At 60.3% G+C, this 226,735-nt stretch carries 223 protein-coding genes, 1 tRNA gene and 2 pseudogenes (2 of these 226 cut by a window edge); 101 read left to right on the top strand and 125 right to left on the bottom strand.

Annotated features, from left to right (window positions below; all coding sequences use genetic code 11):
* From IHQ71_RS27375 to IHQ71_RS27355, 5 genes are all read left to right on the top strand, one after another.
* Positions 1-837: the 3' portion of a pyridoxal phosphate-dependent aminotransferase gene (locus tag IHQ71_RS27375; protein WP_258159549.1), read on the top strand. 354 nt of this gene lie to the left of the window's left edge; the window shows 837 of its 1,191 coding nt (coding positions 355-1,191); its start codon lies off the left edge, out of view; its stop codon occupies positions 835-837.
* A gap of 20 nt (positions 838-857) precedes the next feature.
* Positions 858-1,031, top strand: coding sequence for a hypothetical protein (locus IHQ71_RS27370; protein ID WP_258159548.1), 174 nt, complete (start codon positions 858-860; stop codon positions 1,029-1,031).
* A 117-nt stretch (positions 1,032-1,148) separates the two neighbouring features.
* Positions 1,149-3,998, top strand: coding sequence for a [protein-PII] uridylyltransferase (locus IHQ71_RS27365; RefSeq protein WP_258159547.1), 2,850 nt, complete (start codon positions 1,149-1,151; stop codon positions 3,996-3,998).
* A 217-nt stretch (positions 3,999-4,215) separates the two neighbouring features.
* Positions 4,216-5,817 carry a murein biosynthesis integral membrane protein MurJ gene (gene murJ / locus IHQ71_RS27360; protein WP_258159546.1) on the top strand — a complete coding sequence of 534 codons (1,602 nt, stop codon included), beginning with the start codon at positions 4,216-4,218 and terminating at the stop codon, positions 5,815-5,817.
* A 4-nt stretch (positions 5,818-5,821) separates the two neighbouring features.
* A complete protein-coding gene (locus tag IHQ71_RS27355) occupies positions 5,822-6,217 on the top strand; it encodes a VOC family protein (protein ID WP_258159545.1) in 396 nt (131 codons plus the stop codon).
* Positions 6,218-6,234: 17 nt separating this feature from the next.
* Here IHQ71_RS27355 and IHQ71_RS27350 read toward each other — a convergent pair whose 3' ends face one another.
* On the bottom strand, positions 6,235-6,597 hold the full coding sequence (locus IHQ71_RS27350) for a YcbK family protein (RefSeq protein WP_374990061.1): 363 nt from the start codon (positions 6,595-6,597) through the stop codon (positions 6,235-6,237).
* Between the two features lie 337 nt (positions 6,598-6,934).
* Between IHQ71_RS27350 and trpS the strand changes: the two genes are divergently transcribed.
* The 12 genes from trpS (at position 6,935) to IHQ71_RS27290 (ending at position 17,037) form a co-directional block, all read left to right on the top strand.
* Positions 6,935-7,999 (top strand): tryptophan--tRNA ligase, encoded by a 1,065-nt coding sequence (gene trpS, locus IHQ71_RS27345; RefSeq protein WP_258159543.1) that lies wholly within the window; start codon positions 6,935-6,937, stop codon positions 7,997-7,999.
* A gap of 33 nt (positions 8,000-8,032) precedes the next feature.
* A complete protein-coding gene (locus IHQ71_RS27340) occupies positions 8,033-8,527 on the top strand; it encodes a universal stress protein (RefSeq protein ID WP_258159542.1) in 495 nt (164 codons plus the stop codon).
* Between the two features lie 167 nt (positions 8,528-8,694).
* Positions 8,695-9,258, top strand: coding sequence for a NifU family protein (locus tag IHQ71_RS27335; protein ID WP_258159541.1), 564 nt, complete (start codon positions 8,695-8,697; stop codon positions 9,256-9,258).
* A gap of 18 nt (positions 9,259-9,276) precedes the next feature.
* Positions 9,277-9,924, top strand: a complete 648-nt coding sequence (gene tsaB, locus IHQ71_RS27330; protein WP_258159540.1) for a tRNA (adenosine(37)-N6)-threonylcarbamoyltransferase complex dimerization subunit type 1 TsaB — start codon at positions 9,277-9,279, stop codon at positions 9,922-9,924.
* 72 nt (positions 9,925-9,996) lie between these two features.
* Positions 9,997-10,500 carry a GNAT family N-acetyltransferase gene (locus IHQ71_RS27325; protein ID WP_258159539.1) on the top strand — a complete coding sequence of 168 codons (504 nt, stop codon included), beginning with the start codon at positions 9,997-9,999 and terminating at the stop codon, positions 10,498-10,500.
* Positions 10,501-10,534: 34 nt separating this feature from the next.
* A complete protein-coding gene (locus IHQ71_RS27320) occupies positions 10,535-10,963 on the top strand; it encodes a Fur family transcriptional regulator (protein ID WP_258159538.1) in 429 nt (142 codons plus the stop codon).
* On the top strand, positions 10,960-11,748 hold the full coding sequence (locus IHQ71_RS27315) for a 1-acyl-sn-glycerol-3-phosphate acyltransferase (RefSeq protein WP_258159537.1): 789 nt from the start codon (positions 10,960-10,962) through the stop codon (positions 11,746-11,748). The genes IHQ71_RS27320 and IHQ71_RS27315 overlap by 4 nt, the downstream gene beginning before the upstream one ends.
* Positions 11,749-11,790: 42 nt before the next feature.
* Positions 11,791-13,182 carry a tRNA (N6-isopentenyl adenosine(37)-C2)-methylthiotransferase MiaB gene (gene miaB / locus IHQ71_RS27310; protein ID WP_258159536.1) on the top strand — a complete coding sequence of 464 codons (1,392 nt, stop codon included), beginning with the start codon at positions 11,791-11,793 and terminating at the stop codon, positions 13,180-13,182.
* 53 nt (positions 13,183-13,235) lie between these two features.
* Positions 13,236-14,264, top strand: coding sequence for a PhoH family protein (locus IHQ71_RS27305; RefSeq protein ID WP_374990060.1), 1,029 nt, complete (start codon positions 13,236-13,238; stop codon positions 14,262-14,264).
* The gene (gene ybeY, locus IHQ71_RS27300) at positions 14,264-14,770 is read left to right on the top strand and encodes an rRNA maturation RNase YbeY (protein WP_258159534.1); all 507 of its coding nucleotides are present in this window, start codon (positions 14,264-14,266) and stop codon (positions 14,768-14,770) included. The genes IHQ71_RS27305 and ybeY overlap by 1 nt, the downstream gene beginning before the upstream one ends.
* A 20-nt stretch (positions 14,771-14,790) precedes the next feature.
* Positions 14,791-15,924 carry a hemolysin family protein gene (locus tag IHQ71_RS27295; protein WP_258162968.1) on the top strand — a complete coding sequence of 378 codons (1,134 nt, stop codon included), beginning with the start codon at positions 14,791-14,793 and terminating at the stop codon, positions 15,922-15,924.
* A gap of 360 nt (positions 15,925-16,284) precedes the next feature.
* Entirely contained in the window at positions 16,285-17,037 is a 753-nt protein-coding gene (locus IHQ71_RS27290; protein WP_258159533.1) for an MBL fold metallo-hydrolase, read from the top strand.
* Positions 17,038-17,041: 4 nt separating this feature from the next.
* On the opposite strand, the gene IHQ71_RS27285 is transcribed toward IHQ71_RS27290, so the two are convergent.
* Genes IHQ71_RS27285 through IHQ71_RS27275 form a run of 3 tightly spaced genes read right to left on the bottom strand, consistent with a single transcriptional unit; the run spans position 17,042 to position 18,580 of the window.
* Positions 17,042-17,383 carry a hypothetical protein gene (locus tag IHQ71_RS27285; RefSeq protein WP_258159532.1) on the bottom strand — a complete coding sequence of 114 codons (342 nt, stop codon included), beginning with the start codon at positions 17,381-17,383 and terminating at the stop codon, positions 17,042-17,044.
* Entirely contained in the window at positions 17,380-17,808 is a 429-nt protein-coding gene (locus IHQ71_RS27280; protein ID WP_258159531.1) for a biotin/lipoyl-containing protein, read from the bottom strand. Before IHQ71_RS27280 ends, IHQ71_RS27285 begins: the two co-directional genes overlap by 4 nt.
* A 4-nt stretch (positions 17,809-17,812) precedes the next feature.
* Positions 17,813-18,580, bottom strand: a complete 768-nt coding sequence (locus tag IHQ71_RS27275) for a LamB/YcsF family protein (protein WP_258159530.1) — start codon at positions 18,578-18,580, stop codon at positions 17,813-17,815.
* 132 nt (positions 18,581-18,712) lie between these two features.
* On the opposite strand from IHQ71_RS27275, the gene pxpB reads away from it, so the two are divergent.
* From pxpB to IHQ71_RS27250, 5 genes are all read left to right on the top strand, one after another.
* A complete protein-coding gene (gene pxpB, locus IHQ71_RS27270; protein ID WP_258159529.1) occupies positions 18,713-19,378 on the top strand; it encodes a 5-oxoprolinase subunit PxpB in 666 nt (221 codons plus the stop codon).
* The gene (locus tag IHQ71_RS27265) at positions 19,375-20,454 is read left to right on the top strand and encodes a biotin-dependent carboxyltransferase family protein (RefSeq protein WP_258159528.1); all 1,080 of its coding nucleotides are present in this window, start codon (positions 19,375-19,377) and stop codon (positions 20,452-20,454) included. Before pxpB ends, IHQ71_RS27265 begins: the two co-directional genes overlap by 4 nt.
* A gap of 3 nt (positions 20,455-20,457) precedes the next feature.
* A complete protein-coding gene (locus IHQ71_RS27260; protein WP_258159527.1) occupies positions 20,458-21,711 on the top strand; it encodes an FAD-binding oxidoreductase in 1,254 nt (417 codons plus the stop codon).
* Between the two features lie 12 nt (positions 21,712-21,723).
* Positions 21,724-22,758, top strand: coding sequence for a proline racemase family protein (locus IHQ71_RS27255; RefSeq protein WP_258159526.1), 1,035 nt, complete (start codon positions 21,724-21,726; stop codon positions 22,756-22,758).
* Between the two features lie 165 nt (positions 22,759-22,923).
* Entirely contained in the window at positions 22,924-23,583 is a 660-nt protein-coding gene (locus IHQ71_RS27250; protein ID WP_258159525.1) for a FecR family protein, read from the top strand.
* Between the two features lie 359 nt (positions 23,584-23,942).
* On the opposite strand, the gene recF is transcribed toward IHQ71_RS27250, so the two are convergent.
* Positions 23,943-25,070, bottom strand: coding sequence for a DNA replication/repair protein RecF (recF, locus tag IHQ71_RS27245; RefSeq protein ID WP_258159524.1), 1,128 nt, complete (start codon positions 25,068-25,070; stop codon positions 23,943-23,945).
* 273 nt (positions 25,071-25,343) lie between these two features.
* On the opposite strand from recF, the gene IHQ71_RS27240 reads away from it, so the two are divergent.
* Positions 25,344-25,877 (top strand): transglutaminase-like cysteine peptidase, encoded by a 534-nt coding sequence (locus IHQ71_RS27240; RefSeq protein WP_258159523.1) that lies wholly within the window; start codon positions 25,344-25,346, stop codon positions 25,875-25,877.
* A 174-nt stretch (positions 25,878-26,051) separates the two neighbouring features.
* Here the strand turns inward: IHQ71_RS27240 and IHQ71_RS27235 are convergent, their stop codons facing one another.
* The gene (locus IHQ71_RS27235) at positions 26,052-26,759 is read right to left on the bottom strand and encodes a type 1 glutamine amidotransferase (protein ID WP_258159522.1); all 708 of its coding nucleotides are present in this window, start codon (positions 26,757-26,759) and stop codon (positions 26,052-26,054) included.
* A 147-nt stretch (positions 26,760-26,906) separates the two neighbouring features.
* Between IHQ71_RS27235 and IHQ71_RS27230 the strand changes: the two genes are divergently transcribed.
* The 9 genes from IHQ71_RS27230 (at position 26,907) to IHQ71_RS27190 (ending at position 36,970) form a co-directional block, all read left to right on the top strand.
* Entirely contained in the window at positions 26,907-27,854 is a 948-nt protein-coding gene (locus IHQ71_RS27230; RefSeq protein WP_258159521.1) for a sugar-binding transcriptional regulator, read from the top strand.
* Between the two features lie 188 nt (positions 27,855-28,042).
* Positions 28,043-29,353 carry a sugar ABC transporter substrate-binding protein gene (locus IHQ71_RS27225; RefSeq protein ID WP_258159520.1) on the top strand — a complete coding sequence of 437 codons (1,311 nt, stop codon included), beginning with the start codon at positions 28,043-28,045 and terminating at the stop codon, positions 29,351-29,353.
* A 193-nt stretch (positions 29,354-29,546) separates the two neighbouring features.
* Positions 29,547-30,419, top strand: a complete 873-nt coding sequence (locus IHQ71_RS27220) for a carbohydrate ABC transporter permease (protein WP_258159519.1) — start codon at positions 29,547-29,549, stop codon at positions 30,417-30,419.
* Positions 30,420-30,428: 9 nt separating this feature from the next.
* Positions 30,429-31,253, top strand: coding sequence for a carbohydrate ABC transporter permease (locus tag IHQ71_RS27215; RefSeq protein ID WP_258159518.1), 825 nt, complete (start codon positions 30,429-30,431; stop codon positions 31,251-31,253).
* A gap of 19 nt (positions 31,254-31,272) precedes the next feature.
* Entirely contained in the window at positions 31,273-32,274 is a 1,002-nt protein-coding gene (locus IHQ71_RS27210; RefSeq protein WP_258159517.1) for an ABC transporter ATP-binding protein, read from the top strand.
* The gene (locus IHQ71_RS27205; protein ID WP_258159516.1) at positions 32,271-33,044 is read left to right on the top strand and encodes an L-iditol 2-dehydrogenase; all 774 of its coding nucleotides are present in this window, start codon (positions 32,271-32,273) and stop codon (positions 33,042-33,044) included. Before IHQ71_RS27210 ends, IHQ71_RS27205 begins: the two co-directional genes overlap by 4 nt.
* Positions 33,045-33,074: 30 nt before the next feature.
* Positions 33,075-34,559 carry a mannitol dehydrogenase family protein gene (locus tag IHQ71_RS27200; protein ID WP_258159515.1) on the top strand — a complete coding sequence of 495 codons (1,485 nt, stop codon included), beginning with the start codon at positions 33,075-33,077 and terminating at the stop codon, positions 34,557-34,559.
* Positions 34,560-34,711: 152 nt separating this feature from the next.
* The gene (locus tag IHQ71_RS27195) at positions 34,712-35,392 is read left to right on the top strand and encodes an HAD family phosphatase (RefSeq protein WP_258159514.1); all 681 of its coding nucleotides are present in this window, start codon (positions 34,712-34,714) and stop codon (positions 35,390-35,392) included.
* Between the two features lie 9 nt (positions 35,393-35,401).
* Positions 35,402-36,970, top strand: coding sequence for an FGGY-family carbohydrate kinase (locus IHQ71_RS27190; RefSeq protein WP_258159513.1), 1,569 nt, complete (start codon positions 35,402-35,404; stop codon positions 36,968-36,970).
* A 239-nt stretch (positions 36,971-37,209) separates the two neighbouring features.
* Here the strand turns inward: IHQ71_RS27190 and IHQ71_RS27185 are convergent, their stop codons facing one another.
* Together IHQ71_RS27185 and IHQ71_RS27180 are read right to left on the bottom strand one after the other, a co-directional pair.
* Entirely contained in the window at positions 37,210-39,657 is a 2,448-nt protein-coding gene (locus IHQ71_RS27185; RefSeq protein ID WP_258159512.1) for an FAD-dependent oxidoreductase, read from the bottom strand.
* 1 nt (position 39,658) lies between these two features.
* Positions 39,659-40,537, bottom strand: a complete 879-nt coding sequence (locus IHQ71_RS27180; RefSeq protein ID WP_258159511.1) for a choline kinase family protein — start codon at positions 40,535-40,537, stop codon at positions 39,659-39,661.
* Positions 40,538-40,747: 210 nt separating this feature from the next.
* On the opposite strand from IHQ71_RS27180, the gene IHQ71_RS27175 reads away from it, so the two are divergent.
* Both IHQ71_RS27175 and IHQ71_RS27170 read left to right on the top strand, forming a co-directional pair.
* Entirely contained in the window at positions 40,748-41,539 is a 792-nt protein-coding gene (locus IHQ71_RS27175; RefSeq protein ID WP_258159510.1) for a DeoR/GlpR family DNA-binding transcription regulator, read from the top strand.
* A gap of 91 nt (positions 41,540-41,630) precedes the next feature.
* Positions 41,631-42,839 (top strand): NAD(P)/FAD-dependent oxidoreductase, encoded by a 1,209-nt coding sequence (locus IHQ71_RS27170; RefSeq protein WP_258159509.1) that lies wholly within the window; start codon positions 41,631-41,633, stop codon positions 42,837-42,839.
* A 26-nt stretch (positions 42,840-42,865) separates the two neighbouring features.
* Here IHQ71_RS27170 and IHQ71_RS27165 read toward each other — a convergent pair whose 3' ends face one another.
* The gene (locus IHQ71_RS27165) at positions 42,866-43,276 is read right to left on the bottom strand and encodes a hypothetical protein (RefSeq protein WP_258159508.1); all 411 of its coding nucleotides are present in this window, start codon (positions 43,274-43,276) and stop codon (positions 42,866-42,868) included.
* A 178-nt stretch (positions 43,277-43,454) separates the two neighbouring features.
* Here IHQ71_RS27165 and IHQ71_RS27160 point away from each other — a divergent pair, with 178 nt between their 5' ends.
* The 5 genes from IHQ71_RS27160 to IHQ71_RS27140 all read left to right on the top strand — a co-directional run bounded on the left by IHQ71_RS27160 (position 43,455) and on the right by IHQ71_RS27140 (position 49,501).
* Positions 43,455-44,219: an HpcH/HpaI aldolase/citrate lyase family protein gene (locus IHQ71_RS27160; protein ID WP_258159507.1), complete on the top strand. Its 765-nt coding sequence runs from the start codon at positions 43,455-43,457 to the stop codon at positions 44,217-44,219.
* Between the two features lie 90 nt (positions 44,220-44,309).
* Positions 44,310-45,044 (top strand): DeoR/GlpR family DNA-binding transcription regulator, encoded by a 735-nt coding sequence (locus tag IHQ71_RS27155; protein WP_258159506.1) that lies wholly within the window; start codon positions 44,310-44,312, stop codon positions 45,042-45,044.
* A gap of 141 nt (positions 45,045-45,185) precedes the next feature.
* Positions 45,186-46,166, top strand: a complete 981-nt coding sequence (gene deoC, locus IHQ71_RS27150) for a deoxyribose-phosphate aldolase (RefSeq protein WP_258162967.1) — start codon at positions 45,186-45,188, stop codon at positions 46,164-46,166.
* A gap of 5 nt (positions 46,167-46,171) precedes the next feature.
* Positions 46,172-48,556 carry an aldehyde dehydrogenase family protein gene (locus IHQ71_RS27145; protein ID WP_258159505.1) on the top strand — a complete coding sequence of 795 codons (2,385 nt, stop codon included), beginning with the start codon at positions 46,172-46,174 and terminating at the stop codon, positions 48,554-48,556.
* Positions 48,557-48,613: 57 nt separating this feature from the next.
* Positions 48,614-49,501, top strand: coding sequence for a DMT family transporter (locus IHQ71_RS27140; protein WP_258159504.1), 888 nt, complete (start codon positions 48,614-48,616; stop codon positions 49,499-49,501).
* Between the two features lie 150 nt (positions 49,502-49,651).
* On the opposite strand, the gene IHQ71_RS27135 is transcribed toward IHQ71_RS27140, so the two are convergent.
* The 5 genes from IHQ71_RS27135 to IHQ71_RS27115 form a co-directional block, all read right to left on the bottom strand.
* A complete protein-coding gene (locus IHQ71_RS27135; protein WP_258159503.1) occupies positions 49,652-50,194 on the bottom strand; it encodes a hypothetical protein in 543 nt (180 codons plus the stop codon).
* A 537-nt stretch (positions 50,195-50,731) separates the two neighbouring features.
* Positions 50,732-51,664, bottom strand: a complete 933-nt coding sequence (locus IHQ71_RS27130; RefSeq protein ID WP_258159502.1) for a retron St85 family RNA-directed DNA polymerase — start codon at positions 51,662-51,664, stop codon at positions 50,732-50,734.
* Positions 51,661-52,614 (bottom strand): retron St85 family effector protein, encoded by a 954-nt coding sequence (locus IHQ71_RS27125; protein ID WP_258159501.1) that lies wholly within the window; start codon positions 52,612-52,614, stop codon positions 51,661-51,663. The genes IHQ71_RS27130 and IHQ71_RS27125 overlap by 4 nt, the downstream gene beginning before the upstream one ends.
* 297 nt (positions 52,615-52,911) lie before the next feature.
* On the bottom strand, positions 52,912-54,165 hold the full coding sequence (locus IHQ71_RS27120; protein ID WP_258159500.1) for a cyclopropane-fatty-acyl-phospholipid synthase family protein: 1,254 nt from the start codon (positions 54,163-54,165) through the stop codon (positions 52,912-52,914).
* 259 nt (positions 54,166-54,424) lie between these two features.
* Positions 54,425-55,717, bottom strand: coding sequence for an FAD-dependent oxidoreductase (locus tag IHQ71_RS27115; protein ID WP_258159499.1), 1,293 nt, complete (start codon positions 55,715-55,717; stop codon positions 54,425-54,427).
* A gap of 166 nt (positions 55,718-55,883) precedes the next feature.
* Here IHQ71_RS27115 and IHQ71_RS27110 point away from each other — a divergent pair, with 166 nt between their 5' ends.
* The gene (locus tag IHQ71_RS27110; RefSeq protein WP_258159498.1) at positions 55,884-56,255 is read left to right on the top strand and encodes a cupin domain-containing protein; all 372 of its coding nucleotides are present in this window, start codon (positions 55,884-55,886) and stop codon (positions 56,253-56,255) included.
* A 28-nt stretch (positions 56,256-56,283) separates the two neighbouring features.
* Here IHQ71_RS27110 and IHQ71_RS27105 read toward each other — a convergent pair whose 3' ends face one another.
* The 6 genes and pseudogenes from IHQ71_RS27105 to IHQ71_RS27080 form a co-directional block, all read right to left on the bottom strand.
* Positions 56,284-56,820, bottom strand: a complete 537-nt coding sequence (locus IHQ71_RS27105) for an OmpA family protein (RefSeq protein WP_258159497.1) — start codon at positions 56,818-56,820, stop codon at positions 56,284-56,286.
* Positions 56,821-56,834: 14 nt separating this feature from the next.
* Positions 56,835-57,503: a L,D-transpeptidase gene (locus IHQ71_RS27100; RefSeq protein ID WP_258159496.1), complete on the bottom strand. Its 669-nt coding sequence runs from the start codon at positions 57,501-57,503 to the stop codon at positions 56,835-56,837.
* Between the two features lie 139 nt (positions 57,504-57,642).
* The gene (locus IHQ71_RS27095) at positions 57,643-58,161 is read right to left on the bottom strand and encodes a GNAT family N-acetyltransferase (protein ID WP_258159495.1); all 519 of its coding nucleotides are present in this window, start codon (positions 58,159-58,161) and stop codon (positions 57,643-57,645) included.
* A gap of 155 nt (positions 58,162-58,316) precedes the next feature.
* Positions 58,317-60,038: a calcium-binding protein gene (locus IHQ71_RS27090; protein ID WP_258159494.1), complete on the bottom strand. Its 1,722-nt coding sequence runs from the start codon at positions 60,036-60,038 to the stop codon at positions 58,317-58,319.
* Between the two features lie 241 nt (positions 60,039-60,279).
* Positions 60,280-60,444: pseudogene (locus tag IHQ71_RS27085) on the bottom strand (DUF2200 family protein); the annotation flags it as partial.
* A complete protein-coding gene (locus IHQ71_RS27080; protein WP_258162966.1) occupies positions 60,426-61,325 on the bottom strand; it encodes a LysR family transcriptional regulator in 900 nt (299 codons plus the stop codon). The gene IHQ71_RS27080 and the pseudogene IHQ71_RS27085, both read right to left, overlap by 19 nt.
* Before the next feature lie 171 nt (positions 61,326-61,496).
* Between IHQ71_RS27080 and IHQ71_RS27075 the strand changes: the two genes are divergently transcribed.
* On the top strand, positions 61,497-62,789 hold the full coding sequence (locus IHQ71_RS27075; protein WP_374989925.1) for a M24 family metallopeptidase: 1,293 nt from the start codon (positions 61,497-61,499) through the stop codon (positions 62,787-62,789).
* Between the two features lie 39 nt (positions 62,790-62,828).
* On the opposite strand, the gene IHQ71_RS27070 is transcribed toward IHQ71_RS27075, so the two are convergent.
* From IHQ71_RS27070 to IHQ71_RS27060, 3 genes are all read right to left on the bottom strand, one after another.
* Positions 62,829-63,209, bottom strand: coding sequence for a DUF2200 domain-containing protein (locus IHQ71_RS27070; RefSeq protein ID WP_258159493.1), 381 nt, complete (start codon positions 63,207-63,209; stop codon positions 62,829-62,831).
* 119 nt (positions 63,210-63,328) lie between these two features.
* On the bottom strand, positions 63,329-64,801 hold the full coding sequence (gene arcD / locus IHQ71_RS27065) for an arginine-ornithine antiporter (RefSeq protein ID WP_258159492.1): 1,473 nt from the start codon (positions 64,799-64,801) through the stop codon (positions 63,329-63,331).
* A 244-nt stretch (positions 64,802-65,045) separates the two neighbouring features.
* Complete coding sequence (locus IHQ71_RS27060) at positions 65,046-65,816, bottom strand: tetratricopeptide repeat protein (RefSeq protein ID WP_258162964.1); 771 nt, start codon at positions 65,814-65,816, stop codon at positions 65,046-65,048.
* Between the two features lie 180 nt (positions 65,817-65,996).
* Between IHQ71_RS27060 and IHQ71_RS27055 the strand changes: the two genes are divergently transcribed.
* The 7 genes from IHQ71_RS27055 to IHQ71_RS27025 all read left to right on the top strand — a co-directional run bounded on the left by IHQ71_RS27055 (position 65,997) and on the right by IHQ71_RS27025 (position 71,983).
* Positions 65,997-67,394 carry a M17 family metallopeptidase gene (locus IHQ71_RS27055; RefSeq protein ID WP_258159491.1) on the top strand — a complete coding sequence of 466 codons (1,398 nt, stop codon included), beginning with the start codon at positions 65,997-65,999 and terminating at the stop codon, positions 67,392-67,394.
* 108 nt (positions 67,395-67,502) lie between these two features.
* Positions 67,503-68,198: a hypothetical protein gene (locus IHQ71_RS27050; protein ID WP_258159490.1), complete on the top strand. Its 696-nt coding sequence runs from the start codon at positions 67,503-67,505 to the stop codon at positions 68,196-68,198.
* A 218-nt stretch (positions 68,199-68,416) separates the two neighbouring features.
* Complete coding sequence (locus IHQ71_RS27045; RefSeq protein ID WP_258159489.1) at positions 68,417-68,764, top strand: helix-turn-helix domain-containing protein; 348 nt, start codon at positions 68,417-68,419, stop codon at positions 68,762-68,764.
* Positions 68,765-68,771: 7 nt separating this feature from the next.
* Positions 68,772-69,617 carry an NlpC/P60 family protein gene (locus tag IHQ71_RS27040; protein WP_258159488.1) on the top strand — a complete coding sequence of 282 codons (846 nt, stop codon included), beginning with the start codon at positions 68,772-68,774 and terminating at the stop codon, positions 69,615-69,617.
* Between the two features lie 144 nt (positions 69,618-69,761).
* Positions 69,762-70,694, top strand: a complete 933-nt coding sequence (locus tag IHQ71_RS27035; RefSeq protein ID WP_258159487.1) for a VOC family protein — start codon at positions 69,762-69,764, stop codon at positions 70,692-70,694.
* Positions 70,695-71,315 carry an alpha/beta hydrolase gene (locus IHQ71_RS27030; RefSeq protein ID WP_258159486.1) on the top strand — a complete coding sequence of 207 codons (621 nt, stop codon included), beginning with the start codon at positions 70,695-70,697 and terminating at the stop codon, positions 71,313-71,315.
* Positions 71,316-71,719: 404 nt separating this feature from the next.
* The gene (locus tag IHQ71_RS27025; protein WP_258159485.1) at positions 71,720-71,983 is read left to right on the top strand and encodes a hypothetical protein; all 264 of its coding nucleotides are present in this window, start codon (positions 71,720-71,722) and stop codon (positions 71,981-71,983) included.
* 7 nt (positions 71,984-71,990) lie between these two features.
* Here the strand turns inward: IHQ71_RS27025 and IHQ71_RS27020 are convergent, their stop codons facing one another.
* The 4 genes from IHQ71_RS27020 to IHQ71_RS27005 are packed head-to-tail and all read right to left on the bottom strand — an operon-like array spanning position 71,991 to position 75,554.
* Positions 71,991-72,347: a hypothetical protein gene (locus IHQ71_RS27020; RefSeq protein WP_258159484.1), complete on the bottom strand. Its 357-nt coding sequence runs from the start codon at positions 72,345-72,347 to the stop codon at positions 71,991-71,993.
* Between the two features lie 24 nt (positions 72,348-72,371).
* Positions 72,372-72,779 (bottom strand): methylmalonyl-CoA epimerase, encoded by a 408-nt coding sequence (mce, locus tag IHQ71_RS27015; RefSeq protein ID WP_258159483.1) that lies wholly within the window; start codon positions 72,777-72,779, stop codon positions 72,372-72,374.
* Between the two features lies 1 nt (position 72,780).
* Positions 72,781-74,922, bottom strand: coding sequence for a methylmalonyl-CoA mutase (scpA, locus tag IHQ71_RS27010; RefSeq protein ID WP_258159482.1), 2,142 nt, complete (start codon positions 74,920-74,922; stop codon positions 72,781-72,783).
* Positions 74,919-75,554 carry a hypothetical protein gene (locus tag IHQ71_RS27005; RefSeq protein WP_258159481.1) on the bottom strand — a complete coding sequence of 212 codons (636 nt, stop codon included), beginning with the start codon at positions 75,552-75,554 and terminating at the stop codon, positions 74,919-74,921. The genes scpA and IHQ71_RS27005 overlap by 4 nt, the downstream gene beginning before the upstream one ends.
* Before the next feature lie 73 nt (positions 75,555-75,627).
* Here IHQ71_RS27005 and IHQ71_RS27000 point away from each other — a divergent pair, with 73 nt between their 5' ends.
* Complete coding sequence (locus IHQ71_RS27000) at positions 75,628-75,897, top strand: type II toxin-antitoxin system ParD family antitoxin (RefSeq protein ID WP_258159480.1); 270 nt, start codon at positions 75,628-75,630, stop codon at positions 75,895-75,897.
* On the top strand, positions 75,887-76,237 hold the full coding sequence (locus IHQ71_RS26995; RefSeq protein WP_258159479.1) for a type II toxin-antitoxin system RelE/ParE family toxin: 351 nt from the start codon (positions 75,887-75,889) through the stop codon (positions 76,235-76,237). Before IHQ71_RS27000 ends, IHQ71_RS26995 begins: the two co-directional genes overlap by 11 nt.
* Positions 76,238-76,250: 13 nt before the next feature.
* Here the strand turns inward: IHQ71_RS26995 and IHQ71_RS32085 are convergent, their stop codons facing one another.
* The 5 genes and pseudogenes from IHQ71_RS32085 to IHQ71_RS26975 all read right to left on the bottom strand — a co-directional run bounded on the left by IHQ71_RS32085 (position 76,251) and on the right by IHQ71_RS26975 (position 81,739).
* Entirely contained in the window at positions 76,251-76,799 is a 549-nt protein-coding gene (locus IHQ71_RS32085) for a biotin/lipoyl-containing protein (protein WP_374990059.1), read from the bottom strand.
* Positions 76,784-78,254: pseudogene (locus IHQ71_RS26990) on the bottom strand (acetyl/propionyl/methylcrotonyl-CoA carboxylase subunit alpha); the annotation flags it as partial. The pseudogene IHQ71_RS26990 and the gene IHQ71_RS32085, both read right to left, overlap by 16 nt.
* A gap of 82 nt (positions 78,255-78,336) precedes the next feature.
* Entirely contained in the window at positions 78,337-79,233 is an 897-nt protein-coding gene (gene yghU / locus IHQ71_RS26985; RefSeq protein ID WP_258159477.1) for a glutathione-dependent disulfide-bond oxidoreductase, read from the bottom strand.
* A gap of 147 nt (positions 79,234-79,380) precedes the next feature.
* On the bottom strand, positions 79,381-80,199 hold the full coding sequence (locus IHQ71_RS26980) for a hypothetical protein (RefSeq protein ID WP_258159476.1): 819 nt from the start codon (positions 80,197-80,199) through the stop codon (positions 79,381-79,383).
* Positions 80,200-80,206: 7 nt separating this feature from the next.
* Positions 80,207-81,739 (bottom strand): acyl-CoA carboxylase subunit beta, encoded by a 1,533-nt coding sequence (locus tag IHQ71_RS26975; protein ID WP_258159475.1) that lies wholly within the window; start codon positions 81,737-81,739, stop codon positions 80,207-80,209.
* Between the two features lie 147 nt (positions 81,740-81,886).
* Here IHQ71_RS26975 and IHQ71_RS26970 point away from each other — a divergent pair, with 147 nt between their 5' ends.
* Entirely contained in the window at positions 81,887-83,305 is a 1,419-nt protein-coding gene (locus tag IHQ71_RS26970) for an XRE family transcriptional regulator (RefSeq protein WP_258159474.1), read from the top strand.
* Between the two features lie 233 nt (positions 83,306-83,538).
* Here the strand turns inward: IHQ71_RS26970 and IHQ71_RS26965 are convergent, their stop codons facing one another.
* The 10 genes from IHQ71_RS26965 to IHQ71_RS26920 all read right to left on the bottom strand — a co-directional run bounded on the left by IHQ71_RS26965 (position 83,539) and on the right by IHQ71_RS26920 (position 92,715).
* The gene (locus IHQ71_RS26965; protein ID WP_258159473.1) at positions 83,539-84,525 is read right to left on the bottom strand and encodes a type II secretion system F family protein; all 987 of its coding nucleotides are present in this window, start codon (positions 84,523-84,525) and stop codon (positions 83,539-83,541) included.
* 12 nt (positions 84,526-84,537) lie between these two features.
* Positions 84,538-85,548, bottom strand: a complete 1,011-nt coding sequence (locus tag IHQ71_RS26960) for a type II secretion system F family protein (RefSeq protein WP_258159472.1) — start codon at positions 85,546-85,548, stop codon at positions 84,538-84,540.
* Positions 85,549-85,559: 11 nt separating this feature from the next.
* Positions 85,560-87,053 carry a CpaF family protein gene (locus IHQ71_RS26955; protein WP_258159471.1) on the bottom strand — a complete coding sequence of 498 codons (1,494 nt, stop codon included), beginning with the start codon at positions 87,051-87,053 and terminating at the stop codon, positions 85,560-85,562.
* A gap of 30 nt (positions 87,054-87,083) precedes the next feature.
* A complete protein-coding gene (locus IHQ71_RS26950; protein WP_258159470.1) occupies positions 87,084-88,376 on the bottom strand; it encodes a CpaE family protein in 1,293 nt (430 codons plus the stop codon).
* Positions 88,377-88,435: 59 nt separating this feature from the next.
* Positions 88,436-89,116, bottom strand: a complete 681-nt coding sequence (locus tag IHQ71_RS26945; protein WP_258159469.1) for a CpaD family pilus assembly protein — start codon at positions 89,114-89,116, stop codon at positions 88,436-88,438.
* A gap of 14 nt (positions 89,117-89,130) precedes the next feature.
* Positions 89,131-90,708, bottom strand: a complete 1,578-nt coding sequence (locus tag IHQ71_RS26940; protein ID WP_374989924.1) for a type II and III secretion system protein family protein — start codon at positions 90,706-90,708, stop codon at positions 89,131-89,133.
* Positions 90,709-90,723: 15 nt separating this feature from the next.
* Positions 90,724-91,545, bottom strand: a complete 822-nt coding sequence (gene cpaB, locus IHQ71_RS26935; protein WP_258159468.1) for a Flp pilus assembly protein CpaB — start codon at positions 91,543-91,545, stop codon at positions 90,724-90,726.
* 109 nt (positions 91,546-91,654) lie between these two features.
* Positions 91,655-92,170 carry a prepilin peptidase gene (locus IHQ71_RS26930; RefSeq protein ID WP_258159467.1) on the bottom strand — a complete coding sequence of 172 codons (516 nt, stop codon included), beginning with the start codon at positions 92,168-92,170 and terminating at the stop codon, positions 91,655-91,657.
* 17 nt (positions 92,171-92,187) lie between these two features.
* On the bottom strand, positions 92,188-92,364 hold the full coding sequence (locus IHQ71_RS26925) for a Flp family type IVb pilin (protein ID WP_258159466.1): 177 nt from the start codon (positions 92,362-92,364) through the stop codon (positions 92,188-92,190).
* 180 nt (positions 92,365-92,544) lie between these two features.
* The gene (locus IHQ71_RS26920; protein WP_258159465.1) at positions 92,545-92,715 is read right to left on the bottom strand and encodes a Flp family type IVb pilin; all 171 of its coding nucleotides are present in this window, start codon (positions 92,713-92,715) and stop codon (positions 92,545-92,547) included.
* Positions 92,716-92,839: 124 nt separating this feature from the next.
* Here IHQ71_RS26920 and IHQ71_RS26915 point away from each other — a divergent pair, with 124 nt between their 5' ends.
* From IHQ71_RS26915 to IHQ71_RS26885, 7 genes are all read left to right on the top strand, one after another.
* Positions 92,840-93,211 (top strand): hypothetical protein, encoded by a 372-nt coding sequence (locus IHQ71_RS26915; protein WP_258163014.1) that lies wholly within the window; start codon positions 92,840-92,842, stop codon positions 93,209-93,211.
* Positions 93,172-93,603 (top strand): pilus assembly protein N-terminal domain-containing protein, encoded by a 432-nt coding sequence (locus tag IHQ71_RS26910; protein WP_258159464.1) that lies wholly within the window; start codon positions 93,172-93,174, stop codon positions 93,601-93,603. Before IHQ71_RS26915 ends, IHQ71_RS26910 begins: the two co-directional genes overlap by 40 nt.
* Positions 93,604-94,020: 417 nt before the next feature.
* A complete protein-coding gene (locus tag IHQ71_RS26905; protein WP_258159463.1) occupies positions 94,021-94,626 on the top strand; it encodes a TadE/TadG family type IV pilus assembly protein in 606 nt (201 codons plus the stop codon).
* Positions 94,619-95,251: a TadE/TadG family type IV pilus assembly protein gene (locus tag IHQ71_RS26900; protein WP_258159462.1), complete on the top strand. Its 633-nt coding sequence runs from the start codon at positions 94,619-94,621 to the stop codon at positions 95,249-95,251. The genes IHQ71_RS26905 and IHQ71_RS26900 overlap by 8 nt, the downstream gene beginning before the upstream one ends.
* Before the next feature lie 247 nt (positions 95,252-95,498).
* Positions 95,499-96,719 (top strand): phosphopentomutase, encoded by a 1,221-nt coding sequence (locus IHQ71_RS26895; protein ID WP_258159461.1) that lies wholly within the window; start codon positions 95,499-95,501, stop codon positions 96,717-96,719.
* Positions 96,720-97,266: 547 nt separating this feature from the next.
* Positions 97,267-97,896 carry a uracil phosphoribosyltransferase gene (upp, locus tag IHQ71_RS26890; RefSeq protein WP_258159460.1) on the top strand — a complete coding sequence of 210 codons (630 nt, stop codon included), beginning with the start codon at positions 97,267-97,269 and terminating at the stop codon, positions 97,894-97,896.
* Positions 97,897-98,015: 119 nt separating this feature from the next.
* A complete protein-coding gene (locus IHQ71_RS26885; protein ID WP_258159459.1) occupies positions 98,016-98,540 on the top strand; it encodes a TIGR02281 family clan AA aspartic protease in 525 nt (174 codons plus the stop codon).
* Here the strand turns inward: IHQ71_RS26885 and deoA are convergent.
* Genes deoA through IHQ71_RS26860 form a run of 5 tightly spaced genes read right to left on the bottom strand, consistent with a single transcriptional unit; the run spans position 98,533 to position 103,896 of the window.
* Positions 98,533-99,843, bottom strand: coding sequence for a thymidine phosphorylase (gene deoA, locus IHQ71_RS26880; RefSeq protein ID WP_258159458.1), 1,311 nt, complete (start codon positions 99,841-99,843; stop codon positions 98,533-98,535). The two genes, IHQ71_RS26885 and deoA, sit on opposite strands and share 8 nt — an antisense overlap.
* 3 nt (positions 99,844-99,846) lie before the next feature.
* Positions 99,847-100,251: a cytidine deaminase gene (locus IHQ71_RS26875; RefSeq protein WP_258159457.1), complete on the bottom strand. Its 405-nt coding sequence runs from the start codon at positions 100,249-100,251 to the stop codon at positions 99,847-99,849.
* Between the two features lies 1 nt (position 100,252).
* Entirely contained in the window at positions 100,253-101,227 is a 975-nt protein-coding gene (locus IHQ71_RS26870) for an ABC transporter permease (RefSeq protein WP_258159456.1), read from the bottom strand.
* Between the two features lie 3 nt (positions 101,228-101,230).
* On the bottom strand, positions 101,231-102,364 hold the full coding sequence (locus tag IHQ71_RS26865) for an ABC transporter permease (protein ID WP_258159455.1): 1,134 nt from the start codon (positions 102,362-102,364) through the stop codon (positions 101,231-101,233).
* A complete protein-coding gene (locus IHQ71_RS26860) occupies positions 102,361-103,896 on the bottom strand; it encodes an ABC transporter ATP-binding protein (RefSeq protein ID WP_258159454.1) in 1,536 nt (511 codons plus the stop codon). Before IHQ71_RS26860 ends, IHQ71_RS26865 begins: the two co-directional genes overlap by 4 nt.
* A 112-nt stretch (positions 103,897-104,008) precedes the next feature.
* Between IHQ71_RS26860 and IHQ71_RS26855 the strand changes: the two genes are divergently transcribed.
* Positions 104,009-104,230, top strand: coding sequence for a SlyX family protein (locus tag IHQ71_RS26855; protein ID WP_258159453.1), 222 nt, complete (start codon positions 104,009-104,011; stop codon positions 104,228-104,230).
* A gap of 97 nt (positions 104,231-104,327) precedes the next feature.
* Here IHQ71_RS26855 and IHQ71_RS26850 read toward each other — a convergent pair whose 3' ends face one another.
* The gene (locus IHQ71_RS26850; protein ID WP_258159452.1) at positions 104,328-105,323 is read right to left on the bottom strand and encodes a BMP family protein; all 996 of its coding nucleotides are present in this window, start codon (positions 105,321-105,323) and stop codon (positions 104,328-104,330) included.
* A 225-nt stretch (positions 105,324-105,548) separates the two neighbouring features.
* On the bottom strand, positions 105,549-105,866 hold the full coding sequence (locus tag IHQ71_RS26845; protein WP_258159451.1) for a hypothetical protein: 318 nt from the start codon (positions 105,864-105,866) through the stop codon (positions 105,549-105,551).
* 245 nt (positions 105,867-106,111) lie between these two features.
* Here IHQ71_RS26845 and IHQ71_RS26840 point away from each other — a divergent pair.
* The 4 genes from IHQ71_RS26840 (at position 106,112) to IHQ71_RS26825 (ending at position 108,252) form a co-directional block, all read left to right on the top strand.
* Positions 106,112-106,201 (top strand) — tRNA-Ser (locus IHQ71_RS26840).
* A gap of 646 nt (positions 106,202-106,847) precedes the next feature.
* Positions 106,848-107,144, top strand: a complete 297-nt coding sequence (locus tag IHQ71_RS26835) for a hypothetical protein (RefSeq protein WP_258159450.1) — start codon at positions 106,848-106,850, stop codon at positions 107,142-107,144.
* A complete protein-coding gene (locus tag IHQ71_RS26830) occupies positions 107,122-107,604 on the top strand; it encodes a hypothetical protein (RefSeq protein ID WP_258159449.1) in 483 nt (160 codons plus the stop codon). Before IHQ71_RS26835 ends, IHQ71_RS26830 begins: the two co-directional genes overlap by 23 nt.
* A gap of 66 nt (positions 107,605-107,670) precedes the next feature.
* A complete protein-coding gene (locus tag IHQ71_RS26825) occupies positions 107,671-108,252 on the top strand; it encodes a hypothetical protein (protein ID WP_258159448.1) in 582 nt (193 codons plus the stop codon).
* Positions 108,253-108,888: 636 nt separating this feature from the next.
* Here the strand turns inward: IHQ71_RS26825 and IHQ71_RS26820 are convergent.
* The 3 genes from IHQ71_RS26820 to IHQ71_RS26810 all read right to left on the bottom strand — a co-directional run bounded on the left by IHQ71_RS26820 (position 108,889) and on the right by IHQ71_RS26810 (position 110,391).
* Positions 108,889-109,371, bottom strand: a complete 483-nt coding sequence (locus tag IHQ71_RS26820) for a hypothetical protein (protein ID WP_258159447.1) — start codon at positions 109,369-109,371, stop codon at positions 108,889-108,891.
* A gap of 48 nt (positions 109,372-109,419) precedes the next feature.
* Positions 109,420-110,067: a hypothetical protein gene (locus IHQ71_RS26815; RefSeq protein WP_258159446.1), complete on the bottom strand. Its 648-nt coding sequence runs from the start codon at positions 110,065-110,067 to the stop codon at positions 109,420-109,422.
* A gap of 120 nt (positions 110,068-110,187) precedes the next feature.
* The gene (locus IHQ71_RS26810) at positions 110,188-110,391 is read right to left on the bottom strand and encodes a helix-turn-helix domain-containing protein (RefSeq protein ID WP_374989923.1); all 204 of its coding nucleotides are present in this window, start codon (positions 110,389-110,391) and stop codon (positions 110,188-110,190) included.
* Positions 110,392-110,595: 204 nt separating this feature from the next.
* Between IHQ71_RS26810 and IHQ71_RS26805 the strand changes: the two genes are divergently transcribed.
* Complete coding sequence (locus tag IHQ71_RS26805) at positions 110,596-110,994, top strand: hypothetical protein (RefSeq protein WP_258159445.1); 399 nt, start codon at positions 110,596-110,598, stop codon at positions 110,992-110,994.
* 267 nt (positions 110,995-111,261) lie between these two features.
* Here the strand turns inward: IHQ71_RS26805 and IHQ71_RS26800 are convergent, their stop codons facing one another.
* Positions 111,262-111,987 (bottom strand): 2OG-Fe(II) oxygenase, encoded by a 726-nt coding sequence (locus IHQ71_RS26800; protein WP_258159444.1) that lies wholly within the window; start codon positions 111,985-111,987, stop codon positions 111,262-111,264.
* Positions 111,988-112,175: 188 nt separating this feature from the next.
* On the opposite strand from IHQ71_RS26800, the gene IHQ71_RS26795 reads away from it, so the two are divergent.
* Positions 112,176-113,507, top strand: a complete 1,332-nt coding sequence (locus IHQ71_RS26795; RefSeq protein ID WP_258159443.1) for a site-specific DNA-methyltransferase — start codon at positions 112,176-112,178, stop codon at positions 113,505-113,507.
* Here IHQ71_RS26795 and IHQ71_RS26790 read toward each other — a convergent pair.
* Positions 113,504-114,391, bottom strand: coding sequence for a hypothetical protein (locus IHQ71_RS26790; RefSeq protein WP_258159442.1), 888 nt, complete (start codon positions 114,389-114,391; stop codon positions 113,504-113,506). The genes IHQ71_RS26795 and IHQ71_RS26790 overlap by 4 nt on opposite strands.
* Before the next feature lie 143 nt (positions 114,392-114,534).
* Here IHQ71_RS26790 and IHQ71_RS26785 point away from each other — a divergent pair, with 143 nt between their 5' ends.
* Positions 114,535-114,819 carry a hypothetical protein gene (locus tag IHQ71_RS26785; protein ID WP_258159441.1) on the top strand — a complete coding sequence of 95 codons (285 nt, stop codon included), beginning with the start codon at positions 114,535-114,537 and terminating at the stop codon, positions 114,817-114,819.
* 4 nt (positions 114,820-114,823) lie between these two features.
* On the opposite strand, the gene IHQ71_RS26780 is transcribed toward IHQ71_RS26785, so the two are convergent.
* Positions 114,824-115,285, bottom strand: a complete 462-nt coding sequence (locus IHQ71_RS26780; protein WP_258159440.1) for a hypothetical protein — start codon at positions 115,283-115,285, stop codon at positions 114,824-114,826.
* A 184-nt stretch (positions 115,286-115,469) separates the two neighbouring features.
* Here IHQ71_RS26780 and IHQ71_RS26775 point away from each other — a divergent pair, with 184 nt between their 5' ends.
* Entirely contained in the window at positions 115,470-115,823 is a 354-nt protein-coding gene (locus IHQ71_RS26775; protein ID WP_258159439.1) for a hypothetical protein, read from the top strand.
* Positions 115,824-116,184: 361 nt separating this feature from the next.
* Here the strand turns inward: IHQ71_RS26775 and IHQ71_RS26770 are convergent, their stop codons facing one another.
* The 10 genes from IHQ71_RS26770 to IHQ71_RS26725 all read right to left on the bottom strand — a co-directional run bounded on the left by IHQ71_RS26770 (position 116,185) and on the right by IHQ71_RS26725 (position 123,840).
* Positions 116,185-116,493 carry a hypothetical protein gene (locus tag IHQ71_RS26770; RefSeq protein ID WP_258159438.1) on the bottom strand — a complete coding sequence of 103 codons (309 nt, stop codon included), beginning with the start codon at positions 116,491-116,493 and terminating at the stop codon, positions 116,185-116,187.
* The gene (locus IHQ71_RS26765; protein ID WP_258159437.1) at positions 116,490-116,741 is read right to left on the bottom strand and encodes a hypothetical protein; all 252 of its coding nucleotides are present in this window, start codon (positions 116,739-116,741) and stop codon (positions 116,490-116,492) included. The genes IHQ71_RS26770 and IHQ71_RS26765 overlap by 4 nt, the downstream gene beginning before the upstream one ends.
* A 167-nt stretch (positions 116,742-116,908) precedes the next feature.
* A complete protein-coding gene (locus tag IHQ71_RS26760; protein ID WP_258159436.1) occupies positions 116,909-119,359 on the bottom strand; it encodes a DUF5906 domain-containing protein in 2,451 nt (816 codons plus the stop codon).
* 147 nt (positions 119,360-119,506) lie between these two features.
* Positions 119,507-119,716 (bottom strand): AlpA family transcriptional regulator, encoded by a 210-nt coding sequence (locus IHQ71_RS26755; RefSeq protein WP_258159435.1) that lies wholly within the window; start codon positions 119,714-119,716, stop codon positions 119,507-119,509.
* Positions 119,717-119,856: 140 nt separating this feature from the next.
* The gene (locus IHQ71_RS26750) at positions 119,857-120,243 is read right to left on the bottom strand and encodes a hypothetical protein (protein WP_258159434.1); all 387 of its coding nucleotides are present in this window, start codon (positions 120,241-120,243) and stop codon (positions 119,857-119,859) included.
* Complete coding sequence (locus IHQ71_RS26745) at positions 120,240-121,478, bottom strand: site-specific integrase (RefSeq protein WP_258159433.1); 1,239 nt, start codon at positions 121,476-121,478, stop codon at positions 120,240-120,242. Before IHQ71_RS26745 ends, IHQ71_RS26750 begins: the two co-directional genes overlap by 4 nt.
* 171 nt (positions 121,479-121,649) lie before the next feature.
* Positions 121,650-122,762, bottom strand: coding sequence for a tyrosine-type recombinase/integrase (locus IHQ71_RS26740; RefSeq protein WP_258159432.1), 1,113 nt, complete (start codon positions 122,760-122,762; stop codon positions 121,650-121,652).
* Positions 122,746-122,979, bottom strand: coding sequence for a hypothetical protein (locus IHQ71_RS26735; RefSeq protein WP_258159431.1), 234 nt, complete (start codon positions 122,977-122,979; stop codon positions 122,746-122,748). The genes IHQ71_RS26740 and IHQ71_RS26735 overlap by 17 nt, the downstream gene beginning before the upstream one ends.
* A complete protein-coding gene (locus tag IHQ71_RS26730; RefSeq protein ID WP_258159430.1) occupies positions 122,976-123,617 on the bottom strand; it encodes a hypothetical protein in 642 nt (213 codons plus the stop codon). Before IHQ71_RS26730 ends, IHQ71_RS26735 begins: the two co-directional genes overlap by 4 nt.
* A gap of 46 nt (positions 123,618-123,663) precedes the next feature.
* Positions 123,664-123,840, bottom strand: a complete 177-nt coding sequence (locus IHQ71_RS26725; protein WP_258159429.1) for an Arc domain-containing protein — start codon at positions 123,838-123,840, stop codon at positions 123,664-123,666.
* Positions 123,841-123,932: 92 nt separating this feature from the next.
* Between IHQ71_RS26725 and IHQ71_RS26720 the strand changes: the two genes are divergently transcribed.
* Both IHQ71_RS26720 and IHQ71_RS26715 read left to right on the top strand, forming a co-directional pair.
* Complete coding sequence (locus tag IHQ71_RS26720; protein ID WP_258159428.1) at positions 123,933-124,430, top strand: Arc family DNA-binding protein; 498 nt, start codon at positions 123,933-123,935, stop codon at positions 124,428-124,430.
* A gap of 13 nt (positions 124,431-124,443) precedes the next feature.
* Positions 124,444-124,686 carry a hypothetical protein gene (locus IHQ71_RS26715; protein WP_258159427.1) on the top strand — a complete coding sequence of 81 codons (243 nt, stop codon included), beginning with the start codon at positions 124,444-124,446 and terminating at the stop codon, positions 124,684-124,686.
* A gap of 140 nt (positions 124,687-124,826) precedes the next feature.
* On the opposite strand, the gene IHQ71_RS26710 is transcribed toward IHQ71_RS26715, so the two are convergent.
* Positions 124,827-125,417: a hypothetical protein gene (locus IHQ71_RS26710; RefSeq protein ID WP_258159426.1), complete on the bottom strand. Its 591-nt coding sequence runs from the start codon at positions 125,415-125,417 to the stop codon at positions 124,827-124,829.
* Positions 125,418-125,513: 96 nt separating this feature from the next.
* Positions 125,514-125,699 (bottom strand): hypothetical protein, encoded by a 186-nt coding sequence (locus IHQ71_RS26705; RefSeq protein ID WP_258159425.1) that lies wholly within the window; start codon positions 125,697-125,699, stop codon positions 125,514-125,516.
* 217 nt (positions 125,700-125,916) lie between these two features.
* Between IHQ71_RS26705 and IHQ71_RS26700 the strand changes: the two genes are divergently transcribed.
* The 3 genes from IHQ71_RS26700 to IHQ71_RS26690 all read left to right on the top strand — a co-directional run bounded on the left by IHQ71_RS26700 (position 125,917) and on the right by IHQ71_RS26690 (position 129,000).
* The gene (locus IHQ71_RS26700; protein ID WP_258159424.1) at positions 125,917-127,164 is read left to right on the top strand and encodes a site-specific integrase; all 1,248 of its coding nucleotides are present in this window, start codon (positions 125,917-125,919) and stop codon (positions 127,162-127,164) included.
* Between the two features lie 95 nt (positions 127,165-127,259).
* Positions 127,260-128,048, top strand: coding sequence for a lytic transglycosylase domain-containing protein (locus IHQ71_RS26695; RefSeq protein WP_258159423.1), 789 nt, complete (start codon positions 127,260-127,262; stop codon positions 128,046-128,048).
* An 82-nt stretch (positions 128,049-128,130) separates the two neighbouring features.
* Positions 128,131-129,000, top strand: a complete 870-nt coding sequence (locus IHQ71_RS26690) for an alpha/beta fold hydrolase (RefSeq protein WP_258159422.1) — start codon at positions 128,131-128,133, stop codon at positions 128,998-129,000.
* A 337-nt stretch (positions 129,001-129,337) separates the two neighbouring features.
* Here IHQ71_RS26690 and IHQ71_RS26685 read toward each other — a convergent pair whose 3' ends face one another.
* The 3 genes from IHQ71_RS26685 to IHQ71_RS26675 form a co-directional block, all read right to left on the bottom strand.
* The gene (locus IHQ71_RS26685) at positions 129,338-130,432 is read right to left on the bottom strand and encodes a porin (RefSeq protein WP_258159421.1); all 1,095 of its coding nucleotides are present in this window, start codon (positions 130,430-130,432) and stop codon (positions 129,338-129,340) included.
* Between the two features lie 426 nt (positions 130,433-130,858).
* Entirely contained in the window at positions 130,859-131,290 is a 432-nt protein-coding gene (locus IHQ71_RS26680) for a hypothetical protein (RefSeq protein ID WP_258159420.1), read from the bottom strand.
* Between the two features lie 222 nt (positions 131,291-131,512).
* Positions 131,513-132,358: a calcium-binding protein gene (locus tag IHQ71_RS26675; protein WP_258159419.1), complete on the bottom strand. Its 846-nt coding sequence runs from the start codon at positions 132,356-132,358 to the stop codon at positions 131,513-131,515.
* 879 nt (positions 132,359-133,237) lie between these two features.
* Here IHQ71_RS26675 and IHQ71_RS26670 point away from each other — a divergent pair.
* The 7 genes from IHQ71_RS26670 (at position 133,238) to IHQ71_RS26640 (ending at position 141,700) form a co-directional block, all read left to right on the top strand.
* Positions 133,238-134,302, top strand: coding sequence for an ABC transporter ATP-binding protein (locus IHQ71_RS26670; protein WP_258159418.1), 1,065 nt, complete (start codon positions 133,238-133,240; stop codon positions 134,300-134,302).
* A gap of 18 nt (positions 134,303-134,320) precedes the next feature.
* On the top strand, positions 134,321-135,367 hold the full coding sequence (locus IHQ71_RS26665; protein WP_258159417.1) for an ABC transporter substrate-binding protein: 1,047 nt from the start codon (positions 134,321-134,323) through the stop codon (positions 135,365-135,367).
* A 6-nt stretch (positions 135,368-135,373) separates the two neighbouring features.
* Positions 135,374-137,092: an iron ABC transporter permease gene (locus IHQ71_RS26660; protein WP_258159416.1), complete on the top strand. Its 1,719-nt coding sequence runs from the start codon at positions 135,374-135,376 to the stop codon at positions 137,090-137,092.
* 147 nt (positions 137,093-137,239) lie between these two features.
* A complete protein-coding gene (locus IHQ71_RS26655) occupies positions 137,240-137,962 on the top strand; it encodes an FCD domain-containing protein (RefSeq protein WP_258159415.1) in 723 nt (240 codons plus the stop codon).
* Between the two features lie 122 nt (positions 137,963-138,084).
* Entirely contained in the window at positions 138,085-139,500 is a 1,416-nt protein-coding gene (locus tag IHQ71_RS26650; RefSeq protein WP_258159414.1) for an MmgE/PrpD family protein, read from the top strand.
* A 16-nt stretch (positions 139,501-139,516) separates the two neighbouring features.
* The gene (locus tag IHQ71_RS26645) at positions 139,517-140,617 is read left to right on the top strand and encodes an AbrB family transcriptional regulator (RefSeq protein WP_258159413.1); all 1,101 of its coding nucleotides are present in this window, start codon (positions 139,517-139,519) and stop codon (positions 140,615-140,617) included.
* A gap of 12 nt (positions 140,618-140,629) precedes the next feature.
* On the top strand, positions 140,630-141,700 hold the full coding sequence (locus tag IHQ71_RS26640) for an isocitrate/isopropylmalate dehydrogenase family protein (RefSeq protein WP_258159412.1): 1,071 nt from the start codon (positions 140,630-140,632) through the stop codon (positions 141,698-141,700).
* A gap of 180 nt (positions 141,701-141,880) precedes the next feature.
* Here the strand turns inward: IHQ71_RS26640 and IHQ71_RS26635 are convergent, their stop codons facing one another.
* On the bottom strand, positions 141,881-142,840 hold the full coding sequence (locus tag IHQ71_RS26635) for an alpha/beta fold hydrolase (protein WP_258159411.1): 960 nt from the start codon (positions 142,838-142,840) through the stop codon (positions 141,881-141,883).
* A gap of 135 nt (positions 142,841-142,975) precedes the next feature.
* On the opposite strand from IHQ71_RS26635, the gene IHQ71_RS26630 reads away from it, so the two are divergent.
* From IHQ71_RS26630 to IHQ71_RS26620, 3 genes are read left to right on the top strand one after another with little or no spacing between them, the layout of a single operon-like run.
* Entirely contained in the window at positions 142,976-144,052 is a 1,077-nt protein-coding gene (locus IHQ71_RS26630) for a tartrate dehydrogenase (protein ID WP_308737882.1), read from the top strand.
* Between the two features lie 10 nt (positions 144,053-144,062).
* Positions 144,063-145,163, top strand: coding sequence for a tartrate dehydrogenase (locus tag IHQ71_RS26625; protein ID WP_258159410.1), 1,101 nt, complete (start codon positions 144,063-144,065; stop codon positions 145,161-145,163).
* On the top strand, positions 145,160-146,173 hold the full coding sequence (locus IHQ71_RS26620; RefSeq protein WP_258159409.1) for a PdxA family protein: 1,014 nt from the start codon (positions 145,160-145,162) through the stop codon (positions 146,171-146,173). The genes IHQ71_RS26625 and IHQ71_RS26620 overlap by 4 nt, the downstream gene beginning before the upstream one ends.
* Here the strand turns inward: IHQ71_RS26620 and IHQ71_RS26615 are convergent.
* From IHQ71_RS26615 to IHQ71_RS26540, 16 genes are all read right to left on the bottom strand, one after another.
* A complete protein-coding gene (locus IHQ71_RS26615; protein ID WP_258159408.1) occupies positions 146,170-146,721 on the bottom strand; it encodes a chromate transporter in 552 nt (183 codons plus the stop codon). The genes IHQ71_RS26620 and IHQ71_RS26615 overlap by 4 nt on opposite strands.
* A gap of 1 nt (position 146,722) precedes the next feature.
* Positions 146,723-147,277, bottom strand: coding sequence for a chromate transporter (locus IHQ71_RS26610; protein ID WP_258159407.1), 555 nt, complete (start codon positions 147,275-147,277; stop codon positions 146,723-146,725).
* Positions 147,278-147,328: 51 nt separating this feature from the next.
* On the bottom strand, positions 147,329-148,087 hold the full coding sequence (locus tag IHQ71_RS26605; protein ID WP_258159406.1) for an SDR family NAD(P)-dependent oxidoreductase: 759 nt from the start codon (positions 148,085-148,087) through the stop codon (positions 147,329-147,331).
* Positions 148,088-148,095: 8 nt separating this feature from the next.
* Positions 148,096-149,466 carry an MmgE/PrpD family protein gene (locus IHQ71_RS26600; protein ID WP_258159405.1) on the bottom strand — a complete coding sequence of 457 codons (1,371 nt, stop codon included), beginning with the start codon at positions 149,464-149,466 and terminating at the stop codon, positions 148,096-148,098.
* A complete protein-coding gene (locus IHQ71_RS26595) occupies positions 149,463-150,959 on the bottom strand; it encodes a tripartite tricarboxylate transporter permease (RefSeq protein ID WP_258159404.1) in 1,497 nt (498 codons plus the stop codon). Before IHQ71_RS26595 ends, IHQ71_RS26600 begins: the two co-directional genes overlap by 4 nt.
* Positions 150,959-151,441 (bottom strand): tripartite tricarboxylate transporter TctB family protein, encoded by a 483-nt coding sequence (locus tag IHQ71_RS26590; RefSeq protein ID WP_258159403.1) that lies wholly within the window; start codon positions 151,439-151,441, stop codon positions 150,959-150,961. The genes IHQ71_RS26595 and IHQ71_RS26590 overlap by 1 nt, the downstream gene beginning before the upstream one ends.
* Positions 151,442-151,500: 59 nt before the next feature.
* Positions 151,501-152,469 carry a tripartite tricarboxylate transporter substrate binding protein gene (locus tag IHQ71_RS26585; protein WP_258159402.1) on the bottom strand — a complete coding sequence of 323 codons (969 nt, stop codon included), beginning with the start codon at positions 152,467-152,469 and terminating at the stop codon, positions 151,501-151,503.
* A gap of 52 nt (positions 152,470-152,521) precedes the next feature.
* Positions 152,522-153,964 carry an MmgE/PrpD family protein gene (locus IHQ71_RS26580; RefSeq protein ID WP_258159401.1) on the bottom strand — a complete coding sequence of 481 codons (1,443 nt, stop codon included), beginning with the start codon at positions 153,962-153,964 and terminating at the stop codon, positions 152,522-152,524.
* Between the two features lie 18 nt (positions 153,965-153,982).
* Positions 153,983-154,654 (bottom strand): FCD domain-containing protein, encoded by a 672-nt coding sequence (locus tag IHQ71_RS26575; RefSeq protein WP_258159400.1) that lies wholly within the window; start codon positions 154,652-154,654, stop codon positions 153,983-153,985.
* Positions 154,655-154,816: 162 nt separating this feature from the next.
* Positions 154,817-156,151 (bottom strand): MFS transporter, encoded by a 1,335-nt coding sequence (locus IHQ71_RS26570; RefSeq protein ID WP_258159399.1) that lies wholly within the window; start codon positions 156,149-156,151, stop codon positions 154,817-154,819.
* An 81-nt stretch (positions 156,152-156,232) separates the two neighbouring features.
* A complete protein-coding gene (locus tag IHQ71_RS26565) occupies positions 156,233-157,219 on the bottom strand; it encodes a glycosyltransferase family A protein (protein WP_258159398.1) in 987 nt (328 codons plus the stop codon).
* A 61-nt stretch (positions 157,220-157,280) separates the two neighbouring features.
* Entirely contained in the window at positions 157,281-158,186 is a 906-nt protein-coding gene (locus IHQ71_RS26560; RefSeq protein ID WP_258159397.1) for a glycosyltransferase family 2 protein, read from the bottom strand.
* Positions 158,187-158,231: 45 nt separating this feature from the next.
* Positions 158,232-159,674 (bottom strand): MOP flippase family protein, encoded by a 1,443-nt coding sequence (locus tag IHQ71_RS26555; protein ID WP_258159396.1) that lies wholly within the window; start codon positions 159,672-159,674, stop codon positions 158,232-158,234.
* Positions 159,671-160,525 carry a hypothetical protein gene (locus IHQ71_RS26550; protein WP_258159395.1) on the bottom strand — a complete coding sequence of 285 codons (855 nt, stop codon included), beginning with the start codon at positions 160,523-160,525 and terminating at the stop codon, positions 159,671-159,673. Before IHQ71_RS26550 ends, IHQ71_RS26555 begins: the two co-directional genes overlap by 4 nt.
* On the bottom strand, positions 160,518-161,834 hold the full coding sequence (locus IHQ71_RS26545) for a lipopolysaccharide biosynthesis protein (protein WP_258159394.1): 1,317 nt from the start codon (positions 161,832-161,834) through the stop codon (positions 160,518-160,520). The genes IHQ71_RS26550 and IHQ71_RS26545 overlap by 8 nt, the downstream gene beginning before the upstream one ends.
* Positions 161,824-163,812: an acyltransferase family protein gene (locus tag IHQ71_RS26540; protein ID WP_258159393.1), complete on the bottom strand. Its 1,989-nt coding sequence runs from the start codon at positions 163,810-163,812 to the stop codon at positions 161,824-161,826. Before IHQ71_RS26540 ends, IHQ71_RS26545 begins: the two co-directional genes overlap by 11 nt.
* 195 nt (positions 163,813-164,007) lie before the next feature.
* On the opposite strand from IHQ71_RS26540, the gene IHQ71_RS26535 reads away from it, so the two are divergent.
* Entirely contained in the window at positions 164,008-164,979 is a 972-nt protein-coding gene (locus IHQ71_RS26535) for a glycosyltransferase family 2 protein (protein WP_258159392.1), read from the top strand.
* Between the two features lie 16 nt (positions 164,980-164,995).
* Here the strand turns inward: IHQ71_RS26535 and IHQ71_RS26530 are convergent, their stop codons facing one another.
* The 6 genes from IHQ71_RS26530 to IHQ71_RS26505 all read right to left on the bottom strand — a co-directional run bounded on the left by IHQ71_RS26530 (position 164,996) and on the right by IHQ71_RS26505 (position 174,117).
* Positions 164,996-167,260 carry a GNVR domain-containing protein gene (locus tag IHQ71_RS26530; RefSeq protein ID WP_258159391.1) on the bottom strand — a complete coding sequence of 755 codons (2,265 nt, stop codon included), beginning with the start codon at positions 167,258-167,260 and terminating at the stop codon, positions 164,996-164,998.
* Between the two features lie 127 nt (positions 167,261-167,387).
* Complete coding sequence (locus tag IHQ71_RS26525) at positions 167,388-168,443, bottom strand: polysaccharide biosynthesis/export family protein (protein WP_258159390.1); 1,056 nt, start codon at positions 168,441-168,443, stop codon at positions 167,388-167,390.
* A gap of 249 nt (positions 168,444-168,692) precedes the next feature.
* On the bottom strand, positions 168,693-169,454 hold the full coding sequence (locus tag IHQ71_RS26520; RefSeq protein ID WP_258159389.1) for a WecB/TagA/CpsF family glycosyltransferase: 762 nt from the start codon (positions 169,452-169,454) through the stop codon (positions 168,693-168,695).
* 74 nt (positions 169,455-169,528) lie between these two features.
* Positions 169,529-170,107 (bottom strand): sugar transferase, encoded by a 579-nt coding sequence (locus IHQ71_RS26515; protein WP_258159388.1) that lies wholly within the window; start codon positions 170,105-170,107, stop codon positions 169,529-169,531.
* Between the two features lie 573 nt (positions 170,108-170,680).
* Entirely contained in the window at positions 170,681-170,890 is a 210-nt protein-coding gene (locus IHQ71_RS26510) for a KTSC domain-containing protein (RefSeq protein ID WP_258159387.1), read from the bottom strand.
* A 131-nt stretch (positions 170,891-171,021) separates the two neighbouring features.
* Positions 171,022-174,117: a family 16 glycosylhydrolase gene (locus IHQ71_RS26505; protein WP_258159386.1), complete on the bottom strand. Its 3,096-nt coding sequence runs from the start codon at positions 174,115-174,117 to the stop codon at positions 171,022-171,024.
* 338 nt (positions 174,118-174,455) lie between these two features.
* On the opposite strand from IHQ71_RS26505, the gene IHQ71_RS26500 reads away from it, so the two are divergent.
* Together IHQ71_RS26500 and IHQ71_RS26495 are read left to right on the top strand one after the other, a co-directional pair.
* Positions 174,456-174,653 (top strand): hypothetical protein, encoded by a 198-nt coding sequence (locus IHQ71_RS26500; protein ID WP_258159385.1) that lies wholly within the window; start codon positions 174,456-174,458, stop codon positions 174,651-174,653.
* Positions 174,654-174,799: 146 nt separating this feature from the next.
* On the top strand, positions 174,800-175,912 hold the full coding sequence (locus tag IHQ71_RS26495; RefSeq protein WP_258159384.1) for an acyltransferase: 1,113 nt from the start codon (positions 174,800-174,802) through the stop codon (positions 175,910-175,912).
* Between the two features lie 6 nt (positions 175,913-175,918).
* On the opposite strand, the gene IHQ71_RS26490 is transcribed toward IHQ71_RS26495, so the two are convergent.
* From IHQ71_RS26490 to IHQ71_RS26465, 6 genes are all read right to left on the bottom strand, one after another.
* Positions 175,919-177,013, bottom strand: coding sequence for an endo-1,4-beta-xylanase (locus IHQ71_RS26490; protein ID WP_258159383.1), 1,095 nt, complete (start codon positions 177,011-177,013; stop codon positions 175,919-175,921).
* An 18-nt stretch (positions 177,014-177,031) separates the two neighbouring features.
* A complete protein-coding gene (locus IHQ71_RS26485) occupies positions 177,032-178,435 on the bottom strand; it encodes an O-antigen ligase (RefSeq protein ID WP_258159382.1) in 1,404 nt (467 codons plus the stop codon).
* A 137-nt stretch (positions 178,436-178,572) separates the two neighbouring features.
* Positions 178,573-179,451, bottom strand: coding sequence for a UTP--glucose-1-phosphate uridylyltransferase GalU (gene galU, locus IHQ71_RS26480; protein ID WP_258159381.1), 879 nt, complete (start codon positions 179,449-179,451; stop codon positions 178,573-178,575).
* Between the two features lie 240 nt (positions 179,452-179,691).
* Positions 179,692-181,038 (bottom strand): UDP-glucose/GDP-mannose dehydrogenase family protein, encoded by a 1,347-nt coding sequence (locus IHQ71_RS26475; protein ID WP_258159380.1) that lies wholly within the window; start codon positions 181,036-181,038, stop codon positions 179,692-179,694.
* A gap of 10 nt (positions 181,039-181,048) precedes the next feature.
* Positions 181,049-182,017, bottom strand: coding sequence for a UDP-glucuronic acid decarboxylase family protein (locus IHQ71_RS26470; protein WP_258159379.1), 969 nt, complete (start codon positions 182,015-182,017; stop codon positions 181,049-181,051).
* A gap of 142 nt (positions 182,018-182,159) precedes the next feature.
* Positions 182,160-183,782 carry an ABC-F family ATP-binding cassette domain-containing protein gene (locus IHQ71_RS26465; protein WP_258159378.1) on the bottom strand — a complete coding sequence of 541 codons (1,623 nt, stop codon included), beginning with the start codon at positions 183,780-183,782 and terminating at the stop codon, positions 182,160-182,162.
* A 567-nt stretch (positions 183,783-184,349) separates the two neighbouring features.
* Between IHQ71_RS26465 and IHQ71_RS26460 the strand changes: the two genes are divergently transcribed.
* The 7 genes from IHQ71_RS26460 (at position 184,350) to IHQ71_RS26430 (ending at position 194,029) form a co-directional block, all read left to right on the top strand.
* Positions 184,350-185,396 carry a LacI family DNA-binding transcriptional regulator gene (locus IHQ71_RS26460; RefSeq protein WP_258159377.1) on the top strand — a complete coding sequence of 349 codons (1,047 nt, stop codon included), beginning with the start codon at positions 184,350-184,352 and terminating at the stop codon, positions 185,394-185,396.
* Between the two features lie 135 nt (positions 185,397-185,531).
* Positions 185,532-186,800: an ABC transporter substrate-binding protein gene (locus IHQ71_RS26455; protein ID WP_258159376.1), complete on the top strand. Its 1,269-nt coding sequence runs from the start codon at positions 185,532-185,534 to the stop codon at positions 186,798-186,800.
* Between the two features lie 116 nt (positions 186,801-186,916).
* Entirely contained in the window at positions 186,917-187,813 is an 897-nt protein-coding gene (locus IHQ71_RS26450; protein WP_258159375.1) for a carbohydrate ABC transporter permease, read from the top strand.
* Entirely contained in the window at positions 187,810-188,625 is an 816-nt protein-coding gene (locus tag IHQ71_RS26445) for a carbohydrate ABC transporter permease (protein WP_258159374.1), read from the top strand. Before IHQ71_RS26450 ends, IHQ71_RS26445 begins: the two co-directional genes overlap by 4 nt.
* A 9-nt stretch (positions 188,626-188,634) precedes the next feature.
* The gene (locus IHQ71_RS26440) at positions 188,635-190,881 is read left to right on the top strand and encodes a glycoside hydrolase family 2 protein (protein ID WP_258159373.1); all 2,247 of its coding nucleotides are present in this window, start codon (positions 188,635-188,637) and stop codon (positions 190,879-190,881) included.
* An 11-nt stretch (positions 190,882-190,892) separates the two neighbouring features.
* Complete coding sequence (locus tag IHQ71_RS26435; RefSeq protein ID WP_258159372.1) at positions 190,893-191,981, top strand: ABC transporter ATP-binding protein; 1,089 nt, start codon at positions 190,893-190,895, stop codon at positions 191,979-191,981.
* Positions 191,982-192,022: 41 nt separating this feature from the next.
* Complete coding sequence (locus IHQ71_RS26430; RefSeq protein ID WP_258159371.1) at positions 192,023-194,029, top strand: aldo/keto reductase; 2,007 nt, start codon at positions 192,023-192,025, stop codon at positions 194,027-194,029.
* Between the two features lie 4 nt (positions 194,030-194,033).
* Here IHQ71_RS26430 and IHQ71_RS26425 read toward each other — a convergent pair whose 3' ends face one another.
* From IHQ71_RS26425 to IHQ71_RS26415, 3 genes are all read right to left on the bottom strand, one after another.
* Complete coding sequence (locus IHQ71_RS26425; RefSeq protein ID WP_258159370.1) at positions 194,034-195,122, bottom strand: AbrB family transcriptional regulator; 1,089 nt, start codon at positions 195,120-195,122, stop codon at positions 194,034-194,036.
* Between the two features lie 124 nt (positions 195,123-195,246).
* Positions 195,247-196,053: a DUF72 domain-containing protein gene (locus IHQ71_RS26420; RefSeq protein WP_258159369.1), complete on the bottom strand. Its 807-nt coding sequence runs from the start codon at positions 196,051-196,053 to the stop codon at positions 195,247-195,249.
* A 150-nt stretch (positions 196,054-196,203) separates the two neighbouring features.
* The gene (locus IHQ71_RS26415; protein ID WP_258159368.1) at positions 196,204-196,455 is read right to left on the bottom strand and encodes a hypothetical protein; all 252 of its coding nucleotides are present in this window, start codon (positions 196,453-196,455) and stop codon (positions 196,204-196,206) included.
* 198 nt (positions 196,456-196,653) lie between these two features.
* Between IHQ71_RS26415 and IHQ71_RS26410 the strand changes: the two genes are divergently transcribed.
* A complete protein-coding gene (locus IHQ71_RS26410; RefSeq protein ID WP_258159367.1) occupies positions 196,654-197,544 on the top strand; it encodes a hypothetical protein in 891 nt (296 codons plus the stop codon).
* Positions 197,545-197,561: 17 nt separating this feature from the next.
* On the opposite strand, the gene IHQ71_RS26405 is transcribed toward IHQ71_RS26410, so the two are convergent.
* From IHQ71_RS26405 to IHQ71_RS26395, 3 genes are read right to left on the bottom strand one after another with little or no spacing between them, the layout of a single operon-like run.
* Positions 197,562-198,809 carry an enolase C-terminal domain-like protein gene (locus IHQ71_RS26405; RefSeq protein WP_258159366.1) on the bottom strand — a complete coding sequence of 416 codons (1,248 nt, stop codon included), beginning with the start codon at positions 198,807-198,809 and terminating at the stop codon, positions 197,562-197,564.
* Between the two features lie 48 nt (positions 198,810-198,857).
* Complete coding sequence (locus IHQ71_RS26400; RefSeq protein ID WP_258159365.1) at positions 198,858-199,640, bottom strand: SDR family NAD(P)-dependent oxidoreductase; 783 nt, start codon at positions 199,638-199,640, stop codon at positions 198,858-198,860.
* Positions 199,641-199,688: 48 nt separating this feature from the next.
* A complete protein-coding gene (locus IHQ71_RS26395) occupies positions 199,689-200,582 on the bottom strand; it encodes an SMP-30/gluconolactonase/LRE family protein (protein WP_258159364.1) in 894 nt (297 codons plus the stop codon).
* Between the two features lie 142 nt (positions 200,583-200,724).
* On the opposite strand from IHQ71_RS26395, the gene IHQ71_RS26390 reads away from it, so the two are divergent.
* The 4 genes from IHQ71_RS26390 to IHQ71_RS26375 all read left to right on the top strand — a co-directional run bounded on the left by IHQ71_RS26390 (position 200,725) and on the right by IHQ71_RS26375 (position 204,352).
* Positions 200,725-201,417: a GntR family transcriptional regulator gene (locus IHQ71_RS26390; protein WP_258159363.1), complete on the top strand. Its 693-nt coding sequence runs from the start codon at positions 200,725-200,727 to the stop codon at positions 201,415-201,417.
* A 36-nt stretch (positions 201,418-201,453) separates the two neighbouring features.
* Complete coding sequence (locus IHQ71_RS26385) at positions 201,454-202,428, top strand: sugar ABC transporter substrate-binding protein (protein ID WP_258159362.1); 975 nt, start codon at positions 201,454-201,456, stop codon at positions 202,426-202,428.
* 212 nt (positions 202,429-202,640) lie between these two features.
* Entirely contained in the window at positions 202,641-203,624 is a 984-nt protein-coding gene (locus IHQ71_RS26380; RefSeq protein WP_258159361.1) for an ABC transporter permease, read from the top strand.
* Positions 203,621-204,352 (top strand): ATP-binding cassette domain-containing protein, encoded by a 732-nt coding sequence (locus IHQ71_RS26375; RefSeq protein WP_258159360.1) that lies wholly within the window; start codon positions 203,621-203,623, stop codon positions 204,350-204,352. The genes IHQ71_RS26380 and IHQ71_RS26375 overlap by 4 nt, the downstream gene beginning before the upstream one ends.
* On the opposite strand, the gene IHQ71_RS26370 is transcribed toward IHQ71_RS26375, so the two are convergent.
* The 8 genes from IHQ71_RS26370 to IHQ71_RS26335 are packed head-to-tail and all read right to left on the bottom strand — an operon-like array spanning position 204,349 to position 211,943.
* Positions 204,349-205,293 carry an ROK family protein gene (locus IHQ71_RS26370; RefSeq protein ID WP_258159359.1) on the bottom strand — a complete coding sequence of 315 codons (945 nt, stop codon included), beginning with the start codon at positions 205,291-205,293 and terminating at the stop codon, positions 204,349-204,351. The two genes, IHQ71_RS26375 and IHQ71_RS26370, sit on opposite strands and share 4 nt — an antisense overlap.
* The gene (locus IHQ71_RS26365) at positions 205,293-206,015 is read right to left on the bottom strand and encodes a ribulose-phosphate 3-epimerase (protein ID WP_258159358.1); all 723 of its coding nucleotides are present in this window, start codon (positions 206,013-206,015) and stop codon (positions 205,293-205,295) included. Before IHQ71_RS26365 ends, IHQ71_RS26370 begins: the two co-directional genes overlap by 1 nt.
* Entirely contained in the window at positions 206,012-206,845 is an 834-nt protein-coding gene (locus IHQ71_RS26360) for an alpha/beta fold hydrolase (RefSeq protein ID WP_258159357.1), read from the bottom strand. The genes IHQ71_RS26365 and IHQ71_RS26360 overlap by 4 nt, the downstream gene beginning before the upstream one ends.
* Positions 206,842-207,663, bottom strand: coding sequence for a sugar phosphate isomerase/epimerase (locus IHQ71_RS26355; RefSeq protein ID WP_258159356.1), 822 nt, complete (start codon positions 207,661-207,663; stop codon positions 206,842-206,844). Before IHQ71_RS26355 ends, IHQ71_RS26360 begins: the two co-directional genes overlap by 4 nt.
* Positions 207,663-208,739, bottom strand: a complete 1,077-nt coding sequence (locus IHQ71_RS26350) for a Gfo/Idh/MocA family protein (protein ID WP_258159355.1) — start codon at positions 208,737-208,739, stop codon at positions 207,663-207,665. The genes IHQ71_RS26355 and IHQ71_RS26350 overlap by 1 nt, the downstream gene beginning before the upstream one ends.
* A 9-nt stretch (positions 208,740-208,748) precedes the next feature.
* Entirely contained in the window at positions 208,749-209,576 is an 828-nt protein-coding gene (locus tag IHQ71_RS26345) for a sugar phosphate isomerase/epimerase (RefSeq protein ID WP_258159354.1), read from the bottom strand.
* Position 209,577: 1 nt separating this feature from the next.
* Positions 209,578-211,008, bottom strand: a complete 1,431-nt coding sequence (locus IHQ71_RS26340; RefSeq protein ID WP_258159353.1) for an ROK family protein — start codon at positions 211,006-211,008, stop codon at positions 209,578-209,580.
* A gap of 5 nt (positions 211,009-211,013) precedes the next feature.
* The gene (locus IHQ71_RS26335) at positions 211,014-211,943 is read right to left on the bottom strand and encodes a tagatose-bisphosphate aldolase (RefSeq protein ID WP_258159352.1); all 930 of its coding nucleotides are present in this window, start codon (positions 211,941-211,943) and stop codon (positions 211,014-211,016) included.
* 251 nt (positions 211,944-212,194) lie between these two features.
* On the opposite strand from IHQ71_RS26335, the gene IHQ71_RS26330 reads away from it, so the two are divergent.
* The 4 genes from IHQ71_RS26330 to IHQ71_RS26315 all read left to right on the top strand — a co-directional run bounded on the left by IHQ71_RS26330 (position 212,195) and on the right by IHQ71_RS26315 (position 216,159).
* The gene (locus tag IHQ71_RS26330; protein ID WP_258159351.1) at positions 212,195-213,094 is read left to right on the top strand and encodes a sugar-binding transcriptional regulator; all 900 of its coding nucleotides are present in this window, start codon (positions 212,195-212,197) and stop codon (positions 213,092-213,094) included.
* 177 nt (positions 213,095-213,271) lie between these two features.
* Positions 213,272-214,258 (top strand): ABC transporter substrate-binding protein, encoded by a 987-nt coding sequence (locus IHQ71_RS26325; protein ID WP_374989922.1) that lies wholly within the window; start codon positions 213,272-213,274, stop codon positions 214,256-214,258.
* Positions 214,259-214,352: 94 nt separating this feature from the next.
* Entirely contained in the window at positions 214,353-215,420 is a 1,068-nt protein-coding gene (locus tag IHQ71_RS26320) for a ribose ABC transporter (RefSeq protein ID WP_258159349.1), read from the top strand.
* Positions 215,413-216,159 (top strand): ATP-binding cassette domain-containing protein, encoded by a 747-nt coding sequence (locus IHQ71_RS26315; RefSeq protein ID WP_258159348.1) that lies wholly within the window; start codon positions 215,413-215,415, stop codon positions 216,157-216,159. The genes IHQ71_RS26320 and IHQ71_RS26315 overlap by 8 nt, the downstream gene beginning before the upstream one ends.
* A 214-nt stretch (positions 216,160-216,373) precedes the next feature.
* Here the strand turns inward: IHQ71_RS26315 and IHQ71_RS26310 are convergent, their stop codons facing one another.
* The 12 genes from IHQ71_RS26310 to IHQ71_RS26255 form a co-directional block, all read right to left on the bottom strand.
* Entirely contained in the window at positions 216,374-217,102 is a 729-nt protein-coding gene (locus IHQ71_RS26310; protein WP_258159347.1) for an SDR family oxidoreductase, read from the bottom strand.
* A 52-nt stretch (positions 217,103-217,154) separates the two neighbouring features.
* Positions 217,155-218,171 (bottom strand): carbohydrate kinase family protein, encoded by a 1,017-nt coding sequence (locus IHQ71_RS26305; protein WP_258159346.1) that lies wholly within the window; start codon positions 218,169-218,171, stop codon positions 217,155-217,157.
* Positions 218,172-218,191: 20 nt separating this feature from the next.
* A complete protein-coding gene (locus tag IHQ71_RS26300; protein WP_258159345.1) occupies positions 218,192-219,175 on the bottom strand; it encodes a hypothetical protein in 984 nt (327 codons plus the stop codon).
* A 69-nt stretch (positions 219,176-219,244) separates the two neighbouring features.
* Entirely contained in the window at positions 219,245-219,970 is a 726-nt protein-coding gene (locus IHQ71_RS26295; protein ID WP_258159344.1) for an SDR family oxidoreductase, read from the bottom strand.
* Between the two features lie 12 nt (positions 219,971-219,982).
* Positions 219,983-220,753: an SDR family NAD(P)-dependent oxidoreductase gene (locus tag IHQ71_RS26290; RefSeq protein ID WP_258159343.1), complete on the bottom strand. Its 771-nt coding sequence runs from the start codon at positions 220,751-220,753 to the stop codon at positions 219,983-219,985.
* A gap of 25 nt (positions 220,754-220,778) precedes the next feature.
* A complete protein-coding gene (locus IHQ71_RS26285) occupies positions 220,779-221,840 on the bottom strand; it encodes an ABC transporter ATP-binding protein (protein WP_258159342.1) in 1,062 nt (353 codons plus the stop codon).
* Positions 221,841-221,851: 11 nt separating this feature from the next.
* Entirely contained in the window at positions 221,852-222,895 is a 1,044-nt protein-coding gene (locus tag IHQ71_RS26280; RefSeq protein ID WP_258159341.1) for an NAD(P)-dependent alcohol dehydrogenase, read from the bottom strand.
* A 29-nt stretch (positions 222,896-222,924) separates the two neighbouring features.
* Complete coding sequence (locus tag IHQ71_RS26275) at positions 222,925-223,164, bottom strand: DUF2160 family membrane protein (protein WP_258159340.1); 240 nt, start codon at positions 223,162-223,164, stop codon at positions 222,925-222,927.
* Between the two features lie 3 nt (positions 223,165-223,167).
* Positions 223,168-224,004 carry a carbohydrate ABC transporter permease gene (locus IHQ71_RS26270; RefSeq protein WP_258159339.1) on the bottom strand — a complete coding sequence of 279 codons (837 nt, stop codon included), beginning with the start codon at positions 224,002-224,004 and terminating at the stop codon, positions 223,168-223,170.
* Positions 224,004-224,885 carry a carbohydrate ABC transporter permease gene (locus IHQ71_RS26265; protein ID WP_258159338.1) on the bottom strand — a complete coding sequence of 294 codons (882 nt, stop codon included), beginning with the start codon at positions 224,883-224,885 and terminating at the stop codon, positions 224,004-224,006. The genes IHQ71_RS26270 and IHQ71_RS26265 overlap by 1 nt, the downstream gene beginning before the upstream one ends.
* 113 nt (positions 224,886-224,998) lie before the next feature.
* On the bottom strand, positions 224,999-226,372 hold the full coding sequence (locus tag IHQ71_RS26260; protein ID WP_258162960.1) for an extracellular solute-binding protein: 1,374 nt from the start codon (positions 226,370-226,372) through the stop codon (positions 224,999-225,001).
* 294 nt (positions 226,373-226,666) lie between these two features.
* Positions 226,667-226,735: the 3' end of an AraC family transcriptional regulator gene (locus IHQ71_RS26255; protein WP_258159337.1), read on the bottom strand. Its footprint extends 885 nt past the window's final position; 69 of the gene's 954 nt are visible here — the last part of the coding sequence; the start codon falls outside the window, past its right edge; it ends in the stop codon at positions 226,667-226,669.

Here is a 226,735-nt window from a genome sequence, read left to right as displayed (position 1 = left end):
CTGGTCGGCGACCCCCTCTATGCGACGTACGAAGGCGTGGTCGCCAGCACAGGCGCCACGATCAAGACCGTGCCGCTGCGCGCCGAAAATCGTTTCCACATGCAGGCCGAAGACCTGGAAAAGGCGATCACGCCGAAAAGCCGCGTGCTGCTGCTCAACAATCCGCACAATCCCTCCGGCGCAGTGCTCAGCCGCGAGGAAGTGATCGCGATCGGCGAGGTGTGCCGCAAGCACGACCTCTGGATCCTCTGCGACGAGGTCTATGAGGAACTGACCTTCGGCTCGGGCTTCCATTCGCCGTTCGATTTTCCTGAATTCGCCGATCGGACGATCGTGGTGTCCTCGATCTCGAAATCCCATGCCGCGCCCGGTTTCCGTTCAGGCTGGGCCGCCGGTCCGGCCGAGTTCTGCGAGCGCCTGCTGCCGGTTTCCGAGACCATGCTGTTCGGCGTCCAGCCCTTCATATCAGACATGACGGCGATGGCGGTTTCCCAGCCTTTCGACACGGCGCGCATCATGCGCGAAAACTATGGCCGCCGGGCGAAGCTCGCAGCGGACACGCTGGCCGGTTCGAACGTCATCAAGCCGCTGATGCCCGAGGGCGGGATGTTCATCCTTCTCGACGTCGCAGCCACGGGCCTCAATGGCGAAGCCTTCGCCCGCAAGCTGCTGCGTGAAAAGCATGTCGCGGTGATGCCGGGCGGTTCCTTCGGCGAAAATGCCAGGGACTTCCTGCGCCTTTCGCTCACTGTGCCGGACGACACACTGGTCGAAGCCGTCGGCCGCATCGCCGATCTCGGACAGGAATTGGCTGGGCTGACGGCGAAGCGGGCGTGAGCGATCGCATGGGATCTCAAATGGCCATCGCGGCCAAAGTCGCGGTGGCCGTGCTGCTTGTTTTCTCGCTTTCCAACTGCACCACGCCTGTGATGGAGGCGCCGGAGGTGCGAGAGCCGCTGATCAACTCGCTGGCGCTGGAGCAATGCATCGGCGAAAACGGGCAGGCGAAATGCGCGGACGGGGGTGAATGAGGGCGGGTCTTTCTTCATGCCCCAGTTAAGCCCCACTCAAACTATTTCCTGTATTTGGGCCTTCGTTCGCGCTATAGACCCGGCGTTCCGGCGGGTTGCCGGAGAGGTTGTTATTTCATGCAGCAGACCAAGGCCCTGGTGGAAAAGCCGGACGAAACCTACCCCGAAATACTCGACGTCGAGACGTTCGCAGCCGGAATGGAAGCGATCGCCGCCGAGCATCAAACCGACAAGGATGCTCGCCGGGCAGCCCTGCTCGCCTATCTCAGGGGTGTTAGCCAGGAAGGCCGCGCCAAGGCGCATGAAATCCTCAACCGGGATGGTTCCGGCATGGGGTGCGCCCGGCGGATTTCATGGCTCGAAGACCAGATCATCGTCCACACATTCGATTTTGCGATTCGCCACGTCTTTCCCGCGCCGCACGATATCATTGCGGTAACCGCAGTCGGCGGTTATGGCCGTGCCACGCTGGCGCCTGGTTCCGATATCGACCTTCTCTTCCTGCTGCCGGGCAAGCAGACGGCGCTCAGCCAGAAGATCGTGGAATTCATCCTCTATATCCTGTGGGATATGGGCATGAAGGTCGGGCACGCCACCCGCACGATCGACGAATGCCTGCAGCTCGCCAAGAGCGACATGACGATCCGCACCGCTGTTCTCGAGACACGATTCATATGCGGCAATGCCAATCTCGAACTCGAGCTTTCCACTCGCTTCGACAAGGAGATCGTTCGCACCTCGGGTGCCGATTTCATCGCTGCAAAGCTCGCCGAGCGCGACGCGCGCCACGATCGCTCCGGCAATACCCGCTATCTCGTCGAGCCGAACGTCAAGGAAGGCAAAGGCGGCATCCGGGATCTGCATACGCTGTTCTGGATCGCCAAGTATTTCTACCGCGTGCGCGACACGGCGGAACTGGTCCGCCTCGGTGTCCTGTCGAAATCCGAATACGCCTCGTTCCAGAAGGCCGAGGATTTTCTCTGGGCGGTGCGCTGCCACCTGCATTTCCTGACGGGGAAGGCCGAGGACCGCCTGTCCTTCGATCACCAGAGCGAAGTCGCCGAAGCGCTGGGCTATCAGACGCGGCCCGGCCTCTCCGCAGTCGAGCGCTTCATGAAGCACTACTTCCTGGTCGCCAAGAATGTCGGTGATCTCACCCGTATTCTCTGCGCGGCGCTGGAGGACGAGCAGGTCAAGGAACAGCCCGGTCTGTCCGGTGTCATTTCGCGCTTCACCGCGCGCAAGCGCAAGATTGCCGGCACGCAGGATTTCGTCGAGGACAAGGGCCGGCTGGCGCTCGCCAATCCCGATGTGCTCAAGCGCGATCCGGTCAACTTGGTCCGCCTGTTCCACATCGCCGATCTCAACGGGCTGGAATTCCATCCCGATGCACTCAAAAGCGTCACCCGCTCGCTGCATCTGATCAATGATCACCTGCGCGCCGACGAAGAGGCGAACCGCCTTTTCATCGCCATCCTCACCTCGCGGCGCGATCCGGCACTCATTCTCCGCCGGATGAACGAGGCGGGCGTGCTGGGCCGCTTCATTCCGGAATTCGGCCGCATCGTCTCGATGATGCAGTTCTCGATGTATCACCACTATACCGTGGACGAGCACCTGATCCGCTCGGTCGAAGTCCTCTCCAATATCGAGAAGGGGCATGACATCGAGGATGTGCCCCTGTCGGCGAACCTCATCAGGACGATCGAGGACCGCACGGTGCTCTATGTCGCTGTGCTGCTGCACGATATCGCCAAGGGCCGCGCCGAGGATCACTCGATCGGCGGCGCCCGCGTTGCGCGCAAGCTCTGCCCGCGCTTCGGCCTCAACCCGAAGCAGACCGAAATGGTCGCCTGGCTGATCGAAGAGCATCTGGCCATGTCGATGACGGCGCAGACGCGCGATCTCAACGACTGGAAGACGATCTCCGATTTTTCGAGCCGGGTCCAGTCGCTCGAACGCCTGAAGCTGCTGCTGATCCTGACTGTCTGCGATATCCGCGCGGTCGGGCCGGGCGTGTGGAACGGCTGGAAGGGGCAGTTGCTCCGCATTCTCTATTACGAGACCGAGTTGCTGCTTGCCGGCGGCTTCTCCGAAGTCAGTCGCAACGAGCGCGTCAACCTGGCGCGCGAAAAGCTCATGGAAGCGCTGTCGGACTGGCCGGAGGAAGAACGCAAGGCCTATGTGCGCATGCACTACCAGCCCTACCTGCTGTCGGTGCCGCTGGAGGATCAGGTGCGTCACACCGCGTTCGTCCGGGAATCGGACAAGCAGGACAAGGTGCTCAACACGATGGTGCGCACTGATGCGTTCCAGGCGATCACCGAGATCACCGTGCTGGCGCCCGACCACCCGCGACTGCTGGCGATCATGGCAGGTGCCTGTGCTGCCGCCGGCGCCAACATCGCCAATGCGCAGATCTTCACCACTGCATTCGGCCGCGCGCTCGATACGATCCATATCAGCCGCCAGTTCAAGGACGACGAGGACGAACTGCGCCGGGCCGGCACGATCTCGAAGATGATCGAGGACGTGCTTTCCGGCAAGCGCCGCCTGCCCGAGGTCATCGCCACCCGCACGAAGAACAAGAAGAAGGACAAGACCTTCACGATCGTGCCGAGCGTGACGATTTCCAATTCGCTGTCGAACCGCTTCAGCGTCATCGAGATCGAATGCCTCGACCGGACCGGCCTGCTCTCGGATATCACCTCGATGCTGGCCGACCTCTCGCTCGACATCGCCTCGGCGCGCATCACCACCTTCGGCGAGAAGGTGATCGATACGTTCTATGTCACCGACCTGACAGGCGAAAAACTCAACAACGAGAACCGCCAGGCAATGGTCGCCACCCATCTCAAGACCGTGATGGCCGAGGATGGCGCGGATGTGAAGCGCGTCGCGCCGGGTGTCGTCACGCCCCTGCAGCCGAAGGGCGTGGCCGTGAAGAAGCCGGTGGCGCAGTCGTGAAGATGCTGATGAAGACCCCGCCCCAAACCCCTCCCCACAAGGGGGAGGGGCTTAATCTGCCGCACCGCTTCCTCTCACACCAGACCGCTTCAGCGAGGAGATACGTCGCTTGGGGTAACAGGAACGCCACGAATTGGCCCCTCCCCCTTGTGGGGAGGGGTTTCGGGGCGGGGTCTTTCCCGCGCGCGATGGAGAGAAAAGCCAAGGTGAACGGCCGATGAGCCTCGTCAGGAAATTCATGACGGTTGGCGGCGCCACGCTCGGCAGCCGCTTCTTCGGCTTCGCGCGCGAAATGCTGATGGCGGCGGCGCTCGGCACCGGGCCGATGGCCGATGCCTTCTACGCCGCCTTCCGGTTCCCGAACCTATTCCGGCGCCTTTTCGCCGAGGGCGCCTTCAACGCCGCCTTCGTGCCATTGTTCGCCAAGGAGATCGAGGGTGGTGGCAAGGAGGCCGCCAAGCGCTTCTCCGAGGAAGTCTTCGGCGTCCTCTTCACCGTGCTGTTGCTGATCACGATTGCCATGGAACTCGCCATGCCGTTGATCGTGCGCACCATCATCGCGCCGGGCTTCGAGGCCGGCAGCGAGAAATACGAGGTGACGGTCAAGCTCGCCATCGTGATGTTCCCCTATCTCATGTGCATGTCGCTGACGGCGATGCTGTCGGGCATGCTCAATTCGCTGCACCATTATTTCGCAGCGGCCGTGGCGCCGATCTTCCTCAATGTCATGATGATCGCCGCCCTCGGCTACGGCCTCTGGACCGGTGCCGATCCGCTTGCGACTGCCTGGTATCTCTCCTGGGGCGTGCTGGTCGCGGGCCTGTTGCAGATGGCGGTGCTCTATGTCGGCGTGCGGGCGGCCGGCATGTCGATCGGCTTCCGGCGGCCGCGCATGACGCCCAACGTCAAGCGGCTGCTGGTGCTGGCCTTTCCGGCCGCGATCACCGGCGGCATCACCCAGATCAACCAGCTCATCGGCCAGATGATCGCCTCGACCAAGGAGGGGGCGATCTCGGCGCTGCAATATGCCGACCGTATTTATCAGCTGCCGCTTGGCGTGGTGGGCATCGCGGTGGGCGTGGTTCTCCTGCCGGAACTGTCGCGGGCGCTCCGTGGCGGGCACCATGTCGAAGCCTCCAACATCCAGAACCGCTCGCTGGAATTCAGCTTGTTCCTGACGCTGCCCGCCGCCGCCGCCATCTGGGTTCTGTCGGACGAGATCATTCGAGTGGTCTACGAGCACGGCGCATTCAACCCGACGACGACAGCGACGGTCGCCGGCATCCTCGCGATCTATGGCCTCGGCCTCCCCGGCTTCGTGATGATCAAGGCGCTCAATCCCGGCTTCTTCGCCCGCGAGGACACCAAGATGCCGATGCGTTTCACGATGGTTTCGGTGGCCGCCAATTGCGCGCTGGCCATCTCGCTCTTCCCCTTCTTCGCCGAGCGCGGCATCGCCACGGCGGAGGTCGTCTCTGGCTGGATCACCACGACATTGCTGTTCGTGACGCTGGTGCGGCGCGGCCATTTCGATGTCGAACGCGCCTTCGTCTGGCGGCTGGTGCGGCTGGTGATCGCGGCTGGCGTCATGGCTGCGGTACTCGAATATGCCTCGATCTACGCCGCTCCTTACATCTCACCGCAGTCCGGCCTGATCGAGGAAGTTCTCGCAGTGCTGGCGCTGATCGGCCTCGCCATGGTCGTCTATTTCGGCGTCGCCTTCGCGATCGGCGGGGCGAGCCTGGGAATGCTCCGGCGCAATATGAAGCGCAAGGCGGGTACGCCGGCGGCGGCCGCCGACCAGTCACCAAAGGATTGACCTCATGACCAACCAATCCCTCTTTCTCGTCGCCCTTGTCGTGCCGGACTATGACGCCGCGATTGCCTTTTACTGCGGTGCACTCGGCTTCACACTGGTCGAGGACAACGGCCTCGACGACGAAAAGCGCTGGGTCGTGGTGCGCCCGCCGGGCGGCAATGGCGCGAACATGCTCATCGCCAAGGCCGTTGGCCAAGAACAATCAAGCGCGATCGGCAACCAGACGGGCGGCCGGGTGGGCTTCTTTCTCTCGACCGATGATTTCGCGCGGGATCACAAAGCCTATCTGGCGAAGGGCGTGATCTTCGAGGAGGAGCCGCGGCATGAGGTCTATGGCACCGTGGCTGTGTTCCGCGATCCCTTCGGCAATCGATGGGATATGATTCAGCACGCGGCCTAAGATCCTCGGGTCCTAAATCAGCAATACCGCCAGCGCCGCTTCGGCCCCACATCCACATGCACCAGCCCGTTACAATAGGTGCCGATGCCGCCGATATTCGGGGCGGTCTTGGCTGCTGCGATGATGCGGCTGACGGAAACACCCGGCACCCGGATATCCGCCGCCTCGCATTTGCGGTGATACGACCCGCGCCGGCCGCCATGGCGGTGGCCTGATGTGACGATCGGACGGCCGCCGGTCTTTCGCGCGATATGGGCGAGGACCATATTCAACTGCTCGGGAAAGCAGCCGGCCTTCACGCTCACCCGCTGCAGCGCATAGCCGTAAGACACCTTGTGCCGTTTCAGCTTCATCGTCTGACGGGTCTTCGGGCCGGCCATGGCATCGGTATTGACGGTGGCATTGGTGCTGAGCGCGATGAGGGCCGCAAGGGCAAGCGAGGTGGTCTTACGCAATACAAATTCCTTGTTTTATTTTGGACGCTTGGCGCATCGGCCGAAAAGTTCCATCGCGAGGCATAAAAATCCTAAAAGCGGCATTTTTGAGAATTGCTTTTGCGCGCCGCATTGTGGCGTCCCGGGAGTCATTTTCCGGAGGACGCCAAACGCTCTTCAGCGCTACTTGATTGTGCGGTTTGGCCGGTGCATAAGCCCGCGCGTCAGCAACATGGGCCTTTGGCCCTGGGGCCCTCCACCAGCCTAACCGAGGAACATTTTCATGGGTGAATTCAACAAGCTCGTATTCTCCGGCGTGCAGCCGACCGGCAATCTCCATCTCGGCAACTATCTCGGCGCGATCAAGAAATTCGTCGCGTTGCAGGAAGGTTCGGACTGCATCTATTGCGTCGTGGATCTTCATTCGATTACCGCGCAGCTGGTCCATGAGGACCTGCCCGGCCAGATTCGCTCGATCGCGGCGGCCTTCATCGCCTCCGGCATCGATGCCGAAAAGCACATCGTCTTCAACCAGTCCGCCGTGCCGCAGCATGCCGAGCTTGCCTGGGTGTTCAATTGCGTCGCCCGCATCGGCTGGATGAACCGCATGACCCAGTTCAAGGACAAGGCCGGCAAGGACCGCGAGAATGCCTCGCTCGGCCTGCTCGCCTATCCCAGCCTGATGGCCGCCGACATCCTCGTCTACCGCGCAACCCATGTGCCGGTCGGCGACGACCAGAAGCAGCATCTGGAGCTTGCCCGCGATATCGCCATGAAGTTCAACCTCGATTTCAAGGACGGCATCAGACGGGTAGGCCGCGGTATCGACATCACCGTCGGCAACGAGCCGGTGCATGCCTATTTCCCGATGGTCGAGCCGCTGATCGATGGCCCGGCGCCGCGCGTCATGAGCCTCCGTGACGGCACCAAGAAAATGTCGAAATCCGATCCGTCGGATCTTTCGCGGATCAACCTGATGGACGACGAGGACGCGATCTCCAAGAAGATCCGCAAGGCCAAGACCGATCCGGATGGCTTGCCGTCGGAGACCGAGGGCCTCAAGGGCCGGCCGGAAGCTGACAATCTCGTCGGCATCTATGCCGCACTCGCTGGCAAGACCAAGACCGAGGTGCTCTCCGAGTTCGGCGGCCAGCAGTTTTCCGTCTTCAAGCCGGCGCTGGTCGACCTCGCCATCTCGAGCCTTTCGCCGATCACCGGCGAGATGCGGCGGCTGATGGACGACACCAGCCATATCGACGCCATCCTCAAGAAGGGCGGCGAAAGGGCGCGGGCCCGAGCCGATGTCGTGATGAACGAAGTGAGAGACATCATCGGCTTTCTGCGCTAACAATTTGTCAGAGCATTTGGGGGGCAAGACTTCATGGTATCGACACGTCAGTCGCGGCTGGAAGGCCACCGCCGCAAGTTCCTCGCCGTCATCGATGAGACGCCCGAAAGCGCCCGCGCCGTGCGCTATGCCGGCATGCGCGCCAAGAATTCCAATGGCGGCCTGGTGCTGCTCTATGTAATCTCGGATGCCGATTTCAACCAGTGGATCGGCGTCGCCGAGGTCATGCGGGCGGAAGCGCGCGAGGAGGCCGACGCCATCATGGCCAAGGTCGCGCAGGACGTGCGCGAGAAGATCGGCCATGAGCCCGAACTCATCATCCGCGAGGGCAAGGCGACCGACCAGATCCTGCAATTGATCGAGGAGGACCGCGATATCGCAATCCTGGTGCTGGCGGCTTCGAGCAGCAAGGAAGGCCCTGGCCCGCTGGTGATGGCGGTTGCCGGGCGCGGCATGCCCTCGTTTCCCATCCCCGTCACGATCGTGCCCGACACGCTCACCGAGGAAGAGATCGACGCGCTGGCGTGAGGCGTCGCGATCGGTGTTATTCCTGACAAAAACATACTTGTTTTTGCCGCCAGCGAGCACGATATGCCTTGCGCGACGCGCGCAAAGAGAATATTTATTGGAATAATTCTAAAGTACAAACCTGACGTTCTCCGGCCTTGACCCGCGAGCAACACTTGGAGCGACCGATGTTCATTCAGACCGAAGCCACGCCGAACCCGCAGACCCTGAAGTTCCTGCCGGGCAAGATCGTGCTTGAAGACGGCACCGCCGATTTCCGCAATGTGGATGACGCGGCTGCATCACCGCTTGCCGAACAGCTTTTCGGCATTCGCGGCGTGACAGGCGTCTTCTTCGGCTATGATTTCGTGACCGTCAGTAAGGACGGCGCCGATTGGGCGCATCTGAAGCCTGCTATCCTCGGCGCGATCATGGAACATTACATGTCGGGCGCACCGATCATGGGTTCCGCGCATGACCAGGACGATATCGATGCCCAGGGCGAGTTTTTCGAGCCGGGCGACGAGACGCTGGTCGCGACCATCAAGGAACTGCTCGAAACCCGCGTCCGCCCGGCGGTCGCGCAGGATGGCGGCGACATCACCTTCAAGGGCTATCGCGACGGCACCGTGTTCCTCAACATGAAGGGCTCGTGCGCCGGCTGCCCGTCTTCCACCGCCACGCTGAAGCACGGCGTCCAGAACCTGCTGCACCATTTCATTCCCGAGGTACGGGAAGTCGAAGCCGTCTAACGGCGGCTTCATTTTCCCATGATCCTCGTCATCGACACGTCAGGGCCTGTTTGCGCGGCCGGCATTTATGATGCCGGTTCGAACGCGTTGATCGCATCGATCTCCGAGGCGCTGGGCAAGGGCCACGCCGAGCGGCTGATCCCGATGATCGACGAAGTGCTCACCCAGGCCGGCATGACACTGCAGCAGATGACGCGGATCGCCGTGACGGTCGGCCCCGGCTCGTTTACGGGCATCCGGGTAGGCGTCGCTGCGGCGCGCGGTTTTGCGCTGTCTCTCGGCATCCCTGCAGTCGGCGTGACGACGCTTGAGGTTGTCGCCGAACAGGTGCTGGAGATCGGCCCGCCTATGCCTGTCGTAGCCGCGATCGACGCGCGGCGGGATGAGATCTTCGCCCAGGTCTTCGCCCCCGATGGCGAGGCGCTCACCGAGCCGGAGGCTTATGCCTACGAGGATGTCCGCGCCATCGTCTCCCGGTTCGACGGCATCCTGGCGGGCTCGGGCGCGGCCGCCCTCGACGGCGTGGCCCATGACGTCGATGTCTATCCGCTCGATCGCATCGGCCGGATCGGCGCGCGTTTACCCGACGATACAAAGGCGAGCCCGGTCTATATCCGCGGCGCCGGCGCCAAGCCGCAGACCGGTTTTGCGATCAAGCATCTGTGATTTGCTTCAAGGTTCAAAAATTCTCAATCTTTGGATGGTAGGGTCAGTTTAAGTACCGCCATGGAAAGCCCGATGAATCCGGTCTCGCTGCTCGAAAGCTTCTTCACCCGAAAGGCCGAGTTTGATATTTTCCCGGCCGGCTTCGACGATTGCCACGATCTTTCCCTTCTGCATGCCGAGCGTTTCTATCAAGGCTGGGGCGACGGCGAATTCCACTCCCTGATGAGCCAGTCCACGGTCTTCGGATATACCGCGCGGCCGAACAACGGCATTTCAGGACTTGGCGGTTTCGTGCTTGCCCGCGAAGCGGCGGGCGAAGCGGAAATCCTCACAGTCGCGGTCTCCAACAAATATCCACGGCAGGGCCTCGGCTGGCGGCTGATGCTGGCCGCACTTCGCGAAACGCGCGGCCGTGGCGCCCAGACCATGTTCCTCGAGGTGGATGACGGCAATGGCGCCGCGCTCAACCTCTATCGCAAGCTCGGCTTCCGCAAGGTCGCCGAACGCAAGGGCTACTACGCCGCGGGCGAGGGCCAGAAGTCCACGGCGCTTGTCATGAGGCTTGATCTCCGTTAGAGCGCTTCATGGTTGGACGCCCGGGGAGCCATTGATGGCGGATATAACGCGCACATTGATCGAACTTTGCGCCGAGCGCGGCCTCCGCATGACCGAGCAGCGCCGGGTTATCGCGCAGATTCTCCAGGATTCGTCCGATCATCCCGACGTTGAGGAACTGCATCGCCGCTCTTCGGCGGTCGATTCGAAGATTTCCATCGCCACCGTGTATCGCACCGTGAAACTGTTCGAGGATGCCGGCATCATCGAGCGGCACGATTTCCGCGAGGGCCGCTCGCGCTACGAAACGGTTCCGGAAGAGCACCACGACCATCTGATCGACCTCAAGAGCGGCAAGGTGATCGAGTTCCATTCGGCCGAGATCGAGGCGCTGCAGGAAAAGATCGCCCGCGAGCACGGCTTCCGGCTGGTCGATCACCGGCTTGAACTCTACGGCATTCCGCTCGTCAAGGATGAGACGTGATCGCCTGGATCCGGATCGGCCTCGCCGTTGCCGCCGTCCTGATCACCACGCTTGTCCTCCTGCCTTTCCACCTTGTCTTCCTCTGGCTGGAACTGCCCTGGCGCAATCGCCTGCCGCGCCTCTGGCACAAGGCCGCACTCTGGGCGATCGGCGTCAAGGTGCATGTCCATGGCGGGCCTGAACAGCGCCGGCCGCTGATGATCGCCGCCAACCATTCCTCCTGGCTCGACATCCTGGTCGTCGCCTCGGTGGTGGATGCGACTTTCGTCGCCAAGTCGGAGGTCAGGGATTGGCCGGTCTTCGGACTGCTGGCGCGTCTGCAACGCTCGATCTTCATCAAGCGCGAGGAGCGCCGCCAGACCCGCGAACAGGCCGACGAAATGGCGACGCGCCTCAACGCGGGCGAGGCCGTCGTGCTCTTCCCCGAGGGCACGACCACCGACGGCAACCGGCTCAAGGAGATCAAATCTTCGCTGTTTGCCGCGGCTACGTCGGCCGCGCGGCACGCTCCCGGTGGCATCGTGCATGTCCAACCGGTCTCGGTGACCTATACGCGCATCCACGGCATGGCGATGGGCCACTATCATCGCCCGGTCGCGACATGGCCCGGCGATGTCGAGCTGCTGCCGCATCTCATGGGCGTGCTCAAGACGGGCGCGATCGACGTGGATGTGCGGTTTGGGGATGCCGTGGATGTGACGCCGGCATCCAATCGCAAAGTGGTCAGCGGGGTCGTGCGCGACCAACTGCGCGATATGCTCGAGAAGAGTTTGCGGGGGCGGTAACGCCCGTTGAGTTAAACCCCGAGATGCTCTAAAGAGCCGGGCATGAACGAACACGTGCCCAACAAGGATCTCCAGCCGCTTGCCAACAGCAAGAAGGTCTTCGTCAAGACCTATGGCTGCCAGATGAATGTCTATGACAGCCAGCGGATGACGGATTCGCTGGGCGAGAGCGGCTATATGCCGACCGATACGGTCGAGGACGCCGATCTGGTGCTGATCAACACCTGTCATATCCGCGAGAAGGCCGCCGAGAAGGTCTATTCGCAGCTTGGACGCCTGCAGAAGATGAAGCGTGCTCGCGCCAAGACCGGCCGAGACCTGATGGTCGGCGTTGCCGGCTGCGTGGCGCAGGCCGAAGGCAGCGAGATCATCCGCCGCGCACCCGTGGTCGATCTGGTGATCGGTCCCACCACCTATCACCGCCTGCCGGAAGCGCTCGAGCGCGCCAAGAGTGGCGAGAAAGTGGTCGAGACCGACTATGCCGTCGAGGACAAGTTCGAATACCTGCCGCAGATCAATCGCGAAAAAACGATCTCGCGCGGCGTCACCGCCTTCCTCACCGTGCAGGAAGGCTGCGACAAGTTCTGCACCTTCTGCGTGGTGCCCTATACGCGCGGCTCGGAAGTTTCCCGTCCGCTCAGCCAGATTCTCGCCGAGGCGCACAAACTCGTCGATGCCGGGGTCAAGGAAGTCACGCTGCTCGGCCAGAATGTGAATGCCTGGCATGGTCACGGCCCTGATGGCGCCGCCTGGGGCCTCGGCGAGTTGCTCTATCATCTCGCCGAGATCGATGGGATCGAGCGGCTGCGCTACACGACCAGCCATCCGCGCGACATGGACGACCGGCTGATCGAAGCACATCGCGACCTGCCCAAGCTGATGCCCTACCTGCATCTGCCGGTGCAGGCTGGCTCCGACCGCATCCTGAAAGCAATGAACCGCAAGCACACCGCCGCCGAATATATCGCGCTGATCGAACGCATCCGTTCGGTACGCCCTGATATGGCGATCTCGGGCGATTTCATCACCGGCTTTCCCGGCGAGACCGAGGCGGATTTCGAGGCCACGTTGCGGCTGGTCGAGACCGTGGGTTATGCACAGGCCTTTTCGTTCAAATATTCGCCGCGTCCGGGCACCCCCGGCGCCGACCTTCCCGACCATGTGCCGGAGGCGGTCAAGGCCGAACGCCTTGAACGGCTGCAGTCCCTGCTGTTCAGCCAGCAGACCGCGTTCCAGCAGTCGATGGCGGACCGCGTTTTCGACGTTCTGGTCGAGAAACCCGGCCGTTTCGAGGGCCAGATGGTGGGCCGGTCGCCCTGGCTTTTGCCTGTGATCATCGAAATGAAAAGCAATGACAATCTCAAAATTGGTGACATTATAAAGGTGCGAATCACCAAGGCAGGCACCAACAGCCTTCACGCCGAGACGGCATGATGCGCCGGCCCGCCGACACAAAGGAGCAAGGCGGTTTGAACAGACCCGAGTTGATGTCTAAAGAGCGCCAGCCCAGCAGGACAGACGCAAATCACTTTGTTCTAACCTTCGAAAACAACCGCCTCGCGAGTGAGCTGTTCGGCCAGTTCGACCAGAATCTCAAACTCATCGAAGACCGGCTCAAGATCGACGCCCGAGCGCGGGGCAACACCGTGGCGATCTCGGGTGAATTGGCCGCGACGAACCTTGCCCGCCGCACGCTCGATTATCTCTACGACCGCCTGCAAAAAGGCAGCCCGATCGAGGCCTCGGATGTCGAGGGCGCGATCCGCATGGCCCAGGCCGCCGATGACCAACTGGTTTTCCCAGCGCTCGAAAAGAAGGCCAAGCTCTCGATGGGCCAGATTTCCACGCGCAAGAAAACCATCCATGCCCGCACGCCCAACCAGGACGTCTATATGCGGGCGCTGGAACGCTCCGAGCTCGTATTCGGAATCGGCCCGGCCGGCACCGGCAAGACCTATCTGGCGGTGGCGCATGCCGCCCAGCTGCTCGAACGCGGCGCCGTCGATCGTATCATCCTGTCGCGTCCGGCCGTCGAGGCCGGCGAACGGCTCGGCTTCCTGCCAGGTGATATGAAGGAGAAGGTCGATCCCTATCTCCGCCCGCTCTATGACGCGCTCTACGACATGATGCCCGGCGACAAGGTCGAACGCGCCATCACCGCCGGCGTGATCGAGATCGCGCCGCTGGCCTTCATGCGTGGTCGCACGCTGGCGAACGCCGCCGTCATTCTCGACGAGGCGCAGAACACCACCGCCATGCAGATGAAGATGTTCCTGACCCGATTGGGCGAGAACGGCCGCATGATCGTGACCGGCGACCCGAGCCAGATCGACCTGCCGCGCGGTGTCAAGTCCGGCCTCGTCGAGGCGCTCGAAATCCTTGATGGCGTCGAGGGTGTTTCGATTGTCAAATTCAGGGATGTCGACGTCGTGCGCCACCCGATGGTCGCCCGCATCGTGCGCGCCTATGAAGCCGATGGTGCCGCGAAGACGATCGCCACCCAAGCGAACGTGTGATGTCCGGCACTACCACGAGACTGGATATCCAGCTGAGCGTCGAATCCGGCGGCTGGCCGGATGAGGATGCGCTCACCAGCTTTGCCGCACGCGTGCTCGAACACACGGCAGGCTTTCTTGCATCAAATGCCGGGCAGCCCTTTCCCGACAGTGCCATCGAGATTTCACTGGTCTTCACCAGCGACGACGATATAAGGACTGTCAACGAGGCCTGGCGCGGCCAGGACAAGCCGACGAACGTCTTGTCTTTTCCCGCTTTTCCTCTGGCGCCGGGCGGTCAGCCGGGGCCGATGCTGGGCGATATCATCATGGCCGAGGAAACATTGCGCCGCGAGGCCCTTGACCTTGGCATTCCATTTGATGATCATCTAACCCATCTACTGGTGCATGGCTTCCTTCATCTGTTCGGCTACGATCACATGACAGATGAGGAAGCGGCGGTCATGGAAGGCCTGGAGACCCGCATTCTGGCGGAGATGGGCCTTGCCGATCCCTACGGGGAATGACCACAACGACAGTTGAGGCAATGAGCGAATATTCGACACGGTCGCATGATGCGGCAACAGAGCCATCGGCGCACAAATCGTCCGAGGATGGCACCACTTCCCCCAAAGGTGACAGTACCACCGCGCCCAGGCAATCGATCTGGGCAAAGGTGGCACGGCTCCTGCGGCCACAGAATGCGTCGAGCTTCCGCGAGGATCTCGCCGACGTGCTGGCGACCGAAGAGAGCGCCGCGATCGGCTTCTCGCCCGTCGAGCGCGCGATGCTGAACAATATCCTGCGCTTTCGCGAGGTCCGCGTCGAGGATGTCATGGTGCCGCGCGCCGAGATCGAGGCGATCGACCAGGACACCAAGATCGGCGAGCTGATGATGCTGTTCCACGAGACCGGCCGCTCGCGCATGCCTGTCTACAACGAGACGCTCGACGACCCCAAGGGCATGGTCCATATCCGCGACCTGCTGGGATTCATGATCAAGGAAAGCCGCAACAAGCGCCGCGCGCAGGCAAAGCCCGCGCCGCTACCGCTCCCGGACGGCACGGCAGCGCCGAGGGCGAGCGCCAAGAGCAAGCCCTTCGACCTCTCCCGCGTCAACCCGGACACCACGATCGCCGAAGCCGGCATCCTCCGGCCGGTGCTCTTCGTGCCGCCCTCGATGCTGGCCTCGGAACTGATGGTCAAGATGCAGGCCGAGCGCATCCAGATGGCGCTTGTCATCGACGAATATGGCGGCACCGATGGCCTCGCCTCGCTCGAGGACATCGTCGAAATGCTGGTCGGCGACATCGAGGACGAGCACGACGACGAAGAGGCGATGTTCACTCGCCAGGCCGACGACGTGTTCATCGCCGATGCCCGCGTCGATCTCGAAGAGATTGCCGCGGCGATCGGCCCCGATTTCGACATTGCCGAGCAGATCAAGGAAGTCGATACGCTGGGCGGCCTGATTTTCTCCGAACTCGGCCGCATTCCGGCGCGCGGCGAAGTGGTCCAGGCCGTGCCGGGCTTCGAATTCCACGTCCTCGACGCCGACCCGCGCCGCATCAAGAAGGTGCGCATCACCCGCAGCAAGACATCGCTGAAGAAGGCCAAGGCGCGGGAAGAAGCGGACGAAATACGGCAGATACCAGTTGCTGAAAAAGGTGACGGCATCTGATGCGGATTTCTCTTAATGGCGAGCGGTATTAAGAGATGTCCAAGAACGCGGCGATTTTTTGCCTTTTCACTGCTGGCTTGCTCTTTTTCGTTGCGGGCCTTGGTGTGGCATTGCCCGCGATCTGGGAAGGCGAAACATTCGTTATGTCGCGCAACGGCTCCGATAGGACCGTCGATTGGTCGTCTCCAATGTTTTATGTAACGGTGGTGTCTATGACTGTAATAGCCGCGATCGGTGTCCCGCTCATGTACGTAGCTTGTCTGGCCTGGAAACTACCCACCAAAAAATGAATCATGAGGCTTTTATGGGCAAGGTATCCTTTGCCTTCGAGATCAACAATTTGGACAGACTGGCGGCAAAATGAAGATCCGGCTGATACGAAACGCGTCGCTCAAGCTTGACATCAATGGCCGGACGATCCTCATCGATCCTTATTTCGCGCCGAAGCACAGCCTCGAATCCTTCGCGGGAAAGTCGCTCAATCCGCTGGTCGAACTGCCGGTGAGCATCGACGAGATCCTGGAGGGCGTCGAACTCGTCTTGGTGTCGCATCTTCATTCCGACCATTTCGACGAACTCGCCAAGACGATGGTGCCGAAACATCTGCCGCTGATCTGCCAACCCGGAGACGAGGAGACTATTCGCGCGGCAGGCTTCGAGAACGTGACGCCTCTCACCGACAGTATGGAATGGAACGGCATCACCTTCACCCGTGAGGAAGGCAGCCATGGCCTCGGACCCGTCGTGGATGACATGGGGCCGGTCATGGGAGTGACGATCGAGGCGGCTGGTGAGCCCAGGCTTTATTGGGCGGGCGACACGGTTTTCTATCCGGTCATCGCTGAGAATATCAGCTCGATCCACCCCGACATCATCGTCATCCACGCCTGCGGCGCCAAATGGGATGGCGACCTGATCGTCATGGATGCGGATCAGGCGATCGCGACCTGCGAAGCCGCACCAAGCGCAATCGTCGTGGCGACCCATATGGAAGCACTCGACCATGCGACCACTACGCGCGAAGACCTTCGCAAGCGTGCAGATGAGGCCGGCCTTGATCGCAACCGGCTGGTCATTCCGGCGGATGGCGAAACGCTCACATTCGCCGGCTGAACCGTTAAAACAGCCGGTCTCCGTAGCCGGCTAACGATCCGTCCGGCAGCCGCGGGCCAGTCACGACAGCATCCTCGCTGGCCGTGACGGGCCGCAGCAGCGGCCCTACCTTCAGCCAGCCGATGATCTCGCCCCGGCGGACATCGCGTGGCCATATCGGTTCGGCTTTGTCGGCGGGATGGCAGGAGAGGAACACGCCCGGCGCATCGGCGAAGATTTTCGCGTGCAACTGGATCGCCCGCTCGGTATCGAGCGTCAGCGATCCATCCGGCCCCTGATACTCCAGCGCGCCGATGCCATGCCGGTTCATCAGGTCGAGGACGGTCTGGCGGAGGGTCTCGTTCATCTCGGCTCGACCTCAAACAGCCCCGTGCCCGGCGACACCGAATCGCCATCCTTGAGCAGAATGCGCACGATCACGCCATCCATGTCGGCTTCCACGGGGTTGAGCATCTTCATTGCCTCGATGATCCCAAGCTGCTGGCCATCGCGGATTTCCGCGCCCTCGGTCACGAATGGCGGCGCACCCGGCGACGGCGAGCGATAGAAGGTGCCTGCCATGCCGGCGATGATGCGATGGCTGGTCAGCTGCTCCACCGGCGTATCGCGTGGCGGCTGGGATGTCGCCACGGCCGGCTCGGCCTCTTGGATGGCGTTGCCGCTGCGCTTCTTGGCAAGCCTTATCCGCATGCCACCTTCATTGACGTCGAGTTCCTGCAGGTCCGACGCCTCAAGTAGCCGCATCAGTTTTTCGATCAGGACCAGATCCATGCGTTCAGGCCCCAGCGAAGGATTTAACAGTGATGCCAGCGGCTTCGAGCGAGGCCCTCAGCTTGCGCGCGATCTCGACCGCATCAGGCGTATCGGAATGGACGCAGATCGATTCGACCGGCGTCTTCAGCAATTTGCCCGATGCCGTGATCACCCCGCCCTGTTCAAGCATGGCAAGGATACGGCGGGCGATATCATTGGCGTCGTGCAGCACCGCGCCGGGCAGCTTGCGATCGACGAGGAAACCTTCGTCGGTATAGGCGCGATCGGCGAAAATCTCCGACTTCTTCTCCAGCCCCATCTCGCCGGCGAGCCTATCCATTTCGCCCAAGGCGATCGTCAGGCAGATCAGCTTCGGATTGACGGCCTTGATCGCTCGCAACGCGGCCATCGCGACGTCCCTGTTCTGCTGGCCGAGATTGCCGAGCGCTCCATGCAGTTTGACAAACGTCAATTGATGACCCGCATAGACGGCCATCGCCTCGGCGGCGCCGATCTGGTAGGCGATCAGCCGTTCGGTCTCGCCCATCGTAAAGGGCATGTTGCGGCGCCCGAAGCCGAAGAGATCGGGGTAACCCGGATGCGCGCCTACCGCGACGCCCTTGGTCTTGGCTTCACCGAACGTCTTCGCCATCACCTCGGGATCACCGGCATGCATGCCGCAGGCGATGTTGGCGGAGGTGACGATATCGAGCATCGCCGCATCATCGCCCATTTTCCACGGACCAAAACCCTCGCCCATGTCAGAATTCAGATCGACCGTCAGCGTCATCACTTGCACCTCGTTTCGATCCAATCTCTAATCCGCTTTCGGCCCGGCTTCAATTCGCTGAGGAAAATCTTGCATGGTCTTTGCAAGAACAACAAACTGATATATCAGTCGTCAAGTCATATGGGAACTGCCATGTTGCACGGGGAAATCGAACCGCGTCTATCGCATGAAGGCACCGGCGCCATCCTGCTGGATGGGGCGGGTGCGGTGTTCGACGATTCCGTGCAGGAGAAAGTCTGGCGGCTGGCGCGTGATCTCAAGTTCATGCATGGCGTGCTCGAGACGGTGCCGGGGATGAACAACCTGATGGTCGTGTTCGATCCGTTGCTCCTCGATGCCTATGTCGTCGAGACGGCAATGCGCGACCTATGGGAGGTGCCTGCGCGAGGCGAGAACGCTGGTCGCATCGTCGATGTACCCGTATTCTACGGCGGTGCGGATGGCATGGATCTCGGGGATTTCGCTTCCGCCAAGTCATTGAGCGTTGATGAGGTGATCCAGCGCCACACGGCGCCGCTCTATTCGGTCGCCGCTGTCGGCGCCATGCCGGGCTTCGTCTATCTCTCCGGTCTCGATCCGTCGCTGGCCGCGCCACGTCTTGCCAATCCGCGCCAGGGCGTGCCCAAGGGCTCCGTTATCATCGGCGGCGGCCAGACCGGCATCATGCCGATCACGGCGCCGTCGGGCTGGCACATTCTCGGCCGCACGCCGCTCGATCTCTTCGACCCGAACCGCGCCCGTCCCGCGCTGTTCGCGCCCGGCGACCGGATACGCTTCGTCGCGGAGCGCATGACATGATCGAAATTCTCACATCAGGCCTGATGAATTCGGTACAGGACCTCGGCCGTCCGGGTTTCCTCGACCAAGGCATCGGCCGCGGTGGTGCAATGGATCGGCCCGCGCTCCGGATCGCCAATCTCCTGCTCGGCAATGACGAAGGTGCGGCGGCGATCGAAATCGCCATCTTCCCGTTCCGGATGAAATTCATTGAGCCGGCTAAATTTTCCGTGACGGGTGCGAATTGCCCCGCGATGCTGAATGGCAATCCGATCCCGCCCTGGTGGGCGCAGACGGCCAATGCCGGTGACGAACTCCGGCTCGACCCGCCATCCGAAGGCTTGCGCGCCTATGTCGCGGTCGGCGGCGGCTTGGATCTTCCGCAAGTGCTGGGATCGCGCGCGACTGATCTCAAGAGTGTTTTTGGCGGCTTGGAAGGCCGGGCACTGATCCGAGGTGATAAGCTGACGACTGGCTCCCTCTTCTCCCCAGCGGGGAGAAGTGCCGAGCGCATGCGAGGCGATGAGGGGGCTCCGCCCACCCGCTCATCCGGCGCTACGCGCCACCTTCTCCCCGCTGGGGAGAAGAGGGAGTTTGCGGGCCATGGCGCCGATCCCTATTACTTCCGCGAATGCCTGGGCGGCTCGCCCTCGGGCGAAGCGCTGACGTTGCGTGTGATGCCCGGCGCCGAATTCGACGCTTTCACCGACGGTGCACGCGAAGCGTTCTTCTCGACAGACTACGAAGTCTCGGCCGACAACAACCGCCAGGGCATGCGGCTCGAAGGCCCGGCTCTCGCGCTGACCTCCAAGCTCGAACTCATGTCGCATGGCATCATGCCGGGCACAATCCAGGTGCCGCCATCCGGCGCGCCGGTCATCCAGCTCGCCGAGGCCAATACCTGCGGCGGCTATCCGAAATTCGCCCATGTCATCGAGCCCGATCTGTGGAAGCTGGCGCAGGCTCCATCAGGCGCCACGATGCGTTTCCTCCGGATCGGTCGCGACGCGGCAGTCGAGGCAATCCGTGCGGACGAACTCAAGCTGCGGCGGCTCAACAACCTCATGCCGGCGGCCGCCGTGCGAAAAGCAGGATAGGACATGCAGGCAACGCATCCAATCATCGTCGCAGGCGCCGGGTTGGCCGGCGTTGGCATTGCGCGGGAGCTGGCAGTGCGTGGCGAGAGGGTGATCCTGCTCGACAAAGGTGAGCCCGGTCGTGGCACGTCCTTCGGCAACATGGCGAGCATTGCGGTCAACGGCTTCGATGCCGCCTCACGCCCTTCGACCTGGAAGAAGCTGCCGTTTTGGATGGTGAATCCGCAGGCGCCGGTAACGGCGGACCCGCTCTATGCGGTCAAGATGTTCCCGTGGTTCCTGCGGTTCCTGGCTGCCGGCCGGCCGAGGCGCATCCGCGAAATCGAGGACGCCGGCGCCAGCCTCGCCACCCGCGCGCTCGGTGATATCCGGAACCTGCTCGGCCAGATGGCTGCACCGGACCTGCTGAGCGAGGCGACCTGCCTGCAACTCTACGAGACCGAAAAAGCGTTCCAGGATGGCCGCGACAATCTCGAACTGATGGACCGCTACGGCCTGAAATACGAGGTTCTGGCCGGGGCGGCACTCCGCGAGCGTGAACCGCTGCTCAATCCTGATATCCTCAAGGCGGTACTGCTGCCGCAGAACCATTTCATCACCGATCCCTTCCGCTATGTCTCGGCCATCGTCGCCGATATGCAGAAGCACGGCGGCGAATCGCTGACCGGTGAACTGGCCCGCGTCGAGCGCGACGAGCGCGGCGTCACCGCCGTAATCCTGAAGGATGGCCGGCGGATCGAGACTGATCGTGTCGTCATCGCCATGGGCATGCAGACGGCCGATATTTCGAAGGCGCTGCACGAGCCGATCCCGCTGGAAACCGAGCGCGGCTACCATACCCAGATCATGGCGCCCGGTGGCGCATCGGGGCTCAGATATTCGCTGATCTGGCCGGAGCGCGCCTTCATGGTCACGCCGACAGCCGGCGGCATCCGCGTCGGTGGCTCGGTCGAGATGGCTGGGCTCACCCGCGCCCCCAACTGGCGGCGCGCCCGCATTCTCGTCGAGCATGCGAAATTCGCCCTGCCGTCGCTTAATGTGGAGAACACGACCGAATGGATGGGACATCGTCCGGCAACACCGGATACGGTCCCTGTTCTCTCGGCCTCGGTCACGACCAAGGGGCTCTATTATTCGACCGGTCATGGCCATCTCGGCCTGACCTATTCGGCCACGACGGGTATGCTCATGGCCGACATGATCATGGGCCGGACGCCGCCCGTGGATATGACACCTTTTCGCATCGATCGTTTTTAAGGAACTGCCGAAATGAGATGGAAGCGGACGATCCAGCTGGTGGATGTGCATTGCGAGGGCGAGATCGGTCGTGTCGCCACCGGCGGCGTGCCCAACATTCCCGGCAAGACGATTGCGGAGCAATTGAACCACATCAACACGGTGGACGATTCTCTCCGCCGCTTCCTGTGCCTTGAGCCGCGCTCCGGCCCGCTCGGATCTGCCAACCTGCTGGTGCCGCCCCGGCGCGAGGGCGCGGATGCCGGCTTCATCATCCTTCAGGCCGACCAGGCGCATGCGATGTCGGGTTCCAATGCCATCTGCGTCACGACCGCGCTGCTCGAAACCGGCATGGTCGAGATGAAGGAACCCGAAACCATCGTCATGCTCGATACCGCGTCTGGCCTGGTCAAGGCGACGGCTACCTGCCGCGACGGACGCTGCGAAAGCGTGACACTGACCATGCCGCCCTCCTTCGTCCATCAACTCGATCTCGAAGTGACGATCGATGGCCTCGGCACGATCAAGCTGGATATCTGCTACGGCGGCATCTTCTACGCACTGGTCGATGCCTCCGCTATCGGCACATCAATCAGCAAGGCCAATGCCCGCACACTGGTCGAGGCCGGCATGAAGATCAAGGCGGAACTCAACCGCAGCCTTGAGGTCGTGCATCCGGAGATCCCCGAAATCAGGGGCATATCCTATGTCATGTTCCGTGGTGAAGAGCCGGATGGCGCGGTTCGCACCTGCACCACGATGTGGCCCGGCCGTATCGATCGCTCGCCCTGCGGCACGGGCAGCTCCGCCAACCTCGCAACGCTCCATGCGCGCGGCAAGGCCAAGGTCGGCGACGTGCTGACCTCGCGCTCCACGATCGGCACGGAGTTCAAGGTCACGCTCAGCGGCGTCACCGAGATCGCGGGCCGGCCGGCGATCATTCCCACCATTACCGGCCGCGCCTGGACCTTCGGCCTGACGCAGATGGCCCTCGATCCTTTCGATCCCACCGCCGAGGGCTTCGCCGTGACCGACGTCTGGGGTCCGGAGGCTGGGGAAATTCGCTAGCGAAGTGTCGTTGTCCTGAAACAGCGTCTTGTTACCAGCGGAACAACAATCCGCTGTCCAGGCGCGATAATAGACCCAAGTCCGGAAAGACATACCGAATACGCGCCTTGCAAAAGACGTCAGTTGGAATAGTCTTTCATAAATCGTTTCAGGAGGCTCAGAACAATGAGCGGCATCAAGACATTTTATATCGGCACAGGTCTCACCCGCAGGCAGACGCTCGGCCTTGCCGGGGCGCTGGCTATTTCCCCTGCCTTCCCGTCATTCGCCTCCGACGAGATCGGCAAGGTGCTCGATGCCAAGGGCGAGGTGATGAGAACCCAGAACGACATCGAGGCCGCCATCCGCACCGGTGCAGCGCTGGCCAACAACGATCTCGTGGCCACCGGCGCCAAGAGCTTTGCGTCCATGACGCTCGGTTCCGACACCAAGATCCTGATGGGCGAGAACACGGAAGTGCTGCTCGACAGCTTCCTCGCCGAACAGGGCGGCGTGCTTGAGCTCGTGTCCGGCGACATGGTTTTCGACCGGCCCGAAGGCACGCCCAAGATCGACCTGACGATCCGCACCACATTCGGCCAGATCGGCGTGCGCGGCACCAAGTTCTTCACCGGCAAGAGCCGCGGCAATTTCGCGGTTTTCGTCGAGCACGGCCTAGTCGAGGTCAAGAGCGGCCAGACGCTGCGCAAGGTTGCCGCCGGCGAAGGCGTCGATATCGCGACCGATGCCAAGACCCGCTCGCTTTTCGGTGGCGACATGTCCGAAACAAAGAAATGGGGCAAGGGCCGCATCGAGGAAGCCTACAAGGCCGTCGGCCTGATGTAAGCCTTTCACAGACGAGCGAAATCGCAATGGCCGGGTTTCCGGCCATTTTCGTTTGCCGTTAATGCGTTCCGAAAACTGAGCCCCAGATATGGCAAGACCGTCATGGCCGGAGGGCGGTGCCATGACGGTCTCTTATAAAGCGGAACAAAGATAAGGGGCGTCTTTGTTTCCGCATCTCCGGGCCGGCGGGGGACGGGCCTGATCCCGGATCGTGGTGGTCAAGGGGCGACGACCACCATTAATGGATATTTGGTGCTTCAAATGTGGCATTTCAATGAATGGGCAAAGCCCCGACTGTTAAAAAACGTTAATGTGAAGGCCGCGTGATCGCGCGTCTTCTTCAAGTATTTAAGACTTCTCTAATTTTTGATTTCGACGTCCCCATGCGAGACAGTAAAATACTGCGCGCGGCTGCCGAGCGCGTCGAAAAGATGGCTGTCGGTGCCGGTCATGAAGGCCTGGCCGCCGAGATCGTCTATCAGGTCGAACAGCGCCTCGCGCCGCGCCTGGTCGAAATGGGCTGCAATTTCATCGAGCAGCAATATCGGCGCGAAGCCCGTCATGTTGGCGGTCAGGCGTGCATGCGCCAGGATCAGGCCGGTCAGCAGAGCCTTCTGCTCGCCGGTCGAGCAGCGCGCCGCATCCATGTTCTTGGCGACGTGGGTGACCAGCAGGTCCGTGCGGTGTGGACCGTCGAGCGTGCGCCCCGCCGCCTGGTCTCGATAGCGGGTCTCCTCCAGCATTCCGCGATATCGGTCCTCAAGATCGATCGCGGCGGAATCTTGCGCGTCGTCGAGGAAACCACTCAGCGCGAGGCCGGCAGCCGGAAAGGCACCCGCTGCCGCACCGTGACCGCCGAGCCTGGTCAGCAGCCCCAGCATTTCCGATCGCGCCATGGCCATGGCAACGCCGAGGCTGGCCATCTGCTGCTCGATGCCGGAAAGCCAGGTTCCGTCATGGCGGCGCTCCTCCAGCAGCCGGTTGCGCATCTTCATCGCCTTTTCGAAATCCGCCGCCCGGCGCCCGTGGGCCGGGTCGAGCGAAAGAACGAGACGATCGAGGAAGCGCCGCCGGTCGGAGGCGGGGCCGGTGAACAGCCCATCCATGGCAGGCGTCAGCCACAGCACGCGCAAATGATCGAGCAATTCGTCGGAGGACTTCACCTCGGTGCCATTGATGCGGACCTTGCGGGTACCGGCCTCGCCGGGATTGATGCCGGTCCCGATCTCCACTTCACCGTCCATGCCGTCGAGCCGGGTGAAGATCGAAAAGCCCCGGTCCATGCCTTCCTTGGCCGCATCGGCATAGACGGCGCGGCGCAGTCCACGGCCGGGCGACAGGAACGACAGCGCCTCCAGCAGGTTGGTCTTGCCGGACCCGTTGTCACCGGTCAGCACGACGTGACGTCCGTCAAAGCCGAGCGACGCTTCCGCATAGTTGCGGAAAGCGGTCAGTGTAATGCTCTGGATGGTGACTTTGCCGGGCATGAAATCGCGTCGCGGGAGGAGGCCCCGATCCTAAAGAAGTTCGTGACCGGATGGAAGGCCGAAGCCGCAATAGCCTGCTTCGCGCCATTGCGGAACACATGCGTCCCCGAAAACGACAGATAGGTCAAATTTTAGCGATTGGTTTGAGGAGGCCTTAGCGGGTCATCGGTAGATTGGTGTCATCGGCGGAGAGAATATCTGGAAAAACAGGAACCTTCGCCCCAACCAAACGGCACCAGGCCCGGCAACAAAAGGGCAGGCCGGAAAACGGGGATGACTGATATGTTTCCCAAGCTTATCGTCGCGGCTCTCGCGGCTCTGACATTCACCGCGGCAATCGTGCCCGAGGCCAATGCCTGGAACCTCGGCTCCCGCTCGCGCCACCAGCGCGCCGAGATGGCCGCCGCCCCGCTCGCCTTCCAGCTGTTCTGCCTCAAGAACCCCTCGGAATGCCGTAAGTCGCGCCGCTCGGTCGTCGCCTACACACCGAAGATCCGCGCGCTTCTCGTGTCGGTCAATGCCCAGGTCAACCGCTCGATCCGCCCACGCCGCGAGCGTGGCGACACATGGTCGATCAATCCGGCTTACGGCGATTGCGACGACTATGCGATGACCAAGCGCCACAAGCTGATCCGCGCCGGCGTGCCTGCCTCGGCCTTGAAGATCGCCGTCGTCCGCACCCGCCGTGGCGAGGGCCATGCGATCCTGATCGTCAAGACGACGTCTGGCGAATTCGCGCTCGACAATATCCGCAAGTCGATCGTCCGCCGCTCGCGGACCGGCTACCGTTTCGAAAAGCTCGTGTGATCTCAAAGCTCGTGTGACCGGCCGGGGCCGCGCCATCAAGCGGCCCTGACCCCCAGCACGGCGCCGGCCAGCGCGTTACAGGGCTGGCACCAACCCATAGCCTCACCGTCCGTCTCCGCGTCCCCGGAGATGGACCACCCTCCCCGGTGGCAACGCCGGGGCTTTTTGGCATTCTCAAGCTGCCTGGATTTGGCCGACCCATGCGCGGGCGATCGCGAGGCCAGCGGCATCAGCAACGACACCGTCGGTCGCGGCGTGCTTGTCATAGTCTGCGAGCCAGCCCGGCATCATCCGCTCGATCGTCTCGGCGAATCCCTGATTCCAGTCTTCGACCACCTGGCGGTTCGCCTCGAAATGGAATTGCATGCCATAGGACGCCCGGCCGATCCGGAAACACTGGTTGGCAACATCGGGATTGGTCGCCAGATGGGTGGCGCCTTCCGGCAGCGTGAACGTGTCGCTGTGCCATTCGAAGATCGGGAATTCGGCATCGATCGCCGTCAGCACAGGATCTTGAGCCGCAGCCTCGGTCCTGGCCACGCGATGCCAGCCGAATTGCCGCGCGGTGCCCAGGATGTTGGTACCGCCATGGGCGCGGGCGAGCAATTGGCTGCCGAGGCAGATGCCGAGCACCGCCTTGTCGTCGTCGCCGAAGCCTTTCATCAGCCGCGCGAGTTCCGGCAGATAGGGATGGATATGGTCGTCGATGGCGCTCTGCTCGCCGCCTAGCACCACCATGCCGTCGAAACCGTCGCTCGCGGCGGGAAGCGGCTCGGCATTCCAGGGCCGGATCCAGACCTGTTCGGCGCCGGCCTCTTGGAGGGCAATGCCGACCTGCCCGAGGGATGTCTTATGGAGATTTTCGACGATGAGTATGCGCATGAAATCACTTTATGAAGGGCCTTCGCGGACCATATCCGAGTGGAAGGAAAAGCCAAGGTGGGGCGCCCGCGAATTTTGCGGGACCCCTTCCAATTTTCGGGTTGCGGCCTATGATCCGCGCGGAAAATTCCGGGAGCCGACCGATCCATGAGCAAGAGAGTGAGCCGCCTCGACGACGCAGCCCGTGCGGGCTGGCTCTACTATGTCGCCGGCAATACCCAGGACCAGATCGCCACCAAGCTCGGCGTGTCCAGGCAATCGGCCCAGCGCCTCGTCTCGCTCGCTCGTTCCGAGGGTCTGGTGCGCGTGCAGATCGACCATCCGATCGCCAATTGTCTCGAACTCTCCGACGCCCTGAGGGAGAGGTTCGGGCTGAAATTCGTCGATGTCGTACCGACCGATCCTGGGTCCGATTCCACGATAACCGGCGTCGCCGAGGCGGCGAGCGCCGAGATGGAGCGGTGGCTGAAGCGCGAGGAACCGGTGCTGATCGCGGTCGGAACCGGCCGCACGCTGAAGGCCGCGGTCGAACTCCTGCCGCGCATGGATTGCCGCCACCACAGGGTCGTGTCGCTGACCGGCAATATCGCGCCCGATGGCTCCGCCGCGTATTACAACGTCGTCTTCACCATGTCGGACTCGGTCAATGTCCGCTCCTTCCCGATGCCGCTGCCCGTTATCGCCACCTCGCGCAGCGAGCGGGAAATGCTGCATGCCCAGGCGATGATCAAGCCGACGCTGGCGCTCGCCGCGCGCGCCGATGTCACCTTCGTCGGCATCGGCGATTTCACCGAGGACGCGCCGCTCTATGTCGACGGCTTCATCACATCGGCGGAGCTCGCGGCACTGAGAAGTGCCGGCGCCGCCGGCGAGATCGTCGGCTGGTCGTTCGACAGTGACGGCAAGATGATCCAGGGGATCACCAACGAACGTGTTGCCTCGTCCCCGATCCCGCCGCGCGAGACCTCGCTGGTGATCGCCGCCGCCAAGGGCCATCGCAAGTTCCCCGGCATATCGGGCGCGCTGCGCGGCAACCTGATCAACGGCCTCATCACCGATGAGGAAACCGCCGAGCATCTGCTCAAGACGGCCTGATCTCTTTCAATCCTCCCGCCCTTCGTGACCCGCCGGCATTCAGGCCGCGCGGGATAAGTGTCTTTTGTCTTTGCCAAGAAACATTGCTGCGCCGCAACAACGAAATCCGCTTGACACATTAGCAATCATACGAGTAAATGCCCATGAGCATAGCATTTGCTCATTTTTTCTTCTGGGAGGAAGATCTCATGAACTTGAAGACCTTCTTGCTGGGCGCGAGCACAGCAATCGCCATATCAGGCATGGCCAACGCCGAAACCATCACCATCGCGACCGTCAACAATGGCGACATGGTCCGTATGCAGAAGCTGACGGACGATTTCACCAAGGCAAATCCCGACATCCAGCTCGAATGGGTGACGCTTGAGGAAAACGTGCTCCGTGAGCGCGTGACCACCGACATCGCCACCAAGGGTGGCCAGTACGACGTGATGACGATCGGTACTTATGAAGTTCCGATCTGGGCCAAGCAGAGCTGGCTCCTGCCGCTCGACAATCTCGGTGCCGACTATGACGTCGACGACATCCTGCCCGCTATCCGCGGAGGCCTTTCCGCCGACGGCAAGCTTTATGCCGCGCCGTTCTACGGCGAAAGCTCGATGGTCATGTACCGCAAGGACCTCATGGAAAAGGCAGGGCTGACCATGCCTGACGCCCCGACCTGGGAATTCATTGCCGATGCAGCCCGCAAGATGACCAACCGTGACGAAGGCATCAACGGCATCTGCCTGCGCGGCAAGGCCGGCTGGGGCGAGAACATGGCGTTCCTGACCGCCATGTCCAACTCCTTCGGCGCACGCTGGTTCGATGAGAGCTGGAAGCCCCAGTTCGATTCACCGGAATGGAAGACGACGCTCGATACCTATGTCAAGCTGATGAACGATGCCGGTCCGCAGGGCGCTTCGTCCAACGGCTTCAACGAAAATCTCGCACTCTTCCAGCAGGGCAAGTGCGGCATGTGGATCGATGCCACGGTGGCTGCTTCCTTCGTTTCCAACCCGAAGGACTCGACGGTTGCCGACAAGGTCGGCTATGCACTGGCGCCGGATAACGGCCTCGGCAAGCGCGGCAACTGGCTCTGGGCATGGACGCTTGCCATCCCAGCCGGTACGCAGAAGGCCGCTTCGGCCGAGAAGTTCATCGCCTGGGCGACTTCGAAGCACTATCTCGAAATCGTCGCCGCCAAGGAAGGCTGGGCCAATGTTCCTCCGGGCACGCGCACCTCGCTCTACAACAACCCGGAATACCAGAAGGCCGCTCCCTTCGCCAAGATGACGCTCGACAGCATCAACTCCGCCGATCCGACCAAGCCGACTGTCAAGCCGGTCCCCTATGTCGGTGTCCAGTTCGTCGCCATTCCTGAATTCCAGGGCCTTGGCACCACTGTCGGCCAGCTCTTCTCGGCGGCACTTGCCGGCCAGATGAGCACCGACGATGCACTGAAGCAGGCGCAGGATGCCGCCACGGCAACCATGACCGAAGGCGGATATATACAGTAACGTCTCCCAAGGACGCATCTAGGCTGTCCGGCCTCGCCGGGCAGCCCCTTTAAGGATTTCCCCAGGCATCGCCAGTGATGCGTGCCTGTGCAATAAACTCCAAGAACAAAACGCTCTATCAAGAAGTAGGCTGGTGCTGTCTCTCCCGCTTGCGGGACCTGTGGCGGGACCGCGATATGGGAGGAGGATTGGAATGGCTACGCAACAAACCCGCTCGCTTGCCCGCGCCATGCTGGCGCCGTCCGTCGGGCTGCTGCTGATCTGGATGGCGGTGCCGCTGGCGATCACGCTGTGGTTCTCGTTCCAACAGTACAATCCGCTTAGCCCGATGCGCGATGGCTTTGTCGGCTTCTCCAATTATCTCCTCTTCTTCAACAATCCCGCCTTCCTATGGTCGATCCTCAATACGCTCACGATCGTGGCGAGCGTGCTTGCCATCACTCTCGTCGGCGGCATCCTGCTCGCACTGCTGCTCGACCAGCCGATGTGGGGTCAGGGTATCGTCCGCATTCTCGTGATCTCCCCCTTCTTCGTCATGCCGCCGGTGGCCGCACTCGTGTGGAAGAACATGATCATGCATGCCCAATATGGCGTGATCTCCGATCTCCTGCGCTCCGTCGGCCTCAGCCCCATCGACTGGTTCGGGCGGTTTCCGCTGCTGTCGGTCATCATCATCGTCGCGTGGCAATGGCTGCCGTTTGCGACGCTCATCCTGCTTACCGCGCTGCAATCGCTCGATGGCGAGCAGAAGGAAGCGGCCGAGATGGACGGCGCGAATTTTCTCAACCGTTTCGTTTATTTGACGCTGCCGCATCTCGCCCGTGCCATCACCGTCGTGATCCTCATCCAGACGATCTTCCTGCTCTCGGTCTATGCGGAAATCCTGGTCACGACCAATGGCGGACCCGGCTATGCATCGACCAACCTGCCGTTCCTCGTCGCCCAGAAGGCGACCCTCGAATTCAAGATCGGCCAAGCCTCGGCCGGCGGCATCATCGCAGTCATCCTCGCCAATATCGTCGCCTTCTTCGCGATGCGGGCGGTTGGCAAGAACCTCGACCGATAGGAGCGCATCATGGCACGAGCTGTTTCCACCAGGCGTACCGCAGCCGTCACCGTCGCGGCGTGGGCTATCGCTTTACTGATCTTCTTTCCGATCCTCTACACGATCATAACCAGCTTCAAGTCGGAGCAGGAAGCCATCCAGGGCTTCAACCTGATCCCGTCCTTTACGATGGAGAGCTATTATGACGTCCAGAGTCAGTACAACTACTTCAGGCCGTTCATGAATTCGGTGATCCTAGCGCTCGGCTCCACGGTGCTTGCGCTGATCGTCGCCGTGCCGGCGGCCTGGTCGATGGCCTTTGCGCCGACACGCCGGACCAAGGACATCCTGATGTGGATGCTCTCCACCAAGATGATGCCGGCGGTAGCGGTGCTGTTTCCGATCTACATGATCTTTCGCGACCTTGGCCTGCTCGACAGCCGCATCGGCCTGACCATCATGCTGATGTTGATCAACCTGCCGATCGTGATCTGGATGCTTTACACCTACTTCCGCGAAATTCCGGGCGAGATCCTGGAGGCCGCGCGGATGGACGGTGCTTCGCTCTGGGGTGAGATCTATTACGTGCTGCTGCCGATGGCGGTGCCGGGTATCGCCTCGACCATGCTGCTCAACATCATCCTGGCCTGGAACGAGGCTTTCTGGACGATCCGCCTGACCACGACGAACGCAGCGCCGCTGACGACCTTCATCACCTCGTTCTCGAGCCCGCAGGGTCTGTTCTGGGCGAAACTCAGTGCCGCTTCGACATTGGCGATCGCGCCGATTCTGATCATGGGCTGGTTCAGCCAGAAGCAATTGGTGCGTGGCCTGACATTCGGCGCCGTGAAATAAGAAAATCCGGGAGAGTAAAATGGGAAATATTCAGCTCAGACAAGTCAACAAGTCCTTCGGTGCGACGCAGGTTATTCCCGGCATCGACCTGACAATCAACGAAGGTGAGTTCGTGGTGTTCGTCGGCCCGTCGGGCTGCGGCAAGTCCACGCTGCTGCGCCTGATTGCGGGGCTCGAGGACACGACATCCGGCACGATCGAGATCGATGGCCGCAATGTCACCGGCGAGGCACCGGCCAAGCGCAAGCTCGCCATGGTGTTCCAGTCCTATGCGCTTTATCCGCATATGAGCGTGCGCAAGAACATTGCCTTTCCCTTGAAGATGGCGAAGATGCCCCAGGACGCAATCGACAAGAAGGTCGATGACGCGGCCCGCGTGCTCAACCTCACCAACTATCTCGACCGCAGGCCCGGCCAGCTCTCCGGCGGCCAGCGCCAGCGTGTCGCGATCGGCCGTGCCATCGTCCGCGAACCCTCGGCCTTTCTGTTCGACGAGCCGCTCTCCAACCTCGACGCTGCGCTGCGCGGCAACATGCGGCTCGAAATCTCGGAACTGCATCACCAGCTCAAGACGACGATGATCTATGTCACTCACGACCAGGTCGAGGCCATGACCATGGCCGACAAGATCGTGGTGCTCAATGCCGGCAATATCGAGCAGGTCGGCTCACCGATGGAACTCTACCACAAGCCGGACAATGTCTTTGTCGCGGGCTTCATCGGCTCGCCGAAGATGAACCTCGTCTCCGGCGACATCGCCAAGGCCTATGGCGCGGCGACGATCGGTGTCCGGCCCGAACATCTCGGCATCTCCAAGACCGAGGGCACCTGGAGCGGCATTGCCGGCGTGACGGAGCATCTCGGCTCCGATACCTTCATCCACGTCAAGACCGACAAGGCGGGCGTCATCACTGTGCGCGCATCTGGCGAGACCGACATCCGCTTCGACGACAAGGTCTATCTGACGCCGGACTCAGCCCGCGTCCACAAGTTCGACGACAGGGGGCTCGCGATCCGATGAAACGCCTCGACGGCAAATCCGCGCTGATCACGGGATCGGCGCGGGGGATCGGCCGGGCCTTCGCGGAAGCCTATATCCGCGAGGGCGCGAAAGTGGCGATCGCCGATATCGACATCGACCGCGCAAGCCATACAGCCTCCGATCTCGGACCGTCAGCCTATGCGATACGACTTGACGTCACTGACCAGGACTCCATCGATGCCGCGATCGTCTCGGTCGAGGAAAAGACCGGCGGTCTCGATATCCTGGTCAACGGTGCCGCGCTATTCGATCTCGCGCCGATCACCGACATCACGCGGGAGAGCTACGAGAGGCTGTTTGCCATCAACGTATCCGGCACGCTCTTCATGATGCAGGCCGCCGCGAAAACCATGATCAAGCGCGGCAAGGGCGGCAAGATCATCAACATGGCGAGCCAGGCGGGACGCCGGGGCGAGGCTCTGGTCGCCGTCTATTGCGCCACCAAGGCCGCGGTCATCTCACTGACGCAGTCGGCCGGGCTGAACCTGATCCAGCACGGCATCAACGTCAACGCCATCGCGCCCGGCGTGGTGGATGGCGAGCACTGGGAACACGTCGATGCATTGTTTGCGAAATACGAGAACCGCCCGCTCGGCGAAAAGAAACGGCTCGTCGGCGAGGCCGTGCCCTTCGGGCGCATGGGCCGGCCTGACGACCTGACCGGAATGGCGGTCTTCCTCGCCTCGTCCGAAGCCGATTATATCGTCGCCCAGACCTACAATGTCGATGGCGGCAACTGGATGAGTTAGCTCGTCCGATTTGCATAAGGAACGTAAGCCATGAGTACGAAACTCTCGCTCGCCAATCTCAGCGCCATTTCCGCGACGGCCGCGATCCCGGCCTATCAGCGCGGCGATCTCAAGGCCGGTATCGTTCACTTCGGCATCGGCAATTTCCACCGGGCGCACCAGGCCGTCTATCTCGACGACCTTTTCAACACCGGCCGCGACCGCGATTGGGCGCTGATCGGCGCCGGGGTAACGGCCTATGACGGCGCCATGCGCGACAAGCTCAAGGGCCAGGATTACCTGACAACGGTTGTCGAGCAGGATGTCGGCAAGTCGGCCGCGCGCGTCACCGGCGCGATGATCGATTTCCTCGATCCAGCCGACCGTGGCACCATCATCGAAAAGCTCGCCGATCCCTCAATCCGTATCGTCTCGATGACCATCACCGAAGGCGGCTATTTCATCAATCCGGCATCCGGCACGTTCGATCCCGCACATCCAGCAATCGTTGCGGACGCGAAGAACCCGTCGGACCCGAGGACCGTGTTCGGCATTATCCTAGCAAGCCTGAAACTCCGCCGTGATCGCGGCATCGTGCCCTTCACAGTGATGTCCTGCGACAACATCCCGGGCAATGGCCATGTCACCGAGCATGCGGTGGTGGGGCTGGCCAAGCTCGCAAGCGACACGGTTTTCGGCGAGTGGATCGCGAAGAACGTTTCCTTCCCCAACTCCATGGTCGATCGCATAACGCCAGCGACGGGTGCGCGCGAGATCAGCCATTGCGAGGAGACTTTCGGCATCGCGGATGCCTGGCCGGTCTATTGCGAAGAGTTCAAGCAATGGGTGATGGAAGACAAGTTCACCGCCGGCCGGCCGGCGCTGGAAGATGTCGGCGTCACCTTCGTCGATGACGTCGCACCCTTCGAACTGATGAAAATCCGCATCCTCAATGGCGGGCATGCGACCATCGCCTATCCCGGCGCCCTGCTCGACATCCATTTCGTGCATGAGACGATGGAGGATCCCGAGATTCGCGGATTCCTCGCCAAGCTCGAAAAGACCGAGATCATACCCTGTGTGCCGCCGGTGCCGAACACCGATATCCAGGATTATTTCAAGCTGATCGAGCGACGTTTCGCCAATCCAAAGATTGGCGACACCGTGGCGCGATTGGCGCAGGACGGCTCGAACCGGCAGCCGAAATTCATCCTGCCCTCGACCTCCGACCGGCTCACCAAGGGCCAGGATGTCCAGGGCCTCGCGCTGGTCTCGGCGCTCTGGTGCCGCTATTTCGAGGGCAAGTCAGATTCCGGCAAGACAATCGAGTTCAACGACGCCAGCGCCGACAGGCTGCATGACGCAGCGATGAAATCACGCGAGAACCCCCTCGCCTTCCTCGAACTCAAGGACATCTTTGGCGATGTCGGGACCTCGCCCATGTTCCAGAAGCGTTTTGCCGAGGCGCTGGCCTCGCTCCATTCGAAGGGCACACGGGCAACGCTGAAGGCCTATGTCGACGGCAGCCTGGCTTAGGCCCATGACCTCCCGCGCCCCAACCCTCCCGCTTCTCCCGCCCCCCGGCTTGCGGAGAAGTGTCGGGCGCGGTAAGGCGATGAGGGGCAAGCGCTTGCCCCTCATCCGTCCGCTGGATGGCCCATCCACAGACGCGATGTTCAGAGTTCCCCATGATCAATAAGTCCAACGGCAAGCTGGTCATTTTCGACTGCGACGGCGTATTGGTCGATAGCGAGCCGATCTCGTTTGCGGTGCTGCGCGAAATGCTGGCGGATGCGGGCCTGACGTTCAGCGAAAGCTGGGCCTACGAGAATTTCCTCGGCAAGAGCATGGCGTCGATCACCGCGATGATCGCCACCGAACATTCGCTGATGCTCGATGATGACGCGCTCGGCGACATGCGCAAGCGGCTCTATGCCCGCTTCCAGGCTGAACTGGAGCCGGTGCATGGCGTCGGCGATATGCTGGCGGGCCTGCCATTGGCGCATTGCGTCGCGTCATCGAGCCAACTGGAGCGCATTCGCCTCTGCCTCAGGAAGACCGGGCTGATCGACTATTTCGAGCCCAATATCTTCTCGGCCAGCATGGTGGCGAACGGCAAGCCGGCGCCGGATCTTTTCCTGCATGCCGCGCGCAGCATGGGCTTTTCCCCACGAAACTGCATTGTCGTCGAGGATAGTCCAGCCGGCATCCGCGCCGCCAAAGCTGCCGGAATGACGGTGTTTGCCTTTACCGGCGCCTCGCATGCCGTGGCATCCAATCTGCTTCCCATCGTCGAGAGCTTGAAACCGGCCGCCATTTTTGATGATATGGCTCAACTCCCCGGGTTGATTGCGGCGTCGGGAAGCTAGGGCGGAGTAATGGGAAGATACGTTGTTGCCGTCGATGTGGGCACGGGCAGTGCCCGGGCCGGTATTTTCGACCGGCGGGGCGAGATGCTGGGACGTGCCAGCTTCCCCATCGAGATGAACCGTACATCAAGACAATCCGCCGAGCATGATTCGGAAGATATCTGGGCGGCCGTCACCAGGGCGGTCAGCACTGCTCGAGACGAGGCCGGCGTCGCGGCCGGCGAGATCGACGCCATCGGTTTCGACGCGACCTGTTCATTGACGGTTCGCGATTCCGAAGGATTGCCGCTGCCGGTTTCCCAGAACGATGACCCGCGTTGGGACACGATCGCCTGGCTCGACCACAGGGCCCTAGAACAAGCCGAAGAGCTGACCGCGCTGGGCGGCGAGATGGTGAAGCATTCAGGCGGTTCGATCTCGCCCGAAATGCAGATTCCCAAGCTGATGTGGCTGAAGTCGCATCGTCCCGATGTCTGGAACCGCGCCGGGATGATCTTCGATCTCGCCGACTTCCTGACATGGCGGGCGAGCGGCAGCCTGACGCGCTCGGTCTGCACGATGACGGCGAAGTGGAACTATCTCAGCCATACCGAGGAAGGATGGCCAGGCGATTTTCTCGATCGCGCCGGTCTTGCCGAACTCGGCACGCGCGCCGGCATCACCGATATCCCGGCACAGGTCGGCGCCTGCGTCGGCATGCTGACGGCCTCGGCGGCGCAATCGCTCGGACTGACGACGAACTGCAAGGTGGCGTCCGGCATGGTCGATGCCTATGCGGGCCAGTTGGCGCTGACCGGCAAGGATCCCGATTCGCGCAACGAGGCGGGGCTGATCGGCGGCACATCCAGCTGCGTCATGCGCTTCTCGAAGGAGCCGCAATTCATCAAGTCCTTCTGGGGTCCCTACCGCGACGTGGTCCTGCCCGATTGGTGGGTCATCGAGGGCGGGCAATCGGCCACGGGCGCGCTGCTCGACCATATCGTTCGCGTCCATGGCGCCGGCCTCGAGCCGACGCCCGAAACCCATGATCTGGTGCTGGAGCGGATCCGGGACCTGATCGCGGAGACCGGTGAAGGTTTCGGCGGTTCGATCCATGTCCTGCCGGATTTCCACGGCAACCGCTCGCCGCTCGGTGACGCCCGCGTGCTCGGCGCCATCCATGGCCTGACACTCGACGGTTCCTTCGACGCGATGTGCGCGATCTATTACCGCGCGATGGTATCGCTGGCGCTGGGTATGCGGCAGATCCTCGATCTCATGGAATTCGACGGCCCGGTCGAGACGCTGCATCTCGGCGGCGGCCACGCCCGCAACACCCTGCTGGCGCGCCTCTATGCCGATGCCACGCGGCGGCAGGTCGCGATCTCGGCCGGCGAGGAAGCCATGCTGCTCGGCACCGCCATGGCAGCCGCCAGCGCCGCCGGCTGGTATCCGTCGCTCGCCGAAGCCTGCCAGGCCATGGCGCGGCCGGCCAACATTATCCCGCCGAATGAGATTCGTGCGATGGCGCTCGACCGCGATTACCACGTGTTCCTCAAGATGCAGGAACAGCGACGAGAGCTTGCGGCGATTGTTTAAACTGTTCGGCCGTGATTGAGGCTTCACCCCCCTCTGTCACTTCGTGACATCTCCCCCTCAAGGGGGGAGATTGGATGGGGCGCCGACATCGCTCCTTATCCGCCGCCGCGATCCGAGCATGCGACAGTGCTGTTTGGCGAGCGCATAAACGCGAGCCGATCTCCCCCCTTGAGGGGGAGATGTCCGGCAGGACAGAGGGGGGTCAGCCACGCTCTCCGCCGCCGATCATATCGACAACATCAACCCTTGATCCGCGCATTCTCCGGATCATACAGCGGCTTCAGCGACACATTCGCCTTCACACGTTCCGTCGCGACTTCGAGCTCGTATGTCCCGGACATCACATAGTCCGCCGTCACGCCTTCCGGATTCCTGACATAGCCGTAGCCGATCGGCCTGCCGATCGTGTAGCCGAAGCCGCCGGAGGTCAGCCAGCCGGCCCGCCGGCCATCGCGATAGATCGTCTCGCGGCCGAGCAGAACGACATCGGGATCATCGACCGTGAATGCCGCCAGCATCTTCTTGACGCCATGCTGTGCCTGTTTATCCAGCGCATCCCGACCACGGAATTTCGCGCCGCTTTTCATCTTGACGGCCCAGTTGAGGCCGGCCTCGAACGGCGTGTGGTCGGGACCGATATCGGAACCCCAGGCGCGATAGCCTTTTTCAAGGCGAAGGCTCTCGATGGCGCGGTAACCGGCATTGACCAGCCCATGGGCGCGGCCGGCCTCCATCAGGCGATCATAGACGCCAGATGTGAACTCCACCGGGATATGTAACTCATAGCCCAACTCGCCGACATAGGTAATGCGCAGTGCCCGCACCGGCGCGCCCGAAATGCCGATCGTCCGGAATTGCCCGAACGGCAGCGCTTTATCAGACACATCGGCCGTGGTGATCGACTGCAGGATGTCCCGCGCCTTCGGACCCATCAACGACAAAACCGACCAGCCCGAGGTGACATCGACCAGGCTTGCATGGAGCCCGTCCGGAATGTTGCGCGCGATCCAGTCGAAATCATGGGTGGCAAAGCCGGTGCCGGTGACGATGTAATATTCATCCTCCGCCACCCGCGCCGCCGTCAGGTCGGCTTCGATGCCGCCCTTGTCGTTCAGCATCTGGGTATAGGTCAGCGAGCCCACGGGCCTCGCGACATTGTTCGATGCGATCCATTGTAGTGCCGCTTCCGAATCGCGGCCCTTGAGCGCGAATTTCGCGAACGAGGTCTGGTCGAAGACGACGGCTGCCTCGCGTGCAGCCTTGTGTTCGCGGCCCACGGCACCGAACCAGTTCTGCCTTCCATACGTATAGACATCCTCGGCCTTTTCGCCCGCCTTGAGATCGGCGAACCAGTTCGGCCGCTCCCAGCCGAGTTTCTCGCCGAAGCAGGCGCCCTGGGTCTTGAGCTTGTCATAAAGCGGCGACTTGCGCACCGGCCGCCCCGACATGTTCTCCTCGAAAGGCCAGGCCAGCGTATAGTGCTTGCCGTAGGCCTCGTAGGTGCGGGTGCGGACCCAATCAGTGTCGAAATGCGGACGGCCGAAGCGGCGGATATCGACCGGCCATAAGTCGTAGGGCGGCTCGCCCTTGGCGGCCCATTCGGCGAGCGCCATGCCCGCACCACCGCCCGAAGCGATGCCGAAGGCGTTGAAGCCGGCGCCAACATAGAAATTCCTCAGTTCCGGCGCCTCGCCGAGAATGAAATTGCCGTCCGGCGTGAAGCTTTCCGGACCATTGAGCAACTGCTTGACGCCGGCGGTTTCGAGCATCGGCACGCGGCCGAGCGCCAGTTCCATGATCGGTTCGAAATGATCGAAATTGCTGTCGAGCAGCGAGAAATGGAAACCTTCCGGGATGCCGCCCTCGGCCCAGCCGATCGGGTTCGGCTCGTAGCCGCCCATCACCAGCCCGCCGACTTCTTCCTTGTAATAGGTCAGCCGGTCCGGATCGCGTAGCGTCGGCAGATTGGACGGCACGCCGAAGGCCTCGGTGATCATGTACTGATGCTGCACCGAAACCAGCGGTACGTTGACGCCGAAGCGGCCGGCAAAGGCCCGCGTCCACTGACCGGCGCAGACCACGACCTTCTCGCATTCGATCCGGCCGCGCCCGGTGATCACCGCACGGATACGGCCGTTCTCGATTTCGAGATCGATGACCTCGGTATCCTCGAAAATCGAGACGCCCTTCATCCGCGCGCCCTTGGCCAGCGCCTGGGTGATGTCGGACGGATTGGCCTGGCCATCGGTCGGCAGGAAGGCCGCGCCGACGAGATCGTCGACCTGCATCAGCGGCCAGAGTTCCTGCGCTTCGCGTGGGCTCAGCAGGTGCATTTCAAGCCCGAAGGAATGCGCGGTGGTCGCCTGCCGCTTGACCTCCGTCCAGCGCTCCTGGTTGCAGGCAAGCCTGAGGCCGCCATTCATCTTCCAGCCGGTGCCGAGCCCGGTCTCGGCTTCCAGCGTCTTGTAGAGTTCGACGGAATGGCCGAGCATCTGGGTGATGTTGGCGCTGGTCCTGAGCTGGCCCACAAGACCAGCGGCATGGAACGTGGTGCCTGAAGTCAGCTTCTTGCGTTCGAGCAGCACGGTATCGGTGAAACCCAGCTTGCCGAGGTGATAGGCGGTGGAGCAGCCGATAATGCCGCCACCGATAACGACGATCTTTGCCGAAGCGGGAAGATCCTTCATGTCAGATGTCCTTGAATGCGTCGAACGCGCGATCGAAGCGCGCGCGATTTTCAGTCGTGTAGCTTTGGTAGTCGAAGCCGATCGTCGAATGGATTTCCGACACCATGCTCCACATGGTCTCGCGCAGCAGCGAGGCGCATTTCATCGCCTGGTAGCGGCGCCACACCATGTCGCTGAGCGGCTGCTCGAAATAGGCCTCGAGCAGCATATGCTCCTTTGCTTCGGGCAGCGAATTGTTCGAGGCCAGCCCACCGAGATCGAAGAGCGGCGAATTGAAGCCGGCATAATCCCAGTCGATCAGCCAGAGCCGCTTGCCGTCATCCATGAAATTGGCGGCCAGCAGGTCGTTGTGGCCGAAGGCGATGGTGTAGGGGCCGGCCGCCGCTTCGAGTTGTTCGGCGCGCTTGAGCAGTGTCTTGAGCTCCGGCAGATAGGGGCTGTCGCCATCCCGAAGCGTATTGGCGTAATCGCGGATGACCTGGAAAACCCAGAAGATCATCGCTGGTCCGCGAAAATATTTCGGGATTTCGGTGTGACACCGGCGAATCAGCGGAATGATGCGGCTGAGATTGGCCGGATCGTTGACATCGTCAGGGCCAAAGGTCTTTGCATCGATATAGTCCATCACCAGCAGGCCGGGGGCGTGGTGGACGATCGCCGGAGAGATGCCGGCCGCATGGGCCGCCGCACCCGCCGCAAGCTCGTTGGCGCGGCTGATCATATGGACCGGAATATCCTCGCCGAACCTGACTGCCACCGTGCGCGTGCCATCGCGCACCCGGTAGTTCCGGTTGGTCATGCCGCCGGAGAGCGGCTCGATCGTCAGCGGACCCGACCATATGCCGAGCGAGCGGATCCTGTCCTCGGGCGATTGTGTCATGCGTACCATCCAGCCCGCTTCGCGGTCGTGTTCCCCCGCCCTTATACCGGTCGTGGTGCTAAAGTTAGCACTTGCCGCAGGCTGATTTCGGCCTGTAAGCTCTTTCAAAATGAATTGAAGGTCAAGTCGGCGCCACATTTTCCGTCATTGTTTTGGCTAATTGTGGATTTCTTGGCTGTTTGCCTGATATGGATTGCGGGGTTGAAAATCATGTCGTCAGCGGAGCGGGGCGGTGGCTATTCCAACCACCGGGAGCGGGAGATCCTCGAGGAACTCAGGCTGTCGGGCGGTTCCAGCCGCGTGCAATTCCTGGCCGAACGGCTCAACGTCTCCGAAGAAACGATCCGGCGCAACATCCGGGTGCTCGAGGAAAGCGGCCATGTGACCAAGGTCCATGGCGGTGTCCATCTCAAGGACTTTTCCTCCGAACAGCCACTGCATTTCCGCATGAACGAGAGCGCCGAGGCCAAGCGGGTGATCGCGGCGGAGGTTTCCAATCTGATCCAGGATGGCGATACGCTGTTTCTCGACATCGGCTCGACCACCGCCTTCATTGCGGTGGCGCTGCAGAAGCACCAGAACCTGTTCATCGTCACCAATTCGATTTCGGTCGCCCACACACTTGCCACCAAGAACGGCAACCGCGTCTTCCTTGCGGGCGGGCCGCTGCGCCCGCATGATGGTGGCGCCTTCGGTAATGAAGCCGTGAGCTTCATCCGCCGCTTCAATGTCAAGCACGCGATCCTCTCCATCGCCGCGATCAACGAGCGCGGCTTCATGCTGCAAGACATGGAGGAGGCGGAATTCTCGCGCGAGGCCGCGCGGATCGCCGAGAACCGGATCATCGTCGCCGACGGTGAAAAATTCGGCCGTTCGGCACCAATCACCGTCGACATGCCCGACTTGCTGGTGACCGACACCGCGCCGCCCGACGACGTGAAGGCCATGCTGGAGGCCAACGGAATCGAGCTGATCATCGCCGGAAGCCGGGAACAGACATGAGCGCTGCGCAGACAGACAATGACCAGTCGCCGGGACTGGTATCCTGAACGCAGGTTCAGTATCTGTCCGCGATGCCAGGGAGACCAAATACATGAAGACAGTGATCATCGGCGGCAGCCATGCGGGACTTTCGCTCGCGGCCCAGCTGCGGCACCTTTCGCCCGATGCCGAAATCACCATCGTCAGCGCCGATGCCGAGCCGCCATATCAGCGACCGCCGCTCTCCAAGGGCTACATGTCCGGCAAGGTCACCTTCGAGCAGGTGCTGCTGAGGCCCGAGGATTGGTACGAGCCGAACCGGATCGAGCTGCTCAAGGGTGCGCGCGCCGAGGCAGTGGATCGCAAGGACAAGGAGATCATCCTCACCGATAATCGGAAGATTGCCTATGATTTCCTGGTCTTCGCCACCGGCGCCCGGCCGCGACGGCTGCCCGCAGAGATCGGCGGCCACCTGCCGAATGTCCATGTCATGCGCGACCACGACGACGCAGTGCTTCTCATGGAAAAGATGAAGGAAGGCCAGCGCCTCGTTGTCATCGGCGGCGGCTATATCGGGCTCGAGGCCGCGTCCGAAGCCGCCAAGAAGGGCGTCCAGGTCACCGTCATCGAGGCTGCCGACCGTATTCTCAAGCGCGTTGCTTCGGCCGAGACCGCCGATGATATCCGCGCGCTGCATCAGGGCCATGGCGTCACCATTCTCGAAAACGCCCAATTGCACGAAATCCACGAAATGAATGGCGTTGCCGACGGCGTCGTCCTCGCCGACGACACGGTGATCGCCGCCGATTTCATCATCACCGGCATCGGCGTTTATCCCGATACCGCGCTCGCCGAGACCGCCGGCCTGACCTACAACAACGGCATCGTCGTCAACGAACGTCTGGAGACCTCCGATCCGTCGATCTACGCGATCGGCGACTGCGCGAGCTTCCCCTATCGCGGCACCATGATCCGGCTCGAAAGCGTCCAGAATGCCAACGACATGGGCATTGTCGTGGCTCACAATATCCTTGGCGAGGCCAGGTCCTACAAGCCGGTGCCGTGGTTCTGGTCCGATCAGTTCGAACTCAAGCTCCAGATTGCCGGCCTCAACACCGGCTTCGACCACGTCATCACCCGCAAGGGCCTGCGCGAGGGGGCGAAGTCGCATTTCTATTTCAAGGGCGATGAATTCCTGGCTGCGGACTGCCTCAACGATGGCGCGGCATACATGATGGCGCGGAAGATACTGGAGGGCGGCAAGGTGCTGACGCGGGAGCAGGTGGCGGATCCGGGGTTTAATATGAAGTCGTTGTTGTAGCAGATCGCGCAAATCATCGCCCGATTTTAAGTATTCGGCCATCGTGTTCTAGGCTCGCTCGCTGCAAGTGCGACGGATTGTTCATCTGGAGCTTCGATATTGATGACGTGATGTGCCTGGAAAGGAATCTCCACACCGCTCCACAACGAGTCGTTCTCTGCGATGCTATCCGGATCGTTGTCCAAGATGCCAAGATAGCCTCCTGGAAGTCTTTTGCTTACGACTACCCACATGCGTTCGACCACAACGGGTTCTTCGTCGTTCTCGACACTGATGCGGAAGATCAATTTGGCAAAATCACCCGGTTGCAATCCTTCTCGATCCTTGCGATCTGGTATCCAGAAGGTATCGGGATACTCCCGATTGATTTCTTCGCCATCGTCTAGGCACCAGCCATCCAAGTTAAAATCAGGTTCCCGAATAACCAACGCTTGCATCCATCCATCGCGTGCCATTCCGATCGAACGAGCGCCAAAGTGCCGAACCATTCGGCTTAGATCAAGCCGTAGGTATCAAAAGACAGTCAGCAACAAAGTAATCTGGGCTGGCCAGCCCTTGTGAAAACGGCTTGGGCAAGCGTATCACTGTCACCGACAACAAGTCGGAGACCGCCACATGCCCGCCCCACGTAACAAGCTCAAAGCCGCGCTCAAGGCGGGCAAATTGCAGACCGGCCTCTGGCTATCGCTCGCCAACAGCTATTCGGCCGAACTGCTCGGCGACGCCGGCTTCTCCTGGCTCCTGATCGACGGCGAGCATTCGCCGAATGATCTGCAGACCATCATGCAGCAATTGCAGGTGCTGCGCTTCTCGGAATCGAGCGTGCTGGTGCGGCCGCCGATCGGCGAGACCTGGATCATCAAGCAGTTGCTCGATGCCGGCGCGCAATCGCTGCTCATCCCGATGGTCGAAACCCGCGAGCAGGCTGAGGTGCTAGCCAAAGCCGTCCGCTATCCGCCGCATGGCACCCGCGGCGTGGGCGCAGGCGGGGCGCGCGCCTCGCGCTTCAGCTATATCGCCGACTATACCGCGACGGCCGACGCGGAAATCCTGCTCATGGTGCAGGTCGAAAGCATGAAGGCGGTCGAGGCGATCGACGAGATCGCCACCGTCGATGGCGTCGATTGTGTTTTCATCGGTCCCGCCGACCTCTCCGCCGACATGGGCTTTCTCGGCAATCCCTATGCGCCCGAAGTGACCGCCGTCATCGAGGGTGCCATCAAGCGGATTCTTAAGCATGGGAAGGCCGTCGGCATCTACATGGCGAACCCGGAACTGGCCAAGCACTTTATCAACCTCGGCGCCACCTTCATCGCCATCGGCAACGATGCGGGCCTGCTGACGCAGGGGTCCAAGCAGTTGCGGGCGATCTACGAATAACCCATTTCTGTTACGATTTTCACAAATCGGTTGACGTTTTGGCCAAAGGGTTACATCCTGTGGATCATCAAGACCCGAAGGAATTCTCTCATGGCGCCGCGCAACAAGGACCGGCTCGACCAGCTTGCCGCGATCCTCGGCGAACGCGGCGTGATGCATCTCAGGGACGCCGCCCAGCGGCTCGGCGTGTCGGAGATGACCATCCGGCGCGACATCGCCGGCGACGCGGCGCGCTTTGCCTATCTCGGCGGCCATATCATGCCGGCGGGAAAGGTCGAACCCGAGCAACCCTATGATCTACGCAAGCAGGCCGACCGGCACGCGACCGCCAAGCGGGAGGCCTGCCGCCACGCATTCACCCATATCCATGCCGACGACACGATCTTCGTCGACTGCGGCACGACGCTGTCGCATCTCATTGATCTTGTTCCGGAAACCATGCCGGTCACGGTGGTGTGTTATGCGCTCAACATCGCCGAGCGCCTGTCGCGGGCGCCCAATATCCGGCTCATCGTGCTCGGCGGCCTCTATCATCCGGAGACGGCGTCCTTTTCCGGTCCGCAGGGTCTCGATACGCTGGACCGGGTCGGAATCAACACCGCATTCCTCTCCGCCGCCGGCCTCGACGAGATGCGCGGCGCCACCTGCGCGCATTTCCACGAGGTCGCGGTCAAGCAGAAGGCCATCGCCACCGCGCAGAAAAACCTGCTGGTGATCGACAATTCCAAGCTCGGGCGGGTGAAGCCCGCCTTCTTCGCCCGCGCCGATGCGTTCGACGTCATCTATACCGAGGACGGGCCGTGGTTCGCCGAGGAAGCGGCGTAACAAGCCATGGTAACGGCGCATTGATGGGCGAGATTGCGCTTGACCATGCCAAGGATTGATGCAATCATAACACCAATTTGATATAAATATAACAATCTCGGACCTCGATGTCCCAGGGAGGTTGACGTGGATACGACAACGATGGAAAGGCCGAAAGCCGCCACCAATCACGGCTGGCCGCGTAATCCCGGCATGGAACTCGATCTCGGCTGGGTCGCCGAGCAGCGGGTCAATCTCTCCGCCGGCGAGCGGCGCGTGACCTCGCTGCCCGGCCGCCGCACGGTGAAGAAGGACGCGCAGGCCGCATGGCTGCTCAAGGCGCTGACCTGCATCGACCTGACCACGCTCAACGGCGACGACACGGCCGGCCGTGTCAAGCGGCTCTGCGCCAAGGCCGCCAGCCCGATCCGCCAGGATATTCTCGACAGCCTGGGCATGGGTGACCGCCGCATCACGACGGGCGCGGTCTGCGTCTATCACCGCTTTGTCGCCACCGCCGTCGAGGCGCTCGAAGGCACCGGCATTCCGGTGGCCGCCGTCTCGACCGGCTTTCCAGCCGGCCTTTCGCCACACGCGACCAAGGTCAAGGAGATCGAGGCTTCCGTCGCCGACGGTGCCCGCGAAATCGACATCGTCATTACCCGCGAGCATGTGCTGACCGGCAACTGGGACGCGCTCTACAAGGAAATGCAGGACTACCGCGCCGCATGCGGTGATGCCCACGTGAAAGCCATTCTCGCCACCGGCGACCTCAAGACGCTGCGCAATGTCGCCCGCGCCTCGCTGGTCTGCATGATGGCGGGCGCCGATTTCATCAAGACCTCGACCGGCAAGGAAGGCACCAATGCCACGCTGCTGGTGACGCTGGTCATGCTCCGTATGATCCGCGATTACGAGGAACGCACCGGCTTCAAGGTCGGCTACAAGCCGGCCGGTGGTATTTCGGCGGCCAAGGATGTGCTGAATTACCAGTTCCTGATGAAGGAAGAGCTTGGCCGCGAATGGCTCGAGCCCGATCTCTTCCGTATCGGCGCCTCGACGCTGCTTTCCGATATCGAGCGGCAACTCGAACACCACGTCACGGGCGCCTATTCGTCCTTCAACAGACACCCGATTGGATGATTGCCATGAGCGTAGCAAAATTCTTCGACGATATGTCATACGGCCCCGCCCCCGAAGCCGATACCGAAGCGCGCGGCTGGATCAAGCGCCACAACGGCACGTTCGGCCATTTCATCAATGGCGAATTCCGCCCCTCCTCCGGCAACAAGACCTTCGTGACGCATGAGCCGGCGACCGGCGGCGATCTCGCCAAGCTCGCGATCGGCACCAAGGACGATGTCGATGCCGCCGTCGCCTCCGCCCGCAAGGCGCAGGCGCAATGGGCGAAGCTCTCCGGCCACCAGCGCGCGCGGCATCTCTATGCGCTCGCCCGGATGATACAACGCCACGGCCGTCTGCTCGCCGTCGTCGAGGCGATCGATAACGGCAAGCCGATCCGCGAGACGCGCGATATCGACGTGCCGCTCGCCGCTCGCCACTTCTACCATCATGCCGGCTGGGCGCAGCTGCAGGAGAGCGAATTTTCCGACCACGTGCCGGTGGGCGTCGTCGGCCAGATCATTCCGTGGAATTTTCCGCTGCTGATGCTGGCCTGGAAGGTCGCCCCTGCCCTGGCGCTCGGCAATACGGTGATCCTGAAGCCCGCCGAGTTCACCTCGCTGACGGCGCTGCTGTTCGCCGAACTTGCCGCCGCTGCCGGTCTTCCCGCCGGCGTGCTCAACGTCGTGACCGGCGAAGGCGAGACGGGCGCGCTGATCGTCGAGCATGACGGCATCGACAAGATCGCCTTCACCGGTTCGACCGATGTCGGCCGCATCATCCGCGAAAAGACCGCCGGCACAGGCAAGTCGCTGACGCTCGAACTTGGCGGCAAGTCGCCGTTCATCGTCTTCGACGACGCCGATCTCGATGGCGCGGTGGAAGGCGTGGTCGATGCGATCTGGTTCAACCAGGGCCAGGTCTGCTGCGCGGGCTCGCGCATTCTGGTGCAGGAAGGCGTCGCGGAAAAGTTCCATGCGCGGCTCAGGCGCCGCATGCAGTCGCTCCGCGTCGGCCAGCCGCTCGACAAGGCGATCGACATGGGCGCCATCGTGGCACCCGTTCAGTTGAAGCGCATCGAGAAGCTGGTCAAGCAGGGTGTCGACGAAGGTGCGACGCTCTACCAGAGCGAGATCGAATTGCCGAAGGGCGGGAGCTTCTTCCGGCCGACGCTGCTCGCCAATGTCCAGCCGACCTCGATTGTCGCGACGGAGGAGATCTTCGGGCCTGTGGCGGTATCGATGACATTCCGCACGCCCGAGGAGGCCGTGCAGCTTGCCAATCACTCGCGCTACGGCCTGGCGGCCAGCGTGTGGAGCGAGACGATCGGGCTCGCGCTGCATGTCGCAGCACGGCTGCAGGCTGGCGTGGTGTGGGTCAATGCCACCAATCTTTTCGATGCGGCCGCCGGGTTCGGCGGCAAGAAGGAAAGCGGGTTCGGCCGCGAGGGCGGGCGCGAGGGCGCCTACGAATATCTCAAGCCCAAGGCCTGGGCGAACCGCAAGGCGCGGCTCGATTATGCCGTGCCGCAGCTTCGCACCACCGCCGGTGACTTCGCGGCACCGCTCATCGACCGCACGGCGAAACTGTTCATCGGCGGCAAGCAGGCGCGACCCGATGGCAATTACAATCGCCCGATCGTTTCGCCCAAGGGCAAGCTGGTCGGCGAGGTCGGCGAGGGCAACCGCAAGGACATCCGCAACGCGGTGGTCGCAGCGATCGGTGCGTCGAGCTGGGGTTCTGCCACGTCGCATAACCGCGCGCAGATCCTTTATTACATCGCCGAGAATCTCTCGGGCCGGGCGGATGAATTCATCGCCCGCCTCGCCGCCCAGACCGGCCGAACGCCGGGTTCGGCAAGGGCGGAGTTCGATGCGTCGGTGTCGCGGCTGTTCACCTATGGCGCGTGGGCCGACAAATATGAGGGCGCGATCCACCAGCCGCCTTTGCGCGGGGTGGCACTCGCCATGCCCGAACCGCAGGGCGTGGTGGGCGTGATCTGCCCGCCGGAAGCGCCGCTCTTGGGTTTCGTGAGCCTCGTCGCGCCGCTGATCGCGGTGGGGAACCGCGCGGTCGTGGTGCCATCCGAGCCCTATCCGCTGTCGGCGACGGATTTCTATTCGGTGCTGGAAACCTCGGATGTTCCGGCCGGCGTGGTCAATATCGTCACCGGTTCGGCGATGGAGCTGGGCAAGGCGATGGCCGGCCACAACGATGTCGATGCGGTCTGGGCCTTCGGGTCGCAGGCGCTGTCGGAGATGGTGGAGAAGGCCTCGACCGGCAATCTCAAGCGGGTGTTCACCGATTACGGCAAGGCATACGACTGGATGGACCCGGCGCAGGGCGAGGGGCCGCTCTATCTCCGCCGCGCCACCGACATCAAGAATGTGTGGATTCCGTACGGCGAGTGAAATCCGCCGGCGGGGATGAGGATTGCCGGCGCTTGATAACTCTGATCTGGTGCCGGCATGAATGCCATTCCCTCCGCCATTCGTGGCCCGCTTTTCATGGTCATCGCGACCGGATCCTACGTCGTCAACGACACGCTGATGAAGCTCGCGACAGCGGGCTTGCCGCCTTATGAAGTGCTGATGCTGCGCGGGTTGTGGGCGGCGGCGCTCGGCTTTCCCATGCTGTTCGCGCTCGGATACGGACGCCAGTTGCCGCTCATGTTCGAGGGGCGGGTGCTGACCCGCAACCTGTTGGAGACGGCGGCGATCCTGGCATATGTGGTGGCGCTCGCGAACATGCCGATCGCCGATTCTTCGGCGCTGGGGCAGCTCACGCCACTGCTGGTTCTACTCGGCGCTTCGATCCTGTTCCGGGAGCGGATCGGCGGGATCAGGATGGCGCTGATCGGGCTTGGCTTTGCCGGCGCTATCATGGTGGCGCAGCCGACGATGGAAGGAATCTCGATCTTCGCGCTGCTCGCCATTGCCAACGCCGTGTTCGGCGCGGCGCGCGACGTCGCCGGACGACGAGTGGGTGCCGAGGTGCCCGGGATGATCGTGGCGATCTCGGCGGTGGTCGTGGTGCTGATCGGCGCGGTGATTGCGCATTTCTCGCTCGAGACCACCGTCATGCCCGAGGCGTCGCATCTGGCGCTGCTCGCCGGCGCCGGCTTCTTCCTGATCTTCGGGCATTTCTTCATCTTCATGGCCTATCGCACCGGGCCGACCGGGGTGGTGGCGCCGTTCTACTACACGTTCTCGGTCTGGGCGGTGATTTCGGGGCTGGTCGTGTTCGGGGAGTTTCCCAATGCGTGGGCGGTGGTCGGCATCGTACTGGTGATCGCCAGCGGGCTGGTGATCGTGATGCTGGACGAGCGGCGGAGACGGTTGACGGTGGTGGCGTAGGCCTCCCTCTTCTCCCCTTGGGGAGAAGATGCCCGCAGGGCAGATGAGGGGTTCCCATCTGCTCGCAATCGCGCTTCGCGCAACCCCTCATCCGGTCCTTCGGACCACCTTCTCCCCAAGGGGAGAAGCGGGAGCAAGCGTTTTGCCCCTTCATTTGTAGTTCCTCCAATCATCCAGATCCGCATGATCCGGCACCACGAACTGGCCGCTCTCGCTCTCCCTGAGATTCAGCACCTCGTCGTCGGCGCGGATTTCCGGCGCGGCGGGAGCCGGAAGTGTCGGGCGATGGGGGTTGCGGCCATCAGTTTCCTCCGATGCGGCGGCGCGATAGGCCTTGAGCCAGAGTCTGAACAGGTGGCATACGGGGTCGTGCAGCGGGACGGCGCTGACGATTTCGATGGCGGCCTCCTCGAGTTCGCGGCGGCGCGGGTCGCGCGCGGGCTCCCTGAGATGAACGAGATCGGCGATCTTGATGACGATGGCATGGAGTTCATCCCAGGCGGCGCGCGCTTCGGGGTCGAGGCGGCGAAGACACCAGCGCTTGCCGCTCTTGTTGTCGAAGAATTCGCAGACGTGGGTGCGCCGGCACAGGCGCTTGTCGCAGACCATTTCCGGCAGCGCCAGCATTTCAGCGGTGCGGCGCGCGAGGCGGTCATGTTCGCGAGGGGTGAGGGACCAGGACGAGGTGGACATGAGGCTCCTTTCGGGCTTTGGAGGGTGTCAGACATGGGATTGCGTTCACGCGGCGGGTTTCGTCCGTGGTGTGATGCATTCTGGCTCTCGATCCCTTCGTCTGGACAAAGGAGATCGGCCGGGGCACGTCTCCGTGCCGGATTATATGACCGCTTTCGCGGCCGTTAAGACACGTCGCCGTGCCCCGTTATGCGGTGTCTCCATCCCCGAACTCGCCAGCACTGCCCCCGTATCTCCATCCTTTCGGGACTGGAGAACGATAATGTGTGCGCTACAGCGCACGTCCGGGGCGAAACTCAGCCTTTCGGCTGCCGTCCCCAGAGGACTGGCCCTTCTCGCGGACGCCCTGCATGGAGACTTACGTCGCTTCTCCACACCGGTCACCGGTCCCGCCTCGCCCTGACGCCTCAAGGTGTAGCCGATGCGGAACGGGAGGGATTATGGCATGGAGTTGGGGGTTTGGGAAGATGGGTGAGGAATTTTTTCCTACAATCTATCTAATGGCTCGTGCTGAGATACGAAAATCCAGCGCAAATCTTATTTGCTACCAAATGACAGCAATGCGATGCGGACTTCCGCTCCGTATTTCTTGTCGAGCCGATCGACGAACTCAGGTTCGCAATCCCGAGCGAAAGCTATATAGCCACGCAGCTTTAGAATATCATCACGTCCCAAGCAATTTATAGAAAATTTATGCAACATTGAGGAGATCATTCGCTTTCTATCGCGACCTAGAGATAGCTTTTCTTCTGGAGTAATTATTATACCAGTGACTGACATTCTATTGCCTCTAGTAAATAGACCTCTCTTATCTTTGTTGAGCCTTAATTTTGGCGACGATAGATTTGATAGTATCCTAGATATACCCTTTTCTGCGATCACAATCGCATTTATGTCGTCAGCTGAGCAAGTGATGTCATCTGCATACCTCGTATAAACAACATCTAGTTTCTTACACAATTCGTCGATCAGATCGTCTAACCGGTACAACAATATGTTAGTAAGAATTGGAGACGATGGCGCTCCCACCGAAAGACATATCGGGCTCGAAGTTCCCGCACCCCAAAATAGTATTCTAGTGCAAATCTCGACATCACTTGTTGATAGCGAAATATTATTGTTCTTTACATAATTTCTCCAGTCTACCGGCCGGATACTATTAAAAAAATTTCTGAAATCCAATTTGAGAATCACTTTTGCATTGATATGTGCTTCAGCATTCTTCTTTATGCTGGCACCTTTTTTGTACGCGGACGCAGCCTCGTGCACTGGCAGGGTCCGCAACAACGAATCCATTAAAACCCATTGTAGGGCCTTAATCTCTCTAGCTGGGTGCGCGATTATACGTTCGCCACCTGACTTTTTGGGGATGGAATACACCTTATACCGCTTCGGTGCCGTAACTACGATTTGGATCAGCTCATCGTAACTAAGCCCAGTGTGAAAGACCAAATCATCCAGGAGACTCATTTCGGTCGCTCCATATGCTGATTAACATATTTCGCAACATGAGTTCTGGTCTTCAAATCCTTGCGGATGTCCGCCAACACCTCAAGCTTTCTGCGCGCAGTGTTTCTCTCTTTCGCTGCTTTTACGTATACATACCTTGAGATAGGATCTGCATCCACCAGCGGGTGCCAATACTCCTTATTCCCGTATGAGTATTTATCAATCCATCCAACGACTTTCAAACAATATAGCTTATTTTTGAGATTTTTCCTGTCAATCGGCTCTCCCATATCATTCAGATATGTCTCGATTTCCGAAATTGATATCGCCTTCGATAGATGTATTACCCAAAATAAAACAGCAAAAATCTTAAAGGAAGGAGCCGTTTTGCATAGAAAGGAGTTTGGCTTTGCCCTCAGTTGAGCATTGATAAAAGAGGTAATAGCCTGGACGTGGTTTTTAACTGAACTCTTGATAATAGTTTCATCTTTTCTGCATTTCCAAGGATAGAAAGCCACTCGATCTCCGGTTTCAAGCAAAAGTTTTTGGACTGGCCCAAATCTGACAAAAGATTCACTATTTTCGAAGTCCGATTTTATGATAATTGCTGTGGACGGCCGAATAATATCTGAGGTCGCAAATGCTCCTAGCTCAGCAAGAGAACCAGCGCTCTCCACTATAATCAGCACCAGACAAGCTACGGTAGCAATGTCTTCTTCAAAAGTGATCAAATCTCGGTATTCAGAATCACGATACAGTTGATTGGCGGTTTCTGCCAATACCACTCTTGCGGATAGGCGCGCCCCGATATTTCGCTCGCGAAGCAAGTAGTGCCGCAAGGTGCGCGTTTCCTCGCCTACATCACTGAAGCGACCGCCACAGAAAAACACAATGTTCGCCGGGCGACGAACTGTCACCGCCTCAAAGTCTAGCTCGCGAAAGAAATTTATTAGCGACAGTGGCGTTGACAATAATACTCTTTACCCCCGAAAGGCAGGAAGCTAGCTCGGGATTCACCGGCCGTAGGCGAGCGCAGCGAGAGGTGAATCCCGAGCTAGCTTCCTGCCGTCAAATCTCCACAATTTTAGACCGTCTGGCTTACCGCCCGACGTGATGCAACGGATTACCGCTGACTCTAAACGCGTAAAGAGTGTAGTTTACACACCATACGTCGAAAGTAATGTCAAGCATATTGGAGGAGTATCAACCGCTTAAGATGCCGCTGCACGTTCTGCTGTACGTAAGGCAGGGGCGACGCTCTCTCTTCCTCAAAACTCCACCCTCTCCAACCCCCGTCTCCCCGCCTCGAACTCCCTGAGCTCCGCCTCCCGCCGCGCTATATAATTCCGATCAAACGGCACCATGTCCTGGTGCCTTGCGAGCTGGATCTGGAAGATGAACAGGCGGTCGTGGCGGAAGGCGACTTCTGAGGCGGCGAGGTAGAATTCCCACATGCGGAAGAAGTTTTCGTCGTAGAGGGCGACGGCCTGGTCGCGATTGGCCACGAAGCGATCGCGCCAGGCGCGCAGCGTCCAGGCATAGTGCATGGGCAGGATCTCGATATCCTTGACCAGCAGGCCGGCCTTTTCCACCGCCGGCAGGACTTCGGCGAGCGAGGGGATGTAGCCGCCGGGGAAGATGTATTTCTCAATGAAGGGATTGGTGGCGTAGTTCGGCTTCGTGCGGCCGATGGAATGCAGGACCATGACGCCGTGCTTATCCAGCACCTGGGAGATCTTGCGGAAGAAATTGCGGAAATTGCCGACGCCGACATGCTCGAACATGCCGACCGAGACGATGCGATCGTACTGGCCCTTGAGATCGCGGTAATCGGTGAGCTCGAAGCGGACTTTTTCCGCCAGCCCGCGCTTTTGCGCGCGGGTGCGGGAAACCTTCAGCTGCTCCTCCGACAGCGTGATGCCGGTGACATCGACGCCGGAGGATTCGGCGAGATACATGCCGAGCCCGCCCCAGCCCGAGCCGATCTCCAGCACGCGATTGCCCGGCTGGAGCTGGAGCTTGGCGGCGATGTGGCGCTTCTTGGCGAGCTGAGCCTCATCGAGGCTGATCTCGCGCGGCTCGAAATAGGCGCAGGAATATTGCCAGTCCTCGTCGAGGAAGAGATCGAACAGCTTGGCCGAGAGATCGTAATGGTGCGAGACATTCCTGAGGTTGCGATTGATCGGCAGGCGGGACGAGGCCTGGAAGGCGAGGATGCGGGCGAGCCCCTGCGCCACCATGCGCGGCGTGGCGGCCTTGCGGATGCCATTGCGGGCGAGCAGCGACAGGAAATCGAAGATATTGCCTTCCTCGAGGATCAGCCGGCCTTCCATATACATCTCGCCGAGTTTTAAAGCCGGATCGGTGGCGATGGCGCGATCGGCCTCGTCATCGGTGACGCGGATGGCGATGGTATCCTCCGAGCCATCGCCGAATGTGTGGGACGCGCCCGAGGGGAGCGTGAGGCGGAGCGAGCCTTTGCGGACGATCTTTTTCATCATCGTGGATGTGGTGGATGGCATGCGGTCTCCTTGCTCGTCCCGGGCTCTAGGATGACACGGACTTTAGAGAAATCGGATGTAGGGGCAAGGGGTTATCGTGCCGGGGATGGGACAGTACGTTTCATACACACGCGGCGTCCGCTTCTCCCCTTGGGGAGAAGTGCCGAGCAAAGCGAGGCGATGAGGGGTTCCCTCGCGGTCCGCGCTTCGCGCACCCCTCATCTGCCCTTCGGGCATCTTCTCCCCAAGGGGAGAAGCGGGAGCCAGCGGCCTCGGTAGTTCACGCCAAGTCTTGTACCGCCTCGCGCGCCGCAAATCTGCCCATGACAATCGCGCCTTCGATATAGCCGGGGTAGCTGGGCGAGAGTTCCGACGAGGCGAAGCGGAGGGGGCCGGTGCCCAGGCGGAGCGGGGCTTCCGGGTCGGCCGCATTGGGATCGATGACATTGTCGGAATAGGCACCACCGGACCAGGTGTCGTCGGTCCAGTCGCGGATGGAGAGTTCGGTGATGTTGCCGGCCTCCTCGCCCAAGGCGGTGACGAGCTGGGTGCGGATGAAGGTTTTCAGTTCCGCCTCGGGGCGGCCGCGCCACGACTTGGCGAAGCTGCCGCCGATGAACATCACCAGACCGGAGACGCCCTCGCGGCTGGCGTCGCAGGCATAGAGGCCTTGGGGCGCGCTCCACATGACGGTGCCGGAGAGGCCGCGGGCGCGCCAGAACGGGGTGGCATAGCGGATGAAGAGCTTGATCACATGGCCGGTGCCCCAGGCGGCGAAGGCGTCGGTTATGGTCGCGGGCAGCGGCGGATCGTAGGTGATGCGGCTCGCCATGACCGGCGGCACGGAGATGATGACGCGGCGGGCTTCATACGTTGTGTCGCCCGTGTAAACGGTGGCGCCATCGGGGCCGTGCGCGATGCTTGTGACGGGGCTCGAGAGGTGCAGGCGGGCGCCGAGGGTGGCCGCGACATCCTCGGCCAGCGCGTGCATGGTGCTGCCCAAGAAGGATTCCATCTCGGAATATTCATTGGTGATGCGGGTGTCCGTCGAGGCGAGCCAGGTGAAGGAGACCTCGTCGGGCGATCGGCACCACAGGCCCTCGACGAGGCGGAGGAAGGCAGCCGCGACATCCGGGTCGAGACCGGCCTGGCGGGCGATCCACTGGCTGACGGTGAGGCCCGCCAGCGCGGGATCTTTGGGGTCGAGGCGGATGATATGTTCGCGCAGCGCCTCGACGCCCTCCCAGATTTCATAGCCGCGCGCCGGCGGGATCGGCGGCTGGAACACCTCGTCGCCCTCGCTATAGGCCCAGCTGACCGCCTTGCCGTGGGCGCGGGCGAGTGCATTGAGCTCCACCATGTCGCGGCAGAGGAACTGGCCACCGGTATCGATGCGGGCGCCATCGGCGAGCAGTTTCGATTCGACCCGGCCGCCAACCCGGTCGCGGGCTTCAAGGAGGATCACGTCGAGGCCGATGGCCATGAGCTCGGTCGCGGCGCTGAGGCCGGAGAAGCCGGCGCCGATGACGATCACGTCGTGGCGGGAGGGATTGGCGGTGGTCGCTGCGGGCATTGGACATTCCTCATTCTGAATGAATGTTCAATCAGAAAACAAGATTTCGCGCAAGCCCATCCTATCGATGACGGCCCTGCCCGAGCCATCGCACCGATGGCACGATCGTTCAATACGCTTGCCGCCGGAACTGTTAGGCTGGCGCGAAAATCCAGGGAGATTGATGATGACCAAGACCTACGAGCCGATCCGGCTGACGCAAAAATTCGCGCTGTTTTCCGACCAGTGGCAGCCGCGCGTGGTGGCCGAGATGAACGACTACCAGTTCAAGATCGTGCGGATCGAGGGCGATTTCGTGTGGCACCAACATGCCGATACCGACGAGACCTTCATCGTGATCGACGGCGTGCTGAGGATCGACTTTCGCGATGGGGCGGTCACGGTCGGGCCGGGCGAGATGTTCGTGGTGCCGAAGGGCCAGGAGCACAAGCCCTATGCCGAACGCGAGGTGAAGATGATGCTGATCGAACCGCGCGGGGTGAAGAATACCGGCGAGTTCGAAAGCGAGCTGACGGCGCGGAACGACGTGTGGATCTGAGGACGCCTCTCAGAAGGTAAGCCGGCGTTCAGCTCTCCTCAGGCTTGGTACGCAGGTTGGAGACGACACGCCGGTTCTGCACCTTGCACGAGCGATCGTTGCAATCGCGGACTTCGCGGTCGTTGCCGTAACCCTTGGCCCACATGCGGCTCGGGTCGACGCCTTTCGAGGCGAGATAGGCCATCGCGGCATCGGCGCGCTTCTGCGACAGGGTCTTCATCTTGGACGCGGAGCCGGAATCGTCGGAGAACCCCTGCAGCTTGAGCAGCCATTTCGGGTTTCGGTTGAGCCAGGCGGCCTGGCTGTCGAGCGTCGCCCTGGCAACGGAATCGAGTGCGGCGGAATCCTGGGGGAAGTAAATCCGGCGGCCGACATTGAGGATGAAATCCTCCTGGCTGCCGGCCGACACCGTCTCGAAGCCGGGAGCGGGGTCGTTGGTCTGGCCCGTCATCGGCACCGCCGGAGGTTCCTCCACGGAGGCGACTTCGGTGGTGGAACAGGCGGCGAGCGCGACCAGCGCGGCCGCGGCCACAAGGCGCTTCATGTACTCTGCTGTTGCCGACATCTGGATACTATTCCTCATTCGACCACTGTCTGGCTGGCCTGATCGCCTGGCGGGGCCTGGTCGGCAATATGCGGCAGGACCTGCACGGCGGTGCCGATGGGGCAACGCTGGTAGAGGTCGATGGCGTCCTCGTTGAACATCCGGATGCAGCCGCTCGACGCATCCTTGCCGATGCTCGATGGCACGATGGTGCCATGGAAGCGGTAGCCGGTGTCGACGCCGCCGTTATGCAGGTACATGGCGCGGGGGCCGAGCGGGTTTTTCGAGGAGCCGCCATCGACGGATTCGGGCAGTTCGGGATGGCGCTTGCGCATCTCGGCCGGCGGCGTCCACTTCGGCCAAAGCGTCTTGGCGTCGATCGTGGCTCGGCCATACCATTTGAAGCCATCCTTGCCGACGCCTACGCCGTAGCGGATGGCCGTCTTGTTCTCCATGATCAGGTAGAGAAAATGATGCCTGGTATCGACGACAACCGTGCCGACGGGCTCGCTCGAGAAATATTTGACGACCTGGCGGCGCCACTTCTTGTCGATCCTGGCGAAATTGGTCGTCCGGAACGTCACGCCATTATCGACGGCGGTGCCGGCGAAATCGGACGCCGCGGCGAATGCCGGACTTTCGATGGCAGCACTTCCAAGGAGCGCCAAACCACCAATCAAAGTTTCCCTGCGCGTCAACACCATCGGCCATCTCCCCTGAAGCCAAAGAGCGAGATTTCAGTAAATCAGATTTTTCGTTTGCCACAACAGAAAACTGCTCGGCACCATTGGGTATGGCGCTGATTGCAGGTCTGTTCGGGATGTCCGTGGCGTTCCGACGAAGCTACCTCGTCAGAGGGGCTTCCATGAAGATGAGATGGTTGTGCAGTTCAGGCGGGGCTTCGTAGTAAGGTGCGATCTCCTGGAACCCGAGGGAGCGGTAGAGGCTTAACGCCTCATCGTGGTTGCGGCCGGTATCGAGCCGCATCGTCGTGTATCCCTGCTCAGCAGCCACGCGTATGATGTTCTCGGCGAGACGGCGGCCCAGCCTAAGGCCACGGCCCTCAGGGCTGATGAACATCCGCTTCATCTCACAGACGTGTTCATCGATCCGCTGCATCATGACGCAGCCGACCACCTTTCCGTCCACGCGGGCAACAAGGATCGCTCCATCCGGCGCCGAATGAATTCTCGGCAGGCTGTCCAGCAGCGCGGCCCATTGTGCTGGTGTGTAGTAACGATCAACGAACCAGGCGGTTTCGCCGTAGCGCGCGCGACACCAGTCGAGGAAATCGTTGCACAAGGCTCGAATAGCGGTGAAGTCGTCAGGCCTCGCCGGGCCGATCTCCGAGTTCTGTTCCATCTCGCTGCCCCCAATTTACGAATTCCGTGTTGCAAAAGCCCCGCTCGATATCGCCCGTTAGCGCCAAGATCATCCCTTCGGCGCTCCTCCCACCGCTTCGCTCATCTCGAGGCAGGCAGGTCGGCATACGTTGCCGACCTGCCCAAAGTCGGTTCTCAAAGCGCGAAGCTACTTCCGGTCAAAGCGATGTCGCCGACGACGAGAATTTCAAAATCGGCCACCTTGTCTCCGTTAACATCGGCGTGAACATACGTATCGCCTCCGACGTGGATAACGCGCAATTCCCCGGCCTTTCCGTGAAAGTTGCTTGAGCCGATAAAGTCAAACTCTTGATTGCCAGATTTGTTTGCATTCGCATCGACGCCCTGGAGGTCGATGTAATCACCTTGCTTTTTCTTGAAGTCGTTGATCACGTCGTGGCCAAGCACATTGAACGTCGATTCCGCGACATTCGTGAAAAGGAATACATCAGCTGCGCCGCCGCCAGTGAGGACGTCCAATCCGATTCCGCCGCGCAGGACATCCTTGCCGGCGCCGCCTTTCAGCGTGTCGTCGCCGAGACCGCCCACCAGATGGTCGTTGCCTCCGGAGCCGAACAAGGTGTCGTTGTCGATACCGCCAACCAACTTGTCCTTGCCGTCCAGTCCGGTCAGACGGTCATCGCCCTCAAGACCCAGAATAGCGGAGCCATCGGTACCCGCGACGTAGTTGTCATTGCCGGTCGTGCCGAAGATCTTGTATTCCCGCGGATCGAAAATCTGATAGTTGAGCGTAGTCAGGTTTGTGGCGTCACCGGTTTCGCTCCCATAGGTAAGAACCACGCGGCCGTCAGCCAGCGTGTCAATGCTCATGTTGCCAAATCCCTGATCTCCAGGCTTGTCGAGGTGAATTCTGGAGCCGATTTCGACACCATCCTGTGAGAACCGCTGAACGAAAATGTCGAGGTCAGGCGAGCCATCACTCTCGTTGCCATTGAAATCCGTCCAGGCGATCATAAAACCGCCGTCCTTTAAAGCCGCGATCTTTGGCAAGAAGCCGCCATCGCTACCCGCGATATGAACAGGATTTGCATCGATGGCGACAGCGTTGCCGATGTAGCGTCGGAACGAAATTCCATCATTTTGCTGCCATGCGACAATGGTGGTCCCCAAGTCGGTCTCGACCACATCCGGGAAGCCTGCGCCAACGTTGGCAGCGCTTACGACGACGTCCCCGACAAGGGCTTCGGCGGGTGTATAGACTTTTAATCTGACGTCGCGCGGGAAGCCACCGCTTAGCAATACACTCTCGTAAGCCAGGGCCATGAAGCCGGTATGCAATCCAGCTAGCGCCCCGTTTTGTTCCCCTCGTGATGCATCCGGGTCGATGAAAATCGCGTTGCTTGCAGGATTGCCGATAATATCCGTGAAACGCAGAACCATGTTCGTAACGTCACCGGGCCCGGTATAGTTGTAAAGGAGAGACCCTCCGCCGCTATCGCGCGCCGCACTATCGAGCAGCACTTCGCTAAAGCCTGAATTGATGCTCCCAAATGACGAGCCATTGGGCGAGAAGTCGGCGTTTGTCTGATGCCAGTAAATATCGTGGTCTAATGGGGCGTCGTCGAACTGGAGGTCGTAGTTGATCACGACCGCTCCATTGGTTTGCTGCGTCGCGATCGGTGTGCCCAGCGGCTTGACCTGCGAGTTGACCAGGCTGAGAAAATTGCCCCCGGTAAACGACCCGAGCTCGCTTAACTGCCGGCCGAAGAGGTCGGAACCATCTTCCCAGGTAACGACAAATGTTCCGTTGGAGAGCGCCGTGACACGTATGCCGAAAGCGAGAGGATCGGACGTGATCGTTACTTCATTGCTCCAGAATGTCGGCGTAGTCGTCATGACACATTACCTCCATTGCATGACCGCAAGGTTGCGGAGGTCCAACATAGCACGAGAGGGCTGTTCTGTACTTTTAAATCGAATTTTGCTTATCTAGGTCGAAGATTTGACCGCAGATACTGCTGCGCTCCGATGTATATATTGATTTTTTCCACCTAAAAGGACCAACGCCGACAAACAAACACCTCCTCTATTGGGTGTGAAATACTTGCAATTTTTTGGAAGATCAACCTGAGGTTTATCAACGGAGAATCTTGCTCATCGCCTTGCCTTTCGCGAGTTCGTCGATCAGTTTGTCCAGATAGCGGATTTCCCGCATGACGGGCTCCTCGATTTCTTCCACGCGGATGCTGCGGATCACGCCTGCAATCAACGATCGGGAGGGGTTCATGCGGGGCGCAGTTGCCTCAGAGCGAGGATCATCGCGTCGAGCATTTCGCGCTTGCCATTCGTCGGCGTCACGTCGGTATGCAGTTCCCATTTGACATGGAGCGGTTCAGGGGCAAGGCACCCTGTGGAAACCAAACCAGCGCGATGTTCGGTGTCTATGCACCAAGATGGCATGATCGACGCCCCGAGGCCGGCCGCGACAAGACTGACAATTCCGCTACTGGTTTCCACCTGGAAGACATCACGAGGGATGAATTCCCCGCGCTGGAAGAAGCGCTCGTATTCGAAGCCGGGGCTGGGATGCGCTTGAAAGGCAATATATCGCCAGCCGTCGAAGTCAACGGCACTAACCGCCCCGTTTGAGTTCGGAGTGCCGGGTGGAAAAATCGCCACGAGTTCGTCTTCAAAAAGCGTCGCACTCTTGAGATCGTTGAAATGATCGTCATGCGGGGCGATGAAGCAATCTGCCCTGCCCGTGACCAACGCGTTTCGCAATTCGAGATTTGAGACGCGGAGAAGCTCTATACGAGCATCGGGACTGATAGTCCCGACCGCCTTAAGCGCTGCGGCAAGCCAGTTCACATTGTCATAGTTGCCAAGCGCCACCCGCAAGATCGGTCGCGCATTATGGTCCATCTTGACCGCGTCCAGTTCGGCCTTCCTCAACGTGTCTTCGGCATAGAGGCCCGCCATCAGCAAGCGTTCGGCGGCTGGTGTCAACTCCATCGATCGGCCGTTGCGCTTGAACAGCGTGACGCCCAGCCGTCGTTCCGCCTCCCGTAACTGGTGACTGGCCGCAGGCTGGGTCAATCCGAGTTCGTCGGCGGCACGGGTCAGCTGCCGATGACGGCTGACTGCGATCAGCAGCTGATAATGGCGGCGGTCGAGATAACCCATATGAAAATGTTTCATGGAAAAGGCAGGAATAATCAATTGGAATTTTGATGCCTGCCCACTCATTCTGACGGAATTCGAACCTAAATCCGATCAGACTAACCCGCATTCATACTGTTCATGATTACAGCCATTGGGTCGATCCGTGGGCTGCGGGTTTGCGAGGAAATATTGATGCAGAACATGAATGAATTGAGCTCACCGCTGGTCAGCGAAGCCATCGGAAACGACGTCTTCAAGGACGATCGGAAGAATGTCTACTTCAACCCTGATGGTGCCGATCGCCCCCTCAAGAGTCCCATTCCATTCTCGGTGGTCGAGGCGGCGCGGGCCCATCGCATGACCAGGCTCCGACAAAAACTTTCGGAGCACGACTGCGACGCGCTCCTGCTCTATGACCCCGTCAACATCCGCTACGCCTTTGACAGCGTGAACATGATGGTCTGGTCGCTGCACAATCCGGCACGCTATGCGTTGATCGTCGCCGATGGCCCGGGCATCATCTTCGAGTTCGGCAAGTGCGAACATCTCAATGATGGACTGCCTGCCGTTGACGAGGTGAGGCGCGCCAAGAGCTGGATGTATTTCACCGATGGAACCCGTGTTCCCGAACGCGTCGCGGCGTGGGCGGACGAAATCGATGATATCCTGAAAACCCACCGGGCCGGCCGGCGCCTGGCGGTGGACAGGCTCGATCCCCTTGGTGTCGAGGTTCTGAAAGGGCGCGGCTACGAGATCGCCGACGGCCAGGCCATTGCCGAGAAGGCGCGGTACATCAAGAGTGCCGAAGAGCTGACGTTGATGCGATGGACGGTGCGGGTCTGCGAAGCCGGCATGGCACGGATGTACGAGGCGTCGGAGCCGGGCCGGACGGAGCGCGAGATATGGGCGGAACTGCACTACGAGAACGCCCGATCCGGCGGCGAGTGGCTAGAAACGAAGCTCGTCACGGCGGGGGCAAGAACGAATCCGTGGTTCCAGGAATGTTCGGACTATGTGATCAAGCGCGGTGACATGATTGCTTTCGATACCGATCTGATAGGTCCCTATGGCTATTGTGCCGACCTGTCGCGCTCCTGGACCTGCGGGCATGTCCGCATGACGCCGAAACAGCGCGAACTCTATTCAGCGTCGCTCGACCAGATCAACCATAACCTGTCCCTGCTTCGCGCCGGACTGGAATTCCGCGAGTTCAACGAGCGCTCCTGGCGCATTCCGCAGAAATATCTGCCCTACCGCTATTCCGGCGCGATCCACGGCGTCGGCATGGTCGATGAATGGCCGCTGGTGCTCCTCCATCCCGACTTCCACAACAACTATCCCGGCGTCTTCGAGGAGAACATGGTCGTAACCGTCGAAAGCCTGATCGCCGAGAAGGGGTCGGAGAGCATCAAACTGGAAACGCAGGTCGTGATTACCGCGACCGGAGCAGAGCGCATGGACAGCTTCCCGTGGGAGAATGTCTGAAACAATGCGCACCCGAGCTGACGGCTTCTACCTAACCAATCAATTCGTGCTGTTATCGCTATTGGACGGCGAGTTGCGGAGGATCTTGCTCATGGCCTTGCCTTTCGCGAGTTCGTCGATCAGTTTGTCCAGATAGCGGATTTCCCGCATGACGGGCTCCTCGATTTCTTCCACGCGGATGCCGCAGATCACGCCTGTAATCGATGATCGCGAGGGGTTCATGCGGGGCGCCTGCGTGAAGAAATCCTCCAAAGTCGTCTTGTCCGCCAGTCGGTCGCCCAGGCTCGCCGAGCTGTGCCCCGTGAGCCAGCAGATGATTTCATCGACCTCCACCTTGGTGCGCCCCTTCTTCTCCGCCTTCGCGATATAATGAGGATAAACGCTAGCGAGGCTTATTGAATAGATGCGATGCTTCGTCATTGGTCCTCCGATCGTTCCAGGCATGTTTCCGCCCAGAATAGCGGAGATCAAGACTGAGACAAATGGATCAAGCGGCCGAGTTCGTGCGCACACCAACCTGAGAATCCCACGATCTTGCCTCAGGCCCTGCCGATCTCGCCGGTATAGAGCAGCCACGCCGCGAGTAATGCGAGCACGACAATGATCGCGGCCAGCACCACTTCGGCGCCGGCAAATGTCTTTTCGCCGCGCTCCCGCCTTGCCATCGCATAGACAAGGATGCCGGGGACGAAAAGTATCGTGCACAAGAGCAGATAGTCGAGGCCCGCGGCATAGATCAGCCAGAGGCCATAGATCGTGGCCAGCAGGCCCACGACCGCGTCACGATTGCGGCCCGCTCCATCAGTTCCGTAGGTTTCGCCCTTGAGCGCGAGTTTCAGCGCATAGGCCCCCGACAGGACGTATGGCGGCAGGATGGCAACCGACGAAATGAAGGCGAAGAACTGGTAGGCGCTTAGCGAGAAATAGCTGATGATCACGAATATCTGGACGAGAATGTTGGTTGCCAGCAATGCGTTGGCCGGCGCGCCGCTGGCATTCTCCCGGCCGAACCAGCTTGGAAAGGTCCCCTCCTTGCCACAGATGAACGGGATTTCCGCGCAGATCACCGTCCAGGAAAGAAACGCGCCACCCACCGAGATCAGCAGGCCGATATTGATCACCGCCGCCCCCCAGTGGCCGATCAACGGCTCGAGGACGCCGGCCATGGAGGGAACGCCGAGACCGGCAAGCTCGGGCTGGCTCAGCAAACCCGCCGACAGCAGCGATACCAGCACATAGAGCACGAGCGCGCCCAGGAAGCCGATGACGGTGGCGAGACCGACATCGGAACGCTTGGCGGCTCGCGCCGAGCAGACGCTGGCGCCTTCGATGCCGATGAACACCCAGAGCGTAACCAGCATCGTGCTCTTGACCTGGTCCATGACGCTGCCGAGCCCGGCGCCTCCCGCATCATTGGGCTGGCCCCAGAAATTGAAGGTGAACTTGTCCCAGTTGAAGGCGACGATCGCGATCAGCACGAACAGCAGGAGCGGTATCAGCTTGGCGACCGTGGTGACGACATTGATCAGTGCCGCCTGCTTGACGCCCCGCAGGATCAGCAGCCGTACCAGCACCAGGCAGATCGACGCGCCGACGATCGACAGCAGGTTGTTGCCGTTGCCGAAGGCCGGGATGAAAAAGGAAAGCGCCGAGAAGATCGCCACCACGAATGCGACATTGGCAAGCGAGGCGCTGAGCCAGTAGCCCCAGGCGCTGGTGAAGCCGACATATGAGCCGAACCCGGCCCTGGCATAGGCATAGGGGCCCGAATTGAGTTCCGGCTTTCGTACCGCCAGGGACTGGTAGACGAAGGCTAGCATCAGCATTCCGATACCGGTGATCACCCAACCGATGATGATCGCACCTGGCGAAGCGTGGCGCGACATATCCGAAGGCAGGTTGAAGATGCCGCTGCCGACCATCGGGCCGACGACCAGGGCGATCAGGGGTACGAGCGTGAGCTTGTCGGACTGTACCGCCGTGGCGGGAATGCTCTCGTTGCCGGCTACCATACGCGCTTCTCCCCTGACCCTTTATGAAAGCCAATCCGGACGTCATACGATGCGCTGTCCAAGTGTGAATTTCGCGGCCAAATATGCTGGCGGGCCAGACTGCGTCGCAGCACGCGTCTGGAGACAATCCCTCCAACCAGAAGTATCAACCAGCGTGAGAGGCGTCAATCACTCCACCTATTCGCGAAAGATGGAAGCTCGTCGAATCGTAGTGTTGGGGCGGATCTCCCTCACCCCCTACCAATCAATTCGTATTGCCATCCTCGTTCGCCGCGAGCTTCTTCCAGGAGTTTTCCTGCGCCAGCATGGCCTTGAGATAGGTCATGTTGGCATCCGCCTGTTCGGCGGTCAGTTCCTGGCGGGCGATGTTCTCGGCTTCCTGGAAGCGGCCCTGCAGGCCGACCACCAGCGCGAGGTTCTGGCGCACGCGGCTGTCGGCGCCGGGCTGGGAGATAGCCGAGCGCAAATAGGTCTCGGCGGTCTTGAGGTCCCGGGTCAGCAGGTAGGACATGCCGAGGTTGGAAAGCACGCTCGGTTCGTTCGGCTTGATGTCGAGTGCATCGCGATAGGCCTGACGCGCGGCATCGGAGCGGCCGAGCTGGTCGAGAATGGCGCCTTCGGCGGATTTCAGCTTCCAGTCCGGGCGATCCGGGGTCTGGGCGCGGCTGATCGTGCCGAGTGCCTGTTCGAGATCGCCGGCGCTTGCCAGTGCCTTGCCATAGGCGGCGAGCACTTCACGATCCTTGGGGAAGAGAATGGCGACCTGCCGCATCACGGCGAGCGCCTGGTCGTTCTTGCCGGACATGCGCAGCAGCGACGCGTATTGCAGGCCGGTATTGCGGTCCTTCGGGTTCTTGGCATAGGCAGCGCCGATGCTGCGGGTGGCGCCGGCGATCTCCGCCGCGCTCATCTGGTCGACGGGTTTGTGTGAATTCGGGATCGAGCCGGTCGTATCGCCACGGTTGGTCGAGCAGGAGGCGGTGAGCGCCAGCGCCAGGATGCCCAGCCCGACCATCGCCTGCCTGAATGGCGCTTTCCGCCCCGTATGATATGTCATCGCCGAACCCCTTGCGAAATCTGGCGCGGCTGGCAAATCCGATGCAAATGCTGCCGCAATCCTCGCTCAAGCAATAATCTGTTAACCCTAACAGAGCGTTAACGCGCCCTTCCCAACGCGCCCTTCCAAGGACTTGCCATGGCCCCCTATCAGTTCATCGAGCGTGCCTCCCCCTTCAACACCAAGGGTGGCAAGACGCTGCCGGTTTTTGCCGTGACGCCGGCCCATATCGAGACCGAAATGGTCGATCCGGTGGCGCTGGAATGGGCCAAGAAGGCAGGCTGGAAGGGTGACGCGGGTTCGCTGCTGCTGGTGCCATCCGACACCGGACTTCTCGGCGGCGCGCTGTTCGGGCTCGGCAAGAACCCGTCGGATACGCCCTACATCACCGGCAGGCTGGCGAGGCTGCTGCCGGCAGGCGACTGGCATATCGAGACCGCGCCGCTGACCGCCAACCGGCTGCTGCTGGGCTTCGGGCTGGGCAGCTACCGGTTCGACAAATACAAGGCCGATGGCGGCGAACAGCCGACGCTGATGCTACCAGCCGATGCCGATGCGGCGCGCATCAAGCGGCTGCTGGCCGGCGTGTTCCTTGCCCGCGACCTGATCAACGTGCCGACCAACGACATGGGGCCGGATGCGATGGAGGCCGCGTTCCGCGAGCTTGCGGCGCATTACAAGGCCGATGTTTCCGTGGTGCGCGGCGACGACCTGCTGCAGCAGAACTTTCCGCTGATCCACGCCGTCGGCCGCGCGTCCGAACAGGCGCCGCGGCTGCTCAAGCTGCGCTGGGGCAAGAAGGGCCATCGCAAGGTGACGCTGGTGGGCAAGGGCGTGTGCTTCGACACCGGCGGGCTCGACATCAAGCCTTCCGCCTCGATGCTGCTGATGAAGAAGGACATGGGTGGTGCGGCCAATGTCATGGGCCTGGCGCTGATGATCATGGACGCCAAGCTCAAGATCGACCTGACCGTGCTGGTGCCCGTGGTCGAGAACTCGATTTCCGGCAACGCGTTCCGCCCTGGCGACATCTACCGGAGCCGTGCAGGTCTCACCGTGCAGATCGACAATACCGATGCCGAGGGGCGGCTGATCCTGGCCGATGCCCTGGCGCTGGCCGACGAGGACGAACCCGATCTGATGATCGACATGGCGACGCTGACCGGGGCTGCAAGGGTAGCACTCGGGCCGGACCTGCCGCCATTCTTCACCGACGACGAGAATCTCGCCGGCCAACTGACCGATGCGAGCCTGGAAGTGGACGATCCGATGTGGCGCCTGCCGCTCCACAAGGGCTACGAGAAGGACGTCAACGCCAAGATCGCCGACCTGACCAACGCACCCTCGGGCGGCATGGCCGGCGCGATCACGGCCGCGCTCTTCCTCAAGCGCTTCGTGAAGAAGACCGAGAGCTGGGCGCATTTCGACATTTTCGGCTGGACGCCATCCGAGCGGCCGCATGCGCCGGTGGGCGGCGAAGCGCAGGCGATAAGGGCGATTTTCCATATGCTGGAGAATAAGAGTGCGCGGGGGTAGACGCGGTTCGAAGAGACCGCGCACCACCCCCACCCGTGTGGATCGGTGATAATGAAATCGCTGTAAATGATGCTATACTTACCCGCGCACGGAGCTCGGGAGTGTGTCATGGCCAACGTAAAGTTCATTGAGGGTTTGGGCGATGAGGGTATCTACCAACATTACGCCGTGGAGCGTCTAGTCCTTCAAGCCGGTGCAACCGCCAAGTCGGCGATCTTCATCGATTGGCTAACCGGAGATAAGATAAGAATCGTAGGCACGAACCTGACATTCCAGTCCAACGATCCGACAGGCGGAACGATCACGAAATTCAGCTATCTCGACGCGAACAACAATCCCTACCTGATCGAAAGCGATGCAAGGATCGACGCCTTTCAATGGAAGGTGATCTCCGGTTCAAATGGTGAAGACTTTGCCGGCATGTTCAAATATTCTCTTAGAAACGACGACGTTGTGGTCGGCACCGCGCTGCCGGATATTCTACAGAGCTTCAACGGCAACGATATCGTGAATGGTGGTAAGGGCGCCGATGACATCATGGGCGGCGAAGGCAATGACAAGCTCACAGGCGGCTTGGGGTTCGACGAGTTCTTCATCCGCGACAAGTCAGCCAGGGATGTCATCACCGATTTCGATGCCAATGGAGGTGGGGTGCTCCAGGATCACCTTTACATACAAAGGGACGATCCATTCGAGATCACCAAGTCAGGCGACAATGTCGTGATTACATTCGAGGAAGGCGGCAGGGTCACGCTCCTCAATGTCAAGTTGAGGCATTTCGACGAAGCCGACTACTCCCTTTGAGCCACTGATTGTGCATCGCACTACATGGCCGAGGCGACGCCCCCAGTTGCATATAGGATGGGTGAGGTCTTGCCCCTCGACTAAAGCTCGAAATTCCCCGTCCGCAGCTTCATCGCATCATCTTTGTCGATTAACCCTCCTCGCCGGAAGCGCTTGCCCTCGCCGGGCCTTTCGCGGAAAATGGAACGGTCTCGAAACGATTTTTCCGGAGCCGGCCGTTGCCCGTCGAACTTACCGCCTCGCAGGCGCTCGGCCTCTGGCACCAGGTTTCGCTGGAACAGGTGAAGGCGGGAGATGTCGACCTGACCATGCGGCAGGTGGCGATCCTGCTGCATATCTATCTCGTGCCGCCGCCGCACACGGTGCGGGGGCTGGCGGCGACGCTTGGCGTGACCAAGCCGGTGATCACGCGGGCACTCAACACGATGGGCGAGATGGGCATTGTCGATCGCGTGCGCGACGACCGCGACCGCCGCAATGTGATCATTAAAAGAACATTGACCGGTGCGCTTTATCTTGAGAAATTCGGGGACCTGATCATCGACCGGGGCCGACAGCTCACTTGAGGACAACATGCTCGATCGCCGCCTGAACGCTTTTCGCACCGACCTTGCCGAGAAGAGGCTTGAGGGTCAGGTGGAGGCCCTGCGCTTTGTCGAGGGTAGGCCTGCCCGCTTGATCGCATCCACGACGGCGATGCGACCGCAGCCAAGCACGACATCCGGCATGGATACGGAGCTTTTGTTCGGCGAACCGGTGAGCGTGCTCGACCGCGCCAACGGCTGGGCCTGGGTGAAATCGGGCGTCGATGACTATGTCGGCTATGTCGAGGAGACAGCACTTGGTGGACCCGGTGCCGAGCCCACCCATTGGGTGACGGCGCCCCGCACGTTCGTCTATTCCGAGCCTGACATGAAGCGGCCGACGGCCACAGCGCTTTCGATGGGCAGCCGGATCACCGTGACCGGCGAGGCCGAGACGCGCGGCACGCGATATCTGCTGGTCGACGGCGGCGCGGTGATCGCCAAGCATGTGGCCGAAGTCGATATGCCCATCTCGGACGACTATGTGTCGGTGGCGACACGCTTTCTCGCCTCACCCTATCTCTGGGGCGGGCGCTCGGGCTTCGGGCTCGATTGCTCGGGTCTGGTGCAACTGTCGATGATGATGACGGGCAAAGCAGTGCTCCGCGATACGGACATGCAGCGCGCCTCGATCGGGACCGAGATCGGCCGGAACGAACTCAAGCGCGGCGACCTCGTGTTCTGGAAGGGGCATGTCGCGATCATGGTCGATGCCGGAATGATGATCCATTCGAGCGGTTTCACCATGGATGTCTCCCATGAAAGCCTGGCCGATGCGATCAAGCGCATTGAGCCGATGTATGGGTTGCCCTTGCTTTGCCGTCGGCCATCGTAAACCATTCGCCATATAATTTTCTATTTATCGTTCAATATTTGAAGACAATCCGTGCTCGCGGCGAGGTATATCCGAACCGCCCGGGGAGGCGCATATAAGCGTCATCCAATCAGTACCGGCACGGGCCGGAGAAAGAAGAAACCCATGTTGAACCAGATCAAGGGCCTGCATCACGTCACGTCGATGGCTGCGGATGCAAGGACGAACAACCAGTTCTTCACCCATACGCTCGGCCTGCGCCGCGTGAAGAAGACCGTCAATTTCGATGCGCCGGATGTCTATCATCTCTATTATGGCGATGAGGTGGGCACGCCGGGCACCGTGATGACCTATTTTCCCTTCCCCAATATCGGCCGTGGACGGCCGGGCACGGGTGAGGTCGGCACGACCGTGTTCTCGGTGCCCCAGAGCTCGCTCGGCTTCTGGGAAGAGCGACTTGCAAAGCAGGGCGTCACCGGCATCAAGCGCGACGAGACATTCGGCGAGAAGCGGCTGGAATTTGCCGGCCCCGATGGCGACGGTTTCGCACTTGTCGAGGTGAAGGACGATAGCCGCGATCCGTGGACCGAGAACGGCGTCAGCGTCGATCATGCGATCCGAGGTTTCCATTCGGTGGCCATGCGGCTGCGTGACGAGGGTGCGACGGCCGAGCTGATGAAGTTCATGGGCTATGAGCAGTTCGAAGCCAAGGACGGCGTCACCCGCCTGATCATGCCCGGCGGCAACGACGCGAAGTTCATCGACCTCGAAACGATGCCCAATATCAATCGCGGCCTGCAGGGCGCGGGCTCCGTGCACCATGTGGCCTTTGCGGTCGACAACCGCGAGACCCAGCTTGAAGTGCGCAAGGCGCTGATGGATACGGGCTATCAGGTGACACCGGTGATCGACCGCGATTATTTCTGGGCGATCTATTTCCGGACCCCGGGCGGCGTGCTGTTCGAAGTCGCCACCAACGAGCCGGGTTTCAACCGCGACGAGGATACGAAACATCTCGGTGAGGGCCTGAAGCTACCGACACAACACGAGCATCTCAGGTCCATCCTGACCCAGACATTGCAGCCGCTGGAGGCTTAAATGGCAACGATCGAACTTTCGAGAGAGCATGGCTACGTGCATCGGGTGAAGCCGGGTGCACAGGGCAAGCCGATCTTTTTCGTGCTGCACGGCACGGGCGGCGACGAGAACCAGTTCTTCGAATTCGGCAGCGACCTGATAGCGGATGCGACGATCATCTCGCCGCGCGGCGATGTCAGCGAATATGGCGCGGCACGCTTCTTCAAGCGCACCGGCGAGGGCGTCTATGACATGGACGATCTTGCACGGGCAACGGAAAAGTTCGCCGGCTTCGTATCGGCCCTCAAGGCGGAGTACGGGGCATCCGAGGTGATCGGGCTGGGCTTCTCCAACGGCGCCAATATCCTCGCCAATGTGCTGATCGAGAAGGGCAGGCTGTTCGACAAGGCGGTGTTGATGCATCCGCTGATCCCGTTCGCAGCGAAGGATAATCCGGCGCTCGAGGGCGTCGATGTGCTGATCACCGCCGGCCGCACCGATCCGATCGGACCGGCGCGTGTGACCCAGGCGCTGGCCGATTATCTCGCCGCGCAAGGAGTGAAGGTCGAACTCGACTGGCACGATGGCGGCCATGAGATCCGCCGTAACGAGATCGAGGCGGTGGAGCGGTTTTTGAAGTAACTGCCGGAGTGCCCTCTCCCGTATCAACGGAAGAGGGGCTCTTGCCGCACACACTACTTGGTGCAAGTGCCGGCTTTGTCCTTCGCCAGGCATTCATTGCAAAGTTCGCCCCCGGAAGGCTTTGAGGGCTTCTCCTCATAGTCCGTTGTGGGCCAATTGGAGCAGTTCCTGCACCAATGCCAGGTGTCCTTGCCTTTTCTCTTTCTGTAGGCCACGTCAAATCCTCCTCGATCTGATTGCGAACAGCCCAGCTTTCAGGTTTCACGGCAAGGGACAACAAACTGGACGCATCTCTGCGTTGAGAATGGTCGCTTGCCGTCGGAAATTTGACGGCGCCATCCTCTACGCATCTTGTGCGCAGCTCGCGCTCGAGGCTACTCTCCAGCCCAACGGGAGGAGACGATATGACTGACGCACCGCAAACGACCCAACGCCCGGCAACCTGGCGCCTTGTGCTGGCAGCGATCCTCGACTTCATCACCGCCTTCTTCGTGCTGGGTTTCCTCGTCGCGTGGGCAACGGGCGGGCTGACCGGGACCGGCTTCAGCCTGACAGGCGTGCCGGCGGCCGTCTGCTTCCTGCTGATCATCGCCTATTTCGTCGTCTTCAATAAATATCTCGGCGGGACGATCTGGCGCTGGATATTGGGAGCGCGGAAGCGCGGCTAATCAGGACTCAGGTGCCGTAATATGCGCGGTAGGCTGGATCCGTGCCGAACCAAAGCTCGTAGGCATCGGCAATGCCGAGGATGTCGATATCCGGAGCCTCATCGATATAGACATCGACAAGATCGCTGATCAGGATGCCGCCCACGGAATGCACTTCTTTGCCGTCATTGGTGAGGGCCTTGAGGTCCAGAGCCGACCAATCCGGTTGCGGATTGCTATTCAATGAATCGATTGCCAGGCGAACCTTGCCATAATCTGACGTGACCGAGAGCTTGCCGCCGGCAACGCCCATCGGCGGGTCTGTTGCGAAAAGATCGGCGGTGCCGATTAACAGGTTGCCGCTATAAACTTTCACGTTGAGCATGAATCCGCTCCCTTTGGTCGAACTCTAACGAACTTCTTCCAGCTCGATAAGTGTACCGAAGAAATCCTTGGGATGCAGGAAGAGCACCGGGTTGCCATGGGCGCCGATCTTCGGTTCCCCGCCGCCGAGCACGCGGGCGCCGGCCGCCCTCAACTGGTCGCGGGCGGCGATGATGTCGGTGACTTCGTAGCAGATGTGGTGCATGCCGCCATCGGGGTTCTTGGCCAGGAAGCCTGCAATGGAGGAGTTCTCGCCAAGCGGTTCGAGCAGTTCGACCTTGGTATTGTCGAAGATGACGAAGACGACGGTGACGCCATGCTCAGGCAGTGGCTGCGGTACCGAGATCGTAGCGCCGAGGCTATCGCGGTAGCGGGCGATAGCGACTTCGAGATTCGGCACGGCGAGTGCGATGTGGTTGACCCTGCCCAGCATGTTATTCGTTCCTCAACTTGCCTTCGGCGAGATCGAGCACGGCACGCGCCGCATCAACGACATTGGTGCCGGGGCCGAAGACGGCGGAGACGCCGTGATCCATAAGGAACTGATAATCCTTGCGCGGAATGACGCCGCCGCAGACGACGATGATATGGCCGCCGCCCCTCGCCTTCAACTCATCGACCAGTTGCGGCATCAGTGTCTTGTGACCGGCGGCGAGCGAGGAGACGCCGATGACATCGACCTTTTTCTCGATCGCGAGATCGGCCGCCTCATCCGGCGTCTGGAACAGTGGGCCGGCGATGACCTCGAAGCCGATATCGCCGAAAGCCGAGGCGATGACCTTGGCGCCGCGATCGTGGCCATCCTGGCCGAGCTTGGCGACGAGGATTTTCGGCCTTTTGCCCGATTTGTCGATCTGCGCCCTTAGCCGGCTAACAAGTGTCTGGTATTCCGGGTCGTTGACACTGGCGGGACCGTAGATATCCGTCACGACCTCGGGGGTGGCCGTGTGATCGCCGAAGCTTTCACGCATCGCATCGGAGATTTCACCCACGGTGGCGCGGGCGCGGGCGGCCTCGACGGCGGCGGCAAGCAGGTTGCCCTTGCCGGTGCGGGCGACGTATTTCAGCCGGTCGAGGCGGTCCTGCCAGATGGCGGGATCACGCAGCTGGCGGGTCTTTTCGAGCCGCCGCACCTGACCCTCGCGGACGGCCTTGTTGTCGATGTCGAGCGTCTCGATATCGGCTTCCTCGTTGAGGCGGTACTTGTTGACGCCGACGATGACCTCCTCGCCGCGATCGACGGCGGCCTGGCGGCGGGTGGCGGCTTCCTCGATCAGGCGCTTGGGCAGGCCGGTGTCGATCGCCTTGGTCATGCCGCCGAGGGCCTCGACCTCTTCGATCAGTGCCCAGGATTTTTCCGCCAGTTCGGCGGTCATGCTCTCGACATAGTAGGAGCCGGCGAGCGGATCGACGACCTTGGTGACGCCGGTCTCGTGCTGGAGGATGAGCTGGGTGTTGCGAGCGATGCGAGCCGAAAATTCCGTCGGCAGCGCGATCGCCTCGTCGAAGGAATTGGTGTGCAGCGATTGCGTGCCGCCGAGTGCGGCCGACAGCGCCTCATAGGCGGTGCGGACGATGTTGTTGTAGGGGTCCTGCTCCTGCAGGGACACGCCGGAGGTCTGGCAATGGGTGCGGAGCATGGAGGACGAGGCTTTTTTCGGCTTGAACTCCTCCATGATGCGCGACCAGAGCAGACGCGCGGCGCGCAGCTTTGCCGCTTCCATGAAGAAATTCATGCCGATGGCGAAGAAGAAGGACAAACGTCCTGCGAAATCATCGACATCCAAACCCTTGGCAATCGCCGCGCGGACATACTCGCGGCCGTCGGCCAGCGTGAAGGCCAGCTCCTGCACCAGCGTCGCGCCGGCCTCCTGCATGTGGTAGCCGGAGATCGAGATGGAGTTGAACTTCGGCATCTCCTTGGAGGTGAATTCGATGATGTCGGCGACGATCCGCATCGAGGCCTCGGGCGGGTAGATATAGGTGTTGCGGACCATGAACTCCTTGAGGATGTCGTTCTGAATGGTGCCGGAGAGATCGGCGCGCGACACGCCCTGCTCCTCGCCAGTGACGATGAAATTGGCGAGGATGGGGATGACAGCGCCGTTCATGGTCATCGAGACCGACATTTCCTGGAGCGGAATTCGGTCGAACAGGATCTTCATGTCCTCGACGGAATCGATCGCCACGCCCGCCTTGCCGACATCGCCGGTGACGCGGGGGTGGTCCGAGTCGTATCCGCGATGGGTGGCGAGGTCGAAGGCAACGGAGAGGCCCTTCTGACCGGCCAAGAGCGCCTTGCGATAGAATGCGTTTGATTCCTCGGCGGTCGAGAAGCCGGCATATTGGCGGATCGTCCAGGGTCGGCCGGCATACATGGTCGCGCGCGGGCCGCGGGTAAAGGGTGCAATACCGGGGAGAGAATCGAGATGGGGGAGGTTTTCGGTGTCGGCCTCGGTGTAGAGCGGCTTGACGTCGATCCCCTCGGGCGTGTGCCAGATCAGTGTATCAGGCGCGGATTTGAGTTCGCGTTCGGCGAGCTTCCGCCAGTCGGCGGGGGTCTTCTTGTCGGTCATTGGCGTGGTCCAATTTCATAGGTACCGCCTGAAAACCAGGCGTATTCATCCGAATGCTCGCCGTCCCAATTGGCCATCCCCCTTTTGGTCAGGGTTCCCTTGGGGGCGATGTAGGAGTCGATGCGGCGCTCCGGATCTTCGCGCCAGCGGATGTTGAAGGCGGCACGGATCGGGAAGAAATAGAGATGCGAGTAGGGCAGATGGTCGTGGATCCACCAGGCGAGCGCCCGCCAGTCGGAACCCTTCTCGTACTGGTCGGCGAACCAGGGGACGACGACGGTGGCCGTGGCGCCCATGCGGCCCAGGGCGTCGCGCCGATCCCAGATGTGATCGGCCCAGGTCGATTCGTTGCGGGCGCAGCTGTAATTATGTCGGTTGCCGAAGGCATTGACCTCGCCAGTGCGATAGGCTGAGCGAATGGCGATGCGGCCGAAGCGATCCTGCAGCGGCTCCAGCAGATCCTCGCAAAGCCGCGTTCCGGCTTCGATCGCGAGATCGGGATCGTCGGGGATGTTCGGCATGGCGTGGAGATTGGCGATCTCCGAATAGAGAAATTCGCGCATGAAGAAGGATTTGGAGAGGCGGACACGGCCGAGTTTTTCGAGGGCGGCCATGGAGGTGGGCTTTTTCATGGCGTCACCATCCAGCCCGTTGACCGCAATGCTACTGAGTAGTAATGTAAAGATGCATTAGGAGCACCGTCACATGACCGTGAAAGCATCCGTCTCGATTTCAGACCAGCAGGAGATATTTGCCCGTCAACTCGTAGAGGATGGGCGATATTCGAGCCTGAGCGCCGTCGTGCAACGTGGGCTTGAACTCCTCCGAGAAGAGACGGAGTTAAAGGAAGCCGAGCTCCAAGCGCTGCGGGGTCTGATCTCCAAGCGCCGAGCGGGAGAGTTTTTGACCCGCGAGGAAAGTCGTCAGCATCTCGAAGACATAATTTCCGAGACGAGAAAATCCTATGGCCTTTGAGGTCATCCGGTCGCTCGACAGCGACCAAGATCTCCGCATTATTATTCGACATCTGGTCGAGTCCTATGTCAACCTGGGCGATCCGCTGCCAGACGCCATCCAACGCGCGGCGGCACGTGCGCGCAAGATCGAGGCTGCCCTCGACTCGATTGCGATTGCCCCACACCAGGGAACGCTTCTGCCGCAACTGGCACCGGGGCTGCGTAGCGTTACGAAGGAGAGCGCCGTGTTCTACTTCGACGTTGACGAAGCAAAGAAGACCGTTTGCATTCTGGCGATTTTCTTCGGCGGCCAAGACCATCGGCAGCATATGCTGAGGCGACTGAGCAGCACGGAATAAGCGCACATCCATCTTACTCGAACTCCATGATCACTTCATCCACCGCAAGGCTCTGACCGGCCTCGACCTTGATCGATTTGACCAGCGCCTTCTTCTCGGCCTTGAGCATGTTCTCCATCTTCATTGCTTCGACGGTGGCAAGTGGCTGGCCGGCTTCGACGGTGTCGCCTTCCCTGACCAGCACCTGCGTGATGACGCCGGGCATGGGGCAGAGGAGTTGTTTTGAGGTATCGGCGGCCTGCTTGACGGGCATGAATTGCGAGAGCTCGAACAGGCGCGGGCTCATGACGCGGTAGACCATGTCGATGCCGCGCCAGCGCAGCCGCCAGCCGGTGCTGGAGCGCGAGACCTTGACGCCGAGTTCCTGGCCATTGAGGGTGAAGACGGCAAAGGGGGTGCCGGGCTTCCAATTGCTCGAAACGGCGTGGGTGATGCCGTCGCCATAGCTGATCGTCGTGACGCCGGCCTCGAAGGTGATGGCATGCGGCCAATAGTGATCGCCGCCGACGGCGACGAATTCGGCGCCGAGCTTGCGGGTGTGATTGGCGAGCGTACCTGAGATTCTTGTCTTGCGATCCTCGTCGATCAGGTTGAGGTAGCCGGCGATGGAGGCGAGCAAGCGGGCCTGATCGTTATCCGGCGAAACACCGTGGAAACCCTCGGGCCACTCCTCGGCGATGAAGGCGGTGGTGATGTTCCCCGAATAGAAACGCGGATGGGCCATGACGGCCGAGAGGAACGGCAGGTTGTGGCCGATGCCCTCGACCTCGAAATGATCGAGCGCCGAGGCCATGGCCTCGATCGCCTGCGGCCGATCCGGTGCGTGGGTGCAGAGCTTGGCGATCATCGGGTCATAATACATCGAGATCTCGCCGCCCTCATAGACGCCGGTATCGTTACGGATGATGGTGCCGTCGGACTGGTGGCCTTCGACGGGAGGACGATAGCGGGTCAGCCGGCCAATCGATGGCAGGAAGCCGCGATAGGGATCCTCGGCATAGAGCCGGCTTTCGATCGCCCATCCGTTGAGCTGCACGTCGGCCTGGGTAAAGGCAAGCGCCTCGCCATTGGCGACGCGGATCATCTGCTCGACGAGGTCGATGCCGGTGACGAGTTCGGTCACGGGATGCTCGACCTGCAGACGGGTGTTCATTTCGAGGAAGTAGAAATTCCTGGCGCCGTCGACGATGAATTCGACCGTACCGGCGGAGAAGTAGCCGACCGCTTTCGCCAGCAACACGGCCTGTTCGCCCATGGCCTTGCGGGTGGCCTCATCGAGGAAGGAGGACGGCGCCTCCTCGACGACTTTCTGGTTGCGGCGCTGGATCGAGCATTCGCGCTCGCCGAGATAGAGCGTGTTGCCGTGCTGGTCGCCAAGCACCTGGATTTCGATGTGGCGCGGCTGGTCGACGAATTTTTCGATGAAGATGCGGTCGTCGCCGAAGGAGCTCTTGGCTTCGTTCTTCGAGGCCTGGAAGCCTTCGCGGGCCTCGGCGTCGTTCCAGGCGATGCGCATGCCCTTGCCGCCGCCGCCGGCCGAGGCCTTGATCATCACGGGATAGCCGATGCCGGTGGAGATTTTCACCGCCTCGTCGGCATCCGCGATCAGGCCCATATGGCCGGGCACGGTGGAGACGCCGGCCTCGGCCGCGATCTTCTTCGAGGTGATCTTGTCGCCCATCGCCTCGATCGCACCGACCGGCGGACCGATGAAGATCACGCCTTCCTGTTTCAGCCGCTCTGCGAAGACGCGGTTCTCCGACAGGAAGCCGTAGCCGGGATGAACGGCATCGGCACCGGTCTGCTTGATCGCATCCACAATCCTGTCGATGACGAGATAGGACTGGGCGGAGGGCGATGGCCCGATATGCACCGCCTCATCGGCCATCTTCACATGCATCGCCTCGCGGTCGGCGTCGGAATAGACGGCGACTGTCTTGATGCCCATGGCCCGGGCGCTACGGATGACCCGGCAGGCGATTTCACCACGGTTGGCGATGAGGATTTTGGTGATCATGAAGTGGTTGCTTCCGGATGGGCCGAGGCGATGCTTGTGATGAGACGGCCCGATGCAAGGCCGGGCCGCCTCCTGTCTATTGTCAGGCCGTGGCGAGCTTGTCGGCGGTCCTGGTCTCGAAGTCCGAGGCGTCATGGCGTTCCGGCAGTTGGTCGGCCGGATCGCCCGACACGCGGTTCACCATGCAGCCGCGCTTGACCGCGGGACGTGCCGCGATCTCGGCGGTCCAGCGCTGGACATGCTTGTAGGTATCGACCTCGAGGAACTTGCCGGCGTCGCCATAGGCCTGGTTGAGCGCCAGCCTTCCGTACCAGGGCCAGGTCGCCATGTCGGCGATCGAGTATTCCGAACCCGCGAGGAACGGGTGATCGGCGAGATGGCGGTCGAGCACGTCCATCTGGCGCTTCACCTCCATCGCATAGCGATCGATGGCATATTTGATGTGCATTGGTGCATAGGCGAAGAAGTGACCGAAGCCACCGCCGAGGAAGGGTGCTGAACCCATCTGCCAGAACAGCCAGTTCATCGCCTCGGTGCGGCCCTTGAGATCCTTGGGCAGGAAGGCACCGAATTTCTCCGCGAGATAGACCAGGATCGAACCGGATTCGAAGACGCGGGTCGGCTCAGGTGTCGAGCGATCCATCAAGGCGGGGATTTTGGAATTCGGATTGACCCCGACGAAGCCGGAGCCGAACTGGTCGCCGTCGCCGATCTTGATCAGCCAGGCATCGTATTCCGCGCCCTTGTGGCCAAGTGCGAGCAGCTCTTCGAGCATGATCGTCACCTTCTGGCCATTGGGCGTGGCGAGCGAATAGAGCTGCAGCGGGTGCTTGCCGACCGGCAGTTCCTTGTCATGCGTTGGGCCGGCAATCGGGCGGTTGATACTGGCGAAAGTACCGCCATTGCCCTTGTCCCAGGTCCAGACCTTGGGCACTTCATAGCCGGCGGGAAAATTGTTCTCGGGTAATTTGTCAGTCATGGAAACTCCATCCTTGCTGTGCTTGAGCGCCCTTGGGAGCGAGCGCAGAAGTCATATAGGGAGAAGATGGTCGTTTTGCCTGCTGCAACGATCGACACGGCCTCTCGAAAGAGGCGGCAGCGGATAGTGCGGACCTAGTCAAACGCATCACCGCTGCTCCTCGGGTTGAAATAGTGCAACGAACTGATATCCGAGTGGAGAAAGTTGGGCATTTAGAACGAAATGGCGTTCATCGCTGCCGACGAAGGAAGCTGCGTTAACCCACGCAAGGCCAAGAGCATCTAGATGCAGCAAAGACGAAGCTTCTTCTATATCTTTGAACTCGAATTCGTTTGTATTCGGAATATCTTCTCCGTTAAAAAACATAGTATATCCAGGAAGCGCCCCTAGTTTCTTCCTTATTTTAGAAACATCATTTCCGGCGCATAGATCGACTACGCTGGAAAATCCTTCTGATACCTGAGCTCTGGTATAATTCTGTACACGAAAGAATTCACGCGAATGGCTTGAGCGCCCCATGGCATCCAATAGCTTGACTTGCCAGCCATCCAAAGAGCTCAAGATTTCGATGAACCACCGCCGGTTGGGACCAGGGTCACGAGCTTCCGCAGCAAGCAAAGCGGCCCATCTCTCGATCATCTCGTCGTCTTCTGGATCTTCCAGAGACGCCTTCTCTAAAAGCGGTACGAGAGTCTTTGCGGGAATAGGTTGCGGATCGATTTTTTCTATTTGCAGCCTGACACTCGCTCTCCTGGCAACTTCAATAAGAACATCTTCCCGCTGCAATCGTATCTGATCAGCTTTCAGACCACGGGCTTCGGTAAAAGGCCGTATCGCATCAGTCACAGCGTCAACAAGTCGGCCCATAGAAGTTGATGGGATTTCGGCTTTTATTTCAGCTTTGAACTCTGCTTTGACGCTGGCGCCGAGTTCAAGATTTATCGGCGGTTTGTGCTCGTCGCCCATCACATCCTCACAACGGCATCGTATCGTGCTTGCGCCAATGGCTCTCCTGCTTCTTGGTTCGAAGCATGGCGAAGGCCCGCGCTAAACGTTTGCGGGAGGAATGCGGCATGATCACCTCGTCGATGAAGCCGCGTTCGGCGGCGACGAAGGGGTTGGCGAAGCGGTCTTCGTATTCCTTGGTGCGGGCGGCGATTTTTTCCGGGTTCTTGAGTTCCGAGCGGTAGAGGATTTCCGTCGCGCCCTTGGCGCCCATGACGGCGATCTCGGCGGTCGGCCAGGCGTAGTTGACGTCGGCACCGATATGCTTGGACGCCATGACGTCATAGGCGCCGCCATAGGCTTTTCGCGTGATCAGCGTGACCATCGGGACGGTGGCCTGCGAATAGGCGAAGAGCAGCTTGGCGCCGTGCTTGATGATGCCGCCATATTCCTGGCTGGTGCCCGGCAGGAAGCCCGGGACATCGACCAGCGTCAGGATCGGGATGTTGAAGGCATCGCAGAAGCGGACGAACTTGGCACCCTTGCGGGAGGAATCGATATCGAGGCAGCCTGCCAGCACCATCGGCTGGTTGGCGACGACGCCGACCGTCTGGCCCTCGAGGCGGATAAAGCCGGTGAGGATGTTGCGGGCGAAGGCTTCGGAGATTTCGTGGAACTCGCTTTCGTCGGCGATGGCGAGGATCAGTTCGCGCATGTCGTAAGGCTTGCTGGCGCTATCGGGGATCAGCGTGTCGAGGCGGTCCTCCAGCCGGTCCGGATCGTCGAAGAAGGGACGGACCGGTGGCTTTTCCCGGTTGTTGAGCGGCAGGAAATCGAAAAGGTCGCGGATTTTCAAGAGCGCCTCGATGTCGTTGTCGAAGGCGCCATCGGCAACGGAGGACTTGGTCGTGTGGGTCCGGGCGCCGCCGAGATCCTCGGCCGTGACGATCTCGTTGGTGACCGTCTTGACCACATCAGGGCCGGTGACGAACATGTAGGAGCTATCGCGGACCATGAAGATGAAGTCGGTCATGGCGGGCGAATAGACGGCGCCGCCGGCGCAGGGGCCCATGATGACCGAGATCTGCGGGATAACGCCGGAGACTTCGGCGTTGCGGCGGAAGACTTCGGCATAGCCGGCAAGCGAGGCGACACCTTCCTGGATGCGGGCGCCGCCGGAATCGTTCAAGCCAATCACGGGCGCGCCGTTGCGGGCGGCCATGTCCATGATCTTGCAGATTTTTTCGGCATGCGTCTCGGAGAGCGAGCCGCCGAGCACGGTGAAATCCTGGGAGAAGACATAGACCAGCCGGCCATTGATCGTACCCCAGCCGGTGACCACGCCATCACCCGGCACCCTGTTGGCGGCCATGCCGAAATCGGTGGTGCGGTGGGTGACATACATGTCGTATTCCTCGAACGAGCCCTCGTCGAGCAGCACATCGAGGCGTTCGCGGGCGGTGAGCTTGCCCTTGGAATGCTGGGTGGCAATGCGGGCTTCGCCGCCGCCGACACGGGCGGCCTGGCGGCGGATTTCGAGTTGATCGAGAATTTCGCGCATGTGTCTCCCATTTCGTTCGCAAACAGCGGACGCCCTTGAATTTCCATACGTCCACGCGGCATTCAAGAAAACTATTGATCAGGCAAATATGCGCAGTTTACAAGAATGAAGATTGAAATTTGCAAATTTGCAAAGCGAGTGCGCGATATGGCTATTGGTAAACTCTATATCGGTCGGAAGGTTCGCGACCTCCGGCTCGCCAACCGTGCGACGCAGGCGCAATTCGCCGAGCGGATCGGCATTTCGATCAGCTACCTCAACCAGATTGAAAACAACCAGCGGCCGGTCTCGGCCTCCGTGCTGCTGTCGCTGGCGGAGAAATTCAAGATCGACCTGGCCGACCTCTCGGCCGGCGAAGGCGATCGGCTGATGTCGGCGCTGTCGGAGACCTTGAGCGATCCGATCTTCGCGGCTTACGCGCCGAACCTGCAGGAACTGAAGCTGGTGACGCAGAACGCGCCGGGGCTGGCGCATGCGCTGATCGCGGCGCACCAGGCCTACCGGCACAATTCCGAACAGCTCGCCAGCATCGACGATACGCTGGGACGGACATCGGGACTGACCGAGAACACGCCTTATGAAGAGGTGCGCGACTTCTTCCATTTCGTCGACAATTATATCCACGAGATCGACCTGCTGGCGGAGAAGCTCGCCGGTGAGTTGGGGATCGGCGATACCGACAGCTATGCGGCGCTCAACGGCTATCTCGAACAGGCGTTCGGGGTTCGGATCACGCGCGCGGGGCGCGATGACGACCTGATCCGCAGCTACGATCGCGAGGCGCGGATATTGACGCTCAATCCCTATCTGCCCGCGGCGACGCGTGATTTCCAGATCGCCTTGCAGATCGCCCAATTGTCGGCGGGGCAGGCGATCGATGCGATTGCCCGGAATGCGGCGTTCCGGACCAGCGAGGCCTATGAGATCTGTCGCATCGGTCTGCACAACTATTTCGCCGGCGCGCTGATCCTGCCCTACCGCAAATTCATGGATGCAGCGCGCGAAGTGCGGCATGATCTCGACCTGCTCTCGGTGCGGTTCGGGGCGAGCCTGGAGCAGGTCTGCCACCGGCTCTCGACGCTGCAGCGGCCGGGACTGAAAGGCATTCCGATCTTCTTTGCCCGCATCGATCGCGCCGGTAACATCACCAAGCGACATAGCGCGGCCAAGCTGCAATTCGCCCGTTTCGGCGCGGCCTGTCCGCTTTGGAACGTCCACCAGGCCTTCGAGTCGCCGGGGCGGATCATCCGGCAATTGGCGGAGACGCCGGACGGGGTGCGCTATCTCTGCCTCTCTACACAGATCACCAAGGGTGGGCGCGGCTTTCACCTGGCGCGGCAGCACTATGCGCTGGCGCTCGGCTGCGAGATCTCCTACGCGGCCAATTTCGTCTATGCCGACGACATGGACCTGGGAAACCGCGCGGCTTACGATCCGATCGGGATTTCCTGCCGGATCTGTGAGCGGACGACATGTGCGGCACGCGCGGTGCCGCCGCTGAAGGGGCGGCTGGTGATCGATCACGAGCGGCGGGCAACGTTGCCGTATCGTTTGAAGGAGAATTGAGGGCTGCTGGGTGGATTTAAGACCCCGCCCCAAACCCCTCCCCACAAGGGGGAGGGGCTTAAAGTGCCTCACTGTCGCGGCCCACTCGACGTCGAGCCATGAGAACTGCCTCATCGCAATGATGGAACCGCTGTCTATTCAACATATGCCAGGGATATGGGAGCGAAGGCGGGCGCCACGAATTGGCCCCTCCCCCTTGTGGGGAGGGGTTTCGGGGCGGGGTCTTCCTAAACTTAGAACTTATCCGAAACCTGAATACCGGCCGGTCCGAGAATGACGGCGATCAGCACCGGCAGGAAGAACAGGATCATCGGCACGGTGAGCTTGGGCGGCAGCGCCGAGGCCTTCTTTTCGGCTTCGTTCATGCGCTGGTCGCGGCTTTCCTGGGCCAGAACGCGCAGTGCCTGGGCGATCGGCGTGCCGTAGCGTTCGGCCTGGATCAGTGCCTGGCTGACGGCCTGGACGGTGTCGAGCTGGGTGCGCTTGGCGAGGTTCTCATAGGCAACTCGTCGTTCCTGGAGAAACGAGAGTTCGGCATTGGTCAGCACCATTTCCTCGGCGAGTTCCGGCGAATTGGTGGTCATTTCCTCCGACACGCGCTTGATGGCGGCTTCGATCGAGACGCCGGATTCGACGCAGATCAGCATCAGGTCGAGCGCATCCGGCCAGGCGCGGCGGATCGATTTCTGCCGCTTGCCCATCTTGTTGGAGATGAAGATGTTGGGCGAATAGAAGCCGAGATAGCCGATGCCGATGACGGCGAGGAGGCGGATCATCAGGCCCTTGTCAGCGAGATAGCCGAGGACGAAGATGTAGAAGGCGGCGAATGCGAGGAACACGAACGGCAGCGTGAAGCGCGCGACGAGGAACATATTGAGCGCGTTCTGCGAGCGGAAGCCGGCGGCCCGCAGCTTGTCGATCGTATTCTGGTCGACCAGCGCCTCGCGAAGGTTGAGCTTATCGACGATATTGCGGACGGAGGAATTGTTCTGGTGGCGGAGCGACGCCCGGTTGGAGGAGGATTCGGTGTTGAGCCGCGCACGCTCGCGGCCGCGGATCTGCTCGCGCTCGGTGGTGACGGATTTCATGCGCTTGTCGAGACCGCCCGAGTCGAAATAGGGTAGCACCAGCGTGTAAAGCGTGGCGAACACCGCGATGGCGACGAGGCCCGCCAGGATGACCTGCGGATCGGTGAGCGTTGCTACGAGATTTTCGTCCATGGCCGCTCGTCCTCAGATATCGAAATTGATCATGTTGCGCATGACGAAGATGCCGATCGACATCCACACCGCCGAAATGCCCATGATCAGATGGCCGCGCGGATCGGTGAACAGGATCATCATGTAGTCCGGCGATGTCAGGTAGACGAGGAACGAGACGATGAAGGGCAGAGCGCCGATGATGTAGGCCGAGGCCTTGGCTTCCATCGAAAGTGCTGTGACCTTGGCCTTCATCTTCTTGCGGTCGCGGATGACGCGGGAAAGGTTGCCCAGCGCTTCGGAGAGATTGCCGCCGGCCTGCGCCTGGATCTGGATGACGATGGCGAAGAAATTCACTTCCGACAGCGGCACCGTCATGTACATGCGCCCGATCGCATCGGGGACCGAGAGACCCATCTGCTGGGATTCCACCACGCGGCGGAACTCGGATTTCACTGGCTCCTTGGACTCGTTGGCGATCAGCCGGAGCGCATCGTTGAGCGGCAGGCCCGACTTGATCGAACGCACCATGACGTCGAGCGCATTCGGCAGTTCATCCATGAACTTCTTGAGGCGGCGCTTGAGCGCGTAATTGACGACGAAGCGCGGAATGCCGGCGCCGACCACGAAGGCGATGCCGAGCACGACGAAAATGTTCATGCCACCGAGAAAGGCGAAGGTGCCGGCAAACAGGCCGAGCAGCACGCTGCCGATATAGAACTGGGTTTCGGAAAAGCCCAATCCGGCCTGCATGATCTTGGCCTTGAGGGTTGCGGCCTTCTTCTTGTTGACCTCGTCCTGCTTCTTCTCGAGTTCCTTCAGCGAATCCTGCACCGATTTGCGGCGCTTGGTCATTTCGGCGAGCCGGTCACGCGATGCCTTGATCTTCACCCGGTCGGTCTCGGCCGACTTGACCTTGGCGACGCGCGACTGGGCCTTCTTGTCGTTCTCGATGCGCGAGAAAAGCACACCGTAACTGACCGCGCCCGCCGAGATGGCGGCCAGCGCGATGATAGCCAGTATGACAGGATCGAGACCGAACATTACACTTCCACCTATTTCGATTTCTGTTCCATCTCGTCCATCGCCGCGGCGAGCCGCTTGTCCTCGCCGAAATAGCGCGCGCGATCCCAGAAATATGGCTTGCCGATGCCGGTCGACTTGTGCCGGCCGATGATCTTGCCGTTGGCGTCCTCACCCTCGATCTCGTAGCGCATCAGGTCCTGGGTGATGATCACTTCGCCTTCCATGCCGATCACTTCGGTGATGTGGGTGATACGGCGCGAACCATCGCGGAGACGCGCGGCCTGGACGATCACGTCGACCGAGCCGGAGACGATTTCGCGCACGGTCTTGGCGGGCAGCGTGAAGCCGCCCATGGCGATCATCGATTCGATACGGTTGAGGCATTCACGCGGGCTGTTGGAGTGGATCGTGCCCATCGAGCCGTCGTGACCGGTGTTCATCGCCTGCAGAAGGTCGAACACTTCGGGTCCGCGGACTTCGCCGACGATGATGCGTTCGGGGCGCATGCGCAGGCAGTTCTTGACCAGATCGCGCATGGTGATCTCGCCCTCGCCTTCGATATTCGGCGGGCGGGTTTCGAGACGCACGACATGCGGCTGCTGCAGCTGGAGTTCGGCCGAGTCTTCGCAGGTGATGACGCGTTCGTGGCTGTCGATATAGGCGGTCAGGCAATTGAGCAGCGTGGTCTTGCCCGAGCCGGTACCGCCGGAGATGACGACATTGCAGCGGACGCGGCCGATGATCTGCAGCAGCGTGGCGCCCTCGGGCGTGATGGCGCCGAACCGGACGAGCTGATCCAGCGTCAGCTTGTCCTTCTTGAACTTACGAATGGTGAGGGCCGCGCCATCGATGGCAAGCGGCGGGGCGATGACGTTGACGCGGGAGCCGTCGGGAAGGCGCGCGTCGCATATCGGCGAGCTTTCATCGACGCGGCGGCCGACCTGGCTGACGATGCGCTGGCAGATCGAGAGAAGCTGGCTATTGTCGCGGAAACGGATTTCCGAATCCTCGATCTTGCCGTTGACTTCGATGAAGGTCTGGTTGGCGCCATTGACCATGATGTCGGAGATGTCGTCGCGGGCGAGCAGCGGCTCGAGCGGACCGTAACCGAGAACGTCGTTGCAGATATCCTCGAGCAGTTCCTCCTGCTCGGAGATCGACATCGCATAGTTCTTGATGGTGATGATGTCGTTGACGATGTCGCGGATTTCCTCGCGCGCGCTCTCGGTGTCGAGCTTGGCGAGCTGGGAAAGGTCGATCGTGTCGATGAGGGCGGAGAAGACCTGGCTCTTGGTGTCGTAGTAGTCTTCCGAGCGCGCCTGCTTCTTGCGTGCCAGGGGCGGCACGGGCGCGTTGTTGCTGCGCATCGGTTGGGAGTCGCGCGTCGGCTCCTGCAGTACCGGCACGGGTGCGAGCGGCGGCGGCTGGATGGTCGCGACCGGCTGCTGCTGTTGCGGCGGCGGTGCGGTGATCGTACCGCCCGCGGGCCTTACCGGGCCTTCATTTCCACGTTTGCCAAACATCGATCCCTACCAATCCAAAAGCGAATGCAACTACTTCTTTTTCTTGCCCAGGCGGCCGAGAATGCCGCCGAGGCCGGCCTTCCTGGGCTTCTTCACCGAGGCGCGGCCAGTCACCACATGGGCGATCTGCGACATGATTTCGGCGACAGGCGATTTCGAATCGAGTTCCGCGATCATGCGGCCTGAATTCGCCGCCTGGCCGAACAGCTGGACATCGAAGGGGATGATCGCCATCGGCTCGAGATCGAGCGGCTGGCAGAAATCCTGCGGCAGGATTTCCGGCCGCTTCGGCATGCCGACCTGGTTGAGCACCAGATGCGCGCCCCTGTCGTTGGGCCGGAGTTTCCTGAGCTGGTCGAACAGGTTCTTGGCGTTGCGCAGGTTGGCAAGGTCGGGTGCGGCGACGATGACGATCTCGTCGACATCGGCCAGCAGCGAGCGGGTCCATTCGTTCCAGACATGCGGAACGTCGAGAATGCTGACCGGTGCCGTGCGCTGCAGGATTTCCAGGATCGGCTGGAAGGCGACGCGGTCGAAATCATAAGCGCGGTCGAGAAGCGAGGGTGCCGCCAGGAGCGACAGCCGCTCGGAGCACTTCGTCAGCAGGCGGTCGAGGAACACGTCGTCGAGGCGTTCCGGCGAGAACACCGCCTCGGCGATGCCCTGGGCCGGGTCCTGGTCGAAATCGATATTGGCCGTGCCATAGGGCAGGTCGAGGTCGGCGAGGATGGTTTCCGATGAGAACAGCGTCGAGACGCCCCAGGCGATGTTATGCGCAATGGTCGACGATCCGACGCCGCCCTTGGCGCCCATGAAGGCGATGGTGCGGCCGAGCGGCTCGGCTTCGGGATCGACGAAGATCGAGGAGATTGCGGCGATGATATCGGCGAGCGCCACTGGCGCCACCATATATTCGGAAATGCCGTTGCGGATCAGTTCGCGATAGAGCGGGATATCGTTGTAGCGGCCGATGAGGACGACCTTGGTCGAGGGATCGCAGACCTCGGCAAGCGGGGCCAGTTCCTCCATGATATCCGCCGGCACGGCGCCGGTTTCCAGAATGATGAGGTTGGGCGTCGGGGCCGAGGAGAACATATTGGCGGCCGCCTGTATGCTGCCCTGGGTCACCCGGAAGGAGACCTTGGCCATGCGCCGGTCCTGGGCGAGCTTTTCCATGACCGTGAACATGCCTTCGGTCTCGCAAAAGGCATGAACCGATATGCGGGGAAGGGGCCGGAGATGATCGAGATCACCGGGTCGGGTCTGGACCTCGGCCTCGGGTTCGTCCTGCCCCGTGTTGATGCCATATTCGACTGCGTTCATGGTCCTGGACTTCCGTTTTCAAATTCCTGACATCGGCGGCGCGGCAGCCCGCGCCCGCCTTACGGCGTGGCGTCGCCTTCGCGATAGACGCGGATGACTTCGGCGCGGCGCTGGGCATCGATTGGCGTGGTACCGCGCGGTCCGACGAGATCCGTCGGGTTGGCGATCTGTGCCGCGAGATTCTGCTGGGTCGCGCAGCCGAAATTCTCCCAATTGGTATTGTCCATGATCGTCGGGCCGAAGAGGTCCGTCGGCCACTGGCCGCATTCACCGGTGATGGCGGTGACGGCGACGAAGCTGAGCCTGATCGGCGCCGAGGCCTCGACATTCGACGGATCATAGGAGGTCACGACGATGCGGCTGGGCTTGACGCCGGCGTTGATCAACACCTTTCGCACCTGAGCCTTCAACACCTGGGCGGTGCCGGCATTGGCGGATTGCGTCGGGGCCGCGACCTGGACCGTTCCCGAAGACAGGGCCGCATAATCCTGAACGAAGCCGCGGATGAGGTCGCGGGTGCCCGAGGTCAGCCGATTTTCGCCGGTGCCGATCGGCACATCGAGATTGTGCTGGACTTCAGCCAGCGTGATCGGATGCCGCGTCCGGTAATCGTCGGGGATGCCGCTCGTGGTCTGGCGGTCGGGCCTTGCGGCACAGGAAGACATCGTTGCGGCGACAGCGACCAGGACTGCCACGGAAGCGAGTTTAAGAAGGCGGAATTTCTTGTTTTCGTTGATCATTGCGGGTCCCCTTCTCACTTGTAGATGAAGCCGATGGTGCCGTTATACGGCCCGGGCTGCCTGTTTTCCTTGCGGCCGTAGATCTTGTTGACCCGGTTGAGGAAGAAGCCGGTCACATCGTTTTCCGGATTGAAGTTGTCGTCCGGGCGGGCAAGCTTGGACCGTTCGACGGGCCTGACGAGATAGGGCGTGGCGATGATCACCAGTTCGGTCTCGTTGCGCTGGAAATCCCGTGAGCGGAAAAGGGTGCCCAAGATCGGTATGTTCATCAGCGCCGGTGTGCCCGAAGTCGCCTGGCGGATATCGTCGCGCACCAGACCGGCGATTACGATCGAGCCGCCGGAGGGCAGTTCGACGGTGGTCGAGGCTTCGCGCTTGCGGATGCCCATCAGGGTCGCGGCCGGAATATCAAAGCTCTTCTTCTTGCCGATGATCGGGAAGATCGTGCCGGCCGAGGTCGCCGAACCCTCGAATGTCGGTTCGGAGACGTTGGTTTCGATCTTCAGCGATATGCGGCCGGGCGCGAGCACGACGGGCTTGAAATTGAGCCGAATACCGTATTCGACCTGTTCATGTTCGCGGGTGACGCCGCCGTCTTCCACGTCCTGCTGGCCGACCATGCGGAACTCGCCGCCAACATAGAACCTGGCCTGCTCGCCGGAGATCGCCGTCAGTGTCGGTTCGGCCAGCGTGCGCATGACGCCGGCCTGTTCCATGGCATTGACGAAGGCCGAGATATCCAGTCCGCCGATGGTGCCGGTGGCCTGAGTCGTGTTCAGCCAGTTGGTCGCACCGCCGAGATTGGTCGGGTTCTGGAAGCTGATCGTGCCATTATCGCCGGACACCGCGCTGTTCACGCCGAGCTGCTTCATGACACTACGGCTGACTTCCGCGACGGTGACCTTGAGCATCACCTGGTCTTCGGCCTCGATGGTCAGCATGTTGACGATCTGGGATTGCTGGCGGTCTTCGTTGAAGAGCGCGACCGAGGCATCACCCGTAGCCGAAGTCGATGAGGCGGAGACATTGCGGGTGGTGGCTTCACCGCCCTTGACGAAGATTTCCGCGAGTTTCTCGGCCTGCGAGGCATCCTGCGGCGTACGCACCGAGCCGGTAAGCACGATGTTGTCGGAGATGATCTCGACCTTGATATCGGATTCCGGAATGAAGCGCTTGAGGTTTGCTTCGAGGCCCGAGATATCACGCTCGATCTCGAGATCGACCGAGATCAGCTCCTCGCCGTTGGGTCCGAAGATGAAGACATTGGTCTGGCCGACCTGCTTGCCGAAGACATAGAGCCGGCGGGACGAGCGCGTCACGGCATCGGCGATCTCCGGGTCGGCGACGAGAATGTCATGGGCGTCGGTCGGCAGGTCGATGACCACCGCCTTGTTGAGACCGAGCTTGATCTTCCTGTTCACGCCGGGGCCGACCTGCGAGATCTTGATCATCGCCTGGGCGGCGGCCTCCGCGGCAGGCAGTGTGCCGAGACCGGCAAACATGTTGGTCTCGAAACCCGGAATGCCTGCGAATGTGAGCGACACGCAGAGCACGAACTTGAGCGGGGCGAGGATTGTGGATCTTGATGTCATCTCTTTCGGCCCCGTTTACTGCGACTGTTCGCTGGACGTCTTGGCGTCGTTCATCTTCTGGATGACACCGGACTTGATGATCTGGATGGTATTGCGATTGCCTTCGCCAGACAGCAGGTGCTTGGCGACAAGCGCGTCGGGCTCCTGCGCATCGGCCACCGAGCGTAGCGCCAGCGTCAGCCGGTCGGCCATCTGCGTGGCGACGGCGAGAACCTTTGCCTGTTCGGGGGTCAGTTCGAGCGTCGCCGTGGCGCCGACGAAGGTCTTGGTGTCGTCCTTTTCCTGCACTTCCTGGTCGATGGCCAGAACGCGGATATTGGAGAGGATCGTCTCGGTATCGTAACCGTCCTGCTCATCCTTCTTGACCATGATCACATCGACGCGGTCATTGGGGAGGATAAAGCCGCCGGCCGAGGTGGAGACGGAAATGTCGGCTGCAACCGCGCGCTTGCCCGAGGGCAGGAGCGAGGACATGATCGCGCCGCCGGCATCGGCGATCTTTTCCGGCCGGATCGGTTCGCCTTCGAAGATCGGCATGCGGATTATCGCATCCTTGAGCTCGGTAAGCGCCTCGGGACGGGCCTGGTCGGTGATGAAGCCTTCGACGATGCTGCCTTCCGGAAAGCCGGTCCAGCGCATCGATTCCTCGGTCAGCCGCGAGCCGACCGGCAGATTGGCCGCCGCGACCAGAACATTGATCGACGGCTCCTTCTTGATGACCGTTTCCGCCTGACGCTCTACGACGCGCTCGCGGCCCGTCAGCTTCAAGGCCAGGAACGCGGCAGCGCCGGCGGCGAGCAGCGCGACGGTAAGAATGATGAGTCGGGCGGGCTTCATTGGCGATCCCTGCGGATTGAACTGATTTCAACGCGCAGAATGATCAGCAATTGGTGTAATTATGGTTAACTTTATGCTTACAGCTATAGTTAATTGAAGATAAACATGATCACGACTGCGCTATGCCGAGTGCCGACAATACCAGTGGCGAAGACGGATAGGCGATAAAGGCCGCGGCACCAATGGCAATGCCATAGGGCACTTTCTTCGCATGCATCATCGTCCGCGGAACGGGGATGCCATAGGTCATGATCATATCGTGCTGGGAGCGCATGCTGATGATGGCGAGGCTCAGCAGGCCGCCGAACACCGAGACATAGATGATATAGACGAGAAGGCTCTGGTCGAAGCCGAACCACAGCGCGCTGGCAGCCAGAATCTTCGCGTCGCCGCCGCCCATGATGCCGAAGGCGAAGAGAGCGAAGCAGGCCGCAAAGACAATGCCGCCGCCTGCGAGATGCATCAGCATGTCCTGAAGCGAGAGCCCGGCAAAAGGCGCTACCGCGAGAAACGATGCGATCAGGATCACCGAGAGACGGTTGGGGATGGTCATGGTCAGAAGGTCGCTGCAGGCCGCCATAGCCATGCACAGGGGAAAAATCACCAGAATTGCAGCGGTAACCATTGCGACGAGCCTATCTTTTATTTCCAGGAATTGGTCATCGTGTTCGACAGATACAGGAACTGATTGCTCATCGAGTTGCTGAACGCTCCGAAGCCGGAGAGCAGCGCGACTGCCATGATCGCCGATATCAGCCCGTATTCGATGGCCGTGGCGCCGTTGTCGTCGGTGAAAAACTTCTCAAACATCGTCTTCATCAACTCGGGCTCCTGTCGCCTCGCGAAAATCCATAGGAATGTCGCACGCAAATCTTTAAACTACATTAACACATTGATAGATAAGTATTTTTTAAAATATTAGCGAGGTTGATAACGCCTTTGAAATAGCAAAGCCCGCTCCTCGCGGAGCGGGCTTTTCGCCTCGAAAGGCACAAGCTATTACTTGACGTTCAGCTTGGTCGACAGGTTCGTGAACTGGTTGTTCAGCGCGCCGCCGAGGGTCGTTGCACCAGTGATCAGGGCAACGGAGATCAGAGCAGCAATGAGGCCGTATTCGATGGCGGTAGCGCCGGACTCATCTTTCATAAAGCGTGCGAAAATCGCGGACATGGTCGTCTCCTTGGTAACTATTACATCAGCACTTCCGCCAACTTTTTGGCCGTTGGATCGGATGAACACAATCTACATACGGGTCGTTGCTTGCGGCTTAAGAAATTCGGTTAACAGCTAGTAAATGCTTCTCAAAGATAGACTTGATGAACAAGCTCATAATCAGATCGGTAAAATATTCTGCGTTTTACTTCAATATGCTGATTTTACTGTCATTTTTCTGAAGTTACGTCTCCAGACCATGCCTGACGGGCACGGCGAATTTTCGTGTGCAATGCCTCTAAACGGCTCAGCAAACACACCGCGCGGCAAAAATAACCGTAAAAATTTCACCGGGTCTCTTCGACAACTTCAACACTTCTTACCGGCAAATGCCGCAATTGCTGGACATTTTAAGCCTTCATTCATCATTCTCCTCCACATTTCGTTCAGCAAGACCATCCTGGAAGCAAAGACATGCGCGTTGGGCCAACCCTCCGGACATCCCTCCATATAATATACGCGAGCGTTTTCGCGGTGGCAGCCTCGCTCGCCGTGCCCGCAAATGGCCTGGCTGAGGATGAACAAGGCATGATGCGGGTGTTCCTCAACCACGCCAAGGTTTTGAAGCTCGACCAGCCGGTTTCCAAGGTCATCGTCGGCAATTCCGAGGTGGCGGATGCAACGGTAGCGGATTCCCGCACCATCGTGCTGACCGGAAAAGCTTTCGGCACGACCAACCTCGTGCTGCTGGACGCGGAAGGCAATGCGCTGCTCGACGAGCGAATCCTGGTCTCGATCGACGAGGGCAATACGGTACGCCTGTTCAAGCAGACGACGCGCACGGTCCTTTCCTGCACGCCATCGTGCGAAGAGCACCAGGCCCTGACAGGCGGCGGCGACAAGTAAAGACCTCCAGGCCCCGGCTAGAGCATATTTCGTCTATTTGGAGCCATTCTGTTGGCTCAAGCGGAGTCGTCTGATGGACCGGCCGGCGCGCGTCGTAGCCAAAGCATACGGCCAAGCCGGCCGATCCATCAGACGGCCCGCTTCAGCCAACCCGAAGGGCCGGGCATCTTTCCGCCATGACCTGCGGCGGCGGCCTCGGCCGTACCTATGGGTACGACGCTCGCCCGACGCCTTGGTCCTGACGAAAATCTGTCCGGCAGAATGGCTCCAAATAGACGAAACATGCTCTAAATCCTTACCATCCTATTGCGAATATTCGTAAAAAGCCCGGCGCGCCAAAAACCCGTGCTTAAAGCTTTGCCGCTATTGTGACTTTTCACATTGTGGCGGACGGACATCCATATGGATTCTAAGGACATGCGTAAGAGGCCGCGGCGACTGCGATCGCTGTTTCGTCTCGTCCGCGACCGTGAGGGCGCGGCCGCGCTCGAATTCGCCCTGCTCGCCGTGCCCTTTCTGCTGCTGATCTTCGCAATCTTCGAGACCTTCGTTGCCTTTGCCGGCGAGCAGCTGATGGCCAACGCCGTCGAGACCATGGCGCGCAAGCTGCGCACCGGCGAGATCACGTTCGGCCAGGGCAAGCCCACCGACGTGACGGAAGCGGAATTCCGCCAGATGTTCTGCGAAGAGGTCAAACTGCTGGGCATGTGCTCGGCGAGCGAGGCGACGACGCCGGCGAAGCTCTATCTCGACGTCCGGCAGTTCGCGAGCTTCGCCGACATGCCGCGCGAGGTACCGAAGGTCTCCACCGACACTTATGCCGACCTCGACACGACCGAGTTCGCATTCTCTCCCGGCGGCCCGGAAACCAAGAACATGCTGCGCGCCTATTATCGCTGGCAGATCATGACCGACTTGATGCGGCCCTACATCACCAATATCCGCCCCGCCAACAAGCCCGTTCCGACGGACTTCCTGATCGTGCAGACCGCCGCTTTCGAGAACGAGGACTATGATGAGTGAACAGGTCGCGAAGTCGGATGTGAAGATCGGCGGCCGATCGGGCGTGTTCCTGCGCCTCAACCGCGCGTTTGGCCTGCTCCGGGACGTGGCTCGCGACCGATCGGGCGCGAGCGCCATGGAATTTGCCTTCCTGGCACCGATCCTGCTTGCCATCTATATCAGCTCGTTCGAGATCACGACGGGCTATTCCGTTGCCCAGAAGACGCTCAAGGCCGCCGGCACGATCGCCGATATCGTGACGCGGCAGGAGACGGTGAACAAGGCATTCCTGTCTGAAATGGTCGACACCGCCGAGGCCACCATCGCGCCGAGCCCGGCTCCCGGCCTGAAGCTGAAGATCACCGGGGTGACGATCGACGGCAGCGGCAATGCCAAGGTACTCTGGTCGTGGGACGAAAGCGGCGGCAACCCCTATACAAAGGGCTCGGTCGTGGCTGTCCCCGACGACATGAAGAAGGCCAATTCCTTCCTGGTGCGATCCGAACTATCGGTGGAGCATACGATGCTGCTGTTCTTCGGCTCGCCGGCGGGCAGCGAAGCCTCGACACGGACGATCAACATCAACCGCGAATTCTATTATCGTGAACGCCTGGGCAATGACGTGCCCTGCAGCGACTGCGGCTAAGACTGATCGCCATTCAGCTGATGCCGGTCTGCAAATGTAGATTTTCTGCGCTTCCGGTGCTCACGTACCTTAAGTACGCTCCGCTCCGGTTCTCGAAAACCCACCATTTTCGCCTCGGCCTGAGCTGAATCTCAATCGGGCCTGGGGATCCGGCAACCCGTTGCAAAATGCCGGGCAGCGCGTTACGCCAGCGGAAACGGCGCGCGACCCGATACGCGCGCCCTGATGACCTGAACGAGGCAATCGCATGGCGCGGGCTTTTCTCTTTGTGCTGGATTCCTTCGGTATCGGCAATGCGCCCGATGCCGAGGCCTATGGCGATCTCGGCGCCAACACGCTGGGCCATATCGCGGAATTCTGCGCGGCCGGCGCCGGCGATCGGGCGGGCCTGCGCGAAGGCCCGCTCCAGCTGCCCAATATGAGCGCGATCGGCCTGTTGCATGCGCATGAAGCCGCCTCGCGCTTCTGGCCGGCGGGAATGGAGCGTCCCGACAAGGTGATCGGTGCTTATGCGGCGGCGAGCGAAACCTCGCGCGGCAAGGACACGCCTTCCGGCCATTGGGAAATCGCCGGCACGCCCGTGATGTTCGAATGGGGCTATTTCCCAACCGAGGGCGATGCGTTCAACCCCGAACTCGTGGAGCAGATCTGTTCCGCCTGCGATCTGCCCGGCATACTCGGCAACAAACATGCCTCCGGCACCGAGGTGATCGCCGAGCTCGGCCAGGAGCACATGCGGACGGGCAAGCCGATCTGCTATACATCCTCCGATTCCGTATTCCAGATCGCAGCACATGAGCGGACATTCGGCCTCGAGCGGCTGATCTCGATGTGCGAGACGGTGCGCGGCATCCTCGATCCGCTGAATATCGGGCGTGTCATCGCCCGGCCCTTCACGGGCGAGAGCCGCGAGACATTCGTGCGCACCGGCAACCGGCGGGATTTTTCCGTGCCGCCGCCGGAACCCACCCTTCTCGACCGGCTGGTGGAGGCCGGAAGGCAGGTGCATGCGGTCGGCAAGATCGGCGACATCTTTGCGCATAAGGGCATTTCGACACTCACCAAGGCCAATGGCAATGACGCGCTGTTCGATGCGACGCTTGTCACGATGGACGAGGCGGGCGACGGCGATCTGGTGTTCACCAATTTCGTCGATTTCGACCAGCTTTTCGGACACCGGCGCGATGTGCCGGGCTATGCCGCGGCGCTCGAAGCCTTCGACCGGCGCCTGCCCGAGGTAGCCCGCAAGATGCGACCGCATGACCTGGTGATCCTGACCGCCGACCACGGCTGCGACCCGACATGGCGCGGGACCGACCATACCCGCGAAAAGGTGCCGGTGCTGGCTTTCGGCCCGACGATACGGCCCGGCGCGCAAGGCGTGCTCAAGAGTTTCGCCGATATCGGCGAGACCGTGGCGCGGCATCTCGGCATCGCGCCCGGGCAGCACGGGCGGAGCTTCCTGTAAGACAGCAATTTTCAGGGCTTGGAACAGATGACGTTTTTTACAGACCTCGGCTTTTTTCTATCTGAAAACAGACGCGTACTGCTGGGCCTGTCGCTGCTATATCTTTACTGCGTAGTGTTCATACCCCTGCTGACTTATCGAATAGTTCTTGCCTCCTTTACCGGATGCATCTCGTGGCGGCCGCTGGCGAAAAATGTCTTTGCCCTCAAAGACCAAAAGCTGAAATTCTGGTATTTCTATTTCTTCTCCATTGGAGTGGTCTGTCTCTCAATGTTGGCATTCTACGTCATAACCAGAGATATTTTTGAGCATTGGCCCAATAAGGTTCCAATCAAGACTTGAGGTCGATGACGGCCACAAGCCTGCTCCGCTATCTTATCAAGCGGACGATATGGGAATGCCAGTGTGGCGGCCAGCGGCCATGCCTGATGCATTCAATCGCTTCGACTGGGGATGATTAGCGCGATCCACGTGGCAATACTTGCGATCAGCGGCCGGGCATGAAAAGACATGGGATCAATAGTCAATTTCTCGGAAGGCTACTCCCATGGACGGCGTCACAGTCATCGATCATCCGCTTGTGCAGCACAAACTGACGATCATGCGCAAGAAGGAGACCTCCACGGCCGGCTTCCGGCGGCTGCTGCGCGAGATTTCGACGCTGCTCTGTTACGAAGTGACGCGCGACCTCGAAATGACCATGGAAGAGATCGAGACGCCGCTGCAGGTGATGCAGTCGCCGGTGCTCGAGGGCAAGAAGCTGGTCTTCGCCTCCATCCTGCGTGCCGGCAACGGCTTGCTCGAAGGCATGCTCGACCTCGTGCCCTCGGCGCGCGTCTCCCATATCGGCGTCTACCGCGACCACGAGACGCTGAAGCCGGTGGAATATTATTTCAAGGCGCCCGAGGATATCGACGAGCGGCTGGTGATCGTCGTCGATCCGATGCTGGCGACCGGCAATTCCTCGATCGCGGCGATCGACAAGCTCAAGGAGCGGAACGCCAAGAACATACGCTTCCTGTGCCTGCTCGCGGCGCCCGAGGGGATCAAGAACTTTCGCAGCGTACATCCTGACGTGCCGATCTATACCGCCTCGATCGACAGCCATCTCAATGAGAAGGGCTATATTGTGCCAGGATTGGGCGATGCGGGCGACCGGATGTACGGAACCAAATGATTCCGTTAACCCTCCGATCAGGCGATTGCCTTCCAAGCTCCTGAAAATCACTGGTTTTACCATTTGATGAGGAATTGGGCCTAGCGTTTCAGCAATGTTTTGAGGCTGGAACGGTCGTGATGATAGGACGTGCAATTCTGATTTGGTCAGCGACGATCGTCGTCGCCGTCAATGTCCCTGCCATGGTCGGCTTTGTCGGGACAAAGCAAGGCGCGACGGAAGATGTCGAGGCCCATGCGAGCCTGGTCGATGCTTCGGCTCCCGCCGAAGACGGCCGCAGCTACACGCTGAGAGCCGCCGACAACGGCCATTTCGGCGGCAAGTTCCGCATCAACGGCAAGCCGGTCGAGTCAATGATCGATACCGGCGCGACCTTCGTGACGCTTTCCGAAATGACGGCACGCAGCCTCGGTTATGGTGGCAATGACTTGAAGTTCAAGTACGAAGTTGCCACCGCCAATGGCAAGGTCAAGGCAGCGCGCATCATGCTGAAATCCGTCGAGATCGGCACCGTGCAGGTGCGCAATGTCGATGCGATGGTGATCCGCGGCAAAGCGCTGAGTTTCCCGCTGATCGGCATGAGCTTCCTGAAAAAACTCTCCTCCTACAAGGCGGAGAATGACGAGCTGAAGCTCGTCAACTGATCCGATCAAGGATGACGGACGACACCGCAGGCGCCTTCTCACCAATCGTCACCGCAGACAGATAATGCCACGTGCCACGTTCAGCCGACGCCTCGTCGGTCGCGTGAACGAAGGCGATCGGATCTCCCCGCTCTACCCTTGTACCTTTCGGAAGGATGGCCGAAAAGCCGGTGCGATGATCGATCGTATCGTCCGGATGTGTCCGTCCGCCGCCGAGTGCGATCACGGCAAGGCCGGTCTCCCGTGTGGCATAGGCCGAGATAACGCCGCTTTCGGGCGCGGGCACCGGCCTGACGATCGGCGCCACCGGCAGATGGGTTTTCCAGTTCTCCGCGAAATCCGATGGTCCGCCCAGCGCATGCACCATGCGGCCGAAACGCTCGAGCGCGGCACCGCTGTCCAACGCATGTGCGGCCTTGGCATGAGCTTCGGCCAGCGAGGGCGCGAGGCCGGCATTGACCAGCATATCGGCGGCGAACGCCATCACCACTTCGTGGAGCCGCGTGCCCGCCTTGCGGCCTTCGAGGAACACCATGGCATGTGCCACCTCCACCGCATTGCCGGCACAATCGGCAAGCGGCTGGTTCATGTCGGTGATCAGCGCGGTCGTCTTCACGCCGGCACCATTGGCCACGTCGACGATCGAGCGGGCCAGCACCTCCGCCTCCTCCATGGTCTGCATGAAGGCGCCGTTGCCGACCTTGATATCCATGGTCAGCGACTGGAGGCCCGCCGCGAGCTTCTTGGACAGGATCGAGGCCGTGATCAGGGGCACGGAATCGACGGTAGCCGTCACGTCCCTGATCGCGTAAAGCCGTTTGTCGGCGGGCGCGATCTCGCCGGTCTGGCCGATGATGGCGCAGCCGATATCGCCGACGATATCCCGGAAGCGCTCGGCGCTCGGGAAAATGTCGTAGCCGGGAATGGACTCGAGCTTGTCGAGCGTACCGCCCGTATGGCCGAGGCCCCGCCCCGATATCATCGGCACGGCGGCGCCACAGGCGGCCACGATGGGCGCCAGCATGAGCGAGACATTGTCGCCCACGCCGCCGGTGGAGTGCTTGTCGGCGACCGGCCGGTCGAGATCCGGCCAGGCCATGACGTCGCCTGAATCGCGCATGGCGAGCGTCAGCGCCACAGTCTCGTCGCGGTTCATGCCGTTGAACCAGATGGCCATGGCAAAGGCCGCGATCTGTCCCTCGGACAGTCGCCCGTCGGAAAGCGCCTGGATGAATTCCCTGATCTCAGGGGCACCCAGCACGCCGCCGTTGCGCTTGGCCAGGATGATTTCCTGCGGGATCATCGTTCAGCCTCTATCGATCGTATCAGTCTGGAAGCTGAAGGGCAGAAGCTCATTCATGGTCATTGTCTTCACCATGCCTGCGCCGTCGTAGAGATGGATCAATGTCGATGGATCGGCAAATTCGGCGATCTTCTGCCGGCAGCCGCCGCAGGGCGGACAGTAGGCCATCTTCTCGGCTATAACGCCGATCTCGACGATCTTCCTTGCACCGCCCATGACCATCGCGCCGATCGCCGTGCATTCGGCGCACCAGCCTTGCGGGAAGGCGAGGTTCTCGATATTGGCGCCCTTATAGACCTTGCCGTCCTCGGCCAGGATCGCGGCTCCCACCGGGAATTTCGAATAGGGCGCATGGCAACGGGTCATCGCGTCTCGCGCAGCCTCGAACAGGATATCCGTGACGGCCATCTCAACGCTCCTTGACGTAAGGCGTGCCCGAAGCCTTGGGCGGGATAGCCTTGCCGATGAAGCCGGCCAGCAGGACGACAGTCAGGATATAGGGCAGAGCCGTCCAGAGCTGGACCGGTATTTCGCCGACCAGTGGAATGGCCTTGCCTTGCAGGTTGATCGAGAGTGCATCGAGAAAGCCGAACAGCAGGCAGGTGAACAGGATATTCTTCGGCTTCCAGTTGGCGAACACAAGCGCCGCGAGCGCGATATAGCCCTTACCCGCCGACATGCCCTTGGTGAAGCCGCTGCTGACCGCCATCGACAGAAACGCTCCGGCGAGACCAACAAACACGCCGCCCAGAAGCACCGCCTGATACCGCAGCCTGACCACTGAAATGCCGGCGGTATCGACGGCGCCGGGGTTTTCTCCCACCGCACGCAGGCGCAATCCAAATCGCGTGCGATAGAGAACCCACCATGTGATCGGGATCAATGCGTAGGCAAAATAGGTCAGCCAGTAGTGACCCGACAGGATGCGGGAATAGATCTCCCCCAGCACGGGAATGCCAGCGAGCGAATCCGCGAAGGGCAGGCCCCAAGCATCGCTGAATTTAGCATCCGCCGCTAGCGACGGCGTCCGGCCAGCCATGTTGAACCAGGCCTGCCCGATGATGACGGTTCCGCCTATGGCGATGAAGTTCAGCGCCGTGCCGGAAACGATCTGGTCGCCGCGCTGGGAAATGGACGCATAGCCGTGGACCGCGGAAAACGCCACGGCACAAAGGACGGCCGCCAGCAAGCCCAATGGGGCCGAGCCGGTATAGGCAGCGGCGGACGCACCGGCGAAGGCCGCGGCGAGCAGCTTGCCCTCGAGGCCGATATCGACCACGCCGGAACGCTCGGCATAGAGGCCGGCGAGCGCCGTGAGAATAAGCGGCACCGAATTGCGGATGGTGCCTTGCAGGACGGAGACGTAGATATCGATATTGCCCATTGCTCAGGCCCCCGTCGTCACGGTTGATGCCGCGGAACCGCTTCGCATTCGCGCGAAGGCTGCCACGATCGAGGGCCGGAACAGGTGCTCGAGCGCGCCGGCAAACAGGATGACCAAGCCTTGGATGACGACGATCATGTCACGCGAGATGTTGGGCATGTCGAAGGCGATCTCGGCGCCGCCCTGGTAGAGCATGCCGAACAGCACGGAGGCGAGCACAATGCCGATGGGATGCGAACGACCCATCAGTGCCACGGCGATACCGACGAAGCCGGCACCGGAGACGAATTCCTGCTGGATGCGGTGCTGGTCGCCCATGATCGAATTGATCGCCAGGAGCCCGGCAAGGCCACCCGAGATCAGCATGGTGACGATGATTATACGCTTCTCATAAATACCGGCATAGCGTGCCGCGCCCGGGGAAAAGCCGAGCGTGCGGATCTCGTAGCCCAGCCGCGACCGCCAGATCAGCACCCAGACCAGGAAAGCGGCCAGCAATGCGAGAAGGAAGGTGAGGTTGAAGGGCGAATTGCCATTGTCCAGCCCGAATATCGCCAGCAGCCAATCGAGCTTCGGCAGTTCTCCGCCCGGTCCGAAGGTGCGCGACTGCGGCGCCATGGAACCGAGCGGCTTGAAGACCTTGTTCAGCATCCACAGCATCAGGCTGTAGGAGATGTAGTTGAACATGATGGTGGTGATGACGATGTGGCTGCCGCGATAGGCTTGCAGCCATGCCGGTATAAGCGCCCAGAGAGCGCCCATGACCATGCTGCCGATGATGGCAAGCACGAAGATCAGATACCAGGGCAAAGTGGCGTCGAATGTCAGCGCCGCCACGGCAACGCCGATGCCGCCGACATAGGCCTGGCCTTCGACGCCGATATTGAACAGGCCGGCGTGGAAGGCCACTGCCACTGCCAGCCCGGCGAAGATGAAATTGGTGGCATAATAGAGCGTATAGCCGATGCCCTCGCCGGAACCGAAAGCGCCCGAAACCATGAGATAGGCAGCCTTGAGCGGATTTTCGCCGGCAAACACCACGACCAGACCGGAGATCAGAAAGGCAACGACGAGGTTGACCACCGGGATCAGGCCATATTCCGCCCAGTTCGGTAGTTTCGCAAAGGGCGCACTCATTCGGCTGCCTCCAGTTTCTGTTCGACGCCGGCCATGAGCAGGCCTATCTCGCCCTCGGGCGTTTCGGGCGAGCGCTCGCCGACCACGCGGCCGGCGAACATCACGAGAATACGATCGGCCAATGAGCGGATTTCGTCGAGCTCGACCGAGACCAGCAGGATGGCCTTGCCGGCATCGCGCATTTCGATGATGCGGCGGTGGATGAATTCGATGGCGCCGACATCGACGCCGCGTGTCGGCTGGCCGATGATCAGCACGATCGGGTCGCGTTCCATTTCACGCGCCAGCACGATCTTCTGCTGGTTGCCGCCGGAGAAATTGGCGGTCTTCAGCCGGGAATTGGGCGGCCTGATATCGTATTGCTCGATCTTGGCCTGCGCGTCGGCGCGGATGGCGTCGACGTTGAGCAGGCCGGCGCGGCCGTATTTCGGATCGTCGTGGTAGCCGAGGATGGAATTCTCGCTCTCCTCGAATTTCAGCACCAGGCCCATATGGTGGCGGTCCTCGGGCACGTGGGCGAGACCGCGCTTGCGCAGCCCGGCCGGATCGCGATGGCCGGTGGCGTCGGTATCCTTGCCATCGAGCTCGACGCTGCCCGATACGGCGCGGCGCATGCCCGAAATCGCCTCGAGCAGTTCCGATTGGCCGTTGCCGGCTACACCCGCGATGCCGACGATCTCGCCGGCCCGGACATCGAACGAGACGTTATCGACCATGGTGACGCCGCGCGAATCCTTGACGCTGAGACCCCGCACCGCGAGCTTGACGCCCTCGGGCTTGGCCTCGCCCTTCTCGACCCTAAGCAGCACGCGCCGGCCGACCATCAGCTCGGCCAGCTCTTCGACCGAAGTCTTCGCCGTCTCGCGGGTGGCGACGATCTCGCCGCGCCGCATGACGGAGACTTCGTCGGTGATCGCCATGATCTCGCGCAGCTTGTGGGTGATCAGAATAACGGTCTTGCCCTGGTCCTTGAGCTGACCGAGAATGCGGAACAGATGGTCGGCCTCGGCCGGCGTCAGCACGCCGGTGGGCTCGTCGAGGATCAGGATTTCGGCGCCGCGGAACAGTGCTTTGAGGATTTCCACCCGCTGTTGGATGCCGACAGGCAGTTCCTCGATCAGCGCGTCGGGGTTGACCTCCATCTCGTATTCGTCTTCGAGGCGCTTGAGCTCCTTGCGCGCCTTGGCGATGCCCTTGTTGAGGATCGGGCTATCCTCGGCGCCGAGCATGACATTTTCGAGCACCGTGAAGTTCTCGACCAGCATGAAATGCTGATGAACCATGCCGATGCCCGATGCGATCGCCGCACTCGGATCCTTGATGTTGGCCGGCCGGCCACCGATATGAATCTCGCCCTTGTCGGCCTGATAGAAGCCGTAAAGGATCGACATGAGCGTCGATTTTCCGGCGCCATTTTCGCCGATAATGCCGTGGATGGTCCCCTTGCGGACCTTGAGGTCGATATTCTTGTTGGCGTGGACAGGCCCAAAGCTCTTGTCGATGCCCTTGAGTTCGATGGCGAGTTCGCTCATGACGGTCCATATCGCTGACGGCCAGCCTCCCAAGGCGGCGCATACGAGTCACATTTTAAGGTTCCGGGCCTGATGTCCAGCGCCTTTGACGAAAATATCGGGGATTGAAGCCATGGAAGATACGACCGGCGCCCTGCCAGCCCGCCTTACCGAACTCGAAGAACTCGCCGCCCACCAGGCGCGAACGATCGACGAACTGTCGGCCGAGATCGCCAGCCAGTGGAACGCCATCGACAAGATGCAGAAGACGCTCGAACAGCTGAAGGAGCGATTTAGCGCGATCGAGGAATCAAGCCTCGAAGCCCCCGCGATCACGCGGCCTCCCCACTATTGACGCTGCCCGGTAATCCCCAGGTCTTGCCCGCGTCCCATTCCCCTGGATATGACAAGCCCGCCCCTTCATGCGAGGGGCGGGCTTTCATTTGCTAGTCTCAGTAGGGGCACTTCTCGTCCGACATATAGTCGTGGACCTGAACGGTGCCGGCAATAATATCAGCCTTGGCCTTGTCGACCGCAGCAAGCATTTCCGGGCTCACGAGGGCCTTGTTGTTGTCGTCGAGTGCGACGCCGACGCCATCTTCCTTGAGGCCGAGATTCTGGATGTCGGCGACGAACTTGTCGTTCTTGGCATCCATGAAGGACGAATAGACCGCGACATCGACGCGCTTGAGCATCGAGGTCAGGACCTTGCCCGGCTGCAGGCCGTTCTGGTTGGAGTCGACGCCGATGCCGAGCTTGTTGGCTTCGGCGGCCGCCTGAAGCACGCCGACGCCGGTGCCGCCAGCGGCGTGATAGACGACATCAGCGCCCTGGGCGATCTGCGACTTGGTGATTTCGCCACCCTTAACCGGATCGTTCCATGCGGTGTAATCCGTGCCGGTATAGGCCTGGAGCACTTCGCCGTCCTTGGCGACGGACTTGAAACCGCCGACGAAGCCGCAGGCGAACTTGTGGATCAGCGGGATATCCATGCCGCCGACGAAGCCGGCCTTCTTGGACTTGGCAGCCATCGCGGCCATGACGCCGGCGAGATAGGAGCCTTCCTGTTCCTTGAAGACGATCGACTTGATGTTCGGCTTGCCGACGACCACCATGTCGATGATCGAGAACTTGGTGTCGGGATACTCGGCCGCGACCTTTTCGAGCGCCGCGGCCCATGAGAAGCCTGCGACCACGATCGGGTTGTTGCCGTCGCCGGCGAACTTGCGGAGCGCCTGTTCGCGCTGCGCGTCGTTGGCGATTTCGAACTCGCGATATTCGATGCCGGTTTCGGCCTTGAACTTCTCGGCGCCGTTGAAGGCCGCTTCGTTGAACGACTTGTCGAACTTGCCGCCAAGGTCATAGATGAGTGCTGGCTTGACGTCGGCTGCCAAAGCCGAAGCGGCCATGGATGCAGTGGCCATGAGTGTCAGAAGAATTTTTTTCATTTGTGAGCCCTGTTTTTGCTAACACATTTTCTTTGGTTCAGCTCGGGCACGCTCCCCTCTTGAGCGTAAGCGCGCCACGCACCTTCCGACCGGCCTCAAACCTCCCGAGACCCGGCTGCGCGGCATCCTTGCATGGTGGAAGAAAAAATTCACCAAAAATTTTTCAAATGGTAAAAAAAACCGGCAGATGCCGATTTCTCCTGTTCTTTCAGTTATTTGACAGGTTCATGCAGCGAAACGGCCGGCCGCCGGTTCGCGCCTGAAAGCGACCGCCCAGAGCATGAAGGAAAGGAAGAGGAAGACCGCAAAGGCAGGCTGCAGCAGCGTCCATTCGGCAAAGGTGTTCCACATCCAGGCCGGCAGGTGCGCCAGCGACCAGGTTTCGGCGGCGGCCAGGATTTCCGGATTGACGCTGAAGATCGCCGCGCCGAAGGGCGTGACGACCACCGTCTCGCTCGCCACCGACTGGATGGAATCGATGATCCCGGTCATCACCGCGGCCACGAGAAAGGCCAGACTGAGGAACCTCAACAAGAAACGCATGACACTTCCCACACCGTCGGATCCACGCGGAACCCGCGCTTGGACAATCCACTCACAGATCAGATAATCCCGGGATTTTGCGGTTTCAATGTTTCATCTATGCGACGACGGACGAATTGTCTCAAAAATGTCAAAACAGGGTTGATATGGCAACGGACCTCGGTATATATCCGCGCCCGGTAGCCGGAACGGGCGGGGCTGAGTTTTTATCTCGTCTTTCGCTGATCTGATCGGCTTTCCGTTACGGACAGGTGGCCGAGTGGTTGAAGGCGCACGCCTGGAAAGTGTGTGTACGTGAAAGCGTACCGCGGGTTCGAATCCCGCTCTGTCCGCCATTACCCCAAAAAAATTACATTTTTTCATGTACTTAGAGCCAAGGATCATTTTAACCCACCAACCTTCCCCTCAAAATATGCGCTACTAATCGCTACTTCGCGATATAACGCTCCGCCATCGGGCAAGACGTTACTGCTCACCGCCGTCCGGATTACAGCTCACGTCCATAAGAGCAATTATCGGCTTAGGCGCGACGGAAGCGTAGAGGCATTTGCGTCGCAGATTTCATCGAACGCGTTGACAGGCTTGGTTCGGCTCGTCATATACCAACCTAGATTTCAGGTCGGCCCTACGGTCTGAATGCTTGGTCGAAATTCCTTTCATTCGTGTCACGGCGTTTCACTTACGCTGTTTTGTCCGCGCCTGGAGACTCCGCGAACTATCGCTCAGTATCGCCGTTCGCTGCATCAGCCAGCATGACATTGTCGCCAAGGCGACCAGAGCTGTGGCAACATCCGCGATTGACGCGCCGACTGCCTTGCCCTCATCGACGATAGCGATGACGGGGTATTCGATAGCTTCCTAGCATTCGAGGTGGCGATCGGGAAACGGTACTGCTTAACGCGGCCCGTTCATGTGCAAAGCGTATCCCTTCTTCTGCACAGAATCGTATATGGATAGCTCAGTTGTTAAAAAGGGCTCTTCATGTACGAAAAACCCAAAACTGTCTCTGCGGACGATTTATCCGCATCTTATGCAGTTCCAACCGCAGTCGTGGACAGGTTTCTTGTCTCAACTGAGGGAGGCGTGCCAGGCAAATTCAGAATCGCGTTTGGCGAGACTATGGGGCCGTCGGGACATGTCGCTTACCGCGTGGCAATCCAGATGACGCCACTCCAAGCCTACGATCTGAAGAATGTTCTGCAGTCCCTGTTGGAGCCCTTCCAAGAGGAGATCGATGCCATCATGGGGGCCGGCGATGGCGACCAAACCCAAGGCTAACGCCGCCTCGGGTGGCGGTTCCCGCGTATCCAAAGACCGCCTTTTTAGCGAACAAGTGATACCGACTGACAGCGGGCGCGCACTCCAAAACGTTCCTAGACGGACACCGCACGTCACATTTGATGAAAACCCGATCGAGCACTGGATCAGCGATATGGAATTAAACCAGCTGTCAGAACTCCGAAAAGACCACGTGGTAGAAATATTTTGGGGGACGCTGGGGATATTTCTTGGGTCGATCGTGCCGGCGATGGAAAAGCTACCAAAGCTCGGAAATGCTCAGAACCCGATTGGATCTCAGGACTTGGCTGTGTTGCTGATATGCTGCGTATCGCTTTTGCTTACTATTATAATGGGATTTTTCTGGTTCCAAAGAACGAACGACGCGAATGACCTGGGGGCAAAAATTCGTAGCCGTAAAAAATTTGAAGTGACGAACCCTAATCAACAGATGAGCTGACTTCTTGAACAATTACTGGTGTCTTCGGTGCTAAGGGAAGATCGCTCTTTTTGGGTGCGTTGGTCAATGTGTGCTGCCGTGATGCAATCTCGGTTGCCGCAAGCGACAAGCCTTTTGTCCGTATTGGGCTACGCTATCGTTTTCAGCGAGAAGTATGCCTTTGTATCTAAGGGTCTCGCTGCCACGACAGGTACGGTTGTGGCCGCGCCATTCAAAACTATGTTTATGGGCGGCCTCTTTATCTTGTTTGCGATGAGCATCTATTGGCTCTTTTGCCCTTATCCCATTAAACGGTTTCGCGATCGTCGCGACTACGTGGACTATGTTGTCCGAGGGCTCGATCCATCTGAGCCAGACCATGCTGCGCGAGCGATAGAGAGTATTCCTTCCGATTCTGTGGTTCAACGAGCAAATCTCCGCGTTCAACAGACCGACCTTGACATTGCGAAGTCCGAGGGAATAGCCACCTCTGTCCTGGCATCTGACTATTATACATTGCTTGATCGTCAGGGGATGCGAATGCCGATGGTTTGCTTCAGCATGTTTATGTTAGGCGCTTTGCTGTTTTTAATGCCAGCGGTGATCAGCGTCGTCACGGCCCTCCCACGCGCTTTGGAAATCTTTGACGACCGTGGTTTACCAATGTGAGTCTCTTCGACTGATTGACGGGCAGTGAGAGGAACGCGGTCTGCCTACGCGCGCTTGGCCATAGCGAAGTCGTCGCAGTCGCCGTAGCGCGCACCAACGGTCCACATATCTCTACGACAAGATCTGGACAGAGCCGCATCAGTGCGTTGACCCTGCCATCGATGCGGATAATGTCGGCGTGCGCCCCGGGTGACCCAGGTGATAACAGATCGCCCGCGTCGCGGACATTCACCAGTATATCGAAGGCAGTATAGTTGTTGGGCGACTGGTTCCCTGCCTCGCTGCGACCAAGCATGGTCTTCCGACAGTAAAGAATTAGATATGATCCGCACTTATGCGCCCGAAATCTTAAGATAATCAGTAAAATGTAGTAATTTCAATGAGCGCGGGACAGTAACTTCCGTTACCCGCTCCACCATTCAGCCAATTTGATGATTCGCCGCCCATGTCCGGTCCTCTTGATTGAGGGGTGACTTCGCTTGGTGTCACGGAGACCAAGTAGGCGAGTGTAGCAGTATTAGCGACGACGAAAATTGCAATGACGAACTTGATCATAACGCTCTGTGCTCTTCGCACCTGTGTCTAGCATGCTAACCTTCAACGGGATTACCCAGTCCCAGCCTAATAACCCGACACCTACTCGCGGGCCTTCCGTTCGACGTAGAAATTGCCATTTGTATCTTTGTCCAATTGCCCTGCAACCAGGCAATTTCTGCGCAAAGAAAGTGTAGGGTCTTCCCCGGGCGCGGGCGAGAGTTGCGATATTCCGTGTACCGCTTGATCATAGCTTCCCTCGTATGCCCACACCCATTTTTCGAGGTAATCGTCGCCAATGTTATGCGCCCCCGTGATCTTGCCTCGGCCGAGAAAATAAACCGCTTTGGCGGGCTCGACCAACTTTCGGCCACTTGCGGTCAACTCAAGTTCACCTTTGCACTGCGATACGACAGCCGCATACCAACCGGCTCGGCCCAGATAAGCATACCAAGTGCCATCCGCGTCATTCTGCTTAAGCCATTCCGCCGTCTTCACGGCTAGGTCAAATTGCGTATCTTCGGCACGAACGGAGATCGTCAGGACAATCGCCAACGCCATGCTAATTGGTATCACACGCCCCATGTCATCTCCCCAATTTACGTAGCTTCCGGCTTTCGACTTCAAGCAAGCTTATTCCCTCCTGAACAGCTTTGGTTGTTGAATGGGGAACACAGTGCAGAAAATCTCCCGGTCCTCCCTGGTGGTCGGGAAAGCTTCCGCGAGCTTCACTAGTTGCGTTTCTTTGACCGATTCAATTTCCGTCGCCTCATCTTCTGGCAGGTCACCAAACTTCGACGCATATTCCATTTCGATCGCTTCGGCCGACTTGGTCAATTTGCACTCGTTGGCGCCAAATTCGATGAGGGCCAAAGCGCGGCCAATGTCGGTCCGCAAGGCACTAACGCCAGTCTTGCCGACATAAGGTGCAACGCTCGGCATCGACATTAGTCGTTTGCAGAATGCGGGCATACCTTCCGTTTTTGAGAGCGAGTGCAGGGTTTGCATGGCGCCAAGACTAATGCCAGTAAAATCTGGTTCCTGTGCAGACGTCTTTTGGGCATACCACACGCGGATGGCTTCCCCCGCTTCCGAAAGCTGCATGCCGTCGCAGTTGAACTGCAGAAAACTCACCCGCCCGCCGATGAGAATGCGGTCAACGCCGGACAGGTCGGGGCTGCTCACAAGCTCTTCAACCGATAGAGGATGACGTACGTTATCCTCACCTGCATAGGCGAGTGATGCCACGAGCGTAGCCATGACGATTGTTACGATACGCATGTAGACCTCTCCGCGCCAGCCACCAAGATTGCTCTAGTACGCTCGGATTGTCTAGCAGGTCAGATAGCTACGGGCGGGGGTAGGTAAGGCCCGAGGCGTACTGCCTCCTCGGGCAAGTTACTATTTCTTTTTTCTTCCTGCCCGAAGCGGCTTGGGTGCCTCCTCTGATGGCAATGGCACGCGAAACAAATCAGCTATCGACACGCCTAACGTACCCGCCAGCACTTCCAGCGTATTCAAGGTAACATTCTCGCGTCCGCGCTCTACGCGTCCCACATAAGCAGGATCGATACCGGATTCGAGAGCAAGCCGTTCCTGGCTCAACCCGCTCGCCACCCTATGCTTTCGTAGATTCCAGCCGAGTATATGTTTAGGGTCCATATCCGCCAAAAGACGGAACTTAGCCTTGACAATCCAAAGACTGACAGTCTTGGATTTAGTGGCGCGTTAATAGCTGTTGAGGGACGACTGAGGTCGGCGCTGCCACAATGAGGGGGACGATCAATGCTTCGGAGGATATTCAAATTTTTGGGTTACACGGCATTGGTGGTTATAACATTGCCAGTGGTCTTATTAGCCCTTCGCCTTGCGATTGGGTCACAACGCTCCGAGGAAATGAAGCCACCTACAAATTTGGAAATCACAGCGGCCGCCGAAGACAAAGAATATCAGCTTTATAGCGCAGCACTTCGGAGGATGGTCACTGCTTTGAAGAATCCTGACAGTTTTGTTTTGGTGAACGCTTTGAAAGTTAAAGACGGAAATCTTTGCATCACTTATCGAGGGACGAATTCGTTCAATGCAATTGTTACTGAGGCAGCGGTAATCGGCAAAGATATGGCAGTTCGGACCGACGCCAAAAGCTGGAAGAAACGATGCGCAGGCAAATCGGGTGAACGGTACACTCACATTGGCTACAATCTTTAGAGCCGCTCCACGCTATCGCGACTCATGATATGCGCGCAGTCGGTCAATCCATGGCCTGTTAGAGCGATACCGAAAGGCCACTCAAGCGTCTTGAAATACATAGCCATTTCAATAGTTTTCGGTCGTCACGCCGGGTGACACCTCGCAGCTCCCCTGCACATGCCCTTCCGAATGGTCGCGATCTGCCGATGGTTTTTTCGCGCCTCTTCGTGTGGACGTTAAGACAACTTCAAGGCTCTTGGCCTGCAACCTCATCAAGACAGATATTTAGGTAGCATCATGGAAGATGATGCCCAAGGTGTGCCTTTGGCCCGAACGTAAACGGCTGACACCATGGCGAAGATTGACGCGGTAAACACCCTTGGTGCCTTGGACCGGCCGATTGTGAACAGCGAAGGCTACGGCGTCACCCTGCCGCAAGGGAACTACCTCTACGCGGCTCTGCATGCGAGGCCGTTGTTCTGTTAAGCAGAACTCGCCACCGGTAAAATCGCGCCCCGGCTCTGATAACAAAACGGCGACCTGGATGGGGAAGGCAACCTCGCCGTATAGGTCCTGGTGCAGGCAGTTGAAATCCCCTTCCCCGTACTGCAGCAGCAACGGTGTGGGTCGTTGCTGACCTAGCGCATGGCAACGGTCCAGGAATTCCGAATGCAATGTTGGAAATCGCTCATCAACATTCAAACGGATGTTCCAGTCATTGGCGACGTGAGCCAGGCGCGGATAGAGGCTCGTGCGGAGTCTACCGATGAGTTGGGGCAGCGGGTACTGGAAATAGCGGTATTCCCCTCGGCCAAAACCATACTTGGCCATGACAATATGAGAGCGAAACAGGTCCGGCTCCTTATAGAGCTGCGCAAGTTGCGCGCATTCTTCGTCGGTTAAGAGGCTTTCTAAAACTGTGCATCCATAAGAATCCAGCTCGCTTTTAAGGCGGGTCCAGTCGTACTTTGAGACCGTAGCTTCTATGGTGTCGTCAGGATTATGCGGCATCGGGTGACCTCTAATTGCGGTCACACCATTTTAGCGCGATCACCGCTTCCCGCCACCCGATTCCTGCCTTCTGGTTACCTTATTTATTTCGTCTACCCCTACTTGATTGATAGACTGATTATGGCCATTATTCGTCACAAGTTGCCAGTTTGTTCTGAATTGGTTACCACATCGTAATGGAGGCATATATGGCGACCGGTATCACAAAACGCGAACAACATTCACCCGACGCCATTTCTGCACGGAATTTCTATGAAGATGATTTACCCTTGCCCTCTGATCGCGAGGAAGCCATTCTTGCTTATCACCACAAAGCCGACGTCATAGACATCGTAAGGCCGGTGCAACGCGACTTTCTGCACCTAAGGGCTAAGGGGGTTTTTGAAGCGAGCACCTTCCCAGACAATGCCTTCGTCCTCGATGATAATTTCTTCGCGCTGCAGGAACTGGCGCAAACTGGCCGCAAGGCTACTCTTTTCTACCTCGACCCGCCCTATGGCACCGGCTTGGATTTTCATTCTCGCGACCTTGAACATGCCTATGACGACCGCATGGGGCAGGCTGCCTACATTGAGTTCATGCGCCGCCGCCTTATCCTGATGAGGGAATGTATGACGGACGACGGGTCCATCTATGTCCACATCGGGCACCAGATGGTTGCTCATCTAAAAATCGTGATGGACGAGATTTTCGGCACCGACAATTTCCGAAATCTAATTACGCGCCGGAAATGCAGCAGCAAGAATTTCACTAGCAAGCAGTTCGCGAACCTCAACGACTTCGTCCTTTTTTACACGAAAGGCAAATCTTATAAATGGAATCAGCCCGGCACAGCGGCCGAGGACGACTGGATTTTGAAAGAATACCCGCGCGTGGATGAATTCGGGCGCCGCTACAAGCTCGTGCCCATCCATGCCCCAGGAACCCGCAACGGGGAAACCGGAATGGCGTGGCGGGACATGTTACCCCCACCTGGCAAGCATTGGCAGTATGTACCCTCAAAGCTGGAGGAGTTGGACAAGATAGGCGACATGTATTGGTCGAGCAATGGCAACCCGCGCCGGAAGGTCTATTGGACGGCCGACAAAAAGCGAACTATCAGCGATTATTGGGAGCAATACCGGGACGCCCACCACCAGAGCATCCAGATTTCGGGTTATCCCACCGAAAAGAACCTCGACATGATTAAGATGATTGTCGGCGCCAGCTCAGACCCCGGCGACCTAGTGATAGACCCCTTCTGCGGGTCCGGCACGACGCTCCAGGCAGCCCGCGACACCGGCCGCCGCTATATTGGCATGGATGCGTCCTTTACCGCTGCCAAAGCCACGCTTCGCCGTATGCGCCATGGGGTTGAGGCCATGGGTGACTATGTGAACAAGAAACGCGGCCGGGACGAGCCCGAGCTGCCTTTTGCTAAAGACGGCGCTTTGAAAGCCAAACAGGAATGCGCCTTCTACGTGGACAGCCGCCTTTATGAGGCCTATGGGCAAGAAATTGACGTTTTGGCAGGCATCTAGCCGTTCAACCAGTCGGCGGTAATACGCTTTGCCGCCAGCTTCAAGGTGATAACCCTCACTCGGCCGTCCCAATCGCCATCCAGCTCGCAGGCCTCTTTCCAGGTGTCGCCATGCATGAGGCCTGGGCCATCGGACAGGAATATCATCTTGAGCTTGGTGGGGGTCACCTTGTCAAAAGCTTTGGCCTTTTCGACCTTGTTGCTGTTCCCCCCCGTGCGGTCGTCGGACTGCGCGCCGCCGCGTGTGGAATCGTAGCGGGCAAAGCCAATCGCCACGACCTCGTTGTCAGCCGCACGACGGACGACAAAATCACACGGAAACGCGCTCTTGAACTCCGGGTATATGGTGGAAAGCTCGATGTCCCGGCCCGCCCCGCGTGGCCCTTCTATAGTAAATAGATCCCTAAAGTGCTCTTCAAACCAATCAAAAAATAGCCCCGTTAGCTCGTATCCGGATTGCCCTCTGGTATCGTACTCACCAATCAACGCTGCCAAGGCGAACCGCGCTTCGGGTGATAGATCACCAAATTGCTCTTTCAGTTTACCGATGGGCTTAAAGGTCATCCCATAAATCTCAATCAGAGATTCCGTGCTTACCTTCTTGATTTTTTTGGTCGCTTCGGTGTCAAGTACCGGGGAAACGCAGCGGCGATACATTTTAAGAAGTGCCATGCGTTCATCCGCATCGCGGTCGGCACGTCGGATGCGGCTCAACACTTCGCCACTGGAAGCGCTTTCCTTAACGAGCTGGCAGAAAACCTCAATCGGTGCTTTGTACTTCTCAAAAAGCACTTCTAGAACTTCTGGAAAACGCAAAGCGCTATCAATTGGTGTGACAATCTTACTGACGTCGGTAATCGTGTCGAGAAACTTTATATCGGACATGAAATGACGATTCCCCTGATTCGGAGGAAGAATTTAGGAACAACCCTAAAGAGTCAAACATATATACAAATGGCTATTCAAAACGCTCGGGTTGTAGATGCGTATGCACCACATGACTCGAAATCGAAACAGGAGATTTCCGCTTGCCAACAGCTGAATGCGAGATTTTTCAAACCCAAACGTTTGACCACAAGGGCACGACCTATGTAGTCACGGCCTTCATCGAACCAACCAGTCCCATGACCATTAAGGTGGACGTCACGCAGCAAGGTGTTCCGGTCGCTATCACTTATCCAGATGGGCTGATGGCGACGCTATCCTATCAGGTTGATTTAATCACAAAATTCGATGTGGAGAACAAAACGGGCGTGGATGCTGTTGATGATTTGATGAAAACGGCCGAGAACGATATCCGCCGCTTCCTATAGCGTATCAAACGAAAGTTTCGTTCTTGATGCCCGCCCTAAGCTCGCAAATAAAATGTCCCGACATGGCTTGGCCGAGCATTTCTCTCAAGGGCATTTTGCTGCTTACTATCTGCAGGTCAGCCAAATCCAACTCGTAAGGAGGAAGAGCCCTAAGTTTCATCCAAAAGCTAATTCGCCTCAGAAATTCATTGTAATAAAGAGGATAGCAACAGTCCTCGGGGATAGTTCTCTGTACTGCAGACCTTCTGAAAAGATATGGCTTATATGTTCTCCCCTCCTTAGAAATAATAACTATATTCTTCGAAACCGCCTTTCCAAATGCCTTTACGCCTATCAGGCGTCCGTATTTTCCAAACCAACAATGCCCTTTTTTATCAATGACTTTTTGAATTTCTTCAACAGGGTCAACGCCATCCATTTTTGAAACACGAATGACTAGAATTTTCTTTGGTTTTTCGATTTTCATGGAATTCTCGGGCTGGGAGGATACCTGCGTAAGCGAGCTACTATGAAATATGGCTTCATTAGTCCACCACATCTTTCTCGACGAAATTCCAATGAAAATGTCCTGCTCGAAAAAGCAGCTTGACACCATCCTTAACTAGATTAGAGATACGCCTATCCTTAAATAGTTAAGGACGGAGAAACGCATGACCCAATCACATACCTATGACGTCAAATCCGTCGGAGAAACTCTCGATGGCATTACCCAGGCTCTGGAGCGTGTTTTGGCGGGCATCTCAGCCCTCCGCACGCAACTGAGGTCTGAAAAACCCCTCGATATGTCTTTCGACCCAAAAGACCCAGCGAATAAATACGAGGTTGGCGGACTTGAAAAACTGACATCGCGAGGCATCGAAATTTGTTACCGCCTCTTCGATGCTGGAAAGACCCGCTATGCGGTAGCCGAACTGATGGACATTAGCTTTGGCGCCGCCAATCATCGCTTTAAAGCGTGGGAGAAGGTTGGAGGTGCCAATCGTACCAAAAACCCCATCAGCTAAGCGCCGTCACCATCCTGGGTCGTGTCGCGCGCACGGCCCAGCATCGCTGACAAGGCGCTTAGGACGAATTTAGCAAGTTGTTGTCCCCACTTACTGCGAGGGAACATGTCAAACGGCTATGACGAAGATGATGATGATTTGGGCAGACCCGGGAATTCAGGCAGATTATCAGGTTGCGCTTGGGGAATTCTTGGTCAGGTTCAATGGGTGGGAAAACATTATCGGTGACGTCCTGGAACGGGCTTTGGGCAAGCTCGGTGGGTCAGACCTGTATCGATCGCAAGGGGCATAACCTTGAAAGCAAGCTCCACGCGTAAGCGTTCGGCGTTATGCAGAAACTTTGCAAATAACTCCAAAGTAACTACCGCAACTTTTCATAGGCCCGTAATTGGGCAATCAAAGACCTGTTAGTTTCAATTCCCCAAGCGACCATGCACATGGTGGCATAACTTTGCACCGTGGCACCGCACTTCCTCATGAGATGAAAAGCCGGGGCGATGTGGGCTTTAGGAATATCGGTCAGGGGTGAGTTTGGGCCGTTCACAAACAGGGCAGCAACCGTCATCAATAAATCAAAATCGGCTTTGTCCAACTTCGCTATTTCCCCTGGATCAGCCATATCGATACCATCGCTCCAAACTTTCATATCAGTAATGCTCGGTTCCTTCACGTTGGTTTTAATTCCCGCCACCGGTCAATCAAAAGCCGGTTGATCCTAAGATTGTCGGCGACGAAATCCATGTCGTTGCAATCCCGAACGCTAGGAACGCATTTCCGCATGGTGATGAATGCAGCGGCGTAAAGCTCGCCAGGGATGTACTCTGTCGGCACGCTAAGATTCAACAGGTCCACCACGACTATGAGGTCGGCATATTCCGCCGCATCAAGCTTCACAAATTCAATCAGATTAACCCTCATAGTTCTGTCCTCATAGGCGAGCGCGGGGTATCCAAAGTATCCAAAGTATCCTTCCATTGGAAATCACGGCAAATGACAGTGACAGTTTTCATATTTATGTAGTTTGCCATATTATGATCAGCACTTATTGCTATTAATTGATACAATCAAATTTTCCAGACGTTCTATTAACTAGAGATACTTTGGATACTTGGGATACCCAATGTGAAGGGGATGATCTGCCCCGGTTGGACGGATGGAGGTGCACCCCCCTGTGCAATTGCCCATCGCCGCCTTGCATCGGCTATTAATTTCGTGAGCATTTGATTATCCATGCGTTTCACATCGTCCACAGTGTGCGCGCCCTTCACGATCAATACGGTTTCGAGGTGATTGCTCATTTTTATCTTGTGGCCGCTCGATTGCATCCCAGCCCGTTCATAGACATGGTTCATGGCACGCCCCTTTGGTGCGTCTTCAATGCCGATGAACTCTCTCAAATCCCGAACGGTAGCCAAATCGCCTTGCCACTCTTCGCGGAACTGGCGCGCGGCTTTGTCCGCGTCACTTTCCATGCTGGACAGTGCCTGTGCTTTGATGGCGTTCATTGGGGCGCACTCCCCCGCTTTGAAACTGCCTATGTCGAGCGTCGCGAGATACCGTTGCACGCTGGCAATGAATTTCGGATCATTGGCCAAGCTATGAAGGCGTTCGAACCATTCTATTGGCTTTCGTTCGTCCGGATTGGCGATAACGATCACACGGCGGTCGTTATTATCGAACGGTAAGGCGTCCAGATGGTTACTGAACATCAGGAAGCGGCAACAATTTTTCTCGATGTATTGCGCGCCATATTTCACATTGATGTTCCGGGTCTCGGTTGTGAGCGCCGATTTAAGCGCCTCGCTCTTTGAGTATCGATCGGATGAATTTCCTTCACGAATTTCGTCAAAGGTTGCGAGCAGCTTTTGTGAAATGCGTTCGTTAAAACCACCGCCAATGACGGCACTCACGTCCACATTCGTGGCAACGTAGCCGGGTAACGCCCGTGTTAGAATGCTGGCAAATGTCCCGCGTCCGATGCCAGTTTGCCGCGCGATCATGAGATAATGGGTATGGGGAAGCTCATTTGGTTTTTGGAAGATATGAGCCAGCCATTGAAGGAAGCGCGCGCACTCCTCGGCGTTCGGCAAGAGATAAGCAACATGATCAAGAAATGGTCTTACCCGTTCTTCCCAGTCTGCGGGCGGTTCCGAAATACGTAAACCGCTCCACATGTTGTAGGCTCGGCTGCCCCCTTGCGAACGGTCAAGCGCACTGCAAATTTCCGGTTCGCCTGGTTGCCATGTCAGCCCGTCTACTGTGATGCGGCCAGGATGGTTCATCCACAATTTCAACACCGGAACGCGCTTGGACACGGGCTTGCCTTCCCGGTCAGTGTCTCCGCTATCAATCAAGACGATTGACGCCGCATAGTCCCGCATTGCGTTTTCATATTTGAGGACGCGCTTGCTGCGTCGGCTCGCGATATATGACCCGCCCACCAAGACCAAATCAGCCAATGCTTCGTCTAGGGTCAGGATGTCGGGCAAGGGCGGAAATTCCAAACCGTCGCCTATATCAATATCACCCTTTTGAGTGCGGGTCGTCATAAACTGGCGATCCTGTCCACACACCTCATTGATTGTTCGGGCTCGATAGTCAGCATGCATCGACCATTTTTTCCGCTGGCATATTGGCGCACGGTTCATCAAGCGTTCGATGCGAAAGGGATTGCATCCTGTCCACCACGCGAGCGCGCCGGCAAGCGCCAGTTCAGCTTGACTGCTATCGAAAGCGCGATGGTCGCCGCCGGGCGGATAACATCGCGCCAATTTGACGGCATTCCCTTCCCAAAGGTCACGGAACGACGCCTTCCCGCCGAACATTACACGCGGCCCGCCAGCGCTCGCACATGCCCGCCTGATCAATTCGTCATCGTCCGACGGCCCATTGTAGCCCGGCCGCGCTGCGTCCTGCCAATGCTCGCGACCAAGCGTAATTTGCTTTGCATTGCCTGATCTGGGGGGAAAGCTATCGATCCAAGTCGTAAGCATCACGTCGCAATCCGGTCCCACTTCCGGCGGTACCCAATCACAGTGGCCGAACGCAACAAAGCGGCCAGAAATGTAGCATTCGAACGAGTGGCCTTCTGTATCGGACCATTTGCGCGCCTTGCCAGAAAATGCTGTCTTATCGGCTACGCGAACGATCCCATGCAGGCCGTTTCCGCTTTGGCTGGTTTCCCACGCCGCAGTTCGAAACCAAAGGTCTTTGATCACCCGAGCGTATTGAAGCCAGTCCCCCGTGGCATGGTCCCGGCAATCGTCCAGATCAATAAAAACGAAAGGATCATGCGGTGTGAAAACAAAACCTATGCCATTGAAGTTGCCATGCGCTAGCGCTGCGCAAGCCGTCGCATAATCGGCCCAAGTCGTGGGGTCGGTCGCGCTAGCGGTGTTTCCGGTCATGGGGTTGAAAGGCAACTTGCGCGGTTTCGGATAACCGGCTTTTTGCACAAGCTTCCACACGATGAATTGCGGATAGGCCCTAAGTGCTTCGGGCACATTGTTTCGTGGCGATAGTTGAGGTACATTCATGTGGCAAATCCATCGCCCGGTTAAACGTCCCACGGCTGGCCGGGCACCTTTTTGGGCGGGTATTTTGGTGGGTATTTTTTTAAGCCTATTATAACATATTGTTTACGTACGTTTTTTCGGCCAATATCGCGGACATAGTCTCCGCCGTCACGCTGCTGCGAGGCTGTTTTCCCACGCCTCCACGTCGCCTAGTCGCCAGCGCGAACATCCGCCGGAGAGCTTCACAGGCTTCGGAAAATTGGTGTCTTCCCGCATTCGCCGCCAAATGGTGGTGCGATGAACGCCGATGCGTTCTGCGAATTGCAGATCGGATAAAAACCGGCTGTTGTGAGTGAGCGATTTAGCAAATTTGGTCATACTGCATCCTACTAGTTGCCTTGGATGCGGATAGACTGAAACACCTTCATACGATTTACAATAAAGAAAGCGGTCCATCTAAGTGACGTAATATCTGGACTGCCTATAAAGCGGTCCAAATAAGCGGCTTTATTAATGGACTACCAGTTTTCTATATCTGCGAACCTTTCGCCGCTCCGTTTCGCTTTGTCTTCAAAATCTTTAAGCTCCTTTATTTCTTCAAATAACTTTGACCTTTTGATTTTCGTTCTGGCCATTATGTTCGATGCAACAGAATCGGAATTCTCACCGCGCCTTGTCCGCTTGACATATTCGATCGCCGCCATACGCAACGCGCCCTTGAAAACCTTCGGCCTTCCCCTCTTGTTTTTTGGTGGATTGAGTTTGATCAGTTGCTCCAAAAGCTCTGCTATGTAGTCACGCTCCAATGGTCCGATATGCTCGTCCGATCGCAACCATTTGACCAAGGGTTCCGCATCCCCGTTCGCGGCCAGATAAACAATCCTATCAAATTCAACTTCGTTCATTCCTGGCCTCTTAAAAAAGCAGCCCAATCTGCCATCATGTGGCGGCGCTTTTCCATCATGTCACCACGTCGATAAGCGGCCTCGACCTTGTTGCCGATTGAATGAGCGAGCGCCATTTCGGCCATTTCCTGCGGATAGTCAGAAATTTCGGCAGCCCAATCGCGAAATGTGCTGCGAATTCCATGTGGAACAGCGGGACGGTTCGAATTGCGATCCAACCATCCTTTGCGGCCGCCCTCCAATTCAACGGCGTGCATTCGGCGCATGACGGCAGACAAGCTCATATCCGACAACGCGCCACCACGTGGCGCGGCAAACACATAGGATGAACCCTCCAAATCAGGCAGCGCTTTCAGAAGCTTTATTGCATCATCCGTGAGTGGTACGCGGTGCTCGCGCTTTGCCTTCATGCGAGCCGCCGGAATCACCCACAGTTGGGCGTCCGAGTCGATTTCGTCCCACGTCATCCCGCGCACTTCTCCTGATCGTGCGGCCGTGAATGCCATAAATTCAAGCGCCCGCGCTGATATCCCCTCCCGTTGGCGCAAGGCCGCAAACCATGCTGACGCTTCTTTCATTCGGATTGCGCCATGATTGACCGCGAACTGCTTTGCTGGTTTTGGCATGACGGCCTCTAGATTACCCTTCCAACGTGCCGGATTGTCGCCACTCCGATGACCGTTCACAGTTGCCCAGCTAAGAACAGCTTCTATTCGACCACGCAGCCGAGATGCCGTTTCTGTTTTGCTCTCCCATATCGGTTTAAGAACGGCTTGAATATCATGGACGGTGATTTCCGAAACTGCCATGCCACCAATCACAGGGGTGGCATATGTCGCCAATGTGCTTTCCCATTGATCGGCGTGTTTTTCGTTACTGAATTCAATCCGCTTTGACGCTAGATATTTTTCTGCCGCCTTCTCAAAAGTTAAACGCTGGCTGATTACGAGCCTTGCTTGTCGGTTGCGTTCGATTGGATTGACGCCGTCGTAAATTTCGCGCTTCGCCTTCCTGGCACGTTCGCGAGCTTCGGCAAGTGAGACTTCTGGGAATGGTCCCAGCCCATGTTCGCGGCGCTTGCCGTCAATTGCAACACGCAGCAACCATGACCGCGCACCGGAGGGCGTGACTTGGAGCAGTAGTCCAGATACTCCGCCAACCGCGTGTTTACCCGGATGCCTGAGCCGGTTCACGGTCAACGCAACTAGCTCTTTTGCTATCTTTGGCAACGTCATTACCCATCTTTGTACCCACCTAAAATAGTGACATTGATGGCAACGAATTGCAACATGTCGCATCGATTAAAATCAACTATCACATTGATATCTATGCCAATCCGAGACTTGTTGCTACGACATGGGACCGAAGAATGGCGGCCGCTCTGTCCGCCATCTTCTTTTTCAACCTTATGATTTTTCATCGTTATTTCCTTCCGTCTGTCCAACCTCTTGGGAGGGTTGGACAATCTCTTGTTTACGATCGGACCTTTCGGGCATGGTATCGACCGCCGTGTCGGCCATGCGTTCTTGGTCTGCTTCTCGGGTGTAGCGCTCGACTTCCTTGAGCGAGAGGTGCCCTGTCACGGACGCGATAAGGTTAACGCTGTTGCCAGCCTCCGCCAGGCGCCGCGCTGCGGCTTTGCGCAATCCATGCGCGGAGCAATGGGTTAGGCCCGCTTCATCGCACCGCTCGCGGACCCAGTTTCCGAAGCCGGCGGCGGTGAAGGCCTTCTTGAATTCCGTCCGCAGGAATGTCTCGGCGCCAGGGTCTGTCATGCCCAACGCCTCAACGAGCGAAGGGTGCATTTTCAGCTTCAACCGCGTGCCCGTCTTTTCCTGTCGCACGGCGATCTTGTTGCCACTGACATCCTTCCAGCCCAGCCGGACGGCATCGCCGCGACGCTGCCCAGTGTAGAGCATCAGCGCCATCGCCAGGCGGGCCTTGGTGCCGATTGGATGGCGGGCCTCATAGGCAGCAATCTCGTTCTCGGTCCATGTGTGGAAGCCGTCAGTTTTCTTCGAGAAACCTTTGACCTTGTCAGTCGGATCGACCTTGATCCATTCGAGGTCGAGCGCCGTGCGCATCAGTATCCGCAGCATACGAAGCCGATTGTTCGCGGCGGCCGGCGTCTTCGACATATTGCCAATCATCTTTTTGACGTGCGCACGGGTGAGATTAGCAACAAGCTTGGGGCCGTGTTCGCGGCGCAACGCCTCGCTTATGCCGCGATAGGTGTTTTGCGTAGATGCGGCGGTGCCGGTGAATTCCGCTGTCTGGTAGTAGGACGCGATCAGCGCCGACATCGAGCGTGCGACTTCGCGGCGCTTGCCGACCTGCGTTTTCGCCACCGCCTCGCCTTTCAGCGCTGCCTGATACTGCCGATCGAATTCGTCGGATGGAAACTCCGCCTTGATATAGGCGGAGTGCATCCCTTTGCGGAACCGGTAGCGCATCTTGCCATGACGATCGCGGGCCGGAGAGACATGCTTCGGCAGCGCCGACCTACTCTTGCGCGCCATCGTCGAAGACCTCGTCCCATTCGTTCGCTGCCGGCCGCACCTTGGCGGCCGAGGGATGTGTAACGACGCGAATGCCGTCTGCTGACGCAATAATTTCGTGGACGATCATGCCAGCCTTGAGCGCGCCCTTCACGGCCCGCTCGACATCAATCTGCTTGAAGCTGGAACGCGGCCCGGCGGTAACGATCGCCGGGCCGCTGGTGGCGGGCGCGCTCATGCGGAGCCCGCCTCGGCTGCCCGCGCGTGGCGGCGGGGCGGGCTGCCGGTCTCTGCATCGATGCAATTATTCATCCTGACGCGCAGCGCTTTCGCTCTTGCGTGGCTACGATCGAGAACGATGCCGATGCTGTCCATGTCCTCGAGGGCGAGCCAATCAGTGTTCGTGACGGCGAGGCGGGCGACGCTGAGTTCGTCTATGATCGACAACAAATCGTCGGTGAAATCAATCATCAGATCGCGGGTGCAAGACGAGGTCAGCGCAAACCCTCCGACCTTTTGATTTTGATCGCCGGGCGCAAGGCCGTCGATGATCGCCGTCCGCATCGCCTCGGCTGCTTTATCGAGCTTTGGGGTATCAGTACGGGTCGCATAGCCAACGTCGAGAGCAACGTGGATCGTCTTTAGTGCCCCATCGGCCATATCTTCGATGGCCCAAGCGGCTTGGAACGCGGCTGACATCTTTCGGCGGGTCTGGGCGAGGTCTTTCGTCAGATCGCCGTCGAGCAGTTCAGACAGGGCGGTGGCCATCGTGTGCAGGCCGATCACTTTGCCTTCGGCAGTCAGCAGCATATCGATGATGTCGCCGGGCTCAGCGCTTGCATTTTCGGGTGTTTCCGGTGTAGAAAGTTCCTGCATTTTGGTGCCCTCCTATGGCTCCAGATTGAAATGGCACCGTCGGTTCTCAGGCCGAGACGGTGCCATTTTTCGTTTCAGAGGATTGCTGCCTAATCATTTTCTCTTTGATAGCCAGCACGACTTCTGCGCTCTGCGACCGCATGTTGCGATTGGCTTCCGCCGCCAGCCAGCCCTTGACGTGCTCGGGCAGCTTGATCTTGAACTGCACATGGTCGTCACTCATACACGCCTCCGTGACGGACAGTTTTTGTCCTTCCGACTTATGGACACAAAATGTCCGTGGCGTCAAGGACACTTTATGTCCATAGTCGAGGCATGAAGACCTCCGACACACAATTTAAGTTGATAATTCCGGGACAGCTGAAAGCTCAGCTCGACGGCGCTGCTACCAGCAGCCGGCGCAGCCTTTCGAGTGAGATCGTCCAACGCCTCCAGGACACGTTCGATTTTCCGCCAATCCTCGACCACGACAGTCCTCGCAGCCCGATAAAGCAAGAAGATTTCGACCTCCTGCGAACCGAGGCCGCAGACGCTAGGCGAGCCCTTGAGGATCTTGTGAGCAAAGGCGAGGTGTGGAAGGATTTGTACCTGCAGCAGAATGACCTGACACGACAATATGCCGGCCTAGCGAAAGCGCTCTGCCACACTATTCTTTCGCACGGCGACAACGTGCCCGCCGACCTGGCCGCTTTCGCAGACGAGCTGCTGCCGTCATTCACCTGGTTGCGCGAGAACGAGCCGCCGCGCGATTTTGAACGACGGTTGGCCGCCGAAAGAGTTGGCGGTACCGGCGAGGCGCCGGAAGACGCGTGAGGAAGCAAAAGGCATGACAGAGGGTAAGCGCGAGCGAATAAAGCTCACCGCAAATTTTTTCAATAGGATCGCCGTGGCGTCGTTCGCGATCAGTGCGATCGCGCCGACGGTTGCGTTCATGTCACGGGAGAGCTTCATGGGAATTTTTCCCGCCAGCGTATTCCTTCTGGTCCTGGGCCTCGGCCTTCACGTCGCGGCGCTGCGCATCATCGCCCAACTCGACGACGAAGCAAAAGCAGCGGGTGATTTAACTTGAAAGAGCCGATATAAGACCGGGAAGGGCCGAATGCGCGTATACCGGGCTTGAGTGCCTGAGGGCCACATACAAGTCAGGAAAATCAACTGGCTACCAAGAAGGTTCGCCACTCGATTTCCCGGTCTGTTCCAGTTGGCTGGCTAACTTTCAGTTAGAGATTTTCCGAGACCGAATAGCCCACCAAAGAGCGATGACGGCAGCTTTCCCGCCGAGCTGGGGTTCATAAGAGCTTTTGCTACGCGCTGGTAAGTCATCTTGCTTTCCATCGATCTAAGCTGGTTGTCGATATCGTTGATCTCCTCGATTTGGCGCAAAAATTCTTCGACCGGCCAATCCATGTCGGGAAACTTGAGGGATTTCGTGGCAGTGATCGCGAAAAACTCCACGCCGTCAGTTTTCGGACTTCGACGAAAAGCCGTATGAGCGACAACGTTCCTGGTTTCAGAGGCCTTGCGCGCCCGAAGGGCGAGATCGTCGAAATTCTTAGCAGCGTCCTTATCGATGAGTAGTGCCGCTACCAATGCGCGCAACGTTTTGACTTTGTCGTCAAAGGTCATATTCCGCGTAACGATCGTTCTAGCTGCGCCGTCCACTTCTAGAACTTCCCCGATTGTCTGATTGATTCCTTGCTCAAGTAGCGCAAAGAAACCCATGAAGGCACCGACGAGCGCAAACGCTCGTAAGTCGGGATCCATCGCCGCCAAGTTTTCTTCTGAAATTCCGTAGGTCATGTTGATGCTGCTCCAGTCCCCATGCTGGCGCGATCATGTCACAGCTTCGGCGCTAGAACCACTGCGGCTCCAATTCAAATCAAATTGGGTGTCAGCCTACCGCTTCACCAGGCGCTGCCCCACGCCGAAATTCGCCCGCATCGCCCTGTTCGCTGCCGAGCCGGGCCGGGTTATCGCGCTCGCGACTTGCTCCTCGAGCACGAACGTGACGTTCCGGCCGCCTTTGCCATCGTCGCGCTCTTCGGTCCGGACATCCGCGCGTGCATTGTTGATGACCGTCACCTTAACATTGCCCTGTGAAGCGCCATGGGGGCGACCCGCGCCGCCCCGGAGGGCGGAAGGTGAAACACGTGCCGCCTGGGCATTGATAACGGAGCCAAGCCCGACCTTTGGAGCGGGGGGAAACGCACCCGTCGTCGCGCCGCCGACAGCGAGAGAAGGTTAAACCCGCCACTCTGGAAAAAGGCTGTCCACGAACATCTGCTGCAGCTTGTCGGCCATGCGGTTGAGAACATTCACTGCCCACGCTGCCGAGCTCTTCCCACGTCACCTTACCGTCTTCAAGCGCCGCCCGCATATCGGTCAGCGCGCCGCTGAGAACGTCCTTTTGGAACTGAACAGCATCGGCCGCTTTCCGGTTTTTCTCGGCGAGCTCCCGAAGCTTCGCGCTGCCCGTCGCAAAGCCGGACGGCACGGTAAGGAAACACCTCCGAAGCTGGCGTGCGCTTACGTTTACCGTTCACCAATCGGGTACTCGCTGTGTGCTGACATCCCGATGAACGGGATGCCCGAGACCTTCTATAGCACCCTACAATGCTCGATCGGGCACTCCCAAACTTTTCAACTTGGCCGAAACCGGGAATCGATGCAGGTTGCCCGCATCTCAAAGGGTGACCGAGGATTTGGAATGGGCGAAAAGCCGCTTGATTTGATCGAGCTATGGTCGCTTTACGGCGATATGTTATGGGAGCCTGGCCACCACAAGAGATGCTGTCAGGGATACATCGCCGAACTCCAGTACATTGCCGACAAACATGGCATTCAGAGCATCGGGAATGATCTGACCAATACAATCCGGGGCGCCCTCCGCCGAAAAGGTAATAAGAACAGTACGATAAACAGGAAGCTGTCCTGTCTCAGCAAGTTGCTTCGCAAGCACTATAACGACGGGCATATTGATAAGCTTCCCGACCTGAGAAAGTACCCTGAGCGAAAGGGTCGAATACGATTTCTTTCAAAGGAGGAGCAGTCCTCACTGTTTGCCGTCCTCGATGCGATCGATAGGAAGTTCGGTGATCTCTCCCGATTTCTGGTCTCCACCGGATCACGATTTGGCGAAGCTCAAAAACTTCGTTGGCCAGATGTGAATAGTGAAACTGCGACGTTCTGGGAAACCAAGAGCGGCTTTCCTCGCAGCGTGCCACTGACGACGCAGGCGCAAGACGCACTGTCGTCCGCGAGGCTAAGGTGCGGGTCGTTGGCCGGTCCATTTCACGACATAGACTATCAGAATTTTCGATACGCGTGGCGGAAAGCGAAGGAGCGATGCGGGCTCGGAAACGACAAGCAGGTGGTGCCCCACATCCTTCGCCACACCTGTGCTTCCCGGCTCGCCCAATCAGGCATCGACATCCGGCATATTCAGGAGTTTTTAGGCCATCGAACTCTCAGTATGACGGTTAAATACGCACACCTGGCGCCCAAGAACCTTGCCGGCTGTGCGAGTGTTCTGGAGATCTATGAATAGGCCCTCTGAAATCGAACCGCGAGAAATCCAAGGATTATTTCGAGCGGGCGACAGAATATCCCGCGACCTTCTATGGCCAGCTCTCGGCGGCCCGGATGAAAGTCGCGATCAAGCCCGGCCACCGCTATGCTGTAACGGATGCCGACCGGCTGGCCTTCGCGTCGCGGCCAGAGATTATCGGCCTCTCGCTGATCGAGCAGTCGGGGGAAGCCGCCCGGGCACGACGGCTGTATCTCGCACTCGCCGCGACGCTCGAAAATCCGGTCGACATCCAGCAGCTTGCCAGCAAGGCACTTGAAACGCACGGTTCGACACTGGCGCTGGCGATTGGCAAGACAGCACTCAAGCAGGGCCATGATCCGGGGCTCGCCGCCTTCCCGCTCGGTGCGATCCCAGAGACGGCTGATATCTCCGGTGCCGGCAAGGCGCTCGCCTATGCGATCGCCCGGCAGGAGAGCGCCTTCAATCCGCAGGCTGTCTCGCCCGCCAACGCACGCGGGCTGCTGCAATTGCTGCCCTCGACCGCAAAACGTGTCGCGAAGCAATACCAGATGGCCTATGCGGACGAGAAGCTGACCGAGGATCCGGCCTTCAACGCGACGCTTGGCTCGCACTATCTCGGCGAGCAGATCAGCAAATTCGATGGCTCGCTGATCATGACCTTCGCCGCCTATAATGCGGGGCCGAGCCGGGTAACGCAGTGGATCAGGCGTTACGGCGACCCGCGCGGCAAGGATATCGACGTCGCGGTCGATTGGGTGGAGAGCATTCCCTTCACCGAAACGCGCGACTATGTGCAGCGGGTGATGGAGAATTACCAGGTCTACAAGCTGCTGCTGAGCGAGACACCTGATATTGCCGCCGACATGACGGCTGGCCGATAGGGTCCCGCAATTCTCATACCGGCACTTGACCGGGAAGCCGTTCTTGCCTTTGCTGCGCATCCGACCAGCGAACGGACAGAACATGCAGCAAGATGGCTTTACGCCCCTTCACTTCACCAGCGACGATGGGCTGGCACTTTACGGCCGTGACTATGGAAGCGGGAATTCCGGGCGACGGCCGATCGTCTGCCTGGCGGGGCTCTCCCGCAACAGCCGGGATTTTCACCAGCTGGCGACATGGCTTGCAGACCAGGGGCGGCGCGTGATCACCCTCGACTATCGCGGCCGCGGCCTTTCCGCCCGGGATCCGAACCCCGCCAACTACAATATCGGCCGCGAGGCCCAGGACGTGGTCGCCGCATTGCGGACGCTCGGCATCAGCCGTGCGATCTTCATCGGCACGTCGCGTGGCGGCTTGATCCTGCATATTCTGCCTGCTTTCGTGCCCGATATGATCGCGGCATGCATTCTCAACGACGTCGGGCCGGTCATCGAGGTCGCCGGGTTGCGGGTGATCCGCGAATATCTGTCGGCGCGGCTGGAGCCAAAGGACTTTACCGAGGCAGCCCGCGCGCTCAAGGCAACGCACGGCGTGGACTCTCCCGCGCTTGGCGACAATGACTGGAACGACATGGCGGATGCGATCTTCCGGGAGACGGGCGGGCGCATTGTTTCGGATTATGATCCGGCGCTGGTCGAACCGTTGAAGACCATGGACATGGATCAGCACCTGCCCGATCTCTGGCCGCAATATGAAGCACTCGCTTCAATTCCCGTGATGATCGTGCGGGGCGAAAACTCGAAGCTGTTTTCGGCGGATGTGGCCGGTGAGATGGTCGCACGACACGGGCCGCAAATCGAATTGATCATGGCCAGAGGTCAAGGGCATGCGCCGATCCTGCACATTCCTGATGTGCTTGGACCGGTCTCCAATTTTATCGCGTCCCATTAGAGCCCTTCAGGGTTAAATGGAAGCATTCTGCCGGAGCAGGTTTTCGTCAGGACCAAGGCGATGATCGAGGTCGTACCCGTAGGTACGGCCGAGGTCATCGCCACAGGGTCATGGCGGAAAGATGCCCGGCCCTTCGGGTTGGCTGAAGCGGGCCGCCTCTTTGACCGGCCAGCTTGGCCGTATGCTTTGGCTACGACGCGCGCGGGCCGGTCAAACATGCGATTCCGCTTGAGCCAACAGAATGTTTCCATTTAACCCTGAAGGGCTCTAAAGCTGACATTCCAACGCAAAAAGGCCCGGGAGACCCGGGCCTTTCGCATCCGAGAGTGAACTCAGATTAGAAATTGCGCTGGAAGCGCAGCATGCCAGCCTTGGAGTCGTCGCCCTTGTCAGGGTTGAAGTAGATGCCTTCAACCAGGACCGAGAAGCCCGTAGCGACTTCCCAGTTGACATCGCCAACCAGGCGCCAGTCGCCGTTGTCGAACCACTGGATGTCCTTCGCGACGGTCACGGTGTCGGTGACCTTGGCAGACAGGCCGATCAAGGCGCTGAAGCCGTCATAAGCGAAGTAGATGTTCTCGTCGCTGTTCGAATACAGGCCCATCGCGGTGAAGCCGAACATGCCGATGTCGCCACGAACAACCTTCTTGACCGCGAAGGATTCGTCGGACTCGTCATAACCGATCGCTGCGGCAGCCTGGTAGTCGCCGAAGGTGCCGGACACACCAGCCGAGATATCGGGCAGGTACTGGCGGCCACGCTTGCCGGCGAGGCCGTCGCCGTCATGATCTTCCGGCTTGTAGAATTCGTCAGCGTCGTTGTCGAGCGAGACGAAGGCCTTGAAGTTGCCGAAGTCAGCCGTGTAGCTCACATACTGGCGCGAGTCAGGATAGTTCCAGTCAGAGGTGTAGACGCCGCCGTCATCGGTACGGCCGCCGTAGCCCATGAACTTCGCCCACTGGCTGTCGTAGTTGCCGAATTCGAGGCCACCGATGCCGAAGTAGTAGTAGGCACGGAGGTAGCTGTTATTGCCTTCGCCGTAGATGTTCTCGCCGTTGTTCACCGAGTCAGCCTGGATCTGGATCCAGCTGTAGACAGTGCCCCACTCGGAGTCATTGCGAGCGTCGATACGCAGACGAGCGCGGGTGTGGTTGTCGTAGGCATCATCCGTCGATCTGCCGGTGAGAAGACCAGCGCGGTCATACTTTTCAACACCGTTGGTGCCGAAGCGCTTTTCGTAACGCAGCTGGCCGCCGATCTTGAGGCAGGTTTCGGTGCCCGGGATGTAGAAGAAGCCCGTGCCGTAAGCGTCGCAGACGCGTACATATTCCATGGGTTCCGGCTCGGCAGCGACGACAGCGTCGGCAGCCTGTGCGCCGGAGACCACTGCCAGGGCAGCGGCGGAGCCGAGAAGAAGGCTCTTAATGTTCATTTCTGACCTCCAGTCAAAAGTTTAAATCGGATCGGGTCTTTTCGTCGCCGAAGGACAGCACCCTGCCCAATCCTTGGTTCGAAGACGTCGGCACAACCTGTGCTTCGGGTGTAATCATAAAAGAGAGTTCGGGATTCGCAATCTCGAAAGCTCCAAAGGCGCCGCCACAAGGCGATCTTGCATTGTGCTTGTTACAGAAAAGACACAAAAACGACATAGCCGGCTCATTCGGAGTAGAAAACTTAATAAAGCCTTATCAAATCAGAGGCTTGAATCGCGAGGTTGGTGAGACGGACAGCAGCGCACAGCTATGATGCGAAGGGGTAGGGGAGGTTTTTGGACGCAATATTCTCGCCACTCGATGACGAGGTATACCACTAGGCGCCCAGGCCCCCATGGCCCTCGAAGCGTGTTCAAGTCGCCTAGTTACCGCTTCACTAGGCGCTGCCCCACGCCGAAATTCGACCGCAGAGCCTTGTTCGCCGCCGAGCCCGGCCGGCTGATCGCGCTGGCGACTTGCTCCTCGAGGACGAACGTCACGTTCCGACCGCCTTTGCCGTCGTCTCGCTCTTCCGTCCGAACATCGGCACGCGCGTTGTTGATGACAGTGACCTTCACGGCGCCCTGCGAACCGCTGCGCGCTCCTGCGCCGGCGCGAAGGGCGGAAGGTGACACCTGCGGCGCTGCAGTTTGGATAGCCTGGCCAAGCCCGACCCCGCCGGCGCCAGCCGTCCCACCAGTGACCGCACCCACCACGCCGCCTAAAAGCTGCGTCAACCAATTCATGCCGCCCTGCGAAAAAAGGCTGTCGACGAACATCTGCTGCATCTTATCAGCGATGCGATTGAGTGTGTTCATCGCGCGTCGCCGAGATCCTGCCAAGTCAGCTTGCCGTCCATAGGCCGCCGACACCTTGTCGATATCTGCCGCAAGGTGCGGCGTGATATCCTTCTTCGCCTTCTAGGCCGCCGTCAGCAGTTCCTGCTTGGTCTTGGCGAATTCCAGTGCATAGCCGTAAGAAGGCCGAACGCCGTCTCGCAGGCTCAGGGGTTGGCCACCAACAAGTTTTCAGATCGCGGCTTAAAGCACCAGGAAATCCGAAAGCACCGGGTCCGAGAGTGTTGTGCCGAATGTCGCCAGGAGGACAGCCGCCTCGCTTCCGGTGCCGTCTTCATCAAAAAAGAGTTGACGCGTGTCCTGCCTATAAATGACTTGCTCTTCGGTTCCAGTGGCATTGGAATCGCTGTCACGAACGAAGAATTCATTGGAGTTCAGCAACTTGCCGATCCCAAACTCGCTGCCCTTCAGCAAAAGCTTGTCTTCGTTCGCATGCCGGAAGTTATAGATGATGTCGGCGCCCTTGTTGAGCTGGAGCCATATTCGGTCGACAACATTGGTGTTGAAATCGCCGAAGAGCAGGTCGTTACCGGCGTCGCCTCTTATCGTGTTGCCGTTTCCTGCTATTGAGTCGTTACCCTTGCCGCCGTGGATGAATCCAGGAAGCACGTCTTCGAAGAAATGGAAACCCACGGTATCATTGCCGCTGGTTCCAATGAAATTCTCAATGCCCGAAAATGAATCCCCCGCCGCGTCTCCCGCGCCGATCGCCGACGTTCCAAAGGATAGGTTAATGCCTGCAGTGGGTGTGAAGTTCGCATAGCTGACGGTGTCAATGCCGGAGCCACCATCCATGGCATCCGCGCCACTACCGGCACCACCAGGAAGGAATAGGTCATTGCCTGCCTCCCCCAACATTTCGTCGTCGCCGAGTTTCCCATCGAGGCGGTCATTGCCAATACCGCCCAATAGAATGTCATTGCCGTTCAGGCCGGTAAGGAAATCGTTTCCTCCGAGACCATACAGCAGATCGTCGCCGCTCGTGCCGTTGATCTTGTCGCTGCCGTTCGTACCCTTTTTCGTAACCATGGATCGAACCTCCAACCGAAAGGAGAAAGCATCCTATATATTAGAATGCTGTCAACAAATATCAGCTCCTACCGCCGATCAAGCAGACTTCAATTGGCGTTATCTTGAGTGGTGCGGACGTGGGAGACTTAGAGCGTTTTGCCATGGCGACAATTGCGCCACAGATTCATTAAAATGCCGAATATATTAGTCTGTTATAAATTAGATGTTCTTGCTGCGCGGCCTTATAAAGCGCACGATTGCATTGCTTCGTTTCTTTCGAGGACTTCGCGGAGCGCGGGGAGGTTGGCGGACTTCCCCGTTTCTATTTCGGGCACTTGTGGTCGTTGTTCATCTTGTGGCGCTTCGCGAGCGCAATGACTGCTTCAGTCAGTTCCTCTTCAGACCACCCGGCCCTCAGGGCATCGTCGGCAAGAGCGGTTAGTATTGCATCGAGGTCTAAAAACGGGGTGTGGGCTTCCACTGCTTCCCGAAAAAAGTCACGCTCGATTGCAAGTTCGCAGTCTATTGCTCGTTGTGCGTATGGTCCAGGATATCGCGGTGAATTCATAGACATGACGCGCGCCTTTACTATCCTCAATTCTGCCAGACGCTCGCGAACCGTCAACTGCCGGACAGTTGAACTTTAGACAATTTGCGAAGAATCTTCCTGCAGCAGTGGAACGAGTAGCGCACCATTCGATTGGCTCGCGCTGATTGAGTACGGTGTGCGAGTTATGGCCTCGCAGCAGTGGCAAGATGGCGTCGATCGCCATCGCATGCGCTGTCAGTCATATTGACAACAGTAATCTGTTGACAATCTGCAATTCACCTCCTAGGTTTTGAGTATGCCAATTTCTGGAGGCCGGGCGCGGCCTTCACTGGGACTCGGGAGGTGGAATGGCATATCTTGAATTGGACGGCCTTTCGAAGAGCTATGGTTCTCTCAAAGTCGTCAAGAACATCAATCTCACTGTCGACAAGGGCAAGCTCGTGTGTCTTCTCGGGCCTTCGGGCTGCGGCAAGACGACGACGCTCCGACTGATCGCAGGCTTCATTGCCGCGACCGAAGGAGAAATCCGGGTCGGCGGCAAGAGCATTTCGTCGGCGCAATCGACCGTTCCGCCGGAACGGCGCAATATGTCGATGATCTTCCAGAGCTATGCGCTCTGGCCGCATATGACTGTGTTCGGCAATGTCGCCTATGGGCTCGGTCTGCGCGGATTGGCGAAAGCGGCGATCGCGCAGGGCGTCGAGAAGATCCTCTCGGCCACCCAGCTTCTGGCATTGAAGGATCGGTATCCCGGCGAGTTGTCGGGCGGCCAGCAGCAGCGTGTTTCGCTGGCCCGCGCGCTGGTGATCCAGCCCGAAATACTGTTGCTCGACGAGCCGCTTTCCAACCTCGATGCCAATCTGCGCGAGGAGATGCGTTTCGAGATTCGCAGGCTGCATGACGAGTTTCGTTATACCACCGTCTATGTGACCCACGATCAGGCCGAGGCGATGACCACGGCCGACATGATCGTTGTGATGAACGATGGCAACATCGAGCAGGCCGGAACGCCGGAGGATATCTACGAGCGGCCAGCTACCGAGTTCGTTGCCCGCTTCATCGGCGGCACCAACATTCTGAGCGGCAAGGCAACCGATAGCACCACAGTGGCCTGCGAAGGCGGTCTGATCCTGCGCTGCGGCAGTGGTACCGCCATGACTGGCGCCAAGACGGCGGTCTCCGTGCGCCATCACGATATCGAACTTTCATCCGGGCGCCCCGCCTACGACACCAATGTCACGGCGGGCACCGTTACGCGTCAGATCTATCTCGGTTCGCACCGGGACTATCTCGTTTCGATTGCCGGCGGAGAGGTGGTGCGGACTGTCGCACCGGTCAACGTCGCGATCCCGGTTGGCCAGGAGGTTTGGCTGCATTTTCCGCCGGAAAAGTGCCGGGCGCTCGCGAAGTAACAAAGGGAGGAAGTGAATATGTGGAAGAAAACTCTATCCGCCGTGCTTTTCGTATCGGCGCTTGCGGTGTCGACCAACGCCTCGGCCGAGGCGCCGGCGCCGTATCAGATAACACCTGAACTGGAGGCTGCCGCCAAGACCGAAGGCAATGTGGTCTTCTATACCGCAACCGACGTGGCCGTTGCCGAAAAGCTTGCCGAACTGTTCAAGAGCAAATATCCGGAAATCGCCGTGCAAGTGGAGCGCGCCGGATCCGAACGCGTGTTCCAGCGCATCGGCCAAGAGTACTCGACGGGCATCTACAATGCAGACGTGATCGAGACGTCAGACGCGGTGCATTTCGAATATTTCAAGCGCCAGGGATGGCTGGCACCGATGGTGCCGCAGGAAGTCGCCGACAAGTGGCCGGCCGACGAGCGCGATCCCGACGGCAATTTCGCTGTCTATCGCGCCCATCTCGCGGTCATGGCCTATCGCACCGATCTGATGTCCGAGGCCGACGCGCCGAAGACATGGACGGACCTGCTCGATCCCAAGTACAAGGGCAAGATGGTCAAGGCCCATCCCGGCTATAGCGGCACGGTCATGACTTCGACTTTCGTGCTCAGCCAGTTGCTCGGCTGGGACTTTTTCGAAAAGCTCGGCACCCAGGAAATCATGCAGGTGCAGTCTTCCACCGAACCGCCGAAGAAGCTGGCGCAGGGTGAACGGGCGCTTGAAGTCGATGGCAATGAATACAATGTCTTCCGGCTGATCGATGAGGGCAAGCCGATCAAGATCGTCTATCCCGACGAAGGCACGCCGCTGGCTGTCGGAAATGCCGCGGTGCTCAAGCAATCGCCGCATCCCAATGCCGCCAAGCTGTTCTATGCCTTCCTCTTTTCGCTCGAAGCCCAGCAGCTCAACAGCGATTTCGGCGGCCTGCGCTCCTTCCATCCCGATGTGAAGGAAAAAGCAGACCGGACGCCGCTGTCCAAGATCAAGGTCCTGCACTCCGATCCGATCAAGCTCGAACCGGAAATCCCGACGATCAAGGCTAATTATGAAAAGTTTTTCGGGACTTGATGCATCATGACCAGTAACGCTCAGGTACAGGGTCGGCGCCGCGGCATCGACCTTTCATGGCCGACTTTCGCTCTGCTGACCCTCGTCCTGAGCGTTTTGGTTCTCCTGCCACTCTTCTGGCTGACCTATTACAGTTTCCGCAGCGATACCGATGGCTCCGCCACGGTCGAAAACTTCGTCGCATTGGTGGCCGATCCGACCCTGGTTCGGGCCTATGCGCTGGCGATCGGCATGGCGCTCGCCGTCGGCGTGCTGGCCTGCATCATCGCGACGCCGATGGCCTGGCTTGTCGCCCGGACTGATCTGCCCGGGCGCAAGATCGTAAGAATCCTGGTGACGGCGTCCTTCGTCACGCCGCCATTCCTCGGCGCCATCGCCTATGAAATCCTGGCGGCGCCGAATAGCGGCATCGTCAACATTCTCTACCGCAAGATCCTTGGCCTCGATTCCTCGGCCTATCTGGTCAACATCTATACGTTCTCCGGTCTGGTCTTCGCGATTGCCTGTTTCACCTTTCCCTATGTGTTCACGCTTGTGGCCAATGCGCTCGACCGCGTGCCGTCCGATCTCGAGGACGCGTCCGCGATTCTCGGCGGCGGTTCCATGACGACGCTGCGCAAGGTGACCATTCCGCTGGTGCTGCCAGCCATGCTCGCCGGCACGCTGATCGCCATACTTCAGGCGCTGACCATGTTCGGCTCGCCGGCGATCCTCGCACTGCCCGCCGGCTTCCACGTCATCACCACCAAGATTTGGAGCCTGTTCCAGTTCCCGCCCCGGTTGGGACTTGCTGCGGCTGCGGCGCTTCCCCTGCTGATCATCACCATCATGCTGCTGCGCGCGCAGAAGGCCATATTGGGCCGGAAGGGCTATACCGTCCTGGGCGGCAAGAGCGGCACGCCGCGCATCACGAAGCTTGGGCGCTGGAAATGGGCTGCCGTGGCATTTGTCGGCGGCATTCTGAGCCTGACGATCATCTTTCCCTATCTCGCCATCATCAAGACGGCTTTCACCGGCACGGTCGGCGACCCGATCAACTGGGATACGATCACGCTTAGCCATTGGAACTTCGTGTTGTTCGATTTCTCGGCAACGCGGCTGGCGCTATGGAACACGTTCCTGCTCGGCTTCCTGACGGCGACGGCGGTCACCGCGATCGCTCTGGTCGTGTCCTATCTCGTCATCCGGCGGTCGATACCGGGCGCGCGCTTCCTCGGTGTGCTGGCCACGGCACCGGTGGCGGTGCCTGGCATCGTGCTCGGCGTCGGCCTGTTCCTCAGCTATGCCAACCCGACTTTCCAGCTCTATGGCACGATCTGGATCCTGCTGATCGCCTTCATGACGATTGAACTGCCTGCCGGTTACCAGCAGATGTCATCCGCGTTTTCGGGCGTGCATCCGGAACTGGAGGAGGCTGGTCGCGTCATGGGCGCCTCGCGGCTCAGGACGCTGTGGGACATCACGGCGCCGCTGCTCCGGACAAGCGTCGTCGCGGCCTGGTGCTTCGTTTTCGTCGGTACGATCCGCGAATTGTCGGCCACCATCCTGCTGACCACGGCCAATACCAAGCTGGTTTCGGTGATCATCTACGACCTCAACGAAAGCGGCGATCTGGGCGCGATCTGCGTGCTCGGCATCATCCTGCTCGCCGTGTCCTTCCTGGTCGTCTTCCTGGCCAACCGGCTGCCGGTGCTTGGCGGGTCGCAAATGAACTCGCGGGGTTGATCACTTGGCGAGGCCAATAAAGCCGGGGAGTGTCAATTGTCGGCAGTCGCAAACATATATGATTGCTGGTAAGAGAAATCATGGATGCCTGCCAGTAATGGCATGGCGCCTACGCCTTTCCGATGGACCCGTTACAATGGCCCGCTTATGTCAGACCTAACAAACGCACCGCAAAATATCTCGGCGATTGATTTTCTTCGCACCCGCTCCCTTGCCAACGTGGTGCAGGCCGAGATCGAGCGGATGATCATCGACGGCGAACTGAAGCCGAACGAGCGGGTCAACGAGAACGGGCTTTCGCAGCGCCTGGGCGTCAGCCGCGGGCCGATCCGCGAAGCCTGCAGCGCGCTTGCGGCGATGGGATTGATCGAGATCATCCCCAATCGCGGCTTCTTCATCCGGGCGCTAACCAATGACGAGGCGCAGGATCTCTCCGAGGCCCGTGCCGGCGTGTTCGGATGCATGGCGATGATGCTGGCCGAGCGGATCACCGATGCGCAGATCGCCATTCTCCGCGCGCTGCTGCAGCGGATGGACGAAATCGTCGCGATCGGTGACGTCCATGTCTATTATCCGGTCAACCTCGAATTCCACAAACAGCTCACTGTCATGGCCGGCAACAAACGGCTGGAGTTGATCTACCAGAGCTTCGTGCGCGAACTGCATATCCAGCGCTATCGTGCCCTTTCCAGCCACGACGTTCTGCACATTTCAAACGAGGAGCATCGCGCCATCGTCGATGCACTCGAAGCGCGCGATCCGGTAAAAAGCCTGATCGCGGCGCGCACCCATATCCTCAACGGCATCGAGCGGACCCGCAAGGCGGGCCAGCCCACTCCTGCGCCGAGGGCCACCAATACTCCCTCATAAGATGCGAGAAACGAGCGAGAAATATCGCCGTATCGCCTTTGCAAACAAAAAACTGTTGACAATTAACAATCTGATTTGCACAGTCCTCCCAGAGTTTTGAAATGCGTGAGGAGGATTTTCGCATGAACCAACAAACCCCTGTCGATGTCGGGCTGACGAAGTACGTCGCGGAATTCGTGGTCGATGCGAAATACGAGAACTTGTCGGCCGAGGTCATCGAACTCGGCAAGAAGCACATCCTCGATGGCTTTGGCCTAGCTCTGTCCGGTTCGGTTGCCAAGAGCGGCGAACTGGCACGCCGCCACCTCGATGACCTGGGTCTGGCCGATGGTGCCGCCACGGTGATCGGCGCTGGCCGCAAGGTCTCCCCGCGCTTCGCCGCCTTCGTCAACGGCGTCGGCATTCACGCCGACGATTACGACGACACCCAGCTCGCCGTCGCCAAGGACCGGGTCTACGGCCTGCTGACGCATCCGACCGCGCCGGCGCTGCCGGCAGCTTTCGCGATCGCCGAGCTGACCAAGGCATCGGGCAAGGATTTCATGTTGGCCTATCATCTCGGCGTCGAAGTCGAGTGCAAGATCGCCGAGGCGATCAACCCGCGCCATTACCAGACCGGCTTTCATGCTACCGCGACCTGCGGCACATTCGCTGCTGCTTCGGCTGCGGCCAAGCTGATGGGCCTCGACGTGGCCACGACGCTCCGTGCGCTGTCGATCGCGGGCAGCCAGTCGGCCGGCCTGCGCGAGAATTTCGGCACGATGACCAAGCCCTTCCATGCCGGGCGCTCGTCGGAAAGCGGCGTCGCGGCTGCCCAGTTCGCATCCTACGGCTGGACGGCGGCGCCGACGATCCTCGAAGCCCCGCGCGGCTTCTTCTCGGCGGCCGGCGGCGGCTACGACCAGAGCGCCATCCATGGCAAGCTCGGGGCGCCCTGGACCTTCGCCGAGCCGGGCATTTCAATCAAGCCGCATCCGTCGGGCTCGCTCACCCATCCCGGCATGACCGAGATGCTGCGGCTGATCAAGGCGAACAGTATCAAGGCCGAGGATGTCGTCCGCGTACGCGTGGGCACCAATTCCAACATGCCGAACGCGCTGATCCATCATCGTCCCAAGGACGAGCTTCAGGCGAAATTCTCGATGGAATTCTGCATGGCGATCCTGCTGCTCGAGGGTCGCGCGGGTCTCAACGAGTTCACCGATGCGGCAGTCGAGCGCGACGACGTCAAGGCGATGATCGAGAGGGTCGATTTCGTCATCGACGACGAGGCGGAGGCCGCAGGCTACCACCTGATGACGACTCTGATCGACATCACGCTGACGGATGGCCGCAAGATCTCCGGCCGCGCCGATTTCGGCAAGGGCAGCCCGGCTTTCCCGATGAGCTATGACGAGGTCGCCGGCAAGTTCCGCGAGAATGCCGAATTCGCCGGCATGGCAGCCGCCAAGGCCAACGAGATCATCGAACTCGTGCGCGTCCTCGATACTCTCAAGACGGTCGATGACCTGTCGTCGCGACTGATCTCCATCGGCTGACGCAGAAAGCATCGTGATGCTCGATCGAGGGGAACACGGCGGTGGCGCAAGGCTGAAAGCCTTGGTAGATGCCGTTGCCCGGATTGGGCTCACCCTCGCCATCGGTATCGCCGGCGCGTTCCTTGCGCGATCGCTGGCGATACCGCTTCCCTATCTGCTCGGTCCACTACTGGCTTGCGGTATCGCCGCGATGGCAGGCGCGCCGCTGCGTGCCGTGCCTTATGGTCGCGAAATCGGCCAGGTCGTGGTCGGCCTCGCGATTGGCCTGCGCTTCATCCCCGCCGTTGTCCTGACTGTCGCCAAGCTGCTGCCCTTCATGGCACTGGCGATCGTGCTGATGATCTTCGTGTCGATGCTCGCGGCGATCATCCTCAGGCGGCTGGCCGGCATCGACAGCCGGACCGCTTTCTTCGCGACCGCCGCGGCAGGCGTCGTGGAGATGGCCGTGGTCGCGCATCAGAAGAAAGCCGATGGCGATATCGTGGCGGTCGTTCATCTCATCCGGGTTACGGCAATCGTGACGACCGTGCCTTTCCTGGTCACGATCTTCGGCGCAGATGGGGGCATTCAACCGGTCTTGGTGCCACTCGCGGGTGAGATCTGGCCATTGCTGGCGCTATTCCTCGCCTCGACGGCTGCAGCCTTCTGGGTGCGCAGGCTGCGACTGCCCAACACTTGGCTTCTGGTTCCCGCCATCATCGCGGCCGTTGTCGCAGGGCTCGACCTCGGCCCGTTCTCCATTCCACCACTTGCGCTCACCATCGCGCAGATCGTGATCGGATGCTGGCTCGGCTGCCGCTTCAGGCGATCACTGCTTGGGCGCCTGTCGCAGGTGACGGTCTCGGCGCTGGTCGTCACCGCCTTCCTGCTCGCGGCGGCGGCGGGTCTTGCCACCTTGCTGTCCTACGCGACGGGGCTGCCTTTCGTGACCAGCCTTCTCGCACTCGCACCCGCGGGCGTCACCGAAATGGTGCTCACGGCCACGGCCATGCATCTCGATTCCACGATTGTCACCGCCTTCCAGATCACCCGCATCGCCGTGGTGATGACGACCATCCTATTCGCACTCCGCATTTTTGAAGCTCTCTCGCGCCGCCTTGGCGCTTCGTCTGATTGAAAGGACTGAACCATGTCACATCATCTCGTGATCGGCATATTGAACGGTGACGATATCGGCCACGAGATCGTGCCCGCTGCCGTCGAGGTCACCCGTGCCGCAGCCGCCAAGACGGGGCTCAGAATCGACTGGCGGCCGATGCCGATCGGCCGCACCGCGCTCGACACGCATGGATCGACCTTTCCCGAGGGCACGATGGAGACGCTGGCCAGGATGGATGGCTTCATCCTCGGGCCGATCGGCCATCAGGCCTATCCGAAAGTGCCGGGTGCCATCAATCCGCACCCGATCATGCGCAAGGGCTTCAACCTGTATGCCAATGTGCGGCCGACGAAGTCCTTCCCCGGCCTCGGCGCGATCTATGACGATATCGACCTGGTCATCGTGCGCGAAAACAACGAAGGCTTCCAGCCCGACCGCAATGTCGTCGCCGGCTCCGGCGAGTTCCGCCCCACGGAGGATGTGACGATTTCGGTGCGGGTGATCACGCGGGCCGGGTCGTCACGGGTGGCGCGCGCCGCCTTCGAGATCGCCCAGCAGCGCAAGAAGCGACTGACGCTGGTGCACAAGAACACGGTGTTCAAACTCGGTTGCGGCATGTTCGTCGAGGAATGCCACCGGGTCGCCAAGGAGTTCCCGGATGTCACCGTCGACGAAGTGATCGTCGATACGATGGCGATGCGCCTGATCCGCGATCCGCAGAGCTTCGACGTCATTGTTACCACCAACATGTTCGGCGATATCCTCACCGACGAGGCCGCCGGCCTGGTCGGCGGGCTCGGCATGGCGCCGGGGCTTTGCATAGGCGAGGGTAATCTGGCGATGGCGCAGGCGACCCATGGCTCGGCGCCCGATATTGCCGGCAAAGGCATCGCCAATCCCTTCGCGATGATCGAGTCGGCGCGGATGATGATTGAGTGGCTGGGCCATAACAGGAAGATTCCAGAGGCGGTGCGAGCGGCGAAGATGATGCAGGACGCGATTGCCACGGCGCTTGCCAACCCCGCGACGCGGACGCAGGACATCAAAGGCACGGCGGGTACGGCTGAGATGACGGCGGGGATTATCAGGGCGATCGGGTGATACCACCCCGAACGCCATCCTCGGGCTTGTCCCGAGGATCTGGTGAGCCCTCGCTATATCCCTGATAACAATCGGAAATATCTTCCGTCCCAGATCCTCGGGACAAGCCCGAGGATGACGGAGGAGAGGTTTGCGGACAGCGACACTGGCCGCTTGCGCGGCCGGTGAAACAGCAGTCACTCAAGCCGCCGCCACAGGTTCCTGACCACTGAAGAAATCCCAGAACGCATCATAGATCAGGTCGGCCCGCTGTTCGGCGGGATAGTGGCCGGTCGGCACGTCCCAGCCACGCAGGTCGGGCGCCCATGTGCTCCAGGCTTCGAGTGGCTTGAAATGGCGGCCGCAATGGCTGTTGCTGCCCCACAGAACCAGAACCGGGCAGGCGATCATGCGTTTTGCGTTGTAGTCGGCGGTATCCATCGCCAGATCGACGCCGACGGTGGCGCGATAGTCCTCGCAGACCGCATGAATCTGCTCCGGCGTCGTGCAGCGCTTGTATTCGGCCATCGCCTCGGGGCTGAAAATCTCCAGCCCGACGCCCTTCTTGTTGAGCTTGTAATCGATGTAATAGCTGAGGTCCGCCGTCAGCAGTTTCTCCGGAAACGGTGCCTTCTGCGCCATGAAAAACCAGTGATAGGCCTCGATGCCCCAACCGAGCGTCACATTGGTCAGCGCGTGGTGCGTCGGCACGATATCGAGTGCTGCCACGCGCTCGATACGATCCGGAAAATCGAGCGCCATGCGAAAGGCGACGCGCGCGCCACGATCATGTCCGGCGACCTGGAAGCGATCGAAGCCGAAATGCGTCATCACTTCCGCATTGTCCTGGCCCATCGACCGGAACGAATAGCCCGAATGATCCTCGCCGCCATCGGGCTTGGAGCTGTCGCCGTAGCCGCGCAGGTCGGGCATGATCAAGGTAAAACTCTTCGCCAGCGCCGGCGCGATCTTGTGCCAGCTGACATGGGTCAGCGGATTGCCGTGCAGCAGAAGCAACGGCGGCCCTTCGCCGCCGATCGCGACATTGATCTCGGCGCCCGAGGTCTTCACCCGCTCGTAGCGGAAGCCTTCCATGAGTTGACCTTTCTCCCAGGAGAAGGGCGGCCGTGAAGATTTGGTCTGTGTGACGGGTTGCGACATTGCACTCTCCTCCGTGATCCTCGCTTATGAGGATAGACTCATCCTCATTTTGGTAAATTGTCAACAGTTTATAATTGACAATTCCTCCGAAATTGGGCATCCGAGTGATGCGCGTGAATTTGGGAGGTCGCCATCGTGAGAGAATATAGTATCGCCGCCATTCCCGGTGATGGCATCGGCAAGGAAGTCATCGCTGCGGGGCTCGAGGTTTTGAGCGCCTGCGCAACCCGCGATGGCCAGTTCTCGCTCAAGGTCGAGAATTTCCCCTGGGGCTCGGATTTCTACAAGGCCAACGGCGTGCTGATGCCGGAAGGCGGTATCGACCAACTCAAGAAATTCGACGCCATTTATTTCGGCGCGGTCGGGGCGCCAGATGTGCCGGATCACCTGACTCTCTGGGGCCTGCGCCTCGCCATCTGCCAGCCCTTCGACCAGTATGCCAATGTCCGCCCGACCCGCATCCTGCCCGGCATCAAGAGCCCGCTTGCCGGCGTGACGGCCGAGGATCTCGACTGGGTGATCGTGCGCGAAAATTCCGAAGGCGAATATGCCGGACAGGGCGGCCGCTCACATCGCGGCCTGCCGGAGGAAGTGGCGACCGAAGTCTCCATCTTCACCCGCGCCGGCGTCAGCCGCATCATGCGCTTCGCGTTTGAACTGGCACAGAAGCGGCCGCGCAAGCTACTGACCGTGGTGACCAAGTCGAATGCCCAGCGGCATGGCATGGTTCTGTGGGACGAGATCGCCCGCGAGGTCGCTGCCGATTTCCCCGATGTCACCTGGGACAAGATGCTGGTCGATGCGATGACCGTGCGGATGACGCTTCATCCGCGCTCGCTCGACACGATCGTCGCCACCAACCTGCATGCCGACATCCTCTCGGACCTAGCCGCTGCCCTCTCGGGCTCGATCGGCATCGCGCCGACGGCCAATCTCAATCCCGAGGGGCGCTTTCCCTCGATGTTCGAGCCGATCCATGGTTCGGCCTTCGATATCACTGGCAAGGGCATCGCCAATCCGGTCGGCACATTCTGGTCGGCGGTGATGATGTTCGAGCATCTCGGCGAACCGGCAGCGGCAGCAAGGTTGATGCGAGCCATCGAGCGGGTGACGGCAGACACCAAGCTGCACACACCGGATCTCAAGGGCACGGCGACCACCGCTGACGTGACCGAAGCCGTTATCGCTGCAATCCTCGGCGACAACACCTGAAGGAGTGGACATGTCCTCAAATCACCTGAAGATCGCCGTCATTCCCGGCGACGGCATCGGCAAGGAAGTGGTGCCAGAGGGACTGCGCGTGCTGAAAGCAGCCGCCGGCCGCTTCGAGATCGACCTGGCCTTCGATCATTTCGATTTCGCCTCCTGCGACTACTATGCCGCCCATGGCAAGATGATGCCGGACGACTGGAAGACCAGGATCGGCGGTCATGACGCGATCTTCTTCGGCGCCGTGGGTTGGCCGGATACCGTGCCGGATCACATCTCGCTCTGGGGTTCGCTCCTGCAGTTCCGCCGCGAGTTCGACCAGTACGTGAATCTCAGGCCCGTGCGGCTGATGCCCGGCGTGCCGTCGCCGCTGGCGGGCCGTAAGCCGGGCGACATCGATTTCTTCGTCGTGCGGGAAAATACCGAGGGCGAATATTCCTCGATCGGCGGCAAGATGTATCCCGGCACCGAACGCGAGATCGTCATCCAGGAAACGGTGATGAGCCGGATCGGCGTCGACCGCATCCTGCGCTATGCCTTCGATCTGGCACAGAGCCGGGGCAAGAAGCACCTGACATCGGCGACCAAGTCGAATGGCATATCGATCACCATGCCCTATTGGGACGAGCGGGTCGAGGAAATGGGCAAGGCCTATCCCGATGTGCGCTGGGACAAGTATCACATCGATATTCTCTGCGCCCACTTCGTGCTCAATCCGGATCGATTCGACGTCGTCGTCGCCTCCAATCTGTTCGGCGATATCCTCTCCGATCTCGGCCCGGCCTGTACCGGCACAATCGGCATCGCGCCTTCGGGCAATATCAATCCGGAGCGCACGTTCCCGTCGCTGTTCGAGCCTGTGCATGGTTCGGCGCCGGATATTGCCGGCAAGGGGGTCGCTAATCCGATCGGCCAGGTCTGGGCCGGCGCGATGATGCTCGATCATCTCGGCCATCCCGAGGCCGCCGCGGCAATCGTCTCGGCTATCCAGACCGTGCTGGCCGATCCCATTACCCGGACCCGCGATCTCGGCGGCACCGCCAGCACGATTGAATGCGGCAAGGCTATCGAAGCGGCGCTGAAGAATCCGTCCAACCAGACGAGGGCAGCATGAGCACCGAACTCCCCGTTATCGCGCTCACGCCGGGCGACTGCACCGGCATCGGCCCGGAACAGACGGCCCGCATTCTGAGCGATGGCCGACTGAAGAACGACGCGCGGATCGTCATGGTCGGCGATGCCAGGGTGATGGAACTCGGCATGCGGCAGGCCGGCGTTTCCTTCGCGCTCAGGCCCTATGCGCGGCCCTCGGCCGTGGATTGGTCGGACGCCTCCGTCCCGATCATCGATATCGGCAATACCGATCCCTCGCTCTACCCGCCGGGCAGGAACAGCGCCGAATCCGGTCGGGTGACAGGCGAGACCCTGGCGCGCGCCATCGCTTTCGCCAAATCAGGCGAGGTCGAGGGGGTTTCCTTCGCGCCGCTCAACAAGCGCGCCATGTATGACGGCGGCTGGAAGTTTCCCGACGAGCACAAGATGTTCGCCCACCTGCTCGGCCATCAGGGCTATTTCAGCGAGATGAACGTGCTCGACAATCAATGGATGTCGCGCGTCACCTCGCATGTCTCGCTCCGACAGGCGGTGGAGCAGGTAACGGGGCCGGCGATCGAGAGCGCCATCGAACTTGCCACGACCATGATGCGCAAGGCCGGTATCGAGGCGCCGCGTCTGGCGGTCGCGGCACTCAATCCGCATGGCGGCGAGAACGGCCTGTTCGGCATGGAAGAAATCGAGATCATCCGGCCGGCGGTTCAGGCCATGGCTGCGAAGGGCTATGATTGCCAGGGGCCGTTTCCATCAGACACTGTCTATCTGAAGGCCTTTGCTGGTGAGTTCGACGGCGTGCTGGCGATGTATCACGACCAGGGCCAGATCGCGACCAAGATGAAGGGTTTCAATCGCGGCGTTACAGTAACCGCCGGGCTGGAAACCGTATTCACGACGCCTGCGCACGGCACCGCCTTCGACATCGTCGGACAGGGCATCGCCAATACAGGCGCGATCGAGAATGCCATCAAGCTGGCCAGCCGGTTGATCCGGTTCAAGCGTCTCGCGAACTAGAAGCCAATCGCCTGCCATCCTCCCAAGGCGACGGCGGCGATTGCGCCGCCGAGGGCGAGCACGATCAACACCGGAAACTTCGGAACGAAGTAGAGGATCATTGTCGCAAGGCAGGCGATCGACAGGCCGAGCAGGCCGCCATTGGTGACCCTGAACAGCGTGATCACGCCGGCCATGATCAGGCCGATTCCAACAGGCGCCAGCCCCTCGCGCATCGCGCGATGCCACCTCTTTTCGCGATGCGCGTTGGTCCAGCGGAACACCGCGTAGCAGAGCAGCGACGACGGCACGAACAGCGCAAGCGATGCGACCAGTGCGCCGAGCCAGCCCGCAACATGCCAGCCGATGACGGTCGCCAACATCATTCCAGGTCCAGGCGCGGCCCTGGAAACGGCAAACAAGTGGATGAAGTCCTCGGTGCTGAGCCAGTTATGGACGGAGACCGTCTCGTTCTGAATGCCGGCGATAATGGCGCCGCCGCCGCCGATCGAGGTCAGCGAGAACGGCACGAAGACGAGGATGAGGCCGGTGAGGATGCCATCGCGCATATCAGGTGCGCCTCCAGACCATCGCCACGCTGATCGGCGCCATGACCAACGCCACGGGAATCAGCGGCCATTGCAGCACGCCGGCCAGCAGCGCGGTGACCGCGATGATGATGATGGACGGCGGAAAACGCGTGGCGCGCCGGATACCGTGAACGCACATCAGCAAGAGCAGGCCGATTGCCGCGAAGGCGATGCCATCAGAGATCACCGGCAGCAACGGATAGCCGGCTAACAAATCGAAGAGCTGATAGAGACCGATGACCGCGAAGAACGGGCCGACGAGAAAACCCGCGACGCCGACGATCGCACCGCGCGGGCCACACAACTGCTCGCCCATGCAGATGACCAGATTGACCACATTGGCGCCGGGCAACATCTGCGAGATCGCCAGGCTGCTGGCAAAGGTGTCCTCGTCGATCCACTGCTTGCGCAGCACGAATTCCTGATAGAGCCAGCCCGACAGCCCGCCGCCGAAGCTGAGGACACCGATCTTGAAGCAGAGGAGGAACAGCTCGGCCAGGCTTGGCGGCGTGGTCGGCGGGGCGGGTTCTGACAAAGACATCGGCAATGTCCACGGATGCTGAATGCGTAGGAAATGCGTCGGCTATTAGGGCAGATATGCGCCCCCGTTGATATGCAATGTCTGGCCGTTGGTGAAGCGCGCGTCACTGCCGGCGAGATAGCGAACGGCCGCCGCGACTTCTTCGGCCGTTCCCCGCCGTCCGACCAGCGTGCGCGTGGTCTGGTGATGGGTGGGCTCAGCTCCGCCGGTGTGCGCGCGATTGGTCTCGATCATGCCCGGCGCCACAATGTTGACGGTGATGCCGCGGGGCCCGAGTTCATGCGCCAACGCCTTGGTCAACCCATCCAGACCGGCCTTGGCGGAAATGACATGGGCGCGATTGGGTGCGCCGGTATAGGCGGTCAGCCCGCCGATATTGATGATCGAGCCATGTCCGCTGGCCAGAAGATGCGGGATCGCCGCCCGGATCATCAGGAAGGCACCATCGAGTGTCACGCCCATGACATCGCGCCAGTCGGTATAGGACAGCGTTTCGACGGGTGCCTCGCGGCGAATGGCGGCATTGTTGACGAGAATGTCGAGCCGGCCGAGCGCCTTGACCGTCTGGTCCACCAGCCGCGCCGCATCGTCCTCGCGCGAGACGTCGCCAAGCACCACGGTGGCCCGGCATCCCAGGGCCTCGACTTCGCGTGCCACGGCGTCCGCTGCCCCCTGGTCGGACCGCGCGATGATGGCGATATCAGCGCCGGCGCCCGCCAGCGCCAGCGCGATGGCGCGGCCGATATTGCGGGCTGCGCCGGTTACCAGGGCGACCTGCCCCTTGAGATCCTGTCTGTCTGCCATGTCGCTGCTCACTGTCTTGCCGGTGAAAGATCGACCCTGCCGCCATCGGCGATCCGGTCCAACGCGGTCTTGAGGGATTGGATGGCACCTTCCGAGAAGCCACCAAAACGGAGATTGGCTTCGAATTTGGCCAGCAGTTCCGTGTCCGGCAAGGGCTCATGGGCACCGCCGCGCATATGGGGCTGATGGAATTCATGCACCGTGCCGTCCTTCAACATGGCTTTGATATGACCAGTGAAGTTGCGCGGATAGGGATCGTTCAGATCGATGACGTATGAGACCTTGGCGGCCAGCGCCCGAACGGCGGGGTCCTTCACCCGTTCGTCGGTGAACTGGCCGAGACCCGCCTGCCCGTCGATGAAGCCAACGGCGACGCAATAGGGTGTCGAGAATTTACCCGCATAACCGTTCGGCGGCCGGTGTTTTTCCGCGAGCGGTTCCCATAGCCGGTGAACAGTGCCCTCGCCGACATTACAGCTGATCGAGACGATGTCGTCAGCCTTGACGCCGGTCGCGGCCAGCTTCATCGCGCAATCGATGAATGGCTGGGTCATGGTTCCGCAGGCATAGGGTTTGAAAGCCAGCGTCTCGAGAATCCATTCCGAGCCCAGGCCATCTATGAGCTTGGAGAAGTCCGGCGTCTTGGAAGGGGCAAACGCCTTATACATGCCGTTGGTGCCGTCGAATACAGTGAGGGGACCGGTGAAGCCGCCCTCCGCCAGCAGCGCCGCGCGGAGACCCGCCTGCGCGGCGGCGCCGGCATGCAGCCGCTTGGTCGAGCTGCCGTCGGAGAGATATTCGATGATGCCGGAGGCGAGGCTGCCCGATATGCCGAGTGCACGGCCGATCGTCTCCGAGTCGAGACCGAGAGCTGCGCCGACGGCGGCAGCGGCGGCCGGTGCGCCGAAGATGGCGGTCGGATGAAAGCTTGCCTTGTGGGTCGCCTGCGGCGCCACCAGGCTCATGCGGCACATGAGTTCCGTGCCGACGGCGATGCCGCGCATGACGGCGTCTCCGCCAAGGCCACGCTTCTCGGCGATCGCCATGACTGCCGAGACGATGACAGCACCGGCATGGATCGGTCCGCCCTCGAACGTGTCGTCGAAATCCTCGCCGTGAGCGGCGGTTCCGTTGACCACGGCTGCATCATAGAGGCCGAGCGTCCGGCCGTGTCCGAAGGCGGTGCAAGGGCCATCATCGACAGCACTCGCCAGTGCTGCCTGCACGTAGTCGGTGTCGCGGGCGGCGATTGCCAAAGCGATGATGTCGAACACCAGCCGGCGGCAGATGGCAGAGGCCGCCTTCGAGGGCTGGGCATCGGCGGCAAAGGCTGCCAGCTTGGACGCAACCGGTGCGGATGCGGGTACCAGGATATTCATGAATGGGCTTCCTCTAACTTACTTTTGCGGACCTCGAGGATCTCCCGCCGCAGCGAGAAGATCACGAAGATCAGGGCGAGGGACAGAAGGATGACGGCAATCGGATCCTCCAGGAACACCATCAGGTCGCCACCCGAGAGCACCAGCGAACGCCGGTAGCTCGATTCGACGAGATGGCCGAGCACGACGCCGAGGATCATCGGCAGAACAGGGAACTTGGTCAGCCGCATGAAGTAGCCAAGCAGACCGAGACCGAGCGCAAGGCCGAGATCGAACGTGCTGTTGTTGAGCGTGTAGAGGCCCGACAGGATCAGCGCGAAGATGAAGCCGGCGCGATAGGGACGCGGACGGTTCACCAGCCAGATGCAGGCGGGCAGGATGATCATGCCGATGCCGATCTGGGCGATGATGGCGATGAACGAGCCGACATAGATGCTGTCGATGACCTGGGCGCTCTGCTCGAACAGACGCGGGCCGGGGATCAATCCGTGCATCAGCAATCCGCCCAGCAGCACGGCCGTCGAGTTCGAGCTTGGAATGCCGAAGCTCAGCAGCGGAATGAGTGCCGTGCTGGCCACGGTGTTGTTGGCGGCCTCGGGTGCGGCGACGCCCTCTTCCGAGCCCTTGCCGAATTTCTCCGGTTCCTTCGACCAGCGCTTGGCTTCGTTATAGGACATGAAGGCGGCGATGGAACCGCCGCCACCCGGCGTCAGTCCCTCGAACAGGCCCAGCAGACAGCCGATGAATTGCGAGCGCTTGAGCCTGTTCATCAGATCGAGGCTGGGCAGCTTTATACGGATGCTGGCATTGAGCTTCATCACCGATGTCGAACCGGACTGGCTCATCAGTTCGGTCAACGCGAACAGGCCGACCATGACCAGCACCGGCTCGATGCCGCCGAGAAGATCCGGTGCATTGAAGGTGAAGCGCGTCACGCCCGAAATCGGGTCGGTGCCGACCGTGGAAATCATCAGGCCGATGACCGCCGATGCAAGCCCCTTGACGAGCGAGCCGCCGCTCGTCGAAGCGATGACGCTGAGGCCGAGAATGCCGAGACCGAAATAGGAGGCCGGGGTGAAGAGCAGCGCCAGCCATGACAGCGGCTCGGTGAGAAGGACCAGCATGGCGAGGCCGAACAGGCTGCCGACAACGCCCGACATCAGCGAGATTCCGAGCGCCTCGCCAGCGCGGCCCTGGCGGTTCATCTCATAGCCGTCGATGACGGTGGCGGCGGAAGAATTGGTGCCCGGCGTCCGGATCAGAATCGCGGGAATAGAGCCGCCATATTCGGCGCCGATATAGACGCAGGCAAGCAGCGCAATCGCCATTGCCGGGTCCATCGTATAGGTGAAGGGCAGCACCAGCGCCATGGTGATCGACGCCGAAATGCCCGGCAGCGCGCCGCCGAGAATGCCCCAGGTGAGGCCGATGATGGCGACGAGGACGAGCGGTGTCCCCGTCAGCAGATGCATGATGTCCCAGAAGGTGGCCATCAGAAAAGTCCTTGAAAGATCGAGCCCATGGGCTGATGAACACCGAGAAGCTTGACGAAGATCGCCCAGTAGAACACGCCGCCACCGAGCGCGGCGGCAGGGATCGCCCAGGTTCTCGCCGCGCCCTCATAAAGTGCAACGGCCGCAATCATCAGCGCGGTTGCCAGGATGTAGCCGACGAAGGGAAGCAGAAAGATATAGGCCGCGCCGATCAGCAGGAAACCGATGCCGCGCGGCAGGCTCGCCTGTTCCTCGTCATCGTCGGAGGCGGCCGCATTTGCCGGAGCCGCAGCCCGGGCTATGAGCAGCGTGCGAGCGATCAGGATGACGCCGAGTATGGCGAGCACGACCGCCAGTGCGCGCGGCAGGCCGCCAGCTCCAACTTCATCGGAAAGCGTGCTATCGGCGATGTAGGTGGACCAGGCGTAGTAAGTGCCTGAAATGCCGAGCAGGGCAACGCCGCTCAAAAGGTCTTTGGTCATGAGGTATCCTCGGGGTGAGGTCGTCTGACCGGGGCCGGCGAACCGGCCCCGGATCATAATCACTTGACGGCGCCGGTGGACTTCAGGAAGTTTTCGGTCTTGGTCGCGAAATCATTGACGAAGCCGGGATAATCCTTGTGGCCGATCAGCTGCGGCACCAGCACCTCGGCGGTGTAGGCCTTCTTGTAGTCCGGATCGGCGAGCAGGTTTTTGATCGCCTCATCCCAGATCGCGGCGGTTTCATCCGAAAGACCCCTGGGGCCGGCGAGGCCACGGAACTTGGTCAGGACAACGTCGTAGCCCAGTTCCTTGACGGTCGGCACGTCGGGCTTCTCGGCGATGCGCTCGGGATTGAACGTGGCGAGTAGCGTGATCGTCCCGGCGTCGAGCTGCGAGCGCAGTTCCTGGATTTCGCCGATGCCGATGTCGAGCGTGCCGTTGAGCACGTTCAGCATCATGTCGCCGCCGCCCTCATGGGTGACGATCGCGGGCGTCACGCCGGCTGCGGCCTTGAGCTGTTCGGCGGCCTGGCGTTCGAGCGAAGCCGGGTTGGCAGCACCCCACTTGCCACGCTCGTTCTTGGCGTGCTCGATGACATCCTTGAGGCTCTTGAAGGGGCCGTCAGTGCGGGTGAAGATCACTTCGCTATCGACGAAGATGTTCACCAACGGCTGCATGTCCTTGAAGGTGCTGGGCGGCGAGCTCATCAACGAAGTGTAGATGTAGGTCGGCGTGGTTGCGTAGAAGGTGCTGCCGTCGGGTTCCGCCGCGGCGACGCGCGCCATGGCCTTGGCGCCACTGCCGCCCTGGACGTTCTCGACGACGAAAGTGGCGTCGATGTATTTGCCCAGATGCTTGGTCATCTCGCGCAGGAACACATCGCTGCCGCCGCCCGGGCTCGAATGCGTGACGAGCGTCACGACTTTCACCGGGTATTTCAGTGGTTCCGCCTGCGCGACCTGGCTGGTGAGGAAGGCCGTGGCTGCAAGGCCGAGCGCGGCCTTGCCGATCATTCCGAGTATGCTCATTTCTCTCTCCCATTTGAAATGCCGTTTCTCCCAAACGGCTTGGTATTTTCGGTTACTCCGCGGCCGCCGCCTTGGCCGCATGGCCTTCAGGCGAGGTGCCGCTGATCAGTGAAATGACGCGAGCGACATCCGCGTCCTTGTCGATGCCGCGCACCAGCGCCAGCAATTCATCCTGCTTTGCCGCATCGATGACGCCCTCGGCGCACATGCGGAACTTGCCATCCAGGCCCTCGTCGCTGATCGGGTTGGATGGCCCGCCGCGATAGCGTTCGTCAGCCCATTGCACGAGCGTGCGTCCGTCCCTGGTGATGACTTCGATGCGCGAGCGGATCTTGTCGTAGCCCTGGGCGTCGATCTCAAGATCGTTGATCACGTCGGTGCGCGCCTGCAGATCCTGCATTGCCTCGCCGGCAACGAAGGCATCCTCGAACTCGTGATGGCTGGCGCGGCGGCACAGCACGATCATCGCGAGAAGCGCCGGCATCGAGAACTTGGCCTGCAGATGGTTCCTGGCGATCGGATAGCGGATCGGCTCGATAATGTTCTTGCCGGCGAAGAAGCGGATGCGCTCGACCTGTTCGGGCTTGAGATCGTGATCGAGGACCAGCTTCAGCATTGCATCCATGGACTGGTGCGTAAGGATACCCGATGGATACGGCTTCACGCTCACGCCGGGCGAGACGATGGTCAGCGGTGCGCCGAACCCGGCCTCCGCCTTGGCGGCGTCAAAACCTTCGCCCATGACGCTGAAGAACCCCCAGGTGCCATCGAGTGCCGCCGGATCGGCCTCGAAGCCCTTTGACGCGAGGATCGCGGCGGTGATGCCGTTCTCGCAGGCGCGGCCAACATGCAGCGGCTTGGTCATGGTGCCGAAATTGACGCGGATGCCCGACGCGAAACTCGCAGCCAGTCCCAGGGCATGCGCAAGCTTGTCGCCAGTCAGGCCCATGAGCTTGGCGGCTGCCGCGGCAGCACCGAACGTGCCGACAGTGCCGCTCGTATGGTGGCCACGGCGATAGTGGCGCGGTTTCATCCATTCGGAAATCTTGCACTCGACCTCGAAGCCGACCTGGAAGGCCAGCATCACATCGCGACCGTCCTTGTTGCCGAGCTCGCTGGCAACGATGAGCGCTGCCGTCAGCGGCGGGACCGAGGGATGGGTCAGAAGGCCATAGACATGGTCCGGATCGTGCGAGACCTGGGTGTCGTCCCAATCATGGGCGTGGCCCGATGTGCCCCATACCCGCCCGGCCAGCGCCGCCGGCACCTTTTTGGCGCCGCCGCCGGGCAGCGGCGCATCGCCCCGGCCGCCCTGGTTGAATGCATCTTCGATCAGGATGCGGACGGACTGTTCCTGGCTGCCGGCCAGATAGAGCCCAACCGTGTCGACCATGCAGCGGCGGCCGATGACAAGCGCCTCTTCCGGCAAGTCGGCATAGGTCGTGCGCTCGATGAAACGTATGGCCTGCGCGGTGATGTCGGAATTGATCTGCACGCGTTCATTCTCCTTGATTTACTTGAGGTCCGTCGTCGTCGCCATCAGCCGTTCCTTGGCTGCCTCGACATGTCTTGTATGGGCGGCAAGCGCCCGGGCGGCATCGCGCGCGGCGATCGCATCGACCATGGCGTGGTGCTCGAGGTGCGATGCATGCATGGAATCGCCCAGCATCAGGCTGCGGGCGCGATAGAGGCGCAACTGCTTGACCAGCGTGAGATATTGCTGCGCCAGCGTCGGATTTTCGGTGCTTTCGACGATGAATTCGTGGAAGGCGAAATTGATCTTCACATAGGCTTCGAAATCATCCGCGGCGACGGCGACATCCATGTCGGCAACAAAAGCCTTGAGCCGGGCGATGCCCTCATCCGTGATCCGCTCCGCCAGCAGCTTGCCCACGAGGCCGAACAGCACGGCGCGGACATCATAGACGTCACAGGCCTGCTGGGCGGTCAGCGTGCGGACGAAGACGCCCCGGTTGGGAACCTGTTCGACGAGTCCCGAGGAATCGAGCGAACGCAGCGCCTCGCGAACCGGGCCACGGCTGATGCCGAAGCGCAGTGCGAGTTCCTTTTCGTTGATGTGGTCGCCGGGCTTGAATTCGCCACCCAGTATGACGCGCTCGATCTCCTGCTCCAGCAGCATCGGCAGCGAATTCGACCTCAGAAAATCGAAGGCGGTGATTGTCATGGGCTCCTCCATGACGCGATGTGTAATATGCAGAATGCAGATTGTCAACAATCTGCAAAACTAAAAATTTGCTGATCACGGCAGAAATTGTCTGCCAAGACCGATGTCATCGACATTGCTCGACAACTTACAGGCGGTTCTAAATCGACCCGGACTCCCGAGCTATGCCGAATTCGGCATCGCGGCTTCGCTGGATGCGCCATTGGCATATGCCGCGGACAGCCTGCGATAATAGCTCGATCGCATGGCGAGGATGGTGATCACCACGCCGAGAACGCCCGAGAGGGTGAACACCAGCGCGATGCCGCGTGCTGGGCCGGTTCCGAACCAGCCACCTATCGCATCGGCACCTGCCCCGTCGGTCATGAAGGGGATGACGACGAACTGGGTGAGCGGGCCGATGAGGAAAGCGGTCAGGGGCGAGGCTGCCTGTTCCACCGATTGCGCGAAGCCGAAGACGCGGCCCTGGCGCTCGAGCGGCACCACCTTTTGCAGCACCGTCTGCTCGGCCGCCTCGGCATAAGGGCCGAGCAGCATCCAGACGAAACAGCCGCCTGCGAGGAGCCAGATGGACGATTGAATAGTGAAGACGCAGCAGACCGCCCAGACGATGAGATTGACCAGCAGCAGCGTGCGCAGCGGGTTCCTGCCCAGCCCGGTTTTCGATATGACGATGCCGCTGACGATGAAGGCGGTCGAGATAACGCCGAAGAGCAGTCCCCAGTTCTGAACCGAAACCAGCGACAGGCCATAGGCATCGAGCAGCGCCATGAAGATGCCGCCGAGAAAATTGTTGAACGTGGCAAAAAAGATGAGCGCGAAGAGACCCGGCACGGCGGCTACCACCGCGATTGTCCCCTTGATGTCGACGCGCTTGGGCGCGGCCGGCTGATCCGGCGCTGCCTCCACGCGCTTCTCGTCGATCCGGACGAAGGCCAGATGCGCGAAGGCCAGCACTGTGAAGACCAGTGCCAGCGCGAGCGTCGCGATCATGCCGCCCCAGGCGACGAGGAAACCGCTGATCACCGAGGTGGTGAGGAAACCAATGCCGGTCACCATGCCGACAAGACCATTGGCCTTGTCTCGGCCGTCCTCGGGAATGAGCACGGTGACCAGTGTCGGAAGTGCGATGGAACGGATGTTGCCGGCGATGACGCCGAGCATCACCAGGAGCACGAGCACCCAGAGATGCAGGCCATAGGGATTGGTGAAGACCGTTTCCGGCGACAACAATACCAAGGCCAAAGACAACACATAGAAGCCTGCTGAAACCACGCTCGAAGCGAGCATGGTCGCCTTCTTGGAATTATGATCGACGATACTGCCGAACCAGAAGCCGAAGGCCGCGGTGAACACCAGATAGACGCCGGCGATCATGCCGGTCGCGAACACCGAATGCGTCTCGATATAAACCCAGAATGTCAGCGCGAACCACACCGTGAAGTTCGTGATGTTGGCGACCAGGTTGTTGGCGAGGAGATGATGGAACGTGTTCATCGGCGCGTCTCTGGTTTTCCGAGGCCGCGAAGCTAAGGCGTCAAGGGCCGCCTTTCAATCCATTTTCCGAGACCGCTAAATTCACGACGGACGGCGGACCTGGCTGTCGGATACACGGTCGCCGGCAAGATCCGATAGTTTCGCCGCGCCGCGGCGCTCCCTCTTCCTGGTGCGCCGTCTGATCCAGACATCCGAAAGCACCCGGTAGTAATGGTTCGGCACGACGATCTGCAGCAGGACGACCATGGCGAATCGGGGGGAATAGGCGCCTCTCGAGGCCGCCTTGAAGTAGAGGCCAAGCGCACGGAGCGGCGCGGTCTGCATCAGGCTCTTGGCCTGATGCCAGCCCTTATAGCCATGATAGGCGCGCGCCGGGATATCCGGGCGCAGGTCTTCCAGCCATTGCAGGTCGCCGAGCGGCTGCCTGATGTCAGAAAGCCGATCGTGGTCGAGATCGTCCGACCAGACGACACCCGGTGCATCGGCCATGATGAACGGATAACCCGCGAGATGGAGCCGCACGGCGAAATCCGTATCGTCGCCGAACTTGGCGTCATTCCGGTAGCGGATCAGTTTCGCGGTTTCGCGGGACAGGCAGACGCCGCTGGTCTGGACGAAGCCCCGGTCGCACATGAGGTACGTCGCCATGTCCTCGCCCGGCGATATGGCGCGCGGAGGCTTGATGAAATTGCCATGTATGCCGCGCGTCGCGATGATCGGGCAGTAGGCGACCGAACCAGGCGCATTGCGCAGAATGGCACGCATGGTCACCAGATGGTGCGGGAGAAACACATCATCCGAATCGAGGAAGGCGACATAGGTGCCGGTGGCCCGATCGATGCCGGCATTGCGCGCGGCACTCGCGCCCTGGTTCGATTGCCTGTGATAGCGGATGCGAGGATCGGAGAATGTATCAACAATGCTCTTGATGTCTTCAACCGAGCCGTCGTCGATCACAAGGACTTCGACATCTGCGAAATCCTGGCGAAGAACGGACTCCACGGCTCTCTTCAGCAGCGAAGTCCTGTTGTAGACCGGGATGATCACAGAGAATTCGGGCTTCGTCATGCGACGGCTCGCTCTAAAATCTTCAAATATCTTTTCCGGGACCAGTTGCAAAAGAAGGCTCCTAGCGTCCGAACTTCGCGACGAAGCTGTTTACCACCGTCCGGTAGAACGATCTAGGCAGGAACGCCCTCAGCATCTGCCGGGCGGTCACGCGCGTGGAAACACCGCCATACATCCAGCCATTGAAGAGATCGCGCATCGCCACGAAAGGCTTCACCGGCCCCATATGATAGGCAAGCACAGTCGCGCGATAGCCGATCCTGGCCTTCTGGGTCAGCATCGGTTCGGCGCGGGTCAGCCAGTTGAGAGAGGTCTCGTAGCCCTTGACGTAGGACGTGCGGCCCGTCTCGGTATCGTCGAACCAGATGGTCAGCGGTTCGTTGAGCATCCTGAAGACGGCGCCCGCCCGCTGCAGCCGGATGCAGAAATCGAGGTCCTGGCCGCGTCTCAGGCCGGGGTCGAACTTCACCCGCTTGGCTAGCGGCGCCGGCACGACAAGCGTCGAGGTCTGTATGAGCTGGTTTGCGCAGAAGAGATATTCGCCGACGTCCTCGCCATCGGTGATCGGACGATCAGGCCTGATCCAGTATTTGTCCACGCCCCGGTCTACATTCATCGAGGAATAGAGGACCGCGTTGTCTGGCAGCGGAAATTCGCTTGCATAGCGCGCGAGCTTGTCGGGCATGAAGAGATCGTCGGAATCAAGGAAGGCGATGTACTGGCCGGTCGCGTGCTCGATGCCGTTGTTCCTTGCCGCACCGCCACCACCATTCTCCTGGCGGATCAGGCGGATGCGTTGATCGCCGATGCCTGATATCGCCGCCTCGATATCGTCCTTCGAACCATCGTCGACGACGACGATCTCGAAATCCTGGCAGGTCTGGTCGAGCACCGACTGCAATGTCCGGCCGATCAGATGCGCGCGATTGTAGACCGGCACGACGATGGTGAAGAGGGGTGAAGTCATCGCGATTATTTCCTTATGCGAGATATCGAGGCTGGCCATGTCCATTCAGGCCTGCCTCAGGCCGACGAGGCCCCACATTGCCAGGCACCATTTCCGATTGATCAACCAGCTGAAGCCGAGATAGGCGGTGGCGCCGATCGCCAGGCCTACCGCCAGGCGCGGTAGCGTGGCCGAAAGCGTATGCACGCTTGCAAGCGCGATGACGCAGGCGAGGAGGGTGACCAGAAGCGGCGTCGCCCACTGTTCGGTATAGGCCCAGATGCCAGCGCCGGTGACGGGCTTCACCACGAACCACCAGACACCAAAGGTGAAGCCGATATAGAAGAGCGTCAGCGCGCAGGCGACGCCAGCCGGACCCCAGAGCGAGCCCAGGAGCACGGTAGGAATGATGAGAACGGTAACCGTCAGGCTCTGCGCCAGCGCCAGCCGCGAGCGGCCGGTTCCGTAAAGCAGGCTTCCGACCGGGTTTCCAAGCGCCCTGAACATGCCCCACACGGCCATCAGACCGAGCAGATCCGCGGACGCGCTCCAGGCCGGGCCGAACACCACTTCGACTACTTCGTGGCGAAAGGTGGCGATGGCGCCATAGATCGGGAAATTGATCGACGACGTCATGCGGATCGTCGAGAGATAGACCCTGCGGAGCAGCCCCGGATCGCCCTGCGCCTGCGCGATCAGCGGCGTTCCGACCCGCGTGACGATCGGGTTGGTTGCGAACATGACCTTCAGGCAGAGTTCGCGCGGCACGGTGTAGAAGCCGAGCGCGGTGCTGCCCAGCAGCCGGCCAACGAGAATGACATCCGCCTGCACCGTCGCGGTGTTGGCGAGGCTGGTGCCGAGAAGATAAAGGCCGGATTTAAGATGCGGCTTGGCCTGGGAAAAGCTCAGCCGCAGCCCCGGCCACCAGCCATCCCTAGCAAACAGCCAGTAAAGAAGGCTGTTTCCCCCCGCCAAAACGAGCACGCCCGCGACGAGCGAATAGACGCCGAAGCCGTTATAGGCCGCGACAACCGTCACGGCCGTACTCGCCAACGCGGCGGCTATCTCGACAATGGCGACTGGCCGGAACGCCAGCCGTTTTTCCGCCAGAACCTTGATCTGCTGGCCGAGTGCCAGCAGAAGGAACGACAGGCTGGCAATGGCGAGAGGCTCGGCAAGACCCGGGTCGCCATAGAAGCCCGAAATCCACGGGCTCGCGGCCCAGATCGCGCCGGACAGCAGGGCGCCTACCAGGACATTCAACCAGTAGAGCGTGGACAGCACCTCGCGCGAGATTTCTCGCGCATGGATGATCGAATTGGACACGCCGAGATCGGCAAACAACTGGATGAAGGCCGTCACGGTGAGCAGCATCGCCATCAAGCCCAGATCCTGCGGCGAGATCAGCCGGGCAAGTACGATGAGCTGCAGGGTCTGGAGGATAACACGCCCGACGGTGACCGCCGTCGTCCATCTTACCGCTGAGTAAGCCTGGTTTTTCATGGTCATGGCCGCACCCCCGCATAACCGTAAGCACGGACGATATTGGCGATCTGCTGGTCGTTGCCTGCCGTGGCGAAGCGGTTGCTGTTCTGGAGTGCCACGTCTTGTGAGCCCCGCCACTCGTGAAAACGCTGCTTGCGCCCGACCTTGCGAATCCTGGCGCCACCGAGGCGGACCATCCAGTTCAGCCAGACATCGTCGGTGCTGGGGCAAAGCTCCATGAGACGCGTACGGTTCGCGACATCCTCGTGGAACACGCCGGGCGGATAAAACACGCCGCCGACGCCGGTGAAGAAGAGATCCGGCGCCGGTTCGGTCTCGGTGATCTCGAAGGTCCAGCTGTCATAGGGGGCGAGGTCCGGCCCCGCGAAAGCCATGCGGTGGGCGCGGTAGCACAGCACCTCCCGCTCGCCCGGCCTGTAGGCCGCGCAGAATGTCCTGAGCCAGTGGCGGGGATAATAGACATCGTCGTCGGCGGTGACGATGAAGGCATCGCCATAATCCGCGAGCGTGGGAATGATCTTCTTGTAAGAGCGCAGGTCGTCGGTGGCCCTGATCGTCAGCCCATGTTTTTCCAGCCGCCTGACATTGGCGGGCAGCTTGTCCATGTCGGCATGCGCGACCCATAACACCACGACATCGGCCGCCGTGTCCTGGGCCAGAATCGACTTGATCGTCAGATGCAGGACATCGAACCGCTTGGGATAGGACGTCAGCGAAACCACCAGCCGCTGCGGCAGCGAGTGCTTGGCACCGGGCTTCAGGAACGCCATCCGCCAAGTCGTCCAGGCGGCGAGGCCCCTGAGATAGGCCGGCCTGACGAACTCCTTGGCTTCGTCTTTCAGGGTTCTAGGCATTTGCATCTTTCAGTCCCTCAACGAATGTCTTTCGAGCCAGCCGCGCCATCAGAAGCGCCATCACCAGTTGCCCGATGGCGATGCCGAGAAGCGAGTAGACCGGCGGCAGCAAGGCGAGCGCGATCAACGCGCCCACGATCGAAAACGCGCAGGAGATGACGCTGACTTTCGACAATTGCTTGAAGTGCCGGGCTGCCTGCAGCAGCGCGCTGTTCGGCCCCTGCCAGACCTGGAACAGGCTGATGACCAGGAACAGCAGCACCGCGATCTCGACCTCGCCCAAGGAATAGGCCGGCTTGATGATCACCGACGGAATGAATGTGATGACGGCATAGGCAAGTGCGGCGGTGACGACCCAGATCGCCAGCAGCGCGTGGAGAAAGCGCCGGCTTGTCGCGGCGGCCTTGGCGGTATCGCCATTCGCGATCGCGCGGCCGAGAATCGGGATTTCGAGCTGGGAAAGCGACGACACCGAGAGAAGCACCGGTCTGACGAACAGTGCGGCCGCTCCCATCGGCGCGAAGGCTGCCGGTCCGGCAAGCAGCGTGACGAGATAGGAATGGAAATTGGCGGTGGATTCTGTGGTCACGACGCCGAGTAGTGTCCAGCGGGACTGGCCGCTCCATATCTCCCGATATGAAACCAGGCCCGACAACCGCCACGATCCAAACTGCTTGACCAGAAAATCGCCGCCAAGGCAAAGACCACCGAGCAGGGTGGCGATGACGAAAGCGAGGGCGACCGTCTCTATCGTGAGTTTTCCACTCCATGCCATGGCGGCAACTGTTATCACCAGCGACACCGCATAGACGATATCAGATACGCCCGATGAGGCCGGCCGCAGCATGGCATAATTGTGCGCCCGGCCGAACCAACGGATCATGGCGAGCACGGCGAAGATCGAGAACAGAGTGGTCCAGCGGCCATCCGAGATCAGGGAGCCGACGAGGTAGACGCCGAGGCCGAACACGAGCGCGAAAAGGGCGTTGGTGGTGAAGAACATTGTGCGCCGATCACGATCCGGATCGGCATGGCTGCTGATTTCGACCGTATAGGGCGTCGATACCAGGGCGTTGGACAATCCAAAGCCGAATTGCACGACGATCATCAGGAAGGCGAAGGAGCCGAATTCGGCAGGCGTCAACGTTGCGAGCAGCATGAGTTGCACGACGAAATGCGCCGCCGAAACCGATGACGGCGCGACGACGGCGAGGGCATAGCGCTGCAAGGCGGCAAACCGTCCCGGTTGCGAGATCCCGGCCATCGCGTCCGCGCCCGTGGCGGCGCCGCTGTTCAGATCAAGTGCCATTGGCGCGCTCCGCCGGCAGCGTCAGAACGCCGCCTTCCCTCAGTTTTCGCGCCACGAGCTGCGAGCCTTGCGCGGTCAGGTGGCCGTAATCCCACTGGATCGGAACGTCGCCGGCGATGGTCTGGCAGGAGGCACTCTCAGTGGCGCATAGCATACGATAGATCGACACGTAGTCCGCTTGGGAGGCTAGCAAGGCGGCGCCAAGGTGACGGTCCGTCTTCTCCTGGTCCGGCAGCCGTGCGTTGACGAGCAACGAGGGATCGCGGCCGCTTGAGACCTGCGCCAGTAGCCTCGGCAAGGGCATTGCGTATTCGGCGATCGGACCGAGCACCACGACCTGGCCCGCCTTTCCCGCAAGCGCCTTGAGCGTGCGCTCGACATCCGGAATATCGCTGTCGATCCATCGGGCCGACAGGATGATCACATCCGGCCTGGCAGATTGCAAGAACGGGCCAAGCGCCATTTCCATCAGGTCGATGCAGGTCTTTTCCCCGCGCGTGCCGAGGACAGGCTTGCAGCCGGTCGACGTCGCCTGCATGACGTTGGCGCTCGGAAATTCGGTCTTCAGCCCGTACCACAGATCGGCGGCATGGCTGTCGCCGACAACAAGAATGTTCGGCTTGCCAGATACCGGTTGAAGGCATTCGCTCGCGTTGAAATCCGAGAGACGGTTCTGATGGCCGAAGAGGAAGCAGCGGCCTTTGCGATACACATCGGCATCGTCATAGGTGAGGAAACTCGCCAGCCTGTTGGCCTCGCTGCTCGAGGTCGGAAGCGGGGCGAACGATATGAGTGCCGCAATCAAGACGAGCGCCGCGCCGGCGATGCCGGTTCCGGCAAACAGCGCGGGTCGGGTCGCAAGAAACCGCTTCTCGCGGAAAGGCCGCTCGACGAAGCGCCAGGAGACATAGGCGGCCGCGACGCTTGCCGCGACAAGCGCCCATGCCTCGGCGGTGCCGATCGGCACGCCGCGTGCCATGCGATAGAAGACCAGGATCGGCCAATGCACCAGATAGAGCGAATAGGAGATCTGACCGATCCAGACCAGCGGGCCAGCGGAAAGCCCAGTCGTCACCGCGCTTCCGCCCTGGCTGCCGACCGCGATCAGGGTCATGGCCGCAAGGCAGGGAGCCAGCGCGTAAAAGCCGGGAAACGCCATCTGTGGATAGAATCGCAAGGCGCTTGCAGCGATGAGCAGCAGCGCACCAGCGGCGGCTACGTTCCGCATCCAGGCCGACAAGCGGGGGACGGTCACGAAGACCAGCGACGCGCCGGCCAGCAGTTCCCATGCCCTTGTGAGCGGAAAATAATAGGCGAAATCGCGGTCGTATCGCGTCAGCACGACGCACAGAGCGAAGCTGGTCACAGCAAGCAGAAGCGTCGTCCAGCGCGCCGCGGCGCGGCTCCGCCCGCCAAAAGCGGCCAGCAGCAGCGGGAAGAACAGGTAGAACTGTTCCTCCACGCCGAGCGACCACATGTGGACCAGCGGCTGGGTGCCGGCATCGGCTGCGAAATAGCCGGCCGAGGTCAGGAGATAGAGATTGGCGACGGACAGGATGGAGGCGGCGGCCGTCATGCCCGATGTCATCAGTTCCGTGGGAAAGAGCACGAAGGGCGCTATCGCGAGCGTCACGGCAATCGTGAACAGCAGCGCCGGCACGATGCGACGGACACGGCGTTCGTAGAAGCTGAGGATGCTGAATGCGCCGCGCTCGAGGTCGGCGCTGATCTGGCGCGTGATCAGGTAGCCGGAGATGACGAAGAAAATGTCGACGCCGATGAACCCGCCGCGCAGCGGGCTGACGCCGGCATGGAAGATGACCACAACAGCCACGGCCAGCGCGCGCAGCCCATCGATATCGGCGCGATAGCCGTCGGCATGGGCCACTCCGTGCCCGGCCTTCGCCACGCCCATGGGCACAGGATTGGCCAGTGCCGGAGCCAGCCGGGCAGTCTGTTCGTTGCCGTAGAGCGTCATTCGGCGCCCTCCCGCGAACCGGTTTCGCCGAGCGCTATGCACAGGACTGCGCAGGTCGTCACGACGAGATTCATCGTCGAGTTTCTGTTGCAATGCGAAAAGATGCTGTATGAACGGCTGATCGAACGCGCAAGGCTACCGCTATTCGCGATGCCGCAAGCCATTGAAAAACAATTCCTATCAGCAGGATGAAACATGAAAATCCTAGAAACTGGAGGACCGAGGGACGATGAACGCACTGCGCCCGGAGACAGCCAGGCGCGGGTGCTGATCGCGATCCCCACCTTCCGCCGGCCGGATGGACTTCGTCGTCTTCTGACGGCAATTGCCACGATGGAGACTGCTGCCGACATCAAGATCCTCGTCGCCGACAACGAAGGCGCCGACGGAGCGGGCACGGCGGTCGTGAAGGAACTCGCCGCCGCCTATCGTTTCCCGATCGAGGTGATCGCCGTGCCGGAGCGCGGCCTGTCGAGCGTTCGAAACGCGATGATCGCTTATGCCCGCAGGGATGTTACGCTCGACTACGTCGCAATGATCGACGACGATGAATGGCCGACCGAACGCTGGATCGACGATCTCGTCGCGATGCAGAGGCAGACCGGTGCCGGAACCGTCGGCGGCCCCAACCTGCCGGTCTTCGCGCCCGGTGCGCCCGACTGGGCCGCGCACTGCCCGCTGTTCGTGTCCGACGACATGCCCGACGGCCCCGTCGAGATCGTCTGGGGCACCTGCAATCTGCTGCTGCATAAATCCGCTTTCGCGCATTCCGATTCCAATCTTTTCGATCCGGCCTTCAATCAATCCGGCGGCGAGGACGTCGATGCCTTCATGAGGTTGAAGGCTTCCGGTCATCGCTTTGCATGGTCGAGATCCGCCGTTGTCTGGGACGATGTTCCCGCAGGCCGCGCCACCTTGGGATGGATTACAAGACGGGCCTTCCGCATCGGCAATTCGAACATGCTCGTTCAACTTCGCTGGAAATACGGAAGGCATGGACGCCTGCTCGCACTTCCCTCTACGTTGGCTGCAATCGCCGCCAATCTCGGCCTTCTCGCCGTGTTCTGCTTCTCGCCAAGCAAACGCGTCACCTATTACTGCCGCTTGGTCCGATCGCTTGGAAAACTCGCGTTCCTGACCGGGTTGCGCAGCTTCGAATACAAGTGAGCCCACGCCGTCCACGTCACTCCCGATAATAGGATGCATAACGGGCGTGATAGAATTCGGACGAGCCGAACTGGCGATAAAGCTTCATCTTCTGGGCATCGACCTTGTTGAGGATGACCCCGGCGCAACGCTTGGCGATGGTCGGATTGTGCTGCATCGTCCGCTTGACAAGACCACGTGCGGTCTTGCCCCATTCGACGACCAGCAGGTAAGTGTCGACGAGAGCCGCCACTGCACGGGCGTCCACGACCGGCACGATCGGCGGCAGGTCGAGGATCACATAGTCGAATTCGCTCGCCGCCAGCGTCAGAAGGCGCGCCATGGCGCCCGAGGTCAGCATTTCGGCGGAGTGCGGTATGCGGCGGCGGATGACCGCAGGCAGGAAAGCCATGCCGGTCTCGGCATCGAACAGCAGCAGTTCGGACAGCGGAGCGCCTTGCAGCGCCTCCAATATCCCCCGCTCGGCGTGGCGCCCCAATTGCCGCGTGGCGCCGGGATTGCGCAGATCGGCATCGATCAGGAGCACGCGCGAGCCTTGCGCCAACAGTTCGCCGAGATTGACCGAGATCGAGGACTTGCCCTCGCCCGGCAGCGCCGAGACGATGCCGACGACCTTTCCCTTGCCGCCCGGCGTCGAGACGTCGATTGCCATCTTGGCGCTGCGCAAGGTTTCGGCAAAGGCGGAGAGCGGATGCTCCAGCACGTAACTCGATACGCTGTTCGCCTTCACCACCGATTGCGGCGGCAGGTCGAACACGTTGGGCGTCGCAAGCGGCACGGCGTTGGCCAGCGGCACCGATCCCAGGAATTCCAGTCCCAGGGTCTCGGAGACTTGATCGCCGGTGCGATAGAAGCGGTCCCTGAACTCCCTCAGGCCGGCCACGCCCGCACCAAGCAGCATGCCGGCAAGGCAGGCCACGGCCAGCACCAGCGGCTTCTTCGGCGAACTGGGTTTTTCGGCGATTGCCGGATTGGTGATGATGCGGGCTTCAGTGACCGGGAACGATTGTTGCTGGATGGATTCCTGATAGCGCTGCAGGAAGGTCTGGTAGAGGTTCTTGTAGGTTTCGGACTCGCGTTGCAGCTCGCGCAACTGAACCTGCGCATCGTTTGCGGTCGCGCTCACGCCCATGGCGGCGGCGACCTGCTGTTCGATGGATTTCTGGTGGGAGAGAGCCACCTGATTGGTGCTTTGATAGCTCTGCGCGATGCGGCTCAGTTCCTCGAACATCAAGCGCTTGTATTCACCCATCGCCGAGCGCAGCCGCGCGGCCTGGACGTGATTGGCACCAAGCCGGCCTGCAATGTCGGCCTGTTTGCGTGATGCATCGAGAAATTTTGTCCTGAGTTCCGATATCACGTCGCTTTCGATGGATTCGGTGACAGCCGCGTCCAGGTCGCCGCTGTCGAGGATCGATTTGATCCGGTTAAACTTGGCCTCGGCATTGGCGGACTCTGCGCGCGCCGCCATCAGCTGGGTGTTCAACTGTGCAAGCTGCTGATCGGTGATCAGCATGCCATCGGTCGCAATGAGACCCTTCTCCGCGCGGAATTTTTGCACGGCTGTGTCAGCTTCTAGTGATTTCTGGCGAAGCTCGGCAATGCGATCATTGAGCCAGCCGCTGGCGCGCCTGGTCGCCTCGTATTTCGAATCAAGCTGGTCGGCCAGATAGGCTTCCGCATAGGCCTTCGCGATGGATGCAGAGAGCGCGGGATCCGGCGAGGTATAGCTTATTTCCAGGACATAGGAGCGGCCCACGCGCGTGACGCCGAGGCCGGCCAGGAGCTGCTCGACGATGCCCCGCTGTATCTGCGTGTCGGTCGCCGCCGGAGGTTCCGAACCGAACCAGACGCGCGGATCGATCACCGACCGGACGGTCTGGATGGCACCACTCAACATGCCGGGTTTGCCGTTCACGAACATGTCGTTGTTCTCAAGGTCGAGATTCTTGCTGACCGCAAGGGCGATCTTTTCGGATTTCAGCAGTTCGACCTGGCTGAGGACCTGTCCTTCGTCTTCCAGAACACCGGTAACCGCCGTCATCTGGTCGACGATCTTCTGGTTGCCCTCGTCGATCAGGATGCCGGATGTGGATGTGAAGCGCGGTGTCGCCGTCAACAGGAACAGGCCGCCGACCAGGATCGCCGCCAGGGCAAAACCGGCCACGACCCGCCACTGGCGACGGACGATCGCAAGCAATTGCTCGAGGTCGATCGGATTGGTGATTTCGCTCGCCAATCCGTCGCGAAGCTCCCGGAACTCGGTTGAAGTTTGTAGCATCCGAAGGACTTCCTTTCCCTGGTGGTCCATGGCCGTACCTGTTTTGTCGGTCCCGGCTCGGATGCCGGACGATGAAACCATCATCCCGGCATCCATATCGCGGGCAGCCGCCCGCCCCGTCGCCCCGTCAATTCGTCAGCTTGTTCACCGACGTTCGTGTCGTCATCGCATTGGCCGGCACATTTGCGGCGGTGTTCGAAACCCCATTGATCAGGTTGAGGAACTTCGCCAGTTCGGCCGTGTCGGAGTTGGAGACATAGATGACGTCCTTGTCCTGCATCCTGAACTTCTGGGTCGCGAAGAAGATCGACGGGTCGCGCATGTTCGCGTGGAACACCGTCGGCACCTGATCGCCTGTGAATTTCGACACATCGACACCGGCTCTTGCCAAGATGTCACGATCCACCTCGCGGTAGAGGAAGACCTGGGCTGGATCGGCACGGCTGTCGAGAAGACCGCCCGCCTTGCCCAGTGCTTCGCCGAGCGTGAGGTTGGAGTCTTCGAAATCGATCCTGCCATTGAGGCCGGAGGCGCCGAATGCCAGATAGGTGCGGCGCTCGCGATTGACGTAGATCGTATCGCCCGGGCGGATATAGATATTCTCCTTGGGATCATCGACCAGCGACTGGAACAGCACGGTCGCCCGCTTGTTGCCCCGCTCGATCGAGACATAGGTCTCGTAACCCGGCGCATTGATGCCGCCGGCACGGGCAACGAGATCGAGCACCTTCTCGCCCGCCGGATTGAGATCGAGTTGCGCGGGTTCGTTGACATCGCCGAGGATCGAAACCATGTTCGAGCGGCTGGTTACCGTCGTCACGACCACCTGCGGTTCGATCGCCCGGTTGGCCAGCTTCTTCTCGATCTCCACCTCGACTTCGGCTGCACGCCTACCCGCGACCTTGATCGCGCCGGCATAGGGCACACGCATCAGGCCGCGCGCATCCACGGTCTGGTTCGGCAGGTTCACGTAGTTGCCGGGACGGCTGCCAGCGTCATCGGGGATGAACAGGCCGCCGGACTGGGCCTCGAAGATCGACACCTGGATCGTGTCGCCGATGCCGAGCGCCAGATCGGGCGCATAGCTCTTGCGGGAGCCGAAGCCCTTGGCAAACGAGGTCAGCACGACCTCTTCGAACATCGGGACGATATCCTTGGTGAGATTGACGAGTGCATAGTCCACGCCCTGCCGCTTCTGCGGGGTCTCGACCTTGACGGTAGCCTGGGACAGAATCGATTGATGGGAGGGGCCCGAACGCGGCAAAGTGCAAGAACACAGGGTCACGCTCAGGACAGCCACGGCTGCTCGGTTCAAGGTCTTCCTTGCATCCATTCAATAGTCCTCATACGCCTTTACTGATATTTCGCCGGCTCTGGACGGGCCGGTTGGCCCATCCACGACGGCGTTCAGGTGGCCCAGCAGAGGGGCCACCTAGACCTTGCTGCTCGTCCGCGCGAATAGCAGGATGAGAGCAAGCGGCGTGGTGGTGAGATATCGCCAGCCGAGTTTGCGCGGCTCGGTCAACAGCCGGTGCACCCATTCGAGGCCAGATTTCTGCATCCATTCGGGTGCCCGGGCATAGGCACCGGTCACATAGTTGAAGCAGCCGCCGCAGGTGATCAGCCAGGCGCTGGTCAACCGGTCCCGGTTCCTGACGCAGAAGGCCTGTTCCTTCGGCTTGCCGAGACCAACCCATATGACGTTGGCACCGGAGGCATTGATCTCATCGCAAATTGCAGCCTCATCCTCGAGGGAGAAATATCCGTGCCGGCGTCCGACGATATCGAGCGCGGGATACATCTGCTGCATCTTGTCGGCGCATTCCTTGTTGACCTCCTCGGAGGCTCCGAGGAGGAAGAACTTCACGCCGTCCGTATGGGCGGTCCGTGCAACATCGTGGAAAAGGTCCGTCGTGGCGCTTCTCTCGGGGATGGGCGAATTGGTCAGCAGTCGCGAGGCGATCACCAGCGGTTCGCCGTCGGCATGGATGATGTCCGCCCGGTTCATGTCCTCGAGATAGCTGCGATTCATGATGGCCATCGCCAGCGCATGGCCATTCGCGTCAAACAGCAGTTTTGGAGGTGATTGGCTGTCACGAGTGTTGATTTCATCGGCAATCGCCTGAACCAACCCTTGCCTCGAAAGGCGTGCGGTTTTTATGCCGCCAACTTTGACATATTCCAGCAGAGACATTTTTAGGGTCCTTTGGACTGGTCTATCAGACATGATTTTGATGGAGGCCGCCGCGCGGGCGTCTACCTGCGCTCCTAGAAGCCGGTTCCCTTGAACATCTCATTCCTGAGCGTGCCAAAGGCGATCTTGATATCGAGCAGCAGCGAAAAGTTGTTCACGTAGTGGATGTCGCAGGCGATACGTGCCTTCGACTTGGAGGGCGAGATCGTCGGTCCCCTGAGACCCCGCATCTGGGCCAGGCCTGTTATGCCGGGCCGCATCTTGTGACGGTCGTGATAGACCGGAACCAGTTCCTCATATTGAACGCCGGCAGCCTTCATGCCGATAGCGTGGCATCGTGGTCCAACAAGCGACATGTCGCCCCTCAGCACGTTCAGCAGCTGGGGAAGCTCATCGAAGTTGGATTTCCGGAGAAAAGCCCCGAATGGCGTGATTCGGGGGTCATTCGGCACCGTTTGCTGGATACCTGTGGGATCACCGAGATCACTACGCATCGAACGAAACTTGTAGACCTTGATCTTCTTGCCGCTCATGCCCCAGCGCAGCTGGGTGAACAGCACCGGACCGCGGCTTTCAATCTTGATCAGAGCCGCGATCAGGAGAAAAAGCGGCAGCAGAATTATCAGCGACGATCCCGATATCAGGACGTCCATGCCCCGTTTTGCGATCAGCTGGGAAGCCCTGATTTTCTCCCCGGTTGTAGACGTTATCCCCCGGCGATCGAGCCGTAAATCCGCTTTTCGCCGACCGGGTTCAATGAATCCTGTTGTCCTCATTTCGCCACCCCATCTCGATGTTGCGATGCGGCATCCTATAACGCAGTTGCGAGAGTGTCGACCAAATTTAACCAAAAATTAGCTCAAGCCAATATTTGCAAAACTATCAACATATTGATTTTTAACGTAAATTTTCTTGTCGAAAATCGTTGTTTCGAGCGTTGAGCGCCTTGGCTCTAATGTATAGAGCTCTAAACTTCTGGGCATTTTCGTGTCGAAAAAGTACGACAAAATAGAAATCCGGGGTTTTGCGGGAAAGTTTCTTGAACTTGGGCAAGAAGTAACTAGGTCTCGGCAGGGCACGGCCGAACCGGCATGCCCCGGAAGCAACTATTTCAAGCGATTAAATCGAGGGTTGTGGGATGAGGGTGTTTTGGACACCACGAATTCTGTAATGAACTTTGCCGGACGGGCCTTTTGATGACCTGCGATTGTCTCCCCAGAGAGCAATCAGGCGGCTAGTCTCTCGAAATTCATGCGGATATGATCGATGTAATAGGATCCCGGCGATTTGGCGCTGACCAGCGCCTTGACGATTTTCGGGGGCACGCCGGAGAAAATCCGGATCGCACCATTCTTGAATTCGATTCGCAGACGATTGCGTTCCCGGTCATAGGCCAGGAATTTTATGATTCTCGATCTGACTGCCAGTTCCGTCATGCCGCCGCTCCTTGCTCCGACCGGACAATAGGACAGGATTGTAAATATACCGGAAAGCGGGAGCGGTCCGTGCCCCGAGATACAGGGCACGGACGTATGAATCTGTCATTTATTGGAGCAGGTTTCGTGCTTCAGAGAATGAAGTCCGCGCCACTTTCCTGCATCGTGCCCATCGAGACATCCGAGAGATAGATCTGCATGTCGGACGCCTTGTCGCCAGTGAGATCGATATCGACGAGCACGCCGTCGCCTGACGTCGTAAGCCGCACCTCTCCCGCTTGGCCAGTGAACGCCCCGTCATGCAGATATGTCAGTACACCGTCGAGGGTGGAAGACAGATCGATCCGGTCGCCACGCGTGAAATCGGTGACGACATCGTGAGAGGCCACCGTCGAGTCGGCCTGGGAGAGGAAACGGAACGTATCGGTTCCGGCGCCTCCCGTCAGCCGATCCGCGCCGGCACCTCCGATCAGGAAGTCCTTGCCGTCGCCCCCGACGATGATGTCGGCACCGCCGCCGCCATTCAGCATATTGCTGCCGGCATTGCCCGTGAGGGTATTTGCCAGATCGTTGCCCGTGGCATTGAGGCTCCAGGTGGTCGTGAGGATGAGATTCTCCACATTCGCCGCGAGGCTGTAGGAGACAGAAGCGAAAACGGTATCGACACCACGGTTCCACCACTCCGTGATCACATCGCTAGTATTATCGACGTAGTAGGTGTCGTTACCCGTATCGCCGCTCATCGTGTCGGCGCCCGTGCCGCCATCGAGCACGTTGTCGCCTATATTGCCGCCCACGTTGTTCGACAGCCAGTTGCCCGTAGCATTGATATTGGCACTGCCGGTGAGCGTCAGGTTCTCCACATGGGTGAGAAGGGCATAGCTGGCGGATGAATAGACGGTATCGGTTCCGGCGTTGGACCAATCACTGACGATATCGCCGGCATTGTCGACGTAGTAGGTGTCGTTGCCGGTGCCGCCCGCCATCGTGTCAGTGCCACCCAAGCCATTGAGAATGTTGGCGCCTGTATTTCCGGTCAGGCCGTTTGCGAGATCGTTGCCCGTGGCGTTAAGGCTCCAGCTACCCGTCAGCGTCAGATTCTCGACATTGGCCACAAGCGTGAGCGATACCGAGGAATGGACGCTATCGATTCCCTCTCCGACGTTCTCCATGATGGCATCTCCGGCATTATCGACCCGGTAGGTATCGTTACCAGCGCCGCCTGTGAGCCGGTCCGCATCCGTTCCGCCATCCAGCACGTTGTCGCCGGAATTGCCTGACATGACGTTCGCGGCCCAGTTGCCGGTGGCATTGATGTTGGCGCTTCCCGTCAGAGTCAGGTTCTCGACATTCGAAGAAAGGGCATGGCTGACGGACGCATAGACATGATCGGTTCCATTGCCCGACCATTCGGTGACGACATCGCCTGCATTATCGACGAAATACGTGTCGTTGCCGGCGGCGCCGATCATCGTATCGGCGCCCGAGGCACCATTGAGGACGTTGCTGCCGGCGTTCCCGGTCAGGATGTTGGCAAGTTCGTTGCCGGTGCCGTTGATGTCTCCGGTGCCGGTGAGGATCAGGTTTTCGACATTGGCCGACAGGATATGCGTGACGGAGGCGTTGACCGTGTCCAGTCCCTCGCCCGACCATTCGGTGACGATGTCGCCGGTATTGTCGACCTGATAGGTATCGTCGCCGAGACCGCCGATCATGGTGTCGGCGCCAGCGCGCCCATCCAGGATGTTGTTACCGCTGTTGCCGGTCAGTGTGTTATCCAGCCCGTTGCCGGTGCCGTTGATATGAAGCGCGCCCGTCAGCACCAGCGAGACGGCGATGTGATCGAGCGTGGTTGTCACGCCTGAAGTGACGGTCGAGGGTATCGAGCCGTCGTTAAGCTGGTAGGCGCGGATGTAATCGATCTTTAGATCGGCGCCGCTGAAATCCTCGTCCGGATCGCCGGGCAGGACGCCGCCGATCGCCAGGTTGGTGACCATGTGCATCGGCTGGTGCATGTCGGGCGGCGTCGCGGTGCGGAAGACTTCGGCGCCATCGACATACCAGACCAGTTCTTCCGGCGTCCAAAGCACGCCATAGGTATGCATGCCCGCAGACACGTCGCCGACCCAGGAGGTGAAGCCGGTTTTCGTATGCTCGCCCGTGCTGTTGGAATGGGCGGTCATGAAGACGGTGGAGCTATCGCCGCCAAGCGCTTCGAAGACATCGAGCTCCGGAGGCCAGGAGCCATCGGCCGGCAGCATCCAGAAGGCCGGCCAGGTACCCTGGCCCTGCGGCAGTTCGCATTTGATCTCGAAATACCCGTAGGTCTGCGCAAAGCTGTCGCGGGACGACAGCATGCCCGACGTGTAATCATGGCCGGTTGCCGCCTGGACGTCCGCGCTTGCCGTGTCAGCGTGAATGTTGAGTATTCCGCCATCGATGGAGAATGGATTGACGCCCAATCCGAGATAGGCCTCGTCCATGTAGACCTGCAATTCTTCATTGGAGGCGAGTGTGCGCCCGTCCGCGCCGTCCCAGAAGGACGTCCGCCACGTTCCGCCGGCCGATTGCAGGCTCAGGCTGTTGAACTCGTCGCTGAAGGTGAGATCGAGCTTTGTCGTATCCAGCGCATATTGAAAATCATCCGCGCTGAAATCGGCGATCGAACGATTGCGGAAGGTCAGCGTCTCGCCGGAATTGAGCTGGATGACGGCATCGGAGCCCGATTGCGACATCTGGTCGAGGACCTCGGAGAAGTTGGTGAAGCCATAGCTGCCCAGTTGGACGGCGTCGCCTGCACCGGCACCCGATTCGAAATCCGTGATGACATCCGAACCGGAATTCTGACGGACGATGAAAAGGTCGCTGCCCGCGCCACCCGACAGCGTATCATCGCCGCCGGCGCCAAAGATCTGCTGGCTGCCGTCACCACCGGCAATAATGTTGGCAAGGCCGTTGCCGATCCCGATCGTATCGGCGCCGAGCACCTGGAGATTCTCAAGATTGCTACCAAGCGTATAGCTCTGCCAGGTGATGACCGAATCACTGCCTTCAGCCGTATTCTCGATAACGGTGTTGAGCGGCGACATGACATAATAAGTGTCGTTGCCGGCGCCGCCGATCAGTGTCGACGTGCCGTGGAAGCCTCCCAGCACATCGTCGAATTCCGTTCCGGTCAGGGTCTGGTCCGCCTGATCCGCCCACAGGGTGATACCTTGCTCAGCCATTCTCTTCTCCTTGTTGCGGAGTCGGGATAGCAATAAAAAGTGTTAAGAAGCGTAACCACAACGTGCAAAATCTTATGATTTACTTATATAAGAAATAGGGAGATTCGCGCGCCGGCCGATCAAGTTGCCGATCGGGCGGCACGGGCGAACGCCGGAATAAAACAACATTTGTGCCATATCCGGACCTTGGACGCAGGCATGAAAGCATTGTGTCCAAAAGGCCCCGCGCATTTACCAACAAACAAACAAAGGGCGCCGGAACATGGTAAATCAATTGCTAATGTCCGCTCTTTCGCTTTAGTACACGGCGGGACATATTGAGCTTGGGGGCAAGCGTCTTGGATATCTATTTTCAGATCTGGTTGATCGGCGGATTGTTCTTTTTGTTCGCTGGCACCATTGCAACATGGCTGAGCGGCGGCAGCTCGAAGGTCGTGTGGTATCACGCCGCAATCGCCTATATTTTGTGGCCGATATCGATCATCGTCGTCGTGGTCTGGGTGCTCTGGGCACGCATGCAAGGTGGCCGAAAATAGGCTTTTTGGCCATATTTTGGACCTTTCGTCACATTTCTCTCCGATTCAGCGTCATTTCACTCGCATCTGCACCGCAACGCAACAGCGTTGCAGTGCAGTGCAAAAACTGGTTTAAATGTCCGTCGAACGGCGAACGGACACGAATGATGATTGAGCCTCTTCCACCAGTTTCCGCAACGAAGGGCCATATCCAGGGCCTCAATGGCCTCAGGTGCCTGAGCATCCTGATCGTGATTATCGGTCACTTTTTCCTCGGCGAATATTCCGGAATATCGTCGCTGGGCGTCTATATTTTCTTCGTCATTTCAGGATTCCTGATCACCCGATTGCTGCTTGCCGAAGCGAAGGAAACCGGCGACGTGCGAATCGGCGCGTTCTATTGGCGGCGCTTGCTGCGGCTGTTTCCGGTGCTGATCGTCTATATGATCGTCGTCGTCCTGTTCGCCAGGATGCATTCGATCCCGTCGCCGTTGATCGAAATCGCCTCGGTCTTTCTCTATTTCGTCAACTACCTAAAGTCGTATTACGAACTTGCCGGGACACAGCATGTCCTGCCCATCGGCGTGCTCTGGTCGCTGTCCGTCGAAGAGCATTTCTACCTTATCGCGCCGCTGTTCATCGCCTTCGTCAGGGCGAGCCCGGGGAAGGTGCTGGCCTTCGCGATCGTCATGATCGTGGCACCGTTGCTCATCCGCATCGGCTACGTCATCCAGTGGCCGGAATGGTCCAACACGAACCGGATCTACATGGCATCCGAGACGCGATTCGATTCGATCGCTTACGGCGTATTCCTCGCGGCAATCTGCGAATTGAGCCCCGAGGGCCGCCTCCGAAAAGCCATATCGAGCCCGCAGGCGCTTATCGCGGGCGTCGCGCTGCTGGTCCTCTCGACCGTCATCCGGGACGATTTCTTCAGGGATACGCTCCGCTACAGCCTGCGTGGCATCGGCGCCCTCCTCATCGTGGCACCGATCGTCTTTTCGCCACGGCTGGGATTGCTCCAGAACATCGCGAATTCCCCACCGGCGGAATGGATTGGAAAGCTCAGCTACTCGCTCTACATCTGGCACGGCGCGGCATGGTTCTTCCTCTCCAACACAGGGATGACGAAGACCGTGCTCACATCGTTCGCCGAACTCGGCGTGACGTTCGTCCTCGCCGTCGCGTCCTATTATCTCGTGGAGATGCCGGTGCTGAAATGGCGCAACAAGGCGTCCACACGCCGGAAGGGCGTGGTCACGAGCTCGGTCGCCGCTTGAAGGGCTCTAAGAGGCGCTGCGATAGGAATTGAGCATCTCGAAATAGAGCTTCTTCGGACGCAGATCGCCATCGAAGGGCAGCCCTCGTGACAGGCTGCCGTCGGACCATTTGTAGCTGTCATATTGCGATAGCCAGGAATAGCGGTCGGAAATGCCCCATGTGAGACATCCGAGCACCGCGGGTTTCGAAAACGCAACATCGAGATAGCGGCGGCCGAGTGCCGCAATATCCGCGTCCCGCTGGGCGGGGTCGGCGGGCCCTTCGACATCGGCGATATCGAATTCGGTGATCAGGATTTTCAGGCCGAGATCGCTGACCTCGTCGAGGAAGCGCGACATGACCTCGTCGGTGTAATCCAGGCGATATGCCTTGAGGTGGGACTGTATCCCCAGCGCGTGGACGGGAATGCCCTTCTTGAGGAGCTTTTCGAGTAGTTTGAGCACCGATGACCTGCGCTGCTCCGCCCACCAGACATCCGCCTCCAGATTGATCTCGTTATAGAAGAGCAGCGCATCCGGATCGGCGGCATGGGCGACCTGGAAGGCGGTCTCGATATAGCCGGAGCCGAAAGCCTTGTACCAGGGCGAACTGATGCGGAGATCCTCCTCGCCACCCTCATCGATGTGGATGACCTCGTTGATGACGTCCCAGGAATGCATCCTGCCCTTGAAGTGACCGACCGTCTTTTCGATGTAGTCGGTCAGCAGCTTGTCGTCGCGTCCTTCCGCGAGCTTCGCCAGCAGCCATTCGGGGTTCGCCTCGTGCCAGAGCAGGGTGTGGCCCCGCATGCGCTGGCCATTCTTCTCCGCGAAGGCCAGAAGCCGCTCGGTCGGCGCGAAGTTGAGCCGTCCCTGCTTCGGTTCGATCGCCTTGCGCTTGGTCTCACCCTCGGCGACGAGCATGTTGGCCTGGTCGATGACCAGTTGGGCAAACGGCTTGTCCTTGGCGAGAGTGCCGGTCGAAACCGCCGTGCCGTAGATCAGCTTGCGGTCGGTCGCTACCTGCCGCAGCGTTCCTTCATCGGCGAGTGATGGACGTGTGAGGCCAAGAAGAGGCATGGCTGCGCCGGCGGCGAGGAATGAGCGTCGCGTGATGTTCATGTCGTTTTCCTTTGGCAGCTATTGTCGCAGCAATTGCTGCGGCTTTGCCGGCGGCCAATGGGTGGCGGCCAGCCATTCGTAGTCCCTAGACTTCGCGGACATGTGCCTGGAGTGAATGATCGTGATCGCTATGACGACAAACACCCAGCTCTGCTTGTCGGGCGAGAAGAACTGGCTCTCGGTGAAGTTCTGCAGCATGCCGAACAGCCACATCGAGAACAGCATCGCGTTCAGTTTCAGGTCCGAAGTCAGCGGATTGGCGAAGCGGTAATAGGGTACGATCATCAGAGCGATGATGGCGAGCGTCAGCCCCACAATACCAGTGGTGAGAAGCACCTCGATATAGCCGCTATGGGAATGGCCGATCTGGGTGACGAATTCGCTCACCGCGCTCTCGTAGATCGGCGATGAATATCCGATGGCCCAGAATGAGCCGTAGCCCGAGCCGAAAAACGGATGCGTCTGAATAAAGGGCATCACGGACTCCCAGATGCCGATGCGGCCGGAGAGGTTCTCGGGATCGGAGAAGAAGGCCAGCACCACGTCCCATTCGGCCCATGTCATCACGGCGATCCAGAACCCTATACATGCCATCGCGACATTGAAGAAGGGGCGCAGGCCGTAAAGCATGATGGCCCGGTAGCCGAGGCCCGACATCAGCACGATCAGGAACCAGCCTATCGATGTCTTGGACTTGGTGAAGATCAGGAACACTGCCGCAAGGGCGAAGAACAGGAAATCCAGCGGTTTCCGTCTGCTGATCGCATGATGGAAGAAGAAGAGCGAAGCGTGGATCATCACCGCGCCGGCGATATTCTTGTGGGGGATCACACCGCGCCAGGCCCCTACCAGCGACGTATCGATCTCATCGGCCGGATGGACGGCGAACGAGAAGATCGGAATTCTCGACAGCAGCACCGCGATATAGGACGCCATGATGACGCCGGCCAGGAATATGTACACCGCCCGTATGGTCTTGGCGGCGCCCAGGTTCTGGATGCACCAACCGACGGCCAGAAGGATGATGTACATGCCGATGGCGCGGCGAATGGAAATGCCCGGTTGAATGGCGTAGATCGCGCTGAACAGGCACCAGAGACACGCCACATTGTAAGCCGTCGAAATCGGGATGATCGATCTCGGCCGCATGAAGATGAAGGTCGCGCCCCCCACGACGAAGAATGTCATGAAATAGGTGAGCTGGCGGATCATATCACCGCCGGCACCCTCGATCACGGCGAGGCCGAGCGTCTCGCGGCTGAGCGACGATGCGGCGGCCTCATAGCGCACCTCCACCACGATGAAGGTCAGGAGCAGGCAGAGTGCCGCCGTGAAGAACAGATCAGCCCCTAGTTCAAGCCCTAGAAACGTCCGTCTGCGGACAAGAGGTAAGCCCGGTGTATATCGCTCTGCATAGGCCAATGGCATAACCTTGGTTTTCGTTTGGGCGATAGGCACGTCTGCCCTGTTTATAAGCTGAATGGAAATTACCGGGCAACCCCGAAGTCCGGCCCTATTGCCGCAGGCCCCGGCAATCTCCACTCAGAAACGATCATCCCTCAGGGGTGAACGAGCGATCTGATATCGGCCTCGACCAGGCTCCTGATCTCCGGACGATCGAGCGCGAAGGCGACATTGGCCATGATGAACCCATCCTTGGCGCCGGTGTCGTAGGTCTTGCCCCGGTAGTGATAGGCCGTGAAATCCTGCTTCTGCAGCAGCTTCAAGAGGCCGTCCGTGAGCTGGATCTCATTGCCGGCGCCACGTTCCTGGGTTTCGAGAATGCTGAAAATTTCCGGCTGCAGGATATAGCGGCCGTTGATGAAGAAGTTCGACGGTGCCGTTCCCTGAGGCGGCTTCTCCACCATGCCGGTGATCCGGAAACCATCGGCGATATCCTCGCCGCGCCCGACGATACCGTAGCGATGCGCCAGTTCGGGGGCGCATTCCTCCACGGCGATGACATTGCCGCCGCTCTGGGCATGAAGCTCGACCATGCCCGCCAGGCAGGCCTTTTCCGATTTCATGATCATGTCGGGCAGCAGCACCGCAAAGGGCTCGTTGCCGACGATGTCACGCGCGCACCACACGGCGTGACCAAGGCCCAGAGGCTCCTGCTGCCGGGTGAAGCTTGTCGTACCCGCCTTTGGCAGAATGGCTTCGAGTGCCGTCAGCTCGACCGTCTTGTTTCGTGAGCGGAGCGTGGATTCGAGTTCGAACTGGATATCGAAATAGTCCTCGATCGCGGATTTGCCGCGGCCGGTGACAAACACGAAATGCTCGATCCCGGCCTCGATCGCCTCATCGACGACATATTGGAGGACGGGCTTGTCCACCACCGTCATCATTTCCTTGGGAATCGCCTTGGTGGCGGGAAGAAACCTGGTGCCCAAGCCAGCAACGGGAAAAATGGCAACTCTTACTTTGTCGGAACGCATGTGCTTCTCCAGAGTGTCAGCGTTTATCGCGACGCTTCGAGGTGCGCTCCTCCCGGCTCTCAATCGAGCACAGCCGGTCCGACCGAGTCAAGACTGGCGACCGGACGCCGGCACTAGCGTCAGGCGACGCACGTTTCAGCGAACGGATTTCAGGCGGCACATCCCGCGGCGTTTTTTCGCGCGAATTTCCATCCGGCCAGCGAAGTGCTGGCCGGCGCGTCATCATGTATCTGTTGATCGTTACTCAGCCGCCAAGGACTGGCTGAGAGTGGGCTCGGTCTCGGTGCGCCGCCCGATGGACCAGTATTCGAAGCCGTCGTTCTTGACGTCGTCCACCGAATAGAGATTGCGGAAATCGATGAGCAGCGGCGACCGCATGACCTGGCGGAGCCTGGGCAGGTTCATCTCCTTGAACTCGGTCCACTCGGTCACTGTCACGACAGCGTCGGCACCGGTCGCGGCGTCATAGGCGTCCTTGCAGAACTCGACGTCGGTAAGGATTTTCCCGGCGTTGGTCATCGCCTGGGGATCATAGGCCCTGATATGCGCGCCGAAATCCTGTAGCGCCTGGACCAGCGGAATGGCAGGCGAATCGCGCATGTCATCCGTGTCGGCCTTGAAGGCGAGGCCGAGAATGGCAATGGTCTTGCCGCGAACGACACCATTGCAGGCATCCAGCACCCGCAGCGCCATTGCGCGCTTGCGATTCTCGTTGACCTGGATGACAGCCTCGACGGTGCGCAGTTGTACGCGATAGTCCCGCGCGGTCTTGGAAATCGCCAGAGTGTCCTTCGGGAAGCACGAGCCGCCGTAACCGGGTCCGGCATTGAGGAACTTGCGGCCGATGCGGCTATCGAGCCCGATGCCGTTCGCGACATCGCGGATATCGCCGCCGACGGCTTCGCAGAGATCGGCGACCTCATTGATGAAGGTGATCTTCATCGCCAGGAAGGCGTTGGAGGCATATTTGAGCAGTTCGGCCGAGCGGCGCGAGGTTTGCAGGACGGGGACGCCCTTGAAGCCATCGACGCCATAGACCCTGGAAATCACGGCCTTCGCCCAATCGTCCTCGCTGCCGATGACGATCCGGTCCGGCTTCAGGAAGTCGTCGATCGCGACACCTTCGCGCAGGAATTCGGGATTGGAGACGACCGAGAAGCGGAAATTGCCGCCGGTGGTCCTGAGAATCCGCTCGACTTCGTCGCCGGTGCCGACGGGAACCGTCGACTTGTCGACCACGACGAGGTCGCCACTTGCCTTTTCGGCTATGGCATGGGCCACGGCATAGACATATTTCATGTCGGCATGGCCGTCGGTCACGCGCGGCGGCGTGCCGACAGCGATAAAGGCCGCATCGGTGCCCTCGAGGGCGAGGCCGAGATCTTCCGTGAAGTCGAGGCGGCCGGCCGCCACATTGGATTTCACCAGGTCCTCGAGACCGGGTTCGTAGATCGGGATCGCGCCGCCCTTCAGCGCTGTGACTTTTCTTTCGTCGTTGTCGACGCACACCACCTGGTGGCCGAGTTCCGCAAAGCATGTGCCGGCGACGAGGCCGACATAGCCGGAACCAATGATAGCTACCTTCATTTTTTTCTCCTTATGCAGTCTTCGGTACGCTTGGGATCGACCGAGACGCAATAATTTGACGGAAATACTCGATGGTGTTCCCCAGGCCCTCTTGGAGCGGGACCTTTGGCTCCCAGCCCAGATATTCCCTTGCCCGGGAAACATCTGGACATCTCTGCATCGGATCGTCCTCAGGCAATGGCCGGAAGTCGATCCGAGATTTCGAAGCAATCATGGCGAGCACGGTCTCTGCAAGTTTGCGTACCGTGATCTCGACAGGATTGCCGATATTGATGGGAAAGGTGACATGGTCGGGCGCATTCATCAACCCGATAATGCCTTCGACCAGATCGTCGCGATAACAGAAGGACCGCGTCTGGCTGCCATCGCCGTAGATGGTAATGTCTTTTCCCGTGAGCGCCTGGATGATGAAATTGGAGACGACACGGCCGTCTTCCGGGTTCATTCCGGGCCCGTAGGTGTTGAAGATCCGGACGATTCGCGTGTTCACGCCATGAAACCGGTGGAAATCCGAGACCAGCGTCTCGGCGCCGCGCTTGCCCTCATCGTAGCAGGAACGGACGCCCATCGTATTGACGTTTCCCCAGTAATTCTCTTTCTGTGGATGGACGAGCGGGTCGCCGTAAATCTCCGACGTCGAGGCCTGCAGGAGTTTGGCGCCACGGCGCCTGGCAAGCTCCAGCATGTTCAAGGTGCCGATCACGCTGGTCTTGAACGTATAGACCGGATCGCGTTGATAATGCTGCGGCGAAGCAGGGCATGCGAGATTGTAGATCTCGTCAAAATTGCCATCGAATGCATCGATGACCGAATGCTCGACGAATTCGAATCTCGGATTGGCCAGCAATCCGGCAATATTCTGGCGGGCACCCGTGTGGAGATTGTCGAGGCAGGTGACGTGATTGCCCATGTCCAGCAGGCGTTCGCACAGATGCGCACCCAGAAATCCCGCTCCGCCGGTCACCAGAATTCGCGTCAAACAATCACCCTCTCGCACATTCCGTGGCACTGATAGACCGGCAAATAAGACACGGTCATGACCATCGCTCACATCCCTGGTCCCACATTGGCCATCAAGCACGCGATATGCAAGTTCCGGGACCGGGTCGCGGCAAGCAAATTCAGCTCCTCAGCCCCGGCGCCTCGTGGCCGCTGCGGGCGACGTATTCAGTATAGCCGCCGTCGTAGCGATGAATGCCCTCGGGCGTCAGTTCGAGAACCCGGTTCGAAAGCTCGGCGAGGAAGTGCCGGTCGTGGCTGACGAACAGCATCGTGCCCTCGAAATCGCCGAGCGCCTTGATCAGCATTTCCTTGGTGTCGAGGTCGAGATGGTTGGTCGGCTCGTCGAGCACCAGCAGGTTCGGCGGATCAAACAGCATGCGGGCCATGACCAGCCGGGCCTTCTCGCCACCCGAAAGCACGCGGCATTTCTTTTCCTGGTCGTCGCCGGAAAAGCCGAAGCAACCGGCGAGGGCGCGAAGCGGGCCTTGCCCCGCCTGCGGGAAGGAATCTTCCAGCCACTGGAACACCGTGCGGTCGCCGTCCAGCAGGTCCATGGAATGCTGGGCGAAATAGCCCATCTTGACGGATGCGCCGAGCGACACATTGCCCTGGTCCGGTTCGGTCGAACCGGTAACCAGCTTGAGCAGCGTGGATTTGCCGGCGCCATTGACGCCCATGATGCACCAGCGTTCGCGCCGGCGGATCATGAAATCGAGACCCTCATAGATGACCTTCGAGCCATATTGCTTGTGCACGCCCCTGAGGTTCACGACGTCTTCGCCGGAACGCGGCGCCGGGCGGAATTCGAAGGCGACGACCTGCCGGCGCTTCGGCGGCTCGACGCGCTCGATCTTGTCGAGCTTCTTGACGCGGCTCTGCACCTGGGCGGCATGCGATGCACGCGCCTTGAAGCGCTCGATGAACTTGATCTCCTTGGCGAGCATCGCCTGCTGGCGTTCGAACTGCGCCTGCTGCTGCTTTTCGCCTTCGGCGCGCTGGCGCTCGTAGAATTCATAGTCGCCGGAGTAAGTGGTGAGCGAACCTCCATCGATCTCGATGATCTTGTTCACAATGCGGTTCATGAACTCGCGATCATGCGAGGTCATCAGCAGCGCGCCCTCGTAACCCTTGAGGAAATCCTCGAGCCAGATCAGGCTTTCGAGATCGAGATGGTTCGACGGTTCGTCGAGCAGCATGGCATCGGGCCGCATGAGCAGGATGCGAGCGAGTGCCACGCGCATCTTCCAGCCGCCGGAGAGCTTGCCGACATCGCCATCCATCATTTCCTGGCTGAAGGAGAGACCCGCCAGAACTTCCCGTGCCCGGCCATCCAACGCGTAGCCGTCGAGCTCCTCATAGCGCGATTGCACCTCGCCATAGCGCTCGATGATCGCATCCATATTGTCCATCTGGTCGGGGTCGGACATCGCCGCCTCGAGTTCGCGAAGCTCGGCCGCGACCACGCTCACAGGACCGGCGCCCTCCATGACCTCGGCCACCGCGCTGCGGCCCGACATCTCGCCGACATCCTGATTGAAATAGCCGATCGTGATGTTCTTCTCGACCGAGACCTGGCCCTCGTCGGGCTGTTCCTCGCCGGTGATCATGCGGAACAGCGTCGTCTTGCCCGAGCCGTTGGCGCCGACAAGGCCGATCTTCTCGCCGCGGTTCAAGGCCGCCGAGGCCTCGATATAGAGAATACGGTGCGAGTTCTGCTTGGAGATGTTTTCGATGCGAATCATGCGGGGGCGGTCCGGACGGGAGGAATGTTTCGGCCGGGCTTATGGCATGTTGCGATGCAAAATGGGAGTCGGGAATGAATGCGCCGGAGAACGTTGTTGGGCTAACGCAATTCGGCCCCGGAAGGCATTCCAGGGCCGGCAAATCTGGCGATGTGTGACCTGCGCCTACATGCTGGCCTGATAGGCCGAGAAGATGAGATAGAGCGCGATAATAATTGAGGAAAGGGTAAGGGATGCCCCCCAGGGCTTCCGGTTCTCGACGGGATAGGTCATGTCCATGATGGTCTCCTTCCTGCGCGGCCTCCTTGACCGCTCGAACGGGTTGGCATGAGGAAAACGGCTCGCCGCGCCAAAACGTTCCCTCAACAGCCGTACCGTTGGGGACCTCATGCGCCTTGTGAATATTTTACTGCTTGGATATATCGGGCAAGCCGCTGTTATCCCGGCGCTTCCGGGTCACGGACAGTTCCGCCGACTTCAATGGGTAGTAAAAATTTACTGAAACACGTTCCGGATTGCCGGAATTTGTGTCATCATGCTTGGAACGACAAGACTGGATTAGACGGGATGGTCACGATCAAGGAAATCGCCAAGGCCGTCGGCGTATCGCCGGCCACGGTGTCGCGAGTGCTGAACTACGATCCGGCGCTGTCGATTTCCCCCGTCAAGCGGCAGGCGATCATCGAGACCGCGGAGGCGCTGAATTACGAGACGCCGCGCAACCGCAACAAGGCCAACGGCCAGGCCGCGCCGAGCATGCTCACCCGGCTGGCGATCATCCATTTCCTCGAACCCTCAGACGAAATCGCCGATCCCTACTATGTCGGCGTTCGGCTCGGCATCGAGAACCGCTGCCGCGAACTCAAGTCCGAGATCGTCAAAGTCTTCCATTCCGATGCACTGCCCGAAGCTTCGCTGCTGTCGGGCGTCTCGGGCGTCATCGTCATCGGCAAGCATTCCGATAGTGAGATCGCCTGGTTCCGCGAACATGCCCAGCATGTGGTGATGGCCGATTTCGACCCGAAGATCGATACGTTGGACAGCGTCTTTTCGGATGTCGGCGTGGCGACGGTGAAGATCCTGGAAGGCTTGAAAGCCAGCGGCTACAAGCGGATCGGCTTCATCGGCAGCCACGAACATCTGAACGGCGAGACGCTCCATTTCGGCGAGCGGCGCTGCGCCGCCTATATCGAATGGCAAAAGGCCAATAACAGTTTCGATCCGGAGCTGCTGGCGCTCGGCAGCAACGTCAACGGCCAGAACCTTCGGCTCGAAACCGGGTACCGGCTGGCCCAGGGCCTGCTTGATCTGGACAGGCGACCCGACGTGATCATCACCGCCAACGACAATATGGCCATAGGCACCTATCGCGCGGCGCAGGAACGCGGGCTCTCCATTCCGAGCGATATCTCGATCATTTCCTTCAACGACATTCCCGTCGCGCAGTTCCTCACCCCGCCGCTCACCACCGTGAAAATCCATGGCGAGCATATCGGCGAAACGGCGGTCGATCTGCTGCTCGAACGGCTCTCAGGCCGCGATTATGGCAAGCAGGTGCGTATTGCTACCGAACTGGTCTGGCGCGGAAGTTGCCGCAAGCCGCTGGAATCATAATACTTTTGCCAGCCTCTTCGCAGGCGCAATAAATATTTACTAAATTTTCCTTGCTCGTTGCCTGATTTTCGGTAAAACTTCCCCTACGAGACAGGAGAGGAGAACCTGTTTCGAACCATTCCGAGGGAGGAAACAATGGCTAACAGGACGATTCTATCGCGCTTTGCAGCGGCGGCACTCGCCGGAGCGAGCATCTTCGCGGCATCCGCCGCATTCGCCGGCGAAGTGACCATCTGGTGCTGGGACCCGAACTTCAACGTCGCGATCATGAAGGAAGCCGGCGCCCGCTATACCGCCAAGCATCCCGGAACCACGTTCAACGTCGTCGATTTCGCCAAGACCGATGTCGAGCAGAAGCTGCAGACCGCGTTGTCGTCAGGCACCACCGACGCGCTGCCGGATATCGTCCTGATCGAGGATTACGGCGCGCAGAAATACCTGCAGTCCTTCCCCGGCGCCTTTGCCGAAATGTCCGGCAAGATCGACTATTCCGGCTTCGCACCCTACAAGGTGCAACTGATGACGGTGGACGGCAAGGTCTATGGCATGCCCTTCGATTCTGGCGTGACCGGCCTCTACTACCGCAAGGACTATCTCGAACAGGCCGGCTTCAAGCCTGAGGACATGCAGAACATTACTTGGGACCGGTTCATCGAGATCGGCAAGGCGATCGAAGCCAAGACCGGCAAGAAGATGATGGGCCTCGACGTCAATGACGCCGGTTTCATCCGCATCCTGATGCAGTCGGCCGGCGGCTGGTATTTCGATAAGGACGGCAATCTGTCGATCGAAGGCAACCCGGCGCTGAAGGCGGCGCTCGAAACCGAGCAGAAGATCCTGCAGGCCGGCATCTACAAGCCTGCGGCCGGATGGACCGAATGGGTTTCGGCCTTCACATCGGGTGACGCTGCCACGGTGACGACAGGCGTCTGGATCACCGGAACCGTCAAGGCGCAGGCCGACCAGTCCGGCAAGTGGGGCGTGGCACCGATTCCGAAGCTGAACATCGAGGGCGCATCGCATGCCTCGAACCTCGGCGGTTCGAGCTGGTATGTGATGGAAAGCTCGGCCGAGAAGGACGAGGCGATCGACTTCCTCAACGAGGTCTATGCCAAGGACTCCGACTTCTACCAGAAGATCCTGGTCGATCAGGGCGCCGTCGGCTCGCTGCTTTCGGCCCGCTCCGGCCCGGCCTATTCAAAGTCGGATGAATTCTTCGGCGGCGAACCGGTGTGGCAGAACTTCTCCGATTGGCTGGCCAAGGTTCCATCGGTCAACTACGGCATCTTCACCAATGAAGTGGATACCGCAGTCACCGCGCACCTGCCCGACCTCGCCAAGGGTGCCAATGTGGACGAGGTGCTGAAGAAGATTCAGAGCCAGGCCGAAGGCCAGATCCAGTAAAAACGAATCCTCCGGACAGGCGGTTGGCTGCCTGTCCACTCCCTGGGGCGCCATGCGGCTTTCCAAGCCGCATGCGCTTCGGCGACCCTATTCCCCTCATGGGCAGAGAGACGGCCATGGCCACGGCACGCACAGGCGGATTGAAGCGATATTATGACGTCAACGGCTGGCTGTTCATCGCCCCGTCGATCCTGCTGATTGGGATCTTTCTGATCTATCCGATCTTCCGTTCGCTCTACCTGTCCGCATTCACCGGCAAGGGCATGATGCTGAAGTTCGGCGGTTTCGCCAACATCGTCAGGCTGTGGAACGACCCCGTCTTCCTCCACGCGCTTTCCAACACGATCATTTTTTTCGTGGTGCAGGTGCCGATCATGATTGTGCTGGCACTGTTGCTTGCCTCGGTGCTCAACAATGACCGGCTGAAATTCATCGGCTTCTTCCGCACCGCGATCTTCCTGCCCTGCGTCGCTTCGCTGGTCGCCTATTCCGTGCTGTTCAAGAGCATGTTTGCCGCTGACGGCGTGGTCAATTCGGCGCTGATGGCCATCGGCCTCGCGTCGGGACCTATCGGCTGGCTCACCGAGCCCTTCTGGGCCAAAGTGCTGGTCATCCTCGCCATCACATGGCGCTGGACGGGTTACAACATGATCTTCTATCTCGCGGCGCTGCAGAATATCGACAGGTCGATCTACGAGGCGGCGCGGATCGACGGCGTTCCCGCCTGGGCGCGGTTCATCTACATCACGATCCCGATGCTGAAGCCGGTGATCCTGTTCACCACCATCATCTCGACCATCGGCACGATCCAGCTGTTCGACGAGGTCTATAACCTGACCGAGGGCCGCGGCAGTCCGGCCAATTCGACGCTGACACTGTCGCTCTACATCTACAATGTCACCTTCCGCTACATGCCGAGCTACGGCTACGCGGCGACCATGTCCTATGTCATCGTGCTGATGGTGGCGCTCCTGTCCTTCCTCCAGTTCTATGCCGCGAGGGACCGGTCATGATCAGTTCGCGCACGCTATCCACGGCCGGCCAGTACCTCTTTCTCAGCGTAATGGCCTTCCTGTCGATCTTCCCGTTCATCTGGATGATGATCAGCTCGACCAATACGTCGGTGCAGATCATGGGCGGCAAGGTGAGCCTGGGGTCGGCATTTGCGACCAATGTCACGAACTTCTTCACGCTGGTGGATGTGCCGCTGGTGTTCTGGAACTCGGCCAAGGTCGCGATCCTGGCTACCGTGCTGACCATCGTCGTCTCCTCCTTCGCCGGCTATGGCTTCGAGATGTTCAAGTCGAAATGGCGCGACCGGATCTATTCACTGATCCTGATCACGCTGATGGTGCCCTTTGCGGCGCTGATGATCCCGCTCTTCATGATGATGGGGCGTGCCGGCCTGATCAATACGCATATCGCGATCATGCTGCCATCGATCGCCTCGGCCTTCATCATCTTCTATTTCCGCCAATCGACCAAGGCGTTCCCCACCGAGTTGCGAGACGCGGCCAAGGTCGATGGGCTCAAGGAATGGCAGATCTTCCTCTATATCTACGTGCCGGTGATGCGCTCGACCTATGCGGCGGCCTTCGTCATCGTCTTCATGACCAACTGGAACAACTATCTCTGGCCGCTGATCGTGCTGCAATCGAACGAGACCAAGACGATCACGCTCGTCGTCTCGTCGCTCGCCTCGGCCTATTACCCGGATTTCGGCGTGGTGATGATCGGCACCATCCTGGCCACGCTTCCCACGCTCGCCATCTTCTTCGCCATGCAGCGCCAGTTCGTGCAGGGCATGCTCGGTTCAGTCAAATAGGATTTCGAAATGCGCATTTATGAGAGTTTCAACGGCAACTGGGTGTTCGGCGAGGGCTTCGAGCCCCCGCGCGCGCAAGCGTTGCAGGCCGGCGAGACCGTGCGCCTGCCGCATTCGGCCGTGGAACTGCCCTACAACTACTTCGACGAGACGAGTTACCAGAAGGCGTTCACCTACCAGAAGGTCATCGCCTGGCGGCCGGAATTCGAGGGCCGCGAAGTCTCCGTGGTCTTCGATGGCGCGATGGCCGACAGCGTCGTCTACCTCAACGGCGCCGAAATCATCGCCCACAGGGACGGCTATACGCCGTTCGAGGCACGGCTGACACCGCATCTCAAGCAGGGCGACAACCTGCTGACCGTGAAGATCGACGGTTCCGAAAATCCCGCGATCCCGCCCTTTGGCGGCCAGATCGACTATCTCTGCTATGCGGGGATTTATCGCGATGCCTGGCTCAAGGTGGTCAGCCCGGTTTCGATCGGCAACGTCAAGATCGAGACACCGGATGCGCTGGCCGAGCGAAAGACCGTCACTGCAAGGGTCTTTATCCGCAATCCCGAGAAGAAATCCTTCGCCGGCAAACTATCGGCAATCATCCGTGCCAAGGGTGGTACCGAAGTGGCGTCCGGATCGGTCGAAGTGAATGGCAATGAAGCCACGCTCTCATTCTCCGATCTCGGCGGCATCGAGCTCTGGGATATTTCCAACCCCGCACTCTATGTCCTGTCGCTGAAGCTCGAAACCGAACACGGCACCGACTTCCTCGCCCAGCGCTTCGGTTTCCGCACCGCCGAATTCACGCCGGATGGCTTCCTGCTCAACGGCAAGCCGCTCAAGTTGCGCGGGCTGAACCGCCACCAGTCCTGGCCGCATACCGGCTATGCCATGGGCCGGCGCGCGCAGGAGAAGGATGCCGACATCCTCAAATACGAGCTCGCCTGCAACATCGTGCGCACCTCGCACTATCCGCAGTCGAAATGGTTTCTCGACCGCTGCGACGAGATCGGGCTGCTGGTGTTCGAGGAAATCCCTGGCTGGCAGCATATCGGCGACAAGGAATGGCAGCAGGAATCGATCGAGAATGTCCGCCGGATGATCGAGCGCGACTGGAACCATCCATCTATCATCATCTGGGGCGTGCGGATCAACGAGAGCCAGGACAGCCACGATTTCTACGCCGAGACCAACCGGCTTGCGCGCGAGCTCGACGCGACCCGCCAGACCGGCGGCGTGCGCTTCATCACCAATTCGGAATTCCTCGAAGACGTCTATACGATGAACGACTTCGTGCTCGGCAACGAGGAACTGCCCGGCAATAACCGGGGCCGCGTCGCGCTGCGCGACCGGGTGGAAACGACGGGCATCACGCGACCGATCCCCTATATGATCACCGAATATAACGGCCACATGTACCCGACCAAGCGCTTCGACCAGGAGCAGCGGCAGGCCGAGCATGTGACGCGCCACATGCTGATCCTTGATGCCGCCGCCGGCGACAGCAACATTTCCGGCTCTACCGGCTGGTGCTACGCTGACTACAATACCCACAAGGACTTCGGCTCGGGCGACCGGATCTGCTATCACGGCGTGCTCGATATGTACCGGATCCCGAAATTCGCCGCCGCCGCCTATGCCAGCCAGGGCGAGCCGGAGTATGGCGTCGTGCTGCAGCCGGTGACCTACTGGGCGCGCGGCGAGCGCAATATCGGCGGCATACTGCCGCTCATCATCCTCACAAACTGCGACTATGTCGAAGTGAAGTTCGGCGATTTCCCGCCCAAGCGCGTCGATCCGGACCGCGAGACCTACAAGCATCTGCCGCATGCGCCTGTCGTGCTCGACCATCGCAACATCACGCCCGACGAAATCGGCCGCTGGGGCCATGTCTGGCGCCAGGGCGTAATCACGGGCTTCGTCAATGGCAAGGCTGTCAAGTCGATCACGCTGGCCGCCGATCCGGTGCCCACCACGCTTGACGTCAAGGCTGACGACCTGGCACTCCGCGCCGGCGAGCGGGATGCGACCCGCGTGGTGATCCGGGCACTGGACCAGAACGGCAATCTCCTGCCCTTCTTCGAAGAGCCGGTCAGCCTGACGCTTGAAGGCCCCGGCCGCATCATCGGCCCGGCCGATCACACGCTGAAGGGCGGCGCCACCGGTCTTTGGATCGAGGCGGGCGACGCGGCGGGCACGCTGACGCTGACGGCGGAGAGCCGGCGCTTCGATACGCAGACCATCCAGATATCCGTGACCTGAGGAAGAACCAGATGGCCGAGGTCCGACTGACCGACATACGCAAGAGTTTCGGGGCGCTTGAAATCATCAAGGGCGTCAATCTCTCGATCGAGGATGGGGAATTCACCGTCTTCGTCGGACCGTCCGGCTGCGGCAAGTCCACGCTGCTCCGGATGATCGCCGGGCTCGAAGACATCACCTCGGGCACGCTGGAGATCGGCGGAAAGGTGATGAACGACGTCGATCCGTCCAAGCGCGGCATCGCGATGGTGTTCCAATCCTACGCGCTTTATCCGCATATGACGGTGCGCGAGAATATGGGCTTTGCACTGCGCTTTGCGGGTCAGGCCAAGGAGGAAATCGACCGGCGCGTCGATGATGCAGCGCGCATCCTCGAACTCGGGCCGCTGATGGATCGCAAGCCGAAGGCGCTCTCGGGCGGGCAACGCCAGCGGGTCGCGATCGGCCGGGCGATCGTGCGCAATCCGGATGTCTTCCTGTTCGATGAGCCGCTGTCGAACCTCGACGCGGAACTGCGCGTCCACATGCGCGTCGAGATCGCAAAACTTCACAAGGAACTCAAGACCACGATCGTCTATGTGACCCACGACCAGGTCGAGGCGATGACGCTGGCCAACAAGATCGTGGTGCTGCGTGCGGGCGAAGTAGAGCAGGTCGGCGCGCCGCTCGATCTCTACGACGACCCGGCAAACATGTTCGTGGCGGGCTTCATCGGCTCGCCGCGGATGAATTTCCTTAAAGGCCGGGTTGTGTCGGTCGAGGCCGGGAACGTCACCATGTCTCTCGTGAACCAGCCGGACGTGCGGCTTACGCTGCCTATCGCCGCCGCATCGGTAAAGACGGGCGACGACGTCAGCCTTGGCATACGGCCCGAGAACTTTGCCGCACCCGGCCAGGGCGACGCCGATCTGACCGTGGAAGTGGACGTGGCCGAGCACCTCGGCAACACGTCCTACGTCTACGCCCATGTTTCCAAGGAAGAACGCATCATCATCGAGCGGGAAGATTCCCGCGACGCGACCAACAAGGATTCACTGACGATCGGGCTGGTCGCGGCCAATACCTTTCTTTTCGACCACGCGGGCCACCGCGTGAAGTAAGCGGGCCTCGCCCGCGCCACGACATATTGAAGGAGACTGATATGAACGGCACAAAACCGGTCAACTGGGGAATTATTGGCCCCGGCACCATCGCTCGCACCTTCGCCGGCGGGCTCGCCCATTCCAGGACAGGCAAGCTGGCGGCGATCGCGACCCGCGACCCGGGCAAGCCCGGCCTTGCGGAGAATTTCCCCGGCGCCCGTATCGTCGAGGGCTATCAGACCCTGCTCGACGATCCCGAGATCGAGGCTGTCTACATCGCGACGCCTCACGTCGGACATGCCGAATGGGCAATCAAGGCGGTGCGTGCCGGCAAGCATGTGCTGGTCGAAAAGCCGATTGCACTCTCGTCCTACGAGGCCGAGGCGATCTACCACGAAGCGCGCAGGGCGAACGTCTTTTCAGGCGAGGCCTTCATGTATCGGCTGCATCCGCAGACTGCGAGGATCGTCGATCTGGTCAAGAGTGGCGTGATTGGCGACGTCAGGCTGATCCGTTCGAGCTTCGGCTTCAACATGGGTACGGTGAGGCCGGAGCACCGCCTGTTCGCCAACGCGCTGGCCGGTGGCGGCATCCTCGATGTCGGCGGCTATCCAGTTTCCATGGCGCGGCTGATTGCCGGTGCTGTCGAGAGCAAGCCCTTCGCGGAACCGGTCTCGGTGTCAGGCGCCGGCCATCTTGGCGAGACGGGTGTCGATGAATGGGCCTCGGCACTTCTGAAATTCGCCAGCGGTATCGTCGCCGAAGTCTCCTGTTCGATCATGGCCAACCAGGACAATACGCTCCGGATCGTCGGCTCGAAAGGCCGGCTGGAGGTCAAGGATTTCTGGTTTGCCTCAGGCCATGAAGGTGGTACCGGGTTGATCGAGATCACGCTCAACGATGGCACGCGCCAGACGGTCGAGGTCACGGAAGAGGGTTGGCTCTATTCCTTCGAGGCCGATGCGGCGGGTGAGGCCATTCGATCTGGAAAATTGGAATTCGAAACACCGGGTATGAGCCACGCCGACTCCGTGGGCAATCTCCGTGTCCTCGACCAGTGGCGTGCTGCGATTGGCCTCTCCTACGATGCCGAGAGGCCGGAGAACCGGAGGCTCAACATATCAGGTGGCAAGGTCACGGCTGGTTCAAACCTGCCCAAGCGGTCGATCCCCGGCCTTTCCAAGCAGGCTTCAGTCGTTGCGCTCGGCTTCGAGTTCTTCCCGAATTTTGCCAATGCGTCGCTGACCATGGATGCGTTCTACGAGGCGGGCGGAAACCTGTTCGACACGGCCTGGATCTACGGACGCGGCCTGACCGAGAGCGTGTTCGGAGACTGGCTTACCAGCCGCGCCGCGCCCCGCGAGGAGATCGTTCTGATCGGCAAGGGCGCCCATTCGCCGCTGGTCTATCCCGACCAGATCGGCAAGCAGCTCAGCGAGTCGCTTGAGCGGCTTAAGACCGACTATGTCGATATCTATTTCATGCACCGCGACAACGAAGAGGTTCCAGTCGGCGAATTCGTCGATGCCATGGATGCCGAGGTGAAGGCCGGCCGTATAAGGGGGCCTTTCGGCGGATCCAACTGGTCGCGCGATCGCCTGCAAGCGGCGATGGATTATGCGACCGCGAACGGCAAGATGCCGCCCGGCGCCATGTCTAACAACTTCTCCCTCGCCGAAATGCTCGATCCGATCTGGGACGGCTGCGTGGCTGCCTCCGACGACGAATGGAAGGTCTGGCTGAACGAGAGGCAGTTCCCCAACTTCGCCTGGTCGAGCCAGGGCCGTGGCTTCTTCACCGACCGCGCGGGACAAGACAAAACGGATGACGAGGAATTGGTACGTGTCTGGTACAGCGACAAGAACTTCGGCCGCCGCGACCGCGCGATCGAACTGGCGGCAAAGCTCGGCCGCAAACCGATCCATGTCGCTCTCGCCTATGTGCTGGCCCAGCCGTTCCCGGTCATCCCGCTGATCGGCCCGCGCAATGTCGCCGAACTGGAAGACAGCCTCTCGGCGCTCGACATCCGGCTGACGCCGGAACAGGTGAAGTGGCTGGAAGGGTAAGACGTTACGGCAGCGGGGCGCGCGTCGCGTCCCGCAGGCCGGACCATTTCACCACCAGCCTGGCAATCGCCGGCCCCGCGATAAGGATCACCAGGAAACGCGCCAGCTGCATCGCCATGACGAAGGGTATGTCGACATTCGACGAGGCCGAGATGATGGCGACGGAATCGGCGCCGCCGGGGCTTGTCGCCAGATAGGCCGTCAGCGGGTCGATGCCGGCGAACTTCACCAGCACCACGGCGAAGAGACCGCAGATGGCGATCAAAGCAAGGATCGAGCCCAGCACGCGCGGTAGGGCACGTGCCGCATGCGCCAGGATCGGCCAGGTGAAACGCAGGCCAATCGTCCAGCCGACCAGCGCATAGGAAGCTGCCAGCAGCCACGGTGGCAGCTCGATCTTCATCACGCCGGTATTCTGCAGCACGATACCCAGAATCATCGGCAGGAGAAAAATGCCCGCCGCGATCTTGAACCAGCGCGTCACAAAAAAACTCACCACAATCAGCAGGATCGTCGCGGCGAGCGCGAGCCAGTCCACCGGCGGAAACCAGACCATGGCCGGCAGCGGCGTGCCGGAATGGCCGACCCAGATCCGCGCGATCGTGGACGCGACCACCGAAACGCAAACTACGCGCAGATACTGCATGAAGGCCACGAGCCGCATGTCGGCGCCGAAGGAATCCGCCATGATCGTCATTGCGGACGCGGCGCCCGGGAAGGAACCCCAGATCGCGGTGGTGCCCGGCAGGACCTGCAGCTTGGCGAGCACCCAGCCGAGCGAACAGGCCGCCACGATGACCGAGACGACGCCGGCGAGGAAAAGCGGCCAGTCCCTTGCGAGTTCGCCGAGGATCGAGAGTGGAATGGTCGTCGCGATCATGCAACCGATCACGCCCTGGGCCATCAACCCAATGGCAGGAGGCACGACCACCTGCTTTTCGAAGCCGGCGAACAAAATGGCTGCCAGCATCGGTCCGAGCAAAAGAGCAGCAGGCAGGTGCACGCTTTCGAGCACATAGACGATGGGCGCGGAGACGAAAAGCAGTGCGCCCCAGCGAATTGCCTGCACGCCTGCGCCACCCATCACGCTCATAGCGGCGAAGGTCCGGTCGATGATGCGGGCATGGTCAATCCGTGGGATGTTGCGGGCAGGTCGTCACGTGGTGCAGATGTGTGATCAACCGACCAAATAGACCCATCCCGCCCGGCGGGCAACCCTATTTCAGCCGCTCGATCAGCGCCATCGCGGCGGCGGGATTAAGCTCCTTGTGGCCGCTGATGACATAGAGATAGACGTCGCGGGGCTCGGCTTTGGCGTCCTTGTCCGACACGCTTTTCAGATCGGAAGGCACCTTGCCGGAAGCGTAGGTTTTCGCGCGTTTGGCCCAGGCATCGAGTTCTCCATCGGAGTAACCCTTCTTGTGTTTTTCCTCGGTGCCCATGATCCGGAGGTAGACGAAATCGGTGCTGACATCGGCGATCTGCGGGAACTTGGAATCACCAGCGGTGACGAAGGCGACCTTGTGTTTGCGGGCGAGCTCGACGAAATCCGGGGCGGCGAAACTGTCGTTGCGGACTTCCACGACGTGGCGCAATTTCCGGCCCTCGACGGACTCGGGCAGGAACGTCAGGAACGCCTCGAAATCCTCCGGCTCGAATTTCTTGGTTTCCATGAACTGCCAGTTGAGCGGGCCGAGCTTGTCCTTGAGTTCCAAAATGCCGCTGGCCAGGAAGCGCTCGACGGACTCTTTGCCCAGCGCGAGCTCCTTGCGATTGGTGGCGAAGCGCGGGCCTTTCAACGAAAAGACAAAGCCATCCGGCGTCTCGTCATGCCATTTGCGAAAGCTCTCGGGCTTCTGCGAGCCATAATAGGTGCCGTTGACCTCGATCGAGGTCAGTTGCTGGCTGGCATATTCGAGTTCGCGCTTCTGCGACAGTTTTTCGGGATAGAAGGTGCCGCGCCAGGGCTCGAAGGTCCAGCCGCCGATACCGACATAGATTTTTCCGCTTTTGCCTTCAGCCATTTGGCTATCCTCCAATGTGCTCGACAGACTAGCCAGAGAACACGGATTGGCAACCCGAAACTGTCAGCGTCGGACATGGGCCAAAACAAATCGGACCGCGTGGTCACCCACCGGCCGGATAACGATTGGGATCGCTGGAAGCGCGTGCGACTATTCGGAATAGGAAAGATAGAGGCTCTCAATTGCCGAGCCCGACATGCTTTCGTCATCGGTCGCGGAGCGTTGGATCGACCAGAGTGCCTCGGCGAGCGAACTGCTCAACACCGTCTGGCTGCCGGTAATCGCATCGTCCCGGCGGGCGAAGGACTGGTCGTCATTCTGCTCGGACAGCACCGGCTTGCGGTCGTAGACCGGGCTCCGCGGTGTCTTCTCGTAGCTGTGCAGGCTTGGAGATATTTGCATGGTCTTGGCTAATTGTGGATACGGTTAAGACTTTCTTAACACGCGAACCTTGTGCGAAGCTGCCAAGAAGACGGGAAATTGACGCCAAAAGCCTGCAATGCTCGGAGCTTGAGCGTGCGAATCAGATTGATGCATCTTGCGTGCCGGCAACTTGCGGTCCAACATGCGCGAAGCCGCTCAACTCATGCCGGACATGCGATGCTGATTTCCCTCGGCCATTCCTGCCAGACCCGCTTCATCATCGACATCATGGGTGGTGAGAGCCAAAGGCGCATGCCCTTCGATTTCAACATCACCACGCGCCAGGCGCTGGTCAACGCACTTCAAACGAACGGTGCGTCGCTGCGGCAATGCCCGGAGAGGGCGGCGACATTCGTTACGCAGGCGGAAGGGCGCCAAGGCGTCGAGATCGAGGGCCTTTATTTCTGGCATGATTATCCGCTCGCCGAGGACAAGCTGGCACTGAGATGCGATTGGCGCGACGACATTGACCGGGTGAACGAGAAATATGCGGCACTCTGGCAGCGCTTCGCAGCGCATGCGCGGTCGGATGAGGCAAAGACATTCTTCCTGTCCAATACCCAGCACAATCTCGATCAGTTCGCCGCTGAGCCCGCCGATTTCGCCGGCAGGTTCGGGCTCGGTCTGGCTGCCTTCGAAGAGATTTCCGCGGCCCTGGATGCGTTCGGCGCCCGGAACTACAGGCTGCTGTTTCTCAGCCGCACGATCCGCGAGGTCGAGGAAACAGCCGAGGTGAACGACCGCCGGCTGGATCACAGATTTTCGGGAAAGCTCTCGCTGCGGCCTGACCCGGCGATCCTATCGCGTCTCTTTGCGAATATTGATGGACTCTGCCTCGCCGGAGCATGCGGAAGCTATGACGGCTCCGGCAAGCTCGTGAAAGCGATATCCGACAGGGCCGCGATCATCTACCGGTTGGAGAACGGCACTGCTGTTCCCCACGGGACGCTCTTTGCAGCGGGAGGCGAACTGGCCGCAGCTTTCGAAGGGCGAGACCAGGTATTCCAGGCCAGCAATCGCGGCCGGGGACTGCAATTCTCCAACGGCGTCGAATGGCTGCGGGATTAATTAGCCGCCGAAACGCATCAGTAATTGACCACGCGATTGTCATTAGGATCGGCCCAGCGTGTGTTCGGCACGGTGGAGAACCAGCCGGGCCGGGCCGGATCGCGGTCATACATATAGCCGCCCAGCGACTTGTAGAGATCGGCGTATTTGCCGAGCTTATCGCGATCGAGTTCCACGCCGAGGCCGGGGCCGGTGGGCACGGCGATCTTGCCGCCTTCATATTTCATCGGCCCGCCGACGATGACGTCGTCGGTCAACTGGTGATAGTGGGCATCGGCCGTGAAGACGAGATTGGGCAGGACGGCGCCGAGATGCAGCATGGTCGCAAGCTGAATGCCGAGTTCGCCCGAGGAATGTACCGCGATGCCGAGCTGGAATGTCTCGCACACTCCGGCGGCCTTGATGCAAGGCCGAATGCCTCCCCAGAAGGTGGTGTCGAGCAGGATCACATCCACGGCCGGATTGAGCACATTGGTCGCGAGCTGCTCGAAATTGATCACGATCGTATTGGTCGCGAGCGGCATCGAGGTGTTTTCACGCACGCGGCGCATGCCGTTCAGGCCCCAGGTCGGATCCTCGTAATAATCGTTGTTGAGGTCCTCGATGCCCTTGGCGAAGCGTATGGCTTCCTCGACCGAAAAGGCGGCATTGGGGTCGTATCGGACTGTGTCGCTGCCCACCGCCTTGGCCAGCGCACGAAACACCTCAAGCTCGTAGTCGGGCGGAAAGACTCCGCTCTTGAGCTTATGCGCCGTGAAACCGTGCGTACGCTTGAGGTCGAGCGCCTGTTCGATCAGTTGGTCGGCGGTACGGATCTCGCCCTTGCCGCTATCCTGATTGGGCAGGCGAAAGAAGAGATAGCTGGCAAAGCCCACCGCATCGCGCATCTTGCCGCCGAGGAGGTCATAGGCCGGCACGCCGAGGAACTTGCCCATGATGTCGATGCAGGCGAATTCGATCGCCGCATGCATCTGGGTTCGGTTGTTATAGAGGCTGGCGGTCGGATTGCAGATCTTGAACCGCAGCTGTTCGAGCTCGAACGGGTCGTGCCCGACGAGATAGAATTTCAACGCCTTGAATGCCGCCTCGGCGCTTTCGCCGCCGCCGCCCATCTCGCCCAGACCTATGATGCCGACATCCGTTTCGACTTCGACGATGGTGCGGACGAAGCGGCCCCAATGCGCGCCGTTCGAATGCCTGAGCGGCGCTTCGAGTGGAACGGTGATCGTCGTGGCGCGGATGTCGGTGATTTTCGGCCGCTGCATAGGTGGATTCCTTGAGGAGCTAATTGTTCTGATGTGGGCGAGCGAGCGCTATTCGGGAAGCACGATGCCGAGCTTAGCCATGGTGCCGCCATCGATCTTCATATCCGCACCGGTGATAAAGCGAGCCTTGTCGCTGGCGAGGAAGGCGACAAGTTCGGCCACTTCCTCGGCCCTTCCGACCCGGCCGAGCGGGTGGCCCTTGCCCCACGCCGCGATCATGTCGTCCTGGGTCATGTCGCCCTTGTGGAGGTCGGCGGACCACCGCAGCATCGGCGTGTCGATCGAGGCGGGGCAGACGGCATTGACGGTGATGTTTTCGCCGGCATGATCGAGCGACATCGCCCGCACCAGCGCATTGATGGCGCCCTTGCTCGCGGTATAAGCCGCGACGCCGGCCTGGGACGCATAGGCCTGGACCGAGGAGATCGCCACGATGGCGCCGCCGCCACGCCTGCGCATTTCCGGAATAGCATATTTGGAGGCAAGATAGATGCCCTTCAGGTTCACGTCGAGCACATCGTCCCAGACATCCTCCGGCGTATCGACCACCGTGCCATAGCGCTGGATGCCCGCGCAGCAGGCGAGGATATCGACGCCGCCATGCGCTGCGACAGCCTCGGCGACAGCGGCCTGCATTGCCTTCGAATCTCGCACGTCTCCCACGAAGCCGGTCGTCCGGCCGCCGATCTCGGCCACCGCCTTATCAACTGACGCCTGGTCATTGGAGATGATGAGGACGGATCCTCCGCCCTTGGCAAACCGTTCGGCACAGGCCCGGCCCATGCCGAAGCTGCCGCCGGTGACGACGATGCTCTTGCCTTCGAACTCCATGTATCGCTCCTCCGCCTTACGAATTAGAATTTAAGCCATGCCAGTGTTTCAATAGCCGAATTTCGGCTCCGGCTTTCCCCTTGTATTCACGTCAACAGCAAGCACGCTGCCCTCAAGCGGATTGGCAGCAAGATGCTTTTCCGACATGGTGAAGCGTGCCGACGTGACATAAAGCGTCGATAGACCGGCGCCGCCAAACGTGCAACTCGTCGGCCAGGAAACCGGAAGTTCAACCAGGTTGCGCAGCGAGCCCCTGGCATCAAAACAGGCGACGGAGCTGCCACCGACCACGCGGCAATTCCAGAGATTGTCGTCGACGTCCAGACAGGAGCCATCCGGCAGGCCTCGCTCGAAACCGTCGACAATCGTTTTGCGGTCGCCGATCGTTCTCGAGGACGGATCATAGGCGAAGGAATAGATCTCGTTGGCCAGCGTATCGGCCGTCAGAAACCTGTTGTCGCTCGTCCAGGCCATTGTGTTGGTGATGCCGTATTCGTTCATTGTGAGCTGTGTGATGCTGCCTGAAGGATCGATCCGATAGTAGGCGCCGGAATTGCGATCCATGTCTTTCGGCGAGCCATCGGCGTTGAGATTGTTCTGCATGGTGGACACCCAGAACGAACCATCAGGCGCCACACGCCCCTCGTTCAGGCGATTGCCTGGTAGATCAGGCTCGGGAACCACGAAGGTTTCGAAAGGCCCATCCGGCCGCCAGAAGCACACCTCCCGACATAGTCCGACGATGAATCCGCCGTCCTTGCGCATGCCAATCGAGGTGGGGAAATCCGGCATCGGCCATATGTCATGCCGCCCGGCCGCGACCTCCAGCCTATGGATGCGCTTGCCGCCGTTATCGACCCAATAGAGTGCGCTTTCCTCCCCGGACCAGAGGATGCTCTCGCCCACGAGATCCCGCGCTTCCAACAGAATATTCGGCTGCATTTCTCTCTCCTCCGATGAGAGCCGGCGGCTGGCAATCACGAAATCCTGGCACCGCAATGGCATAGATTTCAAAATACTCTTGACTTGTATGGTAGTAGGTTAGTACGGTCAAGCCAGAACAATGTGTCTGGGAGGACAGCTTATGCTGGCAGCGCGATCGGCTCGCGTGGTGGCTTTGGGAGAAACGGTGGGCCCGCAGGTCTACCGTATCCTACGCGAGCAGATCATCCAGGCCGAGCTTCTGCCGGGCGAACGGCTCTCCGAGTCCGACGTCGCCAAAGTGCTTTCCGTGAGCCGCCAGCCGGTGCGCGAGGCCTTCATCAAGCTCTCGGAGGAGGGCCTCGTTCACGTCCTGCCTCAGCGCGGCACAATCGTGACCAAGATCTCAGTCGCATCTGTCATGAACGTGCGTTTCGTGCGCGAGGCGATCGAAGCGGATATCGTCCGGCTCGTTGCCGACCGGCATGAGACAGATACGATCACCGAGCTTCGCCGCCAGATCGCCGAGCAGAAGAAGGTGCCGCATGATGACCGCTCGGCGTTCCTGAGGCTCGACGAGCTCTTTCACCACACGCTCGCCGCCGCGGCTGGCAACGCCTATGCCTGGAGCGTGATCGAAAGCGTCAAGGCGCAGATGGACCGCGTCCGCTTTCTCAGCGTCGACGACATGCAGATCAACCGGCTCATCGACCAGCACGAGCGGATCGTCGATGCCATTGCAGCCGGCGACAAGACTGCCGCCGAGGAGGCTCTGCGCCAGCACCTGCGCGAGATCCTCAACTCATTGCCCGAAATTGCCCGCGCCCGGGCGGAACTGTTCGACGGAGCAGGCTGATCAAACATCAGTTCTATTTTAACCAGGGAGGAAAGCATGTTTAGGAAATTAATCGCCGGCACGGCGCTCGGATTGTCGATGATGGCATCAGGCGCGCAAGCCGAAGGACTGAACCTCACGTTCATCAGCCACTCATCGGCATCCAACACATTCTGGCAATCGGTGAAAAAGGGGTTCGACGACGGCTGCGCCCGAGTCGAGGCGACCTGCCAGTTGATCCTGACGCAGCAGGAAGGCTCGGTCGAGCAGGCCATCGCCAACCTGCAGGCGGCGATCGCCACTAAACCCGATGCCATCTTCGTCGCGATCGTCGACGACAAGGCCTATGACGCGGTGATCAAGGAAGCCACCGATGCGGGCATCCTCGTGCTCGCCGTCAATGTCGATGACAGCGAGGGCGCCAAGGGCAATGCCCGCAAGGCATTCATCGGCCAGGGCTTCATCGCAGCGGGCTATTCGCTCGCCAAGGCGCAGGCCGAGAACTTCCCCAAGGAGGGGCCGCTCAACCTGCTCGTCGGCGTCAATGCGCCTGGACAGACCTGGTCCGAACAGCGCGCCGGTGGCGTGATGAAATATCTCGAGGAATACAAGGCCGAACACAAGGATCGCGAGATCACGATTACACGCATCGATTCGGCGACGGATCTGGCGCTGACGGCGGACCGTATCGGCGCCTATCTCAACGCCAATCCCAACACGACGGCCTATTTCGATACCGGATACTGGCATGCAGGCGTTGCCAAGGTGCTTAAGGATCGCGGCGTCGAGCCAGGCAAGGTGCTGCTCGGTGGCTTCGACCTGGTGCCGGAAGTGCTGCAGCAGATGACGGCGGGCTATGTGCAGGTGCAAATCGACCAGCAGCCCTACATGCAGGGCTTCATGCCCGTGATGCAGGCCTATCTCTACAAGACCGCCGGCCTCACGCCATCCGATATCGACACCGGACAGGGCGTCGTCCGGCCCGAGGATGTTCCCAAGATCATGGAAATGTCGAAGCAGGGCCTTCGCTGAGTTTCTTGGCCTGAACTGAGATTTCGCCCCTCATCCGGCTACCGCCACCTTCTCCCCGCTCTTGCGGGGAGAAGGACGATGGGGCGAGGCTCCTGCCACGAGTCCCTTCTCCCCGTGAAACGGGGAGAAGATGCCGGCAGGCAGATGAGGGGCAAATGTTCGATCCAACAGCTCTGCCACCAGAGGCGGAGCGCCATACTTGAGTGATTACGATGAAACGTTTCCTGAAAATCTACCTCGATAAGCCGGAATTGGCCGGGCTTGCCCTGTTGATCGTCCTGGTGATTATCTTCCAGATCAAGTCCAACAGCTTCCTGCTGTCTTTCGAGAATATCCGAGGCGTCATGGGCCTGCTGCCAGAGATGGCGCTGGTCGCCATCGGCGTCACCATATTGATGATCTGCGGCGAATTCGATCTCTCGGTCGGTTCGGTCTTCGCGCTGATGCCGATGTCGATCGCGGTGATGCTGGGTGATGGCGTACCATTCACGCTGGCTGTGCTGATCGGGCTCGGCCTCTGCGCCATCATTGGCCTGATCAACGGCTATATCACTCTGCAATTTTCCATTCCGAGCTTCATCACCACATTAGGCATGCTGTTCATCGCCCGCTCGCTGACCATCGTTATCTCCGGCGGCTTTCCGCCGTTGCTACCCGACGACCTGCCGACCTGGCTGTTTACCGACTATATCTGGCAGGGCTCGATCCTGCGCATGTCCTTCCTGTGGTTCGCCGTCATCGCCATCCTCGCAGCAGCATTCCTGTCGCTGACCAATTTCGGCAACTGGATCCGCGCGACCGGTGGCTTCAACGAGGCGGCTGCCTCCATGGGCATACCGGTCAAGCGGGTGAAGATCATCTGCTTCATGCTGTGCTCGATGCTTGCGGGTTTCGCCGGTCTGCTTCAGGTGCTGCGGCTCGGCTCGCCACTGCCGTCGATTGGCGAAGGCCTGGAACTACAGGCGGTGGCGGCGGCGGTCATCGGCGGCACGGCACTCTCCGGCGGCATCGGCACGGTGTTCGGCGCCATTATCGGTACGCTGCTGATCCGCGTCATCGACAACGGCCTCGTGCTGTCGCGTGTGGATTCCAACTGGTTCAAGTTCGCGATCGGCGTGCTGACCATGTTCGCCGTAGTCGCCAATGCCTGGATGGGCAAGATGTCGCGCAAGATCAAGCTGGAGGCGCACAAGTGAACTCACCAATCATCGAGTGCCGCAATCTCCAGAAATGGTATAGCGGCGTGCATGCGCTCAAGAATGTTTCGCTAACCATACATCCCGGCGAATCCGTCGGGCTGGTGGGTGATAACGGCGCCGGCAAGTCGACGCTGATCAAGATCCTGTCGGGCGTGCATCACCAGGACGACGGCCAGATTTTCATCGAAGGCAAGGAAGTGCATTTCCGCTCGCCCAAGGATGCGATGAACCACGGGCTGGAGACGATCTACCAGTACAATTCCATGATCCCGACCATGTCGATCGCCCGCAACCTGTTCATCGGCCGCGAGCCGCTGAAGTGGAGCATCGCCAATTTCGGGACCATGGACCAGAAACGCATGCGCGAGGAAAGCGTCAAGGCGATCGCCGATGTCGACCTGCACCTGCGCTCTCCCGATGCACTGGTCGGCGAACTCTCAGGCGGTCAGCGGCAGGGTGTCGCCATCGCCCGCGCCATGCATTTCAAGTCGAAGGTGCTGATCCTCGACGAGCCGACGAACCACCTCTCGGTCAAGGAAACCAACAAGGTGCTGGGCTTCGTGCGCGGCCTGAAAGCGCAGGGCCTGACCGGGATATTCATCTCGCACAACATGCAGCACGTCTTCCAGTCCTGCGACAGGATCGTGGCCATGGCACGCGGCGAGATCGTGTTCGACAAGCCGACCTCGGAGACTTCGATCGACGAGGTGCATGAACTGCTTTAGGCACGCAAGACCAGGCTAGCCGCGCCGATCAGGCCGGCATGGTTGCCGAGTTCCGCCGGGACGATGGGCACATCCCGGTAGACGGACATTGCCCTGTCGCTGATAGTGGCGCAGATGGTGCTTTCGAGCAGGTCGAAGCCGCTGGATATGCCGCCGCCCATGACGATCATGTCGGGGGAATAGAGATGCAGCAGGTTGGTGAAGCCGATACCCAGCCAGCGGCCCTCTTCGGCGACGAGCCTGAGCGCGGTCTGATCACCGTTGCGCGCGGCCTCGATGACATGCCGGCCCGTAACGTCGCCATCGCGCGATAGTGCGCGAAGTGCTGAGCCGTCACCCAACCGGGTTATCGAGGTAGCTTTGGTGCCGAGCGCGCTACCCGAAGCGACCGCCTCAAAGCAGCCGATGCCGCCGCAGAAGCAACGTTCGCTGTGATCGGTGATGGTCATATGGCCGATCTCGGCGGCCAGTCCGCGCCGTCCGTGAAAGATGCGGCCATCGGCGATTACGCCGCCGCCGATGCCGGTCGATATCGTCACGAAAACCAGCGAGGAAGTGCCCCGGCCGGCGCCGTGCCGCCATTCGCCGATGGCCGCCGCATTGGCGTCATTCTCCAGCTTGACGGGCAGATCAAAACGATCCTGCAGGATCTGGCCGAGCGGCACATCGCGCCAGCCGAACAGCGTCGGCGGCGCGATGACGATGCCGGCCTTCGGATCGAGCGGGCCGGCCGCGCCAATGCCGATCCCGACCGGGGCCGCATTGGGAACCTGCGCGCGAACCTCCGCCGCCAGCGCGACGATCTGCTCGACGACGGCCTGCGGGCCGGCGCGCGCCTCGGTGGGTAGGGATGCGAAGGCGAGCAACGCGCCGGTCTCATCGACGAGCGCCGCACGCAGGTCGGTTCCACCGAGATCGAAGGCCAGCGCCACACGCGACATCAGACAGCTTTCTCCAATCCATGCAGCCAGGCGATGCGGCCCGGCAGGTCCATGTCACCGAAAGCCAGCGAACCGAGCACGACCGTCTCCGCGCCAGCGGCGCGAAGCTGGGGAACCGTCTGTTCGCGGATGCCACCATCGGCGGCGAGGATGATTTCCTGTTCGCGGCCGGCGCGCCGCATCAGCGATCTCGCTTCGCGTAGCCGGTCGCAGGCGTTTTCCGACAGGCTTTGGCCTTTAACGCCGATGGAGGTGCCGAGCAAAGTGAGGAAGGCCACGTGCTGGAGGAAGGGCTCAGCGGCAGCGACAGGGGTTTCCAACCGCAGCACGACACCCGCTTCAGCGCCCAGTTCCCGGGCAAGCTTCACGGCACGCAATCCGGCCTCGCCCGTTTCGGCATGGACGCTGACGAGATCGGCGCCTGCCTCGATGAACTGGCGGACCTGTTCCTCGACAATCTCGGCCGCGACCATGAGATGAACGTGGATCGGCTTCGCCGTCAGCGCTGCGATGCGGGCGACGAAATCCGGAAAGAACAGGAAACCCGGTGTGAAACGGGCGTCAGCGACGTCGATGTGATGGATATCGACATAGGGTTCGATGCGTTCGAGGTCGCGTTGCATGTTGGCGAGATCCGCCGACCACAGCGAGAACTCGCCGAGCAGCCTGTCACGCGGCAGGGCTGATATGGCGGCCACACCCGAGAGGGTTTTCGATGTCATGACGCAGCGAGACTCCGATGGTTGAATTGCGTGGTGAGAAAGTGGTGGATGGCGGTTCGTGCGCTGGCGAAATGCGCGGCCGCATCGGTTGCCTTGGCCGGCGCTTCGACGAAGCGGGCTCCGGGGATCGCATTCGCCAGATGCTCGGCGGTCGCCATCGGATGGACGGCGTCTTGTCGGTTGCCGATGACGAGCGCTGGAACATTGAAACGCGCCGCATCATCCTCGGAGACGCCGGTTCGGTCAGCCGCCATGTCGGCCAGCACATTCGCAAAGGCGCTGATATCAGTGCGATCGAAATAGCTGAGCAGGGAAGCAAGATTGTCTGGTGCCTCCACGCGAAGACGCGCTGCTGTTTCCGATTGTTCGAAGATCGTCCGGGCCTCGTGAAGCGGATGGGACTTGATCAGTTCCGCCACTTCGCGAATCGGCCGCATGTTCTCCGGCGCGGGCTCGAACGCCCAGGCGGGACGGACCAGGATCAGCCCGGCAACCCGTTCGGGGCAGGCCTTGGAGAGATGGAGTGCGATTGCCGCACCCATGGAAATGCCGCCCGCGACGAAGCGATCTATTCCCAGTTGATCCGCCACCGCAATGATATCGCCAGCAAGCATCGCAATCGAGAAAGGGCGCGCAGTGCCGAGTGTCGATGCGCCATGGCCCCGGCATTCGGTGGTGATCCGCCGCCAATGTCCACCATCGGGAAAAACCTGCGCGACCTGCGCCTCGCCGCCGCCGAGGCCGTGTTGGAGGAAAACCGGCATGCCGCCTCCGTGGTCGTGAACCACGAGTTCCACATCGCTGCCGGCCGGGTGGAAGACGGTGCTCATGTCATGAGACCCGCAAGAAACGTTGCCACACCGGGCGCCTCGGAAGCAGAGAGGCCATGCGTGACCAGTGGGCCATCAAAGCCAGTCGCACGAAGGCGCAAAATGAAAGCCGGAAAATCCACCACGCCCTCGCCTGATGTGGCAAAGCGCCCGTCGGCGTGGCGATCCTTGGCGTGAGCCATGGCGATATGCCCGGCGGCGGCCTCTATTGCCTTTGCAACGATTGCGGCTGCCTGCTGACGATCGGCCCGTTCAAAGAGATTGGCGGGATCGAGGACGATGCGCAGGCGCTTCGACCCCATTTCCGAGATCAGCCGGGTTGCGTCGGCGGCCGACATGACGATATTTGCCTGTTCCGGTTCGATGCCGAGATCGACGCCGTGCTGTTCTGCCATGTCAAGCGCACGCGCGATCCCCGCCGACATATCCGCCCAGGCCGATGGGTCGTTGTTATCGGGATGATGCGCCCATTGATCCTTGGCATTGCGGCTGCCAGTGCAGAGCGTCACTAGGGGAATGTTTAGCGCCGCAGCGGTTTCGATGACGGTTCGAAGCTGCCTCAGGCCCGTGTCGCGCACGATCTTGTCCGGGTGCGCCATATTGTATGTGCCGGAGAGCGCACAGAGCGAAACGCCGGTTGCGATCGACGCCTTGCGGATCGCGGCTATCGTTTCGGGAGGAACTGCGTCTGGCATGGAGGGCAAGCCGACGCAGGCGAGGTTGAATTGCGCGGTGGCAAAACCGCTGTCACGCACGGCCGCGAGCACCTCATGTGGATCAGTGCCGGGAAAAGTCTTTGCGAATATGCCGAGTTGCATCAGACAGACCCCGTGACATCCGCCAGTTTCACCCGCTCACCGGTTTCGACCGAACGGGCGATCGCAACCATGGCGCGGATGGAGGCGATACCGTCCTCGATATCGGCACCGCGCATCGGCGCGCCGTTCAGCACTGTGTCGGCCAGGCCTTCCAGCTGCCGGCGGAAGAAGTGCCCGTCGGCGCCGAGCGGCTTGCGGGTCGTGGCGTCCTTCTCGTGGAAGATCTCCACCTCGCTGGCGCGTAGGTACCAGGGATTGAAAGTCTTGGCGAGCACCGAGCCGTTCTCGCCATAGAGCTGGAATCCCTCGTGCCAATCCATACGAACCGCGACGGTCAAATCGAGATGGCCGAGTGCGCCATTGGCGAATTCCGTTTCCACGAACCAGCAATAGGCGCCGGCGCGCTCCAGCAGCCGAGCACGCACAGCGATGATCTCGCCGCAGAGAAAGCGGGCGGTATCGACCAGATGCGAGCCATGCGCCAGCATGAAGTACTGTCGCAGATCGGCCTTGGGATTGCCCGCCGGCTTCTTGGCCAGCTTGCTGGTGACCGGCAGCGGCTGCACCGCATCGGTGTTGGTGTAGCGATGGGTGGAATCGCAATACCAGGCTTTTAGCGCGAAGATCTCGCCGATGTCGTCACGCACGAAATCGCGTGCAGCCTCCAGCGCCGGGTCGAAACGTTTCATGTGCCCGACCTGCAGCACCTTGCCCGAGCGCCTGACAGCTTCGGCCAGCGACCGCCCCTCCTCGATCGTTACGCCGGTGGGCTTTTCGCAGAGCACATGCTTGCCGGCGTCGAGCGCCTTGATCGACATGGGGACGTGATAGGCATCGGATGTGGCGATGATCACGGCCTCGAGTTCAGGATCGGCCAGCATCGCATCGTAATCGCTGTACATCCGGCCAGGCTCATATGTCGCTCCCATGCGCGCCAGCAGGTCGGGCGCTGTATCGCAGATCGCATGGAGATCGGCATTGCGCGCCTTGATGCAGGATTCGAGATGGGCGAATTGCGCGATCGGGCCGCAACCCAGCACGCCGACACGCAGGCGCCGGTCTTCCTTGGCGATCATGATCTCTCCTCAAACGCCATGGCGGCGCATCGTTTCGCGGTTGGTCTTGACGGCGTAGGCAGGGTCCGCGGCGGCGGTATCGGATTCCTCCTCCAGCACCAGCCAGCCTTTGAAGCGGGGCGCTGTCGCGCAGATATCGATCACGGCTTGTAAATCGCAGATGCCCTCGCCCAGCATCGCCCATTGGCCCGCCGCATCGACATCCTTGAGATGGATGTAGCGGATGCGATCCAGATAGGTCCGGAGCGTATCTCTTATATCGGCATGGCCGCGCAAGATGTGACCGGTATCCGGCACCCAACCGACCAGATCCTTGTCGATCAACGAGAAGATCCGGTCGTAGTCGGCGCGGTCGAACAGCAGCGTATTATGATGCGAGCTTGGATGGACGGCAATCTCGACACCAGCCGCTTTGCCGAGTTCACCGGCCTTGTTGTAGAACTCGGCAGCTATCCCGAACTTGTCGGCGCGGGGGCCATCGGAGGTGACGGTGGCGGAGCCCAGCGATATCAGCGCACCAGGAAACATGGCGACGAAATCGACCCAGCGCCGCGCCGTGTCTAGATCGTTCGGGATTTCCTGTGCGACCGTGAAGCCGCTTTTCGAGGCCATGTCGAAGGCGACGAGCGTGAGACCTTTATCCTCCAGTGCGGCGGCGAAATCGGCTGGCCTATCGGCATAGATGCCGATCATCGTGTCGGTTATCTCGATGCCCGCATAGCCGCCATCGGCGATCGCCGTCAGAAGATCGTCCGGCCCACCCGTCCAGCTCTTGCCCAGCATTTCCCAGGTGTAGGTCTGGCAGCCGGCTTTGATGCCCATGCTGGCACAGGTCATCTTACCCTCCCTTGCCGAGCTCCGATCGCGCCCAGGCCGCAATCGCATCGTAGGATGCCGGCATAGTCGTATCGGACCGATAGAGGGGTGCCAAGCCTGTCGGTTCGGCCCGGCTCGCGAGTTCGATCAGTTCCGGAATATAGGATGCGCCGGGATGGCCGGCGGGCCGCTCGTCCAGACGTGCCGCATAACGTTCGGCCAGCACCTCGCCCGGGGCGTGGCACCAAATCTCGGCAATCTGGCCAACGCCCGACATGGCGATGTGATCGCGCAGCAGTTCCATTGGCTGGAAGCCGAACCAGGCGTCGATGATGAAGGCCGATCCCTCCGGCGCATCGCGCACGATCGACCAGATCGACTGGTAGCTGGCCTTCCCCAACGTGCGGTTGAACAGCCTGTCGGCGCCGCCGAGATGTTCGAGAAAGGGGTTCTTGATTGTGTCGAGCGACAGGACCGGCCACCCGGTGCGCGCGGAAATCTCATGCGCCATGCGGCTCTTTCCCGAGGCCGGGATGCCGTTGACCATCAGCACGGACTTGCTGTTGCCCTGTGTGGTTCGGACTCCCCCGAGCGCTGCAAGTGCGGACCCGATCATTCCGGCATCGTCGCACAGGGATGCCGCGCGGACCTCGGTCTTGAACCACGAAGACTGACCGGGCACGAAATTCAGCGCTTCCCGTGCCTCGACGCCCAACCCACCGCCCAGCAGAACAATTTCTGGATCGAGTGTCGCGGAAATCGTATCGATCGCCGCACGCAAAGGTCTGGCCCAACGCCTGATGACGCCGAGCGCCTTGTCATCGCCTGCCCGGCAGAACCCGAGCAGCGCATCGGCGCGCGTGCCGGCGGGGTAGCCCGCTTCTTCCATGTGCCGGCCGAGCGCGGTGCCCGAGGACTCGGTCTCGACGCAGCCGCGCCGGCCGCAGGCGCATGGCCGGCCGTTGAAATCGACGGTGATATGACCCAACTGGCCCGCGCTGCGTGCGCCACGGACGATCTCGTCGTTCTCCATTATTGCACCGCCGATGCCGGTGCCGATGGTGAGCATCACGATGTTGCGATGACCCTTCGCCGCGCCGACGGCAGCCTCGGCCACCAGCGCCATGCTGCAATCATTGTCGATGACGACGGGCTTGCCGGTCTGATCCTCGATCCACTTTGCGGTCTCGACACCCGAGAGATCGAGATAGCCGCCGGAGAGAACCAGCCTCTGCCGGTAATCGACGCGGCCAGGAATACCGATGCCGATCGCGGCGACATCGGGCGCATCAACTTCTCTGATCATTTCGACGATCCGCGTCAGTGCGGCAGCCGGATCCGTGTCACTCCTGCCGAGAACCTTCTGCAGAATCCGCCCATTGGCGGAAACGCGGGCGACTCGGATATTCGTGCCGCCGACATCCACACCGATTGCAGTATTGCCTCCCGTCATGCGTGTCATCCGGCTTTTTGCAATGCGTGACCGGTGTCCTTGCGGAAATGCCGCGCGATGACCGCCTTGATCTCCTCAAGCCGGCTAACGGCGACGGTCGACAGCTTCTTGCGGGACACTTCACGATCGAGCGAAATGCAGTCCTTCCACAGCGAGCGTCCAGCGATAACGCCCGATGCGCCGTTCTTCATGGCGATTTCCACCTGGCCGAGGAAGGTCTCGTGATCGACGCCGGCGGAGAGCACCGCCCAGGGAACATCGCCTGAGAGCTTGGTGACCTCGCGGCAGGCCTCCGGCGTGCCGGGATAGGGCAGCTTCAATACCTTGGCGCCGCATTCCAGCGATGCCCGCGTGCCCTCGACGATCAGCGACGGTACCTTGGCGGCATAGTCTTCAGCGCTTTCGCCCTCCAGCCGATAGGTGAGGAATTCCACCACCAGCAACAGGTTTTCGCGTGAAAAGTCTTGGATGCATTGCTTGAGGATCGCGATGTTGTGGGTGTTGGCGTCCGGCCGATCCATGCGGAGATAGACCATGATCTTGCCGCCGGTCGCGCCGAGATCGCGGACCTTGCGGGCATCGACATCCGGCACCAGCTTCGACAGTCGATAACCCTCGGGTGACGTATCCCAGCCGGAGGCGTCGAGACCGATCAGCAGCGCGGTTTCGCGCGGCAGGACGCCATCGTCCACCAGATGTGGCACGGCGCAGATGGGATCGACCAGCACGCAGCCGGCCTTGCTCGCGAGATAGCGCGTGATATCGGCCTTGGTGCAGCCGAGTGTATCGTTGCTGATCAACGCCTGCTTGTCCGGATCGGTCTCCAGCAGGGTCCGCATGCCGCCGCGCTGGTCGCAGGCGATCACCATCATGGCGCCGTCCGCACCGCAAATCTGCTGGTATCCACGCAATTCAGCCGTCGTCATATCAGTCATGATATCATCCTCAACCCGCCGCATCAGGCGAAAAGTGTAGAGTTCGAGCATCGTCCCAGAGCGCGCAGAAACCCGTTCCGAGAATCCGTCACTGCGCGGATTTTCTCGGGCTACTGCATTCAAATGCAGCACATTGCGGAACTGGCGTTTTTGAGCGATAACTCATCGATCGGCCAATCGTGTAACACGTTTCTGAAAGGAATTGCAAGCTGCCTCCTCAACCCGCCCAGGAAACCCCAACCACACGCGCAATGCTGCACATGGTCGCCAAGCTTCACTACGAAGCCGACATGGCCCAGGTCGATATTGCCAAGAAGCTGGGCGTTTCCACCGCGACGATTTCGAGGCTGCTGCAAAAGGCGCGTGCCGTCGGCATCGTCCGCATCGAGGTGATCGATCTCGCAACGCCAGAGGAAATCACGACTGCGTTGATCGCCAAGCTCGGCCTCAAGCAGGCGCAGGTCGTCGATGCGCCGGTTTCCGGAGGGCTGGGCGCGCTGGTGAGCGCGGTCGATACGATGCTGAAGGAAGCGAACCTCAAGACCGGTTCGGTGCTTGGCATCGGCTGGGGCCGGGCGATCCGCGAGGTGGTGGGAGCTGGCCTGCCGCGCATTCCCGGCGTCGTCACGGTGCCGATGACAGGCGGCATGCAACAGGCAGCCGCGCATTTCCAGATCAATGAATTCGTCCGCCAAGCGGCCGAGCGTATGGGCGGCACGCCGCATTTCCTACATGCGCCCTATCTTCCGTCGCCGGAATTGCGCGATGCCTTCATCAACGATCCGACCGTCAAGGAGGTCCTGACCCAGTGGGACCATATGGATGCCGCCATCGTCGGCGTGGGCCTGCCGCATGCGATAAACCCGCCGGAGGCGAGTGCCGCGACCGCCAACGAGAAGGCGCTCAACCAAGCGGTCGGTGACGTCATCCGCCACTATATCAACCAGGATGGTGCGCTGCTTGAATGGGATGGCGAGGAGCGGATGATCGCCGTTTCCCCGGCGCAACTCCGTGCCACCCCGCTGGTGATCGGCATCGCCGCAACGCCGGAAAAGGCGCGCGGCATTATCGGCGCCGTGCGCTCCGGCATGATCAATGCGCTTGCGACCGACACGACCACCGCCCAGGCCATTCTCGATCTGCTAGACTGATCAGCGAAGTCTTCGTATAAAAAGTTGCGTAAAACACCAAATTATCCAGAAATATTTTTCTGGAACAAATTTCACTTGACGAACCGCTATAAACGGCAATTATGCAGCCAACCGGCCCAGTTGAGGAGCTGACCGGCGACGACCAGATCGAGACGAACAAGCTCATAGGAGGAGACCATGGAGCGCCGTTCATTTTTCAAAGCGACTGCGGGTATGGCAGCTGCGGCAACTGTCGCGGCAACCGGGGGCGCGAAAGCGCAGGACAAGAAATTCACCATCGCACTGATCCCGGGCCTGACGACTGACGCCTTCTACATCACCATGCGCAAGGGTGCGGAAGCCGCGGCCAAGGCCGTGGGCGCGGAACTGGTGTTCCAGGGCGCTCCGGATTTCAACCCGGTCACCCAGGTGCCGGTTCTCGATGCCGTCGTAGCAAAGCGCCCCGACGCGATCCTGATCGCGCCGACCGACAAGACCCAGCTCATCCAGCCGCTGAAGAATGCATCCGATGCCGGCATTCCCGTCATCACGGTGGATACGTTCATCGGCACCGGCGTCTACCAGACCGGCGCGGGCGATGCGGATTTCCCACTTTCCTATGTTGCGTCTGACAACGTACTCGGCGGCGAGATTGCCGCCCGTGCGCTTGCCAAGGCGATCGGCGACAAGGGCAAGGTCTATGTCTCCAACGTGAAGCCCGGCATTTCCACGACCGACCAGCGCGAGGAAGGCTTTAAGAAGGAGATGGCCAACCATCCCGGCATCACGGTTCTGGAAACGCAGTTCAACGACAACGACGCCAACAAGGCCGCGTCGCAGTTGCAGGCAGTATTCGCCCGCAATTCCGATCTCGCCGGCGTTTTCGGCGCCAACCTGTTCTCGGCTCTCGGCGCCGCCAATGGCGTCCAGCAGGCGGGCCAGACCGGCACCGTCCGGGTCGTTGCCTTCGACGCGCCGACAAGCATCGTCGACAACATCAATACCGGCCTCGTCGATCTCGCGATCGCCCAGCATCCGGCTGAAATCGGTTATTTCGGCTTCATGGTCGCCTATGCGCACCTGACCGGCAACTCGGTTCCGATCTCGATCGGCACGGGCTTCACGGTCATCGACAAGTCGAACGTGACCGATCCCAACGTCGCGAAGTTCATCTACTCGGATTGATCCGGTCGTTTCGCTCTGGCGGCATCTCTGAATAGAGGTGCCGCCTCTGCTATTGCCAGGGCCGGAACTCGGCTCCCGCTGTCGGAAAACAGTCATGTCAGAACAGAATGCCGTGTCGCCAGAGGCGGACACACATGTCGCGCCTCAGGCCGATCATAGCGAGGTCGCCAAGACGATCGTCCAGCGCATTGCCCAATTGCGCGCCTGGCTTTTCCTCGCGGCCCTGATCATCACCTTCGAGATCTGGGCGCGGATTTCCTTCGGCGGCACGTTCGCCTTCTCGTCCTACAATTGGCAATCGGTCGCGGTCTTCGCCGTCGCGCCGCTGCTGATCGCGATCGGCCAGACCTATGTCATCATTTCTGGCGGCATCGATCTTTCCACCGGCTTCATCATGGGCCTCGCGGCCGTGGTTGCGGCGCATGTCACCAACATGGCCGGCGTCTATCTACCCCTGCCCGTCGCCATGCTGGTCGGGATTCTCGTCGCGGTGCTCGCCGCCGGTGTCCCCGGCGCCATCAATGGCCTGCTGATCTCCCGGCTCAAGGTGCCGCCCTTCATCGGCACGCTCGGCATGTTCGGCGTGGCGCGGGGCACGGCCTTCCTGCTCGCCGGCGGCACGACCGTGCCGGTGTCCAATTCCTGGTTCGCGATGCTGGGCAATGGCCGCTTCTACGGCATTCCCTATCTCGTCATCGTGACCGCGATCTTCGTGCTGGTCATGCACTACGTGCTGAGCCAAACGCGTTTCGGCCAACACAATTACGCGATCGGCGCCAATGTGCAGGCCGCACGCCGTGCCGGCATCGACATCAAGAAACATATCCTGAAGCTCTATGTCCTGTCGGCGATGTGCGCCGGTCTCGGCGGCGCGCTCTATGCCGCACGCTTCACCGCCGGCGCGGCGCAGGCGGGCGAACCGCTGCTGCTCGATAGCGTCGCAGCCGTCGTCATCGGCGGCGCCAGCCTGTTCGGCGGCTCGGGATCGATCCTTGGCACCGTCGCCGGGGCGCTCGTCATCGCAGTCATTCAATATGGGCTTGTGTTCCTCGATGTCGAACCGTTCTGGCAGTTCATCGCCGTCGGCGTGGTGATCATCATCTCCGTCCTGATCGACCAGGCGCAGCGCAAGTTCAGTGGTGGAGCAAAACAGGATGAATAGTCAGACCCCACTGCTGGAAGTCCGCAATCTCTCGCGCTATTTCGGCGCGGTGCGTGCGCTCGAAGACTGCTCGATGGTTGTCAGGCCCGGTGAAGTCGTCGCGCTCGCCGGCGACAACGGCGCCGGCAAGACGACGATGATCAAGGCGATCTCGGGCGTCTATCCGCCGACCTCGGGCGAAATCCTGATCGAAGGCAAGCCGGTCACATTCGGCTCGCCGCAGGAGGCGCGGGCGCTTGGCATCGAAACGATCTACCAGGATCTCGCGCTCGCCGACAACCTGACGATCGGCGGCAATATCTTCCTCGGCCGCGAGCCGATGCGCAAGGCGTTCGGCTTTCTGCCGGTGCTGGATCGCAAGGCCATGGCCGAGGCTGCCGCCCAAACCATGGCGAAGCTCGATTTCCACGTGAAACGTCTCGATGCGCCCGTCAGCAATTTCTCCGGCGGCCAGCGCCAGGCCGTCGCCATCGGCCGGGCCGTCTACTGGAACGCCAAGATCCTGATCATGGACGAACCGACAGCTGCACTCGGCGTGCCCGAGCAACGCAAGGTGATCTCCCTGATCAAATCGCTGAAGGCGCAGGGGCGCGGCGTGCTGTTCATCTCGCATAACCTGCAGGACATTTTCGCGGTGTCCGACCGCATCGTCGTGCTGCGGCGGGGCATCGTGGCCGGCGAACGCAATATCGGCGAGACCACGCATGACGAGGTGGTCCGGCTGATGATCGGCGGGTAGGTTGGCCGCTAGCGGTTGAAGCGACGGCCACAAACTCCCTCTTCTCCCCTTGGGGAGAAGTGCCGAGCATAGCGAGGCGATGAGGGGTTCCCAGCAGCGTTCTCGGCGCTTCGCGCACCCCCTCATCCGGCGCATTCGCGCCACCTTCTCCCCGCTGGGGAGAAGAGGGAGCAAGGGGCTCGTCCGGCAAACTCTACCAGACACCTTTATCCCGTTAGAGATCGAAATTCGTCGGCAGCACGACGACGTCGCGGATCGTGACGTTGCGTGGCCGGGTGAGCATGAAGATGATCGCGTCAGCCACTTCGGAGGGCTCGATGAGGCTGCCCGATTCCTTGGCCTTCCTGAGATTCTCCTCAGGCCAATCGGCCAACAGCGCGCTGATCACCGGACCGGGCGACACCGAACCCACCCTTATGCCTTTCCGGTTGACCTGCCGCCGCACCGTCTGGACGAAACAAGTCATAGCCCATTTCGAGGCCGAATAGACCGGCTCCCACGGAACCGGAAAATGCCCGGCGACCGAACTGGTGACGATGATATCGCCCGAACCGCGCGCGATCATATGCGGCAGGACGTCATGGACATTCTTCATCACCACATTGATGTTGAGGTTGAGCATCCGGTCGATCACGGCGGTCTCGGCCTCGATCAGGTCGCCGCCGATATAGGTGCCGGCATTGGCGTGGAAAATGTCGAGCTGCCCGGTCAGTTTCTCGATCGACGGCATGAGGGTTGCGCAACTTGCGGGGTCGAGCAAATCGATGATCAGCGGGATTGCGGCGTCACCAAATTCCTCACAGACCGCGTCCACCGCCTTCTTGTCGCGATCAACGAGGATCACCCGTGCGCCCTCGGCGATCATCGCCCGCGTGCTCGCGAGGCCGATGCCGGAGGCAGCACCCGTAATCGCTGCCACTTTGCCTTCCAGATGCTTGTTCATGTTCGTGTCCTTCTGTCTCGGATGAAATGATGAAATCCTGCTGGGTCTGCCTTTAGCGGCTGCCCCATCGGCGCGCGATGTCGAGGCACTCTTGCCAGCCCACCACGCCATCGGTTGTCCCGGCCGTCCTGAGTGAGCACGCGGCTGCCGCATGGCCGAGGCCGAGGCATTGCTCGATCGGCCAGTTCTCGTGCAGCCCGTACATGAACCCCGCGGCAAAGGCATCGCCCGCGCCGTTGGGGCCGACGATCGCTTCCGCCGGCACCTTGACGGAGGGCACCAAGACGCGGGCGCCGTCGCGGCCGACGGTGATTGCCCCCTCTGGAAAATGGATGGTCACGAGACGCATCGCGCCTTGCCCCAGAATAGCGGCGGAGGCAGCGGTGCAGGCCTCGACATCGGTCCTGCCATCCCGGACGGTGACCATTTCGGCGAGCGCGCCGATCTCGCTGTCGTTCACGATCAGCGTGTCGAGATGCGGCAGGCAGGGCAGGATGAGGCCGCGCAGCCGTTCCGGCGTGACGGTGCAGAGTTCGAGATTGGTCTCCAGCCCCACACGCCGCGCAGCCTTGAGCACCGTGACCCAGCCGTTCTCGTCATCCTGCCATGCCGCATCCATTTTCGGATGGATGCCGGGGAGACCGAGATGCATGAAGCGTGCGGAAGTCTCCGAGAAATCGAAGTGCTCGGGGCTGAGAAGCGCCGATACACCGAGGTCGGAAATATGGGTGCGGAGTCCGCTTGCCTGGGAGATGAAGGCTTCGGTCATGTGCGTCGGCTCTTCATCGCTGACATGCATCTGCCGCCGCTCGAGCCCGGCCGCATCGGCTGCGGCGAGCAGTTTCCGGCCGGCGTCGTCATTGCCGATCAGGCCGATGGTTTCGACTGGGAGAGATGGGTCGAGCCGCTTGATATCCACGGCGAGATTGCAGGCGGGGCCGCCGCCGCGTTCCTCCAGCCCCCAGGCGATGCCGACGCTGTCCTCCCTCGGCCACAAATCGATCTTGCGGTTGCGATCCAGGCACCAGGTGCCGCCGGCGATGAAACCGCGCCTCGTGTTTCCGGCCATGTTCTCCTCCCTCGCCGGACTTAGGACTTCAACACTTTCTCGGTGATCTCCATGTCGGTCTCCAGCGCCCGCAGCGGCTTCTGGCCCGCAGCCTGCAACACGCCATGATAGGCTTTCACTGCCTCCTGCGGCGCGATATCGCCATCGGCGACAGCGCGCATGTATTTCACCATGGCGAGGGGATCCTCTGCGAGGTTGATCTTACGGCCGAAGAGCGCCACGCGGGCGCCGTATTTCTCCGCCTGGTGGATGAGTTCGAACGTATCGCGTGCCGTGCCCGCGCCGCCGCCGAGCACGCCGACGATCAGGCTGGGGTCATAGGATGTCAGTTCGTCGAGCGCCTTCGGACCGTTGTAGGCAATTTTCAGGAATTGCGGCCGTTGGGCGCGCGTCAATCCGGCCAGCGCGCGGCAGATGCAGTCATTGACATAATGCGGCACGAGTTCGGGCGCGATACCGGTATCGACATTCGGATTGAACACTTCGAGGAAGTAATTGAAGCCGTTGTCGTCGGCATCCTCGACGAAATCGAGGAAGGCGAGCAGGGAATCATAGTCCGCATCGATGTCGTTGTTGAAGGTGATCGAATAGAGGCCGAGATCGGTATGACGGCGGTTCACCGACAGCGAGGCGGTGCGATAGGGCCGCGAGGGATGTTTCGAATAGGTCGCGCCGCGTCCCACCCAGATGTCGGTCGTGTCATTGGCGCGGATGGCCGGCTTGACGTTGCTGGCCGCATAGGCGCCGCTTTCGACCAGCAGTTCGAGGTTCGACGCCGAAGTCAGCATGATATCGACGACGTCCTGCGCGATCACGGCCTTGACCTGGCCGAGGAATTCCGCCCGCGTGCGATGGCGTGTAAAGGAGCTGTCCTTTTCGAGCTTGGGGCCACAGGAGGGAATGCTCGGTCCCATGTCGCCATCCTTGGCGTCGGCAATGATGAAATCCGTGCGCTTGTAATTGCCGGCCCTGATGCGGGCGATCTTTGCGTCAAAGCGTGTCATGGGCTTATCCCTGAGAAAAATCTGGAGCCGCCAGACCGGCGGCAGGAAGGTCTGGAGAACGGAAGACCGTCAAGAAATCATGTAGCCACCATCCACCGGCATCGAGAGACCGTTGACCATCGCGGCTTCGTCGGAGAGCAGGAAAAGAATGACCTTCGCAATGTCGTCGGGATCGGCGAAACGGCCGACCGGAATGCGGTTGAGCATGCCGGCCGCCTTTTCCGGATCGCTCCAGGCCTTGATCGCCATCGGCGTCAACGTGACAGTTGGGTGTATGCCGTTGACGCGGATGCCCTTCGGCGCGAGCTCCTTGGCCATCACCCTGGTCAGCCCATCGAGGCCGGATTTGGACGCACAATAGGCGGCGTGATCGGGAATGCCGACGAAGGCCGCGACGCTCGATACATTGACGATCGCACCCTTGCGGCCGTTATTCACCATGTCGCGGGCATATTCTTGCGAGACGATCATCGGTGCCCGCGTATTGACCGCGTAGAGCAGGTCGAAGTTCTCGACCTTCAGATCAAGAAATGACTCAAGCTCCGTCGTGCCGGCACAATTGACCAGGAAATCGGCCGGCAGTGACTTGATTGCCGCGGCGCGCGTGGCATCTGGATCGGCTAGATCGACCGCAATCGGGATGCAGCCGATTTCCGCCTTCAACTGATCCAGATCGGACGCCGAGCGCGACAGTGCCGTCACTTTGGCGCCGCGCTTGGCCAGCATGACGGCGGTCGCGCGACCGATGCCCTTGCCGGCGCCGGTTACGACCACACGCTTATTGGAAAAATCCATCGTAAAAACCTCCTACCAGACGGTGAAGCCGCCATCGGCCTTGACGGTCGCGCCGGTCAGCAGGCTCGACGCATCACAGGCGAGAAAATGCACGACCGAGGCAATCTCGTGCGGCTGGCCCATGCGGCCCATGGGCGTGTCGCGGATCCAGAGCTCCATCATCGACTTATCGACGATGTTCTTGGTCATCTCGGTCTCGATATATGTCGGCGCCACCGCATTGACGCGAACGCCGCGCGGCGCCCATTCCGCAGCGAGCGACGCCGTGAGATGATGCACCGCGGCCTTGGAGGCATTGTAGTAGGTCTGGAGTTGGGGCCGGTTCGCGATATAGCCGGACATCGAACCGATATTGACGATCGCACCGCGCCGGGCCCTCAGCATGTAACCACCGAAGGCACGATTGCACCAGAAGACGCCGTTGTAGTTCACGTCGTTGACATTGAGCCAGAGTTCGTCCGGCGTATCCTCTGCGGCGGTGCCGGTGCGGGCGATGCCGGCGTTGGCGACCAGTGCGTCGATGCGGCCGTGCTTGGCGAAGATATCGGCTGCAGCTTTGTCCACCGCTGCCGAGTCCGTGACGTCGAGAACATATTTGTCCGCCTCGACGCCCTTGGCCGCCAGTGCCTGCCGGCCCGACTCCGCCACGGCCTCATCCCGGTCGATGATGACGATATGTGCGCCGGCCTCGGCCAGTGCTTCGGCGCAGGAAAGGCCGATACCGCGCCCGCCGCCGGTGATCACCGCGACCTGGCCGTCCATCCTGAATTTCTCGAAAAACATCTTCTGCTCCGTTTCTATGCCTGGATCAAAGGCGCCGGCCGCTCCTGGCATCGAACAGGTGCACGCGCGCCGTGTCAATCTTCAGCGAAATCGCCTCGCCCGGCCGGGCGGTAATCCGGTCGCGGACGGCCGCCATGATCGGGTCGGTGCCGAAATGGGCGAAGATCTGCGTTTCCGAACCCGTCGGTTCCAGCACCCAGATCGTGGCCGGTAATCCATCGGCGCGGACATCGATATGCTCGGGCCGGATACCATAGACGGCCGGCTCGGCATGAGCCACTGTACCTTCAGGTACGGGCAGCACAGTTCCCTTGTCGCTGACGAAGGACAGCCGGCCGCTCTCGTTCACCAGTTTCCCGGTTATGAAATTCATCGATGGCGAGCCGATAAAGCCGGCAACGAAGACATTGGCCGGACGATCGTAGAGGTCGAGCGGCGCGCCGATCTGCTCGACCCTGCCATCACGCATGACGACGATCTTGTCGGCCATGGTCATGGCCTCGATCTGGTCGTGGGTGACATAGATCGTGGTGGTCTTCAGCCGCTGATGCAGCTCCTTGATCTCGACGCGCATGGTCACGCGGAGTTTAGCATCGAGATTGGATAGCGGCTCGTCGAATAGGAACACCTGCGGATCGCGCACGATGGCACGGCCCATGGCGACGCGCTGGCGCTGGCCGCCCGAAAGCTGCTTGGGATAGCGGTCGAGCAGCTTGCCGAGGTCGAGGATTTCGGCCGCCTTGCGGACCTTGGCTTCGATCTCGCTCCTCGGTGCGCCCTTGAGCTTCAGCGGGAAGCCCATATTGTCTGCCACTGTTTTGTGCGGATAGAGCGCGTAGTTCTGGAACACCATGGCGATGTCGCGGTCCTTCGGCAGCACATCGTTGACCACCCTGCCGCCGATATCGACCGTTCCGCCGGAGATCGTCTCGAGCCCGGCGATCATCCTCAACAGCGTGGACTTGCCGCAGCCGGACGGGCCGACCAGCACGACGAATTCGCCATCGGCGATATCGATACTCACGCCATGGATGACCGGCAGCGCGCCGTATTTCTTGATGACGTCCTTGACGGTGACGTGAGCCATTTCTCTTCCTTTTACTGCGGCAGCGCAATCTGCATCTTGACTTCGCCCTTGGGGGCGGACGCGGCGATCTCGAAGGCGTGAACGCTTTCGTCGAAATCGAAGGTGCGGGTAATAAGCGGCTTCACATCGATCGCGCCCGACGAAAGCATGGCGACGCATCGCGGAAAGACATGCGCATAGCGGAAGACATGTTCGACGCGTGCCTCGCGGACCATCGCCTTGCCGACATCGTAATTGATCGCATGGACCTGTGAGCCGATGAACACCACACGACCGCCCGGGGCCAGCGGATCGAACACGCCTTCGGCACCCCTGGGATGGCCTGAACATTCGAACACGATCTCGACACCCCAGCCATCGGTGGCGGCGAGGATTTCCTTGACCAAATCCTGTTTGGCAACGTTGACGGGCGTGATGGGCCCGAGTTTCGCGGCCAGGTCCAGTTTCACATCATCGATATCACTGACGAACACCCGTGCGCAGCCGGCTGCCAATGCCGACAGCGCCGTGACCAACCCGATCGGGCCGGCGCCGATCACCAGCGCAATATCGCCGGGCTTGACCTGCGCCTTCGTAGCAGCGTGAACACCGACGGCGAGCGGTTCGACCATCGCGGCTTCGGCGAAGGACACATTGTCGGGCAGCTTGAAGGTGAAATCGGCGGGATGGACGACAGTCGGCCGTAGAACGCCATGGATCGGCGGCGTCGCCCAGAAGCGAACCGCCGGATCGACATTATACATTCCAAGTCTCGTGGCGCGGCTGTTGGGATCGGGGATGCCCGGCTCCATGCAGACCCGGTCACCCGTTTTCAGTGAGGTCACCTCGGCGCCGGTCTCGATGACGATTCCGGATGCCTCATGACCGAGGATCATCGGCGCCTTGACCTGGAAGACGCCGGTGCCGCCATGGGTGTAATAATGCACATCGGAACCGCAGATGCCGACCGTGTGCAGCTTGATGCGCACGTCACGCGGGCCGAGCACCTCGTCCCGCTCGATCGGGAAATCCCGGAGCGACAGCTTCATTTTCTCTTCCAACACCAGCGATTTCATTGTCTTTGTCCTGTTTTCCGATGGAGTCGTCAGCCGCGCCAGACGATCAGCACGCCGAGCGCGATAGCCAGCACATGGCAGACGGTGAGCGGGATCGCCTGTTCAAGGAAGCGCATCCAGAGCAGCTCGAGCGCGACGAACAGGTAGATGCTGACGAAGACGCGGTCGAACCAGTTCGTGACGATCGGCAGGAAGCCGGTCTGTACGGGCTTGACGGGCGCGGCATCACGTTCCGGATCGAGTTGCTCGCTTTCGAGGGGTTGCTGCATGGCTTACTCCTTGACCGCGCCGAAGGTGAGGCCGGCCACGATATGGCGCTGCACGACCGAGAAGATGATCAGCGCCGGGATCAGCGTAATGACGGCGATCGAGGCCATCGCGCCCCATTCGGTACCCGTCGTCGTCACATATTCCGATAGGCCCGTCGTGATGGTCCGCGCATTGAAGCTGGTCAGCGTGGCCGCCAGCAGGAACTCGTTCCACGCAAATACCCAGGTGAGGATCAGCGTCACGGCAAGACCGGGCCGGGCGAGCGGGAATATGACCTCGGAGATGACCTGCCAGGTCGAAGCGCCATCGACGGTCGCGGCTTCATCCAGTTCCTTCGGGATGCCATCGATCGTCGGCCGGAGCGTCCAGATCGCGAAGGGCAGGTTGAAGGTGCAATAGAGCAGGATCATGCCGATCTTGGTATCGTAGAGCTTCCACTCGCCAAGGGTGAAGACCTGGGTGAAAAGCAGGAAGAACGGCAGCAAGAATACGGCAGCCGGCGCCATGCGGTTGGTGATGGTCCAGAAAAAGATGTTCTCCTTGCCGGGGAGATCGTAGCGCGAAAGCGCGTAGCAGGCGAGGAACGCCAGGGTGGTCACCAGCAGCGCGTTGCAGCTCGATATGATGATCGAATTGAGCATGTAACCGCGCAGCGTCTCGTTGCCGATCACGTTGACGTAGTTCTTCCAGTAGATCGCATCGAGGAACAGGCTCGGCGTGGTGAAAAGATCGACCGCCGGTTTCACCGAGATGACGAAGAGCCAGTAGATTGGGAACAGCGTCAGCAGGCTGAGCAACAGCCAGAGTGCTACATAGATAAGCGGATTGCGGCTCGGCATCAGAATGTCCTCTTGCGTTCGCGACGGGCGACGAGGGAGACGTAAAGTATCCAGCACATGACCAGCGTGAGATAGAGCACGATGACTGAAATGGCGGCGCCGTAACCGTAATCGGTCTTGGGAAAGACGATCTTCCAGATGTGCAGGCCGACATAGCGGGTGGCGGCACCCGGTCCGCCCGAGGTCAGCATCCAGACTTCATCGACGGTGCGCAGCGCATCCATCAGGCGGATGAACACGGTGGCGAGGATAGCCGGGCGGATCATCGGCAATGTGATGTGCCAGAAGATTTGCCAGCGATTGGCACCATCGATCTGCGCCTGCTCAAAAGGCTCCTTCGGCAGCGCAAGCAGTGCTGCCAGCAGCGTCAGCGTCACCAGCGGCGTCCAATGCCAGATGTCCATGATGACGGTCAGTGCGAAGGCGGTGGTGGGATCGCGGCCGATATTGAGATCGTAGCCGAACCAGCTCTTCAACAGATGGGGGATGATGCCGATGCTGGGCGTCGTCATCAGGCGCCAGACCGAACCGACGACGATCGGCGCGACGATCAGCGGCAGCGTGTGGATCGTGCGGAAGAAGCCGCGACCGGGGAATTCCTTCATGAACAGCTGCGCGAGCAGATAGCCCAGCGCGACCTCGCTTGCCACCGCGAAGAAGGCGAACTTCATCGTGACCGAGATGGAGGTCAGGAATTCGGCGTCGAAGACGAGACGGCGGAAATTGTTGGCGCCGTTATAGATCATGTCGGGGCTGGCGCCGAACGGGTTCCATTGGTGGAACGCGACATAGAGCACGTAGATGAAGGGTATGATGCCGAAGATGCCGAGGATCGCGATCGTCGGAGCGAGCATCAGCCAACCGACTGTGTTTGAACGCATGAATTCGTGCTCCCCAGGATATTCACGCAGGCTCGATGCCTGTCTCGATAGGGCAACTGCGCCCGGGTGGCGGTCTTGGGAGATGCCACCCGGACGCAGGCTCTTGTCCGGTCTTACTTGCGGTAGCCGAGGTTAGTCAGTTCCGCTTCGGCCGCGGCGGCCATCTGGTCGAGACCTTCATCCGGACCAACTTCGCCGAGCAGGATCCGGTAGAAGATCGGAGCCGTGGCTTCACGCACCTGGGCATGGAACGGGAAGGGCGGCGCACCGGCGAACAGCTTTCCCTGGTCCTTGAGCATGGTGTAGTAGCCGTTCAGCTTCTTATCCATCTCGATGACCTTCGGGTCGTCATAGGTCGCCGTGTTGGTGATGCGGGGAGCCGCCACCGCCCAGTCGGCCTGGACCGAATCCTGGCCGATGAACTGCAGGAAGAGAAGCGTCGCCTCCTTGTTCTTGGAGGTTACCGGCAGGCCGAAGGCGCCGCCGTCATAGTAGCCGAGATAGCCATTGCCGGCTTCGACTTCCTTGAGGACGTCGGGTTCCGTCGGCGGCAGAGCGACGCCGACATTGCCGACAACCTTGGATTTTTCGGCATCGGACGCGATCCAGGCAGCGTTTTCACCATAGACCAGGCCCTGTGCGACGCGGCCGGCGGCAAAGGTCGTGCCGACTTCCGTCCAGGTCGAGGCAGCCGATTCAGGCGGAGCGATATCGCGCAGATGCAGCCAGTATTTCATGGCCGCCTTGGCCTTGTCGCTGTTCATCTGGCCGCCATTCTCGACAGAGGCGGCGTAGTTCTTCGAGGGGTCGATGCCCCAGTTGTAGACGCCGTAAGTCGGCGCGATCGACTCGAAGAATTCATACCACGACGCCGGATGGCCGGTATGCGCCTGGGCGGTCGTGCCCCAGAGTTCCATGCCATTGTCCTTGCCGTACTTGGTGAAGAATTCCGCGATCTGGGTATATTCCTCATGCGTCTTGGCAGGCATGAGATCCTTGCCGGTTTCCTTCTTGAAGGCTTCCTTGATCTTGGGGTCGTTGAAGAGATCCGTGCGATAGAGATAGACCTTGATGAAGGCTTCCATCGGGATGCCGAAAAGGTCGCCATCGGCATTCTTGAAGTAGTTGGCGAAAGTCGTGAAATGGCTTTCATCGAAATCCGGTGCCTTCAGCGACGGGTCGTCCTTGAGCGATTTCGTGATATCGACGAGGAAGTTGCGCGCCAGATAGGCGTAGATGATGTCCTGCTCGATATAGACCATGTCATAGAGGCCGGTCTTGGCTTCCATGTCCTTGATCGCCTTGTCGTACATCTGGTCCCAGGAGGTCGTTTCGATCTCGACCTTGATGCCGGTCTTCTTCTCAAATTCCGGCGCCAGGACGTCCTTGATGTAGTTCGACGGTGGCGTGCTTTCGGTGACGCCGTGCAGCACGACGCCCTTGTACTTCGCACCGGCATCGGACCAGAAGTCGGCCTGTGCGGGCATCACGCTTGCCAGCAAGCTGATCGCAAGCGCGGCAATTCCAATTCCACTTTTCCTGATCATGATTCCTCCTCCATAGTATCTGTGCATCCCGCGGCCGGCGGCCTGCAGGCAAGGTCTCGCACCCGGCACAAGCCGGGTCCTCCCATGGCCCGACGCGCGGCTCCTCCCGGCGTTCAGGCATCCTTCGCTGACAAGGTATGGTCGCCGGATTTATCATCCGGGGCTCGTTCCCTTGAGCGTTCCAAAAGCTTAGAGCGGGGTTCGAGCCTGTGCCACGCGTGCTTTGCAGGCGACCTATACTTTTTCGCCGACAGCCAATCCGGCCGAAAATGCCCGGATTTCCCGGAACGGATCGGGCCGTGC

Origin of the sequence: Rhizobium sp. TH2, from assembly GCF_024707525.1 — a bacterium.
Lineage (GTDB): Bacteria > Pseudomonadota > Alphaproteobacteria > Rhizobiales > Rhizobiaceae > Rhizobium_E.
Note: the sequence above shows the minus strand (reverse complement) of the source record. Positions and strands in the feature narration are given on the sequence as shown.

Bases quoted from the DNA above. Each gene is read 5' to 3' on its own strand.
- IHQ71_RS26435 (WP_258159372.1), top strand. From the start codon at position 190,893: ATGGCCGAGGTCCGACTGACCGACATACGCAAGAGTTTCGGGGCGCTT.
- IHQ71_RS26395 (WP_258159364.1), bottom strand. From the start codon at position 200,582: ATGCAGCCGAATATTCTGTTGGAAGCGCGGGATCTCGTGGGCGAGAGC.
- IHQ71_RS26700 (WP_258159424.1), top strand. From the start codon at position 125,917: ATGCGGTTGAGAACATTCACTGCCCACGCTGCCGAGCTCTTCCCACGT.
- IHQ71_RS26995 (WP_258159479.1), top strand. From the start codon at position 75,887: ATGGCCTTTGAGGTCATCCGGTCGCTCGACAGCGACCAAGATCTCCGC.
- IHQ71_RS26665 (WP_258159417.1), top strand. From the start codon at position 134,321: ATGTGGAAGAAAACTCTATCCGCCGTGCTTTTCGTATCGGCGCTTGCG.
- IHQ71_RS27290 (WP_258159533.1), top strand. From the start codon at position 16,285: ATGAAGATCCGGCTGATACGAAACGCGTCGCTCAAGCTTGACATCAAT.
- IHQ71_RS26560 (WP_258159397.1), bottom strand. From the start codon at position 158,186: ATGACTTCACCCCTCTTCACCATCGTCGTGCCGGTCTACAATCGCGCG.
- IHQ71_RS27095 (WP_258159495.1), bottom strand. From the start codon at position 58,161: ATGGAACAGAACTCGGAGATCGGCCCGGCGAGGCCTGACGACTTCACC.
- IHQ71_RS26685 (WP_258159421.1), bottom strand. From the start codon at position 130,432: ATGAACATTAAGAGCCTTCTTCTCGGCTCCGCCGCTGCCCTGGCAGTG.
- IHQ71_RS26615 (WP_258159408.1), bottom strand. From the start codon at position 146,721: ATGCGCGATGGCATCCTCACCGGCCTCATCCTCGTCTTCGTGCCGTTC.
- IHQ71_RS26925 (WP_258159466.1), bottom strand. From the start codon at position 92,364: ATGAAGACGATGTTTGAGAAGTTTTTCACCGACGACAACGGCGCCACG.
- IHQ71_RS26720 (WP_258159428.1), top strand. From the start codon at position 123,933: ATGAAGACCTCCGACACACAATTTAAGTTGATAATTCCGGGACAGCTG.
- IHQ71_RS26600 (WP_258159405.1), bottom strand. From the start codon at position 149,466: ATGAATATCCTGGTACCCGCATCCGCACCGGTTGCGTCCAAGCTGGCA.
- IHQ71_RS26845 (WP_258159451.1), bottom strand. From the start codon at position 105,866: ATGCGTTTCTTGTTGAGGTTCCTCAGTCTGGCCTTTCTCGTGGCCGCG.
- IHQ71_RS26850 (WP_258159452.1), bottom strand. From the start codon at position 105,323: ATGAAAAAAATTCTTCTGACACTCATGGCCACTGCATCCATGGCCGCT.
- cpaB (WP_258159468.1), bottom strand. From the start codon at position 91,545: ATGAAGCCCGCCCGACTCATCATTCTTACCGTCGCGCTGCTCGCCGCC.
- IHQ71_RS26505 (WP_258159386.1), bottom strand. From the start codon at position 174,117: ATGGCTGAGCAAGGTATCACCCTGTGGGCGGATCAGGCGGACCAGACC.
- IHQ71_RS26660 (WP_258159416.1), top strand. From the start codon at position 135,374: ATGACCAGTAACGCTCAGGTACAGGGTCGGCGCCGCGGCATCGACCTT.
- IHQ71_RS26345 (WP_258159354.1), bottom strand. From the start codon at position 209,576: ATGACCTGTGCCAGCATGGGCATCAAAGCCGGCTGCCAGACCTACACC.
- IHQ71_RS26575 (WP_258159400.1), bottom strand. From the start codon at position 154,654: ATGACAATCACCGCCTTCGATTTTCTGAGGTCGAATTCGCTGCCGATG.
- IHQ71_RS27050 (WP_258159490.1), top strand. From the start codon at position 67,503: ATGGCCAACGTAAAGTTCATTGAGGGTTTGGGCGATGAGGGTATCTAC.
- IHQ71_RS27220 (WP_258159519.1), top strand. From the start codon at position 29,547: ATGGCTACGCAACAAACCCGCTCGCTTGCCCGCGCCATGCTGGCGCCG.
- IHQ71_RS26590 (WP_258159403.1), bottom strand. From the start codon at position 151,441: ATGACCAAAGACCTTTTGAGCGGCGTTGCCCTGCTCGGCATTTCAGGC.
- IHQ71_RS27090 (WP_258159494.1), bottom strand. From the start codon at position 60,038: ATGACGACTACGCCGACATTCTGGAGCAATGAAGTAACGATCACGTCC.
- IHQ71_RS26780 (WP_258159440.1), bottom strand. From the start codon at position 115,285: ATGAAAATCGAAAAACCAAAGAAAATTCTAGTCATTCGTGTTTCAAAA.
- IHQ71_RS26745 (WP_258159433.1), bottom strand. From the start codon at position 121,478: ATGACGTTGCCAAAGATAGCAAAAGAGCTAGTTGCGTTGACCGTGAAC.
- IHQ71_RS26370 (WP_258159359.1), bottom strand. From the start codon at position 205,293: ATGTCGCGTGTGGCGCTGGCCTTCGATCTCGGTGGAACCGACCTGCGT.
- IHQ71_RS27000 (WP_258159480.1), top strand. From the start codon at position 75,628: ATGACCGTGAAAGCATCCGTCTCGATTTCAGACCAGCAGGAGATATTT.
- IHQ71_RS27195 (WP_258159514.1), top strand. From the start codon at position 34,712: ATGATCAATAAGTCCAACGGCAAGCTGGTCATTTTCGACTGCGACGGC.
- IHQ71_RS26300 (WP_258159345.1), bottom strand. From the start codon at position 219,175: ATGACACGCTTTGACGCAAAGATCGCCCGCATCAGGGCCGGCAATTAC.
- pxpB (WP_258159529.1), top strand. From the start codon at position 18,713: ATGTTGCACGGGGAAATCGAACCGCGTCTATCGCATGAAGGCACCGGC.
- IHQ71_RS27320 (WP_258159538.1), top strand. From the start codon at position 10,535: ATGGCGGATATAACGCGCACATTGATCGAACTTTGCGCCGAGCGCGGC.
- IHQ71_RS26565 (WP_258159398.1), bottom strand. From the start codon at position 157,219: ATGACGAAGCCCGAATTCTCTGTGATCATCCCGGTCTACAACAGGACT.
- IHQ71_RS26800 (WP_258159444.1), bottom strand. From the start codon at position 111,987: ATGCCGCATAATCCTGACGACACCATAGAAGCTACGGTCTCAAAGTAC.
- IHQ71_RS27250 (WP_258159525.1), top strand. From the start codon at position 22,924: ATGAGCGGCATCAAGACATTTTATATCGGCACAGGTCTCACCCGCAGG.
- IHQ71_RS26765 (WP_258159437.1), bottom strand. From the start codon at position 116,741: ATGAGGGTTAATCTGATTGAATTTGTGAAGCTTGATGCGGCGGAATAT.
- IHQ71_RS27235 (WP_258159522.1), bottom strand. From the start codon at position 26,759: ATGCGCATACTCATCGTCGAAAATCTCCATAAGACATCCCTCGGGCAG.
- IHQ71_RS27230 (WP_258159521.1), top strand. From the start codon at position 26,907: ATGAGCAAGAGAGTGAGCCGCCTCGACGACGCAGCCCGTGCGGGCTGG.
- IHQ71_RS26490 (WP_258159383.1), bottom strand. From the start codon at position 177,013: ATGAACATCACGCGACGCTCATTCCTCGCCGCCGGCGCAGCCATGCCT.
- IHQ71_RS26305 (WP_258159346.1), bottom strand. From the start codon at position 218,171: ATGGCCGGAAACACGAGGCGCGGTTTCATCGCCGGCGGCACCTGGTGC.
- IHQ71_RS27185 (WP_258159512.1), bottom strand. From the start codon at position 39,657: ATGAAGGATCTTCCCGCTTCGGCAAAGATCGTCGTTATCGGTGGCGGC.
- IHQ71_RS26530 (WP_258159391.1), bottom strand. From the start codon at position 167,260: ATGCTACAAACTTCAACCGAGTTCCGGGAGCTTCGCGACGGATTGGCG.
- IHQ71_RS26930 (WP_258159467.1), bottom strand. From the start codon at position 92,170: ATGGTTACCGCTGCAATTCTGGTGATTTTTCCCCTGTGCATGGCTATG.
- yghU (WP_258159477.1), bottom strand. From the start codon at position 79,233: ATGACTGACAAATTACCCGAGAACAATTTTCCCGCCGGCTATGAAGTG.
- IHQ71_RS26680 (WP_258159420.1), bottom strand. From the start codon at position 131,290: ATGAACACACTCAATCGCATCGCTGATAAGATGCAGCAGATGTTCGTC.
- IHQ71_RS26620 (WP_258159409.1), top strand. From the start codon at position 145,160: ATGAGCACCGAACTCCCCGTTATCGCGCTCACGCCGGGCGACTGCACC.
- IHQ71_RS26670 (WP_258159418.1), top strand. From the start codon at position 133,238: ATGGCATATCTTGAATTGGACGGCCTTTCGAAGAGCTATGGTTCTCTC.
- IHQ71_RS26330 (WP_258159351.1), top strand. From the start codon at position 212,195: ATGCTGCACATGGTCGCCAAGCTTCACTACGAAGCCGACATGGCCCAG.
- IHQ71_RS26440 (WP_258159373.1), top strand. From the start codon at position 188,635: ATGCGCATTTATGAGAGTTTCAACGGCAACTGGGTGTTCGGCGAGGGC.
- IHQ71_RS26310 (WP_258159347.1), bottom strand. From the start codon at position 217,102: ATGAACAAGCATCTGGAAGGCAAAGTGGCAGCGATTACGGGTGCTGCC.
- IHQ71_RS26275 (WP_258159340.1), bottom strand. From the start codon at position 223,164: ATGCAGCAACCCCTCGAAAGCGAGCAACTCGATCCGGAACGTGATGCC.
- IHQ71_RS26795 (WP_258159443.1), top strand. From the start codon at position 112,176: ATGGCGACCGGTATCACAAAACGCGAACAACATTCACCCGACGCCATT.
- IHQ71_RS26405 (WP_258159366.1), bottom strand. From the start codon at position 198,809: ATGCAGCGGCCGAAAATCACCGACATCCGCGCCACGACGATCACCGTT.
- IHQ71_RS26605 (WP_258159406.1), bottom strand. From the start codon at position 148,087: ATGGCAGACAGACAGGATCTCAAGGGGCAGGTCGCCCTGGTAACCGGC.
- IHQ71_RS27340 (WP_258159542.1), top strand. From the start codon at position 8,033: ATGGTATCGACACGTCAGTCGCGGCTGGAAGGCCACCGCCGCAAGTTC.
- IHQ71_RS27170 (WP_258159509.1), top strand. From the start codon at position 41,631: ATGAAGACAGTGATCATCGGCGGCAGCCATGCGGGACTTTCGCTCGCG.
- IHQ71_RS27160 (WP_258159507.1), top strand. From the start codon at position 43,455: ATGCCCGCCCCACGTAACAAGCTCAAAGCCGCGCTCAAGGCGGGCAAA.
- IHQ71_RS27030 (WP_258159486.1), top strand. From the start codon at position 70,695: ATGGCAACGATCGAACTTTCGAGAGAGCATGGCTACGTGCATCGGGTG.
- IHQ71_RS27110 (WP_258159498.1), top strand. From the start codon at position 55,884: ATGACCAAGACCTACGAGCCGATCCGGCTGACGCAAAAATTCGCGCTG.
- IHQ71_RS26365 (WP_258159358.1), bottom strand. From the start codon at position 206,015: ATGACATCGAAAACCCTCTCGGGTGTGGCCGCCATATCAGCCCTGCCG.
- IHQ71_RS26380 (WP_258159361.1), top strand. From the start codon at position 202,641: ATGAAACGTTTCCTGAAAATCTACCTCGATAAGCCGGAATTGGCCGGG.
- IHQ71_RS26690 (WP_258159422.1), top strand. From the start codon at position 128,131: ATGCAGCAAGATGGCTTTACGCCCCTTCACTTCACCAGCGACGATGGG.
- IHQ71_RS27240 (WP_258159523.1), top strand. From the start codon at position 25,344: ATGACTGATATGTTTCCCAAGCTTATCGTCGCGGCTCTCGCGGCTCTG.
- IHQ71_RS26655 (WP_258159415.1), top strand. From the start codon at position 137,240: ATGTCAGACCTAACAAACGCACCGCAAAATATCTCGGCGATTGATTTT.
- IHQ71_RS27130 (WP_258159502.1), bottom strand. From the start codon at position 51,664: ATGAGTCTCCTGGATGATTTGGTCTTTCACACTGGGCTTAGTTACGAT.
- IHQ71_RS26510 (WP_258159387.1), bottom strand. From the start codon at position 170,890: ATGACGGAACTGGCAGTCAGATCGAGAATCATAAAATTCCTGGCCTAT.
- IHQ71_RS26695 (WP_258159423.1), top strand. From the start codon at position 127,260: ATGAAAGTCGCGATCAAGCCCGGCCACCGCTATGCTGTAACGGATGCC.
- IHQ71_RS27165 (WP_258159508.1), bottom strand. From the start codon at position 43,276: ATGCAAGCGTTGGTTATTCGGGAACCTGATTTTAACTTGGATGGCTGG.
- IHQ71_RS27205 (WP_258159516.1), top strand. From the start codon at position 32,271: ATGAAACGCCTCGACGGCAAATCCGCGCTGATCACGGGATCGGCGCGG.
- recF (WP_258159524.1), bottom strand. From the start codon at position 25,070: ATGCCCGGCAAAGTCACCATCCAGAGCATTACACTGACCGCTTTCCGC.
- IHQ71_RS27005 (WP_258159481.1), bottom strand. From the start codon at position 75,554: ATGAAAAAGCCCACCTCCATGGCCGCCCTCGAAAAACTCGGCCGTGTC.
- IHQ71_RS26980 (WP_258159476.1), bottom strand. From the start codon at position 80,199: ATGGGCGACGAGCACAAACCGCCGATAAATCTTGAACTCGGCGCCAGC.
- IHQ71_RS26335 (WP_258159352.1), bottom strand. From the start codon at position 211,943: ATGACTGATATGACGACGGCTGAATTGCGTGGATACCAGCAGATTTGC.
- IHQ71_RS27075 (WP_374989925.1), top strand. From the start codon at position 61,497: ATGCAGAACATGAATGAATTGAGCTCACCGCTGGTCAGCGAAGCCATC.
- miaB (WP_258159536.1), top strand. From the start codon at position 11,791: ATGAACGAACACGTGCCCAACAAGGATCTCCAGCCGCTTGCCAACAGC.
- deoC (WP_258162967.1), top strand. From the start codon at position 45,186: ATGGAAAGGCCGAAAGCCGCCACCAATCACGGCTGGCCGCGTAATCCC.
- IHQ71_RS27120 (WP_258159500.1), bottom strand. From the start codon at position 54,165: ATGCCATCCACCACATCCACGATGATGAAAAAGATCGTCCGCAAAGGC.
- IHQ71_RS27255 (WP_258159526.1), top strand. From the start codon at position 21,724: ATGAGATGGAAGCGGACGATCCAGCTGGTGGATGTGCATTGCGAGGGC.
- IHQ71_RS26495 (WP_258159384.1), top strand. From the start codon at position 174,800: ATGATTGAGCCTCTTCCACCAGTTTCCGCAACGAAGGGCCATATCCAG.
- IHQ71_RS26875 (WP_258159457.1), bottom strand. From the start codon at position 100,251: ATGGCCGTCACGGATATCCTGTTCGAGGCTGCGCGAGACGCGATGACC.
- IHQ71_RS27155 (WP_258159506.1), top strand. From the start codon at position 44,310: ATGGCGCCGCGCAACAAGGACCGGCTCGACCAGCTTGCCGCGATCCTC.
- IHQ71_RS26790 (WP_258159442.1), bottom strand. From the start codon at position 114,391: ATGTCCGATATAAAGTTTCTCGACACGATTACCGACGTCAGTAAGATT.
- IHQ71_RS26410 (WP_258159367.1), top strand. From the start codon at position 196,654: ATGCTGATTTCCCTCGGCCATTCCTGCCAGACCCGCTTCATCATCGAC.
- IHQ71_RS27370 (WP_258159548.1), top strand. From the start codon at position 858: ATGGCCATCGCGGCCAAAGTCGCGGTGGCCGTGCTGCTTGTTTTCTCG.
- IHQ71_RS27305 (WP_374990060.1), top strand. From the start codon at position 13,236: ATGTCTAAAGAGCGCCAGCCCAGCAGGACAGACGCAAATCACTTTGTT.
- IHQ71_RS26535 (WP_258159392.1), top strand. From the start codon at position 164,008: ATGAAAATCCTAGAAACTGGAGGACCGAGGGACGATGAACGCACTGCG.
- IHQ71_RS26325 (WP_374989922.1), top strand. From the start codon at position 213,272: ATGGAGCGCCGTTCATTTTTCAAAGCGACTGCGGGTATGGCAGCTGCG.
- IHQ71_RS26855 (WP_258159453.1), top strand. From the start codon at position 104,009: ATGGAAGATACGACCGGCGCCCTGCCAGCCCGCCTTACCGAACTCGAA.
- IHQ71_RS27080 (WP_258162966.1), bottom strand. From the start codon at position 61,325: ATGGGTTATCTCGACCGCCGCCATTATCAGCTGCTGATCGCAGTCAGC.
- IHQ71_RS26735 (WP_258159431.1), bottom strand. From the start codon at position 122,979: ATGAGCGCGCCCGCCACCAGCGGCCCGGCGATCGTTACCGCCGGGCCG.
- IHQ71_RS26825 (WP_258159448.1), top strand. From the start codon at position 107,671: ATGTGTGCTGCCGTGATGCAATCTCGGTTGCCGCAAGCGACAAGCCTT.
- IHQ71_RS26750 (WP_258159434.1), bottom strand. From the start codon at position 120,243: ATGAACGAAGTTGAATTTGATAGGATTGTTTATCTGGCCGCGAACGGG.
- IHQ71_RS26455 (WP_258159376.1), top strand. From the start codon at position 185,532: ATGGCTAACAGGACGATTCTATCGCGCTTTGCAGCGGCGGCACTCGCC.
- IHQ71_RS26965 (WP_258159473.1), bottom strand. From the start codon at position 84,525: ATGGACGAAAATCTCGTAGCAACGCTCACCGATCCGCAGGTCATCCTG.
- IHQ71_RS26975 (WP_258159475.1), bottom strand. From the start codon at position 81,739: ATGCGCGAAATTCTCGATCAACTCGAAATCCGCCGCCAGGCCGCCCGT.
- scpA (WP_258159482.1), bottom strand. From the start codon at position 74,922: ATGACCGACAAGAAGACCCCCGCCGACTGGCGGAAGCTCGCCGAACGC.
- IHQ71_RS26315 (WP_258159348.1), top strand. From the start codon at position 215,413: ATGAATAGTCAGACCCCACTGCTGGAAGTCCGCAATCTCTCGCGCTAT.
- IHQ71_RS26650 (WP_258159414.1), top strand. From the start codon at position 138,085: ATGAACCAACAAACCCCTGTCGATGTCGGGCTGACGAAGTACGTCGCG.
- IHQ71_RS26635 (WP_258159411.1), bottom strand. From the start codon at position 142,840: ATGTCGCAACCCGTCACACAGACCAAATCTTCACGGCCGCCCTTCTCC.
- IHQ71_RS27040 (WP_258159488.1), top strand. From the start codon at position 68,772: ATGCTCGATCGCCGCCTGAACGCTTTTCGCACCGACCTTGCCGAGAAG.
- IHQ71_RS26515 (WP_258159388.1), bottom strand. From the start codon at position 170,107: ATGGACGTCCTGATATCGGGATCGTCGCTGATAATTCTGCTGCCGCTT.
- IHQ71_RS26755 (WP_258159435.1), bottom strand. From the start codon at position 119,716: ATGACCAAATTTGCTAAATCGCTCACTCACAACAGCCGGTTTTTATCC.
- IHQ71_RS26950 (WP_258159470.1), bottom strand. From the start codon at position 88,376: ATGAACGCAGTCGAATATGGCATCAACACGGGGCAGGACGAACCCGAG.
- IHQ71_RS27210 (WP_258159517.1), top strand. From the start codon at position 31,273: ATGGGAAATATTCAGCTCAGACAAGTCAACAAGTCCTTCGGTGCGACG.
- IHQ71_RS26905 (WP_258159463.1), top strand. From the start codon at position 94,021: ATGCGTAAGAGGCCGCGGCGACTGCGATCGCTGTTTCGTCTCGTCCGC.
- IHQ71_RS26540 (WP_258159393.1), bottom strand. From the start codon at position 163,812: ATGACGCTCTACGGCAACGAACAGACTGCCCGGCTGGCTCCGGCACTG.
- IHQ71_RS26385 (WP_258159362.1), top strand. From the start codon at position 201,454: ATGTTTAGGAAATTAATCGCCGGCACGGCGCTCGGATTGTCGATGATG.
- IHQ71_RS27055 (WP_258159491.1), top strand. From the start codon at position 65,997: ATGGCCCCCTATCAGTTCATCGAGCGTGCCTCCCCCTTCAACACCAAG.
- IHQ71_RS27350 (WP_374990061.1), bottom strand. From the start codon at position 6,597: ATGGCCGGCCCGAAGACCCGTCAGACGATGAAGCTGAAACGGCACAAG.
- IHQ71_RS26420 (WP_258159369.1), bottom strand. From the start codon at position 196,053: ATGGCTGAAGGCAAAAGCGGAAAAATCTATGTCGGTATCGGCGGCTGG.
- IHQ71_RS26280 (WP_258159341.1), bottom strand. From the start codon at position 222,895: ATGAAATCGCTGGTGTTGGAAGAGAAAATGAAGCTGTCGCTCCGGGAT.
- arcD (WP_258159492.1), bottom strand. From the start codon at position 64,801: ATGGTAGCCGGCAACGAGAGCATTCCCGCCACGGCGGTACAGTCCGAC.
- IHQ71_RS27265 (WP_258159528.1), top strand. From the start codon at position 19,375: ATGATCGAAATTCTCACATCAGGCCTGATGAATTCGGTACAGGACCTC.
- IHQ71_RS26625 (WP_258159410.1), top strand. From the start codon at position 144,063: ATGTCCTCAAATCACCTGAAGATCGCCGTCATTCCCGGCGACGGCATC.
- IHQ71_RS26645 (WP_258159413.1), top strand. From the start codon at position 139,517: ATGCTCGATCGAGGGGAACACGGCGGTGGCGCAAGGCTGAAAGCCTTG.
- IHQ71_RS26350 (WP_258159355.1), bottom strand. From the start codon at position 208,739: ATGATCGCCAAGGAAGACCGGCGCCTGCGTGTCGGCGTGCTGGGTTGC.
- tsaB (WP_258159540.1), top strand. From the start codon at position 9,277: ATGATCCTCGTCATCGACACGTCAGGGCCTGTTTGCGCGGCCGGCATT.
- IHQ71_RS26585 (WP_258159402.1), bottom strand. From the start codon at position 152,469: ATGAGCATACTCGGAATGATCGGCAAGGCCGCGCTCGGCCTTGCAGCC.
- IHQ71_RS27140 (WP_258159504.1), top strand. From the start codon at position 48,614: ATGAATGCCATTCCCTCCGCCATTCGTGGCCCGCTTTTCATGGTCATC.
- IHQ71_RS26725 (WP_258159429.1), bottom strand. From the start codon at position 123,840: ATGAGTGACGACCATGTGCAGTTCAAGATCAAGCTGCCCGAGCACGTC.
- IHQ71_RS26320 (WP_258159349.1), top strand. From the start codon at position 214,353: ATGTCAGAACAGAATGCCGTGTCGCCAGAGGCGGACACACATGTCGCG.
- IHQ71_RS26715 (WP_258159427.1), top strand. From the start codon at position 124,444: ATGACAGAGGGTAAGCGCGAGCGAATAAAGCTCACCGCAAATTTTTTC.
- IHQ71_RS27105 (WP_258159497.1), bottom strand. From the start codon at position 56,820: ATGTCGGCAACAGCAGAGTACATGAAGCGCCTTGTGGCCGCGGCCGCG.
- IHQ71_RS27365 (WP_258159547.1), top strand. From the start codon at position 1,149: ATGCAGCAGACCAAGGCCCTGGTGGAAAAGCCGGACGAAACCTACCCC.
- IHQ71_RS26415 (WP_258159368.1), bottom strand. From the start codon at position 196,455: ATGCAAATATCTCCAAGCCTGCACAGCTACGAGAAGACACCGCGGAGC.
- IHQ71_RS27060 (WP_258162964.1), bottom strand. From the start codon at position 65,816: ATGGTCGGGCTGGGCATCCTGGCGCTGGCGCTCACCGCCTCCTGCTCG.
- IHQ71_RS27020 (WP_258159484.1), bottom strand. From the start codon at position 72,347: ATGCTCAACGTGAAAGTTTATAGCGGCAACCTGTTAATCGGCACCGCC.
- IHQ71_RS26835 (WP_258159450.1), top strand. From the start codon at position 106,848: ATGTACGAAAAACCCAAAACTGTCTCTGCGGACGATTTATCCGCATCT.
- IHQ71_RS26830 (WP_258159449.1), top strand. From the start codon at position 107,122: ATGGCGACCAAACCCAAGGCTAACGCCGCCTCGGGTGGCGGTTCCCGC.
- IHQ71_RS27175 (WP_258159510.1), top strand. From the start codon at position 40,748: ATGTCGTCAGCGGAGCGGGGCGGTGGCTATTCCAACCACCGGGAGCGG.
- IHQ71_RS26465 (WP_258159378.1), bottom strand. From the start codon at position 183,782: ATGATTCGCATCGAAAACATCTCCAAGCAGAACTCGCACCGTATTCTC.
- IHQ71_RS26915 (WP_258163014.1), top strand. From the start codon at position 92,840: ATGCTTCTCAAAGATAGACTTGATGAACAAGCTCATAATCAGATCGGT.
- IHQ71_RS26545 (WP_258159394.1), bottom strand. From the start codon at position 161,834: ATGGCACTTGATCTGAACAGCGGCGCCGCCACGGGCGCGGACGCGATG.
- IHQ71_RS26570 (WP_258159399.1), bottom strand. From the start codon at position 156,151: ATGAACACGTTCCATCATCTCCTCGCCAACAACCTGGTCGCCAACATC.
- IHQ71_RS26760 (WP_258159436.1), bottom strand. From the start codon at position 119,359: ATGAATGTACCTCAACTATCGCCACGAAACAATGTGCCCGAAGCACTT.
- IHQ71_RS27100 (WP_258159496.1), bottom strand. From the start codon at position 57,503: ATGGTGTTGACGCGCAGGGAAACTTTGATTGGTGGTTTGGCGCTCCTT.
- deoA (WP_258159458.1), bottom strand. From the start codon at position 99,843: ATGATCCCGCAGGAAATCATCCTGGCCAAGCGCAACGGCGGCGTGCTG.
- IHQ71_RS27070 (WP_258159493.1), bottom strand. From the start codon at position 63,209: ATGACGAAGCATCGCATCTATTCAATAAGCCTCGCTAGCGTTTATCCT.
- IHQ71_RS26285 (WP_258159342.1), bottom strand. From the start codon at position 221,840: ATGGCTCACGTCACCGTCAAGGACGTCATCAAGAAATACGGCGCGCTG.
- IHQ71_RS26945 (WP_258159469.1), bottom strand. From the start codon at position 89,116: ATGATCAACGAAAACAAGAAATTCCGCCTTCTTAAACTCGCTTCCGTG.
- IHQ71_RS26740 (WP_258159432.1), bottom strand. From the start codon at position 122,762: ATGGCGCGCAAGAGTAGGTCGGCGCTGCCGAAGCATGTCTCTCCGGCC.
- IHQ71_RS26955 (WP_258159471.1), bottom strand. From the start codon at position 87,053: ATGTTTGGCAAACGTGGAAATGAAGGCCCGGTAAGGCCCGCGGGCGGT.
- IHQ71_RS26595 (WP_258159404.1), bottom strand. From the start codon at position 150,959: ATGGCCACCTTCTGGGACATCATGCATCTGCTGACGGGGACACCGCTC.
- IHQ71_RS26430 (WP_258159371.1), top strand. From the start codon at position 192,023: ATGAACGGCACAAAACCGGTCAACTGGGGAATTATTGGCCCCGGCACC.
- IHQ71_RS27295 (WP_258162968.1), top strand. From the start codon at position 14,791: ATGAGCGAATATTCGACACGGTCGCATGATGCGGCAACAGAGCCATCG.
- IHQ71_RS27115 (WP_258159499.1), bottom strand. From the start codon at position 55,717: ATGCCCGCAGCGACCACCGCCAATCCCTCCCGCCACGACGTGATCGTC.
- IHQ71_RS27180 (WP_258159511.1), bottom strand. From the start codon at position 40,537: ATGACACAATCGCCCGAGGACAGGATCCGCTCGCTCGGCATATGGTCG.
- IHQ71_RS26900 (WP_258159462.1), top strand. From the start codon at position 94,619: ATGAGTGAACAGGTCGCGAAGTCGGATGTGAAGATCGGCGGCCGATCG.
- IHQ71_RS27025 (WP_258159485.1), top strand. From the start codon at position 71,720: ATGACTGACGCACCGCAAACGACCCAACGCCCGGCAACCTGGCGCCTT.
- IHQ71_RS26675 (WP_258159419.1), bottom strand. From the start codon at position 132,358: ATGGTTACGAAAAAGGGTACGAACGGCAGCGACAAGATCAACGGCACG.
- IHQ71_RS27280 (WP_258159531.1), bottom strand. From the start codon at position 17,808: ATGGATCTGGTCCTGATCGAAAAACTGATGCGGCTACTTGAGGCGTCG.
- IHQ71_RS27200 (WP_258159515.1), top strand. From the start codon at position 33,075: ATGAGTACGAAACTCTCGCTCGCCAATCTCAGCGCCATTTCCGCGACG.
- IHQ71_RS26970 (WP_258159474.1), top strand. From the start codon at position 81,887: ATGGCTATTGGTAAACTCTATATCGGTCGGAAGGTTCGCGACCTCCGG.
- IHQ71_RS27145 (WP_258159505.1), top strand. From the start codon at position 46,172: ATGAGCGTAGCAAAATTCTTCGACGATATGTCATACGGCCCCGCCCCC.
- IHQ71_RS26820 (WP_258159447.1), bottom strand. From the start codon at position 109,371: ATGGGGCGTGTGATACCAATTAGCATGGCGTTGGCGATTGTCCTGACG.
- IHQ71_RS26730 (WP_258159430.1), bottom strand. From the start codon at position 123,617: ATGCAGGAACTTTCTACACCGGAAACACCCGAAAATGCAAGCGCTGAG.
- IHQ71_RS26520 (WP_258159389.1), bottom strand. From the start codon at position 169,454: ATGTCTCTGCTGGAATATGTCAAAGTTGGCGGCATAAAAACCGCACGC.
- IHQ71_RS26340 (WP_258159353.1), bottom strand. From the start codon at position 211,008: ATGACGGGAGGCAATACTGCAATCGGTGTGGATGTCGGCGGCACGAAT.
- IHQ71_RS27215 (WP_258159518.1), top strand. From the start codon at position 30,429: ATGGCACGAGCTGTTTCCACCAGGCGTACCGCAGCCGTCACCGTCGCG.
- IHQ71_RS26295 (WP_258159344.1), bottom strand. From the start codon at position 219,970: ATGGATTTTTCCAATAAGCGTGTGGTCGTAACCGGCGCCGGCAAGGGC.
- IHQ71_RS26460 (WP_258159377.1), top strand. From the start codon at position 184,350: ATGGTCACGATCAAGGAAATCGCCAAGGCCGTCGGCGTATCGCCGGCC.
- IHQ71_RS27135 (WP_258159503.1), bottom strand. From the start codon at position 50,194: ATGTCCACCTCGTCCTGGTCCCTCACCCCTCGCGAACATGACCGCCTC.
- IHQ71_RS26870 (WP_258159456.1), bottom strand. From the start codon at position 101,227: ATGGGCAATATCGATATCTACGTCTCCGTCCTGCAAGGCACCATCCGC.
- galU (WP_258159381.1), bottom strand. From the start codon at position 179,451: ATGCGTTCCGACAAAGTAAGAGTTGCCATTTTTCCCGTTGCTGGCTTG.
- IHQ71_RS27285 (WP_258159532.1), bottom strand. From the start codon at position 17,383: ATGAACGAGACCCTCCGCCAGACCGTCCTCGACCTGATGAACCGGCAT.
- ybeY (WP_258159534.1), top strand. From the start codon at position 14,264: ATGTCCGGCACTACCACGAGACTGGATATCCAGCTGAGCGTCGAATCC.
- IHQ71_RS27275 (WP_258159530.1), bottom strand. From the start codon at position 18,580: ATGACGCTGACGGTCGATCTGAATTCTGACATGGGCGAGGGTTTTGGT.
- IHQ71_RS27035 (WP_258159487.1), top strand. From the start codon at position 69,762: ATGTTGAACCAGATCAAGGGCCTGCATCACGTCACGTCGATGGCTGCG.
- IHQ71_RS27325 (WP_258159539.1), top strand. From the start codon at position 9,997: ATGAATCCGGTCTCGCTGCTCGAAAGCTTCTTCACCCGAAAGGCCGAG.
- murJ (WP_258159546.1), top strand. From the start codon at position 4,216: ATGAGCCTCGTCAGGAAATTCATGACGGTTGGCGGCGCCACGCTCGGC.
- IHQ71_RS26550 (WP_258159395.1), bottom strand. From the start codon at position 160,525: ATGCCTAGAACCCTGAAAGACGAAGCCAAGGAGTTCGTCAGGCCGGCC.
- IHQ71_RS26270 (WP_258159339.1), bottom strand. From the start codon at position 224,004: ATGCCGAGCCGCAATCCGCTTATCTATGTAGCACTCTGGCTGTTGCTC.
- IHQ71_RS26920 (WP_258159465.1), bottom strand. From the start codon at position 92,715: ATGTCCGCGATTTTCGCACGCTTTATGAAAGATGAGTCCGGCGCTACC.
- IHQ71_RS26710 (WP_258159426.1), bottom strand. From the start codon at position 125,417: ATGACCTACGGAATTTCAGAAGAAAACTTGGCGGCGATGGATCCCGAC.
- IHQ71_RS26400 (WP_258159365.1), bottom strand. From the start codon at position 199,640: ATGGAGTTCGAAGGCAAGAGCATCGTCGTCACCGGCGGCAGCTTCGGC.
- IHQ71_RS26425 (WP_258159370.1), bottom strand. From the start codon at position 195,122: ATGAGCGTGATGGGTGGCGCAGGCGTGCAGGCAATTCGCTGGGGCGCA.
- IHQ71_RS26815 (WP_258159446.1), bottom strand. From the start codon at position 110,067: ATGCGTATCGTAACAATCGTCATGGCTACGCTCGTGGCATCACTCGCC.
- trpS (WP_258159543.1), top strand. From the start codon at position 6,935: ATGGGTGAATTCAACAAGCTCGTATTCTCCGGCGTGCAGCCGACCGGC.
- upp (WP_258159460.1), top strand. From the start codon at position 97,267: ATGGACGGCGTCACAGTCATCGATCATCCGCTTGTGCAGCACAAACTG.
- IHQ71_RS26360 (WP_258159357.1), bottom strand. From the start codon at position 206,845: ATGAGCACCGTCTTCCACCCGGCCGGCAGCGATGTGGAACTCGTGGTT.
- IHQ71_RS26450 (WP_258159375.1), top strand. From the start codon at position 186,917: ATGGCCACGGCACGCACAGGCGGATTGAAGCGATATTATGACGTCAAC.
- IHQ71_RS26640 (WP_258159412.1), top strand. From the start codon at position 140,630: ATGTCACATCATCTCGTGATCGGCATATTGAACGGTGACGATATCGGC.
- IHQ71_RS26260 (WP_258162960.1), bottom strand. From the start codon at position 226,372: ATGCCCGCACAGGCCGACTTCTGGTCCGATGCCGGTGCGAAGTACAAG.
- IHQ71_RS26860 (WP_258159454.1), bottom strand. From the start codon at position 103,896: ATGAGCGAACTCGCCATCGAACTCAAGGGCATCGACAAGAGCTTTGGG.
- IHQ71_RS26475 (WP_258159380.1), bottom strand. From the start codon at position 181,038: ATGAAGGTAGCTATCATTGGTTCCGGCTATGTCGGCCTCGTCGCCGGC.
- IHQ71_RS26555 (WP_258159396.1), bottom strand. From the start codon at position 159,674: ATGACCATGAAAAACCAGGCTTACTCAGCGGTAAGATGGACGACGGCG.
- IHQ71_RS27190 (WP_258159513.1), top strand. From the start codon at position 35,402: ATGGGAAGATACGTTGTTGCCGTCGATGTGGGCACGGGCAGTGCCCGG.
- IHQ71_RS26895 (WP_258159461.1), top strand. From the start codon at position 95,499: ATGGCGCGGGCTTTTCTCTTTGTGCTGGATTCCTTCGGTATCGGCAAT.
- IHQ71_RS26355 (WP_258159356.1), bottom strand. From the start codon at position 207,663: ATGCAACTCGGCATATTCGCAAAGACTTTTCCCGGCACTGATCCACAT.
- IHQ71_RS26265 (WP_258159338.1), bottom strand. From the start codon at position 224,885: ATGCGTTCAAACACAGTCGGTTGGCTGATGCTCGCTCCGACGATCGCG.
- IHQ71_RS26865 (WP_258159455.1), bottom strand. From the start codon at position 102,364: ATGAGTGCGCCCTTTGCGAAACTACCGAACTGGGCGGAATATGGCCTG.
- IHQ71_RS26885 (WP_258159459.1), top strand. From the start codon at position 98,016: ATGATAGGACGTGCAATTCTGATTTGGTCAGCGACGATCGTCGTCGCC.
- IHQ71_RS26445 (WP_258159374.1), top strand. From the start codon at position 187,810: ATGATCAGTTCGCGCACGCTATCCACGGCCGGCCAGTACCTCTTTCTC.
- IHQ71_RS26290 (WP_258159343.1), bottom strand. From the start codon at position 220,753: ATGTTTTTCGAGAAATTCAGGATGGACGGCCAGGTCGCGGTGATCACC.
- IHQ71_RS26940 (WP_374989924.1), bottom strand. From the start codon at position 90,708: ATGACATCAAGATCCACAATCCTCGCCCCGCTCAAGTTCGTGCTCTGC.
- IHQ71_RS26910 (WP_258159464.1), top strand. From the start codon at position 93,172: ATGCGCGTTGGGCCAACCCTCCGGACATCCCTCCATATAATATACGCG.
- IHQ71_RS26960 (WP_258159472.1), bottom strand. From the start codon at position 85,548: ATGTTCGGTCTCGATCCTGTCATACTGGCTATCATCGCGCTGGCCGCC.
- IHQ71_RS26775 (WP_258159439.1), top strand. From the start codon at position 115,470: ATGACCCAATCACATACCTATGACGTCAAATCCGTCGGAGAAACTCTC.
- IHQ71_RS27225 (WP_258159520.1), top strand. From the start codon at position 28,043: ATGAACTTGAAGACCTTCTTGCTGGGCGCGAGCACAGCAATCGCCATA.
- mce (WP_258159483.1), bottom strand. From the start codon at position 72,779: ATGCTGGGCAGGGTCAACCACATCGCACTCGCCGTGCCGAATCTCGAA.
- IHQ71_RS27260 (WP_258159527.1), top strand. From the start codon at position 20,458: ATGCAGGCAACGCATCCAATCATCGTCGCAGGCGCCGGGTTGGCCGGC.
- IHQ71_RS27335 (WP_258159541.1), top strand. From the start codon at position 8,695: ATGTTCATTCAGACCGAAGCCACGCCGAACCCGCAGACCCTGAAGTTC.
- IHQ71_RS27355 (WP_258159545.1), top strand. From the start codon at position 5,822: ATGACCAACCAATCCCTCTTTCTCGTCGCCCTTGTCGTGCCGGACTAT.
- IHQ71_RS26390 (WP_258159363.1), top strand. From the start codon at position 200,725: ATGCTGGCAGCGCGATCGGCTCGCGTGGTGGCTTTGGGAGAAACGGTG.